The sequence below is a fragment of the Priestia sp. ABM2_011 genome (assembly GCF_056158845.1).
Genome location: NZ_JBSWUB010000001.1, coordinates 1225418 through 1456103, shown reverse-complemented (window position 1 = coordinate 1456103; position 230686 = coordinate 1225418). Strand labels below are relative to the sequence as shown.

Genomic DNA, 230686 nt, shown 5'->3' with positions numbered 1-230686 from the left:
AATTTGTTGTGTTAACTCATCAATCACTTTATCTTCTATATACGTAGCTGCCGGACTTTGATCCCACGAGTCCATAGATTGATTCAAAGCAGAAATCATCACTTCCGCAGCAAGAGCCGGTATAATCGGAGGGCAATGCAAGTGCGCCATTGCTCCGGGATGCGAAATATGAAGCGAATGATTCATCACTACTGCTTGTACGTTATCAAATAAATCTTCTAGCGGCTGTTCGTGCTTGCTAAAATAGACAGAACGATTGACTAAGTTTGACAGCTCTTCAACGTCGATGTGAGTATAAGCGGACTTTAATTCATAGTAGTGACGTTTGATCATCTCAGTCATTCCGCCTATCATCGCTTCATAATTCTCGAGGCTTTCCTTTGTTGATGATAAAAACCACTTTTCAAACGGTGCCATTCTATTTATTCACCCACTTCTCTTCTGCTGCTTTTACCGCTTCTTCAAATTTCGTTAATATTTCATCCGTTTGTTGTTTTGTTAAAATTAATGGAGGAAGCAAACGAATAACAGCACCATGCCTTCCACCGACTTCTAAAATGACGCCTCTGTCAAAACATTCTTTTTGAATCAGCTTAGCTAACTCACCGTTTGCAGGATGACTGCCGATTTTATTAGCCGGCTTTGTCGCGTCGATGATTTCAACACCCAGCATCAAACCTCTTCCGCGTACATCCCCAATCGACAATACTTGCTTTTGAATATGTCTTAGCTGGCTTTGAATGTAGGCTCCCAACTCGTGAGCATGCGCAGGTAAGTTTTCTTGTTTTATAAATTGCAGAGTAGCCCGTCCTGTAGCCATTGCAAGCTGATTTCCTCTAAAGGTGCCGATATGTGCACCTGCTTCCCATTGATCAAGCCTTTTATCATACAGAACAACGGATAATGGAAGGCTTCCTCCAATTGCTTTAGACAGTACTAATACATCCGGTTCGATATCAGCGTGCTCAAATGCATACAGTTTTCCTGTTCGTCCAATTCCAGTTTGAACTTCATCCACAATAAGCGGAATATCTCGTTCTTTTGTAATTCGGCGAAGCTCTTTTAACCACGGAATCGGTGCTGGAACAGAACCTCCTTCTCCTTGTACAATTTCTACTACAACACCCGCTGGAGTCACAATTCCGCTTTCAGGATCATCCAGCATATTTTCAATATATGTACTAATATACGTGTGTCCTTCAGCACCTACGCCAAAAGGGCAGCGATATTCATATGGGTAGGGTAAAAAATGTGTATCTGGCACTAGCGCATGAATGTGCTTTTTTGGACTCGTTGTACCGCTGATGCTTAATGTTCCGTGTGTGGAGCCGTGATATCCCCCTTGAAAAGATAAAATCGTTCGGTTGCCTGTTGCTGTTTTCACAAGTTTCAAAGCCGCTTCAATTGCGTCTCCTCCAGTGGGACCGCAAAACTGAATTTTCGCTTTGTTTGCGAAATTTTCCGGCAAACTAGCGAACACTTCATCGATAAAAGCTTCTTTTACAGGCGTTGTTAAATCTAATGTATGTAAAGGAATAGATTTTGCTAAAACGTCTTGAATTGCTTCATGAACTACGTGATGGTTATGACCAAGAGCAAGTGTGCCGGCTCCGGCTAAACAATCAATATACTCTTTTCCATCCATATCCGTGATCACGGCGCCTTTTGCCTGTTTAATCGCAATAGGAAGGCGTCTAGGATAAGATCTTGCATTGGATTCTCGTTCATTTTGCATAGCAAGCAGCATTTCGTTTGATGTAAGTTGTTTCGTTGACGTTGACATATCATATCCTCCTGTTTGTTCGATTGATAATGATTTTCATTAACAATTACAACAATAAATGATAATGATTATCACTGTCAATGATTATTCTGAAAATATGAAATTATTCCTATTTCACTCTACAGTCGGAAAAACGCAGTATTTCTCTTATGTATCAAGGGTTAAAAGAGTTTTATGTTGTTTTCCAATTAGGGAAAACTATGTAATAAGTCCCTTTCTATTTCCAAATAAAAAAGTGCTACAATTTCTTGTAGCACTTCTGTTACTTTTGTTTATTCATCGTCTCTTTTGCAGCTTTTACACTCCTTGGGTCAAGCGGTTTCGTATACTGACAATTTACTCGAACCCCTGAACCAATACGAATTTCTTTCACGGGAGTAACGGATAAGAACGCTTGAAGATTTTCAGGCTTCAGCCCTTTTGTCCCGATTAAAATAATATCTTTATCTTTCATTCTTCTTAACAGCTTTTTAATATGAGGAATACCGTTTAGCGCACTTTTATCCGCTCCCGAAGTCATAACACGCTGAATTTGCTTATAGCTTAAAAGCGTTTCAAGCGCCTTTTCTTGATCACTGATTTCATCAAACGCTAAATGAAACGTTACGTTCATTTCTCCTGCCGCATCCAGCAGTCGCTTTAAAGCTTGCTCATCGATAATTTTGTCTTCTGTTAAACAGCCAATTTCAATTCCATCAATGCCAATTTCTCTTGCATAGTGAATATCTTCAATCATTGTTTGCAAATCATCTTCATCATATTGAAAAGATTGATTATGTGGACGGATCATCACAAATATTGGGATATGTATCGTTTCTTTCACTTTTTTCATCAAACCGTAGCTTGGGGTTAAGCCGCCTTCACCGATTCCAGTTACAAGACTTATACGATCGGCACCATGTTCCTGGGCAACTTTAGCATCATGTAAGGTTGCAGCTGTGACTTCTAATATCATTCTAAAAACACCCTTTCCCCTTTAATATAGAGCTTTTGCCTTCTTTTCCCTGTATTTATACTTAAAAAACTCTACCAAACTCTCTTATGTAAGAAAACACCCAAAAGATGTGATTAATATTTGCAAAAAATTGAATGTCATGGAAAAAGAGTAAGAACTATTCTTTTTCTCATGACGTTTCAATTAATAAAATTCTATATTTATACTAAAGATCCAAAAATACATCCCTTTTATCTAGGGTAAAGGATTTATTAAAAAGAGCGTGGATTTGTTTGTTGCATGAACATCCACTCATTTAAAGAATGAGGCTGCTGATGACCAACGGGTGCTGAGAAATCGCGGCATCCGCAATCATGCATCGGCATTTGACCCATCCCTCCGTGCATTGGCGGCATTCCACCTTGCATCGACATTTGACCCATTCCTCCGTGCATTGGTGGCATTCCACCTTGCATCGGCATTTGACCCATTCCTCCGTGCATTGGCGGCATTCCACCTTGCATCGGCATTTGACCCATTCCTCCGTGCATTGGCGGCATTCCACCTTGCATCGGCATTTGGCCCATTCCTCCGTGCATTGGCGGCATTCCACCTTGCATCGGCATTTGGCCCATTCCTCCGTGCATTGGCGGCATTCCACCTTGCATCGGCATTTGGCACATTCCTTCGTGCATTGGCGGCATTCCACCCTGCATCGGCATTTGACCCATCCCTCCGTGCATTGGCGGCATTCCACCCTGCATCGGCATTTGACCCATCCCTCCATGCATTGGCGGCATTCCGTCTTTCATCGGCATTTGATCCATCCCTCCATGCATTGGCGGTAGTTCTCCGTACATTGGCATTTGATTCATGTCTTTTTGCATAGTTGGCATTTGACTCATTCCGCCATGCATCGGCGGCATTCCGTCTTTCATCGGCGGCATTTCTCCTTGCATCGGCATTTGACTTGTGCCTTCTTGTATCGGCATTGCCTGCATTTCCTTTGCAGAAGGCATTGGCGGCATTTTAGCAGGTTTAGGTGCTGCTTGCATATATGGATTGGATATCGGTTGTCCGGTTTGTTTCATTCCATACGAATTTCTCATTTTTAAGGGCTCCTTCCCATTCTCTTACTCTGTTTACGTTATTCTTTTTACAATCAATCTGAAATTCGTCCATACGAAAATAGGCTTTCTACACATTCAAAATTGTAGAACGTATAAGAAAAAAGCTATAATCGAGGCAAATTGCAAATAGAAAGGTGGCACATGATGAAGAAAACCATTATCGTATGGATTCGAAAAGATTTTCGGTTAGTAGATAACCCAGCTCTATTTCACGCAGCGAAAGAAGGAATGGTTGTACCTGTTTATATTCATGATGACGATGAAGAAAGCTCAATGGGAAGTGCAAGTAAATGGTGGCTTCACCATGCGCTAAATGACTTCAAAACTTCGATCGAAAAAATAGAAGGAACGCTGATTATAAAAAAAGGAAACCCTAAAGATGTGTTGCAAAAGTTAATCCATGAAACGAATGCGCAAGATATTTATTGGAACAGACGCTATGAACCACATGCGCTAAAAAGAGATAAAGAGCTTCAAGCTTTTTTTTCAGAGCAACAAATAAATATTCGCACATTTGAGGGATTTCTCCTTCATGAACCTTGGAAAATCAAAAAAGAAAATGGAGATCCTTATAAAGTATTTACAGCTTACTATAAAGCTTCTCAAAAACATGCCGTATCTTCTACTGTAAAAAAAGTTACTTCCATCCACGCCTTTTCTTCATCGATTGAATCTCTTTCAGTCTCAGATCTGGATTTGCTTCCAAGCATACCGTGGGATGAAACGATTAAGTCTACGTGGGACGCTACGGAACAAGGCGCTATTAATAGCTTCAAAACGTTTTTAAAGAATAAGCTGCTGCATTATGAAAAAGGACGAGATTTTCCTGCTGAAGCATTCAATTCATTCCTTTCTCCTTATTTCGCTTCAGGACAGCTCTCAGCTCGCGTTCTTTATCATTATTTAAGAAATAAAGCAGAAAAAGTAAGCTCTAATGCTTTTGAACATCAAGCTGAAATGTTTATTCGCCAACTTGTATGGAGAGATTTTGCTTATCAGCTGCTTTATCATTTCCCACACACTACAAGTGAACCGCTGAATGAAAAATTCAAGCAATTTCAGTGGGCGGACGGCAATGAAGAGCTTCAAGCTTGGAAAAATGGAAAAACCGGCTATCCCCTTGTCGATGCCGGAATGCGGGAGCTGTGGGAAACAGGGTTTATGCACAATCGAGTTCGAATGGTAGCTGCTTCCTTTTTAGTAAAACACCTTTTAATTCATTGGAAACACGGAGCAAATTGGTTTTTTGATACCTTAGTAGACGCAGATTTAGCTAACAACACAATGGGCTGGCAGTGGGTTGCAGGCTCGGGAGCAGACGCCGCGCCATATTTTCGTATCTTTAATCCAACTGCTCAATCAGAAAAATTTGATAAAGAAGGAGAATATATTAAAAAGTGGCTTCCAGAGCTTAGAGATCTGCCTTCCCCCTACATTCATAAACCTTGGGAGGCTCCAGCAGACGTATTAGAAAAAGCAAACGTTACGCTTGATAAAACATATCCCACTCCAATTGTCGATCATAAAGCAGCTAGAGAGCGTGCGCTAGAGCATTATCAAGACATCAAATAAGAGGTATTATTCACCTCTTATTTGATGTCTTAATTTTTTAAATGTGTAAAAATTCCCATTTTTTATCTATTTGCAACTAAAAACATGTATTTGAAATCCCTTTATAGGGTTTTCAAGCCCAATTCCCCTCTCTATAGCACATTTGATTTTTCATATTTTTTCCTATAATTTGAATATATAATAATGATTATATGTGCTTGAGAACTCTCTCACTGCATAGATCTGATTGGAGTGATTCGATGCCCGTTTGTCCTTCTTGTAACTATAAGGAAGATTATAATTTTTGCAGAATGTGCGGCACTCAAGTTCGGCACACCTTCACTAACCAAGAAGATCAGCTTTTTTATCCATTAAAAGATCGAATCATTGCGGATGACAATGAACCAAAGCATCAAGCTATTTTATCTCATACGCATGATTTAGTATGTGCTATTACTGAAGATGGCATTTATGAATACGCTTCTCCTTCTTACGCTAAAACATTAGGGGTTTATCCTGATGAACTTATTGGACAACATGTGCTTATCAATGCGTATCCTGAAGACAAGCACCTAATCTCGACTATTTTAGCTAACATGAGCAAAACAAAAGATGCCTCCACATTTGAATACCGGAAGTTTCACGTGAATGGCACCATCGTTTTATTAGAATGTAAAGGCGCTCCAATTATCACAGCTACTGGAGAAATCGAAGGGTTTGTATTTATCTCACGAGACGTAACAGAGAAAAGACAAGCAGAGAAAAAGATCCAGAATTCAGAAAAACTCTCTGTCATTGGTCACCTTGCTGCAAGTATCGCACACGAGGTTAGAAATCCTTTGACAACCATTAAAGGGTTTATACAACTGTTCAGTGAGACACAGCAGCCGAAAAAAACAATGATTTATCGAGATCTCATTCAGCACGAGCTCTCACAAATTGAACATATTATCGCAGAATTTATGAGTTTAGCTAAACGAGAGTACGCATATACAGAAAGCCTTATTATGACAGACTTGCTAGATGAGGTATTAAAGCAATTTGAACCGGTTACCGAAGTCAAAGACATCCACATCATTCGCCATTATCCAAAAGAATATCCCCTGCTCATTAGTGGGCAAAAAACACAGCTAACCCAAGTATTTATTCATATTATACAAAATGCCATTGATTCTATGGAAAGCGGCGGCAAGCTGGCTGTATCGATTGAAAAATCAGCTAGAGAAACGCTATGCATTGTGATAAAAGATAGCGGATGTGGAATTGACTCAAAGCGTATCCCTCATATAGGAGAGCCTTTTTATACAACAAAAGAACGAGGAATAGGCCTGGGACTAACCATTTGCAACAAAATTATTAACGAGCATAATGGCTTTTTCCACGTATCAAGTGAAGAAAATGACGGCACAAGCATTACCATTACCCTGCCTATGAAAACGCCTGAACTTTATGTGGTAGAAGTGTAAAAGAAGCCATCTAATTTACTCAGATGGCTTCTTTCTTTAAAACAGCTGGGTGTACAGCTGATACTTATAAAGCATATAGAAACTTCCTATCACTGCCAGGTAAAAGATGAGAGTCTCTGCTCCACCACCTGTTTCATATGTTAAAGGAGGCTTAAACTTCTTCTTGCTAAGAGGAGAGAAAAAAGGTACCCCTCGTTTAGAAAAGAAATCTCCAAGAATATGAAAAGCGTACCCATAGGCTATCCCTAATGTAAAATCGTTGTTATACATCGTATGTAAATAAAAAATAAGTCCACTTGCAAGAATAGAATGCGTGATACCTCGGTGTCCAAAAATAGATTTAATGACTTTTGCGAGACCAAGAGATCTTCTACCAATATATGAATTTGGTTCATCTATATCAGGAAGCAGCGCTCCAATCGCAATGCCTACAACATAAGGAAATGTAAACGAAGCTTCTCCTGTTATAGCCACACCGGCACCGGCAGCAATCGATGTTGCAATATGTGTGTGATATCTCAAATATGCCACCTTCTTTCTTTTTCAACTTAAGGCAAGCACCGTAACCAAAATCATACATATGTTCGCCCAACGTTAACTATAAGTGAAGGTGGTAAAAATGTCAAAATAATCTATAGTTATGTAAACTGCATACCGACTAACCCGATAAGCATCACAAGAAAACTAATAAGAGTACCCTTTCCATTTTTCTTTGCTCTTCCATCTTTTTTGACAATGGAATAAATCCACGTACTCGAATACACAGCGAATCCAAGAAAACCAAATAACGTGATATATGTAAACATGCCGAAACTCCTTTGCTTGTCATTACTATTAACTATACGAGATTTTTTCAAAAAAAACAAAGTAGTATGACGGCTTGTTTAATATCTCTTTCTTTTTCTTATACTAAGAAGAGGAGGGATGGCTATGCACCAAAAGCAGTTGGAAGATATATTTGACTTTTATGGACTGAGCGAGGTTTATCGAGGCAAATTTGAAGATGTTGAACACCACTGGTTATTTAAAGACGCCGAACCAACTATACTAGAAGATTTTTTTAATTCTCACGATTGCGAAGACCTTGCATGCTGTACTCTTGAGGAGTTTTGTTTTTTATTCATGAATTTCCAATCAATCCATGCACAAATTCCCCACGTGTACTATTACTAAAAAAGTGATTTCGCAGGAAAGCGAAATCACTTTTTATTAAAAGCCTAAAGAAATATATTTTACTTCTAAATATTCTTCAATTCCGTAATGTCCGCCTTCACGTCCAAGTCCACTTTCTTTAAAGCCGCCAAACGGCGCTTGTGGTGTAGAAGGTAGTCCATCATTTAGCCCTACAATACCATATTCTAAAGCTTCAGCAATACGAATAGCTTCTGAAATATTTTCAGTGAACACATAAGCTGCTAATCCGTAAGGCGAGTTATTTGCACGGCGAATAACTTCTTCTTCTGTTTGATACGTTGCAATTGGAGCAATTGGTCCGAATGTTTCTTCGTACATACAAAGCATGTCATCCGTTGCACCATCTACAACCGTAGGCTCAACAAAAAGTCCGCTTCCCTCTTCGCGTACAGCCCCTCCAGTCAAGACGTTTCCACCCTTTGCTACAACATCATCTAAGTGGCGCTTTACTTTTTCTAACGCTTTTTCATCGATTAAAGGTCCGATATCCGTACCTTCTTCTAAGCCGTTTCCGACTTTCAGCTGACTAACAGCTGCTGCAAACTGCTCTGCGAACGGTTTAGCAATAGACTCGTGCACGTAGATGCGGTTTGTACATACGCATGTTTGACCAGCGTTACGGAATTTAGAAGCAATTGCATTTGTTACTGCTTTATCTAAATCAGCATTTGCTGTTACGATAAACGGAGCGTGTCCTCCTAATTCTAAAGACACTTTTTTAACCGTATCAGCTGCTCCGCGCATTAATAGTTTACCTACTTCTGTAGAGCCCGTAAACGATAGTTTGCGTACGCGTCCATCTTGCAGCCACGCTTCTCCAATTGCTTTTGCATCTCCTGTAACTACATTCATTACCCCTTTTGGAATACCTGCTTCCTGCGCCAGCTCTGCTAGACGAAGAGCCGTTAGTGGCGTTTGTTCTGCCGGTTTAATAACCGCTGTACATCCAGCTGCTAAAGCTGGCGCTACTTTACGCGTAATCATAGCTGCTGGGAAGTTCCAAGGTGTAATAGCTGCCATAACTCCCACAGGCTGCTTATGAGCAAATAATCGTTTATTAGGAGAAGAAGCTGGAATTGTTTCTCCGTAAATGCGTTTTCCTTCTTCTGCGTACCATGAAACGAATCCGTTGGCATAGCCAATTTCACCTTTTGCTTCTTTAAGAGGCTTACCTTGCTCGACTGTCATGATTTCAGCAAGTTCATCGGTGTGTTCTTCGATCAGCTGATGCCATTTAAATAATAATTTACCGCGCTCTTCTGCTGTTTTTTTAGACCATGTTTGAAACGCTTCATAGGCAGCATCTGCTGCTAGCTTTGCTTCTTTTTCTCCGCCTTTTGCAACGGTAGCTACTACTTCATTTGTTGCTGGATTTACCACTTCGTATGTATCATTTGCTGAAACAAATTCTCCGTTAATATATAAGTTTGCTTGCTTCATATTTCTTCACTCCCTGCTTAAATTTATCTACTCACTGTTCGGTACTGTCCGACACATATTTTCGAATTTTACGGCTCGCTTGTGATTGACTAATACCAAGCTGTTCGGCTACTTTGTAAGATGACCTATGCTGTTCAAACGCCTTGATGACCATTTCTTTTTCCACATGTTCAATCATTTCAGGAAGCGTATGCACAGGTGGATCGATAGCAAACTCTTTTGCAAATGGCAAGTCTTTAAGCGTAATCATTTCTTCTCCTGTAACAACCAGACGCTCAATGATATTTTCCACTTCACGAACGTTTCCTTTCCATTCCTGCCCTAAAAATGCATCTAATGCCTTTGGTGATAAGCGTACATTACGTTCGTATACCGTATTAAAATGATGAAGAAACTGATAGACAAGAGGCAGAATATCTTCTTTTCGCTCTCGTAAAGGTGGGATCGTAATTGGCACCACGTTAAGTCGATAGTACAAATCACGTCTAAACTTTCCTTCTTCGACCATTTGCTCCAGATTTTGATTCGTAGCAGCAATAATTCGTACGTCTATTGATACTGCTCTTGTTGAGCCCACGGGACGAATTGTACGGTCTTGCAGTACATGGAGCAACTTACTTTGTGCTGAAAGAGAAAGTTCACCAATCTCATCTAGAAAAAGCGTGCCTTCGTTCGAAAGCTCAATGATCCCTTTTTTCCCTTCGCGAAATGCTCCAGTGAACGTACCGCCTTCATAGCCAAATAGCTCTGACTCAATAAGCTGTTCAGGAAGCGCTGCACAATTAAGCTCATGATACGGCTGCTGTTTTCTTGTACTAAGCTGATGAAGCAGTTTTGCTACTCTGCTTTTTCCTACCCCTGTTTCTCCAAGTAAGAGAACGGTTGTATTTACAGAAGCAACTCGTTGAATGGTTGAAAAAACTTTTTTCATCGCTTCGCTTTTTGTTACGATTCCTTCTAAATCTACGGATTCGTTTAACTCTTTTTTATAGTTTTCAAGCTGTTCTTCCATCTCTTCTACTTTTCGTTTTAATTCCATTAAGTCTGTGGAATCTCGAGAATAGCTAATAACACTTTTCAATTGCCCGTCATTAGTAAATACTGGCCTAGTCCGCACATGAAGATATCGGCCTGAGTTTGTTTTTTGAACCAATTCAATTGCTTGATTAGATTCAATCACCTTTAACGTGGCCGAAGGATAAAAGATGCCCATTTCCTGAAGTTCTTTTACGTGCTTTCCAATAAAATCTTCCACTTTCAAAGCATAATTTTTTTCACACTCTGAATTTACAACTAATACATACCCATTTGCATCAGTTACAAAGATTTCATCAAATGATGACTCAAATATATCGTAAAGTTCGTCGTTAATTTGCTGAATCTGCTTTTTATGAATGGTCATTTGAATCACCTTTTCGTCAAAAAATAATTATTATTTTATTTTATCAGAAAATGAAAAATCTATAAATAGAGTGTCCAAACATATCCATTCTTTGTGATTCATGAAGAATGAGTGAAGAGTTCTCTCTTCACTCATTCCTCAATTTCTCTTATACTTCAACCGTTTGCTGCACGCTTGCTTCTAGTGCTGCTTCAAAAATAGCTAAGCCTTCTTCTAGCTGCTCATCTGTAATAACAATCGGCATTAAGATACGAAGAACGTTTCCGAATACTCCCGCGCTAAGCAGTAATAATCCACGTTTGTTTGCTTCTTTTACGATGCGCTGTGTAAGCTCTTTATCCGCTTCTTTTGTTTCGCGGTCTTTCACAAGCTCGATAGCAGACATAGCTCCTAATCCGCGGATATCACCGATACAGTCATATTTTTCTGCTAATTTTTCAAATCGTGATGTTACCACTTTTCCAAGGTACTCACCGCGTTCATTTAGCTTTTCTTCTTCAATGATATCAAGTACAGCTAAAGCCGCTTCACATCCAAGAGGGCTTCCGCAGTACGTTCCGCCAAGCTCACCAGGATTAGATTCATCCATGATTTCAGCGCGGCCGATGACACCACTAATCGGTACACCAGCTCCTAGTGATTTAGATACTGTAATTAAATCTGGTGCAACGTCAAAGTGTTCAATACCGAAGTAGCGTCCCGTACGTGCAAAACCAGCTTGAATTTCATCTGATACAAATAAAATTCCGTGCTCTTTACATAATTGATACACTTCTTGCACAAAACGTTTACCTGGAACAATGAAACCACCTTCGCCTTGAATTGGCTCCATTACAACAGCTGCAATCGTTTCTGGTGCTACTTCTGTATTTAAGAAGTTTTTGAATTCAGTGATCATAAACTCTTCGTATGCTTCAACTGATAATCCTTGTGGGCGGCGATACTCATAAGGATATGGAGCTTTGTATACTTCAGGAGCAAACGGTCCAAATTCATATTTATATGGCTTTACTTTACTTGTCATTGTCATTGTCATTAATGTACGGCCGTGGAAACCGCGGTTAAATGAAATAATTCCTTGACGCTTTGTATATTTACGAGCAATTTTCACTGCATTTTCTACAGCTTCTGCTCCGCTATTTAAAAGTAATACTTTCTTGTCAAATTCACCAGGAGCAATTGCTGCTAGTCTTTCTGCAAGCTCTACATATGACTCATACATCATGACATTAAATCCTGTGTGAATAAAACGGTCTACTTGCTTGTGAAGCGCTTCTTTCACTTTTGGATGACTATGACCTACATTGATTGTGCCAATTGCCCCTACGAAATCAATAAACGTATTGCCATCGACATCTTTAACAATAGCCCCTTCAGCCGTATCAGCAAATGTCGGAATGCCATAACTTACACCTTTCGGAATGGCACGGTGTCTTCTATCTAATAATTGCTTTGCATTTTCTCCCGGTAAATTTGTTGCTACTTTGCTAAAAGTTTGACTCATTTTTTATCTTCCTCTCATATTAAATAATTCTTCAATTAGTTTATATGCAAAAAACGTGCCAACTTTTAAAAGGCTGAAAAATAAGCATTTTTAGATAATTCTAACGATAATTCACTTATCGATAAGTCAATATAAACTTATCAACAAGTCAAAAATGACTCTCTTTTCACATAAAGTGCAGGAATTTTATATTGCCATAAAAGGAACAAGGCTTTTATAATAAATGTATAAATATAGTAATGTTATGATTAATCTCTTTATAAAGGAGTGAAAAATATGCTAGAGGGCTGGTTTTTATGGGTTATTTTATTTTGGGTTGTCTTTTTAATGAGCATGTTTGCTATCGGCGGATTTTTTATGTTCAGAAAATTTTTAAAGCGCTTACCAAAAGAAGACGGCATGTCTGAACTTGATTGGCAAGATCACTATCTTTCCAAAACCATTCACCTTTGGTCAGCGGATCAAAAGCAGCTATTAAACGTTCTTGTTGAACCAGTACCTGAACTATTTCGCGATGTGGCCAAACAAAAAATTGCAGGGAAAATTGGGGAACTCGCACTTGAGGAACAAGCCGCCTCTATAACAGAAGACTTAATCGTACGTGGATACATCTTAGCTACGCCTAAACGTGATCATAAATTTTTATTAAAAACATTAAAAAAGCAAAAAATAGATGCCGTCCCCTATCAGCATTTATTTTAAATCAAAAAAGGTGGCTGCGTAGCCACCTTTTTTAATTTAATATCGTTGTATTTCCAAGACGATCATTGTGCAGCTTTCGTTCGAGCTTTTTGTACGATGTGTACATCGCAATGCGCCAAGGTACAATCATACCAAATGCTAAAATCCAGAACATACCGCCAAGCTGGCCAACATCAATTGAAGAACTTAAATATATTTTCATTGCAATTCGAATAATAAGCAAACCAATAATAATGAATGCAAAAGCTTTTGAACGCTTCAAGTAAATATGATCGTCACGAATTTCAAATTTAGACGTTTTAATTAACAGGATTGAGAAGATCATGCCTGCTATTAACGCCTCAAGCAGTTCTGCACCCGTTACTCGAAACATTGGAAAGATAAACATTAACGCTCCCGTACTCATAAAAAAAGGCGGAAGTATAATTTTTTTTGCATTCGTTGGTTTATCAGCAGCTTTCATTCGAACAACTAATATGAAAGAAGCCATAAAAATTGCGACAAGTGTTGAAGCAATAACCAATGAAATCCTTCCTTTACTATAGTTTAGTGTGTACTTATATTATAATCCAAAAAACATCAGAAGTAAAAGTGCAACAAAAAAACAGAAGAGGATCTCTTCTGTTTTTATTTAGTAGAGGTAATATCTGCTTTTGCTTTTTGCTTTTGTTTTTGCTTTTTCATTGCTTTTAGTAAGAACCCGCCTTTAAATTTACGAGGCTCGTATGAAATAATGAAAGCACGAGGCTCATATTCTTCAATGAATGCTAATAGCTCTTCTTCTCTACTTCTTTTTGTTAAAATGTCTAATCTATAGCGTGCACTGTCTCTTCCTTCACCTTGGTACACAGTAACACCAAAACCTTCCTGTCGAAGGCGGTTAATTAACTCTTCATTTTTGGTCATAAGGTTAACTAAGAATGTTGTATATCCGATAGCAAGCCTAGATTCGATATAACTTCCAAGTATAATTCCCACTCCAAATCCAACTGCGTATACAACCATAGCAAGCGTGCTTTGATCTCCTGAAAATACTAGGGATAAGCCAAATACATAAATTAACGCTTCAACAAATCCAAAAACTGAGGCATACATACTCATACCTTTGACTAAAAAAATTGTGCGCAGCGTCAAGATCGGTACATAGATCAGTTGCAAAAGCAAGATTAACAAAATATCTTTCAATTTATACACCTCTTTTTAACAATTAAAAATATGACGATTTCATTGTATCACTCCGTATTTATAGAAGATATAGTAAAAATAAATTTTTCTATATATTTTTTCGAGTCATATTCTTGCTTATTTCCTAAGAGCTAAAATGAACGTTTGGTCTTTAAAAAACAAAAAAGAACCTGCCAACTTCCAGATTCTTTTTTGTATCATTTTCCCTTTTTAAAAGCCCGTAAACCCTCCAAATACGCTCGTTGTATAAATAATAATTTTTGTCATCCAGTCAAAATATAAAATAAACCCCATGCCAATCATTGCGTATCCGCCAACTTTCATCATGGAATTCATATGTTTTTTTAACCAATTCATTTTTCCAATAAAGAATGTCATGATAAAGAACGGAATAGAAAACCCAAGTGAATACGTTATCATGTACAAAAGACCGGATCCTGGGTTTGTCGCTGCAAGCGCCATAACCGATACTAAAATAGGTCCCGTGCAAGGAGTCCAGCCGGCAGCAAAAGCCATACCAATAAAAGAAGAACCTAAGAGTCCAGCCGGCTTATTGGCGAATTGAACTTTATGTTCCTGCATAAGAATTCGAGGCTTAAAAATCCCTAGTACAACTAGACCAAAGAAAATAATAAGAATAGCGCCAATCTGCCGAATTAAATCCTTATAGTTAAAAAACCACTGACCAATAAAGGATGTCGCAAAACCAATCATAATAAAGATAACAGAAAATCCCAGCAGGAAAAAAGCTGTGTGAATAAAAGCTTTGCGCTGATGTGACCTAGCGCCTTCCTTTAGCTCGCTGACTGATACTCCCGTTATGTACGATAAAAAAGCTGGATACAAAGGCAAACAGCAGGGTGAAATAAACGATAAAAAGCCTGCGCCAAATGCCAAAAATAAATTTAAATCTCCCACATTTCCCACTTCCCTTTTTTGTTCTTTTTGTTCTTTTTCGTTACCATTTTGTAACCAAATTGTCTTATCTCACTTCTTTCAAATAGTACCATTATCTTGTATAATTAGGTAAACGACTTGTTAGAAGGGATACATAGCATTGGCCAAAAAAGATATTCTATTAGCGATTGAAAAGAAACGAGAAGAACTCATCCGCATAGTCCGAGTAAGTGGATTAAACTCTCCACCTGCTATTAAACATAGTCAAGAATTAGATCATTTATTAAACGTTTACAATGAATTCCCTGCTCAAACAACAGAAACAACCTCTTCATGAAGGTTGTTTCTTTTTTTCACCTTCACTCTATCAATTCTTTATAAATCTCTTTTACTCCTGTTTCTTTATTGAAATTTTCCTCTTTTTCACTGTGCTGAAGCTGATACATATTATAGTACAAACCGCCTTTATCTAGCAGTTCAGCATGCGTTCCTTTTTCGACGATTTTCCCTTTATGCAATACTAAAATACAATCGGCGTGTTGAATAGTTGATAAACGATGGGCAATCGCAATCGTTGTGCGGCCTTTTCCCATATCTCTTAACACTTCTTGAATCGCTTCTTCCGTTTCTGTATCGATATGGGCTGTTGCTTCATCAAGAATAAGGATTTTAGGGTTTCGAATCACCGTTCTTGCAAATGCTAAGAGCTGACGCTGACCGCTTGATAAAGTTGAACCTCTTTCCACTAGCACTTCATTATACTTATTAGGAAGAGCTTCGATAAATGCGTGAGCTTGCACAAATTTCGCCGCTGCTTTTACTTGCTCATCAGAAAAATGGTCTTCATGCAGCGTAATATTTCGCTTTACGGTATCGGCAAATAAAAAGGCATCTTGCAGCACCAGCCCTACCTGATCTCGAAGCTGTTTATTTGAAAAGGACGACAGTGGTTTATTATCGATCAAAATGTCTCCTTTTTGCTGCTCATAAAAACGCATTAATAAATTAATGATGGAGCTTTTCCCGCTTCCAGTATGGCCTACTAAAGCCACTGTTTCTCCTTCGTTTACCGTAAATGATATATCAGAAAGCACATCTCGAACACCGTCATAGGAAAACGTGACGTTTTTGAATTCTACCGTTCCTTTTTGTACCCCCTGCTTTTGTTCTCCTGTCATCACTGGATTTTTTTCTTCCTCATCCATCAAATCAAATACCCGGGAGGCTGATACCATCGCTTGCTGATACATAGAAAGACGCTGCATCATTTCATTAACGGGCTCAAAAAAACGATCCAAATAGTTGATAAACGCGTAAAGAACACCAATTTTAACAGGACTGTCAGCTACGGAAATGCCAAAATAACTGAGCACAAGAATAACGGCTAAAATATAAAGAATTTCGACAGCAGGCCTCAGTAGCAAACCATCTAACTTAATATTGCGCATGCCCGCTTTGTAGTGCTCATCATTAATTTCTTCAAATTCCGAGCGAAGCCGCTTTTCTTGACGAAATAATTGAATAATGGACATGCCTTGCAAAGACTCATGAAGCTTGGCATTTAACTGACTTAGCTTTTCTCGGAGCTGTCCGTAGTAAATAGCGCTGTAATGCTGATAAAGCTTCATAAGTCCCCAAATAAACGGGAGAAGAACTAAACAGTAAAAAGCCAGCTTCACATCTAGCATAAACATCGCTATAAAAATACCAATCAAAAATACCCCATTTTGAATAAAAACCGCGATGACTTCTACAAACATTTCTTTCATAGCTTCCGTGTCATTTGTAATTCGAGAAACAAGGCTTCCCGTTGGCGTGTTGTCAAAAAAGCGAAGCGCCAGACGATGAACATGAGAAAAAACGTCAATTCGAATCTGCTGAATAATTTGAAGTGCAATATTCTGAAACTGCAGAAGCTGAAAGTATTGAACGACAATTTTTAAAAGCTGTAAAAGCAAATAACTGCTTGCAAGCCACACCAGAGGCTGAAGAGGCAAATACTTAGGAGTTAAATAATCGTCAATGAAAATTTTAATCAAAATGGGCCCTAATAAATCAGCAGCCGTAGCAATTAATAATAGAGTGAACGCTAAAAAAAATGATTTTTTATGCGGAATTGTATAGTGAAACAGACGTTTATGTACCGAAGAATGCTCAATTTTCATTTTTCGTCTCTCCTTCTTCTACCGCACGTTCAAGCTGCTGTCTATCGTACATATCCTGATACCAGCCGCTCACGCTAAGCAGTTCCTCATGAGTTCCTCGCTGAATAATTTTCCCTTTATCAAGGACAAGAATCAGGTCTGCATGAGTAACCGAGCTCAGCCGATGCGCTGTAATAATCGTTGTTCGATTTTGACGTTTTTGCCTCAACGCTTGTAAAATACCCGCTTCCGTTTTTCCATCTACCGCTGATAGCGAGTCATCTAAAATTAAAAGCTCAGGATCTAATAGAAGAGCTCTTGCAATCGAGATACGCTGTTTTTGTCCACCAGATAACGAAACGCCTTTTTCACCTACTATTGTTTGATAGCCATCTGTAAAATCGAGGATGTCTTTATGTACATTTGCAACTTTAGCCGCTTCTTGAATTTCTTGATTGCTTGCGTCTTCTTTTCCGAACGCGATATTAGCAGCGACTGTTGTTGAAAACAAAAAGTGATCTTGAGGAACATATCCAATGCTTTTGTACAGTGAATCAAAAGCATAATCTTTAATGTCTTTTCCTCCCCATAAAACAGCTCCGTCGCTTACATCAAATTCACGAAGCAACAGCTTTAAAAGCGTGGTTTTCCCAGCACCCGTCTTTCCGACAATCCCTAACGTTTGACCGCGAGAAAGTGTAAAGTAAATTTCGTTTAACGTGTATTCGTCTTCTTTACCATACGAAAACCTATGAATAACAGCTTCAATATTTCCTGTTGGCAGTTCAACACTAGGATGCGCTGCTTCTTCAATCGAATTTTCTTCTTTTAATAAAGAAAATACCCTGTCATATGATGCTCTTCCTCGTTCCACAATGTTAAATAGCCAGCCAAACGCGAGCATCGGCCAAATAAGAAGGCCCAAATAAGTTGTAAAGGTAACAAGCTGTCCCAGTGTTAACTCTTCACTAATCACCATCTTGCTGCCAAAAATAAGAGCAAGTAAAAAAGAAAGTGCTACAATAATCGAAATGGTCGGATCAAACAATGCATCTACTCGTGCTACTTTCATGTTCTTTTGAACAACATCTGCAGACTTCATACGAAATTCTTCGACATCAGCTGCTTCTTCCCCAAACGTCTTAATGACTTTAATTCCGCTAATGCTTTCTTGAACCTTATCATTTAAAGTAGAAAATGCTGCTTGTGCGTGATGAAACCGCGCATGAAGCAATGTACCATAGTAACTTGTTAAAACGGCCATAAGCGGCATAGGAATAAGGCAAATAAGCGTTAATTTCCAGCTGATTGTTAGGGCCATTGTGCATAGAACAAGCCCTCCTGTGACAATGGAATCCACGAGCGTCAAAACGCCCGAACCTGCAGTTTGTTGAATAGCTTGAATATCATTCGTTGCATGGGCCATCAAATCCCCAATTCGCCGCCGCTGATAAAAGGCCTGATTCATCCTGGTAAAATGAGTGTAGAGGGTATTTCTCAGCTGCTTGGCTAGTTTAACAGATGAACCAAATATCATAATACGCCATATGTATCTTGTGAAATAGGCCACAACAGCAGCTCCTAGCAAAATGCCAACCATCTGCATTAAGCGCTTTCCATTCAGCGTCCCTTCTTTAATGCCATCTACCGTTAAACCAATAATTTTAGGCGGGAGAAGTTCTAATGCTGCCACAATAATGAGCAGCGCTATCCCCGTTATGTAAGACTTTTTTTCCTGTTTGAAAAACCACCATAACTCTCGAAAAATTTTCATCGTATCCCCCTAGCCCCACAACCATTTTCTTATCTCTATCATAAAACAAAAGACACCCTTCTGAATAGAGAGTGTCTGTCCAATTAACCATTATTTAATTTGGCCGTTCATTGCTTTCATCATTTGGTTAATTTTTTTCTGCGATGGTTTCATGCCCATTTGCATCATCATCATTTTTAACATTTGTTCATTAATTGGTGGATTTTTCTTCAGATAGCTCATCATATACTTACGAGCAATGAAAAATCCTAGCGCTATCCCAACAATTAATGCTAGAACACCAACTAGAATATACATTCCCATGGTATTACTTCCTCCTTCGTGTTGTCTAACTTACAGTGTACTAGACCATACGCTATTATACAATATTTCCGTTCCAATTTCCTTAAATAATTACACAAATTTTCTTGTTTTCACAGGCCTCAGCCAGCCGTATTCATCCGTTCCATAATTCACTGCTAAAAAACAGGATCTAGCTTGCGTAATACTTCAAAAAAAGCTGTCTCAGCATCAACATTGCCATCTCCTTCAATTGTTATACAGCGATTCGTTAATTTTATAGATGCTCGACTTTTTTTATGAGGATATTCCAGCACAAATGTCTCTTGATGAGTAAAAAAATGAGGATAATGAGAAAACGCCTGAAGTAATTCTCGTTGAATAAATGAATTGGGCAGTTGGCGAGTAATGTAATGAACTTGTTTTTGTAAATGCGTTTCCTGCAAGTGACGTTTCATTTTATATTCAATCAGCAGCTGATAAATGAGCTTTTCTCTTCGAAAATAGGATGATGCAACTTCTTCCTCCATTAAATATACTTCATACGTTCTCACGATTCATCCTCCCTTTCGGCTCGTTCTTTTTTGTACCATTATACCGAATGGTGTACGCAATGCTTGTCTATCGATGAAAAAATTTCTTTGTTTTTTTGTCGAAAAAAAAGAGCAGACCATAGGAGTCTGCTCTTTCTTGTGAAAAAGAATTATGCATTAAGCAAGCTTTTCACTTTTGCTACTACATTTTCAACTGTAAAACCAAATTCTTTCATGATTGTTTCACCAGGAGCAGATGCACCGAAGTGATTAATACCAAGAACTTGTCCCTCGTCTCCAACATAGCGTTCCCAGCCAAGTGTAGAAGCCATTTCAATACCTAAACGTTTTTTCACTGATTTAGGGATAACACTTTCTTTGTACTCAGCAGATTGCTCTTCGAAACGATCCCATGCAGGCATACTTACTACAGATACATCAATGCCTTCTGCAGCTAATGCTTTTTGTGCTTCTACTGCTAGGCTTACTTCAGAGCCTGTTGCAAGTATTAATGCATCCGCTTGGTCTTTACCAGCTTTAGATACAACGTACGCGCCTTTAGACACGCCTTCGTATGCATTTTCTTTTGTACCTTCAAGCGTTGGCAAGTTTTGACGAGTCAATACAAGCGCCGTTGGGCGGTCAGTTGATTCTAATGCTAAGCGCCATGCAGCAGCTGTTTCATTTGCATCTGCAGGACGAACCACTGAAAGACCTGGCATTGCACGAAGTGATGGCAATTGTTCAATTGGCTCATGTGTTGGGCCGTCTTCTCCAACTGCGATACTGTCATGTGTGAATACATATGTTACAGGAAGCTTCATTAAAGCTGCTAAGCGAATTGCTGGGCGAAGATAATCAGAGAATACAAAGAATGTTCCTCCGAATACTTTTACACCGCCGTGTAGAGCCATACCGTTTAATGCAGCTCCCATTGCAAATTCACGTACACCGAACCAAATATTACGTCCGCTGTAATCAGCTGCAGTGAAGTCTTCTGAACCTTTAATCATTGTTTTATTTGACCCAGCTAAGTCAGCTGAACCGCCGAAGAATTGAGGTACAGCTTGTGCTACTGCGTTTAATACTTCTCCAGAAGAAGCACGGCTAGCTAAGCTTGAACCCGTTTCGTATGCTGGAAGCGTTTCTTCCCAGCCTTCCGGTAACTTTCCTTCTACTGCTAGTTCAAATTGACGACCTAGTTCAGGATATTTTTCTTTATACTGTGCAAATACATCGTTCCATTCGTTTTCTTTCTTTTGGCCATCTTCAGCAATTGTAGCTTTGAAGTGAGCATACACTTCTTCTGGCACATAGAAGTCTTCTTCAAATGTCCATGCATAAGCTTCTTTTGTTAATTTTGTTTCATCGGAACCTAATGGAGAACCGTGCACGCCAGAAGTACCCGCGTGGTTTGGAGAACCAAATCCGATTGTTGTTTTTACTTCAATTAGCGTTGGGCGTGTTAAATCGCCTTTTGCTTCTTCAATTGCGTTTGCAATCGCTGTCAAGTCATTGCCGTCTTCAACGCGAATTACTTGCCATCCGTAAGCCTTGAAACGATCTTCTACGTTCTCAGAGAACGAGCGATCTAAATCTCCGTCTAAAGAAATATCATTTGAATCGTATAAAACAACTAAGCGTCCTAATTTTAAGTGTGCCGCTAATGAAGCTGCTTCAGCAGATACACCTTCCATTAAGTCTCCGTCACCACAAATACCATACGTAAAGTGGTCTACAATTTCTAAACCTTCTTTGTTGTATGTTTCAGCTAAATGACGTTCTGCCATTGCTTTACCAACAGCCATTGCAATACCTTGTCCTAGTGGACCAGTTGTTGCATCAACACCTGCTGTATGACCGAACTCTGGATGACCTGGTGTTTTGCTTCCCCATTGACGGAAGTTTTTAAGGTCTTCAATTGATAAGTCATATCCAGCTAAATGAAGCAAGCTGTATAATAGTGCCGATCCGTGTCCTGCTGATAATACAAAGCGGTCACGGTTGAACCAGTTTGGATTCTTTGGATTGATGTTCATAAATTTTGTCCACAATGTATATGCCATTGGAGCAGCTCCCATTGGCATACCTGGGTGACCTGAATTTGCTTTCTCAATCGCATCGATTGATAAAGTACGAATTGTTGCAATCGAAAGATCTTCAATACGTTGTGTCATACTCTTCATTCCTTTCAAAACTATGTACATATGTTATCATACTAATGATTTGCTTATTTGTACAATACTTGAACCAAAAAAATTTCCACTTTTACAGTTTTTGTGTGCCTTATTAAAAATATACAAAAAACTAGAGGGAACTCTCCCTCTAGTTTTACTAGAACGTCTTAGTGAAGACGCTTCTTTTTGCTCTCTTTTAACTTCTTAGGCGTAACATCTTTACCTTCCTCGTCCACAACTTTAATCGTATGGAGGTGGTTTGTCATAGATTGTCGGAAAACTTTTAAATATTCCTGACGTAGCTCTTGCTGTTCTTTCGCTTCAGATTCTGTCAGACCTTCAGCCTTTGCCTTTTTTGAAAGAGCATTAATACGAGCAAGTTTATCTTTTGATAGCATATAAAACCTATCTCCTTATAATCAATAATTAAAATTACCGAACCGTTCCGGCAACATGTAGTCATCTTACTAAATCTCTTTCGTTTTATCAAGAGATTGAGCACTCTCTTGATACTCTTGATAGCGACGATGTACCGTTGCTTTTGAAATATTATAACCAAAACCTTTTAGCGTAACTGAAATTTCAGCAAAGGTTAAGCCGTTATGACGAAGGCGGACAATTTCTTCAATCGGCGCTTCTTTTTTTCTCTTCCTGAGTTAACTCCTTGATTTTTTAAATTTTGCTGCGGACGATAACCGTTTTCTACGGCTCTTTTCATTCCTCTTTTAATTTTAGCGTTATGTAATTTCCGCTGATGCTCTTCCACTAAGCTAATAATATCTAACACCATCGAATCAGATTCTGAAAGCTGAAGCTGACCTTGATGACTAATCGTATAGATCGTAGCATTTTCTTTATGAAAAGCATGAAGAAGCGCAATTCGGGCATTTCCTCTGCCTAATCGCGTTTCGTCTTGAATGAGCAGCACAGATATTTTTTCTTCTTTCATTGTATGAAGAACATCCAATATACCCTCTCTGTCTACGTCATATCCGCTTGCTTTTTCCATTACGACTTTTTTTACGTTTAGATGGTGAAGATCAGCAAGCTTTTTTAATTCTTCTTGCTGGCGCTGTAAAGATGTTTCTTGGGTTTTTTTATCCGTACTTACACGGCAATAAATAATGGCGTCCACTTTTATCACGACCTTTTCGGCTTCTAACAATATTCAGGAACGGCCGTTACACACTACTGTTCAATTGCCACTTGATTATGTAACTCTTTTTTTAAAACAGGAATATATAATTTATCTCCAGGAGATAAAGACTGGGCAGTGTCTGAGTTTAGATCATTGACGTCTTCAACCCATTTGACAAATTCATTGGTGGTCAAATGATGGTGATTATGATACTTGTTGGACAAGTCCCAAAGCGTATCTCCTTTTGTAATAGTAACCGTTGAATATTTGTCTAAATCTACTTTATCCGCTCCTAAAACCAGCGTCAATACATATGTAAGTGCAGCGATAACTGCAAAAAAAATAGCGTAATGTTTCATAGAATGTAAGAATTGGTGCATATTATGATCCCCCTATCAGAATATATGTTCTTATTTTATTGAGAACATTTGTTTCTGTCAATGGAATTCTTCGAACTTATGTTTGTATATTGACACATCACGTGGTATAATTCACCTAAAGAATAGCTAAAATCGAGGTGAAAAATATGAAGCTATCAAAACGTCAACAAGACATACTAGATTTTATTAAGCACGAAGTAAAATTAAAAGGTTATCCGCCTTCTGTTCGTGAGATTGGGGAAGCGGTGGGATTAGCCTCTAGCTCCACTGTACACGGGCATTTAGCTCGTTTAGAAAGTAAAGGGTTAATTCGCAGAGATCCAACAAAACCAAGAGCAATCGAAGTTCTTCAACTAGACGAAGTAAACATCCCTAAAAGCAATGTCATTAATGTTCCTGTTATCGGTAAAGTAACAGCGGGTCTTCCTATAACAGCCGTTGAAAATGTGGAAGAATATTTCCCTCTTCCAGATAAATTCGTTTCTCCAGATGATCATGTATTTATGCTTGAAATTATGGGAGAAAGTATGATTGAAGCAGGTATTCTAGATGGCGATATGGTAATCGTACGTCAGCAGCAAACTGCTAATAACGGAGATATTGTGGTCGCTATGACCGAGGACAACGAAGCAACGGTAAAACGTTTCTTTAAAGAAGAAAATTTCGTTCGTTTACAGCCTGAAAATTCAACGATGGCGCCTATTATTCTTCGCCACGTAACGATTTTAGGAAAAGTCACTGGTGTATATCGCACGATTCACTAATCACACACTGTATGTAAAACCAACTAATCATGATGTTAGTTGGTTTTTTACGTTTGTTTTCTAAAAAAATTGGCATATTATAAATGATACGTCGAATCATTACAGGCAGGTAGAGCGGTTTTTATAAAGCCTGTTTTACCTTTTACTTTCTGTCTGCATTTTTTCGACTCTCAAAAAAAATACAACCGACTATAAGAAGGATGTAGTTTATGACCAATACACCAAGGAAAACAGAACCATTTCAAACTATTATGCCTACCAAAGCAATGAACATGTTTCTTTTTCCTTTTTCCTTTGATCGAAAAAATAAAGAGCAGCTTGTTCATGCACTAGAAGCAAATATGTTTGAGTTTTTTTCCATTCAAAACAAACATGTAGAAAAAGAATACTACGGAGAACAGTATTACGTATCTCATGATAGCTTGGATCAATATTTTCTTCCTTACATTGAATGTATTCTATTTCCTGATTCGTGCGAAAAAGAAGGCTTGCTTCGATTTTCAAAAAAAATAGACCATACCGTTACGCTACAAACTTCCTCCACCACCGTGTCTAGCAACGTGCTGTCTGTGGATGTTTTTTTATGTCCTTTTGAAATTGGCGTCATGACCATTCGCACTGAGATGAGTCATAATCATTACACCTATGATGACATTTTAGAATTCATGAATCATTTTCGTGTATTAGAACCGAAGCTTGCTGAAGAGCATGGATCCACCATTACCTATGAACATCATCGCTATAGCAAAGTACAGGATTATATTTTTTCACAGCTCGCGCCATTTTTGAACGAACACATCAAAAAAGAAGCGACGCGTGAACAGCACGTCGGGAGTCTTCCTTATTTTATCGATGAACGGATGTTTGTATTAAGTTATGTAACGGTAAATCAAGAGCAAGAGATTAACTCCACAACTTTATTTCGTACTGGGCAGCTAAATAGCTATACGCCTGACGGGAAACCGTTTATCTCTGCACACAACCATGAGTATATTAAAACGTATAATACCAAACACGTGTATTCCAGATGGGCTCCTGAAACCTATTACGTTATAACAGACCATGTGTTTTCGTGTATTTCTAAATCGACAGACTCTAAAACGGATCAGCTTTTGATGAATCATCTATTTGGCCAACATTACTATAATTTATTTTTGCATTTTTTCTATAAAATCGTGTTGCTAAAACTATCCTATGAGTATTCTCAGCTCACGTTTCATAAAAATTCAGAGGGCATCGAGCGACTAATTCGCTCTATTACTGTATTTTCAGGTAAATATTTATTTTTAGAAATTAGCTCTCGCACGGAAGGTCAAGAGTTTTCTGTGCTCTTTAAAAAAATCTTCCACATCAATTCTCTTTATCAAGAAGTCAAAGAAACCCTTGGTACTTTGTATCAAAATCAAGAGAAAATCGCGGCCAAGCGTCACAATTACTTATTATTAATTTTAACGATTTATACCGTTCTTTCCGGTATTTACGGAATGAATTTAGTTATTAGCAAGCTAAAGGGAAACATCAATTGGGATAGTATGAAGCAGTTTTCTATCTTTGAATATATCGCTTTAATAGTAGCTTTATCAGGAATTCTGATCAGCATTAGTCTCGGAGTGAGTTCCCTATGGAATTTATTAAAAGATCGATTTAAAACATAAAAGCTGTTCGCATCAGAAAATACATTATAAAAAAGAAGAGATTGAGACATAACTAAACCAAGCAAGTCTAAAGGGAAACAAATGAAATAAATAAGCTAGCAGGGATTGCTTGTGACATCGCAGTTGATTTCCGTGCAAGACTTCGCTTTCCGCGGGCGGCCGGTGAGCCTCCTCGTCGCTTGCGCTCCTGCGGGGTCTCACCCCTTCCGCTTTTCCCGCAGGAGTCTTCGTCTTGCCCTCCAATCAACTGCTGGAAAGAACTAAACAAATGAAACCTACGTGCACCATAAAAAACGAACCACTAATCAAACATGATGATTAATGGTTCGTTTTTCGCTTCGACTAAAATCCTTTTTTCCCAACCTCTTTTATCTATTACTAAATCACTGCCTACTCCACTGAACCTTTTATTACACGTTGTGCCGCTGTTGTAATTTCAGAACAATCTAACATTATACTCTATAAGAAAAATATATACAAAATAATAAAATATGGTATCATAGGGTAGGAATTTTGTACCTTATCTTTGAAATAATTTGCAGGAGGTAATATGCTTAACTCATTTTTATCCAAAAGCCTGATTCTTTTATGTGTCATGATTCTTACATGGTCTCTATGGGGCAGTTATAGTGCGATGACAAATTCATTGGACTTAAAAGGCTTGGCTTTAAGTAATTCATTTATTATTGAAGGAATATGTATCACTTTCCTTGTCATTTTTCTAATAGCTATTGCAAGTAGATACATGAACAAAACTGTTTTTTTTATTTCACTGATTGTTTTGACCTTAGGTGTTCGATTAGCATGGATGCTTTCTGTTCAAACACCTGTAAAATCTGACTTTCTTGTCATGTTAGATGCCGCACGTAATATCGCAAAAGGAAATTATGAATTTAACCAAAGCGTTTATTTCACTACATGGGTATATCAGCTAGGCTTTTCATTCTATGAATCTATTGTTATTCGCTGTTTTGGAGATAGCATTTTTACATTAAAATTGTTAAATATTTTTTATTCTACTGGAACCGTTATTTTTATTTATCTAATTGGCGCTAAAGTATTTAACGAACTTGCTGGGAGAATGGCAGCTTTCCTATATGCGTTCTACATTCCGAACATTCTCTACAGCTCAGTGTTAACCAATCAGCATTTAGCTACTTTTTTATTTTATGCAGCTTTTTACCTTATTATAAAAAGATTTGCTCATAACAAGTTTAGCTGGCTTTATATTGGTCTTCTATTGTCGTTAGGAAATTTAATGCGCCCTCTGGGACCCATTATTATCGTTGCTGTTTTCATTTATTTCATCTTGCAAATTCTTCAACCTTACATTAAAGCGAAGGATGCTGCTGAGTTAAAAACTCGTCGAAAGAAAATAGGAAAAAACCTCGTAGGCGTACTGGCTACTTTTTTTATTGCAAATGCGCTGATCAACTACTCTTTTGTAGCGAGCGGTATTTCTAAATATCCTTTAAGTAACAGAGATCCTTTATGGAAATTCGTTATTGGCTTTAATTATGAAACAAGCGGTTCTTATTCTTCAGAGGATGCTAGTCGTTTTATGGGTATGCCAATTGGAGAAAAACGAGCTGAAGCAGAAAAAGAAGTAATTAAAGAGCGAGTAGCAGATAAAGAGCAACTTTTAGATCTCTTTCACATTAAATTCCTGAATATGTGGGGAGGAACGGATGCATCTACATTTTGGAGTATTTCATTAACTCCTCAAGAAGATGTACCTTTTAATAAAGAGAAATTAATTAGTGCTGCTCAAAGTTATGAAAGAATCATTTACGTTTCAACTACTATTCTTTCCATTATTGGACTTATATGTTTATTCCTGAAGAAGCAGGATAAATATCCGTATACACTGTTTTTATTACTAATCATAGGATACGTTCTTATTCACTTGCTTATTGAAATTCAAACTCGCTATCGATTCTTTATTTTCCCAAGCTTTATGCTGCTCGAAGGGTTTGGTATTTCAGTGATTCTATCTTATTTACTAGTACGGTTTACTAAAAATAAGACCCAGGCAAAATGTGAAGAGATAAATTAAATGGAAGGGATTATGCAACCGTGATAAAATTCCTGAAATTCGGATTTGTAGGTATAATGAATACCCTGCTCACTATTATCAGTTACTTAGCACTGATTCATTTTGATATGAATTATATATTGGCTAACGTACTATCCTATTTCATTGGCGTCATAAACAGCTACTATTGGAACAAATCGTGGGTGTTTCAAGCAACTGTACATAAATGGATGTTAGCTCAATTTTTCATCGTAAACCTTATTACTTTAGCAATTAATACATCTTGCTTATTCCTTCTTGTACACTATACACCTGCTAATCCGATAATTGGACAACTGTTGTCTACTTGTATAGGAATGTTTTTTAATTTTTTTCTTAATAAAATATGGACGTTTAAGCACACAAACAATCACTCGATAGGAGGCAAAGCATGAAAGAACTAATTTCAATCGTGGTACCTATGTATTTTGAAGAAGAAGTAGCTAATGAATGCTATAATCGCTTGCTTTCCGTCATGCATGAAAATCACATTAACTATGAATTCATTTTCGTCAATGACGGCAGTACAGACCGAACAATTGAAATCTTAAAGGACGTAGCAGCTATGGATTCTAACGTAAAAATTATTGATTTTGCCCGTAATTTCGGGCACCAAACTGCCGTCACAGCAGGTATTGACTATGCTCAAGGTGATGCTATCGTAATTATTGATGCTGACTTACAGGATCCGCCTGAAATGATTCCTGAATTAATTGCTAAATGGCAGCAAGGCTATGAAATTGTATACGCAAAGCGCAAGAAGCGAAGCGGAGAGACCTTTTTTAAATTGACAACGGCTAAGTATTTTTATCGCTTTTTAAATTATATGTCCGATATTGAAATCCCAAAAGACACGGGAGATTTTCGTATTATCGACCGAAAAGTTGCGGACGTATTCAAAAAAATGACTGAACGCAATCGTTTCGTAAGAGGAATGATGTCTTGGATCGGCTTCAGGCAAACATATGTAGAATATGAGCGCGATGAGCGTTTTGCTGGTGAAACAAAATATCCTTTAAAAAAGATGATCAAGTTTGCTTCAGATGGAATTATTGGGTTTTCAACGAAACCTTTACGTTTAGTAATGGTTATTGGCTTGTTATCAGTTTTTGTATCACTTCTCGTTTTAAGTTATTCGATTGTTGTTTGGCTGATAGGTGAAAATATTCAGCCTGGCTGGACTTCGATTATGGTAGCTATCACTTTCTTTAGCGGTATTCAGCTACTTGGTTTAGGTCTAGTGGGACAATACATCGCAAGAATTTACGATGAAAGTAAAAATAGACCTATTTACGTTGTACGTGAAACTATTAACTTTTCTGCGGCTTCAACAGATTCTCAAAACGTGCGTGAAAAAGTATATAGCTAAAAAAACAAGGAAGAAAACAACTGTTTTCTTCCTTGTTTTTTATTCTTTTTGAAGCTGTAAATCGCTTGTCACCCAGTCAGGAATTCCATCATCTTCATCAAATTCAATAATGACATCCGTTATTCCTTTTTCCTGTAAAATACGATTTTCGAGACGATCTTTAATATCATCCGCTTCTGCTACTGTTAAAGAAGGATCAATTTCTACTTTTAATTCAACGTGAAGCTCTTCTCCTTCTTTCATCACCATTAACGTTTGAATATCACGCACTTGTACATCTTGCATAACAATGGCGCCAATTTTCATTTCCATTTCTTTATCTGCTTCACCAAGCGCTCCGGCAGCGTTATCTAAAAATACTCGTCCTACTACAAAAAACATCATAAGACCAATTAGCATAGAAGCAATTCCTTCAGCTTGATGAAAAGGCGTAAACCGCGAAATAAAAACGGCGATTAAAGCCAATACGCCTCCTCCAGTAGCTACCAGATCTTCCATAAAAACAAGCTTAGTTGCTGGCTTTGCTTTCTTTAGATGAACAAAGCTTTGCGTAAAAACATTGACCTCTGCAGTATTCATTCCGACATCGTGCAAAATTTCTTTCATTGCCTTAAAGAGGACAAACATCTCAAGTAATACCGAGATGCCAAGTACTGCAATATTTAAAATAAAGCCTGAAGACTTCGTCGGATGAAGAATATGATGATATCCTTCTTTAATCGTTTCAAACGCCATAATTCCTACTACAAGAACAGCTCCTAATAGAACAAGATTAACCAATCGTCCGAAGCCGTTTGGAAATCGTTTGGTCGGGGCTTTTTTACTTAATGCCGACCCTATAAAAACAAAGAACTGATTAGCTGCATCTCCTAAGCTGTGCATCGTTTCAGCAAACATTGCTACGTTCCCTGTTAAAGCAAAAGCAATCCCTTTAATAATGGATATAATGGTATTAACTACGGCGGCCATCATGGCCGATTTATTTCCTTTTCGCAATAACTTAATTAATTCACTCATACAATCCCTCCGTTTGTGCCTTTGATGAGATTCAATTATGGTTAGTGTATGTGAATTTAAAAATTAAAAACCTCCAACATATAAGTTGGAGGTTTTTAGTCATGTTTCATTATTTTTTAAAACGATAAGGTACCGTTGTAACGATTACGTTTTTACGGTAAAGCAAATGTGCTTTTAACAGCAGACTGGACTGATTATGAAGGATGTTTTGCCAGTTTTTTTTCGTGATGAACTGCGGAATAACAACCGTAATAGCCATATTATTTTCCCGGGCTTTTTCTTCAGCCATATCGATGAATCGAAACAGCGGACGCACAAGACTGCGGTATTGAGAATGAAACGTAACAATACGAATATCAGGCTGCCACTTTTCCCACTTCTCTTCCATTCTCTTTTCGCTTTCTCGGTCAAAAGCAACGTGCACCGCAATAACGGTATCACCAATCGTTCTTGCATAGTTCAATGAATTTTCCACTACCTTTGTCATTCCTGCTACAGGAACAATGACCACACTTCCTTCAAGCTTTCCAATCTTTTCTCCTTGCTTAATACGAAGCTGCTCTCCTACCGCTTCATAATGCGTATGAATGCGATGAAAAATATAAACGATAACCGGTAAGAAAACGAGCACGGACCATACTTGTGAAAACTTCGTTGTAAACAAAATGATTAGCACCGTTAAGGTAATGAGGGCACCAATTAAGTTAATGGTTAGCTTTCCTTGCCAGCCGGCCGGCTTTTCTCTAAGCCATTTGACAATCATGCCTGTTTGAGAAAGCGTAAATGGAATGAACACTCCAACTGCATAAAGAGGAATTAATTGTTCCGTCGCTCCTTTAAAAGCGACAAGTAAGACAATAGAAGCAATTCCAAGGGTCACAATTCCATTTGAATAGCCTAGTCAATAGCCGCGAATTTGAAACATTCTTGGCATGTATTTATCAGACGATAAGTTTACGGCAAGCAAAGGGAAAGCTGAAAAACCTGTATTCGCCGCTAGCACTAAAATCAGAGCTGTGGTGCCTTGAATAAAATAATAAAACCCATTTCGTCCAAATACACTCGATGCAATTTGTGATACAACCGTTTCATCTGCTTTTGGAGAAATGCCAAGCCAATAAGCTAAAAACGTGATGCCAGAAAATAAAACGGCTAAAATACCGCCCATCAGCATTAATGTATGAACAGCATTTTTTGCACCTGGATCTTTAAAGTTAGGCACTGCATTTGAAATAGCTTCTACACCAGTCAATGCCGAACAGCCTGATGAAAAAGCTTTTAATAATAAAAACAAACTAATACCTGGCACCACGGTACCGAGAGATGTATGAAGCTCAGGTGAAACTTGACCTGTCACTATTTTGAAGAAGCCCACCGCTATTAACAAAATAAGAGCAATAACAAATAAATAAACCGGATAAGCTAAGACAGAAGCGGATTCTGTTACACCTCGTAAATTTAAAACCGTAATAAAAATCACCAGCAAACACGCAATTACTACGTTATAGTGATGCAGCGTTGGAAAAGCCGAAGTTAAAGCATCGGTTCCTGCTGAAACACTCACGGCAACTGTTAAAATATAATCTACTAACAGTGATCCCCCAGCGATAAGTCCAGGATTTTCTCCTAAATTGGTTTTCGAAACAATATAAGCTCCTCCGCCTTGCGGATACGCATAAATAATTTGACGATATGAAAGAATTAAAGCCGTCAGCAGCACCAATACCCCAATCGCAATTGGAATCGAATACCAATAGGCAAGCACGCCCACTGTTGCAAGGACAATCAAAATCTGTTCTGTTCCATAAGCCACTGAAGATAAGGCATCTGATGATAAAATAGCCAGCGCTTTAAGCTTACTAAGCTTTTGATCGCCTAACTCTTTTGTTTTGAGCGGCTTTCCAATCAATAATCTCTTGAGAACTGAATAGTTCACGTAATTTCCCTCCGATGATTGCTTAGCTACTATTCACTGTTCGTTGCTAAGCTCCGTTACAAGTTCATGAATAAGTGATATTATCCCTAAAAAATACCTTTTTATGTTAAAAAAGCGCACAAAAAAAACACTAAGGGTTCTCAGCGTTTTTACACAGCTTAAACCTCCTCTCCAAAACGCTTATGGGGTTAGCTGTCGGATTCGGGCTATGAGAGTAGCCCTACCTTTTAAAAAAAAGGATTCACCCCAAGTGACAATGCACAAATTTGGGTCCCCCACTTCTGACGAATTAAGCGATAACAGGTCAATATAATTTTCGGTTAAAGAGTATGATCGATAACATGTTTCTTTCATAACTATCCTTTGTTCTTAGATAATATACTCCCGTACAAATGGTTTGTAAAGCATTATTTTACGTAAACGATAAAATAGTACTTAAGGCGCTTTTAAGGGGAAAACAAAAGGCCTTCTACCTGCTTACAGAAGACCTGCTTTCTTTAACTTTTTGCTTTTAAAACGGCTGCTAGCTTGTTTTTCGTTTGAGGACCATAAATGCCATCTACATCATAAGGAAGATACACAAGCTGAAAACGTCTGACTGCATCTTTCGTTTGTACTCCATATATTCCGTCTACTGACCCTACTTTAAAACTAACCGCGTTTAATGCTCTTTGAAGCTGTTTCACTGCTTCTCCAGAATCGCCTTGTTTTAAAATTCCATTGGGAAGTGGATATTGTTCAGAAGGTGGTGTTGGAGTAGGTGTTGGTGAAGTTCCTGAAGGAATAACAATTGTTTTTCCAACCTGTAGTGTTAAAGGATCAGAAAGCCCTGTATTCGCTTCTTGAAGCTCCTGTACTGTTATGCCGTACTTCTGTGCAATACTGTACAGCGTATCTCCTTGCTTAATTGTATACGTTTTTTCACCTGGTTCAGAAGGTGATGGATTTGGTGTCGGTGTTGGAGATGGCGATGGATTTGGAACTGCACGACGAGGTAAATTTAAATATACGGCAATTCCTTTTGCATACGATTCACCCATGCTTTTTAAAAAAGCTTCATTTTGAAGAAGTGCTGCATCGGCGCTCCTATCAATAAAAGCTATTTCAGTTAGTACTGCAGGCATATTTGTTAAGCGAAGCACCGCATAATTGGCCGATTTTCGTCCACGATTCGGATGATTATACGACAGCAGCGTTGGCTGTACTTGCCCGTGCACAATCGATTGAAACGTTTTACTAGCATTGCTAGCGCTTCTATAAACATAATCTTCATATCCTGTTCCTCCACCGGCATTTACGTGAATAGACATAAATGCATCTGCTCCCCACGAGTTAGCTTGAGAAGCGCGCTGAGATAACGATAAAAAAGTATCTGTGGTACGAGTGGTTTTAATCGTAAAGTCACTGTAGGTACTATTTAAATAGCTTATTAAATATTGTTGAATTTTTAAAACTAAGTTTTTTTCATACAGTCCGTTCGCTCCAACTGCTCCTGCATCTGCCCCACCATGTCCTGCATCAAGATAGATTTTTTTCATATTACTTGTCCCTCCTTATTGTTAACATATGCATGAGGGAAAAAAGTGCTACGTATACTAGCCTACTTAGTGAAAAATTACTAAAAAAGGAGATTGAGACATAACGAAATCACTTCAACCTAAAAACGAACAAATGGGATAAATGCGCTAGTATGGATGGCTTGTTACATCGCTGTTGAATTCCGTGCAAGGCTTCGCTTTCCGCGGGGGGGTGGTGAGCCTCCTCGTCGCGTGCGCTACTGCGGAGTCTCACCTATTCCGCTTTTCTCGCAGGAGTCCCTCCAATCAACTGCTAGAAGCAACTAAATAGATGAAATCTACGTTCATCCTACCAATAAAAAAATCCGCACAATTCATCGTGCGGTTCCCTCCCCCTAACATACTTTTGGTCCAAATTCTATTCTGGTTGATTAAAGTATAGATCAGGAGGGTCTATTATTTATAACGTTAGGACCTATTTAAAAAGCAGAACGCCTACAACAATGAGAATAATCCAAATTGGAATGCTTATCAATATCCCTATCACTAAACCTTTAAAGAAATTTCCTTCTTTCATTTTTATTACATTCCTCTCCAACAGTATTTTCTAACGATACTATGATTGGCTGAAAACTCTCTGAAGTTATACTGAAATACAGTGCAGAGTGAACACATAAACAATCTCACTATCTGTTATACACTACTTTTACTTATAGATTCAATGAGACAAAAAGCTCATCCTTTTTGATTCATGTAAACAAATTCTTTCTTGTATGTAACAAAACAATAAAAAAGCTCCCTGTAAATTATACGACAGGCAGCTTTTTTATAAACAAGCTATATTATTCAATTTACGTATGCAGAATGTTATTTATTCATTGTGAAAAACAAAAAAGTCGGAGAGAACGTACAAACGATCTCTCCGACTTTTAAAAATTAATATTGGCTCATGTATTGGTCACGTTCCCAAGGATGAACTTGTGTACGGAACATATCCCACTCGATTTCTTTCGCTTCAACGAAGTGCTCTGCTAAGTGTTCACCTAATGCAGAAACCATCACTTCGTTTGATTGGAAGCTATCTAAAGCTTGAGCTAATGTTGCAGGTAAATCTACGATACCTTCTTCAACACGCTCTTCTTTTGTCATTACATAGATATTACGATCAATAGGTTTTGGAGCTTCAAGATTGTTCTTGATTCCATCTAAACCAGCTTTTAATAGAACAGCCATTGCTAAATATGGGTTAGCAGCTGGGTCTACGCTACGTACTTCAACACGAGTTCCTACGCCGCGAGAAGCTGGGATACGGATTAATGGGCTACGGTTGCGAGCAGACCATGCAACATAACAAGGAGCCTCATATCCAGGTACTAGACGCTTATAAGAGTTTACAGTAGGATTTGTTACTGCTGTAAAGCTGTGTGCGTGCTTGATGATACCTGCGATAAATTGACGAGCAGTATCACTTAGCTCTAGATTACCGTTCTCATCATAAAATGCGTTTTGGCCATCTTTGAATAATGAAACGTTACAGTGCATACCTGAACCGTTCACACCAAATAATGGTTTTGGCATAAATGTAGCATGTAAGCCATGTTTACGTGCAATTGTTTTTACAACAAGTTTGAACGTTTGGATATCATCACAAGCTTTTAATGCAGCAGCATATTTGAAGTCGATCTCGTGTTGTCCAGGAGCTACCTCATGGTGAGATGCTTCAATTTCAAAGCCCATTTCTTCAAGCTCTAATACGATGTCACGACGGCAGTTTTCACCAAGGTCAGTTGGCGCTAAGTCGAAGTAGCCACCTTTATCATTTAATTCTAATGTAGGTTCGCCTTTTTCGTCTAATTTGAATAAGAAGAACTCTGGCTCAGGTCCAAGGTTAAAATCAGTAAATCCTAACTCTTCCATCTCTTTTAACACACGTTTTAAGTTATTACGTGGATCGCCATCAAACGGAGTTCTATCTGCATTGTAGATGTCACAAATAAAACGTGCTACTTTACCTTTTTCAGATGTCCAAGGGAAAATAACAAATGTATCAATATCCGGGAATAGGTACATATCTGATTCTTCAATACGTACAAACCCTTCAATAGAAGAACCGTCAAACATCATTTTGTTGTCTAACGCTTTTTCTAATTGACTTACTGGAATTTCAACGTTTTTAATTGTTCCTAAAATGTCAGTGAACTGAAGACGAATATACTTTACATTCTCTTCTTGAACTTTGCGGAAAATATCTTCTTTTGTGTACTTTGCCATCGTGTGATCCTCCCCTAAATCTCTATATAATATTTATAATCTATACCCCTCATATACGAACGGCATAAATATTGATAACTTTATTAATGAAAGAACCTGGACATATCTCCTTGATTTAAAGTTGCTCGATTAAAACGGCCTGCTTGCATAAGTTCTGCACGAAGCATTTTTCGCAACTCATCGTCCGTTAATTCTGGCTTTGCTGTTTCTGCCACAACTTTTTCTTCTTGCTTATGCCCTTTTTGCTCCTTTTGAAGATGAAACAGCTGTTTTACACCTGCTAAGTTTACACCTTGTTCGATTAGATCGCGGATTTCAAGCAGCTTATCAACATCGTTAAATGAGAATAGTCGTCGATTTCCCTCTGTTCTTACCGGTGCAACTAATTCATGTTCTTCATAGTAGCGAATTTGGCGAGCAGACAACTCAGTTAACTGCATCACAATTCCAATCGGGAAAAGTGGCGTATTTCTTCGAATGTTGTCACTCATTTCAGTTCCTCCTTTGGATTAACTATTTACATTGTATGCTATGTTAGTTCACCTGTCAACCGAATGTTAGTAATTCTAACATAAATTTTTCTGAACATTTTTTCTATACAAATAAATAGCACTTCGTTTATTTTTATAGCTTATCTTTTTCCTTCTTAACGGGGAGAAATAATCTTTCTATCTTATAAAAGTTCTTTTGTCAGTAATTGATCTACCGCCATGCATATTGCTACTTTTACATGAGCATACGTTAATCCGCCCTGCACGTAAGCGACATAAGGCGGCCTGATAGGACCATCTGCCGTAAGCTCGAGGCTCGCTCCTTGTATAAACGTTCCTGCTGCCATAATCACATCATCTTCATACCCTGGCATATAAGCAGGATACGCCGTTACGTGTGAATTAATTGGCGAAGCGAATTGAATTGCCTGACAAAAAGCCACCATTTTATCGGGGTCATCAAACTGAACGGATTGAATTAAATCTGTTCGTTCACTGTCCCACTTCGGTTCACTTTGCATACCAAGCTCTTCAAACATAGCGGATGAGAAAACCGCTCCTTTTAAGGCTTGACCTACTACGTGCGGCGCCAAGAAGAACCCTTGATACATTTCTTGCAAGCTATACAGCGTCGCTCCAGCTTCTGCACCGATTCCAGGAGTTGTCATTCGGTATGAACAAGCTTCCACTAGGTCTTTTCGTCCTGCAATATAGCCACCGATTTTAGCGAGACCTCCACCAGGGTTCTTAATAAGCGACCCCGCCATCAAATCTGCTCCTACATGCGTTGGCTCGATTGTTTCTACAAATTCACCGTAGCAGTTGTCAACAAATACAACAACGTCAGGCTTAATGCTCTTTACAAACGAAATCATTTCTTTTATTTGAGCGACTGTAAAAGAAGGACGAATGCCGTACCCTTTTGAACGCTGAATGCCTATCATCTTTGTATGCTCATGAATAGACGCTTTCACTTCTTCAAAATCCACTTGACCTTCCTCAGTTAAATCTACTGATTTATAGCTAATGTTATATTCTTTTAAAGAACCTACACCGCTTCCTCGTATGCCAACGATTTCTTCAAGCGTGTCATAAGGCTTTCCGGTTATATATAATAGTTCATCTCCAGGACGCAGTACACCAAACAGCGAAATGCCGATTGCATGCGTGCCTGAAATAATTTGCGGACGCACTAGACATGCTTCTGTTCCAAAAACGTCCGCATATACTTTCTCCAACGTATCGCGGCCTAAATCGTCGTAGCCATACCCCGTTGTCGGATTAAAATGTGAATCACTCACTCGGTTTTGCTGAAAGCTTTGCAGCACTCGAAATTGATTTGCTTCAATACGCTCGTCAATTTTCTCATGTACGGGCTTAATCTGCTTTTCTACTTTTGCAGCAAGTTCCCGAATGCGTGCCCCGTTTTTTAACTGATCAAACATCATTTCTTTGTTCCTCAACTTTCTTCAAGCGTTTGTAGCTTTTTGTAAAGGGGATGCTCTTTTGCAATATACCCTTTGCACTGATACTTCTCAGTTTCTTCATTGAACTTTAACGACTCAAGAATAGAGACCGTTTTTAGTTCAGCGAGCATTTTTCCTTCATAAGCCGGCAGCAGCACATGAAAAAACGCCATTTCTTTTTTCATTTCTTCTTGAATTCTTTCCCCAAGCTTCACTAAATCCGTAGCTTTAAAAGCGCTCATTGATAACGATGTTGAAGCGGATGGGACAAATAGTTCATGCTGCATATCTTCTTTATTGTAAACTGTTAGCATCGGAATGTCCGTTACGTTCAGCTCTTCTAGTAAGCGATGCACTGTTTTTTCGTGGTTGTTGTAATCTGGATTAGATGAATCTACCACGTGCAGAACAAGGTCAGCTTCGGTTACTTCTTCAAGTGTTGAACGGAACGCGGCTACTAACGTTGTTGGAAGATCTTGAATAAATCCAACCGTATCCGTTAACAGCGCCGTTAATCCTGACGGAAGCGTATACTGTCTTGTCGTTGGATCAAGAGTTGCAAACAGCTGATTTTCTTCAAAAATACCAGCTTCTGTTAAGCGGTTAAAGATCGTCGATTTACCAGCGTTCGTATAGCCCACAATTGCAATTTGATAGACATGATTACGCTTACGTCTTTCTCGATAACGTTCGCGGTGACTTACCACTGTCTTTAACTGACGCTTAATTTCATCAATTTTACGGCGAATATGTCTGCGGTCACTTTCAAGTTTCGTTTCACCAGGACCTCTTGTTCCAATTCCGCCTCCAAGACGCGACAAAGCGGTACCTTGTCCTACTAACCTAGGCAGCAGATAATTTAATTGAGCAAGTTCCACCTGCATTTTTCCTTCTCGCGTTTGAGCACGCTGTGCGAAGATATCCAAAATCAGCTGCGTGCGGTCAATAACACGCGCAGATAACCCTGCTGACAAATTGCGGATTTGACTCGGTGACAATTCATCATTAAATACAATTAAATCAGGCTCTAACTCTTCTTCAAGAGCCACAAGTTCTTCTACTTTCCCTTTTCCAATATAAGTAGCTGGATGAATGCGATCGCGCTTTTGCGTTAACCTTACCAGCACTTCGCCTTTTGCAGTCTCAGTTAAAGATGCTAGCTCATCCATTGAATATTCAAAACGTTCGTCATCGTCATGAAGCTGACATCCGACTAAAATTACGCGTTCAAGTTCAGTATTCATTTCTGCTGTCAAAGATTTTTCCTTCCCTTACTATTAAATTGACAAATCATTCATATCATATCAAAAAAATCTCCATTTCTCCATCTTTGCAAAAGAGACAGAATACATTGTCTTTTACTAGTTTAACACCCTTTTTAAAATCTATAAAACGATGATTAAAAAAACATTGAAATATCACGAAATTCTGTATACAATTTGAATTGGTTTACTTATCGAAATTTGAATCAGGCTGCCTGATTTTAAAATAATAGTCGCTACTTGGTGAAAACAGAATAAAGGGGATAGCATCATGACTTGGGACGTACTTAGCATTATTGGAACGATTGCTTTTGCAATCAGCGGAGCTTTCATTGCGATGGAAGAGGAATATGATATTTTAGGCGTTTACATACTCGGAATCGTAACGGCTTTTGGCGGAGGAGCCATTCGAAACCTGCTTATCGGTGTACCGGTGTCTGCCCTTTGGGAACAAGGACTCTTTTTTCAAATTGCTTTATTATCTATCACTGCCACTTTTTTATTTCCAAACAATATCTTAAAACATTGGAAGCGATGGGGAAATTTTTCGGACGCCATTGGCCTTGCAGCATTCGCGATTCAAGGAGCGCTTTATGCCACTCATATGAACCATCCGCTTAGCGCGGTTATTGTAGCTGCGGTCTTAACAGGAAGCGGCGGGGGGATTATCCGAGATTTATTAGCACGCCGAAAGCCTACTGTTCTTAAAGATGAAATTTATGCCGTATGGGCGATTATCGCAGGATTTAGCGTAGGGCTCCATATTACAAACACGCCTGTAGAACTTTATACGTTATTTATCTTGCTTGTAGGCCTTCGGATGTGTTCATACATTTACAAATGGCGCCTGCCGATTAAAACGATTCGACAACCAAATATGTAGAAAAAAGCCTTTCATGACGAAAGGCTTTTTTTCACAGCTGAATATCGCTTGACGTTAAAGTTAAAAGCTCGTTACGTTCAAAGCTTTCTTCTTCTAAAAGCCTCATGGATTGAGTACGTATGGAACGTTCAATAATGTTTCGCACATATCGACCGTTACTAAAATCCCTAGGCGTCTGATTGTACTTCACGTCCATAAAATGATCTTTTAGCTTTTTATAGGCCTCTGTACTAAACTGATACTGCCTGTCATTCATCATGTGACCCGCAATGTCCATCAGTTCATTAACATCATAATCCGGAAAATCAAAAATAAACGGAAACCTAGAGCGCAGTCCTGGATTAAGACTTAAGAAATTTTCCATTTCTCTTGGATAACCAGCTAAAATCAATACAAACTTATCATTTGAATCTTCCATATGTTTGACCAATGTATCAATCGCTTCTTTTCCAAAATCTTTTTCTCCCCCTCTTGCAAGAGAATAAGCCTCATCGATAAATAAAATACCTCCAAGCGCTTTTTTTACAAGATCTCTCGTTTTCTGAGCGGTATGACCAATGTATTCTCCAACTAAATCTGCACGCTCTGCTTCAATTAAATGTCCTTTAGACAAGATGTTCATATTCAAAAATAATTTACCCAGCAGGCGGGCTACCGTCGTTTTCCCTGTTCCTGGATTTCCTTTAAACATCATATGCAGCGCCTGCTTTCCCGCTTTTAAGCCCTGTTCCTCTCTTTTTTTGTTAATATATAGCCACGCATATATTTCTTTTATCATTTTTTTCAATTCTTCCATTCCAACCAGTCCGCTCATTTCTCGTTCAATTTCCCGAAGCGGCTCATGATTTATCACAGCTTTTTTGGCAGGACGCGGAATTGATGTCGTATACGATTTTTCCTTTTTTGTTTCATTATTTAAAATGATATTAATTTGCCCATTATTTTTAAGAGTTATCGGCTGTTCCACCATGTTCACCTCTCGTTTCATCCCACTTCTCTGTATCGCATAGCTGCATGCGATGAACGATACGAAGACAATGATCTCTTATTACCGAAGAAATAATCGTCTATTATAAGGTTTATGTTCAATGAGTAAAAACAATGTTAAGAAACTTTTCTAAGCCTTTATTTACATAAAAAAAGCATCCGAATATGCGGATGCTTCTCTTTAATCTCTATTCAAGTTCTACTGTAATATTTTTATTTGGTACAAATGTCGAAATCGCATGTTTATAAATCAGCTGCTGTTTTCCTTCAGATTCAATTAGCACAGTAAAATTATCAAATCCTTTAATTAGTCCTCTTAATTGAAAACCATTTAAAAGAAATACCGTCACATAGATATTTTCTTTACGTAATTGATTTAAAAATTGATCTTGAATATTAACTGATTGTTTCATTATTCGGCCTCCTCGTTTCTCTATCTGTTTACTTAATTCGCTTCTTTCTTCAGCTTTCCTGCAATATATGTAAAAATTTCAGCAAACTTTTCGGGAAATTTGTCAACTTCCATCTCTATCCATTTTACAGGCATTTTATTTCGAAACCATGTTAACTGACGCTTTGCATATCTGCGTGAATTTTGTTTCAACTGTTCAACGGCTTCTTCGAGCGTACAGCGTCCCTCAAAATAAGCATAAAGCTCTTTGTAGCCGATAGCTTGAATTGATTGTACATCATGCAGACCACTTTCGTACAATGATTTGACTTCCTCAAGCAGTCCAGCCTGCATCATCATATCGACTCGGTGATTAATTCTCTCATATAATACGTCTCGATCCATTGTAAGTCCAATAATGGTTACATCGTATAATAACTCTTGCGACTGTTCTTTTGTATAGTCACTGAATTTTTTGCCGGTTACTTCATAAACTTCAAGCGCTCGAATTACACGGCGATGGTTATTTTTATGAATAGCAGCCGCACTGTCTGGGTCAATTTCTTTGAGCTTCTCATACAGGGGATCAATGCCATGAGCTTTAATAAATACTTCCATTCGTTCACGAACTTTTTCATCACTAGGCGTTTCTGTGAACTGATAATCATAAATAACGGATTGAATATAAAGACCCGTCCCTCCAACAATCATCGGCATTTTTCCTTTAGCATGAATATCATCGATTTGTTTTCTTACAATCTCTTGAAATTCTGCCACAGAAAACGATTCATCCGGCTCCTTAATATCGATCAGGTAATGGGGAACACCCTGCATCTCTTCTTCTGACACCTTTGCTGTTCCGATATCCATCCCTTTATAAATTTGCATCGAATCACCTGAAATAATTTCTCCGTCTAACTGTTTGGCAAGTTCAATGCTTAATTTTGTTTTACCAACCGCAGTTGGTCCAATAATGACAATAAGTTTTGGTTTCTCTCCCGTCATAACAACACTACTTTCATCTATAGGCATTCACATCATTCCATTTTATCCAAATGGTCATGATTTATTCAACAAAACGGCTAGCTGCAGCTAGCCGCATTGCTTACATCACTCGCTTAAACATTTTTTCCATTTCATACGTCGAATGATGAATAATAATTGGTCGTCCGTGCGGACACGTAAATGGATCCGTTGTTTTTCTTAACGTTTCAAGTAAAGCAAAAATCTCATCGTTTCGCAAATGATGATTCGCTTTAATCGATCCTTTACAGCTCATCATAATAGCCGCTTCTTCTCGTAACTTCTCGATATTGACTCGTTTCATCGTAAAGATTTGCTGAATCATTTCTTCAATGGTTTCCTGTTCCTCTCCTTTTGGAAACCACTGCGGATGTGAACGAACGATATAGGAGTTTTGTCCAAACGGTTCTAAAAAGACTCCTACTTCAGCAAGCATGTCTTTGTATTCTTCTAAAATCAAGGCTTCATTTCCCGAGAACTCTAGCGTAAGCGGCATAAGCAGTTCTTGAACTTCTGAATCTACTTCTCCAAGCTTTCGCTTAAAATATTCGTACTTAATTCTCTCCTGCGCCGCGTGCTGATCAATAATAAATAATCCTTTTTCATTTTGTGCCAAAATATACGTTCCGTGCATTTGTCCAATTGGGTACATCGCAGGAACACGCGGTTCTGGCTGTTCTTTGGCTGAACGGTTTGGTTCTGGAATAGGTGCGTTTTCTTCCACCGATTCTTCATAGTGTTCTATTTCTCGAAACGTTGGCTCAAGTTCTTCATCTTGACGTATGACCTCTGTTTTAACAGGCGGCATGATCTCGTCTACACGAGCGGTAGTCCCCTTAAAGCTAGGCTCGCGAACCGTATCAGACGGCTGATAGCCAGACGGTTTAGACTGATGATCAAATGTAAAGGTCTGCTGCTCAGTTGGCTGCACAGCTGATTTTGACTTGGTTGGTACTACAGCATCCGGAATTAACTGCTGCTTTTTAAAAGCAGCTTTTACTCCTTGTTCAATAAGCTCAAACAGCTCCGCTTCTTTACTTAAACGCACTTCTAGTTTCGCTGGATGAACATTCACGTCCACTAACAAAGGGTCCATTGTAATGGTTAAAAACACGATTGGAAAACGGCCGATAGGTAAAAGGGTATGATAGCCCTGCTGTACCGCTTTTAACAAACCGTAGTTTTTAACAAAACGACCGTTAATAATGGTGGACATATAGTTGCGAGAAGCTCGTGTAATTTCAGGAAGGGCAACGTAACCATTCACTTCATAATCAAGAGACTGAACGTTAATCGGAATCATTTTTTTGGCGACTGCCATTCCATAAATAGCTGCAAGCACTTGGCGCACATCTCCGCTTCCGTTCGTATACAGAAGCTGTCTTCCTTGATGCATCAGCCGAATTGAAACTTCAGGATGAGACATCGCAAGGCGATTGACGACATCCGTTACGTTACCAAGCTCCGTGTTTACCGTCTTCATATATTTTAAACGTGCAGGTGTGTTAAAAAATAGGTTTTCAATAACAAGTTCGGTACCTTTTCGGCTTGACGTTAATTCGTGATGAACGATTTCTCCGCCTCTAAGTTTAAGGTGAGTGCCGGCTTCTTCTCCCGTACTCGTTTTGAGTTCAAGCATTGAAACCGAAGCAATACTTGGCAAAGCTTCACCGCGAAATCCTAACGTTCGAATTCGAAATAAATCTTGTTCTGTTTTGATTTTACTTGTCGCATGTCTTTTAAAAGCGGTCAAGCAGTCTTCAGAAGCAATGCCGTCTCCATTATCCAATATACGAATTTTTGAAAGCCCAGCTTCTTCTAGTTCAATTTCAATAACTGTACTGTTTGCATCAATAGCATTTTCGACTAGTTCTTTCACCACCGAAGCAGGTCGTTCAACAACCTCTCCGGCAGCAATTTTATTTGAAAGTTCGTCTGAAAGCTGCACAATTTTACCCACAGACTCACTCCTCTCAATCTATTTCTTTTTTAATGATTTTTGCAGTTCATACATCGCATTCATTGCGTCTAAAGGCGTCATTTCTAAAATATCGAGCTCTTTTAAACGATCGATAATTGCTTTTTCACGTTTTGAAAGCGCAGGCTTTTCTTTTTTCTCTTCTATTTCAAAGAACGAAAGCTGATTGGCTTCATCTGCTTTTTTACGATCTGCACGTTCTTCTTGAACCAAAGAAGCACCTTCTTGTGGAACTTGTTGTGTTATCTCTTCTCTTTTTGGAGCCTGACGTACAGGTTCACGCTCAGAAAATTGTTCTAAATCGTGTAAGATGACGCGAGCTCTCTCCAGAAGCGGATCTGGAAGTTCTGCTAGTTCCGCTACGTGAATACCATAGCTTTTATCTGCGGCACCATCTTTGATTTTGTGTAAAAAGACGACTTTCCCATTTTTTTCAACCGCGCTTACATGAACATTTTTAAGCGCAGGAAGCGACTCATCGAGTACGGTTAATTCATGATAATGAGTAGAAAATAGTGTCTTACAGCCAATATGTTCATGAACGTATTCAATAATTGCTTGAGCAAGAGCCATTCCGTCATACGTAGACGTGCCCCGTCCAATTTCATCTAACAGGATCAGACTCGACTGAGTGGCATTTGTCACTGCATTCTTCGTTTCTAGCATCTCGACCATAAACGTACTTTGACCTGAAATTAAGTCATCAGCTGCTCCGATACGTGTAAACACTTGATCAAAAATCGGCAGAACCGCTTCGTCAGCTGGCACAAAACAGCCAATTTGAGCTAATATCGCCGTTAAAGCGACCTGACGCATGTACGTACTTTTACCAGACATATTTGGTCCTGTAATCAGTAAAATTGAACTATCATCTGTCATTTGACAGTCGTTTGGCACATATTCCTGCGAATTCATTACTTTTTCTACTACTGGATGGCGTCCATTTTGAATCGAAATGTCTTCACTTGAAAAAATAGGCTTAGTGTAATGACGTTCTTCACTGATTTTTGCAAAGCACTGCAGTACGTCAAGCTCACTTACTTTTTTAGCAAGTTCTTGCAGCCTTGGAATATATGCTTTTACTTCTTCACGAATTTGTAAAAACAATTCATATTCCAGCTCTACAATTTTCTCTTCCGCTTCTAAAATCAGCGCTTCTTTTTCTTTCAGCTCAGGCGTAATAAAACGTTCTGCATTGGTTAACGTCTGTTTTCGTTCATACATTCCTTCAGGCAAAAGATGCAGATTTGCCCGCGTTACTTCTATATAATAGCCGAACACGCGATTATAACCAATTTTCAGTGAGCGAATCCCTGTTTTCTCACGCTCTTGCTGTTCAAGTGACGCAATCCACGTTTTTCCGTTTCGGCTTGCATCTCGGTATTGATCAAGCTGTTCATGATAGCCGTCATTAATAATGTCTCCTTCTTTAATTGACAAAGGAGGGTGCTCTTTTAATCCTCTTTCAAGAAGATTAGCTAATCGCTCACAAGGATCAATGTCTTCAACAAGCTTTGTGGCATAAGGATGATTCAAACGATTCACAACCTCTTGAATATGAGGCACATTTTGCAATGATTTTTTTAATTGAATTAAATCACGAGCATTTACATTCCCAAAAGCTACTCGACCAGCTAAGCGTTCTAAATCATATACGTCTTTTAACAACTCACGCAGTTCTTCTCGTTCAAAAAACTGTTTCATTAAGACATCTACCATATTCAAACGATTATCAATATCCGCTTGTTTTAAAAGCGGACGGTCAATCCAATTTTTTAATAAACGGCCGCCCATTGCCGTAACGGTCTGGTCTAATAGCCATAGAAGCGAGCCTTTCTTTCCTTTTGAACGAATCGTTTCGGTTAACTCTAGGTTTCGCTTAGAGAACAAATCAATTTTCATATATTCATTGATTTGATAAAACTGCACGGGCTGTAAGTGCTCAAGCGAACGCTTCTGCGTGCGAGTTAAATACTGAAGAATACGCGCAAACGTTGTAATAAGCTTTTGCTGCTGAAGCGACTCTACTAAATAATCTAGTCCTTCTACTTGATCTGTACTATTCTCATAAGAAATGGTAATCGTCATGCGCTCTTTTAGTGTTTGTAATAAGTCAGCAGGAAACTCAGAGCTTACAACGACTTCTTTTGCTTCTTTTGCATAAATCTCTGAGACGATATCGTGAAATGAACTAACAAGCGTTACGCTGTTTTCTCCTGTAGACAAATCAGAAAGAGCAAGACCAAACGTTTGATCCTCGAACGCAGTAACAGAACAAATATAGTTATTTTCCTTTTCATGCAGTCCGCGTTCATTCATCAGTGTTCCGGGTGAAATCACCTGCACCACTTCTCGCTTTACAACACCTTTTGCATGCTTAGGGTCTTCTACCTGCTCACAAATAGCTACTTTAAATCCCTTTTCAATTAAACGCTCGATATACGTAGGAGCAGAGTGATACGGAACCCCGCACATCGGAATTCGCTCTTGTCCTCCTCCGTCTCGACTTGTTAATGTTATTTCAAGTTCTTGAGAAGCTGTCGTAGCATCTTCAAAGAACATTTCATAAAAATCACCTAATCTAAAAAATAAAAAGGCATCTTGATACTCTGCCTTAATTCTCAAATATTGCTGTATCATTGGCGTATACGCTGCCATACTATTCCTCCATACCACATCTAGTTGTGCGTTTTTGCTACACGTATTATAACATAAGTCTTTCTTAAACTTAATTTATTCAAATAGAACAATCTTCAATTTCTTTTCATCAAACAAATAAAAAAGCTTCGGACGAAGGAAGAAGCTTGTCCGAAGCTTTTCATTATTTACTGCTGTTCAAATGACTATGCTTACGTCCGTATAAGAAGTAAACCACTAGCCCTAGTACAAGCCAAATTACGAAACTAATCCATGTTAACTTTGGAAGCTGAAGTGCTAAGTATAAACAGAACACAAAAGCTAAAATTGGAATCACCGGCACGAACGGTACGCGGAAACCAGTCGATTCTGAAGTTTGTTTTGATTTACGTAAATATAAAATTCCAATTGATACAGTCATGAAAGCAAAAAGAGTACCGATATTTGTTAACTCTGCTAATCTTCCTAATGGTACTAAACCAGAGAAGATAGATACTAGTAAACATGTAATCCACGTATTTACTACTGGCGTTTGTTTTTTCTCACTGATTTTTGAAAAAGGCTTCGGCAATAGACCATCTCGACTGATCGCATAAAATAAACGAGTTTGTCCATACATCATAACGAGTAATACCGTTGTAATACCAACAATTGCACCTAATGAAATAAATCCTGCTACCCAGTCTTGATTAATGTAGCTTAAAGCAAATGCTACAGGGTTTTTAACATTTAATTCAGTATAAGGGACGATTCCTGTTAAGATAAGCGATACGACGATATAAAGGACTGTACAAATCGCAAGAGATGCGATGATTCCAATTGGCATATCTCGCTGAGGCTTACGTACTTCCTCGGCCGCTGTTGCTACAGCATCAAATCCAATGTAGGCGAAGAATACAGTTGCTGCTCCTGTCGCTACTCCCGAGAAACCAAACGGCATAAACGGCGTCCAGTTTTCTGGCTTAACATAGCTAACTCCTACCCCGATAAACAGAAGTACAACAGCCAGTTTAATAATAACCATGATAGCATTAAAACGTGAAGATTTTTTTACTCCTTGTGTTAAAAGCAAGGTAATTAAGAAAACAATTATAATTGCTGGAATATCAATGTACGTGCCGTTTGCAGGATTGTATGCACTTGTTAAAGCTTTTGGAAAATGTATGCCAAACCCTGCTAACAATCCTTGGAAATACCCCGACCATCCGCTCGCTACAGCAGAAGAAGCAAGACCGTATTCCAAGATAAGATCCCACCCTAAAATCCAAGCAATTAATTCACCAAATGTTGCATAACTGTAAGTGTATGCACTTCCTGAAACGGGAACTGTTGAGGCAAACTCCGCATAACAAAGAGCTGCAAACACACACGCAAGTCCTGACATAATGAAAGATATAACTAAAGCTGGACCGGCATGTTCAGCGGCGGCTACGCCCGTTAATACAAAAATTCCGGTTCCGATAATGGCTCCAATTCCTAACATCGTTAAATCGAAAGCGCCTAAATCCTTTTTTAATTTAACACCTTTAGAGTTGGTTTCACTAATTAACGTTTGAATTGATTTTTTACGAAATAAGCTCATAGTAAACCCCCAAAAATACTTATCTGATATAACTAAATTTTCTGAAAATTAATGCATTATTTTCTTTAGATTTACTATACACTGCGCATTCGACAAAAAGCAATATATTTTTTTATTTTTATAAGAATTTTCTTAAAATAGTAAAAATAAAAAAACTAGGAAGAACTTCTTCCTAGTTACTCATCGTCTCCTAATATAAAATCAGGATCTAAATCTTCAAATTCATCGTCATCTACGTCTAAATCAAACTCGTCTTCATCATCGCAGCCTTTCGGATTTACTGCAACACAAACCTTGGTTTCGCCAATCACTTCCGCCAACAATTCTCTCTCTACTTGAACAATCGTTTTATTGCCATTTGGTGAAATTGTGCACTCTAGGCAATTTGGCTGCTGCAGTACGCGAACAATTACTTCGTAATCGTCTCCAATCGAATCTTCGTCTTTATAGCGCAGCTTAATATTATCTTTGTATGATACGGTTTCCGTCCAAACTTCGGTTTTTGTATTATTATTGTACGAATACCAGATGTTAATATCATATCTGCCGTCAACTTCTACATTGCTGCCGCTTTTCTTTGCTTTGTACTCATGGTTAATCACCCAGCATCCTAAGATGCTTGTTGGTCGATTTTTCGGTGCAAGCGTATGAGACGATTGTGTAAACTTGCGACCTTTACCTACGACTGCTTTTGTAATAATTTCTCTATAGTGTTGTGACATGTGAGCATACCCTCCTCAAACTATCTTCATTTCATCCTATGCAGGCTCATTCACTTGTTTGCACATTATTTTTAAGAAACTAGGTTTAAGGCATAAAAAACCTATGTTCCATTGTATGCAAGGATATAGAAAAACGTGACAATTATTAGAGAGAAAATCTGCCCAATTTTCGTGCAACGTGATGCACAAAAAAATGCCTCAGCAATTTGCTAAGGCATTTTTTCTTTATGAGCAGCTAAATCCAGGGCTGTTTCGCACCTGTGAACCTGTTTCACCGCGCAGTAAATCACCATCTGTTGACACAATAATTTCATCTGTTACTGTGTTTGAAATAGTGTTAGCGACAAGTTGAAGCAAATCATTCACGTTTATTTGAGACTCTTGAAACTGCTGAATAATCGGCAGTTCATCCAGCTCTTCCTGTAAACGATCGATTTTTGCCTCCACTTGTTTTAACGCTTCTGTCTTACCATAATGTTGGAAATTAACAGCTTGTTTTTGCAAACTTTTAATGCTTGCAATGGTTTCACGCACTTTTTGATTTTCGTTAAGCTGAGCTTCGGCACGCTTGAAGAAATCTACTTCTTCCGTTTCAGCGATCATTTTTGCCAGCTCTTGAGCACGTTTAATTACGTCACTCTTGTTATACTGCGCCATATTACTTCACCTCTGCTGTTTCTTCTACCATTTCCCCGTTTAATGTCCATGTTTTGGCTTTTGTAACTTTTACTTTTACAAGTTGCCCAATCACTGACTTAGGTGCTTTGAAGTTTACAAGCTTACTTTTTTCCGTGTAGCCTGCTAATACTTCCGGATTATTTTTACTTTCACCTTCTACTAATACTTCGACAACTTTACCTTCATATTCCTTCAATTTCTTTGCAGAAATTTCATTTACAAGAGCATTTAAACGCTGAAGACGCTCTTTTTTCACTTCCATTGGTACGTTGTCTTGCATCTTAGCAGCCGGCGTACCTTCACGAGGTGAATAAATAAACGTATAAGCACTATCAAATTCAACCTCACGATATAGCGACATTGTTTCTTCAAACTGCTCATCCGTTTCATTTGGGAAACCAACAATAATATCAGTTGTTAATGATGCCGTTGGAATGGCTTCTTTAATTTTACGAACAAGCTCTAAATAATGTTCACGAGAATATTTTCGTGCCATAATTTTTAAGATATCACTGCTTCCTGATTGAACAGGCAAGTGAATGTGATCGACAAGATTTCCACCTTTAGCAAGAACTTCAATTAAACGGTCATCAAAGTCACGAGGATGACTTGTTGTAAAACGGATACGAGCAACGTCAATTTTACGGATTTCGTCCATTAAGTCGCCTAAGCCGTACGTCATGTCTTCAAAATCTTTTCCGTATGCATTAACGTTTTGGCCTAGAAGCGTAATTTCTTTGTAGCCTTGAGCAGCTAAATGACGTACTTCTTGGATAATATCTTCTGGACGGCGGCTTCGTTCTTTTCCTCGCGTATACGGAACGATACAGTACGTACAGAACTTGTCACAGCCGTACATGATGTTAACCCATGCTTTGACGCTGCCTTTACGTGCTCTTGGAAGGTTTTCAATAACGTCCCCTTCTTTAGACCATACTTCAATCACCATTTCTTTTGCTAAGTATGCTTCGTTCAAAATGTGAGGCAAACGGTGAATGTTATGTGTACCAAAAATCATATCCACGTGCTGATGTTTTTGTAAAATTTTATTTACAACTGACTCTTCTTGAGACATACATCCGCAGACGCCGATTAATAGCTCAGGACGCTCGCGCTTTAAGGCCTTCAAGTGTCCTAATTCACCAAACACTTTATTTTCCGCATTTTCACGGATCGCACACGTATTCAATAAAATAACATGAGCATCTTCAACAGAGTCAGTCGGCTCGTAGCCAAGGCCTAGAAAAATACCAGCCATTACTTCTGTATCGTGCTCATTCATTTGACAGCCGTACGTACGGATATAAAACTTACGTCCCTGTCCCATTCCATGAAACTGTTCATCGATTGCAAAATCGTTGTGATAGGAAACTTCTTCTTTTCCTCGTTTTTTCGCATCTTTTAAAGAAGGTGGCATGTATACTGTTTGAAAATATTTGCTGTAATCCTTTTCGGATTTTTTGTCCGCTGGATTAACTTGGTTGCTTTCTAAACGTTGTTTTTCGTTCATAAAAAAATCTCCTTTCGCCATGACAATTGTCACGTTGCACCTGTAAATCGCAAAAAAATGTGACAGCCTTATGCTTATGCATAAAACTCATCACATTAACATAGTATATAACTTTCAAGTAGCGAACACAATCATATACCTATTTTCTATACCTATCACTATGAAAAAATCCGAACGAGCTGGATTCTCCATTAAGAATCTCAATTTACCGTTCGGATTTTCCCTCTACTAAACTGCTTTTATTGCAGCCTCTTTTACATAAATTCAGCCACTAGCTCATCAAATTTTTCCTCAGTCATACCTAAGTCTGCTTTTGACAGCGGCTCTTCACTATAGCCGTGAACAAGCTGCTGATACGACGGCTGATGCGCATTTTGATAAATAAGCCCTGTTACTAAGCCATTATGCTCCATTAACGTCTGCATAGCTTGCATACGATTGTTTGCATCATAACCTTCAATTGTGCTAAGACTAGTTAGGTTTTCTTTAAACCAATCATACGTGTTCACTTTGTTATACGTTACGCACGGGCTAAATACGTTAATTAAAGAAAAACCTTTATGCTGAATGCCTTGTTCAATTAAGCTTGTTAACTCTTTTAAATTCGTTGAAAAGCTTTGCGCTACAAACGTTGCCCCGGAAGTTAACGCCAGCTCCATGACAGATAAAGACGACTCAATTGATCCTTCAGGCGTACTTTTTGTCTTGAATCCTACTTCACTGCGAGGAGATGTTTGTCCTTTTGTTAAACCATAGATTTGGTTATCCATTACGATATACGTTACATCGATGTTTCGGCGAATCGCATGTACCGTGTGTCCCATACCGATAGCAAACCCATCTCCATCACCGCCAGATGCGATAACGGTTAAATCACGATTAGCCATTTTTACACCTTGAGCGATTGGAAGCGCACGTCCGTGAATACCGTGAAAACCATATGAATTAATATAACCAGAGATACGTCCAGAGCATCCAATACCTGAAATAACAGCAAGCTCATGAGGTTCTAAACCTACGTTAGCAGATGCGCGTTGAATGGCTGCTTGTACGGAGAAATCTCCACACCCCGGACACCAGTTAGGTTTTACACTGTTACGAAAATCTTTAAACGTTGCCATTTAACACAAACATCTCCTTACTTTTTGCGTATACTTCTTGCGGAAGAAATGGATTTCCATCGTACTTCAATACGCTTTGAATTTTATCATGACTTGCGATATTCATTTTTAAAATATTAGCAAGCTGTCCAGTAGCATTGTTTTCAACGACAACTACTTTTTTAGCTCCTTGCACGTAAGGAAGCAGTTCGTCAGCTGGGAAAGGATGAATTAAACGAATGTGAGCGTGATTTACTTTTATACCGTCCTGTTCCAAACGTTCCATTGCCTCTTCAATAACTCCACGCGTCGAATTAAATCCAACAAATAAAATATCAGACTCTTTTTCATGAGAGTGAACATGAATTGGCGTATTAAAACGAATTCCTTTTGTTTTACGAAGACGCTTATTCATTTGATCATCGCGGTTCACCGGAGATTCAGATGGCTTTCCTGTCTCATCATGTTCTACTCCCGTTACGTGATGAATGCCATGCTTCATTCCTGGAATGACGCGTGGTGATACGCCGTCTTCTGTTACGCGGTAGCGCTTGTAGTATTGTTTTTCTTCCAACTCTTCTAGCTCTCCTTGCTGAAGCTTGCCGCGGCGGATTTCAACGCGGTTATAGTCAAGCGGTTCTACCGACTGTTTCCCAAGTGAAAGCTGTAAATCCGTTAGCATAATAACTGGACACTGATATTCTTCTGCTAAGTTAAACGCTTCAATCGTATCGTAGAATGCTTCTTCAACCGTACTTGGCGCCATGACGATCTTCGGAATTTCACCGTGCGTACCGTAAATCATAGCCATTAAGTCAGACTGTTCTTGCTTAGTTGGAAGCCCTGTACTTGGACCGCCGCGCTGCGTATCAATAATCACAACAGGCTGCTCAGTGATGCCCGCTAATCCAATCGACTCCATCATTAATGATAGACCAGGTCCAGCTGATGCTGTCAGCGCACGTACGCCTGCATAGTTAGCTCCGATAGCCATCGTACATGCTGCGATTTCATCTTCTGTTTGAATAACAGTTCCACCGAATTGAGGAAGCTTTTTAATTAAGTATTCCATGATTTCTGAAGCAGGGGTAATTGGATATGCTGGCATAAAACGAGCCCCACCGGCTAAAGCACCTAGTGCAATCGCATCGTTTCCAATCATAAACATACGTTTTTTACCATCCGCTGGATCTAGTTTCATTGTTTCTAATTGTTCGCCTAGCTGTTCACGAATGTAATCTGCACCTTTTTTAATAGCTTCCATGTTTTTTTGTACAACTTTTTGGCCCTTTTTACCGAAGATTTCAAGCACTACTTCTTCAAATACTTCTGTGTCAATATGAAGCACAGCACTTGAAGCGCCTACAGCAACCATGTTCTTCATTAGCGACGTTCCTAGTTCCGTTGCAATTTCTGTAAACGGAACAGCGTATAGCGTAGCAGTTGTACATGTTTCGGGCAGACTTGGGTTGAATTTCGCATCTGCAATTACAACGCCTCCTACGCGCAGCTCATGGACGTTTACATCGATGGTTTCCTGATCGAACGCAACTAAAATATCCAAATCATCTGACACAGATCGAACCTGAGTTGTACTCACTCGGATCTTATTATTTGTATGTCCACCTTTGATACGAGAAGAAAAATGACGATAGCCGTATAAGTAATAACCTAATCGATTTAAAGCGGTTGAAAAGATTTCTCCCGTACTTTCGATTCCCTCACCCTGCTGTCCGCCAACTTTCCATGAAAGTTGCTGTACCATAAATCAACGCCACTCCTTTAATTGCTCTTAATATAGAAATCTATTTTATTGATAAAAACTGAAAAAAGTAAATTAGCAAACGATTTCATTTGCTTCTGCATTTCACGAACAAAAATCATCCGCAAAACTCCCACAGCACCTTGTCGCTGTGCAGGATACGTTTCTGCGTGAACAGCTCCATAATCCGTTTTCAATTTTATTCCGATTGCCAGAAAAATGCAACCCTTTCCATTGAATTCTCAATCGTTTTAATTATATTTATATTTAATGAATAAGATGAAGTTTTTTAATGATCTTTTCTGTCTTCACATGAGGCATTAGTATATAAATATCTTCTATAAAAAAAGAGCTTTTCCAAGAAGAAAAAGCTCTTTTTTTATTAGCTGCATACACGATCAGCAAAGTTTTGAAACAGAAAACGTTTTACCTGCTCCTCAGTGTAATGCTTAAGGAGTTCTTCGATTAAATTCGTATACTGTTCATATCTTCCGAGACGATGAACCGTTTTGTCAATGCCGTCAAAGTCAGAGCCAAAACCAACGGAGTATTCGCCTCCTCTTTCACACATGTAATCAAGGTGACGGATCACATCCGCTATTTGCGCTTTGGCAGAGCTCGTTAAAAATTCAGGGACAAACGTGATGCCAATCACGCCGTTTCGCTTTATTAAAGCATGAATTTGATCGTCTCTTAAATTCCGGGGATGAGAACACAATACGTGTGAATTGGAATGAGTAGCCACTACATATTGCGCTAGCTCAATCACATCCCAAAAACCTCTTACCGATAAATGAGAGACATCCGTCCACACTTTATGTTCATTATTCAATTCAACAACTTCTCTTCCAAAAGAAGATAACCCCGCGCCTCGAGGTTCTAAAATACCGTCACACACAGCATTGCTGTAATTCCATGTCAAACCTACTGAACGTACACCCAGTGAAAAAAGTGTCTTTAAACGAACTAAACTGGTATCAATGGCATCGCACCCTTCAAGCGTCAGCATTGCTCCTATTTCACCTTTTTTTAAGCTATCTATATCGTGCTTTGAACGAACCCATTTCACACCGGGAAGCGATAAAATATGACTCTGAAACAGCTGGATCATTTCTAACGCAACATCAAAGCGTTGAGCTGCCGGAACCGCTTCTGGAATATAAATAGCGAATAGCTGAACTTTCCCTTTTGCTTTTTTTATTCCTTCTAACGTCACATGCAGCGCTAAATCATATGTAAAAGATAAACGTTTATTTAACCAGAGCTTCATCAATACATCACAATGAGCATCAAATATCACAACCCACACCCCTTTAGCTCTATACAAAAAGGACCTGTTTGGCTTCTGCGCTTTACAGGTCCGTGGTTTTTATAATTATCGCGGCTCTACAATTAATTTAATGGCTGTTCGCTCTTCTCCATCAATTTGAATATCTGTAAAAGCTGGGATGCAGATTAAATCAACCCCACTTGGTGCAACGAACCCTCTTGCGATTGCTACAGCTTTTACTGCTTGATTAAGCGCCCCGGCCCCAATGGCTTGAATTTCTGCTGCGCCGCGTTCGCGCAGCACGCCTGCTAAGGCACCAGCAACTGAATTTGGATTAGACTTTGCTGAAACTTTTAATATTTCCATATCTAGCTCCTCCTTATTCTTTACAATGTATGATGAGAGATCATTAGACCAATGACTTAATTGATTTCAATGTTACTATATTCACGATATGTCAAACGTATTCCTGCTTGTTTTTCCTAAATATTCAAAAACTTATATTTCTACACCTTTCTTTTTTCTTTTTACGTTTTTGACAAAATAAAAAAGCCAACGTATCGTCTTTCGACACATTGACTTTTTCCCTTTATTCAAAAAACGGATGGTCTTCGTTGATTAAAATTCGCTCTGTTTTTGTTGCTTTCCCCGTCTTTTGATCAATATCAATAACGATTCCACTAAGCTGCGTTCTTCCTTCTTTTGGCACTTCAAATCGAACAGGAAGAGACGTTAAAAAACGCTTAATAACTGCTTCGCGCTCCATCCCTAAAATGCCGTCATAAGGTCCCGTCATTCCTACGTCAGAGATGTAGGCTGTTCCTTTTGGCAATATACGATTGTCAGCTGTTTGAACGTGCGTATGAGTGCCGACAACAGCGCTGACACGACCGTCCACATACCAGCTAATCGCTTGCTTTTCACTTGTTGTTTCAGCATGAAAATCAATAAAAATAAGCGGAGTGCGCTGACGTGCTTCTTCAATCAGTTCATCTGCTTTTTGAAATGGACAATCAAGCGGAGCCATAAACGTGCGCCCTTGTAAATTAATCACGGCTACCTCAAGCTGATTGTACGTAAAATACGTAATTCCCTTGCCCGGTGTACCTTCAGGAAAATTAGCTGGACGAACAAGATTTTTTGCATCGTCAATAAAATCAAAAATTTCACGTTTGTCCCACGCATGGTTACCAAGAGTAATAATGTTAGCCCCTGCTTGTAAGAACTGACGATAAATCTTTTCGGTAATTCCTTTTCCTGAAGCTGCATTTTCTCCATTCACAATTGTAAGTCCCGGAGAGTATTTTCTTTTTAATCTCGGTAAATATTCTTCAACCATTTCACGGCCTGGAGAACCAACTACGTCTCCAATAAATAAAATTCTCATGTAAAAGCTCCTATACTTCATTCTTAATCTGCATCTTCATCTCTACGAAAAAAAATAAAGTGGCGAAACGCCACTTCATTTTTATTTTGCATACTCTACTGCTCTTGTTTCGCGAATAACCGTTACTTTGATGTGGCCAGGATAATCCAGCTCATCTTCAATTCGTTTTCGGATATCTCGAGCAAGTCGATGCGCTTCTAGATCACCAATCGTATCTGGTTTCACCATAATACGAACTTCACGCCCTGCTTGAATTGCAAATGATTTTTCAACGCCTTCATAAGACTCTGAAATTTCTTCTAACTTTTCAAGACGACGAATGTAGTTTTCTAACGTCTCACTGCGAGCACCTGGTCTTGCAGCAGATAATGCATCCGCTGCTGCAACTAGTACAGCAATGATTGATGTTGGTTCTGTATCTCCATGGTGAGAAGCAATCGCGTTAATAACAACCGGATGTTCTTTATACTTTGTAGCTAATTCAACACCGATTTCTACGTGGCTTCCTTCTACCTCATGGTCAATTGCTTTACCAATATCATGTAACAATCCTGCTCGTTTGGCTAACGTTTCATCTTCACCTAATTCAGCAGCCATAAGTCCTGATAAATGCGCTACTTCCATTGAATGTTTCAGCACATTTTGACCATAGCTTGTTCTAAATTTTAAGCGCCCAAGAATTTTCATCAAGTCTGGGTGCAACCCATGAACACCGACTTCAAACGTCGTTTGTTCACCGACTTCACGAATATATTCGTCCACTTCGCGGCGAGATTTTTCAACCATTTCTTCAATACGTGCGGGATGGATACGACCATCTTGAACGAGTTTATCAAGTGCAATTCTTGCTGTCTCACGACGAATTGGGTCAAATCCTGATAAAATAACTGCTTCTGGCGTATCATCAATAATAAGATCAATTCCTGTCAAAGTTTCAAGCGTACGGATGTTTCGACCTTCTCGACCGATAATTCGGCCTTTCATTTCGTCATTTGGCAAGTTAACAACTGAGACAGTCGTTTCAGCAACATGATCTGCTGCGCAACGCTGAATAGCAAGTGAAAGAATTTCTTTCGCCTTTTTATCGGCGTCTTCTTTTGCACGGTTTTCTGTTTCTTTTACCATTATTGCAATGTCGTGGGAAAGTTCATTTTCAACACGATCTAAAATAATCGCTCTTGCATCTTCTCTTGTTAAGCTTGAAATGCGCTCTAGCTCTGTTTGCTGTGCACGTACTACTTCTTCAACTTTGCTTTCCATCTCTTCAATATGCTGTTGTTTAACAGTAAGAGAATCATCTTTCTTTTCAAGTAACGCTTCACGTTTATCAAGTGATTCGTCTTTACGATCAAGATTTTCCTCTTTTTGCATTAATCGATTTTCTTGTTTTTGAAGTTCTGCTCGACGATCACGAATATCTTGTTCTGCCTCTGTACGAAGCTGATGGATTTCATCCTTCGCTTCTAGTAAAGCTTCTTTTTTCAAAGCTTCCGCCTCGCGGGTTCCTTCATCAATAATTTGTTCTGCACTAGACTTTGCTCCCGCAATTTTAGCTTCAGCAATCGATTTACAAACAAAAAAGCCAACAACTGCACCGACGATTAGGCCAAGCAAAGCGAAGATGATTGTATTAGTATCCATCATTTCACCTCCCCTTGCTATAAACTTGTAAGTTTTAAATTTCATGTCGGCATGTACATCGTATTCACCTTTCAATATACACACAAAGGCTTTTAAACGCTAAAATGTTTTAAAAAGGGAAAATATACATCTTAATTGTAAATCTGTGCATTTTTATTGTCAAGCCTGCCTCTACAGTATATATTGAAATTTCGCATGTTACTTTTCTAGCATTAACAATTTTTACAAAAAAAAGACCCCTTCTTTGAAATAGAGGAGTCTTTTTTTATCTCGCAGCAAATTAAATATTTAAATCGCCTTGATCGTCATCCTCAGGAGCTGGCTCTCCATCTTGGTCTAAACCATGATGTTCACGCACTTGTCCCGCAATTTCCTGACGAATATCAGTATTTTCTTTTAAGAATTGCTTTGCATTTTCACGGCCTTGACCTAGACGCTCGTCATTATATGAATACCAAGATCCACTTTTTTGGACAATATCTAGTTCAGAAGCGATATCCAAAATTTCACCCTCTTTTGAAATACCTTCTCCGTACATAATATCTACTTCGGCAGCACGGAAAGGCGGAGCTACTTTATTTTTCACAACTTTAATTCTTGTTTTGTTACCTACGATATCATTTCCTTGCTTTAACTGCTCTGCACGACGCACTTCTAGACGCACTGAAGAGTAGAATTTAAGCGCACGTCCACCAGGAGTTGTTTCAGGGTTACCAAACATTACGCCGACTTTTTCACGAATTTGGTTAATAAAGATAGCGATTGTTTTAGACTTGTTAATAGCTCCAGATAGTTTACGCAATGCTTGAGACATTAAACGAGCTTGTAGACCCACGTGAGAGTCTCCCATTTCTCCTTCAATTTCCGCTTTTGGCACTAACGCTGCTACTGAGTCAACAACAATAATATCTACTGCGCCGCTTCGAACTAAAGCTTCAGCGATTTCTAAAGCTTGTTCTCCTGTATCAGGCTGAGATAATAACAGCTCATCAATATTAACACCTAATTTTTGAGCATATACAGGATCTAACGCGTGCTCCGCATCGATAAATGCAGCCTGTCCGCCCTGCTGTTGAACTTCTGCAATCGCGTGAAGAGCAACTGTTGTTTTACCTGAGCTTTCTGGGCCATATACTTCCACCACACGTCCACGTGGATATCCACCTACGCCTAAAGCTATATCTAATGCTAATGAACCACTTGGAATTGTAGAAATTCTTTTTTCCGTTTGTTCACCTAATTTCATAATTGAACCTTTACCAAATTGCTTTTCAATTTGCTTTAAAGCCATATCAAGGGCTGCTTGACGATCGTTCACTCAATTTCCTCCTCTATCTCTTTGAAATCATCTATAAACTGCAAACTTACTACGATGTAGTAGCAATGTCGAATTAACAACTTTCTATAACTTACTATACTAGTTTTTAGGTCGTTTGACAAGCAAAAAGCGAATAAATGTTCGTTTTTTATAAAATTAAAAAAAGGCTGCTTTGGTAAAACTAAGCAGCCTTTTTTCTTTATTTTTTTATCGTCTTCAATACGTAATGACAGCCGTAATTAACCGTTCGTGAACGAATTCCTTGGCGGCTTCCAGATAGCTGCAAACTGTAAACTTGAGGAGTTTGATCCTTATAAGCGACCCCTATATGCACTGTTCCTACAGGGTGTCCTTCTTGTTTAGAGGGTCCAGCTACACCCGTAAAACCGATGCCAATATCCGTTTTGTATAACTGTTGAATACGCTGAGCCATTTCAGCCGCGCACTGCTCGCTAACAGCTCCGTACTGATTCAGCGTGTGTTCGCTCACTCCGAGAATATTTTGCTTGATTTCATAATGATAGGCTACCAGGCTGCCTTTAACAACTTCTCCAGCACCTGAAACAGTTGTTAAACGTTCGCTGAATAACCCGCCGGTTAAACTTTCGGCTGAAGCAATCGTCAAGCCTTGTGCCGTTAATTCTTTTACCAATTCATTATGTAAAGAAGTTGCTTCGTATCCATATAAATACTCGCCTACGCGCTCTGAAATGGTTTTTTCCACTTCGTCTAACATGCGCTGTGCTTCAGCAGCATCAGCGTGCTTAGCAGTTAAGCGAAGCGTCACTTCTCCATCTCCTGCAAGCGGTGCAATCGTCGGGTTTGTTTGCGCATCAAGCAAATCTTCAATTTCCGTCTCAAGCTGTGATTCTCCTATTCCGAAAAAACGAAGAACGCGTGATTCAATACTTTCTTTTAATTCAAGCTTTTGAGCTAAAAATTCTTGACCATATGCTTCATACATTGGATAGAGCTCTTTTGGCGGCCCTGGGAATAGCATATAGTGTTTTCCCTCTACTGTAAGCCCCATACCTGGAGCCATTCCGTAATCATTAGGGAGCACTGTCGAACCTTCAAGTACAATTGCCTGTTTTTTATTGTTAGGTGTCATGATACGATTTGACTGTTTGAAATAGGCTTCAATGCTTTCAAGTGCTTCCGCATTTGTTGTCAACTCTACTCCTAGCACACTCGCAATTGTTTCTTTTGTTAAATCATCTTTTGTAGGACCAAGCCCGCCTGTGAAAATAATTAACTCTGCACGTGTTTGAGCTGTAGCAATCACTTCTTTCAAGCGCTGTGCATTATCTCCTACTACTGTATGATAGTAAACATTAATTCCAAGTTCGGCTAATTTTTTCGATAAATACTGAGCGTTTGTATTGGCAATTTGCCCAAGCAGCAGCTCAGAGCCGACTCCAATAATTTCAGCGTTCATCATATCATCTCCATCTTACTTATTTTGAATTAACAAAAGCCTGTTTGTTTTTAGCAAAGTAGTCCCAGCCTGAAATAACCGTAAAAATCACTGAAATCCAAAGCATTACGCTAGCAAACGGAATGGAAATCCATTCAAAAGGCAAGTTGTACAACAGAATAGCTGAAATAGCTAAAATTTGAGTCCATGTTTTAATTTTACCTAACATATTGGCTGCTACAACTTCTCCTTCCCCTGCTAGTACAAGTCTTAAACCTGTGATAGCAAATTCACGGCTAATAATGATGATAGCAGCCCATCCTGCACCTGCAATTAAATCTAAGTCAACAATAGCTACAAGCGCAGCTGAAACCAACAGCTTGTCTGCTAGTGGATCTAAAAACTTGCCCAAGTTTGTGACTAAATCGTACTTTCTTGCATAGTATCCGTCGATCCAGTCTGTTGTAGATGCAATAATAAATAATGCCGCCCCTAATAGATGAGCGATCGGAATCTCTTTTCCTGCTGCCTCCACTGTGCCAAATGGTAGCGGCACCATCATAAAAATGAGGAATACGGGAATTAGAAAAATTCGCGAAATGGTAATCTTGTTTGGTAAATTCACTTCTTCTGCCTCCAATTACTGTTACAAACTGAAAGCGTGCAAACGAAGTTGTTTGCACGGCTTTGGTTTTATTATAGCGTGAATGAGTGTTTAATTCACATATTATCTTTATTTACACCCTGACCACTTTTTAAAACAGGCTGTTTACTGTGCTTCTGCCGGCTGATATTGAATCGTTACAACTTGTCGAACTTGCTTGGATGAATCAAACGGCAAGTCAACCGCTTTTCCATTTACTTTTAACTCTACTCCAGGTGAATAACCGATGTTGACACGAGCTTCCGTTTCTTTCGTCAAATCAAATTCTTTTGTTTCACCTTTTTTTAGAATGGAGCTAAAGAAAGCATTTCCTTTTCCATTTTTCACATCTAACCAAGTATCTGCTTGAGTGGATGTTACTTCTAGGTTAAATGCATCTGTACCGGAAAGAGCATACGTAGCACTTCTGCCTGTTTTTTGAACTTCCTTGTATTCTTGTTTACCGCTGTCTTTCTTTTCTTTTTCAGCTTTTTCTTTCTCAGCTTTTTCTTTTGCGGCTTTTTCTTTTTCAGCTTTTTCTTTTTCTTGTTCTTTCTTATCAGCAGCACTTTGTTCATCTTCTGACTTGCTATTGTCATTTTTTGCAGTAGTTTCATTCGTTTCTTCCTGCGTGTTAGACTGCTGAACTTCGCTGTTTGGAGCTTCTTGATTAGCCTGCTCCTTGTTTTTATCCGAGACGATATTTTGAGCGATTACCCAAATAATAATCCCAACAACTACAACTCCCGCCACCACTAGAACAGTTGGAAGGTAGTCATATGCTTTTGAAACTCCTTTTGTATGCTGAGGAATTTCTTTGCGGCTGCGAACGCGCGAAAGCTGCTGCGGCATGTCTTCTGTTTGAGTTGAAGGAATGTCTGATTTGTATTCTTCAAAAATAGCATCTGTGTCCAACCCAATTGCTTCGCAGTATTGCTTAATAAACGCTCGTACGTAAAATTTCCCTGGCATAACCTCATAATTGCCTTCTTCAATGCCAAGTAAATAGCGTTTTTGAATTTTCGTTAGTTTTTGTAAATCCTCTAACGACAATCCTTTGCTTTCTCGTTCTTGTCTTAACCTTTGTCCTAACTCTGTCAATGCTAACACCTACCAATTATGCTAAAAATCAAACATCGATAATCCACCGTCTTGAAACATTTGAGGACCTTCCATTATTTCATATGTAATCTTCTCATTGGGGTCATTTCTTATTTCAATAATGTAGGCAAAATCATCTAACGAATACTCGGTATTTTGTACAAATACATCCGGATGCTCCACGATTTTTGTCGCGGGTACATTCATTACTTCTCGAACAAGCTGCCAGTGCTTTTCATTCGCTCGTTTGGTCGATACAATCCCGTCAATGATAAAAATATTATCAGCGTTGTATTCGTCAGCAATAAGCTGACTGCGAATCGTTTGTTTTAAGAGTGTAGAAGACACAAAAAGCCACCTTTTGTTCGCACATACGCTAGCTGCTACAATGGATTCAGTTTTGCCTACTCGCGGCATACCTCGAATACCGATAAGCTTATGACCTTCTTGTTTAAACAGTTCCGCCATAAAATCTACGAGCAAACCTAATTCATCTCTTACGAAACGGAATGTCTTTTTATCATCTGCGTCACGCTGAATATAGCGACCGTGACGCACTGCTAACTTATCACGCAATTTAGGCGGTCTCATTTTTGTCACAATGATATTATCCATTGTTTTCAAAATAGATTCAAGCCTGTCTATTTGCTCATGTGAATCACAGCGCAGCAATAATCCACGGCGAATATCATCCACTCCATTAATTGTGACAATATTAATTGACAACATTCCAAGAAGCGATGAAATATCACCTAAAAGACCCGGACGATTTTTTTGTATTTGATATTCTAAATACCACTCAATTTTCTCCATCAAACCCCTCCCATTTCTTGGCTGGCCTTCGAGAGGTGCCCCCTTTTTTTCACCTAGTTTAACTATAAATGATTTCCATTATATTATAAACCCTAAAGGCAAGTAGTTCTACATTTGTTATGTATGTAAGCGCTTATTTATTTGTACTATTTAATTCTAAGAAAAAAGGAGCTTTCACACGCGGTGAATTAGCTCCTTTTTAGAAACGATAACTTATTTTACTGATCCGTTATTTTGAACTAATTTCACCATGCTGCTCGCAATCGCATGCTGCTCTTCTTTAGAAGCAACGCTCCAAAGGTCTGCTAAAATTCGCTCTTGATCATTTTTTGCATCAACTTGGTTTGCTAAATATCCACCAATTTGATAAGCAAGATCATGAATAACTTCTTCTTGCATTCCTTCGTTTTGTGCATGATGTAAACGGTCGCCTAAAAAATCTTTCCAGCTATCCCAGTTTTCTAATACTGACATGAGTAGCCCTCCTTAAGGTTTATTCATATCATAGTTTGTACCTTGTTTTTAATTTTATGCACACTTTATATGTACCAACCGCCATTAACCGATAATATTTGTCCAGTTATATACGAAGCACGTGAAGATATTAAATATGAAACCGTATCTGCCACTTCTTTTGGATATCCTATTCTTCCTAAAGGGATCTCTTCAGCCAGCTCTTTAACCTCTTCTTTTGAATAGCTGGCCATCATATCCGTTTCAATCGCTCCGGGCGCAACTCCATTGACGCGAATTCCACTTAATGCAACCTCTTTTGCCAAAGCTTTTACAAACGTATTTTGGGCGCCTTTTACCATTGAATAAAGAACTTCAAACGAAGCTCCTGTAAGTCCCCAAATGGAAGAAATCATGATAATTTGTCCGCTTTTAGCACTGATCATTTTAGGCAGCAAAGCTTTTGTAATAACAAAGGGAGCCGTGATGTGAAGATAGATCATTTCTTCGGTTTCATTTGCCGAAGCATCTGTCATTAACCCGCTAACGCTTCGTCCGCTGTTATGAATAATAACTTCTACCGGAACAATAATCTCCTTTAAAAACTTCTCCACTCCCTCTTTACATGATAAATCCGCTTGTACTGTAAACACGGTTTTCACCTTTTCAGCTAGCTCATGTGCAAGCGCCTCTATTTTGTCTTTTCGTTGATGATAGTGCAAAATAAGCGAGTATCCATCTTCAGCCAATTGCTTAGCAATCGCTGTGCCAATTCCTCCGCTTGCACCTGTCACAAGGGCAAATTTCTCCATAGCCTTCTCTCCTTTACATGCAAAAAAGCTGATGAACATCAGCTTTTTTGGCAACAATCATCTTTATTTAGGTACTACTTCACAAACCGTAAAGTTCTTTTCATCAATAATCTCGTTTAGCACATCTTTTATTTCGTTTACCTTCAGTTTTTCTAGCGTTTCAACAATATCAAATAAATTCATATCATTAAACGCATAGCGTGTAAACTGATTAGCGATAAACTCAGGTGAGTTTAATGAACGTAAAAATCCGCCGATTTTCTTTTTACGAATACGTTCAAGTTCCTCTTCTGTTAGTGATTTTGTTTTCATTTCAAGTAAAATTTGTTTAACTCGATCATACAGCTGTTCGGGTTGATCCGTATCTCCTCCGATAAGAGCAAAACCAAATCCTCTTTCCTCCGTATAATCATACGCAAACGTTTCATCAATGAGTCCGTCTGCATACAACTCCTCATAGTACGAAGAGCTTTTTCCAAATGCATAATCTAAAATGATATTCATTGCTAACTCGTATTTAAGCATTTCTCCGCCTGAACGCTGCGGATTTTTCGCTTTTAGACCCACCATACATTTCGAAGACTGCACCGGCATTTTTAATACTTGTTTTTCTTGATCCACCGTTTCAGGCTCTTCGTCAAAATGACGCTGTATGTCAGAGATTTCTTTATAATCTTTTTTCTGCTGATTGTCTCGAACTTGCTTCATTACTTTTTCCGCATCAACAGGACCTACAATGAACAACAGCATGTTGCTCGGATGATAGAACGTTTCATAGCATGTGTACAGTAAATCTTTATTAATATGTGAAATCGATTCGATCGTGCCAGCAATATCAATTTTAACAGGATGGTTTTTGTACATATTTTGAATGGTACCAAAATACAAGCGCCAGTCCGGATTGTCGTCATACATTGTAATTTCTTGACCGATAATGCCTTTTTCTTTTTCTACCGTTTTTTCTGAGAAGTACGGCTCTTGTACAAAGTCCACTAATGTTTCAAGATTTTCTTCAAAGTTAGATGTACAGCTGAATAAGTAAGCTGTGCGGGTAAAAGAAGTAAATGCGTTGGCCGAAGCACCTTGTTTACTAAACTGCTGAAAGACATCTCCGTCTTCTTTTTCAAATAATTTATGCTCTAAAAAGTGGGCAATTCCATCCGGAACTTTTGTCATTTCATTTTCATTTAGCGGTACAAATTGATTGTCAATCGATCCGTAGTTTGTTGTAAAAGTGGCAAACGTTTTGTTAAACTCCGGTTTTGGCAAAATGTATACCTGCAGCCCGTTATCCATTTTTTCATGATACAGCTGTTCTTGAAGCTGCGAAAATTCAATTTTCTCCATTTTCTTCACCGCCCGTTCCTGTTAAGAAATAAATTGTATCCATTTCAATTTTCTCAGCCACTTTAATAATTTCCTGCTTAGATACCGCATCAATATGCTTTAAGTATTCATCAATTGAAATATCTTTACCCGTTAATTCATTATGATACATAACCTCTACTAGTCCTCGTGGAGTATCCACCGTTTCAAGCAGCTGGTTGTGAATAACGGCTTTCGTTTGAGCGATTTCGCCGTCTGTAAACGATCCTTGTTTCATTTCCTGCATTTGTTCTTTAATAATCGTAACAGCTTGGTCGTAATTTTTAGCATCAATACCCGACATGACCATTAGTAATCCTTTATGACTCTCTACTCTCGAAGCAGCATAGTAAGCTAAGCTCGCTTTTTCACGAACGTTAATAAATAGCTTGGAATGTGAGAACCCTCCGAATATCCCATTGAATACTTGAAGAGCAAAATACTGTCTATCTCCGTATACAACGTTTGTACGATAGCCAATATTTAATTTCCCTTGTTTGACTTCTTGTTTTTCCACCACTTCATTTACGTTCGAGATCTCTTTAGACGTGATAGAATCTTCAATGTCTTTTTGCTCGCGCTTTGGTAAAGTAAATGTTTCTTTTACTGTTTGTAAAACCTCTTCGACTTGCAAATCTCCAATAGCATAAAGGTGAATGGCATCTTCTTTTAACACCTGCTGATAATAGGCGTACAAACTTTCACCTGTAATTTCTTCCACATCGTCAATTTGACCGTTTACATGTAAAGAGTAAGGTTCTTCCTTACACATTTCTTCAACTAGTCTTAAATTAGCATAGCGCATTTTATCATCAAATACGGCTTGAATTCGCTGACGAAGCGAACGCTTTTCTTTTGTCATAATATCCGTTAAAAAAGAGTCCCCTTCAACTGCTGGCTTTAATAAAATATCGCCAAGAAGAGCTAACGCTTTTTGTAAAAGCGGAGTTGAATCTTTCAAATATTTTTCATTCGCTATATCAATGCGAATCGTAATATCGTGGTTATCACCTTTTTTTGTTAAGTCTACTTGTAAAGTAGCACCATAAAGCTCATCTAAATATGTACGAAGCTTTGTCGTAGACGGCAGCGACTCGGTAGCGCTTTGAAGCACATAAGGTAAAAGGGCACGCATTGTCACCGTTTTCTTATCTAAAGGGGCATTTAGTTTTAAAATGAACGTGTTTGTTTTGTACTTAGCTGTTTGAATGGTATGAACAGTCAATCCTTCTAGTTCATGTTTTTGTTCAGTCAATAATTTCATATATAAACCTCCTTTTAAATTTTGATGTATTAACTAGACAATACTTCTATTTTGAATCTTTAACGCTAATTTTAGTCTTATAACCACTATATCGAATTCAAGGAAACATTTTCAAGTAACTTGCCGCGCGCTTCCTCATTTCTTTTCATATTCTTTCTCTCAATGAAAAAAAGGCGGAGAAAAGAATATGATTTCTTTGTCTCCACCTTCTATATTTATCCAACTTTAGTCATTGTTAGACCTCGTATAGAGGATTTATTAGCGGCGGCCTTTTTCATAAGGAACGCCCAGCGCTTTAGGAGCCTCAGCACGTCCTACAAAACCAGTAAGCGCTAAGATTGTTAATACGTACGGTGCAATGGTTAAAAGGACGGATGGGATATCTTGAATAACCGGAATCTGAGCTCCCGTGATACTCAAAGACTGTGCTAATCCGAAAAACATGGCTGCACCTAAAGCACCAATAGGATGCCACTTCCCGAAAATCATGGCCGCAATAGCAAGGAACCCTTGTCCAGCAATCGTTCCCGCTGCAAAGTTTGTAGCGATAGACGTGGCATACACCGCTCCGCCGATTCCAGCGAACATGCCGGAAATCATAACGCCAACGTAACGCATTCTCACAACTTTGATCCCCATCGTGTCTGCTGCCATTGGGTGTTCACCAACTGAACGAAGACGGAGACCAAACGGCGTTTTATAAATGATGTACCATACAGCAAAAGCTAGCACAATCGCAATATAAGACGTAATAGGAACGTTCGAAAACAGAATTTTACCGATTACTGGAATGTCTGATAAACCTGGAATACTTACTTTATCGATACGGAATTGAATAAAATCTGTTTGTCCTTTCCCAAAAATCTTTTTAATTAAAAAGATTGAAAGACCCGCAGCTAGAAAATTCAGGGCTACACCACTTACAGTTTGATCTGCTTTTAATGTAATGCTTGCAACAGCATGAATCAGCGAGAACACAGCGCAAACAACAGCCGCAATTACTATTGCTACCCACGGGGCCCAAGCACCTAATGAATCCTGAAGTAAAAGGGTTGAAACAATACCTGTGAACGCGCCAAACATCATCAGCCCTTCTAATCCAATGTTCACAACCCCGGAACGTTCACTAAATATCCCTCCGAGCGCGGTAAAGATAAGCGGTGCAGCTGAATATAGCGCCGCTGGAATAATAATGGCTAACACCTCTAAGAAGTTCATTTTGCTCCCCCCTTGCCTGCACGGCCAAGCACCCAGCGAATTAAATAACCAGATGCAACAAAAAAGATAATAAGCGCAATGACAATTTGAATTAATTCAGACGGTACGCCTGTCATAAAGTTCATTTGAGGAGCCGCAGTTTGCAGTCCTCCGAAAAAGAATGAAGCTAATAAAATTCCAATTGCGCTGTTAGCTCCTAAAAGGGCTACGGCAATACCGTCAAATCCCGTACCCGTAAACGCAGTGAATGTGCCCATATATTGAAATGTTCCAAGCCCTTCCATAGCCCCGGCAAGCCCGGCAAAAGCGCCTGAAATCGCCATGGATAACACAATGTTTCGGCCTACATTCATTCCTGCATACTGTGAAGCATGCTGATTAAAACCAACGGCTCTTAGCTCGAAGCCCTTAGCTGTTTTATTCAAAATAAACCACATTACGACGGCTGCAGCGATGGTAATAAGAATGCCGTAATGAAGGCGGGAGTTATTGGTTAACTGTGCTAAAAAGCTTGATGCTAAAGATGCCGATTCTTTAATATCATACGATTTTTCATTACCCGCGTATAAATACGTACGGATTAAGCTGCTCGTGGTGTAAAGGGCAATATAGTTCATCATGATGGAAACAATTACCTCATGAACATGAAATTTTGCTTTTAAAAATCCTGGAATAAACGCCCAAACTGCTCCAGCTGCAGCTGCTGCTAATACAGCTAAAGGAATATGAATGACTGCTGGTAAATCAAACGCATACCCAACCCATACTGAAGCCAACCAGCCAACTAAAAGCTGTCCTTCTACTCCAATGTTAAAGAGACCGGTTTTATAAGCAAACGCAACCGCAATACCGGCCAGAGCAAGAGGAGTCATGGCACGAATCGTTTCTCCAATGGCTTTTGGCGTTCCAAACATCCCGTCAAAAAGAGATTGATAGCCAAGCATTGGATCATAGCCGCCTAGTAACATAATAACCGCTCCGGCAATGAGTCCTAATATGGCCGATACAATAGGGATCAAAATCATCATTACACGTTCATTTTTCACAAGTTTATTCATGCTGTTCCACCCGCTTTCTCACGCGTACCGCCTGCCATTAATAGACCTAACTCTTGTTCATTCGTTTCTTTTGGATCTACAATGTCAACTATTTTCCCTTCATAAATAACCGCAATGCGATCGCTTAGATTCATTACTTCATCTAGTTCTAGCGAAACGAGCAGCACTGCCCGTCCTTTATCTCGTTCTTCAATCAGCTTTTTATGAATAAATTCAATGGCTCCTACATCCAGCCCCCTCGTTGGCTGAGCTGCAATTAATAGTTCCGGACTGCGGTCTACTTCACGGGCAATAATGGCTTTTTGCTGATTTCCGCCCGATAGCGATCGCGCTTGCGTATATTCACTAGGGGTTCGCACATCATATTCTGCAATTAACTCTTTTGCTTTTTTATACAGCTCTTTATAATTCAAAATACCTGATTTAGACATCGGCTTTTGATAATACGTTTGAAGACCGATATTTTCACCAATTGTATAATCTAATACAAGCCCGTGCTTATGGCGATCCTGCGGAATATGTCCTACTCCTGACTCCGTAATTTTACGCGTGGATAACGTAGACAACTCTTGATTTTTTAACGTGACCGAGCCCGACTTTATTTTTCTTAGACCCGTAATTGCCTCAATCAGCTCTGTTTGGCCATTTCCATCCACACCCGCGATGCCTACAATTTCGCCTGCTCGAACGCTTAGATCAAGTGAACTTACAGCCTCTACTCCTCGGCTGTCTTCTACTACTAATTCTTTTATTGTTAACACAGCTTCTTTTGGAGTCGCTGTTTTCTTTTCAGTTTTAAAATGTACTTCTCTTCCTACCATTAAAGCAGCAAGTTCATCAGGGTTGGTCTCTTGCACATTTACCGTACCAACCCCGACACCTTTTCGAATAATTGTACAGCGGTCACACACTGACATAATTTCTTTTAATTTATGCGTAATTAAAATAATCGACTTTCCTTCTTGAATTAATTTTTTCATAATTTGAATTAATTCCGTAATTTCCTGAGGTGTTAAGGCGGCAGTAGGTTCATCAAAAATAAGAATGTCGGCTCCTCTGTAAAGCGTCTTTAAAATTTCCACTCGCTGCTGCATGCCAACTGAGATATCTTGAATCTTCGCATATGGATCTACCGATAATCCATATTGATTTGAAAGCTCTTGAATATCTTGAGCTGCTTTTTTAATATTGATTTTCCCCGTTCGCGTCGGTTCGTTCCCAAGAATAATATTTTCTGTGACTGTAAAGTTTTGAACAAGCATAAAATGCTGATGAACCATTCCAATTCCTAAGTCATTCGCTACGTTAGGGTCCGTGATTTTGACTTCTTGGCCGTTTACACGAATCTGCCCTTTTTCAGGCTGATAAAGCCCAAATAAAACGTTCATCAGCGTTGACTTACCTGCACCATTTTCTCCTAACAAAGCATGAATTTCTCCCTTTTTCACTTGGAGTGTAATATTGTCATTAGCGACAATACCGGGAAACTCTTTGCGAATATCTAGCATTTCAATAACATATTCCACTACTTTCACTCCCTATTCCTGCCTGCTACAGGATTCTGTCTTCCGTTTTTTGGCTATGAAAAAGGCTAGTTTTCACTAGCCTTTTAAACTCATATAATCATTGCTTAACAGATATCAGCTTATTTTTTAAGCGTTTTTTCAAACTCTTTAAATTCTTTATCCGTTTGAGGCACTGTAATGTCACCGTCTAGAATTTTTTGCTTATACTCATCAACTGCTTTTAACGCATCTTTGCTTACATTATCTTGTGATGGAGCAATTCCCACTCCGTCTTCTTTTAAGCCAAACACAACCTCTTTACCGCCTGGGAATTTGTCGTCCATTGCTTGTTTTGCAACATCTTCTACAGCAAGGTCAACGCGTTTTACCATCGAAGTTAACGTTACGTTTTCAGGCATACCTTCTTCATGCTGATCGCGGTCAACTCCAATTACCCAAACCTTTTTGTCTTTACCGCCTTTTGAACGGTTTTTAGCTTCTGTAAATACGCCGTTTCCAGTACCACCAGCCGCTTGATAAATAATATCAGCGCCTTTGCTGTAAATGGTAGAAGCGATAGCTGAGCCTTTTTCTGGAGAGTTAAAACTTTCCGCGTATTGAGAAATAACTTCAGCGTCTGGGTTTACAGATTTAACACCTGCTTTAAATCCGTTTTCAAACTTCTTGATTAATGGAGATTCAACGCCTCCGATAAAGCCGATTTTGTTCGTTTTCGTTTGTTTCGCTGCCACTACACCTACTAAGAAAGAGCCCTGCTCTTCTTTAAATAGAATGCTCGCCACGTTATCTAAGTTTTCTGACTTTAACGTATCGTCTACTAATGCAAAGTTAGCATCTGGATACTGCTTTGCTGCTTTTTTAATGTCTTCTTTTAACAAAAAGCCAATTCCATACGTCAAGTTGTAGCCACTCTCAGCAAATTTAGAAAGGTTGCTCTCGTATTCAGATGCTTTTGTAGACTGCAAATATTTGTATCCAGTCCCTTCATCAAGTCCGTTGTCTTTCCCAAACTTTGTTAGACCTTCCCAAGCAGATTGGTTAAACGATTTATCATCTACCCCGCCCGTATCTGTTACCATTCCCACTTTAAAATCCGCTGCTTTTTTATCTCCGCTGCTCTTATCTGCGTCGTTTGAGCCACACGCGCTTAAAAGTGTTCCTGCCGCTAATACTAGTGATAATGCAAGTCCCGTTTTACGTTTTAACATGTTTTAACCCCCTGAATAGTTTTAAAAGTATAAAGCCAATTTTCTATTTCGTCCCTGTGACCTACATTTGACACCTCCTTAAAAGGACAATATTAAATAGTTGTAAATTTTCTGACATTTAACCATAAAAAAACTAGACGCGTTTACGCAGTACTTGGAAACTAAATTGATCTGCTTTAAAATAATTGATGGAATATAAAATGGGTTCATCATACTGGTCATAATGCATTTGTTTCAGCACAAGCAAAGCGGTTTCTGGCTCGCATTGTAAAATAGGAGAAACTTTTTCATGATAGCCTAGAGGCTCAATATTTGCCACGGCGTATGAAATGTGCTTTCCTGCTTGTTTTTCAAGAATTTCTAACAAAGATTCTTGTTTATATTCGAAATTTTCAGGCAATATTTTTTGAGGAACCTTGTCCATGCAATATACAACAGGCTCTCCGTTTGCCGTTCTCACCCGTTCAACAAATAAAATCTGTTCGTCTTCCCCGCAAGCAAAACGTGTTAAATCATTTTCAGACAACTCTTGTATTTGAGAAGATAAGAAGATTGTTCCGGCCTTCATACCAGCTTGTTCAATCATATGTGTTATACTATTTAATTGCTCAATCCCTGACAAAAAAGTAGGCTTCGTGTTGACAAATGTTCCCACGCCGTGCCTGCGAACAATAATATTCTCTTCTTCTAATATGCGAAGTGCCTCACGTAGCGTTGCGCGGCTAACCCCTAGCTGCTTTGATAAATCAAACTCTGAAGGGAGTCTTTCCTTTTCTTTAAAAATTCCTTTTTCTATATTTTGTTTAATTTTATCAATCACTTGTAAATACAAGTGCCGATTATCCGCACGTATAGACATCACTCTTCCTCCATATTAAAAAGTCATCAGACCTCTGATGTTCGACTACTTAATCGAAAATAATATATCATTTTTCGACAGATAAATAAATAGGTTATATTAATTTTTTGTTAAAATTTTTAATATTTTTTTAAAAAAATGAATTTTTGTTATTTTTTAATGTCAGCATACCTAACAACCTACTTTTCTTCTAATATTAGATAAAACCCAAACATTTTAGTCATTAAATTTTTTAATATTCGTTTTTATTTCATTTATTTAGCATGACATATTTTTGTATAATACTATTCTTACCGTCTCTTCTTCCATAAAAAAATGAGGTTGAGACATAACTAAATGAATCCAATCTAAAGACAAACAAATAAGATACATGAGCTGAAACGCTTGCGACACCGCAGTTGATTTCCGTGCAAGACTTCGGTTTCCACGGGCGGGCGATGGGCCTCCTCGTCGCTTACGCTTTTCCCGCAGGAGTCTTCACCTTGTCTTTCAGTCACTGCTAGAAGGAACGAAACGGATGAAACCTATATTCACCCTAACAAAAAAAACGAACCGCTAATCAGACATGTTGATTAGTGATTCGTTTTTCACTTAGGCTAAAATACTTTTGTCCCAGCTCCATCTTTTCTAATAACCTTATTAAGATCCAACATCTTCATTTTGCTGAGAAATCAACACCGAACGCGGCTTACTTCCTTCGTAGGGCCCAACCACTCCACGATCTTCCATCGCATCGATTAAGCGTGCAGCCCGGTTATAGCCAATTCGAAAGCGTCGCTGCAGCATAGAAACAGAAGCTGTTTGCATTTCTGCCACAAGCTGAACCGCTTCGTCATACAGCTCATCTGCAAAATCATCGACTTGTTCAGGGGCATCTGTTGGAATCATTTCTTCTTGATACTGTGCTTTTTGCTGTGCAATTACAAAATCAACAATCTCTTCTACTTCTTCATCTGATAAAAAGGCACCTTGCACACGCACAGGTTTTGAAGCTCCAACAGGCATGAACAGCATATCTCCTCTTCCTAGAAGCTTCTCAGCTCCTCCCATATCTAGGATCGTACGAGAGTCAGTTTGTGAAGATACGCTAAAAGCGATTCGGGAAGGAATGTTTGCTTTAATAACTCCAGTAATAACATCTACTGATGGTCGCTGTGTAGCAATAATCAAATGAATGCCGGCAGCACGAGCCATTTGAGCAAGACGTGTGATCGAATCTTCGACGTCAGATGAAGCAACCATCATCAAGTCAGCCAACTCATCAACAATCACCACAATATAAGGAAGAGTCGGCTGTTTTGCATCGGCGTCTCCATCATCATTCATACGTTTTACCAAATCGTTATATCCTTCAATGTTTCTCGTTCCGCTGTGTGAGAACAACTCATAACGTCGCTCCATCTCACTTACAACTTTCTTTAATGCTTGAGAAGCTTTTTTCGGATCTGTTACGACAGGAGCCAATAAATGCGGAATACCATTGTACATATTCAACTCAACCATTTTAGGGTCAATCATCATTAATTTTACTTCATGAGGCTTTGTTCTCATTAAAATACTAATAATAATACCGTTGATACACACACTTTTTCCGCTTCCTGTTGCCCCTGCTACAAGCATATGAGGCATTTTATTAAGCTCTGCTAGCACAGCTTCGCCTGAAATATCTCTTCCTAAACCAACTAATAGCTTTTTATCAGGTCGGTTATTTTCAGTCGCTTCAAGTACTTCTCTAAGTGAAACCATCGCTACTTCTTCGTTCGGCACTTCAATTCCTACCGCTGATTTCCCGGGAATTGGAGCTTCAATCCGAATATCTTTGGCAGCTAATGCAAGTGCTAAATCATCACTTAAATTAACAATCTTACTTACTTTTACTCCTACATCAGGATATACTTCATATTTTGTAACAGCTGGTCCAAGGTGAACTTTTGCCACTTTTGCTTTTACGCCGAAACTTTGAAACGTTTTTTCAAGCTTTTCGGCATTTTTATAAATATTTTTATGCTCTTTTGCCTGGTTACTTTTCTTTGGCATCGTTAATAGCTTGATAGGAGGAAGCTCATACTCTTTATTTTCCGTTTCAGTAAAGGTAATCATAGGAGCTTTTTCTTCTTCCTGTTCCTTTTGCGGCCTCGGCTGTTGCGGTGCAGCAGCTACAGGCTTCGATTCCATAACCGGAGGCACCGGAGCTATAGGAGCAGCAGGAGAGTGACTAGACTCTTCCTCTCCATAATCAAAGTGTTCAATAATTGGAGGCGAAGGTGCTTCCACTTCTATTTCCACGCTTTCTTCAGGTTCTTGAACAGCTTTTTCTTGGCGTCTCTTTTTTGTTGTTTTAGGGGCTTTTTTCTTCTTATGTTTCCACGTCTGAATATCTTGCCAGCCTTCTTTTAACTCCGTTGTTAAAAAATTAACTAGAGGTGACAGAAGTTTTAATACCGTTTCGTGAAGCGAACGTCCGGTAATGAGCAGTACCCCAATCACAATAAGCAAGGCAGCGATAAGTTCTGTTCCTAAGCTATCAAACAGATAGTAGAACATGGCAAACATAATAGCTCCTATCATCCCTCCCCCTAAATCACTGTGATTCGATTGTCCCGTTGCTTCGAGCATATACAAATCCCACGTATTCATAATGACAGATGGATCTGTAAACGTTCCGTTTTTCGATAAATTTTCAAATAACGTCACGTGACTAAACAGTAAAATAGATAAAATAATGAGGTATGTACCGATAAGCTGCCGCGTCACTAAAGGAGGCATTTCTCTTTTCCAAATAATATAAACAGATAGAATAACCATTCCGATTAAACACAGCATATACCATTCGCCAATAAATAAGCGGACCACGAGTACAAGAGCCTGTCCTACAGCACCGAGTCCTGCCATGGCAATTAACGTTAACGCTAATAAAAATAATCCAATAAGCTCAAAGCGCAATATGCGTTTCCATTCATCCTTTTTTATTTGACCTCTTCGTTTTTTCTTTGCCATTTTTCCACTCCAATCAACGTCCAACACCCTATGTTGATTTTGTTTCTTTTATCAGTTGAATAAAAAAGCAGCCAATACAGCGGCTGCCTTCTTCGTCATATTCATTATACCATATTCACCATAATTATACTGAAATCCTTACGACAAAATTTGACCAGGATAATAATTTTCATTCAAATAATCTTGAGGATTCGTGCTTAAAACCCTCACAATTTGCTGTTGTTTTTGTTCATTTTCTTCAACGATAACCGGGATTCCATTATGATTAATAAGCTTTGGCTGAGATTGTTCTTGATGATAAGACTGCTGAAAAATCAGTTCTTGTGGCATCATTGTATATAAAATCATTGCAGCAGCTGCTCCTCATTCTGACGTCCTTGCTCAATCAGTTCATTCAATTTTTTGATTGCTTGAGCAACTCCGCCTACTTCGTTAATTAACCCGTATGAAACAGCATCTCCGCCAACTACATTTGTCCCGATATCACGCGTTAAGTTCCCTTTTGAAAACATAAGTTCTTTAAACTTTTCTTCTGAAATATGAGAGTGTTCTCTCACAAAGTTAATCACGCGCTCTTGCATTTTATCTAAGTATTCGAATGTTTGCGGTACACCAATAACAAGACCCGTTAAGCGAATGGGATGAATGGTCATGGTCGCTGTACCGGCAATATACGAATAATCAGTTGAAACCGCAATTGGAACACCGATTGAATGTCCGCCTCCTAGCACAATGGACACAGAAGGCTTGGATAACGAAGCGATCATTTCCGCAATGGCAAGACCTGCTTCTACATCTCCACCTACTGTATTCAAAATAATAAGCAATCCTTCAATTTTTGGATTTTGTTCAATCGCCACAATTTGCGGGATGACATGCTCATATTTTGTCGTTTTATTTTGAGGAGGCAGCTGCATGTGCCCTTCGATTTGTCCTACAATCGTTAAACAGTGAATATTAGAATCCTGAGGAAGCTGAGCCACGTTGGTCTGTCCCAATTGTTGAATTTTATCTAATATTCCGCCCTTGCTTTCTTCATTTTTATTAGGCTGCTGAGGCGCTTCATCAGAATGTAATCTTTCGTTATTTTCAAACATATTCTAGCTCCTTTCACTTATTGATAATAGTAGTATGAACTTCTCATAGTTATTACATCCGCATCAGCTGCAAATAAAAAGCCTTCCCAGCGGGAAGGCTTCACATTAGATTTCCATGATAATCGGTAAAATCATCGGTTTACGACGGGTTTTTTCATATAAAAATTGATTTAAACTTTCTCTCATTTTTAATTTTAATGAAGACCACTCGATCACTTTGTCTTCCATACACTTTTCTAAAATTTGCTGAACAATCTTCGTTGCTTCTTCTAAAAGCTTTTCTGATTCTCTTACATAGACGAATCCGCGGGAGATGATTTCTGGCCCCGCTACTACTGTTTTTTGACGTTTATTAATCGTAACTACTACCGTTAAGATTCCGTCCTGTGACAGCAGCCTGCGATCCCTCAGAACGATATTCCCAATATCGCCGACGCCTAGTCCATCAATGAGCGTATTTCCCGCTTGAATAGAACCGCTAGGGTACATGCGAGCATCTTTAAACTCAACTCGCTCACCTTTTTCAAGCAAACAAATATGATCTTCTGATATTCCTAATTGACCGGCTAGCTTTGCATAAGCTTTTTGTTTTCGGTACTCTCCATTCACAGGCATGACATATTTCGGCTTTGTTAAGTTAATCATAAATTTTAATTCTTCTTGACTGCCGTGTCCGGAAGCCTGCACTTTCTTCTGAGCAAACACTACGCTTGCTCCTAAACGAAAGATGACGTCAATTGTTTTTGAAAAGGTCGTTTCGTGCCCCGCCACGGGTGTAGCAGCCAGCAGCACCGTGTCATCTTGTTTGATTTGAATAAATTTATGGGACTGTTTAGCCATTCGAGTAAGACCTGAAATCGGCTCTCCGTGATGACCTGTTGTTAAAATAACCGTTTCATGTTCTGAAAGATCCTTTAGCTTTTGCACAGGAACAATTAAATCCTCAGGCAGCTGCAAATGTCCAAGTTTTGCTGCAATATCAATGATTTTCAGCATACTCTTTTCCATAATGATCAGGTTACGGCCATGCTGATATGCGGCATGAATAATTTGCTGAATACGGTGCAGATTGGAACTGTATGCAGCAACAATGATTCGACCTTTGCTTTTATAAAAAGCGTCGGTAATATTTTGTCCGATGACGGCCTCGGAAACTGTATAGCCTGGCTTATCCGCATTTGTACTGTCTGAAAGCAAACACAGGACGCCTTTTTCCCCAATGGCAGCCATTTTTCCAATATCAGCGCTTTGAATGCTGACTGAGTTTTGATCAAATTTAAAATCACCTGTATATACAATCGCACCTTGATTGGTTTGTAAACAAATGCCGACTGAATCTTGTATACTGTGCTGCGTTCTAAAAAATGAAATATCCACTCCTTCAAACGATAAAACCGTTGACGAAGTGATAGGATGTAAAGCTTCATATTTTTTAATTCCATACTCTTTTAACTTTTCTTTGATAAGTGCTAGCGTTAATTCTGTACCATATACCGGCACGTCCAATTTTTGAAGTATAAAGGGAATAGCCCCAATTTGCTCTTCGTGTCCATGAGTAACAAAAATGCCTTTTACGTTCTGCTGATTTTCTACTAAATATGTAATGTCAGGAATGACAATATCAATTCCTAACATTTCCCCTCCCGGAAACTTTGACCCTGCATCTAACACATATATGTTTTCATTGATTTCCACCACATACATGTTTTTTCCAAGTTCTCCGACTCCACCCAAGGCTGAAATTTTAATATTTTCTGTCTTTTCTAGTACCATAAGTTCCTCCTACTTACTTTCACCCGTACAATTTCATTTGCTTACATTATAACTGAAGTAAGAATTGGAATACAAGAAATTTCATTCGTCTATTTCCGTCATCTGCTCTTCTATTATCTTATAAGAAAAAAACGTCTCTTCATCAACTCGTATATACGGTCAATGAAGAGACGTTTAAAAAACATACTTATAGCTTATAGCGTATTTAATGTGCTGACTAACGTTTGGCGTTCTTCTTCCGTTAACGGAACTAAAGGTAATCGTACCGATCCTACGTCTAACCCTTTTAGCTGTAAAGCTGTTTTAACAGGCGTTGGACTTGGAGCCGCAAAAAGAGATTTCATCACAGGTACAATACGCTGATGAATTTTTGCTGCTTCTTTCGGATTTCCTGACTCATACAACTTAACCATCTCTTGCATTTCATTTCCAATAACGTGAGAGGCAACAGAAATAATCCCAGTTCCTCCAATTGCTAATACCGGCAGTGTTAAGCCATCATCACCGCTGTATAAAGCAAAATCATCGCTTGTTTGTGCGATAATAGCTGTCATTGCGTCAAGGTCGCCGCTTGCATCTTTTAACGCTACAACATTTGGCAGTTCAGCTAGGCGTACAATTGTATCCACAGACATATTGATCACGGATCGCCCTGGAATATTGTATAACATGATAGGCAGCTCTGTACTTTCAGCAATTGTTTTAAAGTGCTGATATAAGCCTTCCTGATTCGGCTTGTTATAATAAGGTGCTACAATCATAATCGCATCTACGCCGATTTCTTCTGCCTTTTTCGTTAATTCAATTGATGCATACGTATTATTGCTTCCTGTACCTGCAACAACAGGTACACGGCCATCTACTACCTTTACTGAGTGGCGGAACAGCGCCAGCTTTTCTTCTGTTGAAAGCGTAGGAGATTCACCCGTTGTTCCTGCAATAACCAACGCATCTGAACCGTTGCTGATTAAATAGTTAATAAGCTGCGTTGTTTTTTCAAAATCAATATTTCCTTTATGATCAAAAGGCGTTACCATCGCTGTTGCGACTTTCCCAAAATCAATCATGTTTTCACTCCTTGAAATTGCATTATCCCTATTCATATAATGAACCGTTAGCTTATAGCTAACGGAACATGTAGTTTATCTCTTTTGCGGTGCTTTTGACAAGTCAAAGGCACCATGAAGAGCATTAACGGCTTTCTTTAAATCCTCTTCTTTTACAAGCACCCAAATCGTCGTATGGCTGTCAGCAGATTGTAAAATCTGAATACCTTCGCTAGAAAGAGCTGTAACAATTTTAGATGTAACACCAGGCACCCCTGCAATTCCTGCTCCAACCGTTGATACTTTGGCACAGTTGCGAATAACAGCCGGCTCATACCCTAGCGCATGAAGCACATCAATTGCTTTGTCAGTTGCTTCATCTGTTACCGTATATACAACACCCTTCGGTGAAATATTGATAAAATCTACGCTGATTTTTTCTTGTGCCATTGCTTTGAATACTTCTGCTTGCGTATCATAATGGCCTTCTTTACTAAAAACTTTAATTTGAGTCACGTTGGATACGTGGGCGATGCCTGTTACAAGGCGTTCTTGCACATCGCTTCCACGCTGCTGTGCTTCACCTTGAGATGTAACGAGCGTACCTTCTGAATCAGCATACGTGGAACGGACGCGCATCGGTACTTTTGCTTGCATGGCAATCTCTACAGCACGTGGGTGAACTACTTTTGCACCTTGATAAGCCATGTTGCATATTTCGTTATATGTGACAACGGATAGCGGTCTTGCATCTTCTACAATACGCGGGTCCGCTGTCATCACACCTTCTACATCCGTGAAAATGTCAATGTAATCAGCCATAAGGGCTGCACCTAACGCTGAAGCAGATGTATCGCTACCTCCGCGTCCAAGCGTTGTTGTATCACCTTCAGCAGTTGCCCCTTGAAAGCCTGTTACGACAACGACATCATATTCTTCTAATTCTTTTAACAAACGGTCGCATTTCATTTCTAGTATCTTGGCATTGGTGAAATCATCATTCGTCACAAACCCTGCCTGTGCACCGTTTAATGCTGTAGCTTTAATCCCATTTTCGTTTAATAAATTTGTAAACACAACCGATGAAATTAATTCTCCGCATGCCATAAGCATATCAAGCTCACGTTTGTTAAGAGACGCTTTATTTCCATCAACAAGTGAAAGCAATGTATCCGTTGCATACGGTTCACCTTTTCGTCCCATTGCCGATACAACAACGACTACTTTGTAACCCTCACTTAATGCATTATTTAAATGATAGATTGCTCTTGCTCTTCCTTCTTCGTTACGAACGGAAGTTCCTCCAAATTTTTGGACGATTATTTTCATACTTACACCTCATCATGTTCCGAGACACTCTGGTTGCGCTTATTTTACTAAGCTAAGCTTAATAAGTGATTCTGCAATTTGTACAGAATTCCAAGCTGCACCTTTTAACAAGTTATCAGAAACGATCCACATATGGAAACCGTTATCGCGATCTAAATCTTTACGAATACGGCCGACAAACACATCTCGTTTACCTACACAGTCTGCTGGCATTGGATATACTTGATTTTCTGGATCATCTTGCAATACGATACCAGGTGCATCAGCCAATAAATTTTTCACATCAGCTACCGTTACACCGTCTTTTTCAATTTCAATGTAAACTGACTCTGAATGACCTGTTACAACCGGTAGACGAACACAAGTAGCAGCTACTGGCAATTCAGGCATGCTCATAATTTTTTTCGTTTCATTAATCATTTTCATTTCTTCAAATGTAAAACCGTTATCTTGAAATTTATCAATTTGCGGAATGGCATTAAAAGCAATTTGATAATGTTTTTTATCTCCACCAACCGGTAAAATTTCCGGTGTAAACTCTTTTTCTTCTAAAATAGCTTTAGCTTGTTCTTTTAATTCATTAATTGCAGCAGCACCTGCTCCAGAAACGGCTTGATACGTTGATACTAGCACTTTAGATAAGCCGTATGTTTCGCGTAATGGCTGTAATGCTGCTACCATTTGAATTGTAGAGCAGTTTGGATTAGCAATGATTCCGTTATGTGCGTGTAATGCATCTTCATTCACTTCCGGCACAACTAACGGGACATTTTCATCCATTCGATAAGCGCTTGTGTTGTCTACAACGATTGCTCCGCGTTTTACTGCCTCTGGTGCAAGTGCTTTTGAAATGCTGCCGCCTGCACTGAATAAAGCAATGTCCACGCCTTCAAAGCTATCAGGAGTTGCTTCTTGCACAACAACTTCTTCTCCGTTAAACAACACTTTTTTACCAGCTGAACGAGCTGAAGATAATAACGTTAATTTACCAACTGGAAAATTACGCTCCTGTAGGGTTTTAATCATTTGTTGTCCTACTGCACCTGTTGCTCCTACTACTGCTACATGTAATTCTCTTGTCATTTTAATACCGCCTCCAACAATTTTCAACTACTCAACATTTATCTGCATATACTGACTATTTTAACATATTATTATGCTTCATTGCGTCAAAGAAGAGAAGATTTTTAAAATCTTCTCTTCTTTGAGATTGAGAGTTCTCTTACAGCCGCAGTATTGAACAGATTCATACAACAGCAAGAGGCATATATGTCCTATGACTCTTGACCGTCGCGGAACCTTTCGACAATAACAGGCTGAATCTGTTTATCTTCAAGCGCTGCGTACACCGTGTCTGATAACATCGTCATACGCGCTACCATTGAATTTGGTTTAAGCACCGGGTCATCTTGACCAAATGGAATAAAATAAATATTTTTAGTCGCCATTAGCCTCATTAAGTTTACACCATTTAGCCCTAGTGCGTCATTAGTCGAAATTCCCAGTACCACTGGCTTATTATTACGAAGCGTTGCTTTAGCTGCCATGAGTACCGGAGATTCAGTCATTGCATTCGCAAACTTACTCATCGTATTCCCAGTGATTGGGGCAACTACCATACAATCAAGCGGAATCTTTGGTCCTAGAGGCTCTGCTTTTACAATTGTATTGATGACGGCGTGACCTGTTAATTCCTCAATTTTCTTCACCCAGTCTTCTCCATCTCCAAAACGAGTATTTGTGGATTGTACAGTGTAAGAAACAACCGGTAACACTTCTGCTCCCAAATTAACAAGCTTTTCAATTTCTGGCATAACCGCATCATACGTACAGTGATATTCGGTCAAGCCGAATCCTATTCTTTTACCTTTTAATGACATTATTTTTTCTCCTCTCTCGCATCCGCAGCGTCTTTTAATAAATTCACTAATACATTAGCGACAATCTGACCTGCTGTTTTTGGAGCCACAATCCCTGGAAGACCAGGTGCTAAAATAGCTTTAATTCCTCGTTTTTCTGCATAGCGGAAATCGGTTCCTCCAGGCTTTGAAGCTAAATCAATAATGAGCGCGTGGGTCGGGACATTAGATAATGTCTTAGCCGTTAAGATGGGGTATGGAATGGTGTTAATACATATATCACTATCAGCAATTTCTTTATCGAGTTCAGAAAGATAGAAAGGCTGTAAACCCATTTCAGCAATACGTGCTAAATGTTCAGATTTTCTAGCTCCTACTTTTACATTGGCACCAAGTGCAGCAAAGGACCTCGCCACGCTCATCCCTACTCTTCCTAAACCTAGGACAGAAATATTTGAACCGTGAATGGTAAAATCCGTATGTTGAATAACAAGCATGATGGTACCTTCAACAGTAGGAATAGAGTTATAAATTGCTACATCATCACGCTCAAATAGCTGAACGAGTTTACGGTTTGTCGTTTTGACTAATTCGTTTAAATACCCATTGCTAATACCAGAATAAATAATGCAGTGCTCAGGCGTTTTTTTAAGTATTTCTTCAGTCAATACTACTTTTTCATTTGAAAAAATAGTATCTACTTGCCCTTCGTGATTTGTTCCAGGCACTGGAAGGATGATGGCGTCAACATCTGAAAAATCCAGCTCCTCTATCTGATATTTCGTCGCACCTGTAAAACCATGATCTAGCTGATCAAAACCAATAAGAGAGGTTTTTGCATCTAATTGAATTAATTTTCGAATGACTTCAAGCTGCCTAGCATCACCGCCAATTACAGCTATGTGCAAATCCGTTAACATGTTTCATTTTCACCTTCTTTAACATTAAATAGATGTATCCTTCGCTTAAACCATCGAGATGTAAAGTGCTATCATTACGCCCTAGAATGCCTATTGCTTTTCTTCAACATACTATGTAAACACACAGGAATCGGTGAATCTTTATCCCTGAAAATAAAAGAAACGAGATGCAGGAAGCATCTCGTTTGTTATTTTGTTGACTCATTATTTATGTCTTCTAGCTGATGAACATTTACAATCACCATATCCGTACCAATTTTTTCGATATTCCCCCACGGCACTCGCACTTCATCTCCTTGTTTTCGAAATCCAAACCACTTCACAGATGGAATAATAAGCGCATTAATTTGTCCCGTATGTTCATTAATTTCAAGATCTGTTTGCCCTAAAATACCCAAACGCTCTGCTCGCTTAACATCTACAATTTCTTTTCCACTCAGCTCACTTAATCTCATGAAATCCCTCCTTTCATCTAATTTATTGAACAACCATACAAAAAATGACATAAAAATAAGGCTGGCTCAATTATTTTAGCCAACCTTACTTTTATGGTTTAATTTCCTTTAAAACCCTTAGGTAAATCTCCACTCGGGCTTATTAATGAAAGCGCAAATTCGTCTTTGAAAATATCTCGTGCAAGACCATTTACACTATCTTTAGTCACGGCATTAACAAGGTCTAAAATCTCATCTAATGAACGGTGATAGCCCAGCATTAACTCATTTTTTCCGTTTCTGCTCATACGGCTATTTGTACTTTCAAGACTCAGCATTAAGTTTCCTTTCAGCTGCTCTTTGCTGTTAGCAAGTTCTTTATCCGTAATACCTTTGTCTTTCAAATCATAAAGCGTTTCTTGAACCGTATCATATAATACGTCGAGCTGATGGCTTCCAGTTCCCCCATAAATCGTTACAAGACCGCTGTCTCGATAAGAAGAATGATAAGAGAAAACAGAGTAAGCCAAGCCGCGCTGTTCACGGACTTCTTGGAACAAACGACTGCTCATACTTCCACCAAGCACGTTGTTTAATACAATTAAGCTATATACATCTTCTCCGCCGATTGGCAAACCTTTAAAGCCAAGGCAAAGATGAGCTTGTTCTGTCTCTTTTTTGCGCGCAATATGATTTGTATGGAACTCTGGCTGAACATATTGATGAGCGGAATGACTTGACGTATATGTACCAAAATAGTTTTCCACCTGTTGAATAAAACTCTCATCAATGTTTCCAGCTACTGAAATAACGATGTTTTCAGGAATATACATTTGCTCCATATACTGACGAAGCGAATCACCGTTAAATGTTTTTAACGTATCTTCCGTCCCTAAAATTGGATAGCCTAATGGATGATTGCCATATACGGCTTTTCCTAATAGATCGTGTACAATATCATCAGGTGTATCTTCATACATTTTAATTTCTTCATATACAACATTTTTTTCACGAGCTAATTCCTCTTCATCAAATGAAGAATTAAAGAACATATCCGCCAGCACATCTAGCGCTTGATCTGCGTGTTCGTCTAATACTTTTGCATAGTAGCACGTGTATTCTTTAGAAGTGAATGCATTTACTTGTCCCCCAATGCGGTCGAAGCTTTCTGCAATTTCACGAGCAGATCTTGTTTTTGTTCCTTTAAAAAACATATGTTCAAGAAAATGTGATACACCATTAATTTCAGGGTGTTCACTTCGAGAACCCGTTCCGATCCATACCCCAATGGCCACAGATCGAACAGTTGGGATATTTTCCAATACAATTCTTACACCATTTTTGCACGTATATCGTTTTATCAAGCTAGTGCCTCCCTTTTGCTTATCTCACTTACTTCTTAGTAGAAGAAGGTATTTTCATCATTCTTTCTTCATCTAGCATTGTTGACACATCGCTAACTTTCAGGCCTTTGCGTTCAATATCGGTTAACAATTGGTCAAGCGATTCAGCCGTTGATTCAGTCGGGTGCATCAGTACAATAGCCCCTGGATGAATCTTTTTCATTACTCGATTAATTAACACTTCTGAACTTGGCTTTTGCCAATCGATTGTATCAACTGTCCACATGATTGTACTCATTTTTAACTGAGAAGCAAGCGTTACTACTTCGGGGCGAAAACTGCCGCTTGGCGGAGCAAACCATTTTACTTTTTGTCCCGTAGTAGATGTAATAATATCATTCGTTTTTTTAAGCTGCTGATTGATTTGACTAGCCGATAAAGTGGCCATATCAGGATGAGAATAAGAGTGGTTTCCCACTTCATGCCCTGCGTCTACAATCATTTTTGCCATATCTGGATTATTTTTAACCCATTTTCCTTCTAAAAAGAAGGTTGCTTTAGCATGGTGCTTTTTCAGCACTTCTAACATTTTAGGCAAATACTCGTTCCCCCATGCTACGTTCACTGTAAACGATACCATAGGCTTTTCATCGTGTCCACGGTAGATAGGTTCCTGTGGTAAATCCTTCAAGTGAACCTTTGGTCTAACCTGTTTGTACACTAATTTTTTTTCATCAAATTTACCCGCAGGTTTCATATTTTTATAAGAAGCAGCAAGATCAACTTTTATGCCGTTATAGCCAGGAACCCGTTTCCAAACAGGATCGATTCGTGCATTCGCCGCTGGCTTTTCATAATCTTTTGCTTTTTCTTCAATCTTTTGATATAACGCATTATGCTGAGCTGATACAAGTTGTACATCGGATTTAAGTGCTTCTATATATGCTTCAGCAAAAGGATTATAAATAGATTTATATGTAATTGCCAGTAAAAATAGAAATGCTGTAAATTGCACAATGGTTCTCTTCACTTATCCTTCCCCCTTTACCATTTAAAATATGTATAAAGAGGACAAGGTAGAACAAACATCTACAAACGATAAAATCGCCCTACACATGGATTTTCTTCATGTATGGACGATTTCACAATATCTATATAGTAGTAAAAGAAGATTATTTTGTTTCTTTTGCTTTTTCTTCTTTTTCTTTTTGTTCTTTTAAAATTGCTTTACGAGATAAGTTAACGCGACCTTGTTTATCAATTTCCATGACTTTAACTAAAAGCTCGTCACCAATCGCTACAACGTCTTCTACTTTTCCAATACGCTCTTCTGCAAGCTCTGAAATATGAACAAGCCCATCTTTTCCGCTGAAGATTTCTACAAATGCACCGAATTTTTCAATTCGTTTTACTTTTCCTAAGTACATTTGGCCGACTTCAACTTCGCGTACAAGATCTTCAATGATTTTCTTCGCTTTTTCATTCATCGGCTGATCAATAGAAGAAATGAAGATTGTACCATCTTGTTCGATATCAATTTTAACGCCTGTTTCTTCGATGATTTTATTGATTTGCTTGCCGCTTGGTCCAATAACATCACGAATTTTATCAGGGTTAATCGCCATTGTAAGGATCTTAGGCGCATATTGAGAAAGCTCTTGACGAGGCGTAGCAATCGTTGACATCATATGATTTAAGATTTGCATACGGCCTTTTTTCGCTTGTTGAAGGGCTTCGTCTAAAATTTCACGAGATAACCCGTCAATTTTAATATCCATTTGAAGCGCAGTTACGCCATTTTCGGTACCTGCTACTTTAAAGTCCATGTCTCCTAGGTGATCTTCCATTCCTTGAATGTCCGTTAGAATCGAGTAGTGTTCACCTGATTTGATCAGACCCATTGCAATCCCTGCTACAGGTGCTTTAATTGGAACCCCAGCATCCATCATTGCAAGCGTGCTTGCACAAATACTTGCTTGTGAAGTAGAACCGTTTGACTCTAATACTTCAGATACAAGACGAATTGTATAAGGGAAATCTTTTTCATTTGGAATAACCGGTTCAAGTGCACGTTCACCTAGCGCACCATGTCCAATTTCACGACGACCCGGTCCGCGCATCGGTCTAGTTTCACCAACACTAAATGAAGGGAAGTTATAGTGATGCATGAAGCGTTTAGATTCTTCTACACTTAAACCATCTAAAATTTGCACATCGCCAAGTGCACCTAATGTACAGATGCTAAGCGCTTGAGTTTGTCCACGCGTAAATAATCCAGATCCGTGTGTACGTGGAAGCAAGTTTGTTTCAGAAGAAAGTGGACGAATTTCGTCAATACTACGGCCATCAGGACGTACTTTTTCTTCTGTGATCAAGCGACGCACTTCACTTTTAACAAGCTTCGACAAAATTTCATTCACTTGATTTAGTACTTCTTCTTCTACATCTTGCTCTTCAAATTTTGCAGCTACAGCGCTTTTCACTTCTTTAATCGCATTTTCGCGCGCATGCTTTTCTTGAACTTGAACAGCACGATTCATGTCACCTTCTGCAATTTCGCGAACTTGACGCTCAAGGTCAGCATCAACAGTATAAAGCTCAACTTCAACTTTTTCTTTGCCTACTGCTGCTACAATTTCTTCTTGGAACGCAATTAATTTTTTAATTTGCTCGTGTCCAAACATAATTGCTTCTAACATTACTTCTTCCGGCACTTCATCAGCGCCTGCTTCAACCATGTTGATCGCGTCTTTTGTACCAGCAACCGTCAGATGAATATCGCTTTTTTCAAGCTCATCTACCGTTGGGTTTACAACAAATTCATTGTCTACACGGCCTACGATTACGCCTGCAATAGGACCTTCAAATGGAATATCAGATACTGATAATGCTAATGAAGAACCAAACATTGCTGCGATTTCTGAAGAACAGTTTTGGTCTACGCTCATTACAACGCTGACAACTTGAACTTCGTTTCGGAAACCATCTGCGAATAAAGGACGAATCGGACGGTCGATTAAACGGCTAGCCAAGATTGCTTTTTCACTTGGTCTGCCTTCACGCTTAATGAATCCACCTGGGATTTTACCGACTGCATATAAACGCTCTTCATAGTTTACTGTTAACGGGAAGAAATCTACATTTTTAGGCTCTTTTGAAGCCGTTGCTGTACTTAATACAACTGTGTCTCCATAGCGGATTAATGCTGCGCCATTTGCTTGTTTTGCCAACTGGCCAACTTCAACTTCTAGCTTTCGTCCAGCTAAATCTACAGAGAACACTCGTTTTTCTTGTTCCATATCGACGAGTACCCCTCTCTACATATAAAATATGTATGTAATCAAATGTGATAGTTTTATTATAAACGAAATATCCAAAAACAATAGCTTTTTTCACATTATGTAGCATCTTTAATGTTTCTTAAATGTACATACTAAAAAAGCGGGAATGCTCCCGCTTTCTTCTTATTATCGACGTAAACCAAGTTTGTTGATTAACTCACGATAACGAGTAACGTCTTTGTTACGTAGGTAGTTAAGTAAGTTACGACGTCGACCTACCATTTTTAAAAGACCACGACGTGAATGGTGATCCTTTTTATGAGTACGTAAGTGACCGTTTAGATTGTTAATTTGCTCTGTTAGGACAGCGATTTGAACTTCTGGAGAACCAGTGTCGTTCGCATGAGTTTTGTACTCACTAATGATTTCATTTTTACGCTCTTGTGTGATAGCCATCCTATTCACCTCCTTATTATTAAACCCCAGTTACCGAGCAAAACGTTGGTGAATCGTAATGCCAAGCAATGGTTGTTTTACATACAAGTGTTATGTTACTACTTATTAGAACAAAAAGCAAGTCGTAGCAGCTATTTATATATATTTTTTTATTTCTTGTTTTTTTGAATTCCTTCAAAATAAGCAAGGGCTTCTTCCTTGTCCTTTGAAATATGACCGACAAGCTCTTCGATGCCGCTGAACTTTTTTTCTGAGCGAATCATTCGGTGCCATTTCACCGTTACGTGCTGATCGTAGATTTGCTCGTCAAATGATAATAAGTGGACTTCGATTGTTGGCTTTTCTAAATTATCGTGAAAAGTCGGCTTGTAGCCCACGTTGCACACTCCTGCATACCACTTACCGTGAAGCTGAAGCTCAACAGCATACACGCCGATGCGTGGAAGTAAATACTCATCGTCTAAAGCGATGTTAGCAGTAGGAAAACCTATTTGCCTGCCTCGCTTTTCTCCATGAGTCACTGTACCTGACACTTCATAATAGCGGCCAAGCAGCTCTTTTACTCGATGCATATCTCCATTTGCTAAACTTTCGCGAATAAGCGTTGAACTAATTTTTTCTTCGCCATTTGTTAACTTATCAATTGTTGTTTGCGTGAATTTTGATCGAGAATGAAATGGTAGTATTTCCATTGTTCCTTTACCTAACTTTCCATACGTATAGTCAAATCCAGCTACCACATGCTGTACATTCAGTCCAATAATATACTGATCAACAAACTCTTGAGGCAATAGTGCTGCAAACTGTTTATCAAAATGAACGATATATAAAAAGTCAATTCCCATTTCCTCAATGAGTTTCTTTTTTTCTTGAAGCGGTGTGATCATATCAATGTGCTGCACATTGCGCCCGAGCACCACAGAAGGGTGAGGAGTAAACGTCATCACAGCACTAGCTATGCCTTTTTCATCGGCTAACTGTTTTGCTGAATTTATCACTTGCTGATGCCCTAAATGCACACCATCAAAATAACCAAGCGCTAACACTGATTGTTGAACAGCTTCTCGTTGAAAGTGGTGTGGATGTCGAATTTCAATCGTTTCCAAAACACAGTTCACCTTTTCCCTAACCGGTCTAGTCGATTGCCAACACTTTAACCGGCTTCATTAAATGTTTTTTTGTTGGGTGCTGAGCATAAATTGCTAAGCACTTGCCTGCAGAATTTATCATTAAAAAGAAGGGTTCTTTTTTTAACTCTTCATCTTCCGTACACGGCAATACCGCGCCATTTTTCACTTTCTCTGCTAATGTATCACTAATTTGAAGTTTCGGCAAATGATTAAGAGCTTCTTCGATCGAATGTAGTTTCTCATTGATCGTTTCTTCTTCTACCGCCCGTTCAATATCTTCAAATGTCACACAATCTTCGAGTGAAAACTGCCCGGAACCCGTTCGCTGCAAATACGACATATGAGATGGATAGCCAAGAGCTTCTCCAATCATCACAGCAAGCGTTCGCACATATGTACCTTTGCTGCACGTTACGCGGAATTTGAAGGAAATTTGTTCTCCCTCAAATGTAGCGCGATCATCCAGCAGTTCAAAGTTATAGATATGAATGGTTCTAACTGGGCGCTCTACTTCGATTCCTTGCCTTGCATATTCATATAGTTTTTTACCTTTGACCTTTACCGCTGAATACATTGGAGGGACTTGCTGAAGTTCTCCTGTCATCGAAGACAGCACTTCTTCGATTTGAGCACGTGAAAAAGAATCCGCTACTTTCTTTTCTTCTACAACCTCTCCGGAAGAATCTTCTGTTGTTGTAGAAAACCCGAGTGTAACTTCCCCTTCATAGGTTTTAGTAGCTCCTGTTAGATATTCTACAATCTTGGTAGCTCTACCGATACAAATAGGCAATACCCCTGTAACGTCTGGGTCTAATGTGCCTGTATGCCCTACTTTTTTAGTGCGAAGCAGCTTTCGGACTTTAAACACACAGTCGTGCGAAGTCAGGCCAGCTGGTTTATGTAAAACTAAAACACCGTCCACTCATTCTTCATCTCCTTTTCATTTAAAAAAGGGTGTCTCAGAAGCAAAAACCACTTTTGAGACACCCTTTTTTGTTTCTACATTCACTGATCTTATTCGTTCTCTTGATGGTCATCGCTTTCTTTTTTTATTTCATGAAGCAATGATTCAATTCGATTACCATAATCAATTGATTCATCAAACTCAAACGTAATTTCAGGTGTTTTACGTAAGCGAATGCGCTGACCGATTTCTGAGCGGATAAATCCCTTTGCTTTCGCAAGGCCTTTTAACGTATTCTCACGCTGTTCAGCATCTCCTAAAACAGAGATATAAACTTTCGCTTGCTGTAAATCGCCTGATACTTGAACATCTGTTACAGTCACAAAACCGATGCGCGGATCCTTGATTTTACGATTTAAAATCTCGCCCATCTCTTTTTTCATTTGTTCTCCGACTCTAGTTGCTCTTATGTTCATCTGTGTCACCCCTTTTATAACCAATCAAAAGTTGTAATGGTACGTTCAATCTCTGGAAAAGAATCAATCAAGCTTAGCGCTTTTTGCAGTTCTTGTTCCGTTGTGACACGGCTAGATGAGACTGCGACAATGCTAATTTTTGTTCGTTGCCACACATCTTGAAAATCAGTTTCTGAAACCGATACGTTAAACCGCTGCTTCAAGCGCATCAAGATGCGCTGAAGCACGGCACGTTTTTCTTTAAGAGAAGCAGCATCGTAAATTAAGCATTCACACTCCACTAGTCCAATCATTTAGGATCAATTTGCTCCATTACATATGCTTCAATAATATCTCCTTCTTTAATATCATTGAAGTTTTTAATTGTAATACCACACTCATATCCTTGAGCGACTTCTTTTGCATCGTCTTTAAAGCGTTTTAGCACATCTACTTCACCTTCAAAGATAACAATTCCGTCACGGATTAAACGAATTCCACTGTTACGCGTAATTTTACCGTCTGTTACGTAACTTCCTGCGATTGTACCAACTTTTGATACTTTGAATGTTTGACGTACTTCCACTTGACCGATGATTTTTTCAGCAAACTCAGGGTCAAGCATTCCTTTCATCGCAGATTCAATTTCTTCAATTACTTTATAAATAATGCGGTGAAGACGAATATCTACGTTTTCTACGTCAGCTGTACGTTTTGCTCCAGCATCTGGACGCACGTTAAAGCCGATAACGATTGCGTTAGAAGCAGTTGCAAGAATGATATCAGATTCTGTAATTGCGCCTACACCCGTATGGATAATACGAACATTTACACCCTCTACATCAATCTTTTGAAGAGCAGCAGCCAATGCTTCTACAGAACCTTGTACGTCTGCTTTTACAATAAGGTTTAAGTCTTTCATTTCACCTTGTTTAATTTTTTCAAATAAATCATCTAAGCTTACGCGAGATTTTTCACCGCGCTGTTGTTCAAGCTGCTTTTGGGCACGAGCTTCTCCGATTTGACGAGCTGTTTTCTCATCTTCAAATACTAAGAAACGATCTCCAGCTAATGGAACTTCGTTTAAGCCAGTAATCTCAACCGGAGTAGATGGTCCTACTTCCTTCACACGGCGGCCGATATCATTTACCATTGCGCGAACGCGGCCAAACGTATTTCCGACTACGATTGGATCACCTACGCGTAGTGTACCAGTTTGAACAAGAAGCGTTGCTACAGACCCACGGCCTTTATCTAGCTGTGCTTCTACAACTGTACCTGCTGCACGACGGTTAGGATTTGCTTTTAACTCTTCTACTTCACTTACAAGTAAAATCATTTCAAGTAATTGATCGATCCCTTCACCTGAAATGGCTGAAAGCTTACAGAAGATTGTTTCTCCGCCCCACTCTTCAGCTACAAGGCCGTGCTCCATTAGTTCTTGCATAACGCGATCTGGATTTGCTGCTTCTTTATCCATTTTGTTAACCGCAACAATAATTGGCACTTCTGCCGCTTTTGCATGGTTAATCGCTTCAATTGTTTGAGGCATTACACCATCGTCTGCTGCAACAACAAGGATTGTAATATCCGTTACTTGCGCACCGCGAGCACGCATTGTTGTAAATGCAGCATGCCCTGGTGTATCAAGGAATGTAATTTTCTTTTCATCAACCACAACTTGATAAGCACCGATATGCTGCGTGATACCGCCTGCTTCTGCAGCCGTTACTTTTGTGTTACGGATAGAGTCAAGAAGCGTCGTTTTACCGTGGTCAACGTGACCCATAATTGTAACAACTGGAGGACGCACTTGAAGGTCTTTTTCGTCGTCAATAATTTCTAATGATTCAAAAGCAGTGTCATCTACTACTACTTCTTCTTCAACTTCTACACCGTATTCTCCGGCAATTAGTTCGATAGAATCTTTATCTAACTCTTGGTTAATTGTTGCCATTACACCAAGCATAAATAATTTTTTAATAATTTCAGAAGGCTCTTTGCCTAATTCTTTTGCTAACTCAGAAACCGTTAAGCTTCCGACAAACGTTACTTTTTCCGGTAACTCTTTTGCAGCTGCTGGAGCTGGTCTACCTTTTGGTGCCTGTGACTTTTGTGCCTGTGGCTTTTTGTTACCTTTATTGTTTCCTTTGTTAGCTGTTGATTTTGTATTTTTATTCAATACTTTCACCCCCATAAAATTAACCGAGCATCGTTGCTAGCTTTTTAGCAAATCCCTCGTCCATAACGGCTACCACAACTCGAGCATCTTTACCAATCGCTTGACCTAGCGTGTAGCGATCGGGAACCATTCTAACCGAAACGTTGTAGTAAGAACATTTATCCGTTACTTTTTTCTTTGTGTTTTCAGACGCATCGCTTGCTAAAAGTACTAACTTTGCTTTTTGTTTCCGAACTTCTCTAACCACAAGTTCTTCTCCAGAAATCAATTTGCGTGCACGGTTTGCAAGCCCTAAAAAAGAGATCCACTGTTCATTCATTAGCGTGACTGTTTCTCCTTTTCTACAAGCGCTAGCAACTCTTCATAAACCGCTTCATCTATTGACGCGCCTAAATGTGTCGAAAGCACATTTTTCTTTTTTGCCAATAAAATTGCTTCTTTATCCTTGCTTACATAAGCTCCGCGCCCGGACTTTTTACCCGTTACATCAACTGAAACGTCGCCTTCTTTTGAACGTACAACGCGTACTAGCTCTTTTTTAGGCTTCATTTCTCCAGTGGCCACACATTTTCGCATCGGGACTTTTTTACGATTGTTCACCTTGGCTCACCTCTTATTCCATATCTTCATCTGAATCAAATGCATGTTGACTTACTAGCATATCATCGCTGCTTTTTACAACCATACCTTCTTGCTCAGCTTCTGATTGACTTTTAATATCAATTTTCCAGCCTGTCAGCTTAGCGGCTAGACGTGCATTTTGTCCACGCTTACCAATTGCAAGTGACAGCTGATAGTCAGGAACGATAACAGTTGTTGCTTTTTCATTTTCATCTACAATCACATCTACTACCTTAGATGGACTTAGGGCATTGGCAACAAATTCAACTGGGTCATTTGACCAGCGAACGATGTCAATTTTTTCACCTTTTAGTTCATTCACAACAGCCTGTACGCGCTGACCTTTTGGCCCAACACAAGAGCCGACCGGATCTACTTCAGCATACTCAGAATGAACAGAGATTTTTGAACGGTCTCCAGCTTCGCGAGCTACTGATTTTAATTCAACTGTACCGTCATAGATTTCCGGAACTTCTTTTTCGAAAAGACGTTTTAAAAGACCTGGATGCGTACGTGAAACATAGATTTGTGGTCCTTTTGTTGTTTTTTCTACTTTCGTAATATACACTTTAATACGATCATGAGGTTTATACTGCTCATTTGGCATTTGCTCGCTTTGAGGAAGCAATGCTTCAATTTTGCCAAGGCTCACGTAAATGAAGCGAGAATCTTGACGCTGAACAATACCTGTCATAATATCTTCTTCACGATCGCTGAACTCTGAGTAGATAACGCCGCGCTCCGCCTCACGAACACGCTGTGTAACAACTTGTTTTGCTGTTTGAGCCGCGATGCGTCCAAAGTCTTTTGGCGTTACTTCGATTTCAACCACATCGTCTAGCTGGAAGTTAGGGTTGATTGTTTGTGCTTCTTCAACCGAAATTTCTAGACGTGGATCATATACTTCATCAACCACATCTTTGCGAGCAAACACGCGCATTGAACCTCTTTCTAAATTTAAATCAACGCGTACGTTTTGCGCTTGGTTAAAGTTGCGTTTGTAAGCAGAAATTAGCGCTGCTTCAATTGCTTCAATAATTACATCTTTGCTAATGCCTTTCTCTTTTTCAAGAATGACTAAGGCATCAAATAACTCACTGCTCATCGTTGGATAATCCCCCTTTAATATTGGCCCCTACACATTAAAATACAATCGCTAATCGAGCAAAAGCGACTTTGTCATATGGTAAAATCACCGTTTTTGTGCGTGTTTTGATACGAATAGATAATGTGACAGTTTCTCCGTCAAATGATTGTAATTCGCCTTCAAATTCTTTTGCACCTTCAATTGGTTCATATGTTTTTATGTATACATGCTTACCAATTGCACGTTCAAAATCTTTATCTTTTTTTAATGGGCGTTCCGCACCAGGCGATGATACTTCTAAAAAATAGTTATGAGGGATTGGATCTACTGCATCCATTTTCTCACTCAATTTTTCACTTACTGCTCCGCAGTCTTCGATATCCACGCCGGTATCAGAGTCGATAAACACACGTAAAAACCAATCTTTTCCTTCTTTTACGTATTCAATTTCAACAAGCTCTAAATTCATTTCCTCTAAGATAGGGGAAACCATTTCTTCCACTGTTTGTTTTACATTTTTACTCATTCTAATCCTCCCTTCGAGACATTGCATGGTATGTTTAGGTTACGCGTTTTTTATGTCTCTTATATCAAAAAAGAGTGGTTTATTTGCTATTTTTATTTTGCACTCTATAAGAGGTCTAACCTACTAGAGTGGAAATGTTGTCATTTGTGTTGCAGGATTTTAAACGTCACATAATAAATCAATCATGGTGATTGAAAATCTACAGAAAAAACGAATCATGCTAGAAGCCGATTCGTTCTCCATACTACTTACTATGACAGTAAGTTCATATCAATAAGAAAGAGCGGGTTTCCCCACTCTTTCTCGTCCGTATCCTTAGCATTTCCACAATTACTATATCATAACCGCTTATTTTATGCAAATGTTAGAAAAGAGAAAGCTGGTTCTGATCAGGTAATGATTCAAGGCATCCATGGTTGTCTAGATACTCTAAAATCGTCTTCGATACTTTGCCTCGCTGCTGCAAGTCTTCTTTCGATAAAAACTCTCCCGTTTCACGAGCTTTTACAATGTTCAGTGCTGCATTTGTGCCAAGACCAGGAATGGCATTAAACGGCGGAATTAAAGATGTGCCGTCAATTAAAAATTCGTCTGCACTCGATTCATATAAATCTACTTTTTTAAATGAATAGCCTCGTTCGCACATTTCCAAAGAAAGCTCAAGCACCGTTAATAAGTTTTTCTCTTTAGGAGATGCATCTAAACCTTTGGCATTGATTTCTTCCATCTTCGCTCGAATGGCAGTTGATCCTTTAATCATCGTATCAATATCAAAGTCATCTGCACGAACCGTAAAGTATGCTGCGTAATAAAGAAGCGCGTGGTGCACTTTGAAATAAGCAATACGCACGGCCATCAATACATAAGCAGCCGCATGGGCTTTAGGGAACATGTACTTAATCTTTTTACAAGAATCAATATACCAGTCCGGAACACCATTTTTGATCATTTCTTCTTCAAATTCAGGTGTTAGCCCTTTCCCTTTACGCACAGACTCCATAATTTTAAAAGCAAGTGAAGGTTCAAGACCTTGATAAATTAGATAAACCATGATGTCATCACGACAGCCGATTACTTCACTTAAGTTGCAAATATCATTGCGAATTAGCTCCTGCGCATTACCAAGCCATACGTCCGTCCCGTGCGACAGTCCCGAGATTTGAACAAGTTCTGAAAACGTCGTTGGCTTCGTATCTTCTAACATTTGACGCACAAAGCGCGTTCCAAATTCAGGTATGCCAAGCGTTCCTGTTTTACACATAATTTGTTCTTCTGTTACGCCAAGTGATTCCGTTCCACTAAAAATTTTCATCACTTCAGGATCATCCGTCGGAATTGTTTTTGGATCAATTCCACTTAAATCTTGAAGCATGCGAATCACGGTCGGATCATCGTGTCCGAGTATATCAAGTTTTAATAAATTATCATGAATCGAATGGAAGTCAAAATGAGTTGTTCTCCATTCGGAATTACGGTCGTCAGCTGGAAACTGGATGGGTGAAAAATCGAAAATATCCATATAGTCCGGTACAACAATAATTCCTCCTGGATGCTGACCAGTTGTACGTTTTACGCCCGTACATCCTGCTACTAAACGATCCACTTCTGCGTTTCGTAAATGTAAATCGCGGTCACCAGCATAGCCTTTTACATAGCCATAAGCTGTTTTTTCGGCAACTGTACCGATTGTTCCCGCACGGTATACATTATCTTCTCCAAACAGTACTTTTGTATAGTTATGAGCTCGCGGCTGATACTCTCCGGAGAAGTTCAAATCGATATCGGGAACCTTGTCTCCCTTGAATCCTAAGAACGTTTCAAACGGAATATCGTGTCCATCTTTAATAAACGGTACGCCACAATCGTCGCAGCTTTTGTCCGGCAGATCGAATCCAGAACCTACGGAACCGTCATTAAAAAACTCGGATTTCTTACATTTTGGACACACATAATGCGGCGGCAGTGGGTTTACTTCTGTAATTTCCGTCATCGTCGCAACAAATGAAGACCCTACGGAACCACGTGAACCAACTAAGTAACCATCATTTAATGATTTTTTAACGAGTTTATGCGAGATCAAGTAAATAACGGCAAACCCGTGGCCGATAATACTTTTCAACTCTTTCTCTAGACGAGCTTCTACTACTTCAGGCAGCTCTTCACCGTAGATGCTGCGTGCCATCGCATAGCTCATTTCACGCATTTCTTCGTCCGCACCTTCAATTTTCGGCGTATATAAATCATCTTTAATTGGTTTAATATCATCGATCATATCGGCTATTTTTTGCGTATTATGAACAACAATTTCTTTCGCTTTGTCCCCATCTAAAAATGAAAAACAATTCAGCATCTCATCCGTTGATCTAAAGTGAACATCCGGCAGCTGATGACGGTTTAAAGGATTAGCCCCGCCTTGTGAACCAATTAAAATTTTTCGGTAAATTTTGTCTTCCGGATTGAGATAATGAACATTTCCTGTTGCTACAACCGGCTTTCCAATCTTTTCACCAAGCTTCACAATATTGCTAATAATATCTTTTAAGGCTTTCTCATCTCGCACTAAATCTAGTTCAATTAAGTGCTTGTAGTTGTCAGGAGGCTGTACTTCGATGTAATCATAAAATTCAGCTACTCCTTCTACTTCATCAATTCCTTTTTGCATCATGCCTTCGAATACTTCGCCTCGGTCACATGCGGTTCCAATCAAGATGCCTTCTCGATATTTGTCAAGCTGAGATCTTGGAATTCGCGGAACTCGATAAAAGTAATTTAAATGAGAAATCGAAACAAGTTTAAATAGATTTTTTAATCCTACGTCGGTTTGTGCTAAAAGAGTCGCATGATAAGGACGGGCCCGCTGATAGGCATTCCCTTCTCCCATATAATCATTTAAGCGATCATGCATTGTAATTTCCCGTTCAAATGCATCTTTCAGCATTTTATTTAACAAATAGCCAGTTGTTTCCGCATCATAAATCGCGCGGTGATGCTGCACAAGTTCAATATCAAACTTTTTAGCAAGAGTATTCAAACGATGGTTTTTCATATGCGGATACAAAAATCTTCCGAGTTCAAGCGTATCAATAACGCCGTTAGCTGCTTTTTCTAAACCGATTTTTTGCAGTCCCATATTTAAAAATCCCATATCAAAGCTTGCATTATGAGCGACTAAAATACTGTCACCCATCCACTCGTGAAAATCACGAAGTACTTCTGAGATTTCAGGCGCATTTTGGACCATATCATCTGTAATACCTGTCAGCTCAATTGTTGTTGCAGACAGAGGATGATGAGGATTTGCAAACCGTTCAAATCGATCAATGATTTCTCCTTCTTTCATCTTCACGGCAGCAAGTTCAATAATGGTATCGTATACGGCTGACAAACCGGTTGTTTCGACGTCAAATACTACGTAAGTTGCTTCTGTCAAATCCACATGCTTCGGATTATAGGCAATCGGCACGCCGTCATCTACTAAATTAACTTCCACTCCGTACAGTATTTTAATGCCGTTCTTTTTCCCGGCTCCATATGCTTCAGGAAACGACTGTGCAACCGCATGATCAGTTATCGCTACAGCCGGATGTCCCCATTTTTTAGCTTGTCCGACTAAAGCTCCAACAGATGAAACAGCATCCATTTGACTCATTGGCGTATGCAAGTGAAGCTCCACACGCTTTTCATCTTCAGGCGCTGTATCTTGTCTAGCAGGACCGGTAATCTCGTTGACATCATTTCCAATCATAACTAAATCACGGACAAATGTATCATTTTGTACACTTCCGCGAACCTTTACCCACATTCCTTTTTTAATCGCTTGAAGTAAAGGAATATCTTCTTTGTCACGTGAAAACATTTTAACCATAATAGAGTTTGTATAATCTGTCACTTTAAAAATAAGAAGCGTACGTCCGCTTCGTAATTCTCTAGTTTCTGCATCAAATACGTATCCTTCAACGGCAATTCGCTTTTCTTCATCCACAATGGAGTCTAGGCGAACCGTCTCGTCTTTAATCGTATATCCAATTGTAAGCGGACCTTTTGGTAGGTCTGGTCCATCACTTTTTTCATTTTCTTTATTTTGCATTTCTGTGATGGCTTGTAATACTTTTTCTGTATCTTCTTGTTTTCGTTGCTCTACAAACTGCTGAAATGCTTCTTCTGAATGTACAACTTCCGTCATTAGCTGAAGGTTCGGAAAGCCATAGGACGCATACTGATCAGCAATTAACTGACTGTACTTTTTACGTAAAGCCGTTCCTTCTGCATCATGTCGTGCGTTCACAATCAATTTGGCACCGTTCAATCTCGGCATTTGATCTTGTAAAAGCGACTGTAAAAGCGGGGATATTCCCTGCATTTCTCCAATACAATGCTTCCAATATGACTGTACATGCTCTTCCGTACATTCTTTATTAACGGTTTGAATAGAAAAAGAAACACTCGCAATATGAGAAAAAGCTGAAGACATGCGAGCATGGAATAACTCATAGATCTCAAAAGGTAATAACCCTTCTAAAGAAAAATGAAAATGCCATTTTTTTTGTTCTTTCTGAATGACGAGCTTTTCAATCGCTGCGTTTTCAAAATAAGGAACAATTTGATCACTCGTCAGCTCTAACTGCTGCAGCAGCAACTTAAAACGCTCTTTTTTTCCTAGCGTTTGTGCTTCCAAGTTTTCTGCCTCCTTTTATAAATGAGTGCAATCTATTTTAACATAAATGACTTCTATTCTGTCATATGTTCTGTTTATAAACATAAAAACAGCAGGGATACAAATCCCCGCTGCTTCATTACTTCGCTAGCAGTTCTTTCACTGTTGAAACAAGATTGTCAACTGACACTTCTAGTGACTCCCCAGTTTTCCGTACTTTTACTTCTACAATTCCTTCAGATGCACGTTTACCAACTGTTACTCGAACAGGAAGACCAATTAAATCTGAATCTGCAAATTTTACTCCTGCACGCTCTTGGCGGTCATCTAACAGCACTTCAAAGCGATTATCTAATAACTCATTATATAATTTCTCACCTAGTTCACGCTGTTCATCATTTTTCACGTTAACTGGAATAACGTGCACTTGATAAGGCGTAACAGCCTCTGGCCATAGAAGACCGTTTTCATCATTGAATTGTTCTGCAATCGCAGCTACTGTACGAGAAACACCGATACCATAGCAACCCATAATCATTGGCTGGCTGCGTCCGTTCTCATCTAGATACGTTGCTCCCATCGCTTCACTGTAGCGAGTTCCTAGCTTAAAGACATGTCCGACTTCAATACCTTTAGCGAACTTAATAACACCTTGTCCATCCGGTGACTGATCTCCTTCTTGGATGAAGCGGAAATCTTCGTAAGTTGCATTAAAGTTACGTTCATTCACATTTGTATAGTGATAACCTTCTTCATTTGCTCCGCATACACCGTTAACGATTGCTTTTACCGCATGATCAGCTACCACTTCTACTGAATCACTTACACCAATCGGTCCTACTGAACCAACTGCGCATTTTAATGCTTCTTTTGTTTCTTCTGGAGTTGCCAGTTCAACGACGGAAGCTTCAAAATAGTTTTTCACTTTAATATCGTTTACTTCGTGATCCCCGCGAACAAGTACAAGCACAAAACGATCATCTACTTTAAATAAAAGGGACTTGATACAAGAAGTCGCTTCAACATTTAAGAAAGCAGCTACGTCTTCAATGCTATGCTGATTTGGTGTTTCCACTTTTGTTAATTCTTTTTCAGCTTCATCTGATTTTTCATACGTATTTACAACCGGTGCCATTTCAACATTTGCTGCATAAGAAGATGTATCTGAATAAGCAATTGTATCTTCCCCGATTTCAGAAAGAACCATAAATTCATGCGTATCTTTTCCGCCCATTGCACCTGAATCAGCGATAACCGCACGGAAATTTAATCCGCAGCGCTCAAAGATGCGGCTGTAGGCAGCAAACATTTTATCATACACTTCATCTAAACTTTCTTGAGAAGCATGAAACGAATATGCATCTTTCATAATAAATTCACGACCGCGTAATAAGCCAAAGCGTGGACGTTTTTCATCGCGGAACTTCGTTTGAATTTGATATAAATTTAGCGGTAAACGTTTGTATGACTTCACTTCGTCACGAAGCAAGCTTGTGATAACTTCTTCGTGTGTTGCTCCCAAAGCAAATTCACGGCCGTGACGATCTTTCATACGCATTAACTCAGGCCCATATGAATACCAGCGGCCAGACTCTTGCCACAATTCAGCTTGTTGTAAAGCAGGCATCAATAATTCGACAGAACCTGCACGGTCCATCTCTTCACGAACAATTTGTTCAACTTTTTGCAATACACGCTTACCAAGCGGTAAAAAGCTGTACACGCCGCTTGCATTTTGGCGCATATAACCTGCGCGCAATAGAAGCTGATGGCTTTTTATATCCGCATCAGCTGGCACTTCTCTTAATGTAGGAATCAATGTAGAACTTTGTCTCATAACCTCGCACCTCTTTGCTTACTTCTCTATCTTATTTTTTAAGGCGGACCATGCCGCAATTTTCATATAATCAGCGAGGGAATATCCCTCGCTGAGCGTATGTCTTATAAAAAGAACTTTTGAATATCGTTCCACGTTACAACGAGCATCAGCAGCATTAATAAAGCAAAACCGATAAAATGAACAATCCCTTCTTTTTGACGATCAATTGGCTTACCGCGAATTCCTTCTACAGCGAAGAATAATAGTCGTCCTCCATCTAAAGCAGGAAGTGGAAGCAAATTGACAATCCCTAAGTTAATACTTAAAACGGCTGCCCATTTCATTAGGTAATAAATGCCTGACTGTGCTACTTGATCGGTTGCTGCGTAAATACCTACAGGACCAGAAAGCATATCCAGTTTGAACTGTCCTGTCACAAGCTTCCCAAGGCCCGTTAAGATTTCTTTCATCCACGTATATGTTTCAGTAGCTCCGTGCGTGATCGAACCAATGAATGACTTTTCAACCGGTGCATATACGCCAATTAATCCAATTGTCTGTTCCCCAACCTTGCGGCTTTCAGGTGTAATTGGAATATCTAAGGTTTTGCCGCCGCGCTGAACCGTGAATGTAATTTGCTGTTCAGGATGTTTTTGAATTACTTTTACGACATCATCCCACGTTGAAACACTTTGTCCATCAATTGCTTGAACTTTATCTCCTTGTTTAAGTCCCGCATCAACGGCTACTCCATCTGATGTTAATTTGCCCATCACAGGTTTGTCAACAACATATCCTTGAGAAATCCCAAGAACGATAAAAATAACAAAGGCTAATATAAAGTTCATTAGCGGACCAGCGAAAATGGCTAGCGCACGTTGACCAAGAGTTTTGGAAGCAAACTGACGGCTGTAAGGTGCAATTTGAATGTCTTCTCCGTCCATAACAAAGTAAGATTCTTCTGCTACCTCGAATTTTTGCAGATGTTCATCTTCACCTTCTTCATAACCTGAAATAAATAGATTATGCTCTAAGTCTGCTTGCTCTACCTCAATAACTTTTGCATTTGGATGCTGTTCCTTGTTATTAATAATGACTTTATTTACTTTGCCTTCCTTATCAAACATGAGGCCCACCATTTGACCAGGCTTAACTTCAATCATTTCCGGGTCTTCTCCAGCCATTCGAACAAATCCACCTAGAGGCAGTAAGCGAATGGTATAAACTGTTTCATCTCGTTTAAATGAAAAGATTTTGGGACCAAACCCAATGGCAAACTCACGGCATAAGATGCCTGCACGCTTTGCAAAAACTAAATGACCAAGCTCATGAAAGAATACAAGAGCTCCAAAAATGACGACAAACGCAATGACTGTGTTCAATGGGTATTACCCCCTTCATGTAATAGAGTCAAACCTCCACCCACCAAAAATAAGGGAGTGGCTTCTCTCGCACGCACATTATCGAGAGATGGCGGATTTAACAAACTCTCTTGCTTCTAAATCTACTTCTTTAATAGTAGATAAACAAGGTTTCTGTATTACAGTATGTTCATTCATTGCTTTTTCAATCACATCTTCAATTTGTAAAAATGTAATGTGACCATCTAGAAAGGCTTGAACAGCTTCTTCATTAGCTGCATTTAAAACAGTCGGAAGTGTTCCACCCGCTTTGCCAGCCTCAAATGCAAAAGCTAAACAGCGAAAACGCTCTTCATCCATTTTAGCGAAGTGAAGCTGACCAATATCCGCCAAACTTAAACGCTTGGTGTCAGGCAAAGACATGCGTCTTGGATACGTTAACGCGTATTGAATTGGCACGCGCATATCGGGCGTTCCAAGCTGAGCAATAACGCTTGTATCAGAATACTCTACCATAGAATGAATGATGCTTTCCTTATGTAACAATACATCAATTTTCTCATAGGGAAGATCAAAAAGCCAATGTGCTTCAATCACTTCTAGTCCCTTATTCATCATCGTTGCCGAATCAATTGTAATTTTAGCTCCCATTGACCAGTTTGGATGATTTAACGCATCTTCAACCGTTACTCCCTGTAGTTCTGCTCTCGTCTTATCTCGAAAGCTCCCTCCAGAAGCCGTTAAAATTAAACGGTCTATTGCTTTTTGATCTTGCCCTTGCAAACTTTGAAAAATAGCTGAATGCTCACTGTCTACCGGTAAAATATCAGCGCCATATTCCTTGGCTGCTTCCATGACAAGGTGACCAGCGGTAACAAGTGTCTCCTTATTTGCAATAGCAATTGTTTTTCTCATTTTGATTGCTTCTAGCGTAGGAGTCAACCCTACACTTCCAAGAACAGCGTTTACCAACACTTCTGTAGAAGGATGAGTTGCTACTTCCACAAGTCCTTCTTCTCCATAAACAAATCGAATAGAAGGGAATTCTGCTTGCAGTGACAGACAATCTTCTTTCTTCATTACAGAAACAAGGGCTGGCTTACACTGCTGAATAATCTTTCTTGCTTCGTTAATATTTCGACCTACAGAGATTGCTGAGAGCTCAAAATGCTCAGGATGCGCTCGAACAATATCAACGGTTTGAGTACCGATTGAACCTGTAGCTCCTAACAAGGAAATTTTCTTCAAGTATATTCACTCCTATTAAAACAAAGACATCTTTTTTATAGAGATAATAAAAAAGCTAAAATTGGCATGATGAACATTAAACTGTCAAAACGGTCTAAAATCCCACCATGACCCGGTAAAATTTTCCCTGAATCTTTTACGCCATAGTGACGTTTGAACGCTGATTGTACAAGATCACCCATCTGTCCAAATAACGATACGATAATACCAATTACAAGTAGCTCGATCATAGTTTGATCAATATTTGCTAACAGCTTAAATACAATGGCTACTATAATAGCGCATACGACGCCACCAACAAAACCTTCAATTGTTTTATTGGGACTGATTTCCGGCCATAGCTTTCGTTTCCCCATTGCTCGTCCAATAAAATAAGCTCCGGAATCCGTCGCCCAAATAATAAGGAAAGCAAAGAACAAATAAGCTAACCCGAACTCTTGACGAACCTCGATAAAATAATGAAAGCCAAAGCCAACATATACTGTTGTTAATAAAATAAACCCAACGTCATCGAAGGTAAATTTATTTTTAACTACAACCGTGTACATTAATAAAAGAAGGACAGCAGCAAGCGCTACTTCTATCTTATGTTCACTTAAGAATTGAAATGCAACATCTCTTCCGTTTGGTAGTAAAAACACCCAAGTTAGTAATAAACTAATGATACTTGGAAAAGACATTGCTTTCAAATGTTTCATTTTTAAAAGCTCAATTACACCAACTGTTCCGATCACATACATGATAAGGGTAAAAGGTAACCCTCCAATTAAAACAATCGGCACAAATACCGCAAGTGCTACAATCGCGGTGATAATGCGCTGTTTCATCTTGTTTTCCACACCTTCTTATACACCACCAAAGCGGCGACCGCGCTTTTGAAACGCCTCGACTGCTTCGATTAAATGATTTTCTTTAAAATCTGGCCATAATACTTTTGTAAACCAAAACTCTGTGTACGCTAGCTGCCAAAGCATAAAGTTACTTAAGCGAAGCTCGCCACTTGTGCGAATAAGCAAATCCGGATCTGGAAGGCTTTTGCTCATTAAATAGGAAGAAAATAAATTTTCTGAAATAGAAGAGGAAGCCACTTTTCCCTGTTCTACATCTTCTGCCAATGACCGAATAGCGCCCACAATTTCGTGACGGCTACCGTAATTAAGCGCGAAGTTTAAAATCATCCCCGTGTTATGCTTTGTTTTTTCAATTGCCTTATCCACGGCTCGAATCGTATGGGCAGGGAGCTCACTTTTATCTCCCATAATACGAACTTGCACATTTTTTTCAATTAGCTCAGGCAAAAAGGTTGTTAAAAATTCCTCTGGCAGTTTCATTAAAAACTCAACTTCAGTTTTGGGGCGCTTCCAATTTTCAGTGGAAAATGCATATAAAGTTAATACTTTAACACCTAATTCATTGGCCAGTCTGGTCACATGACGTACTACTTTCATTCCTTCATGATGGCCCATCATGCGAGGAAGAGCTCGTTTTTGCGCCCAACGACCGTTCCCATCCATAATAATTGCAATATGTTCAGGAACAGGGTGCTGTTTCACTTGATCTTTTCGTTCTGACAAAGACAGTGTATTTAAATCTTGACTTTTCTTCCATGCTTGAAATTTTCTTAACATGCAAAGGTCCCCCGTTGTACGCTCTCACATAAACGTGTAGCTTATGTGAGTTTTTTCTTACTACACATTATTAACAAAAAAACCCCCTGTAAACAATAGAGGGTCTTTTACAATATATTTTACCTTGAAATGACTTAAACTGCCATAATTTCTTCTTCTTTATCTTTTGCCACTTTATCCACTTTTACGATATGGTCATCTGTTAGTTTTTGAATGTCATCACTGTAGCCGCGTAGATCGTCTTCAGTAATTTCACCTTTTTTCTCTAACTTTTTGAAATCATCGTTTGCATCACGGCGTACGTTACGAACCGCAACTTTTGCTTCTTCAGCATATTTTTTAACCATTTTCACTAACTCACGACGACGCTCTTCCGTTAAAGCAGGAATCGATAAACGGATAATAGTTCCATCGCTTGTAGGTGTTAATCCTAAATCAGATTTTAAAATAGCTTTTTCAACTTCACCAATTTGTGATTTGTCATAAGGCTGAATAACAAGCATACGAGCTTCCGGTACGCTTACTTGCGCCAATTGGTTAATCGGTGTTGGTGCACCGTAGTATTCTACCGTTACGCGGTCAAGAAGTGACGCGCTTGCACGTCCAGCGCGAATTGATGCTAGTTCGCGGCTAAATGATTGAATTGCTTTTTCCATTCTTTCTTTTGCGTTTTGCAACACTTGTTTTGGCATGTTTATTTCCCCTTTACAATTGTTCCAATGTTTTCGCCTGTAACGGCACGTTTAATATTGCCTTCTTCCGTAATTGAGAAAACAATTAGCGGAATATCGTTGTCCATACATAATGAAGAAGCTGTAGAATCCATAACAGCTAGTCCATCTTTTAAAACATCAATATATGTTAATGTTTCATATTTTACAGCATCAGGTACAAGCTTAGGATCTGCATTATAAACGCCATCTACGTTGTTTTTAGCCATTAAGATAACGTCAGCTTCGATTTCAGCTGCACGCAAAGCTGCTGTTGTATCTGTAGAGAAATAAGGGTTTCCTGTACCCGCAGCGAAAATAACAACGCGTTTTTTCTCAAGATGTCGAACAGCTTTTCTTCTAATATAAGGCTCTGCTACTTGTCTCATCTCGATAGAAGTCTGAACTCGTGTTTGCACACCAATGTTCTCTAAGCTATCTTGAAGAGCCAGCGAGTTCATTACTGTTGCTAGCATTCCCATATAATCAGCAGCTGCACGATCCATACCCATTTCACTACCAATTTTACCACGCCAAATGTTTCCACCACCAACGACTACAGCAATTTCCACACCTAATTCATAAACGGCTTTTACTTGTTCAGCAACAGATTTGATGATGGATGGGTTAATACCAAAACCATCTTCACCAGCTAATGCTTCTCCACTTAACTTTAATACGATACGATTATATTTTGCTTGACTCATGCTTACCTCCATCGTTAACGGTGAGATCTCTTTTGTAAAAAAGGGAACACACAGTGTTCCCTATACGGTCAAACCCTTACTTTTTAACTTGGTTCATTACTTCTTCAGCGAAGTTGTCTTGACGTTTCTCAATACCTTCTCCTACTTCAAAACGAACGAAGCTTTCAACAGTAGCGCCTTTGCTCTCAACGAACTGACGTACTTTTTGATCAGGATTTTTAACAAATGTTTGATCTAGTAAGCAAATATCTTCGAAGAATTTGCCAAGGCGACCTTCAACCATTTTTGCAACGATTTTTTCTGGTTTGCCTTCGTTTAATGCTTGTTGAGTCAATACTTCGCGCTCACGCTCAGTTTCTTCAGCAGAAACTTGGTCACGAGAGATGTATTTAGGGTTGATTGCAGCGATGTGCATAGCAACGTCTTTTGCAACAGCTTCTTCAGTTGTACCAGATAATACTGTTAACACACCGATACGTCCGCCAGCATGTAGGTAAGCACCGAATGCATCAGCATCAGTTTTTGTTGCTACAGCGAAACGACGTAGAGATAATTTTTCTCCGATTGTAGCGATTGCAGAGTTGATGTGTTCTTCAACAGTTGCACCGTTTTCCATTTTTTGAGTAGCAGCTTCAGCAGCGTCAGCTGGTTTGTTAGCTAAGATGTGAGCAGCTAATTCTTTTGTTAGTTTTTGGAAACCTTCGTTTTTCGCAACGAAATCAGTTTCAGAGTTAACTTCTAAGATAACAGCTTCGTTACCTTGAGTTTCGATGTAAGTTAGACCTTCAGCAGCAATACGGTCTGATTTTTTAGCAGCTTTTGCAATACCTTTTTCACGTAAGAAATCGATTGCTTGCTCCATATCACCGTTAGTTTCAGTTAACGCTTTTTTACAATCCATCATACCAGCGCCTGTTTTTTCACGTAGTTCTTTTACCATTTGAGCAGTAATTGCCATAATGTGTAGCCTCCTTGTTTGGGTATGTAATTAATGTATATAAATGGGTTAAATCTTTTCAAAAAAAGGTGATAAAAGGCTATTCCCTCTTATCACCTTTCACGGAATTAAGCAGTAGTTGTTTCAGTTTCAACTGCTGTTTCTTCACCTTGTTTAGCTTCTAGAATAGCATCAGCAACTTTAGAAGTTAAAAGTTTAACAGCACGAATTGCATCATCGTTTGCAGGGATTACATAATCAATTTCGTCTGGATCACAGTTAGTGTCTACGATACCAACGATTGGAATGTGTAATTTTTTAGCTTCCGCTACTGCAATACGCTCTTTACGAGGGTCAATGATGAATAATGCATCTGGAAGTTGTTTCATATCTTTAATGCCGCCTAAGAATTTTTCAAGACGCTCTAACTCTTTTTTAAGTTGAACTACTTCTTTCTTAGGTAGTACTTCGAAAGTACCGTCTTCTTGCATTTTTTCGATATCTTTTAAACGTTTGATACGTTTTTGGATAGTTGAGAAGTTAGTTAATGTACCACCTAACCAACGTTGGTTAACAAAGTACATACCAGCGCGAGCTGCTTCTTCTTTAACAGAATCTTGAGCTTGTTTTTTCGTACCTACGAATAAAACAGTACCGCCGTCTGCAGCTAATTCTTTAACGAATTTGTACGCTTCTTCTACTTTCTTAACTGTTTTTTGAAGATCGATAATGTAGATGCCGTTACGCTCAGTGAAGATATATTTCTTCATTTTTGGGTTCCAACGGCGAGTTTGGTGACCGAAATGTACACCAGCTTCTAGTAATTGTTTCATTGAAATTACTGACATGTGTTTTTCCTCCTAATGGTTTTAAGTCTCCTCCGCTTATATCATCTTCAGCCGAAACTACAAAAAGTAGCACCATCAACCGAATCAACAAGCGTGTGTAATAACACCAAAAACTAATATAGCATACTCCTTTTTCACAAGCAAGCGTTTCATTAAGTTTATTGATGAAATTTCAATAATAATTCAATTTCAGTTTTCCCTCTGTGTAAATGTTTTGCAATTTCTTCAATTGTTAAACCTTTTCCCTTTAAATAAACGGAAAATTCTTTTATCTCTTCACCTGACAAATCTTGAATTTGGTCTGTAGTTAATTCATCAAAAGATGTGCTTATATGTTTCTGATTTTCTTCTATAGAGAGAAGTTCATGCAGCGACTGGGAAGGCTCACTTTTTAGATCCACCCTTTGAACAGGCACGTCTTCTTCATCTACCAAAGGTGATTTGGCGCTGCTTTCTTCCATTTCGGAAGAAAGCGAAGTTGAACGCTCACGAAGCTGCCGTAAAAACTGCTCGTTTTGTTCCTGAAATTCAGCGAGATATGAACTCATTGCAGCTTCCATTTTATTTATATTTTGCTGGTGCAAGCGTTCAATCCTTTTCACTTTGGTCACTTGCATATATAAAAGAATAATGCAAAACAGTGATAGACCATGAATTAAAAAACTAACTGTGAGTAAAAACCCCATCACTTTACCTCTTTGTTAAATTATTTTGCTTAAACTCGTACGCATTTTAAACAGCGCTTTCGAATGAATTTGAGAAATGCGTGAAGTGGATAGCCCTAACAGCTGCGCGATCTCTGTGAAAGTCAACTCCTCTTTATAAAATAATGAAACAACAAGCTGCTCTTTTTCATTTAGCTGCTCGATAACTTCAGCGAGCTCTTGATATCGTTCGTCGTTAATTAGCTCCTCTTCAGGAGAGAGCGTTTTTTCATCTTTAATCGTGTATTTTTGCTCTCCATCTTCATACTCTTTTGGCTGTTCTTCCATTGACAAAACGTTAGCTAAGAAGCCTTCATTCATTGTATGAACAACATCTGCTTCTGTCATGCCTACTTCTTTTGCAACCTCACTTGGTGCAACTCTGCGCAAGTATCTTTGTTCAAGTGCTTCTGTTGCTTGCTCAATTCTTTTCGTCTTTTCCCTTGCGCTTCTTGATAACCAATCTTCTTTACGAAGCCCGTCTATTATCGCCCCTCGAATTCGAAAAGACGCATATGTATCAAACTTTAAGTCTCTACCGTAATCAAACTTTTCCAAAGCATCGTAAAGGCCGATTAATCCTAAACTACGAAGCTCTTCTTTATGAATATTCTTCGGCAGCCCTACACTAATCCGCTGAACGTGATAGTTAACAAGCGGCATATACTTTTTAACAAGCATGTTTCCCGCATGGGAGTCTCTCGTCTCTATCCATTCCTGCCAAATTTTATGTTCTTCAACTTCTTGTATACTTTTCAAGGGTCTTTCAACTCCTTTTTATAGCGCTATTAAACGGTCAACGGTAAGAGCGCGCTTTATATCGTTTTTATCCCTTCATTAATCGTACGAACCTTTAAAATAGCCGTTTGAGGATCAAATTCAATTGTGCGTCCGTTGTGTCCTCCTGTAGCTTTTGCTGCAATTTCTACACTGTTTCTATGCAGTTCTCTCTCCACTGCTTGAACATTTCGAAGGCCAATTCGCATCACATCATTTCTTGGTTCCAATTGAAACATCTGTGCGCCCCCTGCTATTTTTGCTTTTAATAATCTTCTATGTGCACCTTGTTTAATCAACATATTTATCAAATCAAAAATAGCTGTATCTGCATATTTAGCTCTATTAAAAGGACATTTAGCCCCGCTTGAATCGGGAAGCATTACATGAGCGAGCCCAGCTACTGAGTGAACAGAGTCGTAAACGACAACTCCTACACATGACCCTAATCCCGTTGTTCGAAGCACTGCGGGTGCATGTGTAACATTCATCTCGGCAATTCCTACCTTAATCACTTGTTTATCATCTCTCACGATTCTTCAACTCCTACAAACTTCAGCGTGATATCCATTATTCGCTTGGCTCACTGGAGGTGGTCTTCTAAAGAGAGCACTTTAGGTAAATTTAGAAGAACAATTAAACGGCTATCTACTTTAACAACTCCGTTCAAGTATTCTACAGCTGTTCCTTCAACTGTTTCAGGCACTGAAGCAATCGTTTTTTCATCAATGTCTACTACATCATTTGCCGCATCCACAATCAAACCTGCTTCTACATCATTAAGACGAACCATAATAATACGTGTCAGCTCATGGTTAAGCTGTTCTTGTAAGTTAAAACGAGTGCGCAAATCAATAATCGGTGTAATAACACCGCGAAGATTAATAACACCTTTTACATATTCTTTTACTCCAGGAACGCGTGTTATGTGCTGAATCTTTTCAATCGATTGCACTTCTTCTACTGAAATTCCGTACTCCTCGTCCCCCAATTGAAACACAATAATTTTCATGCCTTTCTCCCTTTCTTTTTACAGCATTTGTTATTTGATCAAAGCGTTGCAATCAATGATAAGTGCTACTTGTCCATCGCCTAAAATCGTGGCTCCTGAAATAGCAAATACACCCGGCAGATAATGACCTAAAGATTTTAAAACGATTTCCTGCTGACCGATAAAAGAATCAACAATTAGCCCGGCGGTCTTTTCTCCTTTTTTCACAATAACGACGGAATAATGATCTCTTTGTACCGAGTTAGGCACAGTAAATAGTTCTTTTAAATCAATAAGAGGAATAATGGCTCCTCGAAAGTCAATAACCTTTTGACCATGTACATGCATGACCTCTTTCGGCTGAACAATAGCTGTTTCAATAATCGAAGAAAGCGGTAAGGCATAGCGCTCTTCACTCATTTGCACGAGTAAAGCAGAAATGATAGACAGAGTGAGCGGCAGTTGAATAGAAAAACGCGAACCGTATCCTTCGTTAGAATCGATCGTTACAGAACCCCCTAGCGATTCAATCGTGTTTTTCACGACATCTAGACCTACTCCTCGTCCGGAAACATCTGAAATTTGTTCAGCCGTCGAAAAGCCCGAAGCGAAAATGAGCTCGTACACTTGTTTATCCGTCAGCGTTTCAGCAGTTTTCCCATCGATAATTCCTCGACCTAACGCTTTTTGCAGTACCTTTTCACGATTGATGCCCGCCCCGTCATCTTCTAAATCAATAAAGACATGATTTCCGCTATGATAAGCTTTAAGGCGAATCGTTCCCTTTTCATTCTTTCCGTTCTTTAAGCGTGCTTGAGGCATTTCAATTCCGTGGTCAACGGCATTTCTTAATAAGTGAACAAGCGGATCTCCAATTTCATCAATGACGGTCCGGTCCAACTCTGTATCAGCTCCGACAATTTGAAGTTCAATTTGTTTCCCTAAATCTTTTGAAAGCTGTCTCACCATACGGGGAAACCGATTAAAAACGGTTTCTACAGGCACCATACGCATATTTAAAATAATCGTTTGCAAATCTCCAGAAATACGGGACATCCGCTCTACCGTTTCGTCTAATTCGCTATTATTCAATTCTTTTGATATTTGTTCTAACCTGCCTCTATCAATAACTAGTTCTTCAAACAAGTTCATGAGACTGTCCAAACGGTCAATATTGACTCGAATCGTCTTGTTATTTGAGAGCTGTCTTTTCTCTTCAACAGGCGATTTAGAAGGTGCTGACACAGTAACTTCCTGTATAGTTGCTGCTTCTTCTTGTGAAACAAGCTCCTGCATTTCTGTCTCCTTTTTTATGGGGACCGCAGCAATTTTCACGCTTTCTACTTCAGAGACCTCCATAATGCTCGCTTTCAGCTTTTCTTGCGATTCGCTTGTTACTAATATAACGATAAAAGATGATTCAAATTTTTCTTGTTCGATATCTTGAACAGTTGGCGCTGACTTAATGACGTCTCCCACTTGCTCTAACACATCAAATACCATATATGCACGCGCAGCTTTTAACAGACAGGTGCGTTCGAGCTGTACGGTTATTTCAAACGCATTAAATCCTTGCCCTGCTGTTTGACTGAGCAGCGTTTGTACGAACTCATCATACTCAATAGAAGAAGCCGCATGCTCTGCTGCGGGTTCCTCTGCTACAATACGCTGCAGCTTTTGAACAAGCAATTTGACATCAAGCTGACCATCGCCGCCTTCAGAAATAGATTGAACCATTATTTCTAGCGCATCGACTGATTCAAACAAAGCATCAAGAACTTCCGTGTGAGCGTCGATTTGATGATTTCGAACGGCATCTAGCACGTTTTCCATTTTGTGAGTTAATTGTGCTAAATCATCAAATCCCATTGTTGCAGACATACCTTTTAACGTATGAGCAGACCGAAAAATTTCATTTACATAACCAAGATCATCGGTATTTTTTTCAAAACGCATTAGCTGGTCGTTAACGTTTTGAAGATGTTCCTTGCTTTCTTCAATAAACACTTCTAGATATTGATTCATATCCATCGTAACTTTCCCTCCTATTTCTGTGCGTAGCGAGAAATAAAGCTTCCAACGTTTCGCAGCGGTTCAATATAATCAACAAGCTTTGTAGAAACAGCTGATTTGGGCATCCCATAAATGACAGCTGTTTCTTTAGATTCAGCCAATATAAGCGCGTCTTTATTTTTCTTTAAATCAATAATGCCTTCCGTTCCATCCGCCCCCATTCCCGTCAACACAATAGCAAGTTTTTGATAACCTGAAATTTTACTAATCGACTGAAACAAACGATCCACTGAGGGGCGATGTCCCTTTACAGGTGAAGAAGTGTCTAAACAAATGCTGAGCTGTCCTTCTTTCTCTACAACCGTCATATGAAAACCTCCAGGCGCAATGTACGCACATCCTGAGCGCGCGATTTCATTGTCTTGTGCTTCTTTCACTTCAATATCAGCTAGCTGATCTAGTCTAACCGCTAATGATTTTGTGAAATTTGGAGGCATATGTTGCACAATAAAAATAGGTGCGTGTATGTCTTTTGAAACAGTTGATAATACTTCTTGCAGCGCACGCGGTCCTCCAGTAGAAGTGCCAATACAAATCATTTTGTTCACTTTCGTCCCCATCGGGAGGTTATATACACTTCTGTTTTGCACGTGCTGATGACTGCTTGAAGATATGTTGGCTTTACTAGCAAGCAATAGTTTAGAGATAAGCTCATCTTTCACTTTATGTAAGTCCAGCGAAATAGCTCCCGAAGGTTTAGCAACAAAATCAACTGCGCCGTACTGCATAGCGGTCAGCGTATTTTCAGCCCCTTCTATTGTTGTACTCGATAACATGACAACAGGAAGGGGCTTCACACGCATAAGCTGCTTTAACATATCTAAGCCATTCATTTTAGGCATTTCGATATCGAGTGTCACAATGTCTGGCGACAGCTCGAGCGCTTTTTTCAACCCTTCTTCACCGTTACGTGCGGTACCCACAACGTGAAAACGACTGTCACATGCTAAAAAATCGCCGATTAGCTTTCGCATAAATGCAGAATCATCTACAATAAGCACCTTTATTTCATTCACTCTCATTTCCTACCTTTCAAGAAAAAATCGTTTGAGGCGCCGAATAAACATTCCCTCGTTTTTAGCCGTTATCCTATTGTCTTGAGGAATAAGAATATTCACCATTTCTATTAGTGATACACTTGCTTTAGATGTTGGGTTTTGAAGCAAAAAAGGCATTTGGCGATTGACCGCTTTCTGGACAGCTTGATCGTTTGGCACAATACCTAATAGAGAAATAGATATGTTCAAAAACTGCTGAACAGCTCGGTTAAATCGTTCATACGTCTCATTTCCTTCTTTGTCAGAAAGCGTTTTGTTAATAATAAGACGAACCGGTGCTGATACAGAATAGGAAGCTGCTAGCTTAATAGCAGCGTAAGCATCTGTGATAGATGTAGGTTCGGGTGTTGTGACCACGATCATTTCATCTACAGCTTTTAAAAACTTAAGCACACTCTCTGACATGCCCGCTCCCATATCAAAAATCATGTAATCGTATTGATTTGTCAAAGAACTCAATTCTTGTATTAAATGAGCAAGGTCCGATGGAGACCATTCAAATACAGAGGAAATTCCCGTTCCACCAGCCACATAAGCTAAATCTTCAGGACCTTTTTTAATAATTTGCTGGATGGAAAGCTTTTTTTCTAGCAAATCAACCATCGTATAGGAAGCAGTTTGTCCAATCAAAATATCAATATTTCCCATCCCTATATCCATGTCAAAAAGAAGAACTCTTTGCTTTTGCTTCGTTAGCGCAAGAGATAAGTTTAATGATAGATTCGACTTTCCAACTCCTCCTTTTCCGCTTAACACGGCTATCGTTTTACAATTCCTTAAAGAGTTTTGATGTTTCTTTAACACTTTTTCTCTTAAAACTGCTGCTTGATCATTCATCTTTCCAATCTCCAAACACATCGTCGATAAACTCTTCTATTTTAAATGACGAAACATCTTCTGGTACATCCTGCCCGTTTGTTGTAAAAGCAGCTCGTTGGCCGTAACGATACAACATATTTAAAAGCGAGCCTTTGTGAGTTGTTTCATCTCGCTTCGTAAAAATCAGTTGATCAACAGGGAGACTAGCAAAACGTTCATATATAGCTTTCATATCTGATGCTTTTGACGTTAGTGCTAGAACAAGAAACGTTTGCAAATCTTCTTGAAACGTAATAATTTTCTTTAAATCATTTACATATTGCGGTTCTAAAAAGTTACGGCCTGCTGTGTCAATAAAAATCACATCGTATGCTTTTGTTTCCAGCAAAGCTTTTTTAAAATCTTCTCCGTTATAGCAAATCGTTAAAGGCGCATTTAAGATCGAAGCGTACGTCTTGAGCTGCTCAATCGCTGAAATTCTATAGGTGTCCGTTGTGATAAATGCTATTTTTTGATTTTGTTCTAGGACACACTTTGCAGCCAATTTAGCAAGAGTGGTTGTTTTACCGACACCTGTTGGCCCTACTACACTTACATATTTTTTGAAAGGACCGCTCCATTCACTTGCTTTAAACTGATTGGTAAACCAGTTTTTCGTCCACTTCATGAGTTGGTTTGAGTTAGGGCGATGTAAGTAGTAGTACTCTAGCATAGGAGCCTCCAAGTTTTCTAAAATAGCTTCGTCTATTTCTTGCAAACGCAAATAAGCAAGCACATCTTCCACTACTTTTGGATATGAACCTGAAGAAACCTTTGGCATTTGACTCATTTGTGAGACAAGAGTATTTAACTCACTGAGCTGCTGCTTCATAAAAGATTGATTATCTTCCATACTGTGTTCTGGCGGCGCTGAGTTCTTCTTTACGCTCAGCTTTTCTACGGGATCGACAGCTGCCAATACTTCTATTTTCGCCTTAGTAAATAAGCCAAGAAAACCTCCTGTTCGAATTTGTTTCGAATGTAAAATAACCGCTTCCTCACCTAAATCTGAACGAATGGCTTTCATAGCTTGCGGCATAGATTCTACTACATATTTTTTTACTTTCATCAGATATCCACCACTCCAACACTTTGAACTTCAACATTTGCTTCTAACTCGTTATATGATAAAACCGCCATATGAGGAAAATACCGCTCAGTGATTTGACGAACGTACATCCTCACTGCAGGAGAACATAACACAATTGGAGACTGTTCTTGAAAAGAAAGTGTTTCTATTTGCTTAGCTATACTTTCCACAATAGCTTGTGAAACGTTAGGGTCTAGTGATAAATAGTTCCCATGCTCCGTTTGTTGAACAGCTTCCGCCATCGTTTTTTCAACTTTTCCTGAAAGGGTAAGAACTCGAAGCAGACCTTCTTGGACCGTATATTGACTGGTAATTTGCCTTGCAAGTCCTTGTCTGACATATTCAGTTAACAAATCGGTGTCTGACGTCATTTTTCCGTAGTCGGCCAGCACCTCAAAAATAATGGGTAAATTTCGAATTGAGACGCTCTCTTTTAAAAGTTTTGCCAGTACCCTTTGAATGTCTCCAACGGAAAGCGGATTAGGCGTTACTTCCTCAATTAAAATAGGATACGTTTCTTTTGTGTGATCAATTAGTTGCTTTGTCTCCTGCCTTCCAATCAGCTCATGCGCATACGATTTTATAACTTCTGTTATGTGCGTAGACACAACCGACGGTGGGTCCACAACGGTATACCCAAACATCTCAGCCTGCTCCTTCACCGACTCGCTAATCCATTTCGCAGGCATTTTAAAAGCTGGTTCTAACGTATCAATTCCTTCAATCAATTCATCATCCATTCCGGGACTGATTGCTAAGTAGTGATCGAGCAGCAGCTCCCCTTTCCCCACTTCATTGCCCTTTATTTTAAGACAGTATTCGTTGGGCTGAAGCTGAATGTTATCTCTGATACGAACAACTGGAATGACTAATCCTAGCTCAAGTGCCAGCTGGCGCCTAATCATAACAATTCGATCGAGTAAATCGCCTCCTTGATTCGTATCAGCAAGCGGAATTAATGCATACCCAAATTCAAATTCAATCGGATCAACGCTTAATAGATTGACAACACTCTCTGGACTTTTCATTTCATTGTCTTCTAGCTCTTCTTCAGTAGGGGCCATTTCTTCACGAACCGCCTGATTTTTAGCCTGAGACAAATAATAGCCTCCCACCCCTAATAAAATAGCAATAGGCATTGTAATGACATCATTAATTGGCGTGATTAAACCAAGAGCGGCAATTGTTCCTCCAGTTACATAAAGCATAACGGGAAAAGCAAACAGCTGCCGTGTAATATCTTCGCTCAAATTGCCTGTTGAAGCAGCTCTCGTGACGATAATTCCCGTCGCTGTTGAAATCATGAGGGCTGGAATTTGACTAACCAATCCATCGCCTACTGTTAACAAAGTAAACGTTTGGGATGCTTCAGTGATGGACATTCCCATTTGCAGCATGCCGATAATAATTCCAAACAAGATGTTAATAAGGGTAATGACAATCCCTGCAATGGCATCACCTTTGACGAATTTACTAGCTCCATCCATTGCTCCGTAAAAATCTGCTTCGCGCTGAATTTTTTCACGGCGGTCAATTGCTTGTTTTTCTGAAATCATACCTGCATTTAAATCTGCATCAATGCTCATTTGTTTCCCTGGCATCGCATCCAAGGTAAAACGTGCGGCTACTTCAGAAACACGCTCCGCTCCTTTTGTAATAACGAGAAACTGAATGATAATTAAAATAATAAAGACAACAAACCCCACTAACGGATTTCCACCAATCACGAAGTGGCCAAATGTTTCCACTACTCCGCCTGCTTCTCCTGTTCCTAAAATTGAACGGGTTGTCGATACGTTCAAACCTAATCGAAACAGCGTAAGAACCAGCAGCAAAGACGGAAACACCGATAGCTCTAAAGGTTCTTTCATGTTCATGGAAACGAGCAGTACAAGCAGCGCAAGAGAAATGTTAATCATGATTAAAATACTTAATAACCATGAAGGCAACGGAATAACAAGCATAACGATAATGAGTACAACACCTATAACAACTGGCAGTTCTCTTGCAGACATTAATTTTTCTCTCCTTACAATAGCGTAACGTTACATTTTATTTTGAATGCGGTATACGTAAGCTAATATTTCAGCCACCGCTTTAAAAAACTCTTCTGGAACCGCATCCCCTACTTTGGTTTGATCAAAAAGCGCTCTTGCCAGCGGGCGGTTCTCTACCATGATAATTTCATGACTTTTGGCAATTCCTTTGATCTTTTGAGCAATAAAATCTACGCCGCTGGCTACAACATAGGGAGCATCCATTTTTTCTTCATCATATTTTAAAGCAATGGCATAATGAGTAGGGTTTGTAATGACGACATCTGCTTTTGGAACTTCTTGCATCATGCGAGACATTGCCATTTCACGCTGCTTTTGCTTTATTTTTGATTTGATTAGAGGATCTCCTTCAATGTTTTTATGCTCATCTTTGATATCTTGCTTTGACATTCGAATATTTTTCTCGAAATCAAACTTTTGGTACAAATAATCAAGCAGCGATAAAAATAAAAGCATAAGCGAAGCTGCAAGTCCCATTTGAAAAACAAGCTTAGACAGAACAACCAGCGAGTCCCCTATACTTTTTTGAGATAAATTTAATACATCTTCTATGTGAATCCATAAGATAAAACACGTGACGGCTCCGATACACATAATTTTCAGCGTTGACTTGATTAGTTCTACCAGCGCTCTCATGGCAAAAATTCGTTTGGCTCCGCTAATAGGGTTAATCTTTTCTAACTTAGGCTGAAGGGACTCCGTGGAAAAAAGAATGCCAACCTGCATATAATTCGCTCCGAGCGCAGCAACAAAAGCTGCGAGCATGACAGGACCCGCTGCAAGAGCAATTGAAGGAAGAAGATGCTTAAACATCGCAAATACGCGCTCTGCCGTCACTTCCTCAAGCATATACGTTTGAAAAGCTTCTCTTAACAGCTTCATCATTTGCTGTAAAAATTGTTTGGCTCCAAACAAAAAATAAAGAAAAACCATTAAAAGAATGAGCGCAGTGGTAACGTCTTGACTTTTAGCTACCTGTCCTTTTTTTCGAGAGTCCTGCTTTTTTTTAGGTGTAGCTTTTTCCGTTTTTTCTCCTGCAAAAAATTGCAAATCAACTTTTACTAAAAACAAAGCTACACCCCTCCTAATATGCGGATCATCGCGCGCATCGCTTCTATCATTTGTTCAAATATGATTTGCATCATATAAAACATGCTCCCCATCACTACAATTAGTAAAATAAAAGCAACGATGATTTTCACCGGAAATCCAACTACGAAAATATTTAACTGCGGAACCGTTCTCGCGATGATGCCAAGCGCGATATCGACTAAAAATAATGAACCAACCAAAGGCAAAGACATTTGAACGGCTACTAAAAACATCGATGAAAAAACAGTTATGATGTGTGTAGCAAATGCTTGGCTTCCCACAGGGAAAGCTACTTTGTCTAACGGAATAATTAAATAACTATTATAAATGCCGTCTATTAATAAATGATGCCCATTGGTCGATAATAAAAATAGAAGAGCAAATACATATAAATATTGACCTAGTATCGGACTTTGCGCCCCTGTCTGCGGGTCTATTACACTGGCAATGGCAAACCCAATTTGAAAATCGATGAGACCTCCGGCGATTTGAATAGCCATAATAAATACATACGCAGTCAAACCAATAAACAACCCAACAGCACATTCTTTTACTACTAAAAGTACAAACTGTGCATCTAACGAAACGACGGGTAAATCAATCGTTGTCGCAATAATGACGGATAGCGAGGCAGACAAACCTACCTTATGAACTGCGGGAATCGTTTTGTATGAAAATAGCGGAACAGTGATGAAAAAAGACGTTACCCGCACTAGTACTAGTAAAAACGCGGGATAGGATAAGATCAACTGACTCATAGCTATCCTACGTACCGATACAGATTTGCAAAAATTTCATATGTAAATGAAATCATTTTCGATAACATCCACGGACCAAAAAATACAATCCCTACTAAGACCGCTACAATCTTAGGAACAAAAGCAAGAGTTTGCTCTTGAATTTGGGTAGTTGCTTGAAAAATACTAATAATGAGCCCAACTACAAGGGCCAGCAGTAATAGAGGACCAGATACAATTAAAATTGTATACACGCCTTTTTCTGCTAACGAAATGACAAATTCTCCATTCATTGTCTATCACCTATTGAAAACTTATTAATAATGATTTAACAACTAAATTCCAGCCGTCAACCAGTACAAATAGTAAAATTTTAAATGGGAGCGAAATCATAACGGGAGGAAGCATCATCATTCCCATAGACATCAGCACGCTTGCTATAATCATATCGATAATGAGAAAAGGAATAAAAATCATAAATCCAATTTGAAATGCCGTCTTTAGCTCACTGATCGCATAAGCTGGAACGAGCGCAGTTAAGGGAATATCTTGAACAGAGGATGGTTTATCTATATCCGCATATTCTAAAAAAAGAGCTAAATCTTTTTGTCTTGTATGAGCACTCATAAATTCTTTCATTGGTTCAGCTGCTTTTTTATAGGCTTGATTCAACGTGATTTTTTCTTTTAAAAGCGGCTGAAGCGCCTGTTCATTTACCTGAGAAAAAGTTGGTGCCATAATAAAAAATGTTAAAAACAGCGATAAACCAACTAATACTTGATTAGGAGGCATTTGCTGTGTCCCAAGCGACGTACGTACAAATGAAAGCACAATGACAATTCGTGTAAAGCAGGTCATCATGATTAAAATTCCAGGAGCTACTGAAAACACCGTCAGCAACAACAAAAGCTGGACAGAAGTTGAAATATTTGTAGGACTGCTCGAGTTAAAGAGATTCATCACTTCATTCATCGTTCTTTTTGTTCCTTTCTAACTCTTTCAGTGCGTTTTGTCTTTTTATTTTCATTTCATTCATTTCTCGCTGAAAAAGCTGCTGAAAAGAATGACTAGATTTCTCTTCTTTTTTAGAAGTGAATTTTTCTAAAAAAGACGGTAGTACGACTTTATATTCGCCCTCGTTTTTCTGTTGTTCCTCATACTGCGTAAGCAGCTGCTGTTTCTCTTGCCCTGTAATTTCTGAAAGAAGCTGCACATTTTCACCGACTCCAATAACAAAAAGCTGATTTCCAACTTTGACTACTTGTACAGACTTGCTGCTTCCAACATTTGTACCACCCAAGTTTTGTACGACTTTATTTTTTTGTAGAAGCCTTCCTTTTTTATTTACAAATTTTAAGAGCGCAAAAAGCAGCCCAATTACAAGTAAAAACGCGAATATCATCTTCACGATATCTCCAGCTGAAAGCGCAGGCGTCGCCTGGAGTTCAGTTTTTTCTTTTGAATCAGTACTCTCACTCTCTGAACACTTCTCCGTTTTCTCCAAACATTCTTTTACCGATGCAGATCCACTTTCTGCATAGACGATTTGATTTGATCCTGCTAATACGCTTATTAACAGCGCAACAATTACGAACTTTCGCAGCAATGTCTGCCACCTCTTACTTCAACATAGTGTAAGATTAGCGGGAAAGTCCCGCCAATCTGTTGTTTATCCAATTGCTTTTGAAATTGCCTCTAATACACGATCTGCTTGAAACGGCTTAACGATAAAATCTTTTGCCCCTGCTTGAATGGCATCAATCACCATTGCCTGCTGTCCCATCGCTGAACACATGATCACCTTGGCATCACTTTTTATGTTTTTAATTTCTTTTAAGGCCGTAATTCCATCCATTTCAGGCATCGTAATATCCATTGTGACAAGATCTGGTGCATGCTCTTTAAATAACTCCACAGCCTGCTGGCCATCTGCCGCTTCCGCTACTACTTCATATCCATTTTTCGTTAAAATATCTTTAATCATCATGCGCATGAACGCAGCATCATCTACAATTAAAATTCGGTTTCCCATCTCTACTCCTCCTAAAAATCATTACTTTAGTTTGTTAATACGGTCTCTTTGACTAATAATATCAGTTACGCGAACGCCAAAATTCTCGTCAATGACGACCACTTCACCTTTTGCAATTAATTTGCTATTAATCAAGATATCTACCGGTTCGCCTGCTAGTTTATCAAGTTCAATGATTGCACCAGAAGATAATGCTAAAATCTCTTGAACCGTTCGCTTAGTCCTTCCAAGCTCCACGGTAACTTGAAGCGGGATATCAAGCAGCATGTCTAAATTTCGCGAATCCCCTTGAGGAGAAGACACGTGCTCGAACTCTGAAAACGATGCGGGCTGAACATCAACTGGTACATGAACAGGTTCTGCCTGCTGTGTTTCTTCATGCTGTATGTATTCAGCTGCCGGCGGTTCTGTTTGCTTTTCGTTAAGATCTGATTCTTTTTCAATAGAAGCTGCGGTACCTTCTGCGCTTGGAACTAAGAGCTCTTCCACCAAACTTTTGGCAAAAGATATCGATAACAGCTGCATAATATTGGAATCGATTAATGTGCCTACCTTCAAATTAAAAGAGACTTTTACAAAGACGTCATCTTGGGGAATCAGCTCTGTGCCTTCCCCTTTTTGAATATTTAAAATATCTAAGCTCGGCGGAGAGATATCAATTTTCTTTTGAAATACCGTAGACATAGACGTCGCTGCAGAACCCATCATTTGATTCATCGCTTCCTGCACTGCACTCAGCTTAATTTCATCCATGATTTCCGTCGGATTCTCTCCCGTTCCACCAAGCATCAAATCTGAAATAACAGCTGCATCTTCATGTTTAATAACTAACAAATTCGTACCAGAAAAGCCTTCTGTGTACTGAACTTGCACAGCGACATGAGGATTTGGAAATTCATCCGTCAGCTCTTCTTTATACACGAGCGATACAAACGGTGTGGTAATATCGACTTTTTGATTCAATAAAGCCGATAACGCTGTTGCTGAACTGCCAAACGAAATATTTCCAATTTCGCCAAGCGCGTCTTTTTCCATTTCCGTAAAGTAATCGTCTACTTGACTTGACTTATTCGGCTCTGAAAACTCGTCAAGTGAAGAAGTTCCTTTTAACAACGCATCAATTTCATCTTGCGAAAGCATGTCATCGTTCATTCCTTTCGTTCCTCCTCTTAACATCATCTAGAATTTGCACAGCGACTTTCCGACTGACTTTTCCAGGCTGCGCAATAAATTTAGGTTGTTCTCCGACGTAAATAGTTAACGGATTATGAACGCTTGTTTGCAGTCGAATAACATCTCCCTCATCTAATGCTAGGAAATCTTCAATGGAAATATCCGCTTTTCCTAGCTCGGCTACAACCTGCAATTCCGCATCATTAATTTGTTCCTTTAGCTGCTCAACCTCTTGTACGTTAGGTTCTTTTTTCGAAGATTGCATCCAGTAATGAACGGACAGTTTGGACACAATCGGCTCAAGCGTCACGTGCGGAATACATAGATTGATCATGCCCGTTTCATCTCCAATTTGTACGTTTAATGAAATGACGATGACAATTTCATTTGGTGAAATCACCTGCAAAAACTGAGGATTCACTTCAAACTCTGATGTTTCAGGTTCAATTTCCGCAATAGAACTCCAAGCTTCTCTCATACTGTCTAACGTTTTCTCTAACAAGTTTCGAACCAAGCTCGTTTCAATCTCCGTTAAGTTACTAATTTTCCCACCGCTCTCGCCTTGTCCCCCGAGCAAGCGGTCAAGCATCGCATAGGCAATGTTCGGATTGACTTCCATAATGATATGCCCTTCTAAAGGAGGGACAGCTATCACATTTAAGATGGTTACTTTCGGAACAGAGCGAATGAACTCCTCATACGGAATTTGATCCACTGATACAACGGACACTTGTACAACGTTACGAAGCTGTGCCGAAAAGACGTTGATGAGCATGCGCGCATAATTTTCATGAATTCGCGTCAAACTGCGAATCTGATCTTTTGAAAAACGCAGCGCGCGTTTAAAATCATATGTACGAATGCGCTGTTTTTTATTTTCCTTTTTTAGCTCATCCGCATCCATCTCTCCGGTTGATAACGCGGATAATAGGGCATCAATTTCATTTTGTGATAATACATCCCCAGCCACTAGCTTCCCTCCCTTTTTCTTTACTGCAACACTTTAGACGTTGTATAAATTTTAACAACATGTCCGTTTTCCATTAATTGATCAATTTGCTTTGCAATATCTGTTTCTAACGTACTGAGCCCTTGCGTTCCTTCAAAATCTTGAGCACTCATATCGGAGAGCCGTTTGATAATAATGTCTCTTACTTGAAAGTCTCTTTTTTGAAGCTCTGCTGCCGCTTTTTTACTATCCATTTGAATTTTAAAGGAGATGCTGATGTAGTTATTGCTTTTTAAATTGGTTTTGATATCCGTTACATCTACAGAAGCTTTAATCACATCGTCGATAGATGGACCTTTTTCAGTACCTGCCTGCTCCGTATACTTTAACGTCACAATAACCGCAATGCTTCCTATTAAAGTAAGAGAAAGCAGGATAATAATCATCTTACTAATTAGCTTATTTTTGAACACACTTTATTCCTCCGTCGTTTGCTGCAGTCCTAATACGTTAATTCGCTGATAATAACTCGTCACTTTCTCATTCACTTCTTCAACTGAATCCTTTACCACTAGCTTTTTGTTATTTGTTAGCGTAATAGTTGTATCGGGAAATGCCTCAACCTGCTCGATGTAAAGAGCATTTAACGTAAATGTTTTGCCGTTTAGCCTCGTTAAAGTGATCATAATCAACCGGAGTAATACCTACTCCTTCCTCCCGCCTATCGTTTTAGATTCACTAATTCTTGCAGTATTTCATCGGATGTTGTGATAATTCTTGTATTCGCTTGAAATCCGCGCTGTGCAACAATCATGTCCGTGAATTCCTCGGATAAATCAACGTTGGACATTTCAAGGGCGCTTGAGACGAAGGTTCCTGTACCGTTGGCTCCTGGAGCTCCTAGCAAAGGATTTCCTGAGTTTACGCTTTGAGTAAATAAATTTCCTCCTGCCTTTTGGAGTCCTTCATTATTTGCAAATTTAGCAAGTTCAATTGTTGGTGTATTTGGAGTTATATTTCCGTTAGCATCTATGATATTAACCTTCCCATTTGCTCCTATACTGTAGCTCTTACTTGTTGAAGGAATATTAATATTCCCTCCTCCAGTTTTTTGTACATACAGTCCATCACCCGTTACCAAATTACCGCTGCTATCCAAATAAAAATTACCTGCTCTTGTGTAATAATTTGTGTTTCCATCATTTACAACAAAATACCCATCCCCAGAAATAGCCAAATCAAGCGGACGTCCCGTTGACTGAATGCTTCCTGCCGTTTGAACTGTATCAATCGTGCCAATCTGTGAACCTAACCCGACTTGTTTAGCATTAACACCTCCACGGTTAGCTCCCGGTGCCGTCGCTCCTGCTACCTGCTGACTTACTAAATCTTGAAACGTTGTACGTCCTTTTTTATAGCCGTATGTATTAACATTGGCAATGTTATTTCCTAGGACATCTAATTTAGTTTGAAAATTTTTCATGCCGCTGATTCCTGAATACATCGAACGTAACATAAAATCACTCCTTAAATTTGGTTGGTTAACTGCTTACTTCTAAGATATCGTTTAGCGAAAGTACCGTATGATTTTCATCGTTGATTGTAAACGATATCTCATTGTTTTTGACGGATGCTGTTGAAATGACTCCTTGCTTTTTATTTCCTTCTTCATCTAACCATGCAGCGGTTTTACCAATTAATTCGCTTCCTTTTAAAATAGGAGAAGCCTGAGACTGCGTTACAAACGTATTGAGCGATGTGCTCATATTTGTCATTTGTTCAAGGGATGAAAACTGAGCCATTTGAGCAATAAAGTCTTTGTCTTCCATTGGATTCATTGGATCTTGATTTTGAAGCTGAGCAATCAAAAGCTTCAAAAAGTCATCTTTGCCAAGCGAGCTGTTTCCCGTTTGCTTCACTTGTGTGTCCCTATTGCTTAAATACAAGTCAGACGTAATTTCATTTGTCATTGTTATCACCTATACGTTGTAGTTAATGAGCGCTGATTCAAAAGAAGATAGAAAGGAAGCCGATTCTTCCAATTGTTGTGAATCTTGATCTTCTTCTTCTTTTTTAAACGCTTCTTTTTCCTGTCTTTCTTTTTGCTGGTCGTTTTCATTGTTATACGACATCGCTTGTTCTGACAGTAGCACATCGATTTTATCAATTGATACATGCTGAGACGCGAGACCATGCCGCAAAGTTGAAAGATTGGAGTCCAATAACTCTTTTGTTTTTGCTGACGATACGACAATTCGCGCAACCGTTTCGCTGTCTTTCTGAAGCATTTCAATTGAAATCGCACCTAGCTGTTTAGGAAATAACTTAATGAGAAGCTTGGATGTTCCCTCTTCGGCACTAAACGAAGCTTTACTCCATACTTTCTCAAGCTCGTTTACCAAATTGCTAGACTGCTGATAGTCAGATTTTGCTTGCCCTAGATAAATAGAGAACTGCTGAAGCTTAGGCATTTCTCCACTTCCAAAGGATGATGGCTGATTCTCTACTGGCGCCCCGGTTGTGTGTGTACCTGCCGAACTTTCGCTATTTTTCGAAAAGCTATTGGTATCTATACTTCCGCTGGGTACAACCACATCTTTTTTCCATGGAAGCTGATTAAAAAACGGTACTTTTTCTTCTTTAGGAAAAGCAGTCATATTTTTCACAGAACTTTCTGAAGCTGTATGAACAGCGTCCACATCCACTTGTTCAACCGATACATGCTGAGACCCGAGAGCTTGCCGTAATCTGAAAAGATTGGCATTTAACAGCTCTTTTGTTTTTGCCGACGTTACCACAACCTGCGCAATCGTTTCATCGTCTTGTTGAAGCACTTCAATTGATATTGTCCCTAGCTGATTTGGAAATAGCTGAATGGAAAGCTTGGACGCCCCCTCTTCAGATCCAACTGAAGCTTTACTCCATATTTTTTGCAGCTCGTTTACCAGATCGCTAGACTGTTCATAATCTGATTTCGCTTTCCCTAAATCAATAGAAAACTGCGGCCTTTTTTCTTCTTTACCAAAAGCAGTCATCTCTGTTACTGAACTTTTTGGAGCTGCTTGAACAGTAGCCACATCCACTTCATCAACGGATACATGCTGAGACGTGAGAGCTTGTCGTAATCTGAAAAAGTTGGCATTTAACAGCTCTTTTGTTTTCGCTGACGATACAGCTACTTGTGCAACCGTTTCATTGTCTTGTTGAAACACTTCAATTGAAATCGTCCCTAGCTGCTTTGGAAATAACTGAATGGAAAGCTTGGATGCTCCTTCTTCAATACTGATGGAAGCTTCACTCCATATTTTTTCCAGATTATTTACCAAATCCCTAGACTGCTGATAGTCTGATTTTGCTTGGCTTAAATCAATAGAAAACTGCGGCTCTTTTTCTTCTTTACCAAAAGCATTCATCTCTGTTACAGAACTTTCTGGAGCTGCTTGAACGCCGGCCGCATCCACTTGATCAACCGCTACGCGTTGAGACGCAAGAGCTTGTCGTAAACTGAAAAGGTTGGAATTTAACAGCTCTTTTGTTTTCGCTGACGTTACCACAACCTGCGCAATTGTTTCATTGTCTTGTTGAAGCACTTCAATCGAAATCGTCCCTAGCTGCTTTGGAAACAATTTAATGGAAAGCTTAGATGCTCCTTCTTCAGTACTGATCGAAGCTTTACTCCATATTTTTTGCAGCTCATTTACCAGATCGTCAGACTGTTGATGATCAGAGTTTGCTTGCCCTAGATCAATAGAAAACTCTTGGATCTTAAGCATTTCTCCAGCTCCAAAAGCTGATGGGTTATTTTTTAACGTCAACCCGGCTGTTTTAGCAGTGAAAGAACTTTCACTATCTATACTTGGGTTACCTAAAACCACATCTTTTTTCCATGGAAGCTGATTAAATAGCGGCCCTTTTTCTTCTTTACGAACAGCGCTCATATCTTTTAGAGAATTTTTTGAAGTTGAATGAACAACGGCGAAAAAACCAGCTGAGCGCTTTTCATGTAAGGTATCGGTTAATACACGTGGTTGTTTATGAATTTTCTCTATTTTTTCAACAGCAGCTTTCCGCAAGCCTTGAAGCTGCGAATCTGAAAGCTTCACTGACTGTAGCTGCGGTTTTTGTAGTTCTTCCATCAGCTGAGCAAACTCTGTTTGAAACGCAGACGACGTGTTTTTACATATAGTCAACAAGCTAGAAATAGAAGACAAATATTGTTCTTGACTGTCTGTTTTAGATGAAACAGGTTCCTGCTGCATTTCTGTTAACACGTGCTGCAGCTTTAGAAGCGGCTGTTCCAAATCTAGACTACTTGGAATACTACTGATCATCTCGGCTAGATGTTCGTATAAGACAGACGGTTCATCTCCTTCATCTCCTTCATATTCTGCTTCGCTTAACTGAATCGCAATTAACCCGACCGCGTTAAAGACGTCTTGATTTATCGCTTGTTCATTCAATGATTTCTCCCGGCTCGCTAAAGGTTGCGCATTTAGCTGCTGAAGCTGTTGAACGATTTCTTCAAAAAAACCCTGAGTCTGAATAACAGCCGCTTTTTCATCGCAGTTTACCTTTGATGCAGCTGCTGGACGTAGTGAAATTCCCACTGTTTTCACCTCTGCTTTTATTCATCAATCTGATCTGTTAACAATGTCGTATAGCGTGCAGCTACTTTCGGATCCATTTTTTCTAAGATTGCCGTTCTTGTACTTGCTTTGAACTGCTTAAGCATCGCGACCGCTTTGTCTTCTTTTAATTCGGCAAAAATGAGCGCTGCATTTTTAGGAGACATGTTTTCATAGGTAGCAATGACATCTTTTTTCGCCAGCTGATTGTTCTTTTGTTTTTTCGCTTCGTCATCGGCTTTTTCTTCCATATCGCGCATTTCAATTTTTAGTTCATCCATTTGACGATCTTTTGTACTGATCGTTTTCTCATAGGCTGAAATTTGCTTTTCTTTCGTGCTCAGCTTCTTTTGAAGGCTCTCAACCTGCTTTTGTATTTCTTCATTGCTTTCTTGAATATTTTCATTTTTTTGTGACTGCTCACTTGATACAAATGGAATGGCGTGTGTAACAGCAGAAACCTTATCATTTATATTGACGCCTAAAAGTGTCAGGACAATGTAAGCTGCCAAGATGAGGAACACCGCTGGAATAAAGATTAAAAATAAAAACACCTGGCTTTTACTGTAAGATTTCCCATCTTCATAGTTTTCTTCTTCGTACTCTTCTCTTAATTCTTTTCGTTTAGCCATGTTTTTCACCTAATTTCTATGCAGCATGTACTGCTGTAAAGACAGCTCATCCATTTGCTTCGCTTCTAATTGTTTTTCCGCTGTTATATAAGAATCGTAGTCTTTCTTTTTTAATTTTTCATACTTCTTTACTTCTATATTCTTTTCTTCTAGCTTCAGTTTCTTTAAGTTCATTTGCTGTCTGGCAAACATGACCTCTTGTTGCAGCCTTTCAATCACTCGTTCGGCACTTGTTAAAAACTGCTGAAATGATGTAATTTCTAAAATAGAAAGCCCCTGCTTCATTTTGCCCGTATGCTGTTCAATCAGCGTTTCTTTTTCTTTTAACTTTTTATAAAGCTTTTCACCCGCTGTTTCAAACTGCTGTAGGGACTGATTATATTGAGATAGCAGTTCATCTTTTTCATTTGACTTAATTGCCATTATTTTAGATAACCTAAATTCATATGCCATATTTACTCACCTTTCACAAACAGTTCACAGAGCTTTGTTACACTTGTTTCAAACGATGGATGTTCGTTCGTTTTTTGCTTTAAAAATGCCTCAATGACAGGATGATAGTGGATTGCCTCATCAATGTAAGCAGAAGATCCTCTTTTGTAGGCACCTATGTTAATTAAGTCTTCAGAATTAGCGTAGGTAGCCATTAATGAACGCAGTTTTTCAGTTGCTTCTTTATGCCGTTCACTTACGATATGGTTCATCACGCGACTAACGCTTTTTAAGACATTGATGGCCGGATATTGACCTTTATTGGCAAGCTCCCTGTCTAGTACAATATGTCCGTCTATAATGCCTCGCATCGTATCCGAAATAGGTTCGTTCATATCATCACCGTCTACTAATACAGTGTAAAAAGCGGTAATAGATCCATGTTGATTAGTCCCTGTACGTTCAAGCAGCCTTGGCAAGCTAGCAAAAACAGATGGTGTATAACCTTTGGTAGTCGGAGGTTCACCTACGGCTAATCCAATTTCTCTCTGAGCCATTGCTACACGGGTAACAGAATCCATCATCATCATGACGCTCAGCCCCTCATCTCGAAAGTATTCAGCAATAGAAGTAGCTGTATATGCTGCTTTCATTCGAAGTAGAGCAGGCTGATCCGAGGTAGCAACTACTACAACGGAGCGCTTTAACCCTTCCTCTCCAAGATCTCGTTCAATAAATTCTCTAACTTCTCTTCCTCGCTCGCCTACAAGGGCAATGACATTGATATCTGCTTTTGTATTACGAGCAATCATCCCGAGCAGCGTACTTTTCCCAACACCGCTTCCTGCAAAAATACCTATGCGCTGCCCTCGGCCTACGGTTAACAAACTATCAATCGCCCGTACACCTACTTCAATAGGCTGTTCAATAGGCGGGCGCTCTAAAGGATTAGGGGGGTCTTGATCGGTTAAAACAAAAGGCAAATAATGAGAAAGTTCAGACCCATCTAAAGGGTTGCCTAACGAATCAAGCACTTGACCTATTAACTCTTTCCCCACGCTTACCTGCAGAGGTTTTTCTGTTGTTTCCACTAGGCAGCCAGGTCCGATATATCGAACAGACGTATAAGGCATTAAAACGACGTGCTCACCGTTAAAACCAACAACTTCTGCACGAATTTTATCTCCTCGTTCACTGAGATGAATAAAACAAACATCTCCTATTGACGTTCTAGGTCCTTTAGATTCAATCATCATTCCTACTACTCGGCTGACTTTCCCGTACCGTTTAAAAGAAGATGTGCGCGGGATTTCATGAATGAGTTGTGCGACTTTCATGTTTACTCCCCTCTAACAAACGTTCTTTTAATTTTTTCTTCATTTCCGTTAACTGACTATCAAAAGAAGCAACAAGACGCCCATAAGAGGAATCGATGACACAATCCATTTCCTGAAGATTTTCATCTGCATAAATAAACAGCCCGGTTTCTCCGTTTAATAAATCGAACAGTTCTCGTTTATGTTCACATACATATGCATATTTTTTGGGAGAAACAAAAAGCTGGATTTCTTTATGTTCTCTAACTTCTTTTAAAGACCTTGCAACAAGTGATAAAAATGATTCATCTCTTTGAAGCTGCTCATTTAAAAGCGTTTCTGCTAGGGTGAAACCTAATTCAAAAATGACTTCTTCAGACTGATTTATATATTCGTAGTACTGATTCTTTGTTTCGTCAACAATGTTTCGCGACATGGCTAATACATGTTCGTACTCTTGTTTCCCTTGAAGCAGCCCTTCTTCGTACCCTTCTTCATAGCCGCGTTTTTTTTCTTGTTGAAACAGCAGCACCTTCTCTTCTTCCCACTGCTTTTTCAAACGTTCAACTTCGTTTTGAGCTTGTTTGCGGTAAGCGTCTGCCTCGGCCTTTATCATTTCAGCTTCACTATGCGCTTGTTCAATAACGTGCTGTGCATTTTCTTGCTGAAGATGTTCTTCTGTCGGCTCATCTTGTATCGGAAAACCAAATGGAATGACTTGAATGTGCTTAGCATTTTCGTCTGAAAGTTTGTTCGTATAAGTTGATTTAATGATATTAGACAATAATATCGTCTCCTCCACCTCGAGCTAGTACAATTTCACCAGCATCTTCTAAACGTCTAATTGCAGCAACGATACGTGACTGGGCTTCCTCTACATCTTTCAAACGCACAGGGCCCATAAATTCCATTTCTTCTTTAAACGTTTCCACCATACGGCTAGACATATTTTTAAAAATAATAGATTTCACTTCTTCACTTGCTACTTTTAAGCTCAACAATAAATCATCATTTTCTACATCTCGTATCACACGCTGAATAGAACTGTTATCGAGCGTTACGATATCCTCAAATACAAACATTCGCTGTTTGATTTCTTCTGCTAATGCCGGATCTTGAATTTCAAGCGTATCAATAATAATTTTTTCAGTCGCTCGGTCCACTCCATTTAATACTTCAACTACTGCTTCTAAACCACCTGTTTGGGTATAGTCTTGGGTAACGGTAGCTGAAAGCTTTCTCTCTAAAATTTGCTCCACTTCATTAATGACTTCCGGAGACGTACTTCCCATCGTTGCAATCCGCCTTGCAATATCCGCTTGCCTTTCCTGAGGCAGTGATGATAAGATTTGTCCTGCCTGCGGCGGTTCTAAGTAAGATAAAATAAGGGCAATCGTCTGAGGATGCTCATGCTGAATAAAATTTAACAGCTGCATAGGATCAGCTTTTCTGGCAAAGTCAAACGGACGAACTTGCAAAGAAGAAGTTAATCGATTGATAATCATCATAGCCTGCTCTGGTCCAAGTGCTTTTTCTAACACCTGTTTCGCATAGCTTACTCCTCCTTTTTCAAGGTAGTTTTGAGCAAGCGTTATTTGTTCAAACTCATGAAGCACAGCTTCTTTTAGGGACGGCTCTACCTTTCTCACTGAAGAAATTTCAAGCGTTAGTTGCTCAATTTCATCTTCACTGAGATGTTTATAGATAGAAGCTGATACATCCGGACCGAGAGAAATCAACAAAATTGCTGCTTTTTGCTTTCCAGTTAACTCATTTTTTTGCATAGCCTTTACCATTAGCTTTCCTCCTAATCCTCACTAATCCATGTTCGCAGCAGCTTTGCAAACTCTTCCGGGTCTTGCTTCGCTAACGTTTCAAGATTGCTTTTTGTTTGCTGTTCAGCACTTAAAACAGGGGCTTTTTGTGCCGCTTCATATGCTTCAAAAGTTTCATCATACTCTTCATCATATTCGTCTTCATCTAAGTCTTGACGCCTTTTCCTAACCAACAGCACAATAAGAACAACAATAATAAGCAGCAGTGCTCCTCCGATTATATACATCCACAATGGAATCGAACTTGCTGTGCTGTCAGCTGTTTCTTGTCCATTAAACGGCTGAACGGAAACGGTAACCTTATCGCTGACCGCGTTATCCGAGAGAGCTTTCGTATTTGCATCTTTTGAAATAGAAGTACGGACAATTGTACCTAACATTTTTTGAACGTCTGACTCAAGTGTATCGGACACTTGTGATTTCCCTTTTGCATTGGAGGGATCTATCATTACTTGAATGCCAAGGTCTTGAATTTTGTATGGACTTTCAACGATTTCTTTATGAATTCGATTCACTTCATAATTAATACGTTCTTCGTTTTTTTCGTAGTCTCCGTCTCCACTTGCTGTGCTAGATGAGTAATTTGTTGTATCTTCTTCTCCTGTTCCAGCAACGCCTCCATCTTGAGCATTTTTACCAGAAAATGTTTCATTGATTTTTTCAGCGCTAACGGCAATTCCTTGCATATTATCTTTATCAACAGGCTCTACTAGCTTTTCTTCGCGATTTTCCTGTGTAAAATCAAGATCTGCTGTAACAGAGACCATTACTTTGTCTTGACCGACCAGTCTTCCTAGCATTTGCTGTACTTGACGCTGAATATCCCGCTCAACTTCTTTTTTCGCTTCGTTCTGCGAAGCAAATGAGCTAGAAGCTGAATCCGTTTCATTTCCTTTTAAATCAAAGTACTCAAAATATTGGTTCATAATGACGATATTATCTGTAGGAAGGTTTGGCACACTTTTGGATACTAAATGATAAAGAGATTTAATTTGCTGATCATCAAATTTATAACCAGCCTTTGTATTAAGCACAATCGATGCAGAGGCTTCTCCCTGCTTTTCATTCGCCCATACACTTTCATTGGGAAGGGTAATCATCACTTTTGCATCGTTGACTCCTTGAATGTTTTTCATTAAGTTAGCCAATTCAGTTTGCATCGCATCGAGTTTTAACACATCAAATTCATTGTCTGTCATACCAAAGCTCGCATTTTTCCCAAAAAACGAATAGTCGATACTTCCGCTATCAGGAATTCCTTGTGCAGCTAAATCAACTTTTAGCGAGTCAACGCTTTGTTCAGGCACCGAAATGGTTGTTCCATTATCAGAGATTTCTGAAGGAACGCTTCTAGCATCAAGCTCTGCTTTGATTTGTCCTGTTTCTTGAGCCGATAGATTGCTATAAAGAGGGACAAATTTATCTTTGTTTAAGAAAACAGATGCTAAACTAATGACTAGAATAGCCGCAAGAGGAGCAGCGATAAGGGCTATTTTCTGTCCTTTTTTGCGGTTATTCCAAAAGACTTTCATCTTATCTCGATAAAGAGCTATTCTTTCATTCATGGTATTCCTCCGGTTATTACTATTTTCATTTTCTTTAATAACCGCTCAATTACATTTGCATTCTCATCATTTCCTGATAGGCTTCAACAGCTTTATTGCGTATTTCAAGAGCCGTTTGCATCGTAATACTTGCTTTTTGAGCAGTAATCATTACATCTTGGAGTTCGACATTTTCTCCTTTAGCAAGCTTTTCAGTCGCTATATCCGAAGCGCGTTGAGCATTGTTTAACTCATTGATTGAGTCTTTTAAAAACGTTGAAAACTGTTGAGTTGTTTGTCCAGTGCCAGTCGAAGCGGCTGTTTTTGCTATTGCTATTTGATTGCTGATACCATTAATCATTTTATCGCTCCTTTATTTTCCAATTTCTAACGTCTTTGTTAATATACTTTTGTTTGTATTAAAGACCGTCACGTTTGCTTCATAGGATCGAGTAGCACTAATTAAATCCGTCATTTCCTTTAAAGGATCTACGTTCGGCATCTGCACGTACCCTTGGTCATTCGCATCTGGATGCGTCGGATTATATACTAAATTAAAAGGAATATTATCTTCTACGATATCTGTGACTTTTACACCGTTGTTTTGACTTTTATTGATTTCGGAGTGTAAGAGAGACGAAAAAGAAGGCGAACGATCAGACTGCATGACAACCATTTTTCTTTTGTAAGGCTGCCACTCACCATTAACGTACGTCCCTCTTGTCGTTTCAGCATTCGCCATGTTAGATGAAACAACGTCCATCCTTAAACGATTGGCAGTTAAAGCTGAAGATGTAATATTCATATTTTGAAAAATAGTCAAACTTATTTCCCCCCTCTAATGACTGTTTGAAGAGAATTAAATTTTCCGTTTAAACGATCTACTAGCGCCTCATAGTAAATTTGATTTTCAGCCATATCCGCCATCTCTTTATCCATATCCACATTGTTTCCATTTGCTTGATAGGAAGTGTTTCCTTGCTGGGTAATCACTCGCTGGGATGAATCGGAAAATGGGATATGTTTTGAATCAGTCTGATATGCTTCTAACTCGTTATGTAATAAATCTCGAAATTCACTCGTACGCGATACTGTTTTCGATTTATAATTTGGAGTATCAACGTTTGCTATATTTTGTGCAATCGTCTGCTGCTTTTGTGACGCGTAGCTAATTCCATTTTCAATTGTTTGAAAAGTAGTTGAAAACAAACTCAATTCTTACACCTGCTTACCTATTCTATTTTTCTCAAAAATGAGACAAATTTCGACTTTAGTACCATAGAACTTATTGTAAGAAAAACTTCATGCAATGTCTATCCTTTTTTAAGAACTTTTGGACTATAAACCAAAATTTTCATTCGATTTCCAAGCATATTTTAACATCAATGCTGTACTTTAGCTCTATTTTTTTAATTTAAAATCAAAATACATACCATAAGTCCTGAACAATATGTAATAAAAGTAACGATTTGTAATCAACTAGTATCTTTTTACTATTTAAAGATTCTATAATATAATTTTTAGATTTTTATATGAAGTTTGTTAAAGATTTATAAAAATAGTGAACGAATCGTCTTAACCCAGAGCGAACCTTTTCATACTGAGAGCATATAAAAAAAGCACACGGGCTTTGCCCGTGTGCTTTTTGGTTCATAAACTTAGTTAGATTTTAATTTTTCAAGCTCTACTAAGAATTTGTTGTTAAGAACTTTAATGTAAGTTCCTTTCATTCCTAGCGAACGTGATTCAATAACGCCAGCACTTTCTAATTTACGTAGCGCATTTACGATTACTGAACGTGTAATTCCAACGCGGTCAGCAATTTTACTTGCGACTAATAGTCCTTCATTTCCATTTAACTCTTCAAAGATGTGCTCAATAGCTTCTAACTCACTGTATGATAATGAGCTAATTGCCATTTGTACAACAGCTTTGCTACGCGCTTCTTCTTCAATCTCTTCTGCTTTTTCACGAAGAATTTCCATACCTACTACCGTTGCACCGTATTCAGCAAGGATTAAATCATCGTCTTCGAACTGACGGTCTAAACGAGATAGTACAAGCGTACCTAGACGCTCTCCGCCTCCGATAATTGGAACGATTGTTGTTAGTCCTGCATCAAATAAGTCTTTATTTTCAACTGGGAAAGCTGTATATTGACTTTCAATGTTTAAATTAGAAGATGTTTCTTGAATGTTAAATAGGCTTTGAGTATATTCTTCTGGGAACTGGCGTGCTTCTAACATATCTTTCATGCGCGCATTCTCAATTTGCTGTTTAACAGCGATTCCTAATAATTTACCGCGACGACTTACTACGAATACGTTTGATTCGATCACTTCGCAAAGTGTTTCAGCCATTTCTTTAAAGTTTACTGGTTTACCAGCTGCTTTTTGTAGCATTGCATTAATCTTTCTAGTTTTCCCTAATAAATCCATTAGTACTCTTCCTCCTGCGATTTCAGTTCTATAAAATAAATTGACTCAAATCTTTGTTTTTAGCGATTTTTTCTAATTTTTCTTCCACATACTGCGGAGTAATCACAATTTTCTCTAATGTTACTTCTGGTGCTTCAAACGATAAATCCTCTAGCAAACGTTCTAAAATCGTATGAAGCCTTCTTGCACCAATATTGTCTGTATCTTGATTTACCTGATATGCAATTTCTGCAATCTTACGTATAGCATCGTCAGAAAATTCAATTTGTATACCTTCAGTTTCCAATAATGCCGCATATTGCTTTAATAACGCATTATCTGGCTCTACTAAAATGTTTATAAAATCTTCAACGGTTAGCTTCGTTAATTCAACGCGAATTGGAAATCGACCTTGCAATTCTGGAATTAAATCCGACGGTTTTGATACATGGAAAGCACCAGCTGCTACAAATAAAACATGATCAGTTTTGACTGCACCATATTTGGTAACAATCGTTGATCCTTCTACAATTGGTAAAATATCTCGCTGCACGCCTTCACGTGAAACATCAGCGGAAGATGAATTACCACTTTTTTGAGCAATTTTATCAATTTCGTCAATGAAAATAATTCCGTATTGTTCTGCACGATTCACAGCTTCTTGCGTCACTTCATCCATATCAATCAATTTTTGCGCTTCTTCATTTGTTAATACTTTTCGTGCATCTTTAACAGTAAGTTTGCGCTTTTTTTGTTTTTTAGGCATAAAATTGCTTAAGGCATCCTGCATGTTCATGCCCATTTGTTCCATACCCGAACCTTGTAACATATCAAACATAGAAGGCTGTTGCTCTTCTACTTCAATTGTGACATAATGATTTTCAAGCTCTCCTAGAGCAAGCTGATGAGCAATCTGCTTGCGCTTCGTTGCAATATTCGTTTCCTCATCTTGATCAGGATCCGCATCGCTTGACTGTGTACCGTTTGAAAAAATCATTTCAAACGGATTTTTAAACGATTGCTGCTTCTTTTTGCTTGGAACAAGAAGCTCCACTATCCGCTTGTTTGCATTTTCTTCTGCACGATCACGCACGCCGTTCATTTTTTCTTCTTTCACAAGTCGAACTGACGTTTCCACTAAATCACGAACCATTGATTCCACATCGCGTCCTACATATCCAACTTCCGTAAATTTTGTTGCCTCAACTTTAATAAAAGGTGCACCGACAAGCTTAGCTAAGCGGCGTGCAATCTCGGTTTTACCCACACCTGTAGGACCAATCATTAAAATGTTTTTCGGCACAACTTCATCACGTAAAGATTCGTCTAGCAGACCGCGGCGATAGCGATTTCGCAGCGCAACAGCGACCGCTTTCTTTGCCTTCGTTTGACCAATAATATACTGATCGAGCTTTTCTACAATTTGTCGAGGTGTTAAATGAGAATTCATAAAAAAATCCCCTTTCCTACAGTTCTTCTACAATAATATGATCATTTGTATAAACACATATCTCACTTGCTACATCTAAAGCTGCTTTTGCAATTTCTTTAGCTGTTAAATGTTCGCCTGCATGTTGTTTTAATGCACGTCCCGCTGATAAAGCATAATTTCCGCCTGATCCAATTGCTAAAATGCCGTCGTCCGGTTCAATAACTTCACCCGTTCCTGATACTAACAGTAAGTTATCTTTGTTCATAACAATAAGCATTGCTTCTAACTTTCGCAATACTTTGTCACTTCTCCATTGTTTAGCAAGCTCCACGGCTGCACGCTGAAGATTTCCGTTATACTCTTCAAGCTTCGTTTCAAATAATTCAAAAAGAGTGAATGCATCAGCTACTGAACCTGCAAAGCCGGCAAGAACTTGCCCTTGAAATAGACGTCTTACTTTTCGAGCAGTATGTTTCATCACAACAGCATTTCCAAACGTTACTTGTCCGTCCCCAGACATGGCACATTGACCGTTATGCTGAACTGCAAAAATCGTAGTAGCATGGAAAGTAGACAAATTAACTCCTCCTTTTATGCGCGAGGATGGTGATTCATATAAACTGCCTTTAAACGATCCTTCGTCACATGTGTGTATATTTGAGTGGTTGATAAATGTTCATGACCTAGCATTTCTTGAACTGTACGTAAATCTGCCCCTTCATTTAACATATGAGTCGCAAAAGTATGCCGCAAAACGTGTGGACTAATATGTATATTCTCAGCGGTTTTCTTTACTAACTGATCAATGACTAAGCGTATGCCTCGGTCTGTCAACGGTGTCCCCTTATAATTTAAAAAGAGCGAATGAGTATCAGAAGGAGCCTTTTTTAAAAGAAGCTTTCTTCCATTATCTATATATACTCTAAGAGCGTCCTTGGCATAACAGCCAAATGGCACGTACCGTTGTTTTTTCCCTTTGCCATATACGAGCAAAGTTTGAAGTGAAAAATCTATATCGCTAAGCTTAATAGATGCACATTCACTCACTCGTATTCCGGTGGCATACAGCAATTCTAAGAGAGACTGATTACGCTGCCCTAACGGAGTTGTTAAGTCATTCATTTGAAATAATTTCACAATCTCCTCTTCATACAGGAAGCGAGGATTTCTCTCTTCCTTTTTAGGAAGGGTAACGAGCGCAAATGGATTATCTTCTACTAATTCTTCTCTATTTAAGTAACGATAAAACGTTCTCAAACAAGAAATTTTGCGTGACATCGATCTTTTTGAATACTGCTTTTCATATAGGCGTGTTAAAAACAGCCTTGCATCAGCATATGTAACACTTTGTAGGTTTTGTATTTGCTCTTCCTGCATAAAAGACATGAAGATACCTATGTCTTTTTCATAGCAGTCAACTGTATATTTTGAATAATTTTTCTCAATTTGTAAATATTCTAGAAAGGAATTTAATACATCTTTAACAAATTCCAATGTTATCACCTCACAAGGGCTACTAAATATTATCACAATTAAGTAGCCCTTGCAAACAATTTTGATTATTTTGTTGTAAAATTCTGAATAGTTTCCAATGCTCGTTTAGCCAGCGTTTCATTTCGTTCTTGTTTGTTTTTGATTCGCACTTCCAATTCTTTGAATAAGCCAAAGTTGGCATTCATCGGCTGGAAGTTTTTGGCGTTTGTATGTGTGATATAGTGAGCCATACTGCCAATCGCTGTTTCCTGCGGCAATACAACCAATTCTTCACCAAGCACAAGTCGAGCCGCGTTCATTCCTGCCATTAATCCGCTCGCAGCTGATTCTACATATCCTTCTACTCCCGTCATTTGTCCAGCAAAGAATAAGTCATCACGCTCGCGATATTGATACGTAGGCTTTAACAATTTAGGAGAATTAATAAACGTATTTCTATGCATAACCCCGTAGCGTACTACTTCTGCATTTTCTAAACCTGGGATTAAGCTTAATACTTCTTTTTGTGCTCCCCATTTTAAATGTGTTTGGAAACCTACAATATTATATAGTGTACCTGCTGCATCATCTTGACGAAGCTGAACAACTGCATAAGGTCGCTTTCCTGTTTTCGGATCTTCTAACCCAACTGGTTTCATTGGTCCAAAGAGCATTGTTTTTTCTCCGCGTGAAGCCATTACTTCAATTGGCATACATCCTTCAAAATAAATTTCTTTCTCAAATTCTTTTAAAGGAACCGTCTCTGCATTGATTAATGCTTCATGAAAGCGCTGGAATTCTTCTTTTGTCATCGGACAGTTTAAATAGGCAGCTTCCCCTTTGTCATAGCGAGATTTAAGATATACTTTATCCATATCAATGCTGTCTTTTTCAATAATAGGTGCAGCCGCATCGTAAAAATATAAATAATCTTCACTTGTTAACGCGCGCAGCTGTTCCGATAAATCTTTTGACGTTAGCGGACCTGTTGCAATAACAGTTGGTCCCTGTGGAATTTCCGTAATCTCTTCATTAACAACCGTTACGTTCGGATGGTTTTTAACGCTTTCCGTCACACGAGAGGCAAATTCGTGACGATCAACAGCCAGTGCTCCACCTGCTGGAACCGCACACTCGTCTGCTGAACGAATAATGACAGAGTCTAATAATCGCATTTCTTCTTTTAGCACACCCACTGCATTTGTTAATGTATTCGCACGCAGTGAATTACTACATACTAATTCAGCAAATTTGTCCGTATGATGAGCAGGTGTTTGCTTTACTGGTCTCATCTCATAAAGACGGACTTTCAAACCGCGCTTTGCGATTTGCCAAGCTGCTTCACTTCCAGCAAGACCTGCTCCAATAACATTAATTACTTGTTCATTCATTGTAAATCCTCCAACTTCATTTCTATCTTTTCTATCATTTTGCTTATTCATTCACTTGTCTTTTCCTTTTTTAACGGGACAAAGAAAATGCGACATTACTCAATGTCGCTAATAACGTTTCCATTTTAGCACATGAAGCAATGTCGCCGCATCTTATATAACTGCTATTTTTAAATTTAAAGTGTGGGAATTCATCCCATTCTCTTTTACTGCTGAGCTTCCTCTTTATAATCACAACTTGTACAGACGACTTGAGTTCCTTTTTTCTGTTTCTTCTCTACAAGCAGATTTTCACATTTCGGACATTTTCTTGCAATCGGTTTATCCCAAGATACGAAGTCACAGCCCGGGAATCGATCACAGCCATAAAATGTACGCTTTTTCTTCGATTTTCGCTCAACGATATTTCCTTCTTCACATTTCGGACACTTTACGCCAATCTCTTTTACAATTGGCTTCGTGTTGCGACAGTCAGGGAAATTAGAGCATGCCATAAATTTTCCGTAGCGTCCCATTTTGTATACCATAGGTGAACCGCATTCTTCACAGTCTTCTCCGGCAGGTTCATCTTTAATCTCCACTTCGCGCATTTCTTTTTCAGCATGTTCTAAGCGTTTTTCAAAATCACTGTAAAATTCGTCAATAACACGCACCCATTGAACATTACCATCTTCCACTTCATCCAAATCGTTTTCCATTTTAGCTGTAAACTCTACATCTAAAATTTCCGGGAAAAACTCCAATACAAGCTCTAGTACAATTTCTCCAAGTTCTGTTGGAACAAAACGCTTGTTATCGAGCGCTACGTATCCGCGCTTTTGAATCGTATCAAGTGTTGGAGCATATGTAGACGGTCGGCCAATGCCTAGCTCTTCTAATGTCTTAACTAAACGAGCTTCTGTATATCTTGGCGGCGGCTGTGTGAAATGCTGCTTTTCATCGATGTCCTTAGAATAAGCTACTTCTCCTTCTTCTAAGTCTGGAAGAAGATTTTCTTTTTCCTCCACTTGATCATCATTGCCTTCAACATACACTTTCATAAAGCCTGGAAATTTAACTTTTGAGCCGTTCGCTCTAAATGTTACGTCTCCATTTTTCAAATCTACAGCCATTGTATCCATAATGGCAGGTGCCATTTGACTAGCAACGAAGCGCTCCCATACTAACTTATACAGTCGATACTGATCACGCGATAAGAACTCTTTTACCTCTCCTGGTTTACGAAGAGCTGAAGTTGGACGAATCGCTTCGTGGGCATCTTGCGCATTTGAATTCTTCTTTTCTTTACGCTTTTCCGTTGCCACAAACTGATTTCCGTACGCGTTCGTAATGTAATCTCTAGCTTCTGTTTGAGCTGTTTCTGAAATACGAGTAGAATCGGTACGCATATACGTGATAAGACCTACTGTACCTTCTTTTCCTAAATCAATTCCTTCATATAATTGCTGCGCAATCATCATCGTTTTTTTCGCTCGGAAGTTCAGTTTCCGTGCTGCCTCTTGCTGTAATGAAGACGTGGTAAAAGAGGGAGCCGCATTACGCTTTCGCTCACGTTTTGTTACTTTAGAAATTGAAAATTCGTTTCCATCTAATTGTTTAACAATGTTGGTTACATCATCTTCATTCGATAGCTCTACTTTTTTCCCTTGATATTCGATTAACTGGCCTTCAAACTGGTCGTTCCCTTTTTGAAAAGTTGCTTTTACCGTCCAGTATTCTTCTGGGATAAACTTTGCAATTTCTTTTTCACGATCAATAATTAACCGCACTGCAATTGATTGAACCCTTCCGGCACTTAATCCTTTTTTCACTTTTTTCCACAGCAATGGACTGATATTGTAGCCAACCAGCCTGTCAAGAATACGTCGTGCTTGTTGAGCATCTACTAAATCCATATTAATTGCTCGTGGATGTTTAAAAGATTCTTTAATCGCTTCTTTTGTAATCTCGTTAAACACTACGCGGCAGTCCGATGCAATGTCTACATCCAAACTGTGCGCCAAATGCCATGCAATCGCTTCTCCTTCACGGTCTGGATCGGCTGCTAGGTAAATCTTTTTTGCTTTTTTAGCCGCTGTTTTTAGTTCTTTTAAAACCGGGCCTTTCCCGCGAATTGTAATATATTTCGGGTTGTAATCTTGTTCAATATCAATTCCCATTTGACTTTTAGGTAAATCGCGAACATGTCCCATCGATGCTTTTACTTTATATTTCTTTCCTAAATAACGTTCAATTGTTTTAGCCTTTGCAGGCGATTCTACAATTACTAGGTAGTCAGACATCTATTTGTTCCTCCTCAAGAGGTAGAATAAAATCTTCATTATTATTAAATATTTGGTTCTTGTTTGTCAAATGTCAAAAAGATAAGTCATACGATTTTCCTACGTATCTCACTAGTATTTCATACCATGCAAGAATATGACTACTTTGAAACATTCATCTTATATACATCATTTCATCTGTAATATCAGCAGCGCTTTGCACAAGTTTTGCCCCTAATTGGATTAACTTATTCGTTCCACATGATGTTTCTTCAAAAATAGAACCCGGTATGGCAAATACTTCTCTTCCTTGCTGAAGCGCCTGGTCGGCGGTAATAAAAGATCCACTTCTTTCTTTTGCTTGCACCACCAACGTGCCTCCTGTTAATCCGCTAATGATTCTGTTTCTGCGAGGGAAAAACCATTTCGTCGGCTTCATAAACGGGGCATATTCAGAAAGCAGCAAATGATGCTGCGCAATTTCTCTTGCTAAATTTTGGTTTCCTCTTGGGTAAATATTATAAAACCCTCCGCCTAAAACTGCAATCGTTTTAGCTTTTTCAGCGATAGCCAGTTCATGAGCAGCCTGGTCAATTCCTAAGGCTAGCCCACTCACAACGACAAATTCTTCATGCAGCATCGGCTTAACAATACGAGTTAAAGCTGCAGTTCCATATGAAGTAGGATTTCTTGTTCCTACAACGCTTAAGCTTGCCGGAGCGTGTAGAAGAGACAAGTTCCCCCTTGCAAATAATACCCAAGGCGGATCATAAATATGGCGCAAAAGTTCAGGATATTCATCATCTAAGATGGTGACACATCGAATATTCTCAGCGTCATATTTATCTAGAATATCTCGTATTGGAATAGTTTGCAAATCTTTTTTTATTTGATTAGCACGTTCAATCGAGAGAGTCAATAGTTTTTGAAGCTGTGATGGAGAGTACTCGTAGAGATTTTGTAATGAAGAATTCTGTTGAAGTAGCGTAAAAATTTGTTTCCAATTAACAGATGGACAATGTGCTAAATGAATTAATTTTTCCCGTAAACCAGACATTCTACAATCTCCTTTTTAAATGGACAAAATAGCCCCCGGTCAAAGGAGGCTATATGTCTTCTATTAATGAGTCTTACACTGCTCGTAAATGCCTTGTTCTTTTAACACTTTAATAAGTGTTTCTCCCATAACAGATGGTGTTTCAGCTACTTGGATACCGCACTCATTCATTGTTTTAATTTTTTCAGACGCTGTCCCTTTACCACCTGAAATAATCGCACCAGCATGGCCCATACGTTTTCCTGGAGGCGCTGTTTGACCGCCAATGAAGCCGACAACAGGTTTTGTCATATTTGCTTTTACCCATTCTGCCGCTTCTTCTTCTGCTGTACCGCCGATTTCCCCAATCATAATTACTGCATACGTATCTTCATCTTCATTAAACGCTTTTAATACATCGATAAAGTTCGTGCCATTCACCGGGTCACCGCCGATACCAACAGCTGTTGATTGGCCAATTCCAGCTTCAGAAAGTTGGTGAACAGCTTCATATGTTAATGTACCAGAACGCGAAACTACACCTACATGACCTTTTTTGTGAATGTACCCTGGCATAATGCCAATTTTACATTCTTCCGGTGTAATAACACCTGGGCAGTTAGGCCCTACAAGACGCGTACGTTTTCCTTCCATATAACGTTTTACTTTTACCATATCTAATACTGGAATACCTTCTGTAATACAAATAACTAAATCTAAATCTGCGTCAACTGCTTCAATAATGGAGTCAGCTGCGAATGCTGGTGGAACATATACAACAGAAGCCGTTGCGCCTGTTTTTTCTTTCGCCTCGGCAACCGTATTAAATACCGGAACACCTTCTACTTCTAAGCCGCCTTTACCCGGCGTTACGCCACCAACAATTTTTGTTCCATATTCTAACATTTGCTGTGTGTGAAAAAGGCCAACTCCGCCTGTAATTCCTTGTACAATTACTTTTGTATCTTGATTAATAAATACGCTCATTCCTATCCCCCAGCCTTTCTATTTCACTAGTGAAACGATTTTTTGTGCGCCGTCTGCCATAGATTCAGCAGCTGTGATATTTAAGCCTGATTTTTGTAAAATTTCTTTTCCAAGTTCAACGTTTGTTCCTTCTAAGCGAACAACTAATGGAAGGCTTAATCCAACTTGTTTTGTTGCTTCAACAACACCTGTTGCAATAACATCACATTTCATAATTCCGCCGAAAATATTAACGAAAATACCTTTTACATTTTGGTCAGATAAAATAATTTTAAATGCTTCTGTTACTTTTTCAGCAGTTGCGCCGCCCCCAACATCCAGGAAGTTAGCAGGGTCGCCTCCGTAATGCTTAATAATATCCATCGTTGCCATCGCTAAACCTGCACCGTTTACCATACAACCGATATTACCGTCTAGTGAAATGTAGCTTAAGTCGTATTTAGATGCTTCAATTTCTTTAGCATCTTCCTCTTCAAGGTCACGATATTCAAGAATATCTTTTTGGCGATACAGCGCATTTGAATCAAAGTTTAACTTCGCATCCAATGCCATAACGTCTCCGTCACCTGTTACAACTAGAGGGTTAATCTCTGCAATTGAGCAGTCTTTTTCAACAAATACTGTATATAAACCTGTCATGAATTTAACTGCTTTTCCAACTAATTCTTTTGGAATATTAATATTAAATGCAAGTCTGCGAGCTTGGAATGCTTGTAAACCAATCGCAGGATCTACATATTCTTTAAAGATTTTTTCAGGCGTTTTTTCCGCCACTTCTTCAATTTCAGTTCCACCTTCTTCAGAACCCATCAATACAACTTGAGACGTTGCACGATCAAGAACTAAACCGATGTAGTATTCTTTCTTAATATCGCATCCCTCTTCAACTAACAAGCGCTTAACTTCTTTTCCTTCAGGGCCTGTTTGGTGCGTTACGAGGGTCTTTCCTAAAATATCTTGTGCATATGTACGAACTTCATCTAAGTTTTTTGCTACTTTGACACCGCCCGCTTTACCGCGTCCACCAGCATGGATTTGTGCTTTCACCACTGATACTTGTGAACCTAATTCCTTTGCTGCTTCAACTGCTTCTTCAACAGTAAAAGCTACTCGACCGTTTGGTACTGCAACCCCATATTTTCTGAGTAGTTCTTTTCCTTGATACTCATGGATATTCATTTCCCATCCTCCTAACATAATCAACCACAAAACTATACTGCACAAAATAGACTGCGCTTTCATTGTATAAAAATAATTGTCTAATTGTCTACTATTCTAGTGAAAAATATTGAAATAATAAGAAAATTGATATTTTTATGGAGATAGTACTTAACCATACCTTATGAAGTAGATGAGGCTCTGCGGACGTTAAACGTGTGGTTGATCATGTAAATCAACCTTCATAACTAAAGCACACTGAGAGGAAAATAATTTACGAATTTTTCCCGCTGCAATATCTCCGCTTACATAGGCTATATTCTTTTTAAGCCTAGAATCCCGCATTGAAACATGCGCTAAAAAGCAGAGATATGCTCGGGTATCATGTTCTAGTTTACTTGGTTTTTTATCGGTGCAAAAGATCGGCGGTGTTCTGGCAAAATTCCATATTGTTCGATTGCTTCTAAATGTTGTTTTGTTCCATATCCCATATGTTTTTCGAATCCGTATGCAGGATAGCGTTCACCAAGTTCTTTCATCATTCGATCTCGCGTCACTTTTGCAATAACAGAACTTGCAGCAATTGAAATGCTTGTAGCATCGCCTTTAATGATTGACTGCTGCGAAATAGGCACCGGCAGCTTCATCGCATCAATGAGCAGTTCATCAGGCTGAACTGCCAGCAGTTCAATGGCTTCAGTCATTGCCTTTTTTGTTGCTTCGTAAATATTAATAGAATCAATGACCTCTGCGTCTATAATCCCTATACCGATAGCGACAGCTTTTTTACAAATTTCTTCATAAAACGCTTCTCGCTTTGCTTCTGATAACTTCTTTGAATCCGTCAGACCAGGGAGAAAAAAATCGGGAGGCAAAATAACAGCAGCTGCTACTACCGGTCCTGCTAACGGTCCCCTTCCTACTTCGTCTACTCCGGCAATATAAGTTGCTCCTTGCCTATATAATTCATTTTCATATGCCATCATTTCATCAAACTGTTGCTTCAAGCGCTCAGCCGCTTCAAATTGCCTTTGTTTTTGAATAATAACCTGCTGCACACCTTTACGCTCATCTTGCGCATATGCCTTAAATAAAGCATCTTCCGGGCTTCTCACTTGCTTTAGTTCCTCTTTTATTTCCTTAATACTCTTTTTCATTAGCTCCACCTTCTTTATATCAACATTTTCACGCGGCACTTTCACATAAAAAACGCCTCATGCTGAAAAGGCAGAGGCGTTTTTTGCTTCAGTTCGCAATGTGTTGCTTACAGCTGTTGTTCAGCTTCACTTGGATCATCAAATGTAAAGGTGCCAATTTTATCCGTTCGAATTTCTCGAAGAACAAGCTCAGCTGTTTTATCGTAATCCACCATGCCGCCACCCATTAAACAGCCGCGGCGCGACCCAATTGCATCAAAAAGCTCTACAATGTCTTCAGGGATTTCATTTAAATCATAACGCTGCTTTAATTGTTCTGGGTAATGGCTAGTTAAGAAGCGCAGCGCATAAACAGCGACATCTTGCATATTTAAAATGGTATCTTTGATAGCACCCGTTGTCGCAAGCTTATATCCAACTGTTTCATCTTCAAACTTAGGCCACAAAATACCTGGCGTATCAAGCAGCTCTAGCTCGTTTCCTACCTTAATCCACTGCTGTGCCTGCGTCACACCTGGACGATCTCCCGTCTTGGCGATTTTTTTGCTGGCAAGGCGATTAATTAGCGTTGATTTACCGACGTTAGGAATCCCTACAATCATCGCACGGATAGCGCGGGGTTTTTTAACTCCTTTTGCGCGCATGCGGTCAAACTTCTCTTGAAGAAGTTCTTTAGAAGACGAAACAATTTGTTTCATTCCTTTACCTGCTTGTGCGTCAATAGCTAAGGCATAAATACCTTGTTCTTTGTAATAATCTAACCACTGCTGAGTGACGCGCGGATCCGCTTTGTCCACTTTATTCAACAATACGATTCTGGGCTTGTTCACAATAATCTCATCAATCATTGGATTTCGCGATGATTGCGGAATGCGTGCATCAACCAGTTCGTATACAATATCAATCAATTTTAGCTTTTCAGTTACTTGTCTTCTGGCCTTGGCCATATGGCCAGGAAACCATTGAATTGTCATATTTTACTCACCTTTTATATTTTACTTTGCAAAACGCGCTTCTTTAATCGGCCAGTATACGGCACTCGTTTTACCAAGCACCTTGTCCATACTCACAAAGCCAATCTGACGGCTGTCTTTACTGTAGCGTCGATTGTCTCCCATCACGAACAAATAGCCTTCTGGCACGGTCTTTTTACCCGTTACGTCTTCTAGTTTAAAATCTTCGGTTAAATTACCGTCAATCACTTCTTTTTTATACTGATCTAAATAGGGCTCTTTATAAGCTTTTCCATTTACATATAGCGTATCATTTCGATACTCAATATGATCACCCGGCAGTCCGATAATACGTTTTATGTAATCTTTTTCCGCTGTAGCATGAAAAACAATAATATCAAAGCGATCAGGATCACCAATCTTATAGGAGAACTTATTTACAATCATTCGATTTTGGTCATGCAGCGTAGGCATCATAGAAAGTCCATCTACTACAATCGGTGCAAACAAAAAATAGCGAATTACAACAGCTAACAGTACGGCAATGGCGATTGCTTTTATCCATTCCCACAGTTCATTTTTCTTTCGAGCCATCTTCAGTCCTCCAACTCTTATGTCATACCTTTATTTTAAACGATAATGTTTGAAACGCCTAATAAATAAATAGAATAAAAAAATGATGACTTGTACGTCTATTTTTCACTGTCAGAGAACGAATCGTTCTAAAAAAACATTTGAAAAAAGGAGCTTGTATAAACAAGCTCCCCTTTACTATTATCGAATTTCTTTAATACGCGCAGCTTTACCACGTAATTCACGTAGGTAATAAAGTTTCGCACGGCGTACTTTACCGCGGCGCATTACTTCGATTTTTGCAATTTTTGGCGTATGAAGTGGGAATGTACGCTCTACACCTACACCGTAAGAAATCTTACGTACTGTAAATGTTTCGCTGATACCACCGCCACGACGCTTAATAACAACACCTTCAAATACCTGAACACGTTCACGAGTACCCTCAACGATATTTACGTGTACACGTACAGTATCACCAGGACGGAACGTAGGAAGATCTGTTTTTAATTGTTCTTCTGTAATCTCTTCGATTAATTTTTGCATCGCGTGTTTCAACTCCTTCCAACAGACGCTCATACCAATGCTTTTCAATCATTGCAGCGGAACATCGTTATAGGTGACCAGACATCTGCCCAAGCCACAAAATCTATCTTAGCACACTCTTATACCGTATGCAACAGAGTTTATGCATAAATTTTATGGATTTATGAAAGGTTGTTTTCCTCTTTTAATTGAGCTACTAGTTTCTTTTGCTCTTCCGTTAGCTCCATCTTTTCAAGCATATCCGGTCTTCGAAGCAACGTGCGCTTTAAAGACTCTTTTTGGCGCCACTGTTCAATTTTTTTATGATTTCCTGACATAAGTACTTCAGGAACTGTTAAGCCTCTAAAATCAGCAGGACGCGTATAGTGGGGGTGCTCTAGTAAACCTGTACTGTGTGAGTCTTGTACAGCTGAATGATTATTGCCAAGCACATCAGGAAGCAGGCGAACAACGCTATCGATCACAACCATTGCACCAAGCTCTCCTCCAGTTAATACATAGTCACCAATTGAAATTTCATCAGTTACCAGCTGCTCACGAATTCGTTCATCATATCCTTCGTAATGACCGCAAATAAAAATTAAATGCTCTTCTGCTGCTAGTTCTTCTGCTTTTGCCTGTGTATAGCGTTCGCCCTGCGGACAAAGCAAAACTACCCGGGGCTTCTTAGCTGTTTCAGTCAGCTTTTCTACAGCGTCAAAAATAGGCTGAGGTGTCAATACCATTCCAGCACCTCCGCCGTAAGGATAATCGTCCACATTTTGATGTTTGTTCGTAGAATATTCTCGGAAATTAACTACATTCAGTTCAACCGCATTTTTTTCCTGTGCTTTTTTCAAAATTGATTCACCAAAAACACCGTCAAACATAGAAGGAAATAGCGATAGTACATCAATTTTCATTAGTCCAATAACCCTTCCATTACTGTAATAACAATCTCTTTTTCCTCTATATCAATAGATTGTACAACGTCGTCGATGTAAGGAATAAGAACTTCTTTTCCGCCTTTTTTAACGACCCACACATCATTAGCTCCCGGCGTTAAAATTTCTTTGACCGTTCCTACCTCTACTCCGTCTTCTGTTTTTACTGTACAGCCAATAATTTCGTGGAAATAAAATTCACCGTCTTCTAAATCCGTTAGCTGCTCCTCAGGAATTTTCACTTCGCAGTTTTTGTACTGCTCAACATCATTTACGTTGTGATAGCCTTCGAATGTAAGCAGATCAAAATTTTTATGCCTGCGATGGCTTGCTACCGTTACTTCCACCGGCTCGCTTTGCTTTTCTTTGAAGATATAAAGTTTATTTCCTTTTTCATAGCGCTCATCAGCAAAATCCGTAGTTGATACAATACGAATTTCTCCTTTTACACCATGGGTATTCACAATTTTTCCAACCTTAAACCATTTCATGCTTCTTCACCTCTATCTAATCTCAACAACTTTGCTATCTTTTATAATAATTGTTTTACTTTCTTTTATCTTTTCCCAATCATCGCCGATTTTTACCTCTACTAAGGCATCCAGTTCCGTTTCAACGAGTTCGCTCCCTAAAGGAAGCTTTTCTAATTGCGTCAGCTGAAAGTTCAACACTTCAATTTTTTCAAGGCGAGCGGATTTTTCTTTTTCAAATTGACTATGTAATAAAGAAGAACCTTTATTGGCTTTTTCCATGTGCTTTAACTGAAATTTCAGCTGTTCCATTTCCTTTTCAAGCGCCTGCTTGCGGTTTATAAAACGATTTTCAAGATCTTGTTTGCTTGCTTCAGTTAACACTTGTTTCACAACCACTTTTTGAATAATGTTCAAAACGTTCCCTCCGCCCTCAAGATAGTGACCTTGTGCTTTTTACATGCATATTGAAATAGCTGCTTCTTGCTCGCAAAAGACTTACTGTGATCAAAACGTTCATCTTATCATAACATAAAAAAAGGGGGAGGTTATCCCTCTCCCTTTTTGATTACTCTTGAATTTTCACATACACTTTTTTACCTTGCTGTGATGCTGCTGCATTCACAACAGTTCGAATCGCTTTTGCAACGCGGCCTTGTTTGCCGATTACTTTGCCGACATCTTCTTGGTGAACAGTAAGGATGTAAGTCACTTGACGTTCATCTTCTTGTTCCTCCACTTTAACATCAGCTGGATAATCAACAAGCGGCTTTACAATTGTTTCGATTAGTGATGTCATCTCGAGTGAAATTATTTTCCTAATTTAGCATTATGGAATTTTTCCATGATGCCTTCGTTAGAGAAAAGGTTACGAACTGTATCAGATGGTTTAGCACCATTTTGTAACCATTTAAGAGCTAGCTCTTCATCGATTTTAACTTCAGCTGGTTGAACTACAGGATTGTAAGTTCCAACTACTTCGATGTAACGTCCATCACGTGGTGAACGAGAGTCTGCTGCTACGATACGATAGAAAGGAGATTTTTTAGCTCCCATACGTTTTAAACGAATTTTTACTGCCATTTTATAAAGCACCTCCGAATATGTTTCAACAAGATAATATAATATCAAATAGGTAAAATGTTTGTAAAGGTTTTTTTCTTAACACTAGAAAAATATTTTATTTTCTTTGGTTTTTTCAGTTCAAATCAAGCATTTTATCATGAAAAGAATGGAAGTTTCATACCCTTTTTCTTGCCTTTTGACATATTTGTCATTTGTTTCATCATTTTTTTCATGTCTTCAAATTGTTTAAGCAAACGATTGACTTCTTGTACAGAACGTCCGCTTCCTTTTGCAATACGCTTTCTTCGACTTGAATTAATGATTTCAGGGTTTGTTTTTTCCGCTTTCGTCATCGAACGAATAATTGCTTCTACATGATTAATTTGCTTTTCATCAACCTGCAGGTTTTTGAGCCCCTTTACTTTATTGGCGCCCGGAAGCATACCAATTAGCTCATCAAGCGGTCCCATTTGACGCACCTGAGCAAGTTGATCTAAAAAGTCATCAAATGTAAATGACTGCGTGCGCAGCTTAGCTTCAAGCTCTTTTGCCTTTTCAGCATCTACATTTGCCTGAGCCTTTTCGATAAGCGTCAGCACATCACCCATACCTAAGATACGGGAAGCCATACGCTCTGGGTGGAATGCTTCAATAGCATCCATCTTTTCTCCAAGACCGACAAACTTAATTGGTGTATCAGTTACTGCACGAATAGAAAGCGCTGCACCACCGCGCGTATCGCCGTCTAGTTTCGTTAATACAACGCCAGTTAATCCTAATTGCTTATTAAAGCTATCCGCAACGTTTACTGCATCTTGACCCGTCATCGCATCGACAACAAGGAAAATTTCGTCTGGGTTAGAAAGCTCTTTGATCTGTTCTAACTCCTCCATTAGATTTTCATCAACATGCAAACGTCCCGCTGTATCAATTAATACATAATCGTGATGCTCTTCTTTCGCATGAGCAATAGCTTGTTTCGCAATCTCCACAGGACTTACTTGATCACCTAATGAAAAAACAGACATGCTAAGCTGTTTCCCTAGTGTTTCAAGCTGTTTAATAGCTGCCGGACGATAAATATCTGCTGCTACAAGCAATGGATTACGGTTATATTTTTTACGTAATAAATTGGCAAGTTTACCAGTTGTTGTTGTTTTACCTGCACCTTGAAGTCCAACCATCATAATTACAGTTGGAGCTTTTGGAGCTACTGCAATCTTGCTTTGCTCTCCGCCCATAAGTGCAGTTAATTCTTCTTGTACAACCTTAATAACTTGCTGTCCAGGCGTTAAGCTCTTAAGAACGTCTTGACCTACAGCACGTTCGCTTACGCGCTTAACAAAGTCTTTTACTACTTTAAAGTTTACATCGGCTTCTAAAAGGGCAAGTCTAACTTCACGCATCATTTCTTTAACATCAGCTTCGTTAACTTTTCCTTTTCCTTTTAACTTTTGCAGTGTGCTTTGCAAACGGTCGGCTAATCCTTCAAATGCCATATACGCCGCCCCCTAATCTAATTTCTCGAGCGAATCAAGAAGAGAAGAAAGCTTACTGTTCTTGTGTAAGTCGGCTGCAAGTTCGTCTTTCAGTTGTTGAACAATTGATTGACGCTCTTGAAACCGTTGAAATAACAATAGCTTTTCCTCATATTGTTCAAGCATTTGCTCTGTACGTTTTATATTATCATAAACTGCTTGACGACTCACATCAAATTCTTCCGCTATTTCACCGAGGGAATAATCATCCAAGTAATAAAGTGACATATAACTTCTTTGTTTGGGCGTCAACAGCGCCTGATAGAAGTCAAATAAGTAATTCATTCTTGTTGTTTTCTCGAGCATATGCACGCTCTTTTCAACCATCTGACCGCCCCCTTGTTAAGTGAAAAGCCTTTACATGTTATTAGTTTAACTAGGCGAAGTTTGAATGTCAAGTTTTTTCCTTAACACCTCACATTTTTCCACTTAAAAGAGATGGAAACATAACTAAATTACTTCAATTTAAAGACGACTAAATATGAAACCTGCGTCCACCCTACTAATAAAAAGATCCGAACGATTAATCGTTCGGATTTCCTTCAACGAAGATACTTTTATCCCAGCCTCTTTTTAGATTACGCCTCTTTTTCTGTTTCTTCTTCTACAGCATTGGCAAATAACCCATAGATATATTGCTCCGTGTCAAACGGCTGAAGGTCGTCTACTTTTTCTCCAAGTCCAACGAATTTAACAGGAAGCTTCAGTTCGTTTCGAATGGCAAGAACAATCCCGCCTTTAGCCGTACCATCTAGTTTTGTTAACACAATTCCAGTCACGTTCGTTGCTTCTGAGAATGTTTTAGCCTGACTTAAAGCGTTTTGACCCGTCGTCGCATCAAGTACGAGAAGCACTTCATGCGGAGCACCAGGAATTTCTCGCTCAATAACACGCTTTACTTTCTCTAATTCTTTCATTAAATTCACTTTGTTTTGAAGGCGACCTGCTGTATCACATAATAAAACATCTGCTTTTCGAGCCTTGGCTGACTGAACAGCGTCATACATGACAGCGGCAGGGTCAGAGCCTGCAGATTGCTTAATAACATCAACACCAACGCGTTCTCCCCATACTTCTAACTGCTCAATCGCACCGGCACGGAACGTATCTCCTGCCGCCATTACGACTTTTTTGCCTTCTTGTTTGAATTTATGTGCAATTTTCCCAATTGTTGTTGTTTTCCCAACGCCGTTTACCCCTACAAACAAAATAACCGTTAAATCATTTTGCTGCATATTTAATTCACCAATCTGCTCTTCACCAGATTCATAAATATCAATTAATTTCTCAGAGATGACAGCCTGTACATCTTGAGGGTCCTTAATATTACGGCGTTTCACTTCCGATTTTAAGTCATCAATTAAATCCAACACGGTAGCCACGCCGACATCAGCGCTAATTAAAATTTCCTCTAATTCCTCAAAAAACTCTTCGTCTACTTGACGATAGCGAGACACTAGATCATTCACACGTTCCGAAAAAGAATTGCGTGTTTTTGATAGTCCATCTTTAAATTTTTGTGTAACAGAATCCGTTTGCATTGTAATTTTTTCTTTTAATTTCTTAAAAAAGCTCATTCGTACCACCCTTTCATTCTATGAGTTAAACATATTGCTTTGATTCTTCTAAACGAACAGAGACTAATTTCGATACGCCAGATTCTTGCATTGTCACACCGTACAGTACGTCAGCTTCTTCCATTGTACCTTTTCGGTGAGTAATAACAATGAACTGTGTTTGATTACTAAATTTGCGTAGATACGTAGCGAAGCGATGAACGTTCGCTTCATCAAGCGCCGCTTCCACTTCATCTAGCACACAAAACGGCACCGGACGTACTTTCAAAATAGAAAACAGGAGGGCAATGGCTGTTAACGAACGCTCGCCGCCTGACAGCAACCCTAGATTCTGCAGTTTTTTCCCAGGAGGCTGGGCAACAATTTCCACTCCTGTATTTAATAAATCTTTCGGATCTGTTAATTTCAAATCCGCTTTTCCTCCTCCGAATAGTGAAGAGAACACTGTACCAAATTCATTGCGGATACGAGAGAACGTATCAGAAAAACGTTTCTTCATTTCCTCGTCCATTTCTTCAATCACTTGATACAGGGTATTTTTCGCTTCGTCGAGGTCAGCTCGCTGCGTATTTAAAAATTCATAGCGTTCTGAAACGCGTTCGTATTGTTCGATAGAACCTAAGTTTACGGTTCCTAATTCATCAATTGCCAGCTTAATGAGCTTGATTTTTTTCCTTGCTTCTTGAATATCTAATGTTAAAGGATACTTTTCTTTTGCTGCTTCAAAGCTAATTTCGTACTCTTCTGTCAGCTGCTGGAGACGGCTGTCTAGCTCTACGTCAATTCGATTGATTTTGACTTCTTCATCTTTTAAAGCATCCGTAATTTGTTTGTACTGACGCTGGAGCTCTTTTACAACCCTTTCTTCGTCTTCAAGCTTATTCTGGGCTTTCAACCGCTCTGATCTGCAGTCATCCATTAATTGTAACGTTTCTGTCTTTTCTTTTATTCGCTCATGCGCCGCTTCTTCGAGCTGAAGTTCACCCGAGTCGTTGCTTGTGATTTCACTCGTTAAAAGAGAAAGATCATCTGTAGCTTCAGACAAACGCTGAATGGTTTGATCAAGCTCAAAGCACACTCTTTCGTATTTTTCTTGCTGATTTGTGAGGAACTGTTCTTTTTTCGCAAGAAGCACTTTTACTTCTGTAAGCTCATGTTGAACCGTTTCTTTAGACGTTTGCTGTGTATGCTTGCGTGCTGCTAACTCTTCAATGTTTTTCTCTAATACATTTGCCTGCTGCTGATTTCCCTGCAAACTCGTATGCAGCTCATCAATTCGAGCGGACAAGCTTGTTTGATCTTGTCTAAAGCTAGCAATATCATGATCATACATGGTTAAGCGGTCATTCACTGCTTTTTCTTCGATGTCAATTTGCTTTACTTCTCGGTCAGATTCCTGCTCTTTGTCTTTCAAGCGTTCCACAAATGCCTGCTGTTTATTAATTTCCTGTTGAAGCTCTTCAATCTGTGACTTTTTATCTTTCACATCTTGCTCGAGCACAAGCGTCTTTTGTTCCATCTCTTCTATTTTTGCCGTAATGGCTTCCACTTCACGCTGACGGCCTAACAAAGAGTTGGACTTTTGCTTCATTGAACCGCCTGTCATCGAACCACCGGGGTTGACCACATCCCCTTTAACGGTCACAAAACGATAGCGATGCTGCACAAGGCGGGCAAGTTCATTCGCGCCTTTTAAATCATTGACAACAATAACGGTTCCAAGCAAATTTTTAATAACTCGGTCGTAAGTAGCTTCGTATTTAACAAGAGATGAAGCGATTCCTACATACGCTTCGTGACTCTCTAGCATAGAAATAGTTTGAGCCGGAACATAACGGTCTTTTACAGACGTCAGTGGTAAAAATGTAGCTCTTCCGTAACCGTTTTGTTTCAAAAAGCCAATTGCCTGACGGGCACTTTGTTCGTCTTGAACGACAATGTGCTGAGCTGCTCCTCCAAGCGCAATTTCAAGCGCTGTTTCATACTCTTTTGGGACATTAATTAGCTCAGCAATGGCACCTTTAATACCTGCAAGCTTCCCATCACGCGCTTTTAGTACTTCTTTTACACCGTGAAAATAACCTTCATAGTCTTCTTGCATCTCTTCAAGCATTTCTTTTCGTGATTTTGTCTGTTGCACGTACTGATAAGCTTGATAAAGCGTAGACTCTTGTTTACGATAGGCTTGCCTTAATGACTCAAGCTTCTCTTCTTGCTGCTTATACACTTGTACAGCCTGCTGAAGCTCTTGACGAAACTGAGCGAGCCTTTTGATCGCCGCTTCTTTTCGCTGCGTTAATTCACGGCGCTGTTGGACGTATTGCTCGTTGGATTTTGTTAAGCGCTGCTCTTTTTCAAACGTTTGCATTTTTTGCTGCTCTAAAAATGAAATTTCATTTCGAGCGGATGTTTGAGCGTTCGCTAATTCAAAATATTCGCTTTTCATCTGTTCAAGTTTTTCTTCTAGATTCTCACTGTACTGCCTGAACAACTGTTCCTGCTCAGTAAGCTTCAGACGTATCTCTTGCACTTCTTTTTGAGATTGCTCAAGATCTTTTCCTTCGCTGTCTTTTGCTTTACTTAACTCTTGATGCTTATGAGTATACTCTTTTACTAAACGTTCCAGCTGCTCTTTATTTTGAAAAGCATTTTTCTTACGCTCTTTTAATACTTCTTTTTTGCCTTCTAGCTTTTCTACTTCTTCACTTACATATAGTAGTTTTTTATGTAAAGAGTCTAGCTGTTCATCAATTTGCTGAATATGCGAACGAAGGGTCTGGATTTCTCCTTCACGCGTGCGAATATTCGTCGCGAGAGATTCTTCAAGCTGCTCGTGCTGAGCCATTTCAGCTTTTAATTTTTCCCATTTCTGATGAAGATCTTCAACTTCAAATACCGTAACAGCCACATCAATGTGCTCTAATTCTTCTTTTTTCTGCAAATAATCTTTTGCAATAGACGATTGAATCTGTAAAGGCTCTAACTGACCTTCAATTTCATGAAGAATATCTACTACTCGATTTAAATTTTCTTGCGTTTCGAGAAGCCGAAGCTCCGCTTTTCGTTTACGCGTTTTGTATTTTAATACACCTGCTGCTTCTTCAAAAATTTTACGGCGCTCGTCAGATTTACTGCTTAGTACTTCTTCTACTTTTCCTTGACTGATAATCGAAAAAGCTTCTCTTCCAAGTCCTGAGTCCATAAATAAATCGACAATATCTTTTAAACGGCACGGCTGGTTGTTAATAAAAAATTCACTGTCTCCTGAGCGGTACACGCGCCTTGTGATACTAACTTCATGATAATCAAGCGGGAGAAACTGGTCATCATTTTCCAAAGTCAGCGTTACGTCAGCCACGTTTACCGCACGGCGTGATTCGCTTCCTGCAAAAATAATGTCCTCCATTTTCCCTCCACGAAGCGATTTGGCTGACTGTTCTCCAAGCACCCAGCGTATAGCATCCGTAATGTTGCTTTTTCCGCTCCCATTCGGTCCTACTACCGCCGTTACACCTGGCACAAAATCTATCGATACTTTTTCTGCAAACGATTTGAACCCTGCAATATCTAATCGTTTGAGGAACATAGAAATCCCCCCTCACACATGTAATCTTTTCATAGCAAATCCCCCTTTATAACGAATGCGTTAAGAGGGGGATCATTTTATTTCGTTTGACTTGCTCTAATTTTCGTAATAGCTACTTGAGCTGCTTTTTGCTCTGCTTCTTTTTTCGAACGGCCTATACCAACGCCGAGCTCTTCACCATTTAACGATACGCGAGATAAGAATTCGCGATTATGCGCTGGACCTTTTTCTTGCAAAACTTTGTATTCTAATTGTCCAACTCCATCACGTTGAATCACTTCTTGAAGCTGGCTTTTGAAATCCATCACATGAGAAAAAGCACCTTCATTAATTTTTGGAAAGACAACTTTTTTTAGAATTGTTACTACCGTATCAAGCCCTTGGTCTAAATAAAGAGCTCCGATAAATGCTTCAAACACATCGGCCAGTAAAGCCGGTCTAGATCGGCCGCCCGTCATCTCTTCACCTTTTCCAAGTAACACTAGTTTACCAAAATCCATTTCATTTGCAAAAGTAACAAGCGACGGTTCACACACAACTGCTGCACGAAGCTTCGTTAACTCACCTTCACTCATCGTTGGATACTTTTTAAATAAAAATTGTGATACGGTTAGCTCTAATACGGCATCTCCTAAAAACTCAAGACGCTCGTTGTCTTCATACGGTCTTCTGCGATGCTCATTCACATAGGATGAATGTGTAAATGCTTGAAAAAGAAGCGCTTCATTTGTAAACTGAATACCAATTTCCTTTTGAAACTCGGCAAAATTTTGCTTGAATTTCACGTTCATCTTTCGATCTCGATTTGAATATTGTTTAGGCATAAAATACCTCCGCTTACCTGCTTCAATTGTTTCGTAGTTTTTCCCTACCATCTCTCATTATAAAACGAGGTATCCTAAAAGATACACTACCTTTTCAAAAAAAAGAGGTCTTTTTTTGAAATTCTTAAAAAGAAGAGAAAGCCCCGCTGTTTAACGGGGCTTTTCATACATATACTACAGATTAAATTTGGCTCTGTATGTAATTAACTGCATCTCCTACAGTTGAAATTTTTTCAGCTTCTTCGTCAGAAATTTCAATATCGAATTCCTCTTCAAGCTCCATTACAAATTCAACTACGTCTAGAGAGTCAGCACCTAAGTCTTCTTTGAAACTAGATTCTAGTTTCACTTCACTTTTGTCTACACCAAGACGATCAACAATGATTGTTGTTACGCGTTCTAGTACCTCTGCCATTGTTCTTCACCTCCCCTCAAGTCATTATAGATGATTTCCATCTAAAATACTATGGTTGAATAATAAAGTTTATCGGTCGCCTAGTAAACGTCCCTTTGTACTTTATCACCAAATTGCACTTTTCGTAAAGTGCCTTTTTTACATCACCATTCCGCCGTCAACGTGAATCGTTTGACCCGTAATATAACGGCTTGCATCTGATGCTAAAAACGCAACTGCGTTCGCAACATCCTCAGGCTGGCCAAAGCTTGCAAGAGGAATTTGCTTTAACATTTCCGCCTGAACTTCTTCATTCAATTTATCCGTCATGTCTGTTGCAATGAAACCTGGAGCAACTGCATTCACTGTAATATTGCGGCTTGCTAATTCTTTGGCAGTTGTTTTTGTTAAACCAATCACGCCTGATTTTGCTGCTACATAATTTGCTTGTCCAGCATTACCGCTGACGCCGACAATTGATGAAATGTTAATGATGCGTCCTGCGCGCTGCTTCATCATTTGACGAGTAACCGCTTTTGTACACAAAAACACGCCTTTTAAGTTTGTATTAATAACATCATCCCATTCGTCTTCTTTCATACGCATAAGAAGATTATCACGTGTGATGCCCGCATTGTTTACTAAAATATCTACTGAACCAAATGTAGAAATCGCTTCTTTTATCATTGCTTGTACAGAATCACTTTCTGCCACATTTGCTTGTACAGCAATTGCATCCGTTCCTAGTCCTTTAATTTCATCCACAACTTCAAGAGCTTTCGCTTCGCTTCCAGAATAGTTTACAACTACTTTAGCACCAAGCTTTCCCAGCTCAATTGCAACGGCACGACCAATTCCGCGAGAAGCGCCTGTTACAACTGCAACTTTCCCTTGTAACATGTTATTCTCCCCCTTTTAGTGCGTCAATCGTTGATTTTAATGATGTAAGATCATTAACAGCGTAAACAGCCGCACGGCGATTTACTTTTTTCACAAGACCTGATAATACTTTTCCTGGTCCAATTTCAACAAATGTATCTACACCTTCTGCAAGAAGTGTCTCAACTGTTTCTTCCCATCTCACTGGAGAATACAGTTGTTCCACTAGCTTGTTTTGAATATCTTGACTGTCAGTAACCGGCTTTGCTGTTACGTTTGCTATGACTGGAACTTTCGCATCGCTAAAGCCCACTGTTTCTAGCGTATCACGTAATTTTTCAGCAGCTGGCTTCATTAAACTAGAGTGAAACGGACCGCTTACCACTAGAGGAATCACGCGTTTTGCACCTTTTTCTTTGGCAAGAGCTCCTGCTTTTTCTACGCCATTTACCGTACCTGAAATAACAATTTGACCCGGACAGTTAATATTTGCAAGCTGAACAGCGTCGCCTTCGTTTGTAATTTGAGCGGTAACGGCTTCTAAATCTTCCGCAGACATGCCAAGCACTGCTGCCATTGTACCTTGACCTGCTGGTACAGCTTCGTCCATATAGCGACCTCTTTTGTGAACAGCCACAACAGCATCTTTAAACGATAAAACCTCAGCAGCCACAAGCGCACTGTATTCTCCTAGACTGTGACCCGCAACAAAATCGGGTGTAATTCCGCTCGTTTTAAACGCTTCAAGCAGCATTGTACTCGTTGTTAAAAGAGCAGGTTGAGCGTGATAAGTTAAAGTCAATTCTTCTTGAGGCCCTTCAAAAATAATGTTTGAAAGACTGAACCCTAAAGCTTCGTCAGCTGTATGAATCAGCTTTTTTGCTTCCTCTGTTTCATCATATAAATCTTTTCCCATACCAACAGTTTGTGACCCTTGGCCTGGAAAGATAAAAGCAATTTTTCCCATTTCTTATCTCTCCTTTTCTTCATTAGCAGTTTGTTCGATTGCTTTTTGAATAGTGGAAGACACATTGTTTTCCACCATATTCACAGCTTGCTTAATCGCGCTAAATACTGCATTCGCATCCGACGAACCGTGCGCTTTGATAACAGGCGCATGCAATCCAAACAGCCCTGCTCCTCCATATTCACTGTAATCCATTTTCGCTTTTAAACCCTGCAGCTGAGGCTTGAGTACCGCTGCGGCTAACTTGCTTTTTAACGTGCTCATTAATTCTTGTTTAATCATTGAAAACAAGGAAAGCGCCGTTCCCTCAATGCTCTTAAGAGTCATATTTCCTGTAAAACCATCTGTTACAACCACATCGGCTACGCCGTTTAGCAAATCACGAGATTCCACGTTGCCTACAAAATTGAGATCAGCGTTTTTTAGTAGCTGAAAAGCTTGTTTGGTTAAGTCATTTCCTTTTTTATCTTCAGTTCCAATGTTCAACAGTCCCACTCTAGGAGCTTGAATGCCGCGTACTTTTTCGGCATACACCGACCCCATCACAGCGTACTGGAGCAAATGTTCAGGCTTGGCATCAACGTTTGCACCAACGTCTAGCATTAAAAAGCCTTTTCCATCTAGTGTCGGAAGCGTCGGAGCAAGTGCTGGACGTTCAATGCCTTTGATGCGACCTACAATAAAAAGTCCCGCTGTCATTAACGCACCTGTGTTTCCTGCTGAAATACAAGCATCAGCACGACCTTCGGCTACTTCATTTGCCATTAATACCATAGATGCTTGTTTTTTACGGCGCACAGCTCGCACTGGCTCATCAGTTGCATCAATGGTTTCTTCTGTATGAATAATTGAAATACGATCTGAATTTGTTAAATGCTTTTTTATTTCTGATTCGTTTCCAATTAACGTAATATGTAATTCTTTAAATTGAGCAGTAGCTTTTTCTACACCTTCAATAATGGCTTTCGGTGCATGATCTCCGCCCATTGCATCAATAGCTAGTTTCATGTTGGGTCTCATCCTTTTTATTATTTATCCTTTGTAGAACGATACATTTTAAAAGTGCCAGAGAACACTTGCTCTTGCCCTACATAGCTGTTTACCTCAACGGTGGTTCGCACTTCACTAGTTGACAGAACTTTCGCTTTTGCTATCACTCGCTCATGAAGCTTCACAGGGCGATGATAACGGATCGACGCATCTGCTGTGAGCGCTAGTTCGTTGTTAATAACAGCGACAGCTAACGAATTAGCTTGCGCAAAAAGGTGGTGACCACGAGCAATTTGATTACGCTGAAACACATGCTCTGTTTTCACATCAAAAATAGATATCGCTGATTGATCTAGTTCAATGTCGATAACTTCTCCAATTACTTCTTCAATCGGAAGCGAACGCACTTCCTCGTCTAGTTGTTTTGAAGCTACATGCTTAATACGTTCTCGCAGTTCAGGAATCGACAACTCTAGGCGGTCTAATCGAATTGTTTGAACGCTCACTGAAAAACGGTCTGCTAGTTCTTCATCCGTAATAAATGGGTTTTCTTCAATTGTCGTTTTTAATAGCTGCTGTCTTTCTTTTTTACTGCGCTTCATTGTCCACCATCCGAACTTTTAATACTAGGTACTAATAGCAGTATATAATCATTGCCTTCTAATTGCAACATTTTTCACATGCTGTATTCTGTGCATCACACTATGGATATTCATGACTATTAACAGCCGCTAAAAGTATCTACATACATGAAACCGACGTTCACCCTACCAATGAAAAAATCCGAACGAGTTGGATTCTTCATCAAGAATCTCGATTCATCGTTCGGATTTCCCTTCAACTAAACTACTTTCAGCCTCTTTTACTAATCAAATTTTTCTCCAGTTAATACGCCCGTTGCTTCTAATTGTATTCTCAGCAGTGCAAACTGATCTTCTGTCCAAAAGCTGTCGGAATTTACAAGCTTAGCAGCATCTTCTCGAGCTACTTCAAGCGCACGGTAATCGTGCACCATGTCTGCTACTTTAAACTCAGGCATCCCGCTTTGCTTTCTACCAAAGAAATCACCAGGCCCACGAAGCTCTAGGTCTCTTTCTGATAATACAAATCCATCGTTTGTTTCCGTCATGATGGTCATTCGTTCTTTTCCAACTTCTGATTTGGGATCCGCGAGCAGAATACAATACGACTGTGCATCTCCTCGTCCTACGCGTCCTCTTAGCTGATGAAGCTGAGATAACCCAAAGCGCTCTGCATCATAAATGACCATCACGGTTGCATTCGGAACGTTCACTCCTACTTCTACAACCGTTGTGGATACTAAAATCTGCACGTCATTTACGCTAAACTGTTTCATCACTTCTTCTTTTTCATCAGGTGACAATCTTCCGTGCATGAGACCAACGCTTGCTTTTCCATTAAAATAGTGAGTGAGTGTTGCATGCACATCAATTGCATTTTGAACATCCAGCTTGTCCGATTCTTCAATCAATGGACAAATAACATAAGCTTGTCTGCCATCGTGTATTTCTTTTTCAACGAAATGTAAAATACGTTCAAGCATATCATGTTTTACCCAGTACGTTTCAATAGCCTTACGTCCTGCTGGCATTTCATCAATAATGGACACATCCATTTCTCCAAACACCGTAATAGCAAGGGTTCTTGGAATAGGAGTCGCCGTCATAAACAGTACATCCGGACTTTCTCCTTTTTCACGTAAAACCCGGCGCTGTCCAACTCCAAAGCGGTGCTGTTCATCCGTAATGACGAGCCCTAAACTATTATATATAACTTCGTCTTGAATTAAGGCATGTGTACCTACTAATACATGAACATCTCCGTCTCTCACTCGCTGAAGCAGCTCTCTTCTTGCTTTTCCTTTAACAGACCCTGTTAGCAAGCCTACGCTGATGCCTACCTTTTCAAGCATCGCAGTTAATGACTCTGCATGCTGTTCAGCTAAAATTTCAGTCGGTACCATTAAAGCACCTTGATGTCCCGCTAAAACAGTGGCGTATAAAGCAACCGCTGCTACGACTGTTTTACCTGACCCTACATCACCTTGCAGCAAGCGATTCATGCGATAAGGCGATTTCATATCGTGCGTAATTTCGTTTACTACACGTTTTTGAGCGCTTGTTAACGGAAACGGCAGCAAGTTCGTGAAGTTTACCAGATCAGTTGAATCAAATGCTTGCTTCATTCCAGGCGTTTCTTCTCTTTCGCGCTTTCTCAGCGCCTGCATTTTTAATTGAAAAAGTAGAAATTCTTCATAGACAAATCGACGTCTCGCTTGTTTTAAATCTTCATGATCACGAGGTAAGTGAATACTTCTAACCGCTTCTTCACGCGTTACTAGTTTGTACCTAGAACGAATAGAGGCCGGGAGCATATCCTGAATGCTGCTGCCATAATTCTTCAACGCAAGAGAGACGAACTTCCGCATTCCTTTGACCGTTAAGCTGCCTTTAACTGAGTAAACAGGCTCAATCGTTTGATTTTTAACAAACGGAGAAAATTGAAGCTCCTGCAAGTTAATCGTTTGCCGATGCTGATCCCATTTCCCTGTAACCGTAACAGTTTGATCGATTTCTAACTTTGATTTATAGTAAGGGCGATTAAAACAAGTAACCGTAATCAAATAGCGGTTTACTAGCAGCCGAAACGTAAGGCGCGAACGTTTTTTGCCGTAATACGTAAGCGAGGGGACGCTGTGAACCTTTCCTTCTACGGTGACCTTTTCGTCGTGCTTTGCTTCAGCCAAATCTTTTAACTCATAATCTTCATAGCGGTATGGGAAATGTTCTAACAAGTCATGCACACTGTGAATATGCATATCCTCTAATGCTTGTGCTGTTTCATCTCCAATACCTTTAATGGTTTTAATTGAAATAGTTGTTAGTTCATTCACTTTTATTTAATGCAATACCAAAGATCTTCGCTTCAAGCTCGCGACCTGTTGGTGTTGCCGCTAAGCCTCCTTGTGCAGTTTCTCGTAATGCAACCGGCATTGTTTGACCAATTTTATACATAGCATCAATGACTTCATCACATGGAATACGACTTGTAATGCCTGCTAAGGCCATATCTGCTGCAATCATTGCATTCGCCGCTCCCATTGCGTTTCGTTTCACACATGGAACTTCTACTAGCCCCGCTACTGGGTCACATACTAATCCTAGCATATTTTTGAGAGTAATTGCCATTGCTTCAGCTGCCTGACTAGGTGTACCTCCTGCCATTTCAACGATCGCTGCAGCTGCCATACCTGAAGCTGAACCAACTTCTGCTTGACATCCGCCTGCTGCTCCTGAAATAGACGCATTATTGGCTACAACAAACCCAAAAGCACCTGATGTAAATAAAAATTCAATCATTTCTTTACGAGTGGGATTTAGCTTATGTTGCACTGCAAACAGCGTTCCTGGCACTACCCCTGCAGATCCAGCAGTAGGCGTTGCACAGATTGTACCCATTGCCGCATTTACTTCGTTTGTCGCTACAGCTTTGCTAACTGCATCTAAAATTAAATTTCCAGATAAAGATTTTCCGCTTTGAATATAGTTTTGAAGCAGCACTGCATCCCCGCCTGTTAAACCTGTAACAGACTGTACCCCTTTTAAACCGCGTTCAACCGCTTCTTCCATAACCGTTAAGTTCCGGTCCATTTTTTCCATGATTTCTTCACGAGTAACTCCCGTGATATCTATTTCCTGTTGAATCATAATCTCTGCAATTTTCACATTTTGACTTTCTGCTAATTCTACTAGTTCTGCTACATTTCGAAACATAGTAACCTCCGCTATTATTCTGTCTTATTTTCACTTTAGAACCATATATAATTATTCGATTTATTCTCCCAGGCCTTTCCTATTCAACCATTCTTGTTACTTGAATAATGTGAGGCAATGTTTTTAACTCTTCAATTACATCATCTTCAATATTCGTATCCATTTCAATTGCCATAAGCGCTACTTCGCCGCGCTCTTTGCGAGATACTTCCATATGTCCGATATTAATTGAATGTTTCATCAAAATATTTGTAACGGTCGCAATGGCACCAAATCGATCATTATGCACAACGAGAATAGCTGGATTCATGCCTGATAAATTTAATTCAAATCCGTTAAGCTCCGTAATTTGAATTTTTCCTCCGCCAATTGAAATTCCAACAACTTCAATTCCCTTTAATCCGTCGCTCATTTTGATGCGAGCAGTATTCGGATGATCGGTGATTGCCGCTTCCTCAACAAATGTGACGTCGATTCCTTCCTTTTTAGCTAAGTCCAAAGACTCCGGAATACGCTGATCGAATGTATCAAAATCTAAAATACCGCCAATCAACGCTACGTCTGTTCCGTGCCCTTTATACGTTTGCGCAAAAGAACCGTACAATGAAACCACAACTTTTGTGGGCTGCTTACCAAAGAGTGTTCGGGCAACGCGTCCAATACGCGCTGCACCAGCCGTATGTGAACTAGATGGTCCAATCATTACCGGACCAATAATATCAAAGACAGATTTATATTTCATAAGGATTTTCCCCCTGCTATTTAGACATTGTTATTACTTATATGTTACTTGAGCTTTTGACTTTTTGGAAGCTTTGTTTCACGCTCTTAAAAAATTTAAAAATTCTCATTTTTATTAGAGATTCACGCACAAAAAAAGCGGTGTATTTATCCATAAAAATAGGATAAGCACACCGCTTTTTTTGCTATGTTATGCAGGAAAAGATGAATTACTTACGCTGCTTCTTGCTCTGAAGCTACATCGTCTACTGTTTTAATTTTAAAGTTTTTAAAAACAACTGAACCTATAAACCCAGCTAATGCTCCCGCTAGTGCACAAAGTACTGCACAAATTGTGACCTTCATAGGGTCATTAAACCCAAACATCACTGCAAGTCCTGCGATTGGCGTTGCCGTGCCTGCAGCATCATTTACTAATCCGAACAGAGCCACAACTACACCCGCTAGTGCCCCTCCAACAAAGTTGGTAATGTAAATAGGAATTGGATTGGCTGAAATAATATTTGCTTGTGTTAAAGGTTCAACTGCAACTGAAATGGTTGTACGACGATCCCCAATTTTTAATCGATCAAACAGCACATAGTTCATGAAAGAAGAACCAAACACAGCAAGAGCTCCAATCGCCATAGGCAATCCCGTTAACCCTAGCATAGCCGTTAAAGCCATTGAGCTAAGCGGAGCCGTTGCTACTACTGTAATAACTCCCCCTAAAATAATTCCCATCAAAATAGGGCTAGCACTTGTTGTATCTTTAATAATTCCTCCAATATTTAAAAGCGTCGCATCTACAATAGGTGAGAATGCATTACCAATTAATCTTGTTAAAGGTGCTGCAATTAAGATATTGCCTAATAAATCTAGACCAGCAGGTGCCTTTTTCTCAATAAATTTCACTACAAATGCCATGAGGTATCCCGCAAAAAATCCAGGGAGCAAGCCTAGTCCTGAACACACCACGCCCATCATAAGAGCATATACAGGAGATACTCCTAACGCCAAAGCAACTAGTGCAGCTGCTGCAACTCCTCCCATTCCTCCTGCAGCCTTTCCAACTTCACCTAAGAATGAAATACCTAGTAAATCTCCTCCTACATATGACTGAAAGGCCTCTACGAGAAACGCAGCCACCGCTCCGCTTGCCAGAGCCCCCATCGCTTTCATGCCATAAGGTGCCTTGTTGCTAAACAACCAAAATAAAAATAAAACTAATAACAATAAACCTGTTCCTTTTAAAATATCCACTGTTGCCTCTCCTCTCATGCTGTTTTCTTTCACATTTGACTCAATCAGTTTTCAAAACTACCATACAAACGGGTTCTTTTCAACTAATATACCTAATATGCCGAACGATTACAACATGTAAAAATAAAATAGTTCGTATTTAACTTAAAAAACACAAAAAAGAAGCGCCCCTTGAGAGGAGTGCTTCTTTTTTTGTTATTCAATTGCAAAAATGTAAGAATATAAAGGTTGATCTCCTTTATGAAGCTCTACCTCAACTTCTTCAAACGTTTCTTCTACAAACGATGTTAGCGCTTCAGCTTCATCGTCTGAGACATCCTCTCCTTGAAGAATCGTAAGGATTTCCGCTTCGTCATCAATCATATAAGTCAATAGCTTTTTCGCTGCTTCTAATTTTTCTGAATCTTTTACGACGATTTTCTTTTCGGCAATACCCATAAAATCGCCTTTGGCTAATTCAAGACCATCAATATTTGTATCGCGAACTGCATACGTTACTTGCCCTGTTTTTACGTGCTGCAGAGCTTCTGTCATTGCTTCCTCGTTTTCTTTTAAGCTTTGCTGAGGATTAAATGATAGCAGCGCTGTCATTCCTTGAGGAACCGTTTTAGACGGGACAACCGAAACGTGACTGCCCGCAACAGCAGCCGCTTGGTTAGCAGCCATTACAATATTTCCGTTATTAGGTAAAATAAGTACCTGTTCTGCATTTGTTTCTTCAATCGCTTTGACAATATCCTCCGTACTTGGATTCATTGTTTGTCCGCCTTCAATGACAACCGTTGCCCCAAGGCTCTTGAACAATTCAGCAATTCCTTTTCCCATTGATACAGTGACAATGCCAAAGGGCTGTTTTTCAGCCTTTTTTACTGCAGGCTTTTCTTCATCTGAAACAATGCTGCTATGCTGTTCTCTCATGTTTTCAATCTTCATTTTAATTAAACTTCCATATTGCTGCCCGTAGTTTAACACTTCTCCAGGATGCTCGGCGTGAATATGAACTTTCACAATTTCATCATCAGATACTACAAGCAACGAGTCGCCCCATTTACTTAAATCTTGGCGAAACGTTTCTTCAGAAAATGTTTTAGCTGCGGGCTTATCCTCTTCCAGCCTTACCATAAATTCTGTACAATAGCCAAATTCAATATCTTCTGTATTCATATGGCTTTGCGCATGCTTATGATGCTCAGCATTTACAAGTTCATTCATCGAAGGAGCTGACATGGGTACACCCGGAAGTTTTTCACCTTTTAATTCAGCTAAAAACCCTTCATAAATTAAAACAAGCCCTTGACCTCCGCTATCCACTACGCCTACTTCTTTTAACACGGGTAAAAGATCTGGCGTGCGATTTAACGAAGCATTAGCTTCCTTAAGTACTTCTTCCATGAACAGAATCATATCAGATTGCTTTTTAGCAACAGCCGCTGCTTTTTTAGCAGTATCCTTAGCTACTGTTAAAATGGTTCCTTCGATTGGTTTCATAACAGCTTTATAAGCAGTTTCTACACCAAGCTCAAGAGCTTCAGCAAACTCAACTGTTGTAATCGCTGACTTTTGCTCAACCGATTTCGCAAAACCGCGGAATAATTGAGATAAAATAACTCCTGAATTACCGCGCGCGCCCATCAATAAGCCCTTAGACAAAGCTTGACTCACTTGACCGATGTGATCAGATAGTTTATTTTTCACTTCTTTAGCACCAGACGTAATCGATAAGTTCATATTTGTTCCAGTATCACCATCTGGTACAGGAAAAACGTTCAGCGCATCCACGTAATCTGCATTGTTAGATAGATGCTGGGCTCCTTGAAGCACCATTTCTCTAAACCGCTTTCCGTCCAACGTTGTCATTGACACGAATCTTCCTCCTTAATTAAACGTTCGTTACACGAACACCCTGCACATAAATATTTACTGAATCAACCGTTAGACCAACCGTTTGTTCCAGCGTGTATTTTACTTTTGTTTGCACATTATGAGCAATTTCAGAAATTTTTGTTCCATAGCTTACGATAATGTACATGTCGATATGTACGTCATCCTCTTCTTGTCTTACCACAATACCTCGTGTAAAGTTTTCTTTGCGAAGAATTTCTGTAAGACCATCTTTAAGCTGATTTTTTGAAGCCATTCCGACAATCCCGTAACAATCAACAGCTGCTCCTCCAGCAATTGTTGCAATTACATCTGTAGAGATATCAATTTGACCATACTTCGTTTTCATTTCGATGGACATACTCGTTCCCCTTTCTACTTTCATAGGTTATAAATATTCTACTATAATCAATCTCGTTTTAAAAGAGGCGTCCAGCTTGTCCCTTTTAAAGATGACAGTATTGGGTATCAACTTGTCTTAAAATAAGTAATTGCCCAAGTTATACCTATTTCTACTCTCTATATTATTGAACATAGATTCATTTTATATGTCAAGGAAAATTTCTTGAAAGCTTTTCTCCAGAACTATTGCATTCTCTTTAAGGCTGTGATAAATTAATATAGTATTTCTCAAAACAGAATTGAGTAGTTTTTTTGGTGTTAGGAGGGAAAATCATGGCACGCAAATGTGTAGTAACTGGTAGAAAAGCTCGTTCAGGTAACGCACGTTCTCACGCAATGAACGCTACTAAGCGTAAATGGGGTGCTAACGTTCAAAAAGTACGTATCTTAGTGAACGGTAAACCAAAACGTGTGTACGTTTCAGCTAGAGCCCTTAAGTCTGGTAAAGTTCAACGCGTTTAATCTTTATAATGAAAAAGCACCATATTTTATGGTGCTTCTTTTATTATTCCGGCGTTGTTAATCTTTTTTAAACGAATTAAGCATGACCTTTACGATCCCACCTAAAAACTTTGGAAGTTTGATTGTATAGAATTTCATACTGTCCCTCCTAACCGTCTCCACACTTTATCTCCTTTTAAAGAAAGCCCTATGTCCTGCTCTCATTTTCCATACTTCATCACAAGCAACGTTTATCATTGCTTCTTACCATCATTAATATGCCTTTTGTAAATGAAAAAGTACCTCTTTGTTGAATAAGTTCATTGCTAATACATAAAGTTGAGCCGAGTTCTACTTCATGCTTATTGAGCGGATATTTGAAACCTTCTAGCGTAAGCTCTTTTACACCGCCTGCAAAAGGAACGAATGAAATATAGTGAAACTCCTTTAAACGATCAACATGATAAGTGCCTGGTTCAAACAATTGAATGATATTTTGATTGTCAATCATTTGTACATTCGCTTTCTTTTTTAAGCCTTTGTACAGGAGCTGAATGCTTCCAAACATGTGGTCAAGTCTTCCACCTGTTGCTCCAAAGATACAAATACTGTCCGGTTTTTGCTCTATTGCCCACTCAAAAGCAAGTTCCAAATCAGTTGCATCTTTTTCCGCAGGATACAATTCAACATCTTGTAATGCTTCTCTCACTAGCTTAAGCTGCGCATTTGTAATGGAATCAAAATCTCCGAATGCTTTCACGGGCAAAATGTCTTGTTGAAGAAGCAGGAATACGCCCCGGTCTACTCCTACCCACTTTACATCATTTGATTGGTGCAGGAGTGGCATATGTTCATCCGGTCCCCCTGCTAGAATATGAATTTTCATTATGTATATGCTCCTTTTCTATTAAAAAATGAACGAAATAAATATGTTTTCTTTATCCTAAAAGAAAAAGCTGCTGTGTACAAGTTCTACCCGTTGTACACAGCAGCTTTTATTACTTACGCTTGAACAGTTGTGCGAATTTGGCTGATTGCGCCAGCTCGATCTTCTTGATTATAAATAGCTGAGCCAGCCACTAAGACATTTGCTCCTGCTTCTACACATTTTCTTGCTGTTTCTTCATTAATTCCTCCATCAACCTCTACTTCAATAGAAAGGTGACGGATTTCAATAAGCTGAGAGATTTGCTCAATTTTCGGCAGTACACTTGGAATGAAGTTTTGTCCTCCAAAGCCTGGGTTCACCGTCATTAATAAAATAAGATCGATATCTTCTAAGATATGCTTTACCACGTCAATTGGCGTTGCAGGATTTAAAGCAACGCCTGCTTTCATACCGTGCTCTTTGATTAATTGAATGGTGCGGTGCAAATGAGTACACGCTTCAGCATGTACCGTTAAAATATCAGCACCTGCCTTTGCAAACATTGGAACGTATTGATCTGGGTTTTCAATCATTAAATGCACATCTAATGGCAGTGTTGTGACAGGGCGTACAGCCTCAACGATAAGCGGTCCAATTGTAATATTAGGAACAAAATGGCCATCCATAACGTCTATATGGATGTAGTCTGCTCCACCTGCTTCAACTTCACGAATTTCTTCAGCAAGCTTTGAAAAATTGGCAGATAAAATGGAAGGTGCGATTTTTGTCATTTTTAATACCTCGGCTTTCTTTGCTTAATTTCCTCAATAAATTGCAAGTAATGTTCGTAGCGATAACTCGGAATTTCTTTTTGTTCGTATGCTTCTTTCACCGCACATTTTGGTTCTTTCACATGCAAACAACCTCGAAATTTACACTGTTCACTCAAACGCGACATTTCAGGAAAACAATCGGTCAACTCTTCTACTTCTAACGTTAAAAATTCCAGTGAGCTAAAGCCTGGCGTATCAGCTACTAAACCTTCACCAAACGAAATCAGTTCTACATGACGTGTTGTATGCTTTCCTCTTCCAAGTGACATTGAAATATCATTTGTCTTTAACTCAAGCTCTGGTTTAAGCGTATTTAGCAGTGAAGATTTACCTACACCTGACTGTCCAGCAATAACCGTTACGCGATCTTCAAATAACGGCTGAATTTGTTCCATGCCTTTTTCTGTGACTGTCGACGTTAAAATGACCTCATATCCTATTTTACGATATTCTTCGGCATATTGCTCGATTTCTTGCTTTTGTTGCTGTGATAAAAGATCTACTTTTGAAATACAAATAATAGGTTCAATATGATTAGACTCCACTAACACTAAAAATCGGTCAAGAAGCATTGTACTAAAATCAGGTTCAATCGCTGAAAAAACAAGCAGCGCCTGATCAACATTTGAAATTGGGGGACGAACTAATTCATTTTTACGTTCTTTAATTTCAAGTATATATCCTTCAAGCTTATTTTCCGCCTGAAATACTACATTGTCACCGACTAAAGGCGTTACCTTCTTTTTACGAAAAACACCTCGTCCTCGACATTGCGTTACTTGTCCGTCATGAAGAACATAATAAAATCCGCTAAGGGATTTAATAATTCTTCCTTCTGGCATAACCTCACTCCTATCACTCTGGATATTCAACGTCTTTTTCTTCAATAACTTCCCCGTCTCGGACAATTTTATAAGACGCTTTTTCATTTTCATCAACTAAAACATCGAATGATTCTTTTGTTGTTTCAGTAATCGTTAGTTCTTTAGCAGGAACCGACATATCGTTATCTGCATCTTCGATATAAATTTGTACTTTTTGCGGCTTTGGCTTTTCCTCTTCTGTTTCAGTGGCATCGCCTGTTTCCGTTGCGTCGCCTTGTTCCGTGCTTGCTTCGGTGTCAGCCTCTTCTTTATACGGAATGGTAACATCCACTGACACCGTTTGAGGAGCTTTTGGCTCTTTGCCCATTGAGACCGTAATGGTGAGCTTATCACCTTGCTCAATACTCTGCTCCGCTGCAGGCTTTTGAGACATCACAAGACCTTTTTCAACAGTGTCGGAATACGCTGTTTTTACGTCCACTTCAATATCTTCATCTGATGCATAATCTTTTACGCTTTTTTCCGTCCAGCCCGAGAAATCCTTTAATGCAATCTTCGGCGGACCTTTACTTACCCATAGAGTAACCGTTGTATCTTCCGGCACGACTTGTTCGGTTTCTTTAGGCGTCTGATCTGTAATATTGCCTTTTGGTTCTGTGCTTTCAACTTCGATGGATTGGATATCTTTATAATTCTGCTTTTCTAACAGACTTTTTACTTCCGTAAAGCTTCTTCCAATGTACCGGTTAAATCCTTCTTTTTTCTTTCCTGTACTTCGATAAATAATGACGTTAGAGCCTTCTTTGATCACGTCTCCCGCTTCTGGCATCGTTTTAACCACGTCGCCTTCTTCCACCTCATTATCAGATATATCTTTAGGATTCTTCACTTTAAAGCCTAAAGAAACTAAATCGGTTACAGCTGATTCATAATCTTGATTATGTAAATCAGGAACCTTTACGTCTTTTGGCAGTAATAAAGCCGGAATGAATGTAACGGCGGCTACGCTAGCAGCTGCCAGCAGCAAAAAAATTAAAACAAGCGTTACAATCAGCTTGCTTTTGCCTTTTTTCTTTTTCTTCTTTTTTTTCTTCGGCTTTACTTCTTCTTCTTCTTGTTCTTCGCGCTCTAAGTGAGGTGGTTTTCTCACAGGTACGTGCGTTTCTTCGGATTCAACAAAATCCTCCTTAATAACGGGAATGGCTTTTGTCACTTCTTCATCATCAGGCACCGTAAATCTTTGTTCATTATAACGATTTGGATGAACAGCAGACTGTAAATCCGCTTCGAGTTCTTCGACGGAACTGTATCGGTAAAATGGATCTTTAGTTGTTGCTTTTAATACAACATTCTCCACGCTTTGAGGGATAGATGGATTCCACCTTTTTGGAGAAGGTGTTTCTGTCTGTAAATGTTTTAATGCAATTGACACAGCCGATTCCCCAGAAAAAGGGACTCGACCCGTTAGCAATTCAAATAGGACGATGCCAAGCGAATAAATATCAGAACGCTTATTCGCAAGCCCTCCCCTTGCCTGTTCAGGAGATAAATAATGAACAGAGCCCAAAACAGAATTAGTATGCGTAATGGTTGTAGAACTTAGTGCTACGGCAATGCCGAAGTCAGTAACTTTAATGGTATCATCATGATCAATTAAAATATTTTGAGGCTTAATATCCCGGTGAATAATTCCGTACTGATGAGCATGGGCAATAGCTGATGTAATCTGCGTCATAATATGTATGGCTTTATCAAGAGATAATGGTGATTCTTGCAGAATGTATTGCTTTAATGTCATACCCGGTACATATTCCATGATGATATAGTAAATATCTTCTTCTTCTCCAACATCATAAATGCTGACAATATTAGGATGAGCAATACTCGTAGCAGATTGAGCTTCTCGATGGAAACGCTTTATAAACGCATCGTCACTTGCAAAGTCTAAACGAAGCACTTTAATTGCCACATCACGATCCAAAATCATGTCGCGACCTAAATAGACGTTTGCCATTCCGCCTCCACCAATTACTTGCAATACCTTATAACGGTCGTTTAGCCGTCTACCTATTAGCAACACTCTCACCCACTTTCAGATGTAAAGTCCACAATTGCAAGTGTAATATTGTCTTCTCCACCAAGCTCATTTGCTAATTGAATCAGGCTCGTACCCTTTTCGTGAAGTGATGAACTTGTTGATAACGTTTCGTTCAGCTTTTGTTCCGTTACCTTATTTGTCAGTCCATCTGAACATAATAATAATCGATCTTCTTTTTCCACTTCAATTGTTTTTACATCTAAACTAACATTTTCTTCGGTACCTAGTGCTCGCAATAAGATATTTTTTCGCGGATGATGTTCAGCATCTTCTTTTGTGATTTGACCATTTTTTACGAGTTCATTCACAAGAGAATGATCTTCTGTTACTTGTTGAAATCCATATTCATTGGAAATATAGCACCTGCTGTCTCCTATATTACCAATCGCACAAAACGTATCGGCGCATAAAGCAAGTACAACTGTCGTACCCATGCCTTTACACTCTTCATGCTCCTGAGCATACCGATAAATATCTTGATTAATTTGGGAAACACGCGTACGAATCCACTGCGTCGCCTCATCAGGAGACGTTACTTTGTTCGCTTCTTCCCACGCTATTTGCAATTTTTGAACCGCCATCTCACTGGCGATGTCGCCAGCTCGATGACCTCCCATACCATCAGCCACAATTGCAAGCAGCTGATTATGTTGGTTCAAAAATACCCCTCCGTTATCTTCATTGTGTTGTCTAACTCTCCCTCGGTCTGTCATGAAGACAGTTGCCATACAATCACCTCGTCTCTTCTTTACGCTCCTTCGCACGTAATTGGCCACAAGCTGCATCGATGTCATGACCTTGCTCACGTCGAATAGTCACGTTAACGCCACGCTTTTTAAGCGTACGTTCAAATGCAAAAATCTGTTCACGCGGTGTACGAACATAATCACGCTCAGGCACATAGTTTACCGGAATCAAGTTCACGTGACATTTAACGTCTTTAATCAAATCCGCTAATTCCTCCGCATGCTCTACTTGATCGTTTACTCCTCCGAATAGACCATACTCAAAGCTAATACGTCTTCCCGTTTTATCCGTATAATATTTAATGGCTTCCATCAAATCAGGAAGTTTATACGCGCGGTTAATCGGCATTAAGCGTGAGCGGATGTCATTGTTTGGAGCGTGAAGTGAAATCGCAAAATTGATTTGCATTTTTTCATCAGCAAACTTATAGATTTTTGGAATGATTCCACTTGTCGATACTGTGATATGACGTGCACCAATATTTAATCCATCATCACTGTTAATTGTTTTTAAGAAGCGCATCATTTCATCATAGTTATCAAATGGCTCCCCAATACCCATAATTACGACAGAGCTCACGCGTTCTCCTTGTTCATCTAGCGCTTTTTGTACTTTTACTACTTGCGCTACGATTTCTCCAGCTTCTAAGTTACGCTTTAAACCTCCAAGAGTAGACGCACAGAACGTACAGCCGATGCGACAGCCAACTTGAGTTGTTACGCAGACAGAATTTCCGTATTCATGACGCATAAGCACCGTTTCAATCGTATAACCGTCATGGAGTTCGAATAAAAACTTCATCGTGCCGTCTCCAGACGTTTGCTGAACAACTGTTTTTAATGTCGTTAATGCAAATTTGTCTTTTAATTGTTCACGTAATCCTTTAGATAAGTTTGACATATCGTCAAAGTCCGTTACGCGTTTAACATATAACCAGTCAAAAATTTGTTTAGCACGGAACTTCTTATCACCATGTTCCACTAACCAATTTTCTAGGTCGTGCATTTCTAATGAATAAATAGATGGTTTTTGCGTTTTTTCTTCTGCTTTTGCTTTTCTTTTAGCTACTTCTTCCATTTTTACACCTTCTTCTGTAAACATGCAATATAAAATCCATCGCTTTGTGCATCTGGCAGCAATTGAATTTCACCATGTTTTACGTTTTGTTTAAGTCTTTGCGGCATGCGTGCAGCAAGCGTTTCGTCTTTTTGAAAATCAGCATGATCTGCTAAAAATGCTGCTACAACATCCCCATTTTCATCCCGATCGATTGTACATGTACTATATACGAGGGTCCCACCTTTTTTTAATAAAGGCGCAACCGCATTTAAAATATCTTGTTGAATACGCGCCAGCTGCTTTACATCCTGCTCAGTTTTTGTATATTTCAAATCAGGTTTACGTCTCATCACACCAAAACCTGAGCACGGGGCATCTACTAAAATGCGGTCAAACATTTCTTTATCAAACTGTTCACCGGCTTTGCGGCTGTCTTGAACCGTTGGCTCAATATTGGTAAGATGCAGACGCTCTGCCTGCTGGGCAATCAGCTTTACTTTATGGTCATGAATGTCCAAGGAAATAACTCTACCACTGTTTTTAAGCTGCTCTGCAATATGAGTTGATTTTCCTCCCGGTGCAGCACAGCTATCTAAAATCAGCTCTTCTGCTTCTGCACCTAGCGCATGAGCTACTAACATAGAGCTTTCATCTTGAACGGTAAACATTCCTTCACGAAATGCTTGTGTATGAGCTGCATTTCCTTTTTGAACTTCTAGCGCTTCTTCTACAAAATGGCCTGGTTCTACAACAATACCTTCTTTTTCAAGCGCTTCTTTTACTTCATTTTGCGTAAAGCGTGCACTGTTTACTCGGATTGTTTGTTTAGGGGCCATTAAATTAGCTAAACAGATTCCGCGTGTTTTGTCCAATCCATATTGTTCCACCCAGCGTTTTACAAGCCATACTGGATGACTCGTTTCAATTGCCAAGCGCTCCACAGGATTTTGTATTTCTTCTAAAGAAGGCGTGCCGCTGCGCTGAATATTTCGTAAAACGCCGTTTACCATTGAGGCAATTCCTTTGTGACCACGTTTTTTAGCAATTTCTACTGCTTCATGAAGGATTGCCCGGTCAGGTACTCGATCTAAATACATCATCTGATAAAGAGATAAACGAAGCAGCACTCGCACCCAAGGCTGAAGTTTTTTGGGATTTTTCAAGAAAGGGGCTAACCCGTAATCTAACGTATCACGTCTTTGAATCGTTCCATACACAATTTCCGTTAGCAGCCCTGCATCTTTCCCTTGAATACCACGTTTTTGTATACTGTTATTTAACAATAGATTGCTGAATGCCTGATTTTTTTCAATAGCTAGTAAAATATCTAAAGCTATGTCTCGAACGTTGTACTTACTCATTGACATCCCCTAATACTGTTCCGACTTCAACGGATGTACCTCGTAAATACTGCGCTGCATCCATACGTTTTTTTCCAGCCGGCTGAAGTTCCGTCACTTTAATAGCTGTTTCATTTCCAGTTGCTACTACAAATCCGTCCTCTTCAAGTGATAAAACGGTACCCGGTTTGCCTGATGCGGATACTTTCTCTCCCCACCAAATTTTCATGACTTGACCGTCTGCTGTTGTATAAGCAACGGGCCAAGGATGAAGTCCGCGGATATGATTATAAATTTCTTCTCCTGTACGGGCCCAATCAATTTTCTCTTGTTCACGCTTAATATTAGAAGCAAATGTCGCTTCGCCATCGTTTTGTTTAACCGGCGTAATTTCACCTTTCACAAGAGAAGGAATGGTTTCTGAAAGCAATTTTGCACCAGCAGCGCTGAGTTTATCGTGAAGTGTGCCCACGTGATCACGTTCTTCAATCGGAACTTCTACCTGTGTTAAGATATCACCTGCATCTAATTTTTCTACCATATACATAATTGTAACACCAGTTTTCGGCTTACCTTGTAGAATTGAATAGTGAATCGGCGCGCCTCCGCGCAGTTCAGGTAACAGAGAAGCATGTACGTTAATACAGCCGTATTTAGGCGCTTCTAAAATAGGAGTTGGTAAAATTTGACCAAAAGCCGCTGTTACAATTAGGTCAGGCTCATACGCTAACACTTGCTGATATTCTTCTTCTAAACGAATCTTTTCTGGCTGCAGTACAGGTATTTCATGTTTTAACGCCTCAACTTTTACAGGAGGAGGTGTTAATACGCGCTTGCGTCCTTTTGGTCGGTCCGGCTGTGTAACCACTGCGACCACTTCATATCCATCTTTAAGTAATGTTTGTAAAACCGGCACTGAAAAATCCGGCGTTCCCATAAATACGACTTTCATCGTGTAAAACCTACCCTTCTAGTTCATCCTCTTCGTAATACTTTGTTACTTTTTCCGTGAACAATACACCGTGTAAGTGATCAATTTCATGTTGAATGGCTCGTGCTAAAAAACCTTTTGCTTCTATAAAATAAGGTTTCCCTTTACGATTTTGCGCACGTACTTTCACATAATCAGCTCGAGCCACGTCACCAAAAAGGCCCGGAAAACTTAGGCAGCCTTCTGGACCGATTTGTTCGCCTCGTTGCTCAATAATTACCGGATTAATTAACTCAATTTTACCGTGTCGATCGTCCACGTCTACCACTGCCACTTGCTGCAGAACTCCTACTTGAGGAGCAGCTAGACCCACACCGTCTGCTTCAAGCATTAAATCATACATGCCGTTTAGTAATTTCGCTAATTTATTATCAAAGTTTTTAACCACTTCACACTCTTGTTCAAGTACTTCATTAGGATGGTAAACAAGCTTAAGCTTAGCCAAATAGGCACCTCCTTTATTCTTTCTATTTATATCCAAAAAGCTTCTTCTTTAACGCCATCAAGACGACTAGTTACATCATCGAGTATGGATTCAAATCAATTGTAATCGTTAAATTTTCCTTCTGCATTTCCGCTTGATAACGTTCTAATATATATTTCAACAGCGGAATCAGGCTTGGTTCCAGCTTGTATTTTAACATGCATTGATAGCGATATCTATCTTTTATCTTAGCAATGGGAGATGCGACTGGCCCTAAGATTGTTGTTTGCGGCGAAAGTTTCTGACCCAGATACTGCGAAATTTTGTCTGTAACAGACACCACTTTTGCAATATTTTCATGAGATACCGTTACAAGCGCCAAGTAAAAGAAAGGCGGATATTTATGCATTTTACGAATTTCCATCTCCTGCTTATAAAACGCATCGTAATCATGCTGACTCGCAAGTTGAATGCTGTAGTGCTCAGGCGTGTACGTTTGAATCACTACTTCTCCTGGAAGCTTGTGGCGTCCTGCTCTTCCGCTTACTTGTGTTAAAAGCTGAAACGTTTTTTCAGATGCACGAAAGTCAGGTAAATTCAGCATCGTATCTGCTGTTAAAACGCCTACAAGCGTGACGTTTGGAAAGTCTAGCCCTTTGGCAATCATCTGGGTCCCTAGTAAAATTTGCGCTTCTCCACTTGCAAACTTGTTCAGGAGCTTTTCATGCGCGCCTTTTCGGCTTGTCGTATCAACATCCATTCGCACGACTCTAGCCTCAGGCAGCACTTTTGTTAATTCTTCTTCCACTTTTTGTGTACCAGATCCAAAAAAGCGGATATGTTCGCTGTGGCATTCCGGGCACTCAGTGTGCACATGTTCTTCGTGTCCGCAGTAATGGCATTTTAATTTATTTTGATAGCGGTGATACGTTAGTGAAATTTCACAGTGCTCACATGTCGGAACGTAACCGCAGTCCCTGCACATAACAAAAGAAGAATGGCCTCTTTTATTTAAAAATAAAACGATTTGCTCTCCTTTTCCCAAACGGTTTTTCATCTTTTCAAACAGCATAGTTGAAAACATAGAGCGATTGCCGCTGCGAAGTTCCTCTCTCATATCAACAATATCCACCGACGGCATCGATGACTTATTCATTCTTTGCTTTAACGTCAGTAGCTTATATACACCTTTTTGCGCTCTTGCAAAGGACTCAAGCGTTGGTGTTGCACTTCCTAAAATGACTGGACACTGATGATGCTGCCCTCGGTAAATGGCTACATCTCTGGCATGATAACGGGGGTTTTCTTCTTGTTTATAACTCGTCTCATGTTCTTCATCGATAATAAGAAGGCCCAAATTTTCAAATGGAGCAAATACAGCAGAGCGGGCCCCTACTACAACGGATACTTCTTTTCGCTGAATTTTTCGCCATTCATCGTATTTTTCTCCAGTAGACAAGCCGCTATGAAGCACAGCAACTTTTGAGCCGAACCGCTCTTTAAACCGCTTGACCATCTGAGGGGTAAGTGAAATCTCCGGAACAAGCATAATCGCTTCTTTTCCTTTTTTTAATACTTGATCAATCGATTGGAGATACACTTCTGTTTTTCCGCTTCCCGTTACTCCATACATTAAAAACACATCGTGAAGATTTTCTTCGATGTCCTGCAGAATCGGTGCGATTGCCTCAGCTTGTTCATCGGTCAATTGAAATGGCTTTGACGGTGTAAAGTATCGATCTTGATAAGGATCACGGTATATTTCAATTTCCGTTTCCTCTAAGAGTCCTTTGTTAATCAGCGCTTTTATAGGAGCGGAGGTAATCTGCAAATCTTCCGCTATTTCTTTTATGGCTACTTCTTCATTTCGCTCGAGCATAAAAGCCAGCACTTGCTTTTGCTTTTCTGCCTGCTTATTTAACTCGTTCATAAACTGTTGAATGTCTTCAAGGCTTTGATTCAGTTTTACGCCTTTTGTCGTTTTTTTGTTTCCTTTGTTTTTCACCACGTAGACGACTTCAATTAGACCTTTTTGAATATCACGGTGAAAAGCAGGAGCAGCGGCTGTTTTTTCCACTTCACTCCACTTCAGCGAGGATCTTGACTGAAAAAACGGCTTGACTTGCTCATGAAGCTGTTCGTATGCCTCTTTTGAAAGGAGTGACAGTTCTTTATCATATTTTGCTTTCATCGCCGCAGGCAGCATGACTTGAAAAGCCGATATCATAAAACAAAGCGTTTTTTCTGTTAGCCAGTGCCCAATCTCTAACAGTTCAGGAGTCAGAACCGGCGTTAAATCAAGCAAGTCAGCGATTGGTTTAACACGCTTAACTTCAGCCTCTTCTTTAAGAGCCACCACAAACCCTTGAACTTTTCTTGGACCAAACGGAACGACAACTCGCATACCCGGAACAATAATTCCTTTCCATTTGTCAGGAATGGCGTAGTCAAAAGCTCGATCTGTTTGTTTAGCAGCCACGTCCACAATTACACTAGCTACACTCATTTTCTCAGCCCTTCTAACATTTCCTTCACTTCTTTTAACACCTCGGTAGCTACATCGTGTTTTGAAAGAATGGGAAGTTCTTTAGACTCTCCGCTTCGCTTATAGAGCGTCACAATATTTGTGTCCGTCCCAAAACCTGCTCCTTCTGTCGTCACGTTATTGGCTACAATCATATCCAAGTTTTTAGATGCAAGTTTCTTTTGTGCATATTCATCCACTTGTTCTGTTTCTGCTGCAAAGCCGACTAAAAGCTGGTGTTCTTTTCGCTCTCCAAGCGTGCGTAAAATATCTGTTGTTCTCTCTAGCTCTAATACTGCTTCACCAGGCTGCTTTTTCATCTTTTGATCAAACACATACTTTGGTCGGTAATCTGCCACTGCGGCTGATTTAATGACAACATCTGCTTCATGATAGCGCTGCATAACAGCTTCAAGCATCTGCTGCGCACTTTCAATTTGAACAACCTGCACCCCTTTTGGATACTCTAAATTCGTCGGTCCCGTTACAAGTGTTACCGATGCACCTAACTTAGCAGCTTGTTCTGCAAGAGCATAGCCCATTTTCCCAGTAGAGCGATTGGTGAAAAATCGGACGGGATCAACGCGTTCTACCGTAGGTCCTGCTGTAACCAATACATTGATACCGTCAAAGATTTTTTGTGTATCTGATACTTTGGAAAAATAAGAGCCGATTAGTGAAACAATTGTTTCTGGCTCTTCAAGACGACCTTTTCCTACATAACCGCATGCCAAATACCCTTCTCCTGGTTCTACAAAAGAGTAACCAAATGATGAAAGAGTGCTCATATTTTTTTTAACAGCGGGATGATCGTACATATGAACATTCATTGCAGGCGCAATCCACACAGGTGCAGTAGAAGCCAGCAGCGTTGTGGAAATCATATCATCTGCAAGACCATTTGCTATTTTCCCTATCATATTAGCCGTAGCAGGAGCCACTAAAATTAAATCGGGCCAATCGGCTAAATCAATATGTGCAATCACAGATGGATCTTTTTCATCAAACGTATCTGTATAAACTGGGTTTCGAGACAGAGCTTGAAACGTAAGCGGCGTTACGAACTCGCGTGCTGAAGCAGTCATCATTACTTTAACTTCCGCTCCTGCTTGTACTAATTTACTTGTTAAAGCTACGGCTTTATATACGGCGATTCCGCCGCTAACACATAATAAAATTCGTTTTCCCTTCATCATTATGCCCCCATCTATTTATCCCGCTCAACCAGCATCCGCTTGTTTACTCGGGTAACTATCTAAAGCTTTTCAATTCAATTATTATACCATTTTTGTAGTGAGACATTCACTATCCTGCTTGAATACAAACAAAAGCATCAAAAAAATAACAACCTATAAAGTAGGTTGTTATTTTTTCACTTACTGATGTTTAGAATCTTCTTCTGCTACACCTTGCTTATAGCTTAATTGTTCAGCATTAATTTCTTCTAAAGCACAGCCTACAAACTTATAAGAAACCGGCTTTTCAATCGGCGTATCATTGTGAAGCTGTAATTGACGAGCGCGTTTTGCAGCTACTGTCACAAGCGTGTACTTAGAATCTAATTTTTCCATTAGGGAATCAATTGATGGATAAAGCATGTTTATTCTACCTCCAGCATTCTTTTATAGCGCGCAGAAATACGATCACGACGGCAGTGTTCAGCCGTTACGATAGCACGGATGCGAGCACAAGCATTTTCTACTTTGTCATTTTCTACAACATAATCGTAGGCGTCCATAAGTTCAATTTCTTCTTTTGCCACGCGCATACGGTTATTGATTAAGTCTTCTGTTTCAGTACCGCGGTTTACGATACGACTTTTAAGCTCTGATAAACTCGGCGGTGCCAAGAAGATGAACAAACCTTCTGGAAATGCTTCTTTCACTTGAAGAGCACCTTGCACTTCAATTTCTAGAAATACGTCTTTTCCTTCAGATAACGTTTGTTCTACATAATCAACCGGGGTACCGTAGTAGTTGCCTACGTATTCAGCCCACTCTAATAATTTCTTGTTTTCAATCATGCGCTCAAACTCTTCGCGTGGTTTGAAGAAATAGTCAACGCCGTCTACTTCACCTTCGCGGGGCTTCCTTGTTGTTGCAGAGATAGAATACTGCAATTTAATGTCTTCTTGCTCAAACAATGCTTTTCGTACCGTTCCTTTTCCAACACCTGATGGTCCGGAAAGAACAATTAATAAACCTCTTTCAATCATCGGTTCAAGTGACCTACCCTTCTAATAATTCTTCTTTGTTTATAAGTCGCTGCGACACAGTTTCTGGCTGTACAGGAGCTAAAATAACATGATCGCTATCCATAACAATAACAGATCGTGTTTTACGTCCTTGCGTTGCATCTATTAAAGAGCCTCGATCTTTTGCATCTTGAATAATGCGTTTGATTGGAGCTGATTCAGGATGAACGACAGAGATTATACGATTAGAAGAAATAAAATTTCCAAATCCAACGTTCACTAATTTACCGCTCATAAGAAGCCTCCTGCTATACCAATATAATCTTTATCTTACACGAAGGCTATTCAATATTTTGAACCTGCTCTTTTATGCGTTCTAGTTGTGCTTTCATACTAATAACATACTGAGCAATAGTACCATTATTTGCCTTCGCACCGATTGTATTCATTTCACGATTCAGCTCTTGAACAAGAAAATCCAGCTTGCGTCCTACTGAATCAGGTGTATTTAATGCTTGAATAAATTGTGAAACATGACTTTGAATTCGCGTAAGTTCTTCGCTAATATCTGCTTTTTCAGCAAAAATAGCTACTTCAGTCAGCACTCGCTGCTCATCGAAAGTACCTTCTAAATAGTCGCTCAGCTTTCTTTTAATACGCTCGCGATATTGTTCAGCAACTTCAGGAGCAAGCTGTGTAATTTTTTCGCGAATGTCTTGAATGTCCTGTAAGTATCCCATTAAATCGTGATACAGCTCTGATCCCTCTCGTTTCCGCATATCCACTAACTGATGAACAGCAGCTTCAACGGCTTCAAAGATTGCACCATGAATACTCGTCTGATCAGCTTCTTCTTCATAAGTTGTCATCACTTCAGGCATGTGTAAAATGTCTTGAATTTGAACAGATTGTGACAGCCCGTGCTTTTCTTTTACTTGCTGCAACGCATTCATGTATTCATCAAGCAGCTGCCAATCCGTCTGCAGTTTCTTTTTTGCCATTTCTTCACCTGAAATAGTAACAAATACTTCTACTCTACCACGTTTTATGTATGTTTGAACGATTTTTTTTATTTTATCTTCAATTTCAATTAATTGTCTTGGCATACGGATAACAATTTCACAAAAACGATGATTAACAGACTTCATTTCCACTGTTACTGATCGATTTTCCACTTCCGCTTTTCCGCGGCCAAAACCAGTCATACTTTTTATCATTATCATCACATCCACTATGTACATCTTACATAAAAAGTATCGTAAAAGAAAGTGTTAGCAAAAAAAAGAAATCTCTCTTCTTTATTCAACCTGTAAAGGCTGCCTTCATGAGTTTTCTCATTTGGGACAGCCTGTATTAAAGTATAGCACAATTTATGAAGGTTTTCTTGTTAAAAGTGAACCAGCAAGTAAAAAAGTTGGAAGGCTTGCAAGTCCTAAGATAACGAGCCATTCCCGCGGTGCAATGGCCATTGTATGGAAAATAGGCTGCAGCGGCGGATAGTAGATGGCCACCAGCATAAGGATAATAGATGAAATAACAGCCCCTACAAGATATAAGTTCTGAAATGGATTCCGATCAAAAATTGATTTTTCACTTCGGCAGTCAAATACGTGAATAAGCTGTGCCATGACAAGCGTGGCAAATGCAATCGTCTGAGCATACTGCAACCGATCTGGGTCATTGTCGTAAACAATCATAAACGCAGCAAGTGTAGCAGCTCCAATTAAAAATCCACGGCTGACTACTTTCCATCCCAATCCTCTTGCAAAAATACCTTCGCGCGGATGCCTTGGATGGCGCTTCATCACGTTGTCCTCTGGCTGGTCTAAGCCAAGAGCCATCGCAGGCAAACCGTCTGTTACTAAGTTTACCCATAGTATCTGAATGGGCACTAGCGGAAGCGGAAGTGCTAAAATCATCGCAAAGAGCATAACTAAAATTTCTCCTACATTTGATGCAAGCAAGTAACGGATAAACTTCCGAATATTTTCATAGATATTTCGCCCTTCTTTGATCGCTGATTTAATAGTGGCAAAATTATCATCAAGCAAAACGAGTGAAGACGCTTCTTTTGCTACGTCTGTCCCGGTGATGCCCATCGCAATGCCTATGTCTGCTGCTTTAATAGCCGGTGCGTCATTTACGCCGTCGCCCGTCATGGCTACAATGTGATCTTTTGCTTGAAGAGCTTTAACAATTTTAAGCTTATGCTCAGGTGATACCCTTGCATATACATAAACATCATCTACTACTTCTTCTAGCTCTTCCTGCGTCATTTTGGATAAATCCGTTCCTTCCAAGACTTGACCGTTTTTCGGTAAAATTCCGAGCTGTTTTGCAATCGCCTGTGCTGTAATAACGTGGTCACCTGTAATCATAACGGTTTTGATGCCTGCGTCTCGGCATTCTTTGACCGCTTGCTTGACCTCTGGTCTTGGCGGATCAATCATTCCTTGAAGCCCGAGGAAAGTCAGGTCTTTTTCTGCTTCCTTCTCTGTATGAACGCTCTCATGTTCTCCTAACGGTCGATATGCAATAGCAATGGTTCGAAGCGCTTGGCTAGCTAAGTGATCAATCGCTCCTTTTACTTCATTATGAACCGTTACCGACAGCGTTTGTTGTCTGCTTTCCCACAAAATATTTTTGCTGTTTATAAGCAGCACATCCGGAGCACCTTTTGTTATCACATAGCGTTTATGAGATGCGTCTTCAATGACTACACTCATCATTTTACGCGTTGAATCAAATGGAAACTCTTCAATAATCGTAAACTGCTTTTGAATATTTTCTTTTGTCAGCCCCGCTTTCATCGCGGCAACAAGCAAAGCCGCTTCAGTAGGATCCCCGTCGATAACATATTCTTTATCTTTTCTCGAGATGGACGTTTGATTGCAAAGCAGACCAAACACCAAAAGCTGCTGAAGCGGTTTTTCACTCCGTGTATCAACTTCTCTTTCCTCTCGTGAAAATACGCCCGTAGGTTCATACCCTGTCCCTGATACTCTCCACGTCATTCCTCCCGACCAGAGGTGGGTAACCGTCATTTTATTTTGCGTTAATGTGCCCGTTTTGTCTGAGCAAATGACTGACGCGCATCCTAGTGTCTCAACAGCAGGAAGTTTGCGAACAATGGATCTTTGCTTAATCATGCGCTGTACACCAAGAGATAGCGCCACGGTTACGATGGCAGGAAGACCTTCGGGTATGGCAGCAACAGCTAAGGAAACTCCCGCTAAGAACATACTGTATAAATCATGCCCTTGCAGCACACCAATCCCAACAACTAATACAGTAAGTGCAAGAGCTACAACAATTAAAATTTTGCCCAATTGCTCTAACTTCCGTTGAAGAGGAGTAATCATGGCTTCAGCATTTTGAAGTAAATCAGCAATTTGCCCCATTGCTGTTTTCATTCCAATCCCTACAACGATACCTGTTCCGCTTCCTCTGGTTACAAGGGTACCCATAAACGCCATATTGTCCTGATCTCCAAGCGGCACTTCATCTCCTGACAATGCTTTTATTTGCTTACCAACAGGCAAAGACTCTCCCGTAAGCGCTGATTCTTCAATTTCTAGACTTTTGGCTTCCATAATCCGAAGGTCAGCTCCAATACGGTCTCCGCTCGAAAACTTTACAACGTCTCCTACTACCAGCTCTTTAGATGGTAACTTAACCCATTTCCCTTCACGCATGGCTGCTACTTGAGGAGCCGAAAGCTCTTTTAATGCATGAAGAGATTTCTCTGCTTTTCTTTCTTGGAAGAACCCGAGAAATCCATTAATTACCACAATAGCAATGATAGCAATTGCATCGATGTATTCTCCTAAAAGCCCTGAAATAAGCGTGGCAGCTAGTAAAACCAGTACCATAAAATCTTTAAACTGCTCTAGAAACACAAGAATGGCTGGTTTTTTCTCTCCTTCAGTCAATTCATTAAACCCTTGTTGCTGCTGACGTGCTTTTACTTCTTTGTGTGTAAGACCATGCTGCCTGTCTGTTTTTGTTACTTCTACTATTGCTTTTTCACCTAATTCATACCATTTCATTGCATCTTTTCACACCCTTTTATTTGTAAATGCACCTATTAGATTGTTACAATCTTATATCGTATGCTTATTCAGACTCGTCCTAAAAAATGCTATACTTTTCTATAGGACAATTTTCAATTACTTAAGGATGTGAGCACTGTGTCATTTGATGGTATTTTTACATATGGCATTTTACAAGAATTATCTGAGACCTTGGTTTCAGGACGAATTTCAAAAATATATCAGCCGTTTCCAAACGAGTTGATTTTACAAGTACGCGCTAAAGGTGAAAACCGCAAACTTTTAATCTCAGCTCACCCTAACTATTCACGCGTTCATTTTACAAATGAGCCCTATGAAAATCCATCTGAGCCTCCTATGTTTTGTATGCTTCTTCGCAAGCATTTAGAAGGAAGCATTATTGAACAAGTGTATCAGCTTGGATTAGACCGCATTTTAGTCATTGAAACAAAAGGACGAAATGAAATTGGCGACGTGACGTACAAGCAGCTTATTATTGAAATCATGGGAAGACATAGTAATGTTGTACTTGTAGATAAAGAAAAACAAACGATTATCGACAGTATTAAGCATGTTCCAATGGCCTTGAACAGGCATCGTACGCTTCTACCCGGAGCTCCTTACGTACTGCCTCCTAGCCAAGATAAGCTTCATCCATTTGAAGCGGACGAGGAAACCGTGGTTAAAAAAATTGATTTTAATAGCGGAAAGCTAGCCAGTCAGCTAGTGCAGACCTTCTCAGGGCTTTCTCCTTTAATTGCAAATGAAGTAGTGTTTCGCTCTGGCTTAGCGAATCGTTCTACCCTTCCAAAATCATTCGTCGAAACCATGACGCTGATCAAAGAAGGTCAGTTTACACCGACTCTGACAACCGTTAATCAAAAAGACTATTTTTATTTACTCGAATTAACGCATTTAGAGGGTACGAAAAAAACGTATGCAACTATCAGCGAGCTTCTTGACCGCTATTACTACGGGAAAGCAGAGCGAGATCGTGTAAAGCAGCAAGCGCATGATTTGGTACAGTTTATTTCCACCGAGAAAAAGAAAAATGAGAAAAAAATAAAAAAACTTGAGCAAACGCTGCAAAATGCAGAAAAAGCATCTGATTACCAGCTAGCCGGTGAACTCCTTACGGCAAATTTACACCTTGTCAAAAAAGGAGATGCGAAAGTGGATGTTATTAATTATTACGATGAAAATAGCGGTACACTTACGATTTCATTAGATCCGCAAAAATCACCGTCTCAAAATGCTCAAAGCTATTTTACAAAGTATCAAAAAGCGAAAAATTCCGTTTCGATTGTAATCGAACAGATTGAAAAAGCAAACGAAGAAGTACAGTATTTTGAATCACTTATTCAGCAAATGGATACTGCTACTCACAAAGACATTGCCGAGATTCGCGAAGAGCTTGTGGAAGAAGGATATTTGCGCAACCGTCAGCAAAAGCAAGCAAAAAAACAAAAAAACACCACGCCTACACTTGAACAATACGTTTCAAGCGACGGCACGACGATTTTAGTTGGAAAAAACAATAAGCAAAATGAGTATTTAACAAATCGCCTTGCTGCTCGTGATGACGTTTGGTTTCATACGAAAGATATACCGGGTTCTCACGTTGTTATCCGCAGCCAAGAGCCTTCAGAAGAAACAATTTTAGAAGCGGCTCACCTTGCTGCTTACTTTAGTAAAGCCAAGAATTCAAGTTCGGTACCAGTGGACTATACAAAAATTCGCCACGTAAAAAAAACAAGCGGTGCTAAACCTGGTTTTGTGACGTACGATAATCAGCAAACGGTGTACGTAACGCCTAGCGAAGAACTTGTACTGAAGCTGCGCCAGTCATAACAAAAACCCCCTTTCTATATAGGGGGTTTTTAGTTTAGTTCATCCATGAAGGATCTGAAGGATTTTCACGCCATTTAAATAGCTTTTCCATCGCTTCTTCTTCAATGTATCCCGCTTCGTTTGCCGCCTCTACTAGCGTAGAGTAGTCTGTTAAAGAATAAACTTGAAGTTCTTTTTCTTTAAACAGCTGACGCGCTTTTTCCAGCTCATATGTAAAGATAGAAACAACTCCCAGTACTTCACAACCCTGCGCTTTTAATGCATCGACTGCGGTAAATACACTTCCGCCAGTTGAAATCAAATCTTCAATCACAACTACTTTTTGACCTTTTGTTACTTTTCCTTCAATTTGATTTCCTTGGCCATGTTCTTTTGCTTTGCTTCGCACATAGCACATTGGAAGCTCTAGCGCTTCACTTACCCATGCTGCATGAGGAATACCAGCTGTAGCTGTACCAGCAATCACTTCTGCATTGGCAAAATACGTTTTAATTAAATGCTGCAGACCTTTTGCAATTTCTTTTCGCACTTTTGGGTAGCTAAGCGTTAGACGGTTGTCACAATAAATAGGCGACTTAATTCCAGAGGCCCACGTAAACGGATCGTTCGGTTGAAGGCTTACTGCCTCAATATCAATTAATTGTTTTGCAATTTCTTTTCGTAGTTTTGTCATCGCGTAATACGCTCCCCTTTCCACTGCTGTAACATCTCATAATATGCTTTAAGCGGGTCTTTTGCTTTAGTAATAGAACGTCCAACCACAATGGCACTTGAGCCATATTCTCTCGCTAGCTGAGGCGTTGCTACGCGGACTTGGTCATCTACTGAATCTGCGCCCATACGAATACCCGGCGTTACGGTCAAAAAGTCCTCTCCTGCTGCTTTTCGAATCGAAGGCACTTCATGAGTAGAACATACAACGCCGTCTAGTCCGCTTTTTTTAGCAAGCGCTGCATAATGCGTAACCACTTCTTGCATCGAGTGCGTAATCAGCTGCTGCTCTTTTAGCATTTCATCCGATGTACTTGTTAGCTGAGTAACCGCAATACAATCCGGACGTTTTTTGCCAGCAGCGGTTCCTAAGTCAAGTCCTTCAACGGCTGCTTGCATCATATTCGTTCCGCCGGCTGCGTGAACGTTAACCAAATCCACTTCAAGAGAAGCCAAAGACTTCATTCCTTGCTTTACCGTGTTTGGAATATCGTGAAGCTTTAAGTCTAAAAAGATCTGGTGGTTTTGCTCTTTTAATGCAGAAATAATGGATAGCCCTTCTTTATAAAACAGTTCCATGCCTACTTTCACAAATAATGATTCTTGTTGAAAAGGCATTAAAAACTGCTGTACATCGTTAATTGATGAAAAATCAAGAGCAATGATTAACGGTTGCTTCACGCTTTTTCCAGCTCCTTCCGATACATTCTGAAACATGCTCGTATCCTAATGATGTTAATAGCCTTGGCAATTCGTCAATGATGGTTGGGCATACATACGGATCGACAAAGTTTGCTGTACCAACCGCTACGGCACTTGCACCTGCATATAAAAATCCAAGTGCATCTTCAGCAGTCGTCACTCCGCCCATACCGATAATTGGAATGTTTACTTTTTGGCTCACTTCATACACCATTCGAATCGCTACCGGTTTAATTGAAGGTCCTGACAGTCCGCCTGTGCCGTTCGCTAAAACCGGCTGAGCTGTTTTCAAATCCAGACGCATCCCGAGAAGCGTATTGATCATCGTTAAGCCATCCGCGCCAGCTTCTTCAACAGCCATTGCCATGTCTACAATATTGGATACGTTTGGTGATAGTTTAACATAAACTGGAACATTTGAAACATCTTTTACCGCTTTTGTTAAACGAGCGGCGATGACAGGATCTACGCCAAACGCAATTCCGCCTTCCTTTACGTTAGGACATGAAATATTCAATTCAAGTGCTTTCACATTTGATACGGTTGAAATTTCTTTTGCCACGTGCACATATTCTTCAATTGAAGCACCGGCTACGTTCGCGATAATCGGCACATCATATTGCTGAAGCCAAACGAGCTCTTCATTCATTACTTTTTCTAGCCCAGGATTTTGTAATCCAATCGCATTTAACATTCCTGCAGATGTTTCCGCTACGCGAGGAGTTGGATTGCCAAAACGAGTTTCAGCAGTAGTCGCTTTAATCATAATGGCTCCAAGTGCATCAAGTGAATAAAATTGAGCATACTCACGCCCAAATCCAAAGCAGCCGGATGCTGGCATAATTGGATTTTTCAAATCTAACCCTGGTAATGTCGTTTTTAGCATACTCATAGAAGCACCTCCCCTGCTTGAAAGACGGGACCGTCGCTGCAGATTTTTTTATACGCCGTAGAATCATCACTTTCCCTGCATACACATGCAAAGCAAGCGCCGATTCCACAGCCCATTCTTTCTTCTAAAGAAATGTAAAGCGGCTTGTTTGTATAATTATTTTCTAGTGCTTTTAACATCGGAGTTGGACCGCATGAAAACATAACGTCATATGAAAACTGATGCTCGTCAATCACCGTTGTGACAAAACCTTTTGTTCCGTAAGAGCCGTCTACCGTTGCAATATATGTTTCTCCTAAAGCTAAAAACTCTCGTTCATAAAATACGTCTGCTTTTGATTGAAAACCCAGGACGTGGATAACCTGCACGCCTTTTTCACGAAGTCTTTTTGAAAGCTCATAGAGCGGAGGCACTCCAATGCCTCCCCCTACTAATAAAGCCGTTTGACCTGACTCTATTGCATCTAATGGAAAACCGTGGCCAAGGGGACCTAACACGTCAATCGACTGTCCGGCTTGTTTTTCAGCCAGCAGCGATGTTCCCGCTCCTTCTGCACGGTAAATCATCGTAAATTGTTCGTGCGTTTGATCAATTTCTGCAATACTGATTGGTCTGCGAAGCAGTGGCAAATAGTCGTTGTTGACGCGGATATGCACAAACTGCCCCGGCTCATTCATGAAACGAACAAGCTCGCCTTGAAGGGTTAATTCATATACATTGTGTGTTAACGGTCGCTGACTGACGACTTGCATCATTTCATGTTTGATCATACGGTTGTCACCTCTTTGGTTGGACGAACTTTTTTCATTGGCGTTGTATGGAAGCTGATCGTTTCAAGCACTCTTAAAATCGCTTCTGCTGTATCAAGTGATGTTAAGCAAGGTACGCCATTTTCAACTGCTTCACGGCGAATTTTAAATCCGTCACGCGCAGGCTGTTTTCCTTTTGTTAGCGTGTTGATGACCAGCTGGGCTTCACCTTTTCGTATCACATCTAAAAGATTGTGATCTTCATGATGAATTTTATTTACTATTTTTACGCGAATGTCTTCTTTTGTAAACGTTGAAGCTGTTCCTTCCGTTGCAATCACCTGGTAGCCAATATTAGCAAAGCGCTTTGCTAACGCTGTTGCCTCTTCCTTATCTTTATCCGCTACTGTCATAAGTACTGAACCGTACGGCTTAATGGACATACCTGACGCAATTAGTCCTTTATATAATGCTTTTTCGTACGTTGAATCTTGCCCCATTACTTCTCCAGTAGATTTCATTTCAGGTCCAAGCGTAATATCTACGCGGCGCAGCTTTGCAAATGAGAAGACCGGCACTTTTACGTAGACGCCTTCTTCTTCAGGGTGCATGCCTGATTCATAGCCAAGATCTTTTAAACTTGTTCCTAAAATTACTTTTGTTGCCACATTCGCCATCGGAATACGCGTGATTTTACTTAAGAACGGCACCGTACGGCTTGAACGAGGATTTACTTCAAGAACAAACACTTCTCCTTTTGATAAGACGAACTGAATGTTAAGCAGGCCAATAATGTTTAAGCCTTTTGCAATTCGTGTTGTGTAATCAATGATCGTATCTTTTACGTCCTGTGACAGAGTTTGCGGTGGGTATACAGCGATGGAGTCGCCTGAGTGGACACCCGCGCGCTCTACATGCTCCATGATTCCTGGAATAACCACTGTTTCACCGTCTGAAATGGCATCGACTTCAATTTCTTTTCCTGTTAAGTAGCGGTCGATTAATACAGGATGATCAGCGTGTACTTTTACCGCGTGTTTCATATAATGAAGCAGCTCTTCTTCTTTATACACAATTTCCATCGCGCGTCCGCCCAGTACGTATGAAGGACGTACAAGCACCGGATAACCAATTTCTTTTGCGACAACCACTGCTTCTTCAACTGAAGTAACCGTCTTTCCAAGCGGCTGAGGTACTTCTAAACGCGCTAGCGTCGCTTCGAATTTTTTACGGTCTTCCGCTGCATCTAAGCTTTCAAGTGACGTACCTAAGATCTTGACCCCTCTTGCTTCTAGCTCATCCGCTAAGTTGATTGCTGTTTGACCACCGAACTGTACAACCACACCTTCTGGTTTTTCTAAATCGATGATATGCATCACATCTTCAATCGTCAGCGGCTCGAAGTATAATTTATCTGAAATACTGAAGTCAGTTGACACTGTTTCTGGATTGTTATTGACAATAATCGCTTCGTATCCAGCTTCTTTAATCGCCCACACCGAGTGAACCGTTGCATAGTCAAACTCAATTCCTTGCCCGATGCGGATCGGACCTGACCCTAACACTACAACGCTTTTACGATCTGTAACAATCGATTCATTTTCATCTTCAAACGTACCGTAGAAATATGGTGTTGTAGATTCAAATTCTGCTGCACATGTATCTACCGTTTTGTATACTGGCATCACGCCGTTTTGTTTGCGGAAGTCGTATACTTCACGCTCTGTTTGATTCCATAGCTTAGCAATCGTGCAGTCTGCAAATCCCATTTCTTTTGCTTCCTGTAAAACTTCTACATTATGAATCTCTTCTTTTAACACATTTTCAAAAGCAATCACTTTTTCAAGTTTTACTAAGAAGAAAAGATCGATTTTGCTCCACTCGTGAATTTGCTGAATCGTTACGCCGCGGCGAATGGCTTCTGCGACGTAGAATAATCGCTCATCGCCAGCTTTGCGAATACGTTTTTCAATAATGGCATCATCAAATTCATGCGCATCTTTTAACTCTAAGTGATGAACGTTTGACTCAAGTGAGCGTACGGCTTTTAAAATTGACTCTTCGAACGTGCGGCCAATTGCCATTACTTCCCCTGTTGCCTTCATCTGTGTACCTAGTTTACGGTTAGCTGATTCAAATTTATCAAACGGCCAGCGTGGAATTTTAGATACGATGTAATCTAGTGCAGGTTCGAAACATGCGTATGTCTTCCCAGTTACCGGGTTCATCATTTCATCTAATGTTAACCCTACCGCAATTTTTGCGGCTAATTTTGCAATTGGATACCCTGTTGCTTTTGATGCTAAGGCCGACGAACGGCTTACACGAGGGTTTACTTCAATTACGTAATACTGGAAGCTTTCTGGGTCTAGTGCTAGCTGAACGTTACATCCGCCTTCGATTTTAAGCGCTCGGATAATTGTTAGTGACGCATTTCTAAGCAGCTGATACTCACGGTCGCTTAGCGTTTGGCTTGGTGCTACAACAATTGAATCTCCCGTATGAATACCGACCGGGTCAAAGTTTTCCATATTACATACTACAATCGCATTATCGTTTGCATCGCGCATTACTTCATATTCAATTTCTTTAAAGCCTGCAATGCTTTTCTCAAGTAAGCACTGTGTTACAGGACTGTGTTTTAACCCACTTGTTACAATTTCAATCAGCTCTTGCTCGTTGTTACAAATTCCGCCTCCCGTACCGCCAAGCGTATAAGCAGGACGCACGATTACCGGATAGTTTACTTGTTCAACAAACGCATACGCTTCGTCTAGTGAATGAATGATTTCACTTGCTGGGACAGGCTGATTTAGTTCATTCATTAATGAACGGAACTGCTCACGGTCTTCAGCTTGTTCAATCGCTGATAATTTTGTCCCGAGAATTTCTACGTTAAATTCTTCTAAAATGCCCGTTTCGTGTAATTCTACCGCTAAGTTCAGTCCCGTTTGACCGCCAAGCGTTGGAAGCAGTGCATCCGGGCGTTCTTTACGAATAATTGAGCTTACAAATTCAACCGTTAGAGGTTCAATATATACTTTGTCTGCCATTTCTGAATCTGTCATGATTGTTGCAGGATTGGAGTTCACAAGAATAACTTTGTATCCTTCTTCTTTTAACGCAATACATGCTTGCGCTCCTGCATAGTCAAACTCTGCCGCCTGTCCAATGACGATTGGTCCTGATCCGATTACGAGAATTGTGTTAATATCTTGACGTTTTGGCATTAGCAATTACCTACTTTCTGATTGTTTTTCATAAGATCCATAAATTCGTTGAACAATCCGTTTGCATCTTCAGGTCCCGGTGATGCTTCAGGGTGATACTGAACCGTAAATGCCGGATATTCTTTATGCTTTACTCCTTCAACTGTTCCATCGTTAAGCGCAACGTGCGTCACTTCTAATGGCGTGTTGACAAGAGATGGCTCACACACTGTATAGCCGTGGTTTTGAGATGTAAGAGCTACTTTATTGGTTTTTAGATCCTTTACAGGATGGTTGGATCCACGATGACCAAATTTCATTTTTTCTGTATCTGCTCCGCATGCTAGGGCAAACAGCTGATGTCCTAAACAAATTCCGAAAAGCGGAACCTTCCCTAAAACCCCTTGAATCATCTCGATTGCTTCAGGTACGTCTTTTGGGTCTCCAGGTCCGTTGCTTAACATAATGCCATCTGGATTTAATTGAAGAATTTCTTGCGCAGTTACGTTATAAGGAACCACAATCACGTCGCATTGACGAGCTGTTAATTCACGTAAAATTCCGTGTTTCATTCCAAAGTCAACGAGTACCACTTTTTTACCTCTGCCTGGGCTTGGGTAAGGCTTCACCGTTGATACTTTTTTAACTGAATCAGTCGGAAGTTCATGATTTTGAAGCTGTGCTACCACTTCTTCTACATTGACTTCCATGCTGCACACGCGTCCACGAAGCGCACCGTGCTGACGAATTTTTCGCGTTAATTTTCGCGTGTCGATTCCAGCTAATCCTGGAATATCTTTTTGTTTTAAAAATTCATCTACTGATAGTTCGCTTCTGAAGTTTGAAGGAGCATCACAAATTTCTTTTACAATCAAACCGTGTACAGCTGGTTCAATCGACTCAAAGTCATCGCGGTTAATACCGTAGTTTCCGATTAAAGGATATGTTAATGTCACAATTTGTGCACAGTATGATGGATCAGACAGAATTTCTTGATATCCTGTCATTCCCGTGTTGAAAACAACTTCTCCTGTCATTTCTTTGTCGCTGCCGAATCCTTTTCCGATAAATACTGTTCCATCTTCTAAAATTAGTTGACGTTGCATGCTTTAACATCCTCCCATACTCGTTTACCTTCTACTAATGTCATTACCGGCCAACCTTTGCATACCCAGTTAGCAAACGGCGTGTTTTTACCTTTGGATACAAATTCTTCTGGATTAATTGCTTTTTCTGTTTCAAGATCAATGATGGTTAAATCCGCTGTTTTTCCCACTTCAATCGTGCCATAAGGAAGATTGAATGTTTCAGCCGGCTTGTTTGTTAAATACGATACTAGCTGCTCTAGCGTCATTACTTCTTTTAATACCAAGTTTGTATAAAGAAGCGGGAAAGCTGTTTCAAGTCCCACAATTCCAAACGGCGCAAGCTCCATGCCTTCTGCTTTTTCGTCCGCTGTGTGCGGTGCGTGATCAGTGGCGATAAAATCAAGCGTTCCGTCTAATAAAGCTTCAATTAATGCCTGTTGATCATCTTTTCCTCGAAGCGGCGGATTCATTTTGAAATTCGAATCAAGTCCCGGGATATCTTCTTCATTTAGTAACAGATGATGAGGCGTTACTTCTGCAGTTACGCGAATGCCTGCTTTTTTCGCATCACGAATGGCGCGAATGGATTCTTTTGTACTTACGTGACACACATGGTAGTGACAGTTTGCTGCTTCAGCAAGCAGGACATCTCGTGCAATTTGAACGGCTTCGCAGATAGATGGGATACCGTTTAGTCCATGTTCTTTTGCAAATTTCCCGTCGTGTACGCAGCCTTTGTTAATTAAATCATTATCTTCACAGTGTGCAACGATTGCTTTGTTTAATGAAGCGGCTTTTTTCATCGCTTCTAGCATCATTCCTGTTGACTGAACCCCTACTCCATCATCTGTAAAAGCAAATGCTCCCGCTTCTTTTAAGCCTTCAAAGTCCGTTAATTCTTTTCCCAATTGACGAGTAGTAATCGATGCGTACGGTAATACGCGCACATGTGCTGTTTCTTCAATGCGCTTGTTTACCCACTCCATTTGTTCAACAGTATCAGGCACTGGACGCGTGTTCGGCATTGCAGCAATTGCTGTAAAACCGCCCTTTGCAGCTGCTAGAGTACCTGTTTCAATTGTTTCTTTCTTTTCTCCCCCTGGCTCACGCAAGTGAACGTGGACATCGATTAAACCCGGTGATAAGAAGTTCCCGCCTGCATCAATGACTTCTTCATTCTCTACGTCAATGTGTGAAGCTATTTCAGCAATTACACCATTTTCAATTTTCAGTTCGACTTTTTCAATTTTTCCTTCATTTAACCATGTAGCATTTTTGATAATTGTTGTCATTATTAAGTCCCCTTTCAATTGGTTGTAGCGCTCTTGCTAATACTGCCATGCGAATGTATACGCCATTTTGCATTTGTTTAAAAATTCTTGAGCGTTCACATTCAACGAGCTCATCTGCAATTTCGACTCCTCTGTTCACCGGAGCTGGATGAAGAATAATGCTATGTGATTTCATTTTCCGCTCTCGTTCAACGGTTAATCCGAAGCGGCTATGGTAGTTCTTTGCAAGCTCTGAAGTGTTCTCTTCATGCCTTTCAAATTGAATACGCAGTAGCATCACAACATCGACCGTTTCGATTGCTTCATCGATATCAAGATATGTACCGTGTCTGTTCTCTTCATCTTTCCATTCTTCAGGTCCCGCAAAATATACGGTCGCCCCTAGTTTTGTCAGCATTTCTGCATTCGATCTCGCTACGCGGCTATGTCGCAAATCTCCGACTATTGCGACTTTTAATCCTTTAAACGAGCCGAACTCTTGGCGAATTGTCAGTAGATCAAGCAGACACTGAGTTGGATGCTGACCGCATCCGTCTCCTGCATTAATGATGGGAATCGATACTTTTTCCTGCAGTGCTTCATAATAACGATCTTGCGGGTGGCGAATAACAACTGACTGAACACCGATTGAAGCTAATGTTTCAATCGTGTCATAAAGCGTTTCTCCTTTTTGGACGCTTGAAGTTGTTACTTCAAACGGAATTGTTGTTAATCCTAGCTGCTGTTCTGCCATTTCAAAGCTGCATCGAGTACGCGTGCTCGCTTCAAAAAATAAGTTGGCAACAAACATTTTCTCTTCCGGTTTCCATCCTTGTTTATTCGTTCGATAGTTTTCAGCGCTGTCTAAAATCTCTAGAATTTCATTTGTTTCTAGTGTTGAGACTGTCACTAAATGTTTCATATCGATTCCCTCCATTTTTGCTTTCCTCGCATTTCTTTATAAAAAACACCCTTTCTAACTTAGAAAGGGTGTAAGAAAACAAGCTTCGTCTATAACGCGCTTTTCACACACCCTTAGAAACCTCTCTGGATTTCAATTAAAAGGCGTTCTATGAAATTTTTCGTGCTGACGTTTGTTGAACGTTTTCCGCTTCTTTTATCTTCTCTTTCGGCAGAACTAGATTCAGCAGAACTCCCATGATAGCAGACAGTGCCATGCTATCAATCTTTACATGTTCTGAGATATCTAAGTGTGCTCCTCCGATTCCTAACACTAAGATAATCGAAGCAATCATTAAGTTTCGTTTTGATCCAAGATCTACCTTTGCATCCACCATCATGCGCAAGCCTGATGAAGCAATGATTCCGAATAAGAGAATTGAAATCCCACCCATGACCGGAGTTGGTATACTTGAAATAAGAGCGTTGATTTTGCCGACAAACCCGAACAAAATCGCGAAGACTGCTGCTCCTGCTATTACAAATACGCTAAGCACCTTTGTGATGGCTAACACTCCGATGTTCTCACCATATGTTGTGTTTGGCGGTCCGCCGATCAGCGCAGCAAGCATAGTGGCTACTCCGTCTCCTAAAATCGATCTGTGCAGCCCTGGCTTTTCAATATAGTTTCGATCCACAATCTTATTTAAAACAAGAATGTGTCCAATATGTTCTGAAAGTGTTACGACTGCTACAGGTACCATGATAAGCACAATCCCTAATGAAATGGACGGCGTGTATGTGACGAACGGCACGTAGAAGTGAGGTATTTCAATCCACTCTGCTTTCATTACCTTTGAAAAGTCTACCAATCCTTGTGTATAAGCGAAGATGTATCCGCCGATAATTCCCATCAGTACCGGAATCAGGCTGATAATGTTTTTAAAGAAGATTGAGCAAGCAACTGTTATCGCTAGTGTCACAAGCGCAACCATCAGGTAAGTTAAGCTGTAATTTCCTTTTGCATCGTTCATCGCCATGCCTACTGCTGTATTAGCTAATCCTAAGCCTATAACCATAATAACTGGTCCTACTACAACCGGAGGAAGCAGCTTCATAATCCAATTGATTCCTGTTCCTTTTATAATCAAAGCAACGATTCCATACACAAGTCCGGCTAAGAAACAGCCAACCATCGTTTCTTCAGGTCCAAACGAAGCTTTTGCGAAAATGATTGGCGTGATGAACGCGAACGATGAACCAAGGTAAGAAGGAATTTGACCTCTTGTAATGAGCAGGAAAGCAAGCGTTCCTACCCCGCTTGAAATCAAAGCAATTGCCGGGCTGAATCCGACTAGGAACGGCACTAACACCGTCGATCCAAACATTGCAAACAAATGCTGCAGACTCAATGTTAACCAATTTACTGCTTTTGGTTTATCATGTATATCAAGTACAAAATCTCGTTGTTGACTCATATGTTTTTCCTCCTATCACTATAAAAAAACCTCTTTACGCAGAGGCAAAGAGGTTTTCAGCATACAAGGAAGACGCTATACCGCAGTATAGTTTTCCTTGTATAGTGACCCCCCTTTTGCAGCCTCACGGGACTACTATTTAAAAGGGTATATAATTTATTTTTCGTAAATAGACACGTGGTCTTTTTCGTCTACTTCCATCAAATGTACCGCAATTTTTTCACTTTTAGCTGTCGGTACGTTTTTACCAACATAGTCTGCTCGAATCGGCAGCTCGCGGTGTCCTCTATCCACTAAAACAGCCAGCTGAATGAGTTCCGGTCGACCGATATCAATTAGTGCATCAAGTGCTGCTCGAACCGTACGGCCCGTATATAACACATCGTCTACTAAGATGACGTTCTTATTTGCAATATCTGTCGGAATATCTGATCCTTTTACGAGAGGTTCGTCATTGCTTGTCACTTTCGATAAATCATCCCGGTAAAGCGTGATGTCTAGTTCTCCGACTGGCAATGTGTTTCCTTCAATTTGTGCAATTCGTTCTGCTAAACGTTTTGCAATATAAATACCTCGCGTTTTAATCCCCACTAGCACACAATTTTCGATTCCTTTATTCTTTTCAATAATCTCATGTGCAATTCGAGTTAAAGCGCGGCGGATAGCCTGTTCGTCAAGGACGGTAGCTTTTACGTTCACTGTTTTTCACCTCAAGTTGTTGACATAAAAAAATCCTCTTGCCTTGAGGCAAGAGGATTTGGTTTTAGATATATTTCTTCAAAAAGGCTATAAGTATGCCTTTTCTGCACCGTTTCCTTCTCAGCCTCTCTGGACTGTTCTTAAAGGTTCTTATTAAGTTAATACAAGTATGCCATCACTTATGACAGTTGTCAACTTCTTTTTTCAATAAGCTCTAGCATCTCATTAAACTCTTTTGGAGCCGGTGCTTCAAATTCCATATATTCATTTGTACGAGGGTGAATAAAGCCTAATACACCTGCATGAAGTGCTTGTCCGTCAATCGGAAGCGTTTTTTTCGGTCCGTACTTCGGATTCCCGGCAAGCGGAAAGCCAATATACTTCATGTGAACGCGAATTTGGTGTGTTCGCCCCGTTTCTAGCTTACATTCGACAAGTGAAAAATCTTTAAAACGCTGTAATACAGTAAAGTGCGTCACTGCATCACGACTGTTTTCATCAGTGACCGTCATGCTTTGACGATCTTGCTTATCTCGGCCGATTGGCGCATCAATTGTACCGTGATCGTGCGCAATTACTCCGTGAACGATAGCTTTATAGCGACGCGTCACTGTTTTAGCTACAAGCTGACTAACTAGTGATTCATGAGCTAAATCATTTTTTGCAACCATAAGTAAACCGGACGTATCTTTATCAATTCGATGAACGATACCAGGGCGCATAACGCCGTTAATACCGGATAAATCTTTACAGTGAGCCATTAAGCCGTTTACAAGCGTGCCGCTATGATGACCTGGAGCTGGATGTACAACCATGCCGCGAGGTTTATTTACAACAAGCACATCTTGATCTTCATAATAAATATCTAAATCCATTTCTTCCGCTACCACATCAAGCTCCTCTAGTTCCGGCACTTCAATAATAATAGCGTCTCCTGTTTTACATTTATAGTTTCCTTTAACGGTTTTATCATTCACTTTTGCATGACCTTCTTTGATCCACTGCTGCACTTGTGAACGTGACCATTCTGCATTTACAGTCGAAAGTACTTTATCAATACGTTCTCCCGCTTGTTCTTCATTTATAACTGTTTCAATTACATTCATTCTTTGTGCTCCTTCTTCATTTTCCCTTCAAACAGCGTCATAATAAACATGATGATTACTCCGACGACAAGTGCCGAATCAGCTACGTTAAAAATCGGAAAATCATACGTAAAGATGTATGTATTTACGAAATCAACTACTTCTTTACGGACCACTCGATCAATAAAGTTTCCAATGGCGCCGCCTAACATTAATGCTAGCGCAATACCGAACCATTTATCTTGTTTTTTGAGCTTTTGAATATAAATTATTAAACCGACTACCACAACCACCGTAATGAGATAAAAGAACCACATCTGTCCTTGTAGAATACCCCACGCGGCTCCTCTGTTACGATGAGAGGTAATGTAAAGAAAGTTTTCAATTACGGTAATGCTTTGTCCATAATACATTTCTTTTACAATCATCCATTTTGTTACCTGATCAATAAGTATAACAGCTAAAGCGATAAGATAATAAAACACAAACGTTTTCCTCCCGCAATAAAATCAAACGAATCCATACTAAAGCATTTTAGCACATAATTCATTTTTTTTCTCGCTTCTCACCAGAAAACAAATAAATCTTCGTTTGTGCGGGCCGTCGGCATTACTTTTAATTTATGAATAGACATCACTTCGCCAGTTAGTTCATCAATTCCAAACGCACCAACGTCAAGCTTTGCTAGCGCGTGTTCTACATCTTTTAAATCGGCTTTAATCATTTCTATTACGTAACGTTCCTTTTCATCTATATAACCAGATTGTTCTGTAGCATATCTCAATAGGCGATCTTGTAATTCTTCTTTGATAAGAGCTAATTCCTGTCCAATGGAAAGATAATTTTCATACATGCAAACGCCTCCTGTGCTGATAAGATGAAGTATTAATGATGTTAGGTTTACCGAGTTTTCCATCGAATCTACAACACAAGTTTTTCCTAAGGCTTTGAATGCTTTATACCATTGTATTTGGGAATTTCGTACAGCAAAAAACACGCCCAAAAAGGACGTGCTTTTGTTCATTACTGCTGAACGTAGTGATTTTTCACAACATCCGCACAGCGTGTACATAAAGTTGGGTGATCTTGATCTTCGCCAACTGTTGGTGATACTACCCAGCAGCGCTCACACTTCTCACCTTCTGCTTTACTTACAACAATTGAAGCATAGCTGAATTTTTGTGCTTCAGCAGGCGCTTCACCTTCTGCTACTTCAAGATCTGAAACGATGAAGAGTTGACCTACATTTTCAGAAATAGAGGCTAACAGCTCTTTCGTATCTGCTGTTGGATACAGCGTTAATTTTGCTTCTAAAGACTTACCGATTACTTTTTCATTACGAGCTTGTTCTAGCGCTTTTAAGACTTCATCGCGAAGCTCCATGAACGCATCCCATTTCTCTACCAATTGATCTGCTCCTTCAATTTCTTGAACCTCTGGCATATCAACTAGCTGCGCGCTTTCTTCCGTTACGTTCGGAATGTGAACCCATACTTCGTCTGCTGTATGAGAAAGAATTGGAGACACTAATTTCGTTAACGATAATAACGTTTCATAAAGAACCGTTTGAATGCTGCGACGCTCTACATTATTTTCTGCTTCAATGTACAATACATCTTTTGCAAAGTCTAAGTAGAATGAACTCATATCAATTGTACAGAAATTATGCACTGCGTGATAAATGCTTGAGAATTCATATGAATCATAAGATTTTTTCACTTTATCAATTAATTTGTTCAGCTTCACAAGCATGTAGCGATCTACTTCACGAAGGTCTTCAACGGCTACAGCGTCAGTTGTTGGATTAAAGTCCGCTAGGTTTCCTAGTAAGAAACGGAACGTGTTGCGGATTTTACGATATACTTCTGCTACTTGTTTTAAAATGTTATCAGATACACGAACATCCGCTTGGTAATCTACAGAAGCTACCCATAGACGTAAAATATCCGCACCTAGTTGTTTCATTACTTTTTCTGGAATTACAACATTCCCTAATGACTTACTCATTTTGCGACCTTCACCGTCTAAAGCAAATCCGTGGCTAAGTACGCCTTTATAAGGTGCTTCACCTGTTACAGCTACACTTGTAGAAAGACTTGAATTAAACCAGCCGCGGTATTGGTCAGAACCTTCTAAATACAAATCAGCCGGACGCTGTAAGTCTTCACGCTCTTCAAGAACAGCTTGATGTGAAGAACCAGAGTCAAACCATACGTCCATGATGTCTGTTTCTTTTGTGAAACGGCCATTTGGGCTTCCTTCATGAGTAAAGCCTTCTGGAAGCAAGTCTTTTGCTTCACGCTCAAACCATACGTTTGATCCATGTTCTCTAAATAGATTTGATACGTGCTCAATTGTCTCGTCCGTAATGATTGGCTCATCATTTTCAGCATAAAATACTGGAATCGGAACGCCCCATGCACGTTGACGAGAAATACACCAGTCTCCGCGGTCACGCACCATGTTATAAAGTCGCGTTTCACCCCAAGTAGGCACCCATTCTGTTTTTTCTACTGCTTTTAATAAATCTTCACGGAAATCTTTAATAGACGCAAACCACTGTGCTGTTGCACGGAAAATTGTTGGTTTCTTCGTACGCCAGTCATGTGGATATGAGTGGGTAATGAAACTTAATTTTAACAGCGCGCCTTCTTCTTCTAGTTTGTCTGTAATCGCCTTATTCGCTTTATCATAGAATAATCCTTCAAATCCTGGTGCTTCATTCGTCATATGACCCTTACTATCAACTGGACAAAGAACTTCCAAACCATATTTTTGACCAACGATAAAGTCGTCTTCCCCGTGTCCCGGTGCTGTATGAACACAGCCAGTACCAGCATCAGTCGTTACGTGATCGCCAAGAACAACTAAAGAATCACGCTTATAGATTGGATGTTCAGCTACCACGCGTTCAAGTTCTGAACCTTTTACTGTACGAAGTGTCTTATAGTCAGCCCATTCAATTTCTTTAGCAACTGTTTCAATAAGTTCAGTTGCTACTACATATTTTGCTCCATCTGCTTCAACTACGCTGTACTGAAGCTCGGGATTGACAGCAATCCCTTGGTTAGCTGGCATTGTCCATGGTGTTGTCGTCCAAATGATGAATTTTTCATCTTGTTCAAGCACGCCTTTACCATCTTTCACATTAAACGCTACGTAAATAGAAGCTGAACGCTTGTCATAGTATTCAATTTCCGCTTCTGCTAAAGCAGATTCACTTGAAGGGGACCAGTATACAGGTTTTAATCCTTTGTAGATATAGCCTTTTTTCGCCATATCGCCAAATACTTTGATTTGCTGCGCTTCGTACTGTGGCTGAAGCGTTACATATGGATTATCCCAATCTCCGCGTACGCCTAAACGCTTGAACTGCTCACGCTGGCCGTTTACTTGTTCCCAAGCATACTGTTCGCAAAGCTTACGGAATTCAGCTACTGTCATTTCTTTGCGGTTTACTTTTTTATTTTTTGTTAAAGCCGTTTCAATTGGCAAGCCGTGTGTATCCCAGCCTGGCACATAAGGTGCGCAGAAGCCTGACATCGACTTATAGCGAACGATAAAATCTTTTAAAATTTTATTTAAGGCATGTCCCATGTGAATATCGCCATTGGCATATGGAGGTCCATCATGCAGGACGAATAGCGGACGGCCTTCCGTACGTTTTTGTACTTTTTCATAAATATTCATTTCAGCCCACTGTTCTTGCATTTTAGGCTCGCGGTTCGGTAAATTTCCACGCATAGGAAATTCAGTTTTTGGCATCAATAATGTATCTTTATATTCCATGTTTTACCCTCCAAAAAAAAACGTAAATTTCATATCTTTTTGCACCATAACAAAAAGACCTCCTCATCCCAAAAAGGGACGAGAAGGCCTCCCGCGGTACCACCCTAGTAGATTTGCTGCACGCAAATCCTCTTTGCATTCGTAACGTGAATAAACCGCCACTGCTTACTATCATCATTTCAGCAATGGTACTCTAGGGTGATTTTCACTTTTTTGTTTGTTATCGAGCTCGCACCATCCTCGATTCGCTTTGACAAACTAAAAAAGCTACTGTCCCTGTCTCCGTACTGTTTGATATGAAATTTCATCTGTTACCAAATTATATGACAACAAAACGTGAGAAGTCAAGATGATGTCTTGACTAGTCAATTTTTTCTTCTAGCGCTGGCATCTCATAATCCATCAACTGATCCCAGTCATCGCTGTTTAACATTTCAAGCTGTGCTTCAATTAACATTTTGAAACGAGTTCTAAATACTTTAGACTGCTTTTTCGTCTCCTCAATGTCCATCGCAATTTTACGAGACTTAGACAGTGCTTCATTAATAATACGGTCCGCATTTTTTTCTGCTTCTTTTATAATGAGCTTCGCTTCTTTTTCAGCGTTTCGCTTTACATCTTCCGCTGCTTCTTGAGCAATTAAAATTGATTTATTTAACGTTTCTTCGATGTTAGTAAAATGTCCAAGACGATCTGTTAATTCAGATACTCTTCCTTCTAACTCCTTTTTATCACGCATTACCAGCTCATAGTCTTTAATTACTTGGTCAAGAAACTCATTTACTTCATCTTCATCATATCCGCGAAACCCGCGATTAAACTCTTTGTTATGAATATCCAAAGGGGTTAAAGGCATCTAGGCCACCTCCGTGTTGTCTCATTACATCATTAGTAATGGTTTATTCGACATATTTTTAAAATTTCCTGCTAGTAGATTTCTTTATTTCTGCTTCCCTACAACAATTCGCCATTTTTCTTTTTTGGTTTTGCCTTCAAGTGAAACGATACGACTTCTGCCGTGGCCACGAAGCGACAAAATATCACCTTCATGACATTCAAAAGAAGGCTGTTCAATGACTTTAAAATTTACTTTTACCGCTCCATTTGCAATAAACGGCTGGACTTTTTGTCTTGATAAATTGTGAATGGTCGACAGCAAAACATCAAGCCTCATTGAAGAAACTGTATAAACGTGTTCAATCAGCTCTTCTTTTACCACATGCAGCTGCTCTCTTTGAATAGAAGAAAGTGAAACTTTGGCTTTTCCAATTGATGTTAAATTCATCTCAATATAAGAAGAAATTTCCTCTGCGGCTACAAGCTGAATATCGTCTCCCGCGACCAAAATATCGCCAAATTTTGAACGGCGCAGTCCTAAGGACATCGCCGAACCAAGAACTTGAGGATGTTCAATCGTCACAAACTTTTTAGGATAATTCAATTCGTACATATGCAACTGAAAATCTTCGCTTTCAGGCACATAGTAATCCGGATATAGCAGCGCACGCTTGCGTTCAGCAAACGGTTGTCCACCATCAAATGAAACTTGAACCTCTCCTTCAGTCCCAACAATAGCTGTCACAATCTGCTGCTCTCTTGGATCTAAAAAATCCGTTAATTTTGGGCTGTATTGATGTAGGACATCTTCTTTCCACTGAAGAACCTGGTCAATAAATCCATGTTCTTCTTGCCTAAAATGTTCATAAATAGACATATTATTACTCCTACTATTGGTATGTAAAAAAGGAATCCAGCGATTCCTTTTTAAATAAATCCAACCATACTGTGAAGTGAACGTACACCTGCTTGCGCAAATCGTAGTAAAAAGATTGCAACAAGAGGTGAAATATCAATCATGCCAATAGGCGGAATGATTTTACGAAAAGGCTCTAAGTAAGGCTCGCAAATGCTGCCAAGCAGCTGACCAAACTTAGACGCCCTTACATCGGGTACCCAAGACATCAAAATGTAAATAATCAGTGCCCATGAGTAAAGACCAATCAATTGCCCAAGAATCCCAAAAACGATGTCCAAAAACTACCACCTCTTTACGTTTGTTGTATCGTGTTCTCCCATCATATCTGAAATGCTTCCGCTTACGTCTACATTATCAGGTGTACATAAAAAGATGTCGGTTCCAATTTTTTGAATGTCCCCGCCTAAAGCATAAACTGTACCACTTAAAAAGTCGACAATTCTCACTGCTTGATCTCGTTGAATGCGCTGTAAATTAACAACTACGACTTTACGATTTTTTAAATGATCCGTAATTTCTTGTGCTTCGGCATAGACGCGAGGTTCGCAAAGCATCATTTTTGATGATTTTTGAACGCTTTGCAAGCTAATCACGTTTTGCTGCTGATTCGGCTGCTGACTAGCTTTCACTGGTCTCGACTGCTGTACAGGCTCTTCTACCGACTCTTCTTGTTCGTAATGTTCTTCTACATATTCAGTATCGTCATCAAGAGCAAAAAAACTTCTAAAGCGATTTTTCATACTCATCTTGAATTACACCTCCTTAACGTTCATTCCCAACTAGCGTGGTTCCTAGTCGAATGAATGTTGCTCCTTCTTCAATTGCAATTGCATAATCGTTTGACATTCCCATTGATAGCTCCGTACAAGGTGCATACGGGAGGTTTAGTTCTTGTATACGATCCTGCAATTTCTTTAAACCTTGAAAACAGCTGCGAAGCAAGGACTCGTCATCTGTGTGAGGAGCCATGGTCATTAATCCAACTACTTGGATATTTGTAAATGTTTCAAGAGATTGAATAAATGGAATTACCTCTTCTACAGCAAGGCCATGCTTTGATTGTTCTTCGGCAACATTAACTTGTACAAAACATTTTATACGATGTCCTGCACGTTTATCAATTTCTTTTGCTAAAGATAATCGGTCCAGTGAATGAATATAGTCAACTTTATCAATCACATTTTTTACTTTTCTTGTTTGTAAGCTTCCGATAAAATGCCAGGTCGCTTTCTCACCGATTGATTCATACTTTTCTAGAAGACCTTCATCCCTGTTTTCTCCAAGATGTAAAATGCCTGCATCCACTGCTTCTGCTGCTCGTTTTGTGGAAACGTATTTTGTTACAGCAATCAGCTCTACATCTTCTCGATTTCGATTAACTTTTTTACATGCTTCAGCAATTGTTTGTTGAACTGCTTCTAGATTTTCACTTACGCTAGCTGTCACTATGTAATTACTCCTCCTTAAAGCCTATGAAGTTAAACATGCGTCCTGTTTTCCCTTGGTCGCGGCGATGTGAGAAGAACAGGTCATCTTCACAGCTTGTACAATACGACGATGTTAAAATTCGTTGCGGCAATACGCCTGCGTTTTGAATCAGCAGCTTATTGACTTTTTTTAAATTAAGCGCGTATTGTCCAGGGCTTACTTCTTGATATCCATTTTGGCCAACTACTTCGTTTACTTGTGTAATGACGCGGTTATCGACAACATAACAGCAATCTTCAATCGAAGGGCCAATCGCCACGTAAATATCTTCAACCGGAACATTTTCTTGCTCTACCCACCGCCGAATCATATTTCCTGCAATATCTTTTACTGTTCCCTTCCACCCGGCATGAGCAAGACCAACTAAATGGTGATCAGGCGCATAGAAGTACAGCGGAACACAATCTGCATAACATAAAGCTAACAAAATATCAGATTCATTTGTATAAATGCCATCCGCTGCTTTTATGCCCTCTTCATACTTGTAGAGTCCTTTTGCACAGTCGGCTTTTGTTACTTTTTGAACAGTTGCTTCATGTACTTGTTCAGCACATACAAAGCTTTCAAAAGACATGTCTAGTTCGGCTGCTAAAATTTTTCTATTTGTAATAACATCTTCTACGTTATCGTTTACGTGAAGCCCTAGGTTAAAAGAAGCAAATGGAGGTTTACTCACGCCACCATTTTTTGTGGTGAAACCAGCAACAAGCATATCATTCTTTTCTACCCAAGGGCTCAGCCACATAAACGACTCGTGATGGCTTTTTTTTAATGGCTCAGGATTCATGTATGTGACACATCCCTTGTTTCATTTGTTCTCACATATTGTACCACAGATTGCTAGGTGCTGTTGACAAAAAACTAATTCTCTTCAGGCTGAAATGCGTCTTTATAACGTACTAAAATGACATCGGAACCAATTTTCACAATATTTTTCCATGGAATCACAATTTCATCATCTTTTCCAAAGAAGCCCAATACACGAGAGCCTCCGATAATGACGGCCTGTATTTTTCCCGTTGTTAAGTCAATATCAATATCCCCTACATTTCCAAGTTTTTTGCCATCAGCTACATTCACTACATCTTTCAGCTGAAACTCTGAAATCTTTAACATGCTCTCTCCTCCTATAGCCAACTTTATTCCTTAGCCTATATATATTTTCAAATTTTCATTTCATGAAGGAAAAGCTTATTTTTTCTCTGCCATTCTCTTTCTATAAGCATTTTGTTCACTAATTACACAGTTTTTCATCAAGAGACATTCTCAACAAGCAGCGAGAAGTCCTCATAGCAATAGGAAATCTAACATGAATATCTTTTGGTTATGTATTCATTGATACATACAAAATAAGCATCGTGTCTGTTTTTATAGACACGATGCTTATTAAGTTGAACATCAAATAAAGTGAATGGTATTGATTGTATGAACAAGAGCAGCTGCCAGTTTAGAGAGCTTTTGTTAACTTTGAATATTTTTATTCATCTGTTTAATAGCAGCTTTTTCTAAACGAGAAACCTGCGCTTGAGAAATACCAATTTCTTCAGCAACTTCCATCTGTGTTTTACCTTGGAAGAAGCGCTTTCGTAAAATTAGTTTTTCTCGCTCGTTCAATCTTCTCATACCTTCTTGCAAAGCAATTTCTTCAATCCAAGTTGAATCACGGTTGCGTTCATCGCTTAGCTGATCCATCACATAGATTGGGTCTCCGCCATCATTGTAAATAGGTTCAAATAAAGAAACCGGATCTTGGATAGCATCTAAAGCAAACACAATTTCTTCATGCGGTACTTCTAGGACTTTTGAAATTTCCTCAGCTGTAGGTTCCTTGGATGTTTCACTCATAAGCCTTTCACGAACTTGAAGAGCTTTATAAGCAATATCACGAAGGGAACGAGAAACACGGATTGGATTATTGTCACGTAAATAGCGGCGAATTTCCCCTATAATCATTGGGACAGCATATGTAGAAAACTTCACGTTTTGACTTAAATCAAAATTGTCAATGGATTTCATTAATCCAATACACCCAACCTGAAATAAGTCATCAACAAATTCTCCACGATTGTTAAAACGTTGGATCACGCTGAGTACGAGACGTAAATTTCCGCTTACTAGCTTTTCTCTTGCTGTTCCATCTCCAGCCTGCATTTGTTTAAACAACTTTCGCATTTCTTCATTTTTTAATACGGGAAGTTTCGAAGTATCTACTCCACAAATTTCTACTTTATTTCTTGTCAACTCTTTCCCTCCTAACAGGAGATGATGTTCTGAATTCAGTATCTCCTCCGGAGGAAAAAATATGCACTTTTACAATTCTGACAATTTCACGCTAAAAAAGCTGATTGTATAAGATGCTTCTCAGCCCTTATACAATCAGCTTTTTTACTTAAACCATTTTATTAAATTCTTTTCGCAGCCGTTTAATAATTCGTTTTTCGAGCCTTGAAATATAAGACTGAGAAATGCCTAGCATATCGGCTACATCTTTTTGCGTTTTTTCTTCTCCGCCGGCTAGCCCAAAGCGCAGCTCCATAATTTGCTTTTCACGATCATTTAATTGGTGCAGTGCTTTCAGCAAAAGTTTTCGATCTACATTCGCTTCTAGGTCTTTTGTGATGATATCTTCTTCGGTTCCCATCACGTCAGACAATAACAGTTCGTTTCCATCCCAATCAATATTTAACGGCTCATCAAATGAAACTTCAGATCGAATTTTATTGTTGCGGCGCAAATACATTAAAATTTCATTTTCAATACAGCGAGAGGCGTACGTCGCTAGCTTAATTTTCTTTTCAGGATTAAACGTGTTTACTGCTTTAATTAAACCGATGGTGCCGATGCTAATTAAATCCTCAATATTGATTCCCGTATTTTCAAACTTGCGGGCAATATAAACAACAAGTCGCAAATTACGCTCAATCAACAGTGAACGTGCTGCTTCATCTCCTGATGGAAGTTTCTTCAAGAGCACTTCTTCTTCATCTTTTGTTAAAGGTGGTGGAAGAGCTTCACTTCCTCCTATATAGTACACTTCATCTGTTTTTAGCTTAAGTTTAATTAATAATTTGTACCACCATAATTGAAATCGAATTCGATATGTAGCCATTGTGTATCCTCCTTTATTTGTTCACACCTTTTACGATGCGGAACTTACTTCTCCAATAACGATAAGCTTGGGATGAACAATACATTCATATTGCTTCTCCACTGAAAGCGTTGTATGACTAATACCTACTAATACTTTAGTGACTTCAATCGTGTTGGACTGATGAACCAGCCTTACCATATCTGGCTTTAGAGCAAGCAGCAGCTGATTGGCTTGGCCTACGCTTCGATAAGGGACAAAGCGGACTTTTGAATACCACTCTTGATCAATATCTTCGCTGTGTGAAAAGGATTGAACATTTTTGCTTAATTCCATTAAGCCTTCAGGCAATATTTCTTTTAAAGAATCTGCTGTAACAATCATAACCGGGGTTTTCGTCAGCGGATCTACAAGCTGATTCCCACTATCAATAAGTCCTTTCATCGACAGCGTCTGTTCGTTTAAAATAACTTCTACATCTACCAGCTGATCAAATGTAATATTTTTCATTCGCAAATCATCAACTCGTGCTTTTGAAAAATAAGATAATAGCGGAAAACCAATAAGAACAAATATCCAGCTAATAGGATCACCAAACTGTGGAGATTTCGTATCAACCATTTGATTAAGAACAAGGAACTGATCTTGAAATAAAAAGTGAACGCCCATTAACCCTCCACCCACAACAAAGGTTGCAAAATAAAACGTTAATAAATTCTCAAAGAAAAAGCGCAGTCGTTTATAACCAAACGCCATCAATACCATAAAAAACGAGAATAAAATTTTAATAGCAGGGTGAACCATAAGATGAGAAAAAGGTGTAAACATAAGAAGGACAATCAATGAACCGATAAAGCCGCCAAGCAAAAGCCGCCACCACTTGTAATTCCGTTTAAGTACAACAGCACATAACATTAGTAAGATCGTATCTAACCCAAAATTCAGCATCCATATTAAATCTAAATAGATTGGCAATGTTTATAACCTCTCCATTCTTTCTGAATTTTTCTGTTAAAAATTAGTATATAGTACATCCTATTAGAAAGTCTGTCAGTTCATGCCGAGAAACAAGCAGTATTTTTGAGGAAATCATTCGATATTTGTCACACTACTTTTAGAAAGAAAACACAAACCCTTTGAAGGCGTCATATTGACCATGTCGAATGTTTTTTATACTCTTTTTGAGTTTTCTAGATTCATTGCATAAAAAAAGACCTCTGTATAAAACAGAGGTCTTGGCTTTTTATTTTCTTAGCGTCTACGATTACGGTTTCGTAAGAATGTTGGAATATCTAGCGCATCTTCAGACTGTGGCTGAGATGGACGCGTATATTCTTGCTGTACAGGTTCTTCACGCTTTACTTCACGCTTCGGCTGTGGAGCCGGTTGCTGTGTCGATTGCTGCATGCGATTCGCCGATAACGAAGGACGACCTGGTTTTGGCTGTGATAAATCTTGGTCACTAAAGCCAGTTGCAATAACTGTAACAACAATCTCATCTTTTAGGTTTTCGTTAATAACAGATCCAAAGATCATGTTCACTTCTTGGTCAGAAGCCGAAGCAACGATATCTGCAGCTTCTTGTACTTCGTAAAGACTTAGGTTTGTACCGCCTGTGATATTCATTAATACACCTTGAGCTCCATCGATAGATGTTTCAAGAAGTGGACTTGAAATAGCTTTTTTAGCTGCTTCAGCAGCGCGGTTTTCACCAGTCGCAATACCGATACCCATAAGTGCAGATCCTTTGTTAGACATAATTGTTTTCACGTCCGCGAAGTCTAAGTTAATTAATCCAGGAACTGCGATTAAATCTGAAATACCTTGCACACCTTGTCGTAATACGTTATCCGCTTCACGGAACGCTTCTAGCATTGGCGTGTTTTTATCAACGATTTCTAATAAGCGATCATTTGGAATAACAATCAGCGTATCCACTGCTTCTTTCATTGACGCAATGCCACCTGCCGCTTGAGTAGAACGCTTACGGCCTTCAAACGTAAATGGACGAGTAACAACACCTACCGTTAGTGCTCCTAGCTCACGAGCAATTTGGGCAATGACTGGAGCTGCACCAGTTCCAGTTCCTCCACCCATACCAGCTGTTACGAAAACCATGTCTGCACCTTTTAGTGCTTCTTGTATTTGTTCCTTACTTTCTTCAGCTGCTTTTTTACCAACTTCTGGATTAGCACCTGCACCTAATCCTCTTGTTAATTTAGCGCCGATTTGCATTTTTGTTTCAGCTTTTGATAAATTTAATGCCTGTGCATCTGTATTAACTGCAATAAATTCTACACCTTGGACGCCATGTTCAATCATTCGGTTAACCGCGTTGTTACCGCCGCCTCCGACACCGATTACTTTAATCGTCGCTAATTGGTCTACACTTGTATCAAACTCCAACATGATAGTTCCTCCTAATTCTTCGAAATTACCAATCCGTAACGTTAATCAAAGAAGTATCCAAAAAACTTCTTCATTAAATTTTGGTCATTTTTCTTTTTCGGCTGCTCAGCTGATTGTTGCGGCTGCTGTGGTTTCGGGCTAGGCTTGATCATTTCTTGTTCAATCGGCTCTTCTTCCACAACTGGCGCTCCAATTTCCCGGCCTTGTATTTTAGCATTTTTGTATGCAAATTTTATTAATCCTACGCCTGTTGTATAATGCGGCTCACGTACTCCAATATAATCAGGCACTGCTATGCGCACGTTATTCTTTAAAATCACTTGAGCTAGCTCAAGAATACCAGGCATCGCTACTACTCCGCCTGTTAAAACAAATCCTCCTGGAATATCTTTGTATCCTAGGCGATTTACCTCCTGCGTAATCATATCTAAAATCTCTTCTAATCTAGCTTCAATAATATCAGAGATTTCGAGCTGATTAAACTGCTGATGCTGATCGCTTCCAATGATCGGTACACTAAATACTTCTTCTTCAGAAGCATGATCGTAGAAAGCATGTCCATGCTTTATCTTAATATTTTCCGCGTCTTCAGTCGATGTGCGAAGGCCAATCGATAAATCTTTGGTAATGTGCTCTCCGCCAACAGCTAGTACATTTGTTACTTTCAAATGTCCTTGGTCAAAGATCGCAACCGTTGTTGAACCTCCACCGATATCTACCAGTGCGACACCTAAGTTTTTTTCATCACGAGATAATGCAATTGAACCAGCGGCTAGAGGCTGTAAACAAATATCACTGATTTCTAAACCAGCTCTTTCTACACAGCGTAATAAGTTATGTAAAACCGTTCTAGATCCTGTTATGATTGTGCCTTCCATTTCTAAACGTACCCCAATCATACCTCTAGGATCGTTAATACCTTCTAAGCCATCTACAATAAATTGCTTTGGAATAACATCAATGATTTCACGATCTGGCGGGATAGACATGACTTGAGCAGCATCAATTACTCGATGAATATCTTCGTTTGTAATTTCACGATTTTCGCTTGACACGGCTACTACTCCGTGACAATCCTGTAAAAATACATGATTTCCGCTTATGCCCACTACAACCTTTTTAATTGTAATGCCTACCATTCGTTCAGCTTGTTCTACTGCTTTTCGAATAGATTGAACTGTTGCATCTATATCAACGATAGAACCTTTTTTTAGTCCGTGTGATTTAACATTCCCTACACCAATGATATTCAATGAATCGTTACTCATCTCTCCGATGATTACTTTCACACTGGATGTACCGATGTCTAAACTAACGTATATTTCATTGCTGTTCATTCTTTGGCACCTCCTTTTTCTTTCTGCACATGTCATCTTAAATAAATTAAGAAGAACAACAATATTAATTTTTTATTATATGAAAATATTCAACAAATACATCTGTTTCCCTTTTGTAAAATCAATTTTTTTCAAGTTTTTCACAGACTTTATCTCTTTCAAAGAACAAAACGTTCTTGTTTTGACTTTTTTTTAGATTTAAGCCTCAAATTCACTGAAAAAAAGCTATTTAACTACAAGTCTACACTAAGATGTACACTGAGAAAAGCGAAACTTACCTAGAACAAATATTACATTTCCATTTCACAGCAGCGGAGAAGAAAATCATATGTATGCAGAATACTTGCATGTGATTATACAATGTACAAGGGCTAGTTTGCCAGTCTCAACTCATCTATTTCCTTTAATTAACACTTATAAAAAATAATTACTGCTTGCTCTTTTTATAAGGTTTAAATGCATATCCTTCTTCTAAATCAATAATGCCTTTTTGATCATCACTCAATTTACTTGCAATAGCTGGGTAATGAACAATTTTATCAGAGAAGTTGCTAATTTTCCCGCTTACTTCACGCGTATCATTCATAAATACCTCGATGTGAAGAGGTTCTGATTTTGTCGGCGCATAGTAAATCTCAGAAATAGCCCCTTTTATGCTCTTAGGCGTTTTAGCTAATTCTTGAACCATGCTTTGTATAGCGTCTCCGTCTTTCCAGTCAATTAGCAGCGGAGCGTCGGATGACACTTTCTTAGCACTTACTTCTTTTAAAACTTTTCCATTTTCATTCACAGGGAAATATTTATTCCCCGAGGTTACATATGCAATTCTTGCGTACTCTTTTACGTCGATTACGACCTTATTAGGAAATGTTTTGTGAATGACAGCTTCCTTTACCTCAGGATTTTTTTCGACTTTTTCTTGAATTTGATCAGCATCAGCTTTCCAGTAGCTAGTTTTTTTGGACAGACCACTCGCTTTGACAATATCCTTATCACTTACATGTTTATTCCCTTGTACTTCAATGTTAGAAACATTACTCAGAGAAGATTGAGAATATACAATAAATAAAATAAGGATGAAAAAGAGTGATAAATACAAAATAAGCCGTCTATTTGCTTTTTGCTTTCGCTGTTCTTGCAGCTTCGGTACACGATCTTCTAAAACAATTAACTTACCTTTTTCCATTTTTTTCACCCTTATCCATTTGAGAAAATAAACGAGGACTTACCATCTATTTATTTCCAATCTTTGCTTCATGAGAATATCCCCATTATAGCATAGAATAAACACATAAAAGCTACCTTTTCACGCATAACCATACAGCGACGGGCTGAGTAATTAGCGACCGATAATCTCAACTTCTGTATGAATATCAATATCGAATTTCTCTTTAATTGTTTTCTTAACATGAGCAATTAAATTCAGCACGTCTGAAGCCGTTGCATCTCCTGTATTGACAATGAAGTTCGCATGCTGCTCACTAATTTGCGCACCGCCTACTGAAAAACCTTTTAAGTTGGACTTTTCAATTAAGTCTCCTGCATAATTTGGAAGCGGATTTCTAAAAATACTTCCTGCACAAGGGAAATTCCAAGGCTGTGTTTCGCGGCGATAGTCTTTATTTTTCTGCATGACCGCCACAATATCATCTTTCGTTCCCTTTTTCAAACGCAGCACAGCTTCTACACATACTCCAGGACGGTCTTTTTGTAGAATGGAATGACGATACGAAAATTGAAGCTCTTCATTTGTCAGCCACTCCAGAGTGCCATCTTCAAATAAAATCAGCGCTTTTTCGACTACATGAGACATATCAGAACCATGGGCACCTGCATTCATATAAACAGCGCCTCCCACAGATCCAGGAATTCCACTTGAAAACTCCAATCCAGACAGACCTTGTTTTGTAATAACTGTTGCAAGCTTGATGCTAGGGTATCCCCCACCTACAGTAACCGTCTCTCCATCTACTGTTAAATCATCTAATCCGGCTCCGAGCTTAATGACCACACCTTCAATTCCCTTATCAGAAACAAGAAGATTAGATCCTCGACCAATCGCTCTCCATTTCACGCCGTGTTTTTTAATCATATCCATTGTAACTTTTAAGTGATCAACAGAATCAGGTTCTACAAGCACATCTGCTGGACCACCAATTTTCATTGTTGTATGTTTTGCTAGCGGTTCATTTTCACGAACCTTTCCAATATTCGCTTCGACTAACTCTTTTACTAACGCTTCCATAAGAACCTCCTAAAACCCTCTTTGCTGTTATAAAACTTTCATGTCAATGCGCCCTTACTTCTAATGCATAAGAATAATAAGAACAGATTCATAACTAAGCAGCAGCACCTTGTAAGATACCTTTTTTCTACGAAGGCACTCTATTCTGTTGTCAATTTCATCATTTTTATTTATCGTATGACATTCACCCATAGAATGTACGTTCATCTGCTATATAAAGTAATTTTGATTGTTTTTTTATCGTTTTTCATTTAGAAGTTAAACACATGCTGACAGTCATAAAAAAACGCTACGCTCATAAGTGCACATACGTTCACCTACTCACTAAGATAAAACATTTAACCTTACACATCATACCATAGTTGGACTCAAAATTGGTTATCACAACATTACATTTTAAAAACATTTCATACAAAAATATCATCTACCTGTAAAAAATCGAAAATAAACCGCCAACAAAATCCGGCGTGCACTTGGATTTAAGATGACGGTTTACTTCAGTAGACCATTGCCTACTTGACATTATACAATTTTTTTCAATTAATAGCGAGAATATCTACTAACATTTAACAAAACTCCAACTGCTGCCAGCATGAGCGTCAGCGACGATCCGCCGTAACTTAAAAATGGAAGCGTAATTCCCGTAACAGGCATAAGACCTGTTACCACGCCTATATTGATCATGACTTGAATCGCAACCATTGAAATAATTCCTAAGGCTAAAAACGTTCCGTAAAGATCAGGTGCTCCGAGCGCTACTTTAATTCCTCTCCAAAGCAATAAGCTAAACAAAAGTAGAACAAGTGTTCCGCCGATAAAACCGAGCTCTTCTGCCAGAATAGCAAAAATAAAATCAGTTTGAGGCTCCGGCAAATAAAAGAACTTTTGTCTACTTTGCCCTAACCCTAATCCAAGCAATCCCCCCGGCCCAATTGCATAAAGAGATTGAATGATTTGAAACCCGCTTCCAAGCGGATATTCCCAAGGATTTAAAAATGAGGTGATGCGTTTAATCCGATAAGGAGCTGATAAAACAAGCCCTACAAAACCGGCAACGCCAAGCAACCCAAGACCTGCAAAGTGACTTACCTTTGCTCCTGAAACAAAAATCATGACTAAACAAGTTCCAACAAGCACCGTTCCAGTTCCTAAATCCGGCTGCATCATAATAATGCCAAACGGTAAGAAAACCAGTAATAACGCCGGTAACATTCCTTTTCTAAAGGATGTAATTTTCTTCTGGTTTTCTGATAAATATTTCGCTAAAAATATAATCATAGCAAACTTCATAAATTCTGAAGGCTGAATCGAAAACGCTCCAACTCCTATCCAACTTTGCGACCCATTCCGTACTAGCCCTACTCCCGGAATCAATACAAGTACCAGCATAACAAAGCAAATGATTACAATTGGCTTTGCCCACGTACGCCACATCCAATAATCAATATTCATGATGACAAACATCGCGCATACACCAAGCCCTGCAAATAAGAGCTGGCGTTTAGCAAAGAAAAAAGAATCATTAAACTTGTATGTAGCCCATACCGCACTTGCACTGTATACCATGATAAGGCCGATGGTTAGCAAGGAAAGCGTAACGATTATGAGAAAAAAATCTGGGGTAGACCTTTTTGTCGACACTGTCACACACCTCTAAAAATAGATTAGGGCTAGTGTATTTTCTAGGTGTTTAGACAAGCCCTTATTTCAGTTTATGCACAGATTCAATAAAGATGTCACCACGTTCTTCAAAAGTTTTAAATTGATCCCAGCTTGCACAAGCAGGAGATAATAAAATAACATCTTCTTCATCTGAACAAGCATATGCTTCTGAAACTGCTTGTTTAACATTATCGACACGTTTTACAATTTGTATTCCCTCTTCTTTGGCTACGCGTTCAATTTTAGGAGCCGTTTCACCAAACGTAATAACAGCTTTCACATTTTTAAACTCTTCTTTTAAATCATCAAACTCATTGCCGCGATCGAGTCCGCCTGCAAGTAGAATCGTCGGCTGTGAAAAAGCGGAAAGAGCTACTTTTGTAGCAAGCATATTTGTAGCTTTAGAGTCATTATAAAACTTACGTTTGTTGATTGTCGTGACATATTGAACGCGGTGTTTAACACCAGCAAACGTTGTGAGCACGGAGTAGATAGCTTCATTTGAACAGCCGTACAGCTTCACAACGGATACAGCTGCTAAAATATTTTCTTGATTATGTTTGCCTGGCAGCACCACATCTTTTAACGACATCACTTCTTCATCTTTAAAGAAAATCGTTTCGTTTTTAATATACGCTCCTTCTGTCGTTTGAGCTGTAACAGAAAAAGGTACTTTTGTCGCTTTAATATTTGCACTAGCTTTCATCACTAGCTCATCATCCGCATTAATAACGGCAAAGTCTTCACTTGTTTGATTGTTAAAGAGATTTGCTTTCGCTTTGATATATTCCTCTTTTGTACCATGATAGTCTAAGTGAGCATCAAACAAATTCAATAATAAAGAGATTTTCGGACGGAATTTTTCAATTCCCATCAGCTGAAAAGAAGAAAGCTCCGTTACAATTACATTGTCCTTTGTTGCTTTTTGCGCCACTTCACAAGCTACTGTTCCAATATTTCCAGCAATCAACGGCTGCTTTTGATCTTCTTCTAACATTTTATAAATGAGCGTTGTTGTTGTTGTCTTCCCATTGCTTCCCGTAATTCCGATAAAAGGAGCTTCGCTAATTTCATAAGCTAATTCTACCTCTGTTAAAATCGGAATATGTCGCTTTAATGCTTCTTGCAATAGAACATTTGAATACGGAATCCCAGGGTTTTTTACAATAACATCCGCTTTGTCTAAAAGCTCAAGCGGATGATGTCCACAGACAACTTCAATGCCCGTTTTTTCTAATTCCTGTGCTGCTGCGTTCTCTTCGTACGGTTTTTGATCATTAACGACTACTTTAGCACCAAGCTGTTTAACTAACTGAGCGGCTGCTAAACCGCTCTTGGCTAATCCTAAAATAAGTACTTGTTTACCTTGATACGTATTGACTGATTTCATTTAAATCCACACCTCGATATAAATTCCAAGCATTGCAAATAATAGTCCTACAGCCCAAAAAGTCATAACTACGCGCCATTCAGACCAGCCGCTTAGCTCGTAATGGTGATGAAGCGGGCTCATTTTAAACACACGTTTTCCTGTTGTTTTGAAAGATGCGACTTGAATAATAACAGATAATGTTTCAATAACAAACACACCACCAATAATAACAAGCAAGAATTCCATTTTCATTAAGACAGCCACCGTAGCGATAGCTCCTCCTAGCGCTAAAGAACCCGTATCTCCCATAAATACTTTTGCAGGATGGGCATTAAAAACTAAAAATCCTAACACAGCTCCTACTACAGCAACTGAGAAAATAGATAGTTCAAACTGCTCTGCATTCCAGGCGAGAACTGCAAATGCACCAAAAGCAATCGCACTTGTACCAGATACAAGTCCGTCTAATCCATCCGTTAAGTTGACCGCGTTTGAAAAACCAACAAGCCAGATGATGAGGAAAACAACATAAAACCAACCTAAATCGATTGGGTCTTTAATTCCTGGAATCGTCACTTCAGTTGAAAACTCAAACTGTCTTGCAATAAAGTAAAAAATAATTGAAATGACAACCTGACCTAAAAACTTTTGTTTAGATGTTAATCCAAGGTTACGCTTTAACACTACTTTTATAAAATCATCTAAAAATCCTAATAAACCAAATCCGATTGTGACAAATAATAATAGAAACGTCTTATATGTAAGTTCTGCATATTGATTGACCATAATAAGAGTTGCCACAATAATAGATAATAAAATCATGATACCGCCCATTGTAGGTGTACCTGATTTTTTCTGGTGAGATTTCGGGCCTTCATCACGAATACTTTGACCAAACTTTAATCTTCTTAAGAAGGGAATAAAAATCGGCGACAATACAACCGTAATCAAAAAGGCTACGCCGATTGTCAATAAAATTGATTGTTCTAGCACGATGTCCCCTCCTTAACTTCCAACTCATTCCGACTCATTTTGTTCTCTACCCATTTCATTACTACTTTCGCTCCTCAATCATTTTGCGTGCTACTTCTCGATCGTCAAAATCGAATACTTTTTTACCAATAATTTGATAGGTCTCGTGCCCTTTTCCAGCAATGACAATAACATCATCTGCATGCGCTGTTTCCACTGCATAGCGAATAGCTTCTGCACGATCAGCAATCGTCACATAGTTATCTGTATCCAAACCTTCTTCCATATCTTTTAAAATAGCCAATGGATCTTCACTTCGTGGATTATCAGATGTCAAAATAGCTTGTGTACTGTATTCAGCTGCAATCTGAGCCATGATTGGTCGTTTTGTACGATCTCGATCTCCGCCACAACCAACAATAACATATATATTGCGTTTTGCGAATTCTTTTACAGTTTTTAACACGTTCTCTAAGCTGTCCGGCGTGTGGGCATAATCCACGATAACCGTAAAATCTTGCTGCGCATCAACCACTTCAAAACGCCCAGACACACCTTCTAACACTTTTATTTCCTCGACAATAACTGACAGAGGGAGACCAGATACTAAACATGCAGCCGTAGCCGCTAATACGTTGTAGACGCTAAATTTCCCAATAAGCTTCATTTCTACAGAAACCGTTTCTGTCGGTGTTGTCAAATCGAACGTTGTGCCGCTGTTTGTAATTTGAATATTCGTTGCACGAATATCACTTTCACGGTCAATACCGTACGTAATCACTGTAGCAGCCGTGTTTTTAATATATTCCTCGGTTGCCGCATCATCGACATTAAGAACAGCAAATTTAGGACGATTATGGTTATAAGCATTTCCTAACTGTGCAAATAGCAACCCTTTCGCACGACGATAATCTTCCATTGTATGATGATAGTCGAGGTGATCTTGCGTTAAGTTACTAAATACCGCCACGTCAAAGTCGCACCCGTGTACGCGTCCTAAGTCAAGCGCGTGAGATGATACTTCCATCATCGCTACTTCTACATTCTCTTCCACCATTTGATTAAATGTTTTTTGAAGAGTCAGCGATTCAGGCGTTGTGTTTTTCACATCATAAGACGTATCACCAATACGAATTTCAATCGTTCCAATTAGACCCGTCTTTTTATGCTGTGATTTAAAGATATGCTCAATTAAATGTGTAATCGTTGTTTTTCCATTTGTGCCTGTTACACCAATTAAATGCATTTTTTGTGTGGGCTGATTGTAGAAAGCATCCGCCAGCACTGCCATTGCTCGCTTTGTACTCTTCACGCGTACAACGGGCACTTCTACATCCACAGGCTTTTCTGCTAAGATTGCTACTGCCCCTTTTTCCACAGCCATCTGTGCAAAGCTATGACCATCAACCGTATAGCCGTCTATACAAATGAACAATGCTCCGGGCTTAACTTCTCTTGAATCCATTTCAATTGACGTAATATCAATATTCTGTTCAGGAAGCTGAACAAAATCATGTAAATGTGTTAGTAGTTCTCGTAAATCCATTCCTACCATGTCCTCTCTATTTGTAAAGTGAAACGTTTGTTATAAGACGCTATGGCAACTATTCTTCTTTTTCTAGCACCTAACCTATTACATTTTACAGAAAAAGAAGCCCGGAGGGAACACCCCCAAGGCTTATTTGTTGATTTCATGTTCACACGCAGCGTAACCTGCTGATTATCATGCAAGGAAGAATAATAGTTTATAGAGATTTTTATTTTCCCATATAAATTCTAACCGTTTCGCCTTCTTTAACTTTCGTTCCGGCTGCAGGAGACTGCTTGACCACTTTATCTCCTTCGCCACTCACATCTAATTTTAAATTAAGTAGCTGTTCTTGTAACTCTTTTTTTGACATTCCTACGACATTTGGTACTTTTATCATTGGTGTGTCCAGCCACGTTAACTCTTTTTCAATTTGTCCTTTACGCGGTTTAACGTCCATCACACGCAAACTGTCTTCAATCATTTTACCTACAATCGGAGCTGCTACCACTCCACCAAACTGAATGGTGCCCTTTGGATTATCAACCGCAACATACACGACAATTTCAGGGTTATCTGCTGGTGCAACACCGATAAAAGAAACGATGTGATTATTTTTTAAATACTTTCCATTTTGAGCTTTCTGCGCCGTACCCGTCTTTCCTCCAACGCGGTACCCTTCCACAAAAGCTCCTTTTCCGCTTCCTTGTGCGACTACACTTTCAAGAGCAAAACGCACTTGCTTAGACGTTTCCTCGGAAATAACTTTTCGCTTAGCAACCGGTTTATGACTGCTTACAACTTTTCCGGTAGTTGGATCCACCCACTCTTTTGCAATATAAGGTTCATAAAGTGTTCCACCGTTTACGGCTGCGGAAACAGCAGCTACTTGTTGAATAGGCGTAACGGCAACCCCTTGCCCAAAAGCTGTTGTAGCTTGTTCAACCGGCCCTACGCGCTCAAGCGGGAACAAAATTCCTTTTGCTTCCCCTTGTAAATCAATACCTGTTTTTTGACCAAAGCCAAATTCTTTAATGTATTTGAACAATTTCTCTTTTCCTAAACGTTCCCCAAGCTCCACAAAACCAGGGTTACATGAGTTCTGTACAACTTCTAAAAAAGACTGCTGTCCGTGTCCCCCTTTTTTCCAGCAGCGAAGTCTCGCTCCTCCAACTTCCGCCGCCCCATCATCGTAGAATTGATCTTTTAGTAAATCCACTTTCTTTTCTTCAAGAGCAGCTGCCAGTGTAATAATCTTAAACGTTGATCCGGGCTCATATACGCTCCAGATTGGAAGATTGCGATTATACACCTCAGGCTTCACATTTTTAAAATCCGTCGGATCAAAGCCCGGACGACTTGACATACCTAAAATTTCACCATTTTTAGGATTCATAGCAATGGCAATCATACCATCTGGATTATAAGCTGTCTGAGCATTATCCAACTCACGCTCCATGATTGTTTGCACACGTGAATCAATGGTCAATCTCAAATCGAGCCCGTCCACAGGCGCTGTGTAGTCATCGGCTATATTGGGCATCTTTTTACCTTTAGCATCAGAATACAATTTAACTGAACCTTTTTGTCCTTTTAGCTCTTTATCATAATATAATTCAAGGCCCGTTAACCCTTGATTATCTACTCCCGCAAAGCCTAATACATGCGACAAATAACTTCCAAACGGATAGTACCGCTTCGAATCCTCAGCTATATATACGCCTTTTAAATTTAAATTTCGCACTTCATTTGCTTTCGCATGTGAAATTTTTCTTCCTTCAGGACGCAAATATACGCTAGAAGAAGCTTTTGTTATTTGTTCATATACTTTTTCTTTTGATGCTCCCAGCACTTTTGCTAACTTTTCAGCCGTAACAGCTGGATTTTCAACTTGTCTTGGCATAACTAAAACGGTCGGTGCACTTTTATTTGTAGCAAGTGCCACATCATTGCGATCTAGTATCTTTCCTCTTTCAGGTTCAAAA

At 39.4% G+C, this 230686-nt stretch carries 216 protein-coding genes, 3 pseudogenes, 1 riboswitch and 1 other annotated feature (2 of these 221 cut by a window edge); of the genes and pseudogenes, 13 read left to right on the top strand and 206 right to left on the bottom strand.

The genetic code is table 11. The features are described 5' to 3' along the window. The 4 genes from ACXAE4_RS07625 to ACXAE4_RS07610 form a co-directional block, all read right to left on the bottom strand. On the bottom strand, window positions 1–417 hold the 5' portion of the coding sequence (locus ACXAE4_RS07625) for a pyridoxal phosphate-dependent decarboxylase family protein (RefSeq protein ID WP_099331243.1). The gene continues 1104 nt to the left of window position 1, outside the view; the window shows 417 of its 1521 coding nt (coding positions 1–417); it begins with the start codon at window positions 415–417; its stop codon lies beyond the left edge, outside the window. A 1-nt stretch (window position 418) separates the two neighbouring features. After that, window positions 419–1783, bottom strand: a complete 1365-nt coding sequence (locus tag ACXAE4_RS07620; RefSeq protein WP_099331244.1) for an aspartate aminotransferase family protein — start codon at window positions 1781–1783, stop codon at window positions 419–421. Window positions 1784–2045: 262 nt separating this feature from the next. Next, window positions 2046–2738: a copper homeostasis protein CutC gene (locus ACXAE4_RS07615; RefSeq protein ID WP_014458532.1), complete on the bottom strand. Its 693-nt coding sequence runs from the start codon at window positions 2736–2738 to the stop codon at window positions 2046–2048. A 251-nt stretch (window positions 2739–2989) separates the two neighbouring features. After that, a complete protein-coding gene (locus ACXAE4_RS07610; RefSeq protein WP_289578357.1) occupies window positions 2990–3826 on the bottom strand; it encodes a hypothetical protein in 837 nt (278 codons plus the stop codon). A 165-nt stretch (window positions 3827–3991) separates the two neighbouring features. On the opposite strand from ACXAE4_RS07610, the gene ACXAE4_RS07605 reads away from it, so the two are divergent. Further along, window positions 3992–5419, top strand: coding sequence for a cryptochrome/photolyase family protein (locus tag ACXAE4_RS07605; RefSeq protein WP_154973162.1), 1428 nt, complete (start codon window positions 3992–3994; stop codon window positions 5417–5419). Window positions 5420–5658: 239 nt separating this feature from the next. Next, on the top strand, window positions 5659–6864 hold the full coding sequence (locus ACXAE4_RS07600; protein WP_028411354.1) for an ATP-binding protein: 1206 nt from the start codon (window positions 5659–5661) through the stop codon (window positions 6862–6864). A 36-nt stretch (window positions 6865–6900) separates the two neighbouring features. Here ACXAE4_RS07600 and ACXAE4_RS07595 read toward each other — a convergent pair whose 3' ends face one another. Next, window positions 6901–7395, bottom strand: coding sequence for a metal-dependent hydrolase (locus ACXAE4_RS07595; protein WP_224357778.1), 495 nt, complete (start codon window positions 7393–7395; stop codon window positions 6901–6903). A gap of 107 nt (window positions 7396–7502) precedes the next feature. After that, window positions 7503–7670, bottom strand: coding sequence for a hypothetical protein (locus ACXAE4_RS07590; protein ID WP_165573659.1), 168 nt, complete (start codon window positions 7668–7670; stop codon window positions 7503–7505). A 124-nt stretch (window positions 7671–7794) separates the two neighbouring features. Between ACXAE4_RS07590 and ACXAE4_RS07585 the strand changes: the two genes are divergently transcribed. After that, complete coding sequence (locus ACXAE4_RS07585) at window positions 7795–8037, top strand: hypothetical protein (protein WP_028411356.1); 243 nt, start codon at window positions 7795–7797, stop codon at window positions 8035–8037. 36 nt (window positions 8038–8073) lie between these two features. Here the strand turns inward: ACXAE4_RS07585 and ACXAE4_RS07580 are convergent, their stop codons facing one another. The 3 genes from ACXAE4_RS07580 to gabT all read right to left on the bottom strand — a co-directional run bounded on the left by ACXAE4_RS07580 (window position 8074) and on the right by gabT (window position 12404). After that, window positions 8074–9498 carry an NAD-dependent succinate-semialdehyde dehydrogenase gene (locus ACXAE4_RS07580; RefSeq protein WP_028411357.1) on the bottom strand — a complete coding sequence of 475 codons (1425 nt, stop codon included), beginning with the start codon at window positions 9496–9498 and terminating at the stop codon, window positions 8074–8076. Between the two features lie 31 nt (window positions 9499–9529). Beyond that, on the bottom strand, window positions 9530–10900 hold the full coding sequence (locus tag ACXAE4_RS07575) for a sigma-54 interaction domain-containing protein (protein WP_475235778.1): 1371 nt from the start codon (window positions 10898–10900) through the stop codon (window positions 9530–9532). 148 nt (window positions 10901–11048) lie between these two features. Continuing rightward, window positions 11049–12404: a 4-aminobutyrate--2-oxoglutarate transaminase gene (gabT, locus tag ACXAE4_RS07570; protein ID WP_028411359.1), complete on the bottom strand. Its 1356-nt coding sequence runs from the start codon at window positions 12402–12404 to the stop codon at window positions 11049–11051. 276 nt (window positions 12405–12680) lie between these two features. Between gabT and ACXAE4_RS07565 the strand changes: the two genes are divergently transcribed. Next, window positions 12681–13106, top strand: coding sequence for a DUF2621 domain-containing protein (locus tag ACXAE4_RS07565; RefSeq protein WP_028411360.1), 426 nt, complete (start codon window positions 12681–12683; stop codon window positions 13104–13106). A 31-nt stretch (window positions 13107–13137) separates the two neighbouring features. Here the strand turns inward: ACXAE4_RS07565 and ACXAE4_RS07560 are convergent, their stop codons facing one another. The 3 genes from ACXAE4_RS07560 to ACXAE4_RS07550 form a co-directional block, all read right to left on the bottom strand. Continuing rightward, a complete protein-coding gene (locus ACXAE4_RS07560) occupies window positions 13138–13629 on the bottom strand; it encodes a CcdC family protein (protein ID WP_013084715.1) in 492 nt (163 codons plus the stop codon). Between the two features lie 104 nt (window positions 13630–13733). After that, a complete protein-coding gene (locus ACXAE4_RS07555) occupies window positions 13734–14291 on the bottom strand; it encodes a DUF2179 domain-containing protein (protein WP_013058767.1) in 558 nt (185 codons plus the stop codon). Between the two features lie 210 nt (window positions 14292–14501). After that, on the bottom strand, window positions 14502–15209 hold the full coding sequence (locus tag ACXAE4_RS07550; protein WP_028411361.1) for a cytochrome c biogenesis CcdA family protein: 708 nt from the start codon (window positions 15207–15209) through the stop codon (window positions 14502–14504). Window positions 15210–15348: 139 nt separating this feature from the next. On the opposite strand from ACXAE4_RS07550, the gene ACXAE4_RS07545 reads away from it, so the two are divergent. Beyond that, window positions 15349–15525, top strand: coding sequence for an aspartyl-phosphate phosphatase Spo0E family protein (locus ACXAE4_RS07545; RefSeq protein WP_013084718.1), 177 nt, complete (start codon window positions 15349–15351; stop codon window positions 15523–15525). A 22-nt stretch (window positions 15526–15547) separates the two neighbouring features. Here the strand turns inward: ACXAE4_RS07545 and ACXAE4_RS07540 are convergent, their stop codons facing one another. The 8 genes and pseudogenes from ACXAE4_RS07540 to yneA form a co-directional block, all read right to left on the bottom strand. Next, window positions 15548–17353 (bottom strand): ABC transporter ATP-binding protein, encoded by a 1806-nt coding sequence (locus tag ACXAE4_RS07540; protein WP_028411362.1) that lies wholly within the window; start codon window positions 17351–17353, stop codon window positions 15548–15550. Further along, window positions 17343–19106, bottom strand: a complete 1764-nt coding sequence (locus ACXAE4_RS07535; protein ID WP_048019870.1) for an ABC transporter transmembrane domain-containing protein — start codon at window positions 19104–19106, stop codon at window positions 17343–17345. Before ACXAE4_RS07535 ends, ACXAE4_RS07540 begins: the two co-directional genes overlap by 11 nt. 90 nt (window positions 19107–19196) lie before the next feature. After that, complete coding sequence (locus ACXAE4_RS07530; protein ID WP_013058772.1) at window positions 19197–19409, bottom strand: YneF family protein; 213 nt, start codon at window positions 19407–19409, stop codon at window positions 19197–19199. A 155-nt stretch (window positions 19410–19564) separates the two neighbouring features. Then, window positions 19565–19939, bottom strand: coding sequence for a sporulation inhibitor of replication protein SirA (gene sirA, locus ACXAE4_RS07525; protein ID WP_475235774.1), 375 nt, complete (start codon window positions 19937–19939; stop codon window positions 19565–19567). A 149-nt stretch (window positions 19940–20088) separates the two neighbouring features. Then, on the bottom strand, window positions 20089–22095 hold the full coding sequence (gene tkt / locus ACXAE4_RS07520; RefSeq protein WP_013058774.1) for a transketolase: 2007 nt from the start codon (window positions 22093–22095) through the stop codon (window positions 20089–20091). Between the two features lie 167 nt (window positions 22096–22262). Further along, on the bottom strand, window positions 22263–22493 hold the full coding sequence (locus ACXAE4_RS07515; RefSeq protein WP_013058775.1) for a DUF896 domain-containing protein: 231 nt from the start codon (window positions 22491–22493) through the stop codon (window positions 22263–22265). Between the two features lie 69 nt (window positions 22494–22562). Beyond that, window positions 22563–23230: pseudogene (locus ACXAE4_RS07510) on the bottom strand (YneB family resolvase-like protein). 53 nt (window positions 23231–23283) lie between these two features. Then, complete coding sequence (gene yneA / locus ACXAE4_RS07505; RefSeq protein ID WP_028411366.1) at window positions 23284–23613, bottom strand: cell division suppressor protein YneA; 330 nt, start codon at window positions 23611–23613, stop codon at window positions 23284–23286. Window positions 23614–23759: 146 nt separating this feature from the next. Between yneA and lexA the strand changes: the two genes are divergently transcribed. Both lexA and ACXAE4_RS07495 read left to right on the top strand, forming a co-directional pair. After that, window positions 23760–24377: a transcriptional repressor LexA gene (gene lexA, locus ACXAE4_RS07500; RefSeq protein WP_013058778.1), complete on the top strand. Its 618-nt coding sequence runs from the start codon at window positions 23760–23762 to the stop codon at window positions 24375–24377. A gap of 209 nt (window positions 24378–24586) precedes the next feature. Continuing rightward, window positions 24587–26032 carry a magnesium transporter CorA family protein gene (locus tag ACXAE4_RS07495; protein ID WP_028411367.1) on the top strand — a complete coding sequence of 482 codons (1446 nt, stop codon included), beginning with the start codon at window positions 24587–24589 and terminating at the stop codon, window positions 26030–26032. Window positions 26033–26099: 67 nt separating this feature from the next. Here the strand turns inward: ACXAE4_RS07495 and ACXAE4_RS07490 are convergent, their stop codons facing one another. Further along, complete coding sequence (locus ACXAE4_RS07490; protein ID WP_223546232.1) at window positions 26100–26300, bottom strand: hypothetical protein; 201 nt, start codon at window positions 26298–26300, stop codon at window positions 26100–26102. A 282-nt stretch (window positions 26301–26582) separates the two neighbouring features. Here ACXAE4_RS07490 and ACXAE4_RS07485 point away from each other — a divergent pair, with 282 nt between their 5' ends. The 3 genes from ACXAE4_RS07485 to ACXAE4_RS07475 are packed head-to-tail and all read left to right on the top strand — an operon-like array spanning window position 26583 to window position 29475. Then, window positions 26583–28088, top strand: a complete 1506-nt coding sequence (locus ACXAE4_RS07485) for an ArnT family glycosyltransferase (RefSeq protein ID WP_028411368.1) — start codon at window positions 26583–26585, stop codon at window positions 28086–28088. 20 nt (window positions 28089–28108) lie between these two features. Beyond that, the gene (locus tag ACXAE4_RS07480; protein ID WP_028411369.1) at window positions 28109–28501 is read left to right on the top strand and encodes a GtrA family protein; all 393 of its coding nucleotides are present in this window, start codon (window positions 28109–28111) and stop codon (window positions 28499–28501) included. Further along, complete coding sequence (locus ACXAE4_RS07475) at window positions 28498–29475, top strand: glycosyltransferase family 2 protein (protein WP_028411370.1); 978 nt, start codon at window positions 28498–28500, stop codon at window positions 29473–29475. The genes ACXAE4_RS07480 and ACXAE4_RS07475 overlap by 4 nt, the downstream gene beginning before the upstream one ends. A 39-nt stretch (window positions 29476–29514) precedes the next feature. Here the strand turns inward: ACXAE4_RS07475 and ACXAE4_RS07470 are convergent, their stop codons facing one another. The 7 genes and pseudogenes from ACXAE4_RS07470 to hflX all read right to left on the bottom strand — a co-directional run bounded on the left by ACXAE4_RS07470 (window position 29515) and on the right by hflX (window position 39429). Beyond that, entirely contained in the window at window positions 29515–30492 is a 978-nt protein-coding gene (locus tag ACXAE4_RS07470; protein ID WP_289578361.1) for a cation diffusion facilitator family transporter, read from the bottom strand. A 109-nt stretch (window positions 30493–30601) separates the two neighbouring features. Beyond that, a pseudogene (locus ACXAE4_RS07465) lies at window positions 30602–32428 on the bottom strand (APC family permease). A 162-nt stretch (window positions 32429–32590) separates the two neighbouring features. After that, a riboswitch (cyclic di-AMP (ydaO/yuaA leader) is annotated at window positions 32591–32734 on the bottom strand. 191 nt (window positions 32735–32925) lie between these two features. Further along, on the bottom strand, window positions 32926–33966 hold the full coding sequence (locus tag ACXAE4_RS07460) for an N-acetylmuramoyl-L-alanine amidase (protein WP_028411373.1): 1041 nt from the start codon (window positions 33964–33966) through the stop codon (window positions 32926–32928). 915 nt (window positions 33967–34881) lie between these two features. Continuing rightward, a complete protein-coding gene (gene glnA / locus ACXAE4_RS07455; RefSeq protein WP_013084732.1) occupies window positions 34882–36216 on the bottom strand; it encodes a type I glutamate--ammonia ligase in 1335 nt (444 codons plus the stop codon). A gap of 83 nt (window positions 36217–36299) precedes the next feature. Further along, window positions 36300–36707 carry a MerR family transcriptional regulator gene (locus tag ACXAE4_RS07450; RefSeq protein WP_014458504.1) on the bottom strand — a complete coding sequence of 136 codons (408 nt, stop codon included), beginning with the start codon at window positions 36705–36707 and terminating at the stop codon, window positions 36300–36302. Between the two features lie 182 nt (window positions 36708–36889). Next, window positions 36890–38152, bottom strand: a complete 1263-nt coding sequence (locus tag ACXAE4_RS07445; protein ID WP_028411374.1) for a methionine gamma-lyase family protein — start codon at window positions 38150–38152, stop codon at window positions 36890–36892. 14 nt (window positions 38153–38166) lie between these two features. Next, window positions 38167–39429, bottom strand: coding sequence for a GTPase HflX (gene hflX / locus ACXAE4_RS07440; protein WP_016765352.1), 1263 nt, complete (start codon window positions 39427–39429; stop codon window positions 38167–38169). A 277-nt stretch (window positions 39430–39706) separates the two neighbouring features. Between hflX and ACXAE4_RS07435 the strand changes: the two genes are divergently transcribed. Beyond that, window positions 39707–40318 (top strand): trimeric intracellular cation channel family protein, encoded by a 612-nt coding sequence (locus tag ACXAE4_RS07435; protein WP_013058789.1) that lies wholly within the window; start codon window positions 39707–39709, stop codon window positions 40316–40318. Between the two features lie 31 nt (window positions 40319–40349). Here ACXAE4_RS07435 and spoVK read toward each other — a convergent pair whose 3' ends face one another. The 128 genes and pseudogenes from spoVK to ACXAE4_RS06795 all read right to left on the bottom strand — a co-directional run bounded on the left by spoVK (window position 40350) and on the right by ACXAE4_RS06795 (window position 173984). Next, window positions 40350–41288 carry a stage V sporulation protein K gene (gene spoVK / locus ACXAE4_RS07430; RefSeq protein ID WP_223546698.1) on the bottom strand — a complete coding sequence of 313 codons (939 nt, stop codon included), beginning with the start codon at window positions 41286–41288 and terminating at the stop codon, window positions 40350–40352. 205 nt (window positions 41289–41493) lie between these two features. Beyond that, window positions 41494–41718, bottom strand: a complete 225-nt coding sequence (gene hfq / locus ACXAE4_RS07425; RefSeq protein ID WP_013058791.1) for an RNA chaperone Hfq — start codon at window positions 41716–41718, stop codon at window positions 41494–41496. 32 nt (window positions 41719–41750) lie between these two features. Further along, complete coding sequence (gene miaA / locus ACXAE4_RS07420) at window positions 41751–42701, bottom strand: tRNA (adenosine(37)-N6)-dimethylallyltransferase MiaA (protein WP_098112974.1); 951 nt, start codon at window positions 42699–42701, stop codon at window positions 41751–41753. 100 nt (window positions 42702–42801) lie between these two features. Continuing rightward, entirely contained in the window at window positions 42802–44679 is a 1878-nt protein-coding gene (gene mutL, locus ACXAE4_RS07415) for a DNA mismatch repair endonuclease MutL (protein ID WP_289578365.1), read from the bottom strand. Window positions 44680–44697: 18 nt separating this feature from the next. After that, complete coding sequence (mutS, locus tag ACXAE4_RS07410; protein WP_028411377.1) at window positions 44698–47355, bottom strand: DNA mismatch repair protein MutS; 2658 nt, start codon at window positions 47353–47355, stop codon at window positions 44698–44700. 163 nt (window positions 47356–47518) lie between these two features. Then, window positions 47519–48916, bottom strand: coding sequence for an amino acid permease (locus tag ACXAE4_RS07405; protein WP_028411378.1), 1398 nt, complete (start codon window positions 48914–48916; stop codon window positions 47519–47521). A gap of 176 nt (window positions 48917–49092) precedes the next feature. After that, window positions 49093–49638 carry an outer spore coat protein CotE gene (locus ACXAE4_RS07400; RefSeq protein WP_013058796.1) on the bottom strand — a complete coding sequence of 182 codons (546 nt, stop codon included), beginning with the start codon at window positions 49636–49638 and terminating at the stop codon, window positions 49093–49095. A 225-nt stretch (window positions 49639–49863) separates the two neighbouring features. After that, the gene (locus ACXAE4_RS07395) at window positions 49864–50295 is read right to left on the bottom strand and encodes a YlbF/YmcA family competence regulator (protein ID WP_475235765.1); all 432 of its coding nucleotides are present in this window, start codon (window positions 50293–50295) and stop codon (window positions 49864–49866) included. A gap of 1 nt (window position 50296) precedes the next feature. Beyond that, entirely contained in the window at window positions 50297–51826 is a 1530-nt protein-coding gene (gene miaB / locus ACXAE4_RS07390; RefSeq protein ID WP_025601388.1) for a tRNA (N6-isopentenyl adenosine(37)-C2)-methylthiotransferase MiaB, read from the bottom strand. Window positions 51827–52080: 254 nt separating this feature from the next. Then, window positions 52081–52947, bottom strand: coding sequence for a 2-oxoacid:ferredoxin oxidoreductase subunit beta (locus ACXAE4_RS07385; protein ID WP_013058799.1), 867 nt, complete (start codon window positions 52945–52947; stop codon window positions 52081–52083). Continuing rightward, complete coding sequence (locus tag ACXAE4_RS07380; protein ID WP_013058800.1) at window positions 52934–54691, bottom strand: 2-oxoacid:acceptor oxidoreductase subunit alpha; 1758 nt, start codon at window positions 54689–54691, stop codon at window positions 52934–52936. The genes ACXAE4_RS07385 and ACXAE4_RS07380 overlap by 14 nt, the downstream gene beginning before the upstream one ends. A gap of 17 nt (window positions 54692–54708) precedes the next feature. Then, window positions 54709–54885, bottom strand: coding sequence for a hypothetical protein (locus tag ACXAE4_RS07375; protein WP_155017479.1), 177 nt, complete (start codon window positions 54883–54885; stop codon window positions 54709–54711). 185 nt (window positions 54886–55070) lie between these two features. Next, on the bottom strand, window positions 55071–55988 hold the full coding sequence (locus tag ACXAE4_RS07370) for a dipeptidase (protein ID WP_042991934.1): 918 nt from the start codon (window positions 55986–55988) through the stop codon (window positions 55071–55073). A 75-nt stretch (window positions 55989–56063) separates the two neighbouring features. Continuing rightward, the gene (spoVS, locus tag ACXAE4_RS07365; RefSeq protein WP_003181955.1) at window positions 56064–56324 is read right to left on the bottom strand and encodes a stage V sporulation protein SpoVS; all 261 of its coding nucleotides are present in this window, start codon (window positions 56322–56324) and stop codon (window positions 56064–56066) included. 223 nt (window positions 56325–56547) lie between these two features. After that, a complete protein-coding gene (locus ACXAE4_RS07360) occupies window positions 56548–57345 on the bottom strand; it encodes a TIGR00282 family metallophosphoesterase (protein ID WP_028411380.1) in 798 nt (265 codons plus the stop codon). An 81-nt stretch (window positions 57346–57426) separates the two neighbouring features. After that, complete coding sequence (gene rny / locus ACXAE4_RS07355; RefSeq protein ID WP_013058803.1) at window positions 57427–58986, bottom strand: ribonuclease Y; 1560 nt, start codon at window positions 58984–58986, stop codon at window positions 57427–57429. Between the two features lie 280 nt (window positions 58987–59266). After that, a complete protein-coding gene (gene recA / locus ACXAE4_RS07350; protein WP_013058804.1) occupies window positions 59267–60304 on the bottom strand; it encodes a recombinase RecA in 1038 nt (345 codons plus the stop codon). Between the two features lie 199 nt (window positions 60305–60503). Continuing rightward, window positions 60504–61745 (bottom strand): competence/damage-inducible protein A, encoded by a 1242-nt coding sequence (locus tag ACXAE4_RS07345; protein ID WP_028411381.1) that lies wholly within the window; start codon window positions 61743–61745, stop codon window positions 60504–60506. 16 nt (window positions 61746–61761) lie between these two features. Beyond that, window positions 61762–62346, bottom strand: a complete 585-nt coding sequence (gene pgsA / locus ACXAE4_RS07340; RefSeq protein WP_028411382.1) for a CDP-diacylglycerol--glycerol-3-phosphate 3-phosphatidyltransferase — start codon at window positions 62344–62346, stop codon at window positions 61762–61764. Window positions 62347–62490: 144 nt separating this feature from the next. Further along, complete coding sequence (locus ACXAE4_RS07335; protein ID WP_223546233.1) at window positions 62491–63474, bottom strand: helix-turn-helix domain-containing protein; 984 nt, start codon at window positions 63472–63474, stop codon at window positions 62491–62493. Window positions 63475–63486: 12 nt separating this feature from the next. After that, window positions 63487–64278 (bottom strand): DUF3388 domain-containing protein, encoded by a 792-nt coding sequence (locus ACXAE4_RS07330; RefSeq protein WP_028411383.1) that lies wholly within the window; start codon window positions 64276–64278, stop codon window positions 63487–63489. A 213-nt stretch (window positions 64279–64491) separates the two neighbouring features. Further along, window positions 64492–64752, bottom strand: a complete 261-nt coding sequence (locus ACXAE4_RS07325) for a DUF3243 domain-containing protein (protein ID WP_013058809.1) — start codon at window positions 64750–64752, stop codon at window positions 64492–64494. 65 nt (window positions 64753–64817) lie between these two features. Then, on the bottom strand, window positions 64818–65543 hold the full coding sequence (ymfI, locus tag ACXAE4_RS07320; RefSeq protein WP_028411384.1) for an elongation factor P 5-aminopentanone reductase: 726 nt from the start codon (window positions 65541–65543) through the stop codon (window positions 64818–64820). A 63-nt stretch (window positions 65544–65606) separates the two neighbouring features. Further along, a complete protein-coding gene (gene yfmH, locus ACXAE4_RS07315) occupies window positions 65607–66890 on the bottom strand; it encodes an EF-P 5-aminopentanol modification-associated protein YfmH (protein ID WP_025750276.1) in 1284 nt (427 codons plus the stop codon). Then, window positions 66877–68172, bottom strand: a complete 1296-nt coding sequence (gene yfmF / locus ACXAE4_RS07310) for an EF-P 5-aminopentanol modification-associated protein YfmF (RefSeq protein WP_028411385.1) — start codon at window positions 68170–68172, stop codon at window positions 66877–66879. Before yfmF ends, yfmH begins: the two co-directional genes overlap by 14 nt. Window positions 68173–68430: 258 nt before the next feature. Further along, window positions 68431–69390, bottom strand: coding sequence for an ABC transporter permease (locus ACXAE4_RS07305; protein WP_028410853.1), 960 nt, complete (start codon window positions 69388–69390; stop codon window positions 68431–68433). Then, entirely contained in the window at window positions 69387–70448 is a 1062-nt protein-coding gene (locus ACXAE4_RS07300) for an ABC transporter permease (RefSeq protein WP_289578370.1), read from the bottom strand. The genes ACXAE4_RS07305 and ACXAE4_RS07300 overlap by 4 nt, the downstream gene beginning before the upstream one ends. After that, complete coding sequence (locus ACXAE4_RS07295) at window positions 70445–71974, bottom strand: ABC transporter ATP-binding protein (RefSeq protein WP_028411387.1); 1530 nt, start codon at window positions 71972–71974, stop codon at window positions 70445–70447. The genes ACXAE4_RS07300 and ACXAE4_RS07295 overlap by 4 nt, the downstream gene beginning before the upstream one ends. A 119-nt stretch (window positions 71975–72093) precedes the next feature. Further along, complete coding sequence (locus ACXAE4_RS07290) at window positions 72094–73182, bottom strand: BMP family lipoprotein (protein WP_028411388.1); 1089 nt, start codon at window positions 73180–73182, stop codon at window positions 72094–72096. A 133-nt stretch (window positions 73183–73315) separates the two neighbouring features. Next, window positions 73316–74041 carry a GntR family transcriptional regulator gene (locus ACXAE4_RS07285; protein WP_028411389.1) on the bottom strand — a complete coding sequence of 242 codons (726 nt, stop codon included), beginning with the start codon at window positions 74039–74041 and terminating at the stop codon, window positions 73316–73318. 639 nt (window positions 74042–74680) lie between these two features. Further along, window positions 74681–77038, bottom strand: coding sequence for an FtsK/SpoIIIE family DNA translocase (locus ACXAE4_RS07280; RefSeq protein ID WP_028411390.1), 2358 nt, complete (start codon window positions 77036–77038; stop codon window positions 74681–74683). Window positions 77039–77176: 138 nt separating this feature from the next. Further along, window positions 77177–77386 carry a YlzJ-like family protein gene (locus ACXAE4_RS07275; protein WP_028411391.1) on the bottom strand — a complete coding sequence of 70 codons (210 nt, stop codon included), beginning with the start codon at window positions 77384–77386 and terminating at the stop codon, window positions 77177–77179. Continuing rightward, window positions 77383–78135, bottom strand: a complete 753-nt coding sequence (locus ACXAE4_RS07270; RefSeq protein WP_013058820.1) for a ClpP family protease — start codon at window positions 78133–78135, stop codon at window positions 77383–77385. The genes ACXAE4_RS07275 and ACXAE4_RS07270 overlap by 4 nt, the downstream gene beginning before the upstream one ends. A gap of 105 nt (window positions 78136–78240) precedes the next feature. After that, entirely contained in the window at window positions 78241–79908 is a 1668-nt protein-coding gene (locus ACXAE4_RS07265) for a ribonuclease J (RefSeq protein WP_028411392.1), read from the bottom strand. Between the two features lie 194 nt (window positions 79909–80102). Beyond that, the gene (gene dapA, locus ACXAE4_RS07260; RefSeq protein WP_154989757.1) at window positions 80103–80975 is read right to left on the bottom strand and encodes a 4-hydroxy-tetrahydrodipicolinate synthase; all 873 of its coding nucleotides are present in this window, start codon (window positions 80973–80975) and stop codon (window positions 80103–80105) included. Window positions 80976–81050: 75 nt separating this feature from the next. Beyond that, complete coding sequence (dapG, locus tag ACXAE4_RS07255) at window positions 81051–82283, bottom strand: aspartate kinase (RefSeq protein WP_028411393.1); 1233 nt, start codon at window positions 82281–82283, stop codon at window positions 81051–81053. A 39-nt stretch (window positions 82284–82322) separates the two neighbouring features. After that, window positions 82323–83366, bottom strand: coding sequence for an aspartate-semialdehyde dehydrogenase (gene asd / locus ACXAE4_RS07250; RefSeq protein WP_013058824.1), 1044 nt, complete (start codon window positions 83364–83366; stop codon window positions 82323–82325). Window positions 83367–83557: 191 nt separating this feature from the next. Beyond that, window positions 83558–84163: a dipicolinate synthase subunit B gene (locus tag ACXAE4_RS07245; RefSeq protein ID WP_475235749.1), complete on the bottom strand. Its 606-nt coding sequence runs from the start codon at window positions 84161–84163 to the stop codon at window positions 83558–83560. Next, entirely contained in the window at window positions 84163–85062 is a 900-nt protein-coding gene (dpaA, locus tag ACXAE4_RS07240; protein ID WP_013058826.1) for a dipicolinic acid synthetase subunit A, read from the bottom strand. The genes ACXAE4_RS07245 and dpaA overlap by 1 nt, the downstream gene beginning before the upstream one ends. Before the next feature lie 188 nt (window positions 85063–85250). Then, window positions 85251–85517, bottom strand: coding sequence for a YlmC/YmxH family sporulation protein (locus ACXAE4_RS07235; protein ID WP_013058827.1), 267 nt, complete (start codon window positions 85515–85517; stop codon window positions 85251–85253). Between the two features lie 98 nt (window positions 85518–85615). Beyond that, on the bottom strand, window positions 85616–86860 hold the full coding sequence (locus tag ACXAE4_RS07230; protein WP_028411394.1) for a M16 family metallopeptidase: 1245 nt from the start codon (window positions 86858–86860) through the stop codon (window positions 85616–85618). Between the two features lie 28 nt (window positions 86861–86888). After that, on the bottom strand, window positions 86889–87869 hold the full coding sequence (locus tag ACXAE4_RS07225) for a polysaccharide deacetylase family protein (RefSeq protein WP_028411395.1): 981 nt from the start codon (window positions 87867–87869) through the stop codon (window positions 86889–86891). Window positions 87870–88011: 142 nt separating this feature from the next. Further along, on the bottom strand, window positions 88012–90138 hold the full coding sequence (gene pnp, locus ACXAE4_RS07220) for a polyribonucleotide nucleotidyltransferase (protein ID WP_014458473.1): 2127 nt from the start codon (window positions 90136–90138) through the stop codon (window positions 88012–88014). Window positions 90139–90306: 168 nt separating this feature from the next. Beyond that, complete coding sequence (gene rpsO / locus ACXAE4_RS07215; protein WP_013058831.1) at window positions 90307–90576, bottom strand: 30S ribosomal protein S15; 270 nt, start codon at window positions 90574–90576, stop codon at window positions 90307–90309. Between the two features lie 149 nt (window positions 90577–90725). Further along, complete coding sequence (ribF, locus tag ACXAE4_RS07210) at window positions 90726–91682, bottom strand: bifunctional riboflavin kinase/FAD synthetase (RefSeq protein ID WP_475235744.1); 957 nt, start codon at window positions 91680–91682, stop codon at window positions 90726–90728. 28 nt (window positions 91683–91710) lie between these two features. Next, entirely contained in the window at window positions 91711–92628 is a 918-nt protein-coding gene (truB, locus tag ACXAE4_RS07205) for a tRNA pseudouridine(55) synthase TruB (RefSeq protein WP_033579797.1), read from the bottom strand. A gap of 92 nt (window positions 92629–92720) precedes the next feature. Then, window positions 92721–93086, bottom strand: a complete 366-nt coding sequence (gene rbfA, locus ACXAE4_RS07200) for a 30S ribosome-binding factor RbfA (RefSeq protein ID WP_013058834.1) — start codon at window positions 93084–93086, stop codon at window positions 92721–92723. A 14-nt stretch (window positions 93087–93100) separates the two neighbouring features. Next, entirely contained in the window at window positions 93101–93379 is a 279-nt protein-coding gene (locus tag ACXAE4_RS07195; RefSeq protein ID WP_013058835.1) for a DUF503 domain-containing protein, read from the bottom strand. Continuing rightward, window positions 93376–95244 (bottom strand): annotated as a pseudogene (gene infB, locus ACXAE4_RS07190) (translation initiation factor IF-2); the annotation flags it as partial. The pseudogene infB and the gene ACXAE4_RS07195, both read right to left, overlap by 4 nt. 22 nt (window positions 95245–95266) lie before the next feature. Next, window positions 95267–95566: a YlxQ family RNA-binding protein gene (locus ACXAE4_RS07185; RefSeq protein ID WP_028411400.1), complete on the bottom strand. Its 300-nt coding sequence runs from the start codon at window positions 95564–95566 to the stop codon at window positions 95267–95269. Then, window positions 95566–95847, bottom strand: a complete 282-nt coding sequence (gene rnpM, locus ACXAE4_RS07180) for an RNase P modulator RnpM (RefSeq protein WP_013058838.1) — start codon at window positions 95845–95847, stop codon at window positions 95566–95568. The genes ACXAE4_RS07185 and rnpM overlap by 1 nt, the downstream gene beginning before the upstream one ends. Before the next feature lie 13 nt (window positions 95848–95860). Beyond that, on the bottom strand, window positions 95861–96973 hold the full coding sequence (gene nusA, locus ACXAE4_RS07175) for a transcription termination factor NusA (protein WP_028411401.1): 1113 nt from the start codon (window positions 96971–96973) through the stop codon (window positions 95861–95863). Window positions 96974–97010: 37 nt separating this feature from the next. Further along, window positions 97011–97481, bottom strand: coding sequence for a ribosome maturation factor RimP (gene rimP / locus ACXAE4_RS07170; RefSeq protein WP_028411402.1), 471 nt, complete (start codon window positions 97479–97481; stop codon window positions 97011–97013). A gap of 364 nt (window positions 97482–97845) precedes the next feature. Beyond that, window positions 97846–102156: a PolC-type DNA polymerase III gene (locus tag ACXAE4_RS07165; RefSeq protein WP_028411403.1), complete on the bottom strand. Its 4311-nt coding sequence runs from the start codon at window positions 102154–102156 to the stop codon at window positions 97846–97848. A gap of 118 nt (window positions 102157–102274) precedes the next feature. Next, window positions 102275–103972 (bottom strand): proline--tRNA ligase, encoded by a 1698-nt coding sequence (locus ACXAE4_RS07160; protein WP_028411404.1) that lies wholly within the window; start codon window positions 103970–103972, stop codon window positions 102275–102277. Between the two features lie 104 nt (window positions 103973–104076). Next, complete coding sequence (gene rseP / locus ACXAE4_RS07155; protein WP_028411405.1) at window positions 104077–105336, bottom strand: RIP metalloprotease RseP; 1260 nt, start codon at window positions 105334–105336, stop codon at window positions 104077–104079. 78 nt (window positions 105337–105414) lie between these two features. Beyond that, on the bottom strand, window positions 105415–106563 hold the full coding sequence (gene dxr, locus ACXAE4_RS07150) for a 1-deoxy-D-xylulose-5-phosphate reductoisomerase (RefSeq protein WP_475235740.1): 1149 nt from the start codon (window positions 106561–106563) through the stop codon (window positions 105415–105417). 35 nt (window positions 106564–106598) lie between these two features. Further along, entirely contained in the window at window positions 106599–107390 is a 792-nt protein-coding gene (locus ACXAE4_RS07145) for a phosphatidate cytidylyltransferase (RefSeq protein WP_033579794.1), read from the bottom strand. An 18-nt stretch (window positions 107391–107408) separates the two neighbouring features. After that, complete coding sequence (locus ACXAE4_RS07140) at window positions 107409–108191, bottom strand: isoprenyl transferase (RefSeq protein ID WP_028411408.1); 783 nt, start codon at window positions 108189–108191, stop codon at window positions 107409–107411. A gap of 134 nt (window positions 108192–108325) precedes the next feature. After that, a complete protein-coding gene (gene frr, locus ACXAE4_RS07135) occupies window positions 108326–108883 on the bottom strand; it encodes a ribosome recycling factor (RefSeq protein ID WP_013058847.1) in 558 nt (185 codons plus the stop codon). A 2-nt stretch (window positions 108884–108885) separates the two neighbouring features. Next, window positions 108886–109608, bottom strand: a complete 723-nt coding sequence (pyrH, locus tag ACXAE4_RS07130) for a UMP kinase (protein ID WP_028411409.1) — start codon at window positions 109606–109608, stop codon at window positions 108886–108888. Window positions 109609–109684: 76 nt separating this feature from the next. Beyond that, the gene (tsf, locus tag ACXAE4_RS07125; protein ID WP_013058849.1) at window positions 109685–110566 is read right to left on the bottom strand and encodes a translation elongation factor Ts; all 882 of its coding nucleotides are present in this window, start codon (window positions 110564–110566) and stop codon (window positions 109685–109687) included. Between the two features lie 107 nt (window positions 110567–110673). Beyond that, window positions 110674–111393 carry a 30S ribosomal protein S2 gene (rpsB, locus tag ACXAE4_RS07120; protein WP_013058850.1) on the bottom strand — a complete coding sequence of 240 codons (720 nt, stop codon included), beginning with the start codon at window positions 111391–111393 and terminating at the stop codon, window positions 110674–110676. A 158-nt stretch (window positions 111394–111551) separates the two neighbouring features. Beyond that, window positions 111552–112079 (bottom strand): hypothetical protein, encoded by a 528-nt coding sequence (locus ACXAE4_RS07115; RefSeq protein WP_033579793.1) that lies wholly within the window; start codon window positions 112077–112079, stop codon window positions 111552–111554. A 15-nt stretch (window positions 112080–112094) separates the two neighbouring features. Then, window positions 112095–112856, bottom strand: coding sequence for a FliA/WhiG family RNA polymerase sigma factor (locus tag ACXAE4_RS07110; protein WP_025750299.1), 762 nt, complete (start codon window positions 112854–112856; stop codon window positions 112095–112097). 56 nt (window positions 112857–112912) lie between these two features. Then, a complete protein-coding gene (locus ACXAE4_RS07105) occupies window positions 112913–113407 on the bottom strand; it encodes a chemotaxis protein CheD (protein WP_165635194.1) in 495 nt (164 codons plus the stop codon). Window positions 113408–113457: 50 nt separating this feature from the next. Next, the gene (locus ACXAE4_RS07100) at window positions 113458–113886 is read right to left on the bottom strand and encodes a chemotaxis protein CheW (protein WP_014458457.1); all 429 of its coding nucleotides are present in this window, start codon (window positions 113884–113886) and stop codon (window positions 113458–113460) included. A 30-nt stretch (window positions 113887–113916) separates the two neighbouring features. After that, window positions 113917–115896 (bottom strand): chemotaxis protein CheA, encoded by a 1980-nt coding sequence (locus ACXAE4_RS07095; RefSeq protein WP_289578378.1) that lies wholly within the window; start codon window positions 115894–115896, stop codon window positions 113917–113919. Window positions 115897–115910: 14 nt separating this feature from the next. Further along, on the bottom strand, window positions 115911–116954 hold the full coding sequence (locus tag ACXAE4_RS07090) for a protein-glutamate methylesterase/protein-glutamine glutaminase (RefSeq protein WP_033579791.1): 1044 nt from the start codon (window positions 116952–116954) through the stop codon (window positions 115911–115913). A gap of 9 nt (window positions 116955–116963) precedes the next feature. After that, the gene (locus ACXAE4_RS07085) at window positions 116964–117833 is read right to left on the bottom strand and encodes a MinD/ParA family protein (RefSeq protein WP_028411415.1); all 870 of its coding nucleotides are present in this window, start codon (window positions 117831–117833) and stop codon (window positions 116964–116966) included. After that, window positions 117826–118923: a flagellar biosynthesis protein FlhF gene (gene flhF, locus ACXAE4_RS07080; protein WP_155010520.1), complete on the bottom strand. Its 1098-nt coding sequence runs from the start codon at window positions 118921–118923 to the stop codon at window positions 117826–117828. The genes ACXAE4_RS07085 and flhF overlap by 8 nt, the downstream gene beginning before the upstream one ends. Further along, window positions 118923–120959 carry a flagellar biosynthesis protein FlhA gene (gene flhA / locus ACXAE4_RS07075; RefSeq protein ID WP_289578380.1) on the bottom strand — a complete coding sequence of 679 codons (2037 nt, stop codon included), beginning with the start codon at window positions 120957–120959 and terminating at the stop codon, window positions 118923–118925. Before flhA ends, flhF begins: the two co-directional genes overlap by 1 nt. Before the next feature lie 30 nt (window positions 120960–120989). Continuing rightward, window positions 120990–122072 (bottom strand): flagellar biosynthesis protein FlhB, encoded by a 1083-nt coding sequence (flhB, locus tag ACXAE4_RS07070; protein WP_275210778.1) that lies wholly within the window; start codon window positions 122070–122072, stop codon window positions 120990–120992. 2 nt (window positions 122073–122074) lie between these two features. Then, window positions 122075–122851: a flagellar biosynthetic protein FliR gene (fliR, locus tag ACXAE4_RS07065; RefSeq protein WP_047749904.1), complete on the bottom strand. Its 777-nt coding sequence runs from the start codon at window positions 122849–122851 to the stop codon at window positions 122075–122077. A gap of 2 nt (window positions 122852–122853) precedes the next feature. Then, window positions 122854–123123 carry a flagellar biosynthesis protein FliQ gene (gene fliQ / locus ACXAE4_RS07060; RefSeq protein WP_033579787.1) on the bottom strand — a complete coding sequence of 90 codons (270 nt, stop codon included), beginning with the start codon at window positions 123121–123123 and terminating at the stop codon, window positions 122854–122856. Between the two features lie 10 nt (window positions 123124–123133). Next, a complete protein-coding gene (gene fliP / locus ACXAE4_RS07055; protein ID WP_028411420.1) occupies window positions 123134–123802 on the bottom strand; it encodes a flagellar type III secretion system pore protein FliP in 669 nt (222 codons plus the stop codon). Beyond that, window positions 123795–124436, bottom strand: a complete 642-nt coding sequence (locus ACXAE4_RS07050; protein ID WP_028411421.1) for a flagellar biosynthetic protein FliO — start codon at window positions 124434–124436, stop codon at window positions 123795–123797. Before ACXAE4_RS07050 ends, fliP begins: the two co-directional genes overlap by 8 nt. Window positions 124437–124499: 63 nt before the next feature. Further along, window positions 124500–124862, bottom strand: coding sequence for a response regulator (locus ACXAE4_RS07045; protein ID WP_033579786.1), 363 nt, complete (start codon window positions 124860–124862; stop codon window positions 124500–124502). Between the two features lie 21 nt (window positions 124863–124883). Further along, window positions 124884–126014, bottom strand: a complete 1131-nt coding sequence (fliY, locus tag ACXAE4_RS07040) for a flagellar motor switch phosphatase FliY (RefSeq protein WP_028411423.1) — start codon at window positions 126012–126014, stop codon at window positions 124884–124886. Beyond that, the gene (gene fliM, locus ACXAE4_RS07035) at window positions 126004–127005 is read right to left on the bottom strand and encodes a flagellar motor switch protein FliM (protein ID WP_034265235.1); all 1002 of its coding nucleotides are present in this window, start codon (window positions 127003–127005) and stop codon (window positions 126004–126006) included. Before fliM ends, fliY begins: the two co-directional genes overlap by 11 nt. Window positions 127006–127025: 20 nt before the next feature. Next, a complete protein-coding gene (fliL, locus tag ACXAE4_RS07030) occupies window positions 127026–127457 on the bottom strand; it encodes a flagellar basal body-associated protein FliL (RefSeq protein ID WP_033579784.1) in 432 nt (143 codons plus the stop codon). 3 nt (window positions 127458–127460) lie between these two features. Next, on the bottom strand, window positions 127461–127670 hold the full coding sequence (locus tag ACXAE4_RS07025) for a flagellar FlbD family protein (protein ID WP_025750317.1): 210 nt from the start codon (window positions 127668–127670) through the stop codon (window positions 127461–127463). 35 nt (window positions 127671–127705) lie between these two features. Beyond that, entirely contained in the window at window positions 127706–128500 is a 795-nt protein-coding gene (gene flgG, locus ACXAE4_RS07020; protein WP_033579783.1) for a flagellar basal body rod protein FlgG, read from the bottom strand. 25 nt (window positions 128501–128525) lie between these two features. Further along, the gene (flgD, locus tag ACXAE4_RS07015; protein ID WP_033579782.1) at window positions 128526–128954 is read right to left on the bottom strand and encodes a flagellar hook assembly protein FlgD; all 429 of its coding nucleotides are present in this window, start codon (window positions 128952–128954) and stop codon (window positions 128526–128528) included. Between the two features lie 9 nt (window positions 128955–128963). Further along, window positions 128964–131591 carry a flagellar hook-length control protein FliK gene (locus ACXAE4_RS07010; protein WP_289578384.1) on the bottom strand — a complete coding sequence of 876 codons (2628 nt, stop codon included), beginning with the start codon at window positions 131589–131591 and terminating at the stop codon, window positions 128964–128966. 17 nt (window positions 131592–131608) lie between these two features. Further along, on the bottom strand, window positions 131609–132241 hold the full coding sequence (locus tag ACXAE4_RS07005) for a MotE family protein (protein WP_033579781.1): 633 nt from the start codon (window positions 132239–132241) through the stop codon (window positions 131609–131611). Window positions 132242–132250: 9 nt separating this feature from the next. Beyond that, window positions 132251–132694: a flagellar export protein FliJ gene (gene fliJ, locus ACXAE4_RS07000; RefSeq protein ID WP_028411429.1), complete on the bottom strand. Its 444-nt coding sequence runs from the start codon at window positions 132692–132694 to the stop codon at window positions 132251–132253. Window positions 132695–132696: 2 nt separating this feature from the next. Then, window positions 132697–134010 (bottom strand): flagellar protein export ATPase FliI, encoded by a 1314-nt coding sequence (gene fliI, locus ACXAE4_RS06995; RefSeq protein ID WP_289578385.1) that lies wholly within the window; start codon window positions 134008–134010, stop codon window positions 132697–132699. Beyond that, entirely contained in the window at window positions 133985–134773 is a 789-nt protein-coding gene (gene fliH, locus ACXAE4_RS06990; RefSeq protein WP_033579779.1) for a flagellar assembly protein FliH, read from the bottom strand. The genes fliI and fliH overlap by 26 nt, the downstream gene beginning before the upstream one ends. Next, window positions 134766–135785 (bottom strand): flagellar motor switch protein FliG, encoded by a 1020-nt coding sequence (fliG, locus tag ACXAE4_RS06985; RefSeq protein ID WP_475235726.1) that lies wholly within the window; start codon window positions 135783–135785, stop codon window positions 134766–134768. The genes fliH and fliG overlap by 8 nt, the downstream gene beginning before the upstream one ends. An 11-nt stretch (window positions 135786–135796) precedes the next feature. Beyond that, window positions 135797–137389, bottom strand: a complete 1593-nt coding sequence (fliF, locus tag ACXAE4_RS06980; protein WP_475235724.1) for a flagellar basal-body MS-ring/collar protein FliF — start codon at window positions 137387–137389, stop codon at window positions 135797–135799. A gap of 49 nt (window positions 137390–137438) precedes the next feature. After that, window positions 137439–137729 carry a flagellar hook-basal body complex protein FliE gene (gene fliE / locus ACXAE4_RS06975; protein WP_028411433.1) on the bottom strand — a complete coding sequence of 97 codons (291 nt, stop codon included), beginning with the start codon at window positions 137727–137729 and terminating at the stop codon, window positions 137439–137441. A 12-nt stretch (window positions 137730–137741) separates the two neighbouring features. Further along, on the bottom strand, window positions 137742–138191 hold the full coding sequence (gene flgC / locus ACXAE4_RS06970; protein ID WP_289578387.1) for a flagellar basal body rod protein FlgC: 450 nt from the start codon (window positions 138189–138191) through the stop codon (window positions 137742–137744). Between the two features lie 2 nt (window positions 138192–138193). Continuing rightward, complete coding sequence (gene flgB, locus ACXAE4_RS06965; RefSeq protein WP_028411435.1) at window positions 138194–138583, bottom strand: flagellar basal body rod protein FlgB; 390 nt, start codon at window positions 138581–138583, stop codon at window positions 138194–138196. A gap of 443 nt (window positions 138584–139026) precedes the next feature. Continuing rightward, on the bottom strand, window positions 139027–139806 hold the full coding sequence (codY, locus tag ACXAE4_RS06960) for a GTP-sensing pleiotropic transcriptional regulator CodY (RefSeq protein ID WP_013058882.1): 780 nt from the start codon (window positions 139804–139806) through the stop codon (window positions 139027–139029). Between the two features lie 28 nt (window positions 139807–139834). Further along, on the bottom strand, window positions 139835–141235 hold the full coding sequence (gene hslU / locus ACXAE4_RS06955; RefSeq protein ID WP_013084801.1) for an HslU--HslV peptidase ATPase subunit: 1401 nt from the start codon (window positions 141233–141235) through the stop codon (window positions 139835–139837). A gap of 16 nt (window positions 141236–141251) precedes the next feature. Continuing rightward, window positions 141252–141794, bottom strand: a complete 543-nt coding sequence (gene hslV / locus ACXAE4_RS06950) for an ATP-dependent protease subunit HslV (protein WP_013058884.1) — start codon at window positions 141792–141794, stop codon at window positions 141252–141254. Window positions 141795–141808: 14 nt separating this feature from the next. After that, the gene (gene xerC / locus ACXAE4_RS06945; RefSeq protein WP_014458427.1) at window positions 141809–142711 is read right to left on the bottom strand and encodes a tyrosine recombinase XerC; all 903 of its coding nucleotides are present in this window, start codon (window positions 142709–142711) and stop codon (window positions 141809–141811) included. A gap of 65 nt (window positions 142712–142776) precedes the next feature. Beyond that, the gene (gene trmFO, locus ACXAE4_RS06940) at window positions 142777–144081 is read right to left on the bottom strand and encodes an FADH(2)-oxidizing methylenetetrahydrofolate--tRNA-(uracil(54)-C(5))-methyltransferase TrmFO (RefSeq protein ID WP_028411436.1); all 1305 of its coding nucleotides are present in this window, start codon (window positions 144079–144081) and stop codon (window positions 142777–142779) included. A gap of 206 nt (window positions 144082–144287) precedes the next feature. Further along, window positions 144288–146363 (bottom strand): type I DNA topoisomerase, encoded by a 2076-nt coding sequence (gene topA / locus ACXAE4_RS06935; protein WP_028411437.1) that lies wholly within the window; start codon window positions 146361–146363, stop codon window positions 144288–144290. A 154-nt stretch (window positions 146364–146517) separates the two neighbouring features. Further along, window positions 146518–147399 carry a DNA-processing protein DprA gene (dprA, locus tag ACXAE4_RS06930; protein ID WP_033579776.1) on the bottom strand — a complete coding sequence of 294 codons (882 nt, stop codon included), beginning with the start codon at window positions 147397–147399 and terminating at the stop codon, window positions 146518–146520. Window positions 147400–147462: 63 nt separating this feature from the next. Next, entirely contained in the window at window positions 147463–148365 is a 903-nt protein-coding gene (sucD, locus tag ACXAE4_RS06925) for a succinate--CoA ligase subunit alpha (protein ID WP_013058889.1), read from the bottom strand. Between the two features lie 18 nt (window positions 148366–148383). Beyond that, window positions 148384–149544 carry an ADP-forming succinate--CoA ligase subunit beta gene (gene sucC, locus ACXAE4_RS06920; RefSeq protein WP_013058890.1) on the bottom strand — a complete coding sequence of 387 codons (1161 nt, stop codon included), beginning with the start codon at window positions 149542–149544 and terminating at the stop codon, window positions 148384–148386. 368 nt (window positions 149545–149912) lie between these two features. Continuing rightward, window positions 149913–150680 carry a ribonuclease HII gene (locus tag ACXAE4_RS06915; protein WP_033579775.1) on the bottom strand — a complete coding sequence of 256 codons (768 nt, stop codon included), beginning with the start codon at window positions 150678–150680 and terminating at the stop codon, window positions 149913–149915. Window positions 150681–150787: 107 nt separating this feature from the next. Next, complete coding sequence (gene ylqF / locus ACXAE4_RS06910) at window positions 150788–151654, bottom strand: ribosome biogenesis GTPase YlqF (RefSeq protein ID WP_025750333.1); 867 nt, start codon at window positions 151652–151654, stop codon at window positions 150788–150790. 21 nt (window positions 151655–151675) lie between these two features. Continuing rightward, complete coding sequence (gene lepB, locus ACXAE4_RS06905) at window positions 151676–152227, bottom strand: signal peptidase I (protein WP_013058893.1); 552 nt, start codon at window positions 152225–152227, stop codon at window positions 151676–151678. 180 nt (window positions 152228–152407) lie between these two features. After that, the gene (rplS, locus tag ACXAE4_RS06900) at window positions 152408–152752 is read right to left on the bottom strand and encodes a 50S ribosomal protein L19 (protein WP_475235719.1); all 345 of its coding nucleotides are present in this window, start codon (window positions 152750–152752) and stop codon (window positions 152408–152410) included. Between the two features lie 161 nt (window positions 152753–152913). Beyond that, window positions 152914–153654: a tRNA (guanosine(37)-N1)-methyltransferase TrmD gene (trmD, locus tag ACXAE4_RS06895; RefSeq protein ID WP_014458419.1), complete on the bottom strand. Its 741-nt coding sequence runs from the start codon at window positions 153652–153654 to the stop codon at window positions 152914–152916. After that, complete coding sequence (gene rimM, locus ACXAE4_RS06890) at window positions 153654–154166, bottom strand: ribosome maturation factor RimM (protein ID WP_028411442.1); 513 nt, start codon at window positions 154164–154166, stop codon at window positions 153654–153656. Before rimM ends, trmD begins: the two co-directional genes overlap by 1 nt. Before the next feature lie 12 nt (window positions 154167–154178). Next, window positions 154179–154562 carry a YlqD family protein gene (locus ACXAE4_RS06885; protein ID WP_013058897.1) on the bottom strand — a complete coding sequence of 128 codons (384 nt, stop codon included), beginning with the start codon at window positions 154560–154562 and terminating at the stop codon, window positions 154179–154181. Window positions 154563–154713: 151 nt separating this feature from the next. Then, window positions 154714–154944 (bottom strand): KH domain-containing protein, encoded by a 231-nt coding sequence (locus tag ACXAE4_RS06880; protein WP_013058898.1) that lies wholly within the window; start codon window positions 154942–154944, stop codon window positions 154714–154716. An 11-nt stretch (window positions 154945–154955) separates the two neighbouring features. Beyond that, a complete protein-coding gene (rpsP, locus tag ACXAE4_RS06875; protein ID WP_013058899.1) occupies window positions 154956–155228 on the bottom strand; it encodes a 30S ribosomal protein S16 in 273 nt (90 codons plus the stop codon). A 137-nt stretch (window positions 155229–155365) separates the two neighbouring features. Beyond that, window positions 155366–156709 (bottom strand): signal recognition particle protein, encoded by a 1344-nt coding sequence (gene ffh / locus ACXAE4_RS06870; RefSeq protein WP_028411443.1) that lies wholly within the window; start codon window positions 156707–156709, stop codon window positions 155366–155368. Between the two features lie 12 nt (window positions 156710–156721). Next, window positions 156722–157054: a putative DNA-binding protein gene (locus tag ACXAE4_RS06865; protein ID WP_025750337.1), complete on the bottom strand. Its 333-nt coding sequence runs from the start codon at window positions 157052–157054 to the stop codon at window positions 156722–156724. Between the two features lie 272 nt (window positions 157055–157326). Continuing rightward, the gene (ftsY, locus tag ACXAE4_RS06860) at window positions 157327–158325 is read right to left on the bottom strand and encodes a signal recognition particle-docking protein FtsY (RefSeq protein ID WP_013058902.1); all 999 of its coding nucleotides are present in this window, start codon (window positions 158323–158325) and stop codon (window positions 157327–157329) included. A 25-nt stretch (window positions 158326–158350) separates the two neighbouring features. Continuing rightward, window positions 158351–161911, bottom strand: coding sequence for a chromosome segregation protein SMC (smc, locus tag ACXAE4_RS06855; RefSeq protein ID WP_165635186.1), 3561 nt, complete (start codon window positions 161909–161911; stop codon window positions 158351–158353). A 77-nt stretch (window positions 161912–161988) separates the two neighbouring features. Then, the gene (gene rnc / locus ACXAE4_RS06850) at window positions 161989–162735 is read right to left on the bottom strand and encodes a ribonuclease III (protein ID WP_165635185.1); all 747 of its coding nucleotides are present in this window, start codon (window positions 162733–162735) and stop codon (window positions 161989–161991) included. 181 nt (window positions 162736–162916) lie between these two features. Next, window positions 162917–163150, bottom strand: coding sequence for an acyl carrier protein (gene acpP / locus ACXAE4_RS06845; protein ID WP_013058905.1), 234 nt, complete (start codon window positions 163148–163150; stop codon window positions 162917–162919). A gap of 138 nt (window positions 163151–163288) precedes the next feature. Next, window positions 163289–164029, bottom strand: coding sequence for a 3-oxoacyl-[acyl-carrier-protein] reductase (gene fabG / locus ACXAE4_RS06840; protein ID WP_013058906.1), 741 nt, complete (start codon window positions 164027–164029; stop codon window positions 163289–163291). A gap of 1 nt (window position 164030) precedes the next feature. Further along, complete coding sequence (fabD, locus tag ACXAE4_RS06835; RefSeq protein WP_274862960.1) at window positions 164031–164975, bottom strand: ACP S-malonyltransferase; 945 nt, start codon at window positions 164973–164975, stop codon at window positions 164031–164033. A 3-nt stretch (window positions 164976–164978) separates the two neighbouring features. After that, window positions 164979–165983 (bottom strand): phosphate acyltransferase PlsX, encoded by a 1005-nt coding sequence (plsX, locus tag ACXAE4_RS06830; protein WP_028411446.1) that lies wholly within the window; start codon window positions 165981–165983, stop codon window positions 164979–164981. Window positions 165984–166003: 20 nt separating this feature from the next. Further along, a complete protein-coding gene (gene fapR / locus ACXAE4_RS06825; RefSeq protein ID WP_013058909.1) occupies window positions 166004–166567 on the bottom strand; it encodes a transcription factor FapR in 564 nt (187 codons plus the stop codon). Window positions 166568–166830: 263 nt separating this feature from the next. Next, a complete protein-coding gene (recG, locus tag ACXAE4_RS06820) occupies window positions 166831–168879 on the bottom strand; it encodes an ATP-dependent DNA helicase RecG (protein WP_028411447.1) in 2049 nt (682 codons plus the stop codon). Next, window positions 168872–169759: an L-serine ammonia-lyase, iron-sulfur-dependent, subunit alpha gene (gene sdaAA, locus ACXAE4_RS06815; RefSeq protein WP_013084817.1), complete on the bottom strand. Its 888-nt coding sequence runs from the start codon at window positions 169757–169759 to the stop codon at window positions 168872–168874. The genes recG and sdaAA overlap by 8 nt, the downstream gene beginning before the upstream one ends. Window positions 169760–169838: 79 nt before the next feature. Then, a complete protein-coding gene (sdaAB, locus tag ACXAE4_RS06810; RefSeq protein WP_165635183.1) occupies window positions 169839–170501 on the bottom strand; it encodes an L-serine ammonia-lyase, iron-sulfur-dependent subunit beta in 663 nt (220 codons plus the stop codon). A gap of 212 nt (window positions 170502–170713) precedes the next feature. After that, a complete protein-coding gene (locus ACXAE4_RS06805; protein WP_016765419.1) occupies window positions 170714–171742 on the bottom strand; it encodes a PTS sugar transporter subunit IIC in 1029 nt (342 codons plus the stop codon). A gap of 195 nt (window positions 171743–171937) precedes the next feature. Beyond that, window positions 171938–173605, bottom strand: coding sequence for a DAK2 domain-containing protein (locus ACXAE4_RS06800; protein WP_028411449.1), 1668 nt, complete (start codon window positions 173603–173605; stop codon window positions 171938–171940). 16 nt (window positions 173606–173621) lie between these two features. Next, window positions 173622–173984 carry an Asp23/Gls24 family envelope stress response protein gene (locus ACXAE4_RS06795; RefSeq protein WP_013058913.1) on the bottom strand — a complete coding sequence of 121 codons (363 nt, stop codon included), beginning with the start codon at window positions 173982–173984 and terminating at the stop codon, window positions 173622–173624. Window positions 173985–174298: 314 nt separating this feature from the next. On the opposite strand from ACXAE4_RS06795, the gene rpmB reads away from it, so the two are divergent. Then, window positions 174299–174487, top strand: a complete 189-nt coding sequence (rpmB, locus tag ACXAE4_RS06790) for a 50S ribosomal protein L28 (RefSeq protein WP_013058914.1) — start codon at window positions 174299–174301, stop codon at window positions 174485–174487. Between the two features lie 57 nt (window positions 174488–174544). Here the strand turns inward: rpmB and spoVM are convergent, their stop codons facing one another. From spoVM to ACXAE4_RS06705, 17 genes are all read right to left on the bottom strand, one after another. Then, complete coding sequence (spoVM, locus tag ACXAE4_RS06785; RefSeq protein WP_016765421.1) at window positions 174545–174625, bottom strand: stage V sporulation protein SpoVM; 81 nt, start codon at window positions 174623–174625, stop codon at window positions 174545–174547. Between the two features lie 79 nt (window positions 174626–174704). Then, a complete protein-coding gene (locus ACXAE4_RS06780) occupies window positions 174705–175352 on the bottom strand; it encodes a thiamine diphosphokinase (protein ID WP_098999581.1) in 648 nt (215 codons plus the stop codon). A gap of 116 nt (window positions 175353–175468) precedes the next feature. After that, complete coding sequence (gene rpe, locus ACXAE4_RS06775) at window positions 175469–176125, bottom strand: ribulose-phosphate 3-epimerase (RefSeq protein ID WP_013058916.1); 657 nt, start codon at window positions 176123–176125, stop codon at window positions 175469–175471. Window positions 176126–176127: 2 nt separating this feature from the next. Then, window positions 176128–177009, bottom strand: a complete 882-nt coding sequence (gene rsgA, locus ACXAE4_RS06770) for a ribosome small subunit-dependent GTPase A (RefSeq protein WP_013058917.1) — start codon at window positions 177007–177009, stop codon at window positions 176128–176130. A 13-nt stretch (window positions 177010–177022) separates the two neighbouring features. Continuing rightward, entirely contained in the window at window positions 177023–179068 is a 2046-nt protein-coding gene (pknB, locus tag ACXAE4_RS06765; RefSeq protein WP_186806720.1) for a Stk1 family PASTA domain-containing Ser/Thr kinase, read from the bottom strand. 5 nt (window positions 179069–179073) lie between these two features. Further along, on the bottom strand, window positions 179074–179817 hold the full coding sequence (locus tag ACXAE4_RS06760) for a Stp1/IreP family PP2C-type Ser/Thr phosphatase (protein ID WP_475235710.1): 744 nt from the start codon (window positions 179815–179817) through the stop codon (window positions 179074–179076). Window positions 179818–179821: 4 nt separating this feature from the next. Continuing rightward, window positions 179822–180913 carry a dual-specificity RNA methyltransferase RlmN gene (gene rlmN / locus ACXAE4_RS06755; protein WP_028411453.1) on the bottom strand — a complete coding sequence of 364 codons (1092 nt, stop codon included), beginning with the start codon at window positions 180911–180913 and terminating at the stop codon, window positions 179822–179824. 2 nt (window positions 180914–180915) lie between these two features. Continuing rightward, window positions 180916–182256, bottom strand: a complete 1341-nt coding sequence (rsmB, locus tag ACXAE4_RS06750) for a 16S rRNA (cytosine(967)-C(5))-methyltransferase RsmB (RefSeq protein WP_028411454.1) — start codon at window positions 182254–182256, stop codon at window positions 180916–180918. Beyond that, window positions 182249–183187, bottom strand: a complete 939-nt coding sequence (fmt, locus tag ACXAE4_RS06745) for a methionyl-tRNA formyltransferase (protein WP_028411455.1) — start codon at window positions 183185–183187, stop codon at window positions 182249–182251. The genes rsmB and fmt overlap by 8 nt, the downstream gene beginning before the upstream one ends. A gap of 10 nt (window positions 183188–183197) precedes the next feature. After that, window positions 183198–183671, bottom strand: a complete 474-nt coding sequence (def, locus tag ACXAE4_RS06740) for a peptide deformylase (RefSeq protein WP_013084828.1) — start codon at window positions 183669–183671, stop codon at window positions 183198–183200. Window positions 183672–183741: 70 nt separating this feature from the next. Further along, on the bottom strand, window positions 183742–186156 hold the full coding sequence (gene priA, locus ACXAE4_RS06735; protein ID WP_155017488.1) for a primosomal protein N': 2415 nt from the start codon (window positions 186154–186156) through the stop codon (window positions 183742–183744). Continuing rightward, window positions 186153–187370, bottom strand: a complete 1218-nt coding sequence (coaBC, locus tag ACXAE4_RS06730; RefSeq protein WP_098999577.1) for a bifunctional phosphopantothenoylcysteine decarboxylase/phosphopantothenate--cysteine ligase CoaBC — start codon at window positions 187368–187370, stop codon at window positions 186153–186155. The genes priA and coaBC overlap by 4 nt, the downstream gene beginning before the upstream one ends. Before the next feature lie 180 nt (window positions 187371–187550). After that, on the bottom strand, window positions 187551–187772 hold the full coding sequence (rpoZ, locus tag ACXAE4_RS06725; RefSeq protein ID WP_013058926.1) for a DNA-directed RNA polymerase subunit omega: 222 nt from the start codon (window positions 187770–187772) through the stop codon (window positions 187551–187553). A 2-nt stretch (window positions 187773–187774) separates the two neighbouring features. Then, the gene (gmk, locus tag ACXAE4_RS06720) at window positions 187775–188389 is read right to left on the bottom strand and encodes a guanylate kinase (RefSeq protein ID WP_013058927.1); all 615 of its coding nucleotides are present in this window, start codon (window positions 188387–188389) and stop codon (window positions 187775–187777) included. A gap of 13 nt (window positions 188390–188402) precedes the next feature. Next, complete coding sequence (locus tag ACXAE4_RS06715; protein WP_013084831.1) at window positions 188403–188663, bottom strand: DUF370 domain-containing protein; 261 nt, start codon at window positions 188661–188663, stop codon at window positions 188403–188405. Window positions 188664–188709: 46 nt separating this feature from the next. Continuing rightward, window positions 188710–189585 (bottom strand): YicC/YloC family endoribonuclease, encoded by an 876-nt coding sequence (locus tag ACXAE4_RS06710; RefSeq protein ID WP_028411458.1) that lies wholly within the window; start codon window positions 189583–189585, stop codon window positions 188710–188712. A gap of 153 nt (window positions 189586–189738) precedes the next feature. Further along, a complete protein-coding gene (locus ACXAE4_RS06705; RefSeq protein WP_098999575.1) occupies window positions 189739–192417 on the bottom strand; it encodes a cation-translocating P-type ATPase in 2679 nt (892 codons plus the stop codon). A 141-nt stretch (window positions 192418–192558) separates the two neighbouring features. On the opposite strand from ACXAE4_RS06705, the gene ACXAE4_RS06700 reads away from it, so the two are divergent. Next, on the top strand, window positions 192559–194271 hold the full coding sequence (locus ACXAE4_RS06700) for an Rqc2 family fibronectin-binding protein (protein WP_251440095.1): 1713 nt from the start codon (window positions 192559–192561) through the stop codon (window positions 194269–194271). Between the two features lie 34 nt (window positions 194272–194305). On the opposite strand, the gene pyrE is transcribed toward ACXAE4_RS06700, so the two are convergent. The 33 genes from pyrE to ACXAE4_RS06535 all read right to left on the bottom strand — a co-directional run. Further along, on the bottom strand, window positions 194306–194944 hold the full coding sequence (pyrE, locus tag ACXAE4_RS06695; RefSeq protein ID WP_029715075.1) for an orotate phosphoribosyltransferase: 639 nt from the start codon (window positions 194942–194944) through the stop codon (window positions 194306–194308). After that, window positions 194941–195663: an orotidine-5'-phosphate decarboxylase gene (gene pyrF / locus ACXAE4_RS06690; RefSeq protein WP_028411462.1), complete on the bottom strand. Its 723-nt coding sequence runs from the start codon at window positions 195661–195663 to the stop codon at window positions 194941–194943. The genes pyrE and pyrF overlap by 4 nt, the downstream gene beginning before the upstream one ends. Further along, on the bottom strand, window positions 195635–196576 hold the full coding sequence (locus tag ACXAE4_RS06685; RefSeq protein WP_475235703.1) for a dihydroorotate dehydrogenase: 942 nt from the start codon (window positions 196574–196576) through the stop codon (window positions 195635–195637). The genes pyrF and ACXAE4_RS06685 overlap by 29 nt, the downstream gene beginning before the upstream one ends. Beyond that, the gene (locus ACXAE4_RS06680) at window positions 196573–197346 is read right to left on the bottom strand and encodes a dihydroorotate dehydrogenase electron transfer subunit (RefSeq protein ID WP_154973134.1); all 774 of its coding nucleotides are present in this window, start codon (window positions 197344–197346) and stop codon (window positions 196573–196575) included. Before ACXAE4_RS06680 ends, ACXAE4_RS06685 begins: the two co-directional genes overlap by 4 nt. Further along, a complete protein-coding gene (gene carB / locus ACXAE4_RS06675) occupies window positions 197343–200555 on the bottom strand; it encodes a carbamoyl-phosphate synthase large subunit (protein WP_014458390.1) in 3213 nt (1070 codons plus the stop codon). The genes ACXAE4_RS06680 and carB overlap by 4 nt, the downstream gene beginning before the upstream one ends. Then, complete coding sequence (locus ACXAE4_RS06670; RefSeq protein ID WP_028411464.1) at window positions 200555–201640, bottom strand: carbamoyl phosphate synthase small subunit; 1086 nt, start codon at window positions 201638–201640, stop codon at window positions 200555–200557. Before ACXAE4_RS06670 ends, carB begins: the two co-directional genes overlap by 1 nt. Then, window positions 201625–202914, bottom strand: coding sequence for a dihydroorotase (locus ACXAE4_RS06665; protein WP_154973132.1), 1290 nt, complete (start codon window positions 202912–202914; stop codon window positions 201625–201627). The genes ACXAE4_RS06670 and ACXAE4_RS06665 overlap by 16 nt, the downstream gene beginning before the upstream one ends. Next, entirely contained in the window at window positions 202877–203815 is a 939-nt protein-coding gene (locus tag ACXAE4_RS06660; RefSeq protein ID WP_028411466.1) for an aspartate carbamoyltransferase catalytic subunit, read from the bottom strand. The genes ACXAE4_RS06665 and ACXAE4_RS06660 overlap by 38 nt, the downstream gene beginning before the upstream one ends. Window positions 203816–203963: 148 nt before the next feature. Next, window positions 203964–205271 (bottom strand): uracil-xanthine permease family protein, encoded by a 1308-nt coding sequence (locus ACXAE4_RS06655; protein ID WP_028411467.1) that lies wholly within the window; start codon window positions 205269–205271, stop codon window positions 203964–203966. Window positions 205272–205427: 156 nt separating this feature from the next. Further along, window positions 205428–205970 (bottom strand): bifunctional pyr operon transcriptional regulator/uracil phosphoribosyltransferase PyrR, encoded by a 543-nt coding sequence (gene pyrR, locus ACXAE4_RS06650; protein ID WP_013058940.1) that lies wholly within the window; start codon window positions 205968–205970, stop codon window positions 205428–205430. A gap of 191 nt (window positions 205971–206161) precedes the next feature. Beyond that, a complete protein-coding gene (locus tag ACXAE4_RS06645) occupies window positions 206162–207076 on the bottom strand; it encodes an RluA family pseudouridine synthase (RefSeq protein WP_475235698.1) in 915 nt (304 codons plus the stop codon). Beyond that, window positions 207073–207540 carry a signal peptidase II gene (lspA, locus tag ACXAE4_RS06640; RefSeq protein WP_013084844.1) on the bottom strand — a complete coding sequence of 156 codons (468 nt, stop codon included), beginning with the start codon at window positions 207538–207540 and terminating at the stop codon, window positions 207073–207075. The genes ACXAE4_RS06645 and lspA overlap by 4 nt, the downstream gene beginning before the upstream one ends. Before the next feature lie 80 nt (window positions 207541–207620). After that, window positions 207621–207908 (bottom strand): conjugal transfer protein TraR, encoded by a 288-nt coding sequence (locus ACXAE4_RS06635; RefSeq protein WP_028411468.1) that lies wholly within the window; start codon window positions 207906–207908, stop codon window positions 207621–207623. A 170-nt stretch (window positions 207909–208078) separates the two neighbouring features. Continuing rightward, the gene (ileS, locus tag ACXAE4_RS06630) at window positions 208079–210844 is read right to left on the bottom strand and encodes an isoleucine--tRNA ligase (RefSeq protein WP_154973131.1); all 2766 of its coding nucleotides are present in this window, start codon (window positions 210842–210844) and stop codon (window positions 208079–208081) included. A gap of 71 nt (window positions 210845–210915) precedes the next feature. Further along, window positions 210916–211136: a binding site (T-box leader), on the bottom strand. A gap of 69 nt (window positions 211137–211205) precedes the next feature. Further along, window positions 211206–211700, bottom strand: a complete 495-nt coding sequence (locus ACXAE4_RS06625; protein ID WP_013058945.1) for a DivIVA domain-containing protein — start codon at window positions 211698–211700, stop codon at window positions 211206–211208. A gap of 84 nt (window positions 211701–211784) precedes the next feature. Further along, window positions 211785–212558: a YlmH family RNA-binding protein gene (locus tag ACXAE4_RS06620; protein ID WP_013058946.1), complete on the bottom strand. Its 774-nt coding sequence runs from the start codon at window positions 212556–212558 to the stop codon at window positions 211785–211787. Window positions 212559–212608: 50 nt separating this feature from the next. After that, window positions 212609–212878, bottom strand: a complete 270-nt coding sequence (locus ACXAE4_RS06615; RefSeq protein WP_014458382.1) for a YggT family protein — start codon at window positions 212876–212878, stop codon at window positions 212609–212611. A gap of 3 nt (window positions 212879–212881) precedes the next feature. Beyond that, window positions 212882–213346 carry a cell division protein SepF gene (locus ACXAE4_RS06610; RefSeq protein ID WP_028411470.1) on the bottom strand — a complete coding sequence of 155 codons (465 nt, stop codon included), beginning with the start codon at window positions 213344–213346 and terminating at the stop codon, window positions 212882–212884. Between the two features lie 16 nt (window positions 213347–213362). After that, a complete protein-coding gene (locus ACXAE4_RS06605) occupies window positions 213363–214046 on the bottom strand; it encodes a YggS family pyridoxal phosphate-dependent enzyme (protein WP_028411471.1) in 684 nt (227 codons plus the stop codon). A gap of 7 nt (window positions 214047–214053) precedes the next feature. Then, on the bottom strand, window positions 214054–214875 hold the full coding sequence (gene pgeF, locus ACXAE4_RS06600; protein WP_155017489.1) for a peptidoglycan editing factor PgeF: 822 nt from the start codon (window positions 214873–214875) through the stop codon (window positions 214054–214056). Between the two features lie 74 nt (window positions 214876–214949). Further along, window positions 214950–215204 carry a YlmC/YmxH family sporulation protein gene (locus ACXAE4_RS06595; protein ID WP_013058951.1) on the bottom strand — a complete coding sequence of 85 codons (255 nt, stop codon included), beginning with the start codon at window positions 215202–215204 and terminating at the stop codon, window positions 214950–214952. Window positions 215205–215549: 345 nt separating this feature from the next. Continuing rightward, complete coding sequence (gene sigG, locus ACXAE4_RS06590; protein WP_013058952.1) at window positions 215550–216329, bottom strand: RNA polymerase sporulation sigma factor SigG; 780 nt, start codon at window positions 216327–216329, stop codon at window positions 215550–215552. Between the two features lie 148 nt (window positions 216330–216477). After that, window positions 216478–217197, bottom strand: a complete 720-nt coding sequence (gene sigE / locus ACXAE4_RS06585) for an RNA polymerase sporulation sigma factor SigE (protein ID WP_013058953.1) — start codon at window positions 217195–217197, stop codon at window positions 216478–216480. 30 nt (window positions 217198–217227) lie between these two features. Then, window positions 217228–218151, bottom strand: coding sequence for a sigma-E processing peptidase SpoIIGA (spoIIGA, locus tag ACXAE4_RS06580; protein WP_014458377.1), 924 nt, complete (start codon window positions 218149–218151; stop codon window positions 217228–217230). A 276-nt stretch (window positions 218152–218427) separates the two neighbouring features. Beyond that, window positions 218428–219585: a cell division protein FtsZ gene (gene ftsZ, locus ACXAE4_RS06575; RefSeq protein WP_013058955.1), complete on the bottom strand. Its 1158-nt coding sequence runs from the start codon at window positions 219583–219585 to the stop codon at window positions 218428–218430. Window positions 219586–219626: 41 nt separating this feature from the next. Further along, on the bottom strand, window positions 219627–220922 hold the full coding sequence (gene ftsA / locus ACXAE4_RS06570; protein WP_013058956.1) for a cell division protein FtsA: 1296 nt from the start codon (window positions 220920–220922) through the stop codon (window positions 219627–219629). Window positions 220923–221349: 427 nt separating this feature from the next. Next, window positions 221350–222108: a cell division protein FtsQ/DivIB gene (locus ACXAE4_RS06565; RefSeq protein WP_016765445.1), complete on the bottom strand. Its 759-nt coding sequence runs from the start codon at window positions 222106–222108 to the stop codon at window positions 221350–221352. A 153-nt stretch (window positions 222109–222261) separates the two neighbouring features. Further along, window positions 222262–223167, bottom strand: a complete 906-nt coding sequence (murB, locus tag ACXAE4_RS06560; protein WP_028411473.1) for a UDP-N-acetylmuramate dehydrogenase — start codon at window positions 223165–223167, stop codon at window positions 222262–222264. A 540-nt stretch (window positions 223168–223707) separates the two neighbouring features. Then, the gene (gene spoVE, locus ACXAE4_RS06555) at window positions 223708–224808 is read right to left on the bottom strand and encodes a stage V sporulation protein E (protein ID WP_475235688.1); all 1101 of its coding nucleotides are present in this window, start codon (window positions 224806–224808) and stop codon (window positions 223708–223710) included. A 61-nt stretch (window positions 224809–224869) separates the two neighbouring features. After that, a complete protein-coding gene (gene murD, locus ACXAE4_RS06550; RefSeq protein WP_028411474.1) occupies window positions 224870–226219 on the bottom strand; it encodes a UDP-N-acetylmuramoyl-L-alanine--D-glutamate ligase in 1350 nt (449 codons plus the stop codon). Then, window positions 226220–227194, bottom strand: a complete 975-nt coding sequence (mraY, locus tag ACXAE4_RS06545) for a phospho-N-acetylmuramoyl-pentapeptide-transferase (RefSeq protein WP_013058961.1) — start codon at window positions 227192–227194, stop codon at window positions 226220–226222. A 61-nt stretch (window positions 227195–227255) separates the two neighbouring features. Then, the gene (locus ACXAE4_RS06540) at window positions 227256–228719 is read right to left on the bottom strand and encodes a UDP-N-acetylmuramoyl-L-alanyl-D-glutamate--2,6-diaminopimelate ligase (protein ID WP_475235686.1); all 1464 of its coding nucleotides are present in this window, start codon (window positions 228717–228719) and stop codon (window positions 227256–227258) included. 211 nt (window positions 228720–228930) lie between these two features. Further along, a protein-coding gene (locus tag ACXAE4_RS06535; RefSeq protein ID WP_013084856.1) for a stage V sporulation protein D crosses the window boundary here: on the bottom strand, window positions 228931–230686 show its 3' portion. It continues 161 nt past the right edge of the window; only the last 1756 of its 1917 coding nucleotides appear in the window; its start codon lies off the right edge, out of view — the gene reads right to left on this strand; it ends in the stop codon at window positions 228931–228933.

Coding starts and splice junctions, on each gene's coding strand:
- sdaAB (WP_165635183.1), bottom strand. CDS start 170,501: ATGAAATATAAATCTGTCTTTGATATTATTGGTCCGGTAATGATTGGA.
- sucD (WP_013058889.1), bottom strand. CDS start 148,365: ATGAGCGTATTTATTAATCAAGATACAAAAGTAATTGTACAAGGAATT.
- glnA (WP_013084732.1), bottom strand. CDS start 36,216: ATGGCAAAGTACACAAAAGAAGATATTTTCCGCAAAGTTCAAGAAGAG.
- ACXAE4_RS06760 (WP_475235710.1), bottom strand. CDS start 179,817: ATGGCAACTGTCTTCATGACAGACCGAGGGAGAGTTAGACAACACAAT.
- ACXAE4_RS07360 (WP_028411380.1), bottom strand. CDS start 57,345: ATGAGAATTTTATTTATTGGAGACGTAGTTGGTTCTCCAGGCCGTGAA.
- ACXAE4_RS06685 (WP_475235703.1), bottom strand. CDS start 196,576: ATGAGTATGCTAAAAACGACATTACCAGGGTTAGATTTGAAAAATCCA.
- fapR (WP_013058909.1), bottom strand. CDS start 166,567: ATGAAGCGCAGTAAAAAAGAAAGACAGCAGCTATTAAAAACGACAATT.
- ACXAE4_RS06780 (WP_098999581.1), bottom strand. CDS start 175,352: ATGAAAATTCATATTCTAGCAGGGGGACCGGATGAACATATGCCACTC.
- ACXAE4_RS07305 (WP_028410853.1), bottom strand. CDS start 69,390: ATGAACTTCTTAGAGGTGTTAGCCATTATTATTCCAGCGGCGCTATAT.
- rimM (WP_028411442.1), bottom strand. CDS start 154,166: ATGAAATGGTTTAAGGTTGGAAAAATTGTGAATACCCATGGTGTAAAA.
- ACXAE4_RS07280 (WP_028411390.1), bottom strand. CDS start 77,038: ATGGCAAAGAAAAAACGAAGAGGTCAAATAAAAAAGGATGAATGGAAA.
- gabT (WP_028411359.1), bottom strand. CDS start 12,404: ATGAGTCAAACTTTTAGCAAAGTAGCAACAAATTTACCGGGAGAAAAT.
- ACXAE4_RS06620 (WP_013058946.1), bottom strand. CDS start 212,558: ATGTCTATTTATGAACATTTTAGGCAAGAAGAACATGGATTTATTGAC.
- smc (WP_165635186.1), bottom strand. CDS start 161,911: ATGTTCCTCAAACGATTAGATATTGCAGGGTTCAAATCGTTTGCAGAA.
- rpe (WP_013058916.1), bottom strand. CDS start 176,125: ATGACAAAAATCGCACCTTCCATTTTATCTGCCAATTTTTCAAAGCTT.
- ACXAE4_RS07300 (WP_289578370.1), bottom strand. CDS start 70,448: ATGAATAAACTTGTGAAAAATGAACGTGTAATGATGATTTTGATCCCT.
- ACXAE4_RS07460 (WP_028411373.1), bottom strand. CDS start 33,966: ATGAAAAAAATCTATCTTGATGCAGGACATGGTGGGGCAGATGCAGGA.
- dapA (WP_154989757.1), bottom strand. CDS start 80,975: ATGATTGATTTTGGGAAAGTCGCAACAGCGATGGTAACGCCTTTTGAT.
- ACXAE4_RS07330 (WP_028411383.1), bottom strand. CDS start 64,278: ATGGAGAAAATTGAGTGGTATTTAGAATATCAAATACAAAAAAATCGT.
- acpP (WP_013058905.1), bottom strand. CDS start 163,150: ATGGCAGAGGTACTAGAACGCGTAACAACAATCATTGTTGATCGTCTT.
- trmFO (WP_028411436.1), bottom strand. CDS start 144,081: ATGAATGAACAAGTAATTAATGTTATTGGAGCAGGTCTTGCTGGAAGT.
- ACXAE4_RS07095 (WP_289578378.1), bottom strand. CDS start 115,896: ATGGATATGAATCAATATCTAGAAGTGTTTATTGAAGAAAGCAAGGAA.
- ACXAE4_RS07540 (WP_028411362.1), bottom strand. CDS start 17,353: ATGAAAATTGAGCATTCTTCGGTACATAAACGTCTGTTTCACTATACA.
- rlmN (WP_028411453.1), bottom strand. CDS start 180,913: ATGGAAGAAGTAGCTAAAAGAAAAGCAAAAGCAGAAGAAAAAACGCAA.
- pyrE (WP_029715075.1), bottom strand. CDS start 194,944: ATGACAAAACTACGAAAAGAAATTGCAAAACAATTAATTGATATTGAG.
- ACXAE4_RS07045 (WP_033579786.1), bottom strand. CDS start 124,862: ATGGGAAACCGAATTTTAATTGTAGATGATGCTGCGTTCATGCGCATG.
- plsX (WP_028411446.1), bottom strand. CDS start 165,983: ATGAAACTAGCTATTGATGCAATGGGCGGAGATCATGCACCGAAAGCC.
- ACXAE4_RS07345 (WP_028411381.1), bottom strand. CDS start 61,745: ATGATGAACGCTGAAATTATTGGAGTCGGCTCTGAGCTGCTGCTTGGG.
- ACXAE4_RS07380 (WP_013058800.1), bottom strand. CDS start 54,691: ATGGTACAGCAACTTTCATGGAAAGTTGGCGGACAGCAGGGTGAGGGA.
- ACXAE4_RS07485 (WP_028411368.1), top strand. CDS start 26,583: ATGCTTAACTCATTTTTATCCAAAAGCCTGATTCTTTTATGTGTCATG.
- ftsA (WP_013058956.1), bottom strand. CDS start 220,922: ATGAACAGCAATGAAATATACGTTAGTTTAGACATCGGTACATCCAGT.
- ileS (WP_154973131.1), bottom strand. CDS start 210,844: ATGGAATATAAAGATACATTATTGATGCCAAAAACTGAATTTCCTATG.
- fliQ (WP_033579787.1), bottom strand. CDS start 123,123: ATGAATGGAGAATTTGTCATTTCGTTAGCAGAAAAAGGCGTGTATACA.
- ACXAE4_RS07235 (WP_013058827.1), bottom strand. CDS start 85,517: ATGAGATTAAGTGAGCTGAGTGGAAAAGAAATTGTAGATGTTAAGCGA.
- ACXAE4_RS06645 (WP_475235698.1), bottom strand. CDS start 207,076: ATGAATGTAATTGAAACAGTTATAAATGAAGAACAAGCGGGAGAACGT.
- ACXAE4_RS06705 (WP_098999575.1), bottom strand. CDS start 192,417: ATGAAATGGTATGAATTAGGTGAAAAAGCAATAGTAGAAGTAACAAAA.
- rny (WP_013058803.1), bottom strand. CDS start 58,986: ATGGATACTAATACAATCATCTTCGCTTTGCTTGGCCTAATCGTCGGT.
- ACXAE4_RS07100 (WP_014458457.1), bottom strand. CDS start 113,886: ATGAAAATTATTGTGTTTCAATTGGGGGACGAGGAGTACGGAATTTCA.
- rsgA (WP_013058917.1), bottom strand. CDS start 177,009: ATGCCAGAAGGAAGAATTATTAAATCCCTTAGCGGATTTTATTATGTT.
- ACXAE4_RS07600 (WP_028411354.1), top strand. CDS start 5,659: ATGCCCGTTTGTCCTTCTTGTAACTATAAGGAAGATTATAATTTTTGC.
- ACXAE4_RS07470 (WP_289578361.1), bottom strand. CDS start 30,492: ATGAGTGAATTAATTAAGTTATTGCGAAAAGGAAATAAATCGGCCATG.
- ACXAE4_RS07575 (WP_475235778.1), bottom strand. CDS start 10,900: ATGACCATTCATAAAAAGCAGATTCAGCAAATTAACGACGAACTTTAC.
- murD (WP_028411474.1), bottom strand. CDS start 226,219: ATGAAATCAGTCAATACGTATCAAGGTAAACAAGTACTTATTTTAGGA.
- spoVK (WP_223546698.1), bottom strand. CDS start 41,288: ATGGTGGAACAGCCGATAACTCTTAAAAATAATGGGCAAATTAATATC.
- ACXAE4_RS07450 (WP_014458504.1), bottom strand. CDS start 36,707: ATGAGTGACAACATTCGAAGAAATACGCCACTTTTCCCGATTGGAATT.
- fabD (WP_274862960.1), bottom strand. CDS start 164,975: ATGGGAAAAATTGCTTTTATCTTTCCAGGCCAAGGGTCACAAACTGTT.
- pgeF (WP_155017489.1), bottom strand. CDS start 214,875: ATGAATCCTGAGCCATTAAAAAAAAGCCATCACGAGTCGTTTATGTGG.
- asd (WP_013058824.1), bottom strand. CDS start 83,366: ATGACAAGAGAATTACATGTAGCAGTAGTAGGAGCAACAGGTGCAGTA.
- miaA (WP_098112974.1), bottom strand. CDS start 42,701: ATGACGGGAGAGAAACCAAAACTTATTGTCATTATTGGACCAACTGCG.
- carB (WP_014458390.1), bottom strand. CDS start 200,555: ATGCCAAAACGTCAAGATATTAACACAATTCTCGTAATCGGATCAGGA.
- hfq (WP_013058791.1), bottom strand. CDS start 41,718: ATGAAACAATCAGTTAATATTCAAGATCAATTTTTAAATCAATTACGT.
- ACXAE4_RS07610 (WP_289578357.1), bottom strand. CDS start 3,826: ATGAGAAATTCGTATGGAATGAAACAAACCGGACAACCGATATCCAAT.
- ACXAE4_RS07405 (WP_028411378.1), bottom strand. CDS start 48,916: ATGAGCTTATTTCGTAAAAAATCAATTCAAACGTTAATTAGTGAAACC.
- ACXAE4_RS07160 (WP_028411404.1), bottom strand. CDS start 103,972: ATGAGACAAAGTTCTACATTGATTCCTACATTAAGAGAAGTGCCAGCT.
- ACXAE4_RS06710 (WP_028411458.1), bottom strand. CDS start 189,585: ATGATAAAAAGTATGACTGGTTTTGGCCGCGGAAAAGCGGAAGTGGAA.
- rimP (WP_028411402.1), bottom strand. CDS start 97,481: ATGAGTAAAAATGTAAAACAAACAGTGGAAGAAATGGTTTCCCCTATC.
- ACXAE4_RS06635 (WP_028411468.1), bottom strand. CDS start 207,908: ATGTATGAAAATTATCTTTCCATTGGACAGGAATTAGCTCTTATCAAA.
- flgG (WP_033579783.1), bottom strand. CDS start 128,500: ATGTTACGTTCGATGTATTCAGGAATCAGCGGCATGAAAAATTTTCAA.
- lepB (WP_013058893.1), bottom strand. CDS start 152,227: ATGGCTCGAAAGAAAAATGAACTGTGGGAATGGATAAAAGCAATCGCC.
- ACXAE4_RS07620 (WP_099331244.1), bottom strand. CDS start 1,783: ATGTCAACGTCAACGAAACAACTTACATCAAACGAAATGCTGCTTGCT.
- trmD (WP_014458419.1), bottom strand. CDS start 153,654: ATGAAAATTGATGTACTATCGCTATTTCCTTCTATGTTTGACGGTGTT.
- ACXAE4_RS07535 (WP_048019870.1), bottom strand. CDS start 19,106: ATGAAAATTTTTCGAGAGTTATGGTGGTTTTTCAAACAGGAAAAAAAG.
- miaB (WP_025601388.1), bottom strand. CDS start 51,826: ATGAACGAAAAACAACGTTTAGAAAGCAACCAAGTTAATCCAGCGGAC.
- ACXAE4_RS06670 (WP_028411464.1), bottom strand. CDS start 201,640: ATGCAACGTCAACTAATTTTAGAAGATGGAACAGTATTTATCGGAAAA.
- rpoZ (WP_013058926.1), bottom strand. CDS start 187,772: ATGCTTTATCCATCAATTGATTCCCTAATGGAAAAATTAGATTCTAAG.
- fliF (WP_475235724.1), bottom strand. CDS start 137,389: ATGAATGAAAGAATAGCTCTTTATCGAGATAAGATGAAAGTCTTTTGG.
- fliR (WP_047749904.1), bottom strand. CDS start 122,851: ATGAGTCAGTTGATCTTATCCTATCCCGCGTTTTTACTAGTACTAGTG.
- ACXAE4_RS07530 (WP_013058772.1), bottom strand. CDS start 19,409: ATGGGAATGTATATTCTAGTTGGTGTTCTAGCATTAATTGTTGGGATA.
- ACXAE4_RS07275 (WP_028411391.1), bottom strand. CDS start 77,386: ATGATTTTATATACAATGATGCCACAAGAACTGATTTTTCAGCAGTCT.
- gmk (WP_013058927.1), bottom strand. CDS start 188,389: ATGATTGAAAGAGGTTTATTAATTGTTCTTTCCGGACCATCAGGTGTT.
- rnc (WP_165635185.1), bottom strand. CDS start 162,735: ATGCCTAAACAATATTCAAATCGAGATCGAAAGATGAACGTGAAATTC.
- ymfI (WP_028411384.1), bottom strand. CDS start 65,543: ATGGAGAAATTTGCCCTTGTGACAGGTGCAAGCGGAGGAATTGGCACA.
- rsmB (WP_028411454.1), bottom strand. CDS start 182,256: ATGAGTAAGTACAACGTTCGAGACATAGCTTTAGATATTTTACTAGCT.
- rpsP (WP_013058899.1), bottom strand. CDS start 155,228: ATGGCAGTAAAAATTCGTTTAAAACGTATGGGAGCTAAAAAATCTCCT.
- tsf (WP_013058849.1), bottom strand. CDS start 110,566: ATGGCAATTACTGCTCAAATGGTAAAAGAACTACGTGAAAAAACAGGC.
- yneA (WP_028411366.1), bottom strand. CDS start 23,613: ATGCACCAATTCTTACATTCTATGAAACATTACGCTATTTTTTTTGCA.
- dapG (WP_028411393.1), bottom strand. CDS start 82,283: ATGAAAATAATCGTCCAAAAATTTGGAGGAACTTCCGTTCGTAACGAA.
- ACXAE4_RS07115 (WP_033579793.1), bottom strand. CDS start 112,079: ATGGGGTTTTTACTCACAGTTAGTTTTTTAATTCATGGTCTATCACTG.
- fliG (WP_475235726.1), bottom strand. CDS start 135,785: ATGGTAAAGGCTATGCAAAAAAATGAGTTAACTGGAAAGCAAAAAGCA.
- ACXAE4_RS07270 (WP_013058820.1), bottom strand. CDS start 78,135: ATGTTTGAAAATAACGAAAGATTACATTCTGATGAAGCGCCTCAGCAG.
- pyrH (WP_028411409.1), bottom strand. CDS start 109,608: ATGAGTCAAGCAAAATATAATCGTATCGTATTAAAGTTAAGTGGAGAA.
- ACXAE4_RS07585 (WP_028411356.1), top strand. CDS start 7,795: ATGCACCAAAAGCAGTTGGAAGATATATTTGACTTTTATGGACTGAGC.
- ACXAE4_RS06655 (WP_028411467.1), bottom strand. CDS start 205,271: ATGAGTCAACAACGAGATTTTGTACTTGATATACATGATAAACCAAAA.
- spoVM (WP_016765421.1), bottom strand. CDS start 174,625: ATGAAATTCTATACAATCAAACTTCCAAAGTTTTTAGGTGGGATCGTA.
- fliJ (WP_028411429.1), bottom strand. CDS start 132,694: ATGGCATATGAATTTAGGTTATCTAAAATAATGGCAATTAAGTCAAAT.
- fmt (WP_028411455.1), bottom strand. CDS start 183,187: ATGAAAGTCGTATTTATGGGAACGCCGGATTTTTCAGTGCCGGTTTTA.
- ACXAE4_RS07140 (WP_028411408.1), bottom strand. CDS start 108,191: ATGTTAAGAAAATTTCAAGCATGGAAGAAAAGTCAAGATTTAAATACA.
- ACXAE4_RS07475 (WP_028411370.1), top strand. CDS start 28,498: ATGAAAGAACTAATTTCAATCGTGGTACCTATGTATTTTGAAGAAGAA.
- rbfA (WP_013058834.1), bottom strand. CDS start 93,086: ATGAACATAAGAGCAACTAGAGTCGGAGAACAAATGAAAAAAGAGATG.
- nusA (WP_028411401.1), bottom strand. CDS start 96,973: ATGAGCAGTGAGTTATTTGATGCCTTAGTCATTCTTGAAAAAGAGAAA.
- ACXAE4_RS07145 (WP_033579794.1), bottom strand. CDS start 107,390: ATGAAACAGCGCATTATCACCGCGATTGTAGCACTTGCGGTATTTGTG.
- ACXAE4_RS07265 (WP_028411392.1), bottom strand. CDS start 79,908: ATGGTACTAGAAAAGACAGAAAATATTAAAATTTCAGCCTTGGGTGGA.
- fliI (WP_289578385.1), bottom strand. CDS start 134,010: ATGAAAGTCGCACAACTCATTCATGAAATCCCGCGCACATCTTCTTTT.
- ACXAE4_RS07325 (WP_013058809.1), bottom strand. CDS start 64,752: ATGTCAGTATTAGAAAACTGGGATAGCTGGAAAGATTTTTTAGGCGAC.
- sdaAA (WP_013084817.1), bottom strand. CDS start 169,759: ATGTTTCGAAATGTAGCAGAACTAGTAGAATTAGCAGAAAGTCAAAAT.
- ACXAE4_RS06795 (WP_013058913.1), bottom strand. CDS start 173,984: ATGTCCATCGAAATGAAAACGAAGTATGGTCAAATTGATATCTCTACA.
- ACXAE4_RS07515 (WP_013058775.1), bottom strand. CDS start 22,493: ATGCTATCAAAAGATAAACTTGCTCGTATTAATGCTCTTTCAAAAAAG.
- flgD (WP_033579782.1), bottom strand. CDS start 128,954: ATGACAAATGAAATTACGTCTGACTTGTATTTAAGCAATAGGGACACA.
- ftsZ (WP_013058955.1), bottom strand. CDS start 219,585: ATGTTGGAGTTTGATACAAGTGTAGACCAATTAGCGACGATTAAAGTA.
- ACXAE4_RS07195 (WP_013058835.1), bottom strand. CDS start 93,379: ATGATTGGACTAGTGGAGTGTGAATGCTTAATTTACGATGCTGCTTCT.
- ACXAE4_RS07565 (WP_028411360.1), top strand. CDS start 12,681: ATGCTAGAGGGCTGGTTTTTATGGGTTATTTTATTTTGGGTTGTCTTT.
- ACXAE4_RS07400 (WP_013058796.1), bottom strand. CDS start 49,638: ATGTCACAACACTATAGAGAAATTATTACAAAAGCAGTCGTAGGTAAA.
- mutS (WP_028411377.1), bottom strand. CDS start 47,355: ATGGCAGCGTATACGCCAATGATACAGCAATATTTGAGAATTAAGGCA.
- ACXAE4_RS07495 (WP_028411367.1), top strand. CDS start 24,587: ATGACCAATACACCAAGGAAAACAGAACCATTTCAAACTATTATGCCT.
- ACXAE4_RS06680 (WP_154973134.1), bottom strand. CDS start 197,346: ATGATCAAACATGAAATGATGCAAGTCGTCAGTCAGCGACCGTTAACA.
- rpsB (WP_013058850.1), bottom strand. CDS start 111,393: ATGTCAGTAATTTCAATGAAACAATTACTAGAAGCTGGTGTACATTTC.
- murB (WP_028411473.1), bottom strand. CDS start 223,167: ATGGAAGCGTTAGTAAAAGAGTTAGTCGAAGCGAATATTGGAAAGGTT.
- ACXAE4_RS06665 (WP_154973132.1), bottom strand. CDS start 202,914: ATGACAACAATTATCAAAAATGCTACATGGTTAAATGAAGGAAAAATT.
- rpmB (WP_013058914.1), top strand. CDS start 174,299: ATGGCACGCAAATGTGTAGTAACTGGTAGAAAAGCTCGTTCAGGTAAC.
- topA (WP_028411437.1), bottom strand. CDS start 146,363: ATGTCTGACTACCTAGTAATTGTAGAATCGCCTGCAAAGGCTAAAACA.
- sigE (WP_013058953.1), bottom strand. CDS start 217,197: ATGGCTACATATCGAATTCGATTTCAATTATGGTGGTACAAATTATTA.
- ACXAE4_RS06660 (WP_028411466.1), bottom strand. CDS start 203,815: ATGAAACATTTAGTGACAGTCTCAACACTAGAAACAAATGAAATTCTA.
- ylqF (WP_025750333.1), bottom strand. CDS start 151,654: ATGACAATTCAATGGTTTCCTGGCCATATGGCCAAGGCCAGAAGACAA.
- fliY (WP_028411423.1), bottom strand. CDS start 126,014: ATGAACGATGACATGCTTTCGCAAGATGAAATTGATGCGTTGTTAAAA.
- ACXAE4_RS07615 (WP_014458532.1), bottom strand. CDS start 2,738: ATGATATTAGAAGTCACAGCTGCAACCTTACATGATGCTAAAGTTGCC.
- ACXAE4_RS07185 (WP_028411400.1), bottom strand. CDS start 95,566: ATGAATGAACAGTGGATCTCTTTTTTAGGGCTTGCAAACCGTGCACGC.
- lexA (WP_013058778.1), top strand. CDS start 23,760: ATGAAGCTATCAAAACGTCAACAAGACATACTAGATTTTATTAAGCAC.
- ACXAE4_RS07590 (WP_165573659.1), bottom strand. CDS start 7,670: ATGTTTACATATATCACGTTATTTGGTTTTCTTGGATTCGCTGTGTAT.
- ACXAE4_RS07435 (WP_013058789.1), top strand. CDS start 39,707: ATGACTTGGGACGTACTTAGCATTATTGGAACGATTGCTTTTGCAATC.
- frr (WP_013058847.1), bottom strand. CDS start 108,883: ATGCCAAAACAAGTGTTGCAAAACGCAAAAGAAAGAATGGAAAAAGCA.
- ACXAE4_RS06915 (WP_033579775.1), bottom strand. CDS start 150,680: ATGAAAAAGAGTATTAAGGAAATAAAAGAGGAACTAAAGCAAGTGAGA.
- fliP (WP_028411420.1), bottom strand. CDS start 123,802: ATGAATGAAGTGATGAATCTCTTTAACTCGAGCAGTCCTACAAATATT.
- sucC (WP_013058890.1), bottom strand. CDS start 149,544: ATGAATATCCATGAGTATCAAGGAAAAGAACTACTCAGAAAATATGGG.
- dprA (WP_033579776.1), bottom strand. CDS start 147,399: ATGTCTGGTTTACGGGAAAAATTAATTCATTTAGCACATTGTCCATCT.
- ACXAE4_RS06625 (WP_013058945.1), bottom strand. CDS start 211,700: ATGCCTTTAACCCCTTTGGATATTCATAACAAAGAGTTTAATCGCGGG.
- ftsY (WP_013058902.1), bottom strand. CDS start 158,325: ATGAGCTTTTTTAAGAAATTAAAAGAAAAAATTACAATGCAAACGGAT.
- coaBC (WP_098999577.1), bottom strand. CDS start 187,370: ATGATGAAGGGAAAACGAATTTTATTATGTGTTAGCGGCGGAATCGCC.
- yfmF (WP_028411385.1), bottom strand. CDS start 68,172: ATGAAATTATTGACTGAACAAAAACATGAACTAGAAGGATTGACTGTT.
- fliE (WP_028411433.1), bottom strand. CDS start 137,729: ATGATTAATGGTATCAGCAATCAAATAGCAATAGCAAAAACAGCCGCT.
- tkt (WP_013058774.1), bottom strand. CDS start 22,095: ATGACACAACGTATTGAAGATCTTTCGATTGCAACAATTCGTACTTTA.
- rpsO (WP_013058831.1), bottom strand. CDS start 90,576: ATGGCTATCACACAAGAGCGTAAAAATGAAATCATTAGTGAGTACAAA.
- ACXAE4_RS07395 (WP_475235765.1), bottom strand. CDS start 50,295: ATGGCGCAGTATAACAAGAGTGACGTAATTAAACGTGCTCAAGAGCTG.
- fabG (WP_013058906.1), bottom strand. CDS start 164,029: ATGTTACAAGGGAAAGTTGCAGTTGTAACAGGCGCTTCTCGCGGAATT.
- ACXAE4_RS07605 (WP_154973162.1), top strand. CDS start 3,992: ATGAAGAAAACCATTATCGTATGGATTCGAAAAGATTTTCGGTTAGTA.
- yfmH (WP_025750276.1), bottom strand. CDS start 66,890: ATGGAGAAAATTGAATTTTCGCAGCTTCAAGAACAGCTGTATCATGAA.
- priA (WP_155017488.1), bottom strand. CDS start 186,156: ATGAGTGTAGCTAGTGTAATTGTGGACGTGGCTGCTAAACAAACAGAT.
- ffh (WP_028411443.1), bottom strand. CDS start 156,709: ATGGCATTTGAAGGATTAGCCGACCGTTTGCAAAGCACACTGCAAAAG.
- ACXAE4_RS06540 (WP_475235686.1), bottom strand. CDS start 228,719: ATGGATTTACGAGAACTACTAACACATTTACATGATTTTGTTCAGCTT.
- ACXAE4_RS07445 (WP_028411374.1), bottom strand. CDS start 38,152: ATGTTTGATCAGTTAAAAAACGGGGCACGCATTCGGGAACTTGCTGCA.
- ACXAE4_RS07085 (WP_028411415.1), bottom strand. CDS start 117,833: ATGAATGATCAAGCAGCAGTTTTAAGAGAAAAAGTGTTAAAGAAACAT.
- spoVS (WP_003181955.1), bottom strand. CDS start 56,324: ATGGAAATATTAAAAGTTTCAGCAAAGTCTAATCCAAATTCAGTTGCT.
- ACXAE4_RS07025 (WP_025750317.1), bottom strand. CDS start 127,670: ATGATCACTTTAACGAGGCTAAACGGCAAAACATTTACGTTAAATGCT.
- ACXAE4_RS06595 (WP_013058951.1), bottom strand. CDS start 215,204: ATGTTAAAGATTTCAGAGTTTCAGCTGAAAGATGTAGTGAATGTAGCT.
- ACXAE4_RS07005 (WP_033579781.1), bottom strand. CDS start 132,241: ATGGCTAAACGAAAAGAATTAAGAGAAGAGTACGAAGAAGAAAACTAT.
- flhF (WP_155010520.1), bottom strand. CDS start 118,923: ATGAAAGTAAAAAAATATGTAGTAGAATCTATGCCGCAAGCTATGAAA.
- ACXAE4_RS07580 (WP_028411357.1), bottom strand. CDS start 9,498: ATGAAGCAAGCAAACTTATATATTAACGGAGAATTTGTTTCAGCAAAT.
- ACXAE4_RS06865 (WP_025750337.1), bottom strand. CDS start 157,054: ATGCTCGAGAAAACAACAAGAATGAATTACTTATTTGACTTCTATCAG.
- ACXAE4_RS06565 (WP_016765445.1), bottom strand. CDS start 222,108: ATGGAAAAAGGTAAGTTAATTGTTTTAGAAGATCGTGTACCGAAGCTG.
- flhA (WP_289578380.1), bottom strand. CDS start 120,959: ATGTCTGCAAGAGAACTGCCAGTTGTTATAGGTGTTGTACTCATTATC.
- ACXAE4_RS07285 (WP_028411389.1), bottom strand. CDS start 74,041: ATGTCTATACGTGCGGATAATCGGCACTTGTATTTACAAGTGATTGAT.
- dpaA (WP_013058826.1), bottom strand. CDS start 85,062: ATGTTAACGGATTTGCACATAGCTGTAATTGGCGGTGATGCTAGGCAG.
- ACXAE4_RS07290 (WP_028411388.1), bottom strand. CDS start 73,182: ATGTTAAAACGTAAAACGGGACTTGCATTATCACTAGTATTAGCGGCA.
- hslU (WP_013084801.1), bottom strand. CDS start 141,235: ATGAATTCTCATTTAACACCTCGACAAATTGTAGAAAAGCTCGATCAG.
- ACXAE4_RS06610 (WP_028411470.1), bottom strand. CDS start 213,346: ATGAGTATGAAAAATCGCTTTAGAAGTTTTTTTGCTCTTGATGACGAT.
- rplS (WP_475235719.1), bottom strand. CDS start 152,752: ATGCAAAAATTAATCGAAGAGATTACAGAAGAACAATTAAAAACAGAT.
- codY (WP_013058882.1), bottom strand. CDS start 139,806: ATGGATTTATTAGGGAAAACTAGAAAGATTAATGCAATGCTACAAAAA.
- ACXAE4_RS07245 (WP_475235749.1), bottom strand. CDS start 84,163: ATGTCATTAAAAGGTAAAAGAATAGGATTCGGCTTGACCGAATATCAC.
- ACXAE4_RS06715 (WP_013084831.1), bottom strand. CDS start 188,663: ATGAGCGGTAAATTAGTGAACGTTGGATTTGGAAATTTTATTTCTTCT.
- pnp (WP_014458473.1), bottom strand. CDS start 90,138: ATGGAACAAGAAAAACGAGTGTTCTCTGTAGATTTAGCTGGACGAAAG.
- ACXAE4_RS07385 (WP_013058799.1), bottom strand. CDS start 52,947: ATGGCAACGTTTAAAGATTTTCGTAACAGTGTAAAACCTAACTGGTGT.
- ACXAE4_RS06880 (WP_013058898.1), bottom strand. CDS start 154,944: ATGACATCACTAATCGAAACAATTGTAAAGCCGCTTGTTGATTATCCA.